Annotated in this window: 206 protein-coding genes and 2 tRNA genes (2 of these 208 cut by a window edge); 84 read left to right on the forward strand and 124 right to left on the reverse strand. The window is 70.8% G+C overall.

Annotated features, from left to right (window positions below):
* The 6 genes in view from M6I34_RS03115 to M6I34_RS03140 are tightly spaced (at most 26 nt apart) and all read right to left on the reverse strand, a layout consistent with a single transcriptional unit that may run on beyond the window.
* A protein-coding gene (locus M6I34_RS03115) for a hydrogenase iron-sulfur subunit (protein ID WP_272484254.1) crosses the window boundary here: on the reverse strand, nt 1-1042 show its 5' portion. Its footprint begins 506 nt before the window's first position; the window shows 1042 of its 1548 coding nt (coding positions 1-1042); the start codon lies at nt 1040-1042; its stop codon lies off the left edge, out of view.
* Between the two features lie 9 nt (nt 1043-1051).
* On the reverse strand, nt 1052-1870 hold the full coding sequence (locus M6I34_RS03120) for an SCO family protein (RefSeq protein WP_272484255.1): 819 nt from the start codon (nt 1868-1870) through the stop codon (nt 1052-1054).
* Nucleotides 1857-2720 (reverse strand): heme o synthase, encoded by an 864-nt coding sequence (gene cyoE / locus M6I34_RS03125; RefSeq protein ID WP_272484256.1) that lies wholly within the window; start codon nt 2718-2720, stop codon nt 1857-1859. The genes M6I34_RS03120 and cyoE overlap by 14 nt, the downstream gene beginning before the upstream one ends.
* 26 nt (nt 2721-2746) lie before the next feature.
* Nucleotides 2747-4453, reverse strand: coding sequence for a cbb3-type cytochrome c oxidase subunit I (locus tag M6I34_RS03130; protein WP_272484257.1), 1707 nt, complete (start codon nt 4451-4453; stop codon nt 2747-2749).
* Between the two features lie 16 nt (nt 4454-4469).
* Entirely contained in the window at nt 4470-5012 is a 543-nt protein-coding gene (locus tag M6I34_RS03135) for a cupredoxin domain-containing protein (protein WP_272484258.1), read from the reverse strand.
* An 18-nt stretch (nt 5013-5030) separates the two neighbouring features.
* Nucleotides 5031-5216 (reverse strand): hypothetical protein, encoded by a 186-nt coding sequence (locus M6I34_RS03140; protein WP_272484259.1) that lies wholly within the window; start codon nt 5214-5216, stop codon nt 5031-5033.
* 188 nt (nt 5217-5404) lie between these two features.
* Here M6I34_RS03140 and M6I34_RS03145 point away from each other — a divergent pair, with 188 nt between their 5' ends.
* On the forward strand, nt 5405-7318 hold the full coding sequence (locus M6I34_RS03145) for a 2Fe-2S iron-sulfur cluster-binding protein (RefSeq protein WP_418953432.1): 1914 nt from the start codon (nt 5405-5407) through the stop codon (nt 7316-7318).
* 5 nt (nt 7319-7323) lie between these two features.
* Here M6I34_RS03145 and M6I34_RS03150 read toward each other — a convergent pair whose 3' ends face one another.
* Entirely contained in the window at nt 7324-7797 is a 474-nt protein-coding gene (locus M6I34_RS03150) for an FKBP-type peptidyl-prolyl cis-trans isomerase (protein WP_272484261.1), read from the reverse strand.
* 45 nt (nt 7798-7842) lie between these two features.
* Between M6I34_RS03150 and M6I34_RS03155 the strand changes: the two genes are divergently transcribed.
* Nucleotides 7843-9051 (forward strand): ribosomal protein uL16 3-hydroxylase, encoded by a 1209-nt coding sequence (locus M6I34_RS03155; RefSeq protein WP_418953529.1) that lies wholly within the window; start codon nt 7843-7845, stop codon nt 9049-9051.
* 25 nt (nt 9052-9076) lie between these two features.
* Here the strand turns inward: M6I34_RS03155 and M6I34_RS03160 are convergent, their stop codons facing one another.
* The 4 genes from M6I34_RS03160 to M6I34_RS03175 are packed head-to-tail and all read right to left on the reverse strand — an operon-like array spanning nt 9077 to nt 12501.
* Nucleotides 9077-9856 (reverse strand): MBL fold metallo-hydrolase, encoded by a 780-nt coding sequence (locus M6I34_RS03160; protein WP_272486587.1) that lies wholly within the window; start codon nt 9854-9856, stop codon nt 9077-9079.
* 13 nt (nt 9857-9869) lie between these two features.
* Nucleotides 9870-11018, reverse strand: coding sequence for an outer membrane protein assembly factor BamC (bamC, locus tag M6I34_RS03165; protein ID WP_272484263.1), 1149 nt, complete (start codon nt 11016-11018; stop codon nt 9870-9872).
* Nucleotides 11019-11020: 2 nt separating this feature from the next.
* Nucleotides 11021-11899, reverse strand: a complete 879-nt coding sequence (gene dapA / locus M6I34_RS03170; protein ID WP_418953530.1) for a 4-hydroxy-tetrahydrodipicolinate synthase — start codon at nt 11897-11899, stop codon at nt 11021-11023.
* A gap of 14 nt (nt 11900-11913) precedes the next feature.
* Nucleotides 11914-12501: a class I SAM-dependent methyltransferase gene (locus tag M6I34_RS03175; protein WP_272484265.1), complete on the reverse strand. Its 588-nt coding sequence runs from the start codon at nt 12499-12501 to the stop codon at nt 11914-11916.
* Between the two features lie 41 nt (nt 12502-12542).
* Between M6I34_RS03175 and M6I34_RS03180 the strand changes: the two genes are divergently transcribed.
* Nucleotides 12543-15236, forward strand: coding sequence for a sensor domain-containing protein (locus tag M6I34_RS03180; RefSeq protein ID WP_272484266.1), 2694 nt, complete (start codon nt 12543-12545; stop codon nt 15234-15236).
* On the opposite strand, the gene M6I34_RS03185 is transcribed toward M6I34_RS03180, so the two are convergent.
* The 5 genes from M6I34_RS03185 to M6I34_RS03205 form a co-directional block, all read right to left on the reverse strand.
* The gene (locus M6I34_RS03185; RefSeq protein ID WP_272484267.1) at nt 15227-16429 is read right to left on the reverse strand and encodes a tryptophan--tRNA ligase; all 1203 of its coding nucleotides are present in this window, start codon (nt 16427-16429) and stop codon (nt 15227-15229) included. The genes M6I34_RS03180 and M6I34_RS03185 overlap by 10 nt on opposite strands.
* 9 nt (nt 16430-16438) lie before the next feature.
* Nucleotides 16439-17092: a site-2 protease family protein gene (locus M6I34_RS03190; RefSeq protein WP_272484268.1), complete on the reverse strand. Its 654-nt coding sequence runs from the start codon at nt 17090-17092 to the stop codon at nt 16439-16441.
* Nucleotides 17093-17107: 15 nt separating this feature from the next.
* Entirely contained in the window at nt 17108-17737 is a 630-nt protein-coding gene (locus M6I34_RS03195; RefSeq protein ID WP_272484269.1) for an L-threonylcarbamoyladenylate synthase, read from the reverse strand.
* On the reverse strand, nt 17734-18618 hold the full coding sequence (locus M6I34_RS03200; protein ID WP_272486588.1) for a 3',5'-nucleoside bisphosphate phosphatase: 885 nt from the start codon (nt 18616-18618) through the stop codon (nt 17734-17736). Before M6I34_RS03200 ends, M6I34_RS03195 begins: the two co-directional genes overlap by 4 nt.
* 110 nt (nt 18619-18728) lie before the next feature.
* A complete protein-coding gene (locus M6I34_RS03205; protein ID WP_336254391.1) occupies nt 18729-19697 on the reverse strand; it encodes an alpha/beta fold hydrolase in 969 nt (322 codons plus the stop codon).
* Nucleotides 19698-19735: 38 nt separating this feature from the next.
* On the opposite strand from M6I34_RS03205, the gene M6I34_RS03210 reads away from it, so the two are divergent.
* From M6I34_RS03210 to hslO, 4 genes are all read left to right on the forward strand, one after another.
* On the forward strand, nt 19736-21442 hold the full coding sequence (locus tag M6I34_RS03210) for an acetate--CoA ligase (protein WP_272484270.1): 1707 nt from the start codon (nt 19736-19738) through the stop codon (nt 21440-21442).
* An 18-nt stretch (nt 21443-21460) separates the two neighbouring features.
* Complete coding sequence (locus M6I34_RS03215) at nt 21461-22507, forward strand: metal-dependent hydrolase (protein ID WP_272484271.1); 1047 nt, start codon at nt 21461-21463, stop codon at nt 22505-22507.
* 84 nt (nt 22508-22591) lie between these two features.
* Nucleotides 22592-23113, forward strand: a complete 522-nt coding sequence (locus M6I34_RS03220; protein WP_272484272.1) for a gamma carbonic anhydrase family protein — start codon at nt 22592-22594, stop codon at nt 23111-23113.
* A 7-nt stretch (nt 23114-23120) separates the two neighbouring features.
* Nucleotides 23121-24038 carry an Hsp33 family molecular chaperone HslO gene (gene hslO, locus M6I34_RS03225; protein ID WP_272484273.1) on the forward strand — a complete coding sequence of 306 codons (918 nt, stop codon included), beginning with the start codon at nt 23121-23123 and terminating at the stop codon, nt 24036-24038.
* 97 nt (nt 24039-24135) lie between these two features.
* Here the strand turns inward: hslO and ftsB are convergent, their stop codons facing one another.
* The 6 genes from ftsB to M6I34_RS03255 all read right to left on the reverse strand — a co-directional run bounded on the left by ftsB (nt 24136) and on the right by M6I34_RS03255 (nt 29576).
* Entirely contained in the window at nt 24136-24465 is a 330-nt protein-coding gene (gene ftsB, locus M6I34_RS03230; RefSeq protein ID WP_272484274.1) for a cell division protein FtsB, read from the reverse strand.
* Nucleotides 24466-24529: 64 nt separating this feature from the next.
* The gene (gene eno, locus M6I34_RS03235) at nt 24530-25813 is read right to left on the reverse strand and encodes a phosphopyruvate hydratase (protein WP_272484275.1); all 1284 of its coding nucleotides are present in this window, start codon (nt 25811-25813) and stop codon (nt 24530-24532) included.
* Nucleotides 25810-26109, reverse strand: coding sequence for a DUF1330 domain-containing protein (locus M6I34_RS03240; RefSeq protein ID WP_272484276.1), 300 nt, complete (start codon nt 26107-26109; stop codon nt 25810-25812). The genes eno (M6I34_RS03235) and M6I34_RS03240 overlap by 4 nt, the downstream gene beginning before the upstream one ends.
* A 44-nt stretch (nt 26110-26153) precedes the next feature.
* Complete coding sequence (gene kdsA / locus M6I34_RS03245; protein ID WP_272484277.1) at nt 26154-27011, reverse strand: 3-deoxy-8-phosphooctulonate synthase; 858 nt, start codon at nt 27009-27011, stop codon at nt 26154-26156.
* A gap of 34 nt (nt 27012-27045) precedes the next feature.
* On the reverse strand, nt 27046-28737 hold the full coding sequence (locus M6I34_RS03250; RefSeq protein ID WP_272484278.1) for a CTP synthase: 1692 nt from the start codon (nt 28735-28737) through the stop codon (nt 27046-27048).
* Between the two features lie 23 nt (nt 28738-28760).
* Nucleotides 28761-29576, reverse strand: a complete 816-nt coding sequence (locus M6I34_RS03255; protein ID WP_272484279.1) for a sensor histidine kinase — start codon at nt 29574-29576, stop codon at nt 28761-28763.
* Nucleotides 29577-29670: 94 nt separating this feature from the next.
* Here M6I34_RS03255 and M6I34_RS03260 point away from each other — a divergent pair, with 94 nt between their 5' ends.
* Together M6I34_RS03260 and M6I34_RS03265 are read left to right on the forward strand one after the other, a co-directional pair.
* Nucleotides 29671-30372 (forward strand): CoA transferase subunit A, encoded by a 702-nt coding sequence (locus tag M6I34_RS03260; RefSeq protein WP_272484280.1) that lies wholly within the window; start codon nt 29671-29673, stop codon nt 30370-30372.
* Nucleotides 30373-30382: 10 nt separating this feature from the next.
* Nucleotides 30383-31033, forward strand: coding sequence for a CoA transferase subunit B (locus M6I34_RS03265; RefSeq protein WP_272484281.1), 651 nt, complete (start codon nt 30383-30385; stop codon nt 31031-31033).
* 226 nt (nt 31034-31259) lie between these two features.
* On the opposite strand, the gene M6I34_RS03270 is transcribed toward M6I34_RS03265, so the two are convergent.
* On the reverse strand, nt 31260-31649 hold the full coding sequence (locus M6I34_RS03270) for an acyl-CoA thioesterase (RefSeq protein WP_272486590.1): 390 nt from the start codon (nt 31647-31649) through the stop codon (nt 31260-31262).
* Nucleotides 31650-31709: 60 nt separating this feature from the next.
* On the opposite strand from M6I34_RS03270, the gene M6I34_RS03275 reads away from it, so the two are divergent.
* A complete protein-coding gene (locus tag M6I34_RS03275) occupies nt 31710-33089 on the forward strand; it encodes a DUF3422 family protein (RefSeq protein WP_272484282.1) in 1380 nt (459 codons plus the stop codon).
* Between the two features lies 1 nt (nt 33090).
* On the opposite strand, the gene M6I34_RS03280 is transcribed toward M6I34_RS03275, so the two are convergent.
* The gene (locus tag M6I34_RS03280; protein WP_272484283.1) at nt 33091-34335 is read right to left on the reverse strand and encodes a cytochrome P450; all 1245 of its coding nucleotides are present in this window, start codon (nt 34333-34335) and stop codon (nt 33091-33093) included.
* A 40-nt stretch (nt 34336-34375) separates the two neighbouring features.
* On the reverse strand, nt 34376-35149 hold the full coding sequence (locus tag M6I34_RS03285; RefSeq protein WP_272484284.1) for an SDR family oxidoreductase: 774 nt from the start codon (nt 35147-35149) through the stop codon (nt 34376-34378).
* Nucleotides 35150-35320: 171 nt separating this feature from the next.
* Between M6I34_RS03285 and M6I34_RS03290 the strand changes: the two genes are divergently transcribed.
* The gene (locus M6I34_RS03290; protein ID WP_272484285.1) at nt 35321-36970 is read left to right on the forward strand and encodes an electron transfer flavoprotein-ubiquinone oxidoreductase; all 1650 of its coding nucleotides are present in this window, start codon (nt 35321-35323) and stop codon (nt 36968-36970) included.
* Nucleotides 36971-37105: 135 nt separating this feature from the next.
* Here the strand turns inward: M6I34_RS03290 and M6I34_RS03295 are convergent, their stop codons facing one another.
* Nucleotides 37106-37582 (reverse strand): RNA recognition motif domain-containing protein, encoded by a 477-nt coding sequence (locus M6I34_RS03295; protein ID WP_272484286.1) that lies wholly within the window; start codon nt 37580-37582, stop codon nt 37106-37108.
* A 236-nt stretch (nt 37583-37818) separates the two neighbouring features.
* Here M6I34_RS03295 and lexA point away from each other — a divergent pair, with 236 nt between their 5' ends.
* Genes lexA through M6I34_RS03310 form a run of 3 tightly spaced genes read left to right on the forward strand, consistent with a single transcriptional unit; the run spans nt 37819 to nt 40590 of the window.
* Nucleotides 37819-38463: a transcriptional repressor LexA gene (gene lexA / locus M6I34_RS03300; RefSeq protein WP_272484287.1), complete on the forward strand. Its 645-nt coding sequence runs from the start codon at nt 37819-37821 to the stop codon at nt 38461-38463.
* Nucleotides 38464-38469: 6 nt separating this feature from the next.
* On the forward strand, nt 38470-39243 hold the full coding sequence (gene imuA, locus M6I34_RS03305; protein WP_272484288.1) for a translesion DNA synthesis-associated protein ImuA: 774 nt from the start codon (nt 38470-38472) through the stop codon (nt 39241-39243).
* 45 nt (nt 39244-39288) lie between these two features.
* Nucleotides 39289-40590, forward strand: coding sequence for a Y-family DNA polymerase (locus tag M6I34_RS03310; protein WP_272484289.1), 1302 nt, complete (start codon nt 39289-39291; stop codon nt 40588-40590).
* A gap of 60 nt (nt 40591-40650) precedes the next feature.
* Here the strand turns inward: M6I34_RS03310 and M6I34_RS03315 are convergent, their stop codons facing one another.
* The 5 genes from M6I34_RS03315 to ugpB form a co-directional block, all read right to left on the reverse strand.
* Complete coding sequence (locus tag M6I34_RS03315; protein ID WP_272484290.1) at nt 40651-41034, reverse strand: TraR/DksA family transcriptional regulator; 384 nt, start codon at nt 41032-41034, stop codon at nt 40651-40653.
* 64 nt (nt 41035-41098) lie between these two features.
* Entirely contained in the window at nt 41099-41854 is a 756-nt protein-coding gene (gene ugpQ, locus M6I34_RS03320; protein WP_272486591.1) for a glycerophosphodiester phosphodiesterase, read from the reverse strand.
* Nucleotides 41855-41894: 40 nt separating this feature from the next.
* The gene (ugpE, locus tag M6I34_RS03325; RefSeq protein ID WP_272484291.1) at nt 41895-42740 is read right to left on the reverse strand and encodes a sn-glycerol-3-phosphate ABC transporter permease UgpE; all 846 of its coding nucleotides are present in this window, start codon (nt 42738-42740) and stop codon (nt 41895-41897) included.
* Between the two features lie 15 nt (nt 42741-42755).
* Nucleotides 42756-43637, reverse strand: a complete 882-nt coding sequence (ugpA, locus tag M6I34_RS03330; RefSeq protein WP_272486592.1) for a sn-glycerol-3-phosphate ABC transporter permease UgpA — start codon at nt 43635-43637, stop codon at nt 42756-42758.
* A gap of 40 nt (nt 43638-43677) precedes the next feature.
* A complete protein-coding gene (gene ugpB, locus M6I34_RS03335; RefSeq protein ID WP_272484292.1) occupies nt 43678-45021 on the reverse strand; it encodes a sn-glycerol-3-phosphate ABC transporter substrate-binding protein UgpB in 1344 nt (447 codons plus the stop codon).
* Nucleotides 45022-45204: 183 nt separating this feature from the next.
* On the opposite strand from ugpB, the gene M6I34_RS03340 reads away from it, so the two are divergent.
* The 3 genes from M6I34_RS03340 (at nt 45205) to M6I34_RS03350 (ending at nt 50420) form a co-directional block, all read left to right on the forward strand.
* Nucleotides 45205-46146, forward strand: coding sequence for a DMT family transporter (locus M6I34_RS03340; protein ID WP_272484293.1), 942 nt, complete (start codon nt 45205-45207; stop codon nt 46144-46146).
* A 109-nt stretch (nt 46147-46255) separates the two neighbouring features.
* The gene (locus tag M6I34_RS03345) at nt 46256-49477 is read left to right on the forward strand and encodes an error-prone DNA polymerase (RefSeq protein ID WP_272484294.1); all 3222 of its coding nucleotides are present in this window, start codon (nt 46256-46258) and stop codon (nt 49475-49477) included.
* A 118-nt stretch (nt 49478-49595) separates the two neighbouring features.
* Entirely contained in the window at nt 49596-50420 is an 825-nt protein-coding gene (locus tag M6I34_RS03350) for a GGDEF domain-containing protein (RefSeq protein WP_272484295.1), read from the forward strand.
* Between the two features lie 14 nt (nt 50421-50434).
* Here the strand turns inward: M6I34_RS03350 and M6I34_RS03355 are convergent, their stop codons facing one another.
* The 21 genes from M6I34_RS03355 to gltX all read right to left on the reverse strand — a co-directional run bounded on the left by M6I34_RS03355 (nt 50435) and on the right by gltX (nt 74979).
* Entirely contained in the window at nt 50435-52750 is a 2316-nt protein-coding gene (locus M6I34_RS03355) for an NADP-dependent malic enzyme (RefSeq protein ID WP_272484296.1), read from the reverse strand.
* Between the two features lie 119 nt (nt 52751-52869).
* On the reverse strand, nt 52870-54081 hold the full coding sequence (locus M6I34_RS03360) for an O-succinylhomoserine sulfhydrylase (RefSeq protein WP_272484297.1): 1212 nt from the start codon (nt 54079-54081) through the stop codon (nt 52870-52872).
* Nucleotides 54082-54127: 46 nt separating this feature from the next.
* Nucleotides 54128-55657: an amidophosphoribosyltransferase gene (purF, locus tag M6I34_RS03365; protein ID WP_272484298.1), complete on the reverse strand. Its 1530-nt coding sequence runs from the start codon at nt 55655-55657 to the stop codon at nt 54128-54130.
* 17 nt (nt 55658-55674) lie between these two features.
* Nucleotides 55675-56175, reverse strand: a complete 501-nt coding sequence (locus M6I34_RS03370) for a CvpA family protein (protein ID WP_272484299.1) — start codon at nt 56173-56175, stop codon at nt 55675-55677.
* A complete protein-coding gene (locus M6I34_RS03375; protein WP_272484300.1) occupies nt 56172-56906 on the reverse strand; it encodes an SPOR domain-containing protein in 735 nt (244 codons plus the stop codon). Before M6I34_RS03375 ends, M6I34_RS03370 begins: the two co-directional genes overlap by 4 nt.
* Complete coding sequence (gene folC, locus M6I34_RS03380) at nt 56887-58197, reverse strand: bifunctional tetrahydrofolate synthase/dihydrofolate synthase (RefSeq protein ID WP_272486593.1); 1311 nt, start codon at nt 58195-58197, stop codon at nt 56887-56889. Before folC ends, M6I34_RS03375 begins: the two co-directional genes overlap by 20 nt.
* Nucleotides 58194-59066, reverse strand: coding sequence for an acetyl-CoA carboxylase, carboxyltransferase subunit beta (gene accD / locus M6I34_RS03385; protein ID WP_272484301.1), 873 nt, complete (start codon nt 59064-59066; stop codon nt 58194-58196). Before accD ends, folC begins: the two co-directional genes overlap by 4 nt.
* Before the next feature lie 13 nt (nt 59067-59079).
* Complete coding sequence (trpA, locus tag M6I34_RS03390) at nt 59080-59898, reverse strand: tryptophan synthase subunit alpha (RefSeq protein ID WP_272484302.1); 819 nt, start codon at nt 59896-59898, stop codon at nt 59080-59082.
* Nucleotides 59898-61097 carry a tryptophan synthase subunit beta gene (gene trpB / locus M6I34_RS03395; RefSeq protein WP_272484303.1) on the reverse strand — a complete coding sequence of 400 codons (1200 nt, stop codon included), beginning with the start codon at nt 61095-61097 and terminating at the stop codon, nt 59898-59900. Before trpB ends, trpA begins: the two co-directional genes overlap by 1 nt.
* Nucleotides 61094-61750, reverse strand: coding sequence for a phosphoribosylanthranilate isomerase (locus M6I34_RS03400; RefSeq protein WP_272484304.1), 657 nt, complete (start codon nt 61748-61750; stop codon nt 61094-61096). Before M6I34_RS03400 ends, trpB begins: the two co-directional genes overlap by 4 nt.
* Before the next feature lie 44 nt (nt 61751-61794).
* Nucleotides 61795-62598, reverse strand: coding sequence for a tRNA pseudouridine(38-40) synthase TruA (truA, locus tag M6I34_RS03405; RefSeq protein ID WP_418953531.1), 804 nt, complete (start codon nt 62596-62598; stop codon nt 61795-61797).
* A gap of 22 nt (nt 62599-62620) precedes the next feature.
* On the reverse strand, nt 62621-65365 hold the full coding sequence (locus tag M6I34_RS03410; RefSeq protein WP_272484306.1) for a motility hub landmark protein FimV: 2745 nt from the start codon (nt 65363-65365) through the stop codon (nt 62621-62623).
* Between the two features lie 152 nt (nt 65366-65517).
* A complete protein-coding gene (asd, locus tag M6I34_RS03415; protein ID WP_272484307.1) occupies nt 65518-66639 on the reverse strand; it encodes an aspartate-semialdehyde dehydrogenase in 1122 nt (373 codons plus the stop codon).
* 48 nt (nt 66640-66687) lie between these two features.
* On the reverse strand, nt 66688-67752 hold the full coding sequence (leuB, locus tag M6I34_RS03420; protein WP_272484308.1) for a 3-isopropylmalate dehydrogenase: 1065 nt from the start codon (nt 67750-67752) through the stop codon (nt 66688-66690).
* Nucleotides 67753-67856: 104 nt separating this feature from the next.
* On the reverse strand, nt 67857-68510 hold the full coding sequence (gene leuD, locus M6I34_RS03425) for a 3-isopropylmalate dehydratase small subunit (RefSeq protein WP_272484309.1): 654 nt from the start codon (nt 68508-68510) through the stop codon (nt 67857-67859).
* Nucleotides 68511-68553: 43 nt separating this feature from the next.
* Entirely contained in the window at nt 68554-68685 is a 132-nt protein-coding gene (locus M6I34_RS03430) for an entericidin A/B family lipoprotein (RefSeq protein WP_418953435.1), read from the reverse strand.
* Between the two features lie 18 nt (nt 68686-68703).
* Nucleotides 68704-70113, reverse strand: a complete 1410-nt coding sequence (leuC, locus tag M6I34_RS03435; RefSeq protein ID WP_272484311.1) for a 3-isopropylmalate dehydratase large subunit — start codon at nt 70111-70113, stop codon at nt 68704-68706.
* A 156-nt stretch (nt 70114-70269) separates the two neighbouring features.
* Nucleotides 70270-71100: a M48 family metallopeptidase gene (locus M6I34_RS03440; RefSeq protein WP_272484312.1), complete on the reverse strand. Its 831-nt coding sequence runs from the start codon at nt 71098-71100 to the stop codon at nt 70270-70272.
* Complete coding sequence (locus M6I34_RS03445; RefSeq protein ID WP_272484313.1) at nt 71097-72335, reverse strand: MFS transporter; 1239 nt, start codon at nt 72333-72335, stop codon at nt 71097-71099. The genes M6I34_RS03440 and M6I34_RS03445 overlap by 4 nt, the downstream gene beginning before the upstream one ends.
* A gap of 42 nt (nt 72336-72377) precedes the next feature.
* The gene (aroC, locus tag M6I34_RS03450) at nt 72378-73484 is read right to left on the reverse strand and encodes a chorismate synthase (RefSeq protein WP_272484314.1); all 1107 of its coding nucleotides are present in this window, start codon (nt 73482-73484) and stop codon (nt 72378-72380) included.
* An 82-nt stretch (nt 73485-73566) separates the two neighbouring features.
* On the reverse strand, nt 73567-74979 hold the full coding sequence (gene gltX, locus M6I34_RS03455; RefSeq protein ID WP_272484315.1) for a glutamate--tRNA ligase: 1413 nt from the start codon (nt 74977-74979) through the stop codon (nt 73567-73569).
* On the opposite strand from gltX, the gene M6I34_RS03460 reads away from it, so the two are divergent.
* Nucleotides 74978-76012 carry a magnesium transporter gene (locus tag M6I34_RS03460; protein WP_272484316.1) on the forward strand — a complete coding sequence of 345 codons (1035 nt, stop codon included), beginning with the start codon at nt 74978-74980 and terminating at the stop codon, nt 76010-76012. The two genes, gltX and M6I34_RS03460, sit on opposite strands and share 2 nt — an antisense overlap.
* 74 nt (nt 76013-76086) lie before the next feature.
* Nucleotides 76087-76161 (forward strand) — tRNA-Val (locus M6I34_RS03465).
* A gap of 16 nt (nt 76162-76177) precedes the next feature.
* Here M6I34_RS03465 and M6I34_RS03470 read toward each other — a convergent pair.
* On the reverse strand, nt 76178-76828 hold the full coding sequence (locus M6I34_RS03470; protein ID WP_272484317.1) for a hypothetical protein: 651 nt from the start codon (nt 76826-76828) through the stop codon (nt 76178-76180).
* Nucleotides 76829-76877: 49 nt separating this feature from the next.
* Nucleotides 76878-77630 carry a 2-amino-5-chloromuconate deaminase CnbZ gene (gene cnbZ / locus M6I34_RS03475; RefSeq protein ID WP_272484318.1) on the reverse strand — a complete coding sequence of 251 codons (753 nt, stop codon included), beginning with the start codon at nt 77628-77630 and terminating at the stop codon, nt 76878-76880.
* 173 nt (nt 77631-77803) lie between these two features.
* Here cnbZ and M6I34_RS03480 point away from each other — a divergent pair, with 173 nt between their 5' ends.
* The 4 genes from M6I34_RS03480 (at nt 77804) to M6I34_RS03495 (ending at nt 80362) form a co-directional block, all read left to right on the forward strand.
* Nucleotides 77804-78397: a YceI family protein gene (locus M6I34_RS03480; protein ID WP_272486594.1), complete on the forward strand. Its 594-nt coding sequence runs from the start codon at nt 77804-77806 to the stop codon at nt 78395-78397.
* Between the two features lie 166 nt (nt 78398-78563).
* Nucleotides 78564-79235 (forward strand): thiol:disulfide interchange protein DsbA/DsbL, encoded by a 672-nt coding sequence (locus tag M6I34_RS03485; protein WP_272484319.1) that lies wholly within the window; start codon nt 78564-78566, stop codon nt 79233-79235.
* A gap of 2 nt (nt 79236-79237) precedes the next feature.
* Entirely contained in the window at nt 79238-79621 is a 384-nt protein-coding gene (locus M6I34_RS03490) for a thioredoxin family protein (RefSeq protein ID WP_272484320.1), read from the forward strand.
* A gap of 3 nt (nt 79622-79624) precedes the next feature.
* Complete coding sequence (locus M6I34_RS03495) at nt 79625-80362, forward strand: cytochrome c biogenesis CcdA family protein (protein ID WP_272484321.1); 738 nt, start codon at nt 79625-79627, stop codon at nt 80360-80362.
* Between the two features lie 47 nt (nt 80363-80409).
* Here M6I34_RS03495 and M6I34_RS03500 read toward each other — a convergent pair whose 3' ends face one another.
* Both M6I34_RS03500 and M6I34_RS03505 read right to left on the reverse strand, forming a co-directional pair.
* On the reverse strand, nt 80410-81210 hold the full coding sequence (locus tag M6I34_RS03500; RefSeq protein WP_272484322.1) for a bifunctional DNA primase/polymerase: 801 nt from the start codon (nt 81208-81210) through the stop codon (nt 80410-80412).
* Nucleotides 81211-81253: 43 nt separating this feature from the next.
* Nucleotides 81254-81988 carry a BON domain-containing protein gene (locus M6I34_RS03505; RefSeq protein ID WP_272484323.1) on the reverse strand — a complete coding sequence of 245 codons (735 nt, stop codon included), beginning with the start codon at nt 81986-81988 and terminating at the stop codon, nt 81254-81256.
* A gap of 55 nt (nt 81989-82043) precedes the next feature.
* Between M6I34_RS03505 and M6I34_RS03510 the strand changes: the two genes are divergently transcribed.
* Both M6I34_RS03510 and M6I34_RS03515 read left to right on the forward strand, forming a co-directional pair.
* Entirely contained in the window at nt 82044-82781 is a 738-nt protein-coding gene (locus M6I34_RS03510) for an SOS response-associated peptidase (RefSeq protein ID WP_272484324.1), read from the forward strand.
* Nucleotides 82778-83458 (forward strand): glutathione S-transferase family protein, encoded by a 681-nt coding sequence (locus M6I34_RS03515; RefSeq protein ID WP_272484325.1) that lies wholly within the window; start codon nt 82778-82780, stop codon nt 83456-83458. Before M6I34_RS03510 ends, M6I34_RS03515 begins: the two co-directional genes overlap by 4 nt.
* Nucleotides 83459-83471: 13 nt before the next feature.
* Here M6I34_RS03515 and M6I34_RS03520 read toward each other — a convergent pair whose 3' ends face one another.
* The gene (locus tag M6I34_RS03520) at nt 83472-85442 is read right to left on the reverse strand and encodes an SLC13 family permease (protein WP_272484326.1); all 1971 of its coding nucleotides are present in this window, start codon (nt 85440-85442) and stop codon (nt 83472-83474) included.
* 87 nt (nt 85443-85529) lie between these two features.
* Between M6I34_RS03520 and M6I34_RS03525 the strand changes: the two genes are divergently transcribed.
* The gene (locus M6I34_RS03525) at nt 85530-86435 is read left to right on the forward strand and encodes a crotonase/enoyl-CoA hydratase family protein (protein WP_272484327.1); all 906 of its coding nucleotides are present in this window, start codon (nt 85530-85532) and stop codon (nt 86433-86435) included.
* Between the two features lie 48 nt (nt 86436-86483).
* On the opposite strand, the gene M6I34_RS03530 is transcribed toward M6I34_RS03525, so the two are convergent.
* A complete protein-coding gene (locus M6I34_RS03530) occupies nt 86484-86963 on the reverse strand; it encodes an RNA chaperone Hfq (protein ID WP_272484328.1) in 480 nt (159 codons plus the stop codon).
* A 123-nt stretch (nt 86964-87086) separates the two neighbouring features.
* Here M6I34_RS03530 and M6I34_RS03535 point away from each other — a divergent pair, with 123 nt between their 5' ends.
* Genes M6I34_RS03535 through M6I34_RS03550 form a run of 4 tightly spaced genes read left to right on the forward strand, consistent with a single transcriptional unit; the run spans nt 87087 to nt 91844 of the window.
* Nucleotides 87087-88073 carry a tripartite tricarboxylate transporter substrate binding protein gene (locus tag M6I34_RS03535; RefSeq protein ID WP_272484329.1) on the forward strand — a complete coding sequence of 329 codons (987 nt, stop codon included), beginning with the start codon at nt 87087-87089 and terminating at the stop codon, nt 88071-88073.
* Nucleotides 88073-89071, forward strand: coding sequence for a D-2-hydroxyacid dehydrogenase family protein (locus M6I34_RS03540; RefSeq protein WP_272484330.1), 999 nt, complete (start codon nt 88073-88075; stop codon nt 89069-89071). Before M6I34_RS03535 ends, M6I34_RS03540 begins: the two co-directional genes overlap by 1 nt.
* 7 nt (nt 89072-89078) lie before the next feature.
* Nucleotides 89079-90104 carry an NAD-dependent epimerase/dehydratase family protein gene (locus tag M6I34_RS03545; protein WP_272484331.1) on the forward strand — a complete coding sequence of 342 codons (1026 nt, stop codon included), beginning with the start codon at nt 89079-89081 and terminating at the stop codon, nt 90102-90104.
* A 21-nt stretch (nt 90105-90125) separates the two neighbouring features.
* A complete protein-coding gene (locus M6I34_RS03550; RefSeq protein WP_272484332.1) occupies nt 90126-91844 on the forward strand; it encodes an AMP-binding protein in 1719 nt (572 codons plus the stop codon).
* A 55-nt stretch (nt 91845-91899) separates the two neighbouring features.
* On the opposite strand, the gene M6I34_RS03555 is transcribed toward M6I34_RS03550, so the two are convergent.
* Nucleotides 91900-92565: a class I SAM-dependent methyltransferase gene (locus M6I34_RS03555; protein ID WP_272484333.1), complete on the reverse strand. Its 666-nt coding sequence runs from the start codon at nt 92563-92565 to the stop codon at nt 91900-91902.
* A gap of 76 nt (nt 92566-92641) precedes the next feature.
* Between M6I34_RS03555 and egtD the strand changes: the two genes are divergently transcribed.
* On the forward strand, nt 92642-93613 hold the full coding sequence (gene egtD / locus M6I34_RS03560; RefSeq protein ID WP_272484334.1) for an L-histidine N(alpha)-methyltransferase: 972 nt from the start codon (nt 92642-92644) through the stop codon (nt 93611-93613).
* Nucleotides 93614-93617: 4 nt separating this feature from the next.
* Nucleotides 93618-94862, forward strand: a complete 1245-nt coding sequence (gene senA, locus M6I34_RS03565; protein WP_272484335.1) for a selenoneine synthase SenA — start codon at nt 93618-93620, stop codon at nt 94860-94862.
* Here senA and M6I34_RS03570 read toward each other — a convergent pair.
* Genes M6I34_RS03570 through M6I34_RS03580 form a run of 3 tightly spaced genes read right to left on the reverse strand, consistent with a single transcriptional unit; the run spans nt 94748 to nt 99308 of the window.
* A complete protein-coding gene (locus M6I34_RS03570) occupies nt 94748-96157 on the reverse strand; it encodes an ATP-grasp domain-containing protein (RefSeq protein ID WP_272484336.1) in 1410 nt (469 codons plus the stop codon). The genes senA and M6I34_RS03570 overlap by 115 nt on opposite strands.
* A gap of 3 nt (nt 96158-96160) precedes the next feature.
* On the reverse strand, nt 96161-98131 hold the full coding sequence (locus M6I34_RS03575; protein WP_272484337.1) for a TRAP transporter permease: 1971 nt from the start codon (nt 98129-98131) through the stop codon (nt 96161-96163).
* A 7-nt stretch (nt 98132-98138) separates the two neighbouring features.
* Nucleotides 98139-99308, reverse strand: a complete 1170-nt coding sequence (locus M6I34_RS03580; RefSeq protein WP_272484338.1) for a TAXI family TRAP transporter solute-binding subunit — start codon at nt 99306-99308, stop codon at nt 98139-98141.
* A gap of 94 nt (nt 99309-99402) precedes the next feature.
* Between M6I34_RS03580 and M6I34_RS03585 the strand changes: the two genes are divergently transcribed.
* From M6I34_RS03585 to M6I34_RS03595, 3 genes are read left to right on the forward strand one after another with little or no spacing between them, the layout of a single operon-like run.
* Nucleotides 99403-99888 carry an LEA/WHy family protein gene (locus M6I34_RS03585; RefSeq protein ID WP_272484339.1) on the forward strand — a complete coding sequence of 162 codons (486 nt, stop codon included), beginning with the start codon at nt 99403-99405 and terminating at the stop codon, nt 99886-99888.
* A gap of 19 nt (nt 99889-99907) precedes the next feature.
* On the forward strand, nt 99908-101521 hold the full coding sequence (locus tag M6I34_RS03590) for an acyl-CoA synthetase (protein WP_272484340.1): 1614 nt from the start codon (nt 99908-99910) through the stop codon (nt 101519-101521).
* 28 nt (nt 101522-101549) lie between these two features.
* Nucleotides 101550-102620: an alcohol dehydrogenase gene (locus tag M6I34_RS03595; RefSeq protein WP_272484341.1), complete on the forward strand. Its 1071-nt coding sequence runs from the start codon at nt 101550-101552 to the stop codon at nt 102618-102620.
* A 69-nt stretch (nt 102621-102689) separates the two neighbouring features.
* On the opposite strand, the gene M6I34_RS03600 is transcribed toward M6I34_RS03595, so the two are convergent.
* Together M6I34_RS03600 and M6I34_RS03605 are read right to left on the reverse strand one after the other, a co-directional pair.
* On the reverse strand, nt 102690-103529 hold the full coding sequence (locus M6I34_RS03600) for a 2-keto-4-pentenoate hydratase (protein WP_272484342.1): 840 nt from the start codon (nt 103527-103529) through the stop codon (nt 102690-102692).
* A 58-nt stretch (nt 103530-103587) separates the two neighbouring features.
* On the reverse strand, nt 103588-103947 hold the full coding sequence (locus M6I34_RS03605; RefSeq protein WP_272484343.1) for a cytochrome c family protein: 360 nt from the start codon (nt 103945-103947) through the stop codon (nt 103588-103590).
* A 151-nt stretch (nt 103948-104098) separates the two neighbouring features.
* Here M6I34_RS03605 and M6I34_RS03610 point away from each other — a divergent pair, with 151 nt between their 5' ends.
* On the forward strand, nt 104099-104875 hold the full coding sequence (locus M6I34_RS03610) for an IclR family transcriptional regulator (RefSeq protein WP_272484344.1): 777 nt from the start codon (nt 104099-104101) through the stop codon (nt 104873-104875).
* A gap of 109 nt (nt 104876-104984) precedes the next feature.
* The gene (locus M6I34_RS03615) at nt 104985-105614 is read left to right on the forward strand and encodes a nitroreductase family protein (protein WP_272484345.1); all 630 of its coding nucleotides are present in this window, start codon (nt 104985-104987) and stop codon (nt 105612-105614) included.
* A gap of 5 nt (nt 105615-105619) precedes the next feature.
* Here M6I34_RS03615 and M6I34_RS03620 read toward each other — a convergent pair whose 3' ends face one another.
* A complete protein-coding gene (locus M6I34_RS03620; RefSeq protein ID WP_272484346.1) occupies nt 105620-106264 on the reverse strand; it encodes a nuclear transport factor 2 family protein in 645 nt (214 codons plus the stop codon).
* A gap of 154 nt (nt 106265-106418) precedes the next feature.
* Here M6I34_RS03620 and M6I34_RS03625 point away from each other — a divergent pair, with 154 nt between their 5' ends.
* From M6I34_RS03625 to M6I34_RS03645, 5 genes are all read left to right on the forward strand, one after another.
* Entirely contained in the window at nt 106419-107390 is a 972-nt protein-coding gene (locus M6I34_RS03625) for a Bug family tripartite tricarboxylate transporter substrate binding protein (protein WP_272484347.1), read from the forward strand.
* Nucleotides 107391-107457: 67 nt separating this feature from the next.
* Nucleotides 107458-108756: a phosphopyruvate hydratase gene (eno, locus tag M6I34_RS03630; protein WP_272484348.1), complete on the forward strand. Its 1299-nt coding sequence runs from the start codon at nt 107458-107460 to the stop codon at nt 108754-108756.
* A complete protein-coding gene (locus M6I34_RS03635) occupies nt 108753-109847 on the forward strand; it encodes a phosphotransferase family protein (protein ID WP_272484349.1) in 1095 nt (364 codons plus the stop codon). The genes eno (M6I34_RS03630) and M6I34_RS03635 overlap by 4 nt, the downstream gene beginning before the upstream one ends.
* The gene (locus M6I34_RS03640; RefSeq protein WP_272484350.1) at nt 109844-111325 is read left to right on the forward strand and encodes a DUF2868 domain-containing protein; all 1482 of its coding nucleotides are present in this window, start codon (nt 109844-109846) and stop codon (nt 111323-111325) included. Before M6I34_RS03635 ends, M6I34_RS03640 begins: the two co-directional genes overlap by 4 nt.
* Nucleotides 111322-112782, forward strand: a complete 1461-nt coding sequence (locus tag M6I34_RS03645; RefSeq protein ID WP_272484351.1) for a DUF3482 domain-containing protein — start codon at nt 111322-111324, stop codon at nt 112780-112782. Before M6I34_RS03640 ends, M6I34_RS03645 begins: the two co-directional genes overlap by 4 nt.
* Here M6I34_RS03645 and M6I34_RS03650 read toward each other — a convergent pair.
* Nucleotides 112766-113080, reverse strand: coding sequence for an SMR family transporter (locus M6I34_RS03650; protein WP_272484352.1), 315 nt, complete (start codon nt 113078-113080; stop codon nt 112766-112768). The genes M6I34_RS03645 and M6I34_RS03650 overlap by 17 nt on opposite strands.
* Before the next feature lie 133 nt (nt 113081-113213).
* Here M6I34_RS03650 and arfB point away from each other — a divergent pair, with 133 nt between their 5' ends.
* The gene (arfB, locus tag M6I34_RS03655; RefSeq protein WP_272484353.1) at nt 113214-113633 is read left to right on the forward strand and encodes an alternative ribosome rescue aminoacyl-tRNA hydrolase ArfB; all 420 of its coding nucleotides are present in this window, start codon (nt 113214-113216) and stop codon (nt 113631-113633) included.
* A gap of 53 nt (nt 113634-113686) precedes the next feature.
* Entirely contained in the window at nt 113687-114424 is a 738-nt protein-coding gene (locus M6I34_RS03660) for an aldolase (RefSeq protein WP_272484354.1), read from the forward strand.
* Nucleotides 114425-114479: 55 nt separating this feature from the next.
* Here the strand turns inward: M6I34_RS03660 and M6I34_RS03665 are convergent, their stop codons facing one another.
* From M6I34_RS03665 to M6I34_RS03715, 11 genes are all read right to left on the reverse strand, one after another.
* Complete coding sequence (locus tag M6I34_RS03665; RefSeq protein WP_272484355.1) at nt 114480-115577, reverse strand: phospholipase A; 1098 nt, start codon at nt 115575-115577, stop codon at nt 114480-114482.
* A gap of 127 nt (nt 115578-115704) precedes the next feature.
* Complete coding sequence (locus M6I34_RS03670) at nt 115705-116238, reverse strand: GlcG/HbpS family heme-binding protein (RefSeq protein ID WP_272484356.1); 534 nt, start codon at nt 116236-116238, stop codon at nt 115705-115707.
* A gap of 80 nt (nt 116239-116318) precedes the next feature.
* Nucleotides 116319-116831, reverse strand: coding sequence for a TlpA family protein disulfide reductase (locus M6I34_RS03675; RefSeq protein ID WP_272484357.1), 513 nt, complete (start codon nt 116829-116831; stop codon nt 116319-116321).
* Between the two features lie 4 nt (nt 116832-116835).
* Entirely contained in the window at nt 116836-118569 is a 1734-nt protein-coding gene (soxB, locus tag M6I34_RS03680; protein WP_272484358.1) for a thiosulfohydrolase SoxB, read from the reverse strand.
* A gap of 149 nt (nt 118570-118718) precedes the next feature.
* Nucleotides 118719-119333, reverse strand: coding sequence for a sulfur oxidation c-type cytochrome SoxX (gene soxX, locus M6I34_RS03685; protein WP_272484359.1), 615 nt, complete (start codon nt 119331-119333; stop codon nt 118719-118721).
* A gap of 11 nt (nt 119334-119344) precedes the next feature.
* Entirely contained in the window at nt 119345-120163 is an 819-nt protein-coding gene (gene soxA / locus M6I34_RS03690) for a sulfur oxidation c-type cytochrome SoxA (protein ID WP_272484360.1), read from the reverse strand.
* Nucleotides 120164-120304: 141 nt separating this feature from the next.
* Nucleotides 120305-120616, reverse strand: coding sequence for a thiosulfate oxidation carrier complex protein SoxZ (gene soxZ, locus M6I34_RS03695; RefSeq protein WP_272484361.1), 312 nt, complete (start codon nt 120614-120616; stop codon nt 120305-120307).
* 45 nt (nt 120617-120661) lie between these two features.
* Nucleotides 120662-121132 (reverse strand): thiosulfate oxidation carrier protein SoxY, encoded by a 471-nt coding sequence (gene soxY, locus M6I34_RS03700; RefSeq protein WP_272484362.1) that lies wholly within the window; start codon nt 121130-121132, stop codon nt 120662-120664.
* A 97-nt stretch (nt 121133-121229) separates the two neighbouring features.
* A complete protein-coding gene (locus tag M6I34_RS03705; RefSeq protein ID WP_272484363.1) occupies nt 121230-122444 on the reverse strand; it encodes a c-type cytochrome in 1215 nt (404 codons plus the stop codon).
* 26 nt (nt 122445-122470) lie between these two features.
* Nucleotides 122471-123802 carry a sulfite dehydrogenase gene (gene soxC, locus M6I34_RS03710; RefSeq protein ID WP_272484364.1) on the reverse strand — a complete coding sequence of 444 codons (1332 nt, stop codon included), beginning with the start codon at nt 123800-123802 and terminating at the stop codon, nt 122471-122473.
* Entirely contained in the window at nt 123799-124212 is a 414-nt protein-coding gene (locus M6I34_RS03715) for an ArsR/SmtB family transcription factor (RefSeq protein WP_272484365.1), read from the reverse strand. The genes soxC and M6I34_RS03715 overlap by 4 nt, the downstream gene beginning before the upstream one ends.
* Before the next feature lie 120 nt (nt 124213-124332).
* Between M6I34_RS03715 and M6I34_RS03720 the strand changes: the two genes are divergently transcribed.
* The gene (locus M6I34_RS03720; RefSeq protein WP_272484366.1) at nt 124333-124923 is read left to right on the forward strand and encodes a thioredoxin family protein; all 591 of its coding nucleotides are present in this window, start codon (nt 124333-124335) and stop codon (nt 124921-124923) included.
* Nucleotides 124924-124997: 74 nt separating this feature from the next.
* Here the strand turns inward: M6I34_RS03720 and M6I34_RS03725 are convergent, their stop codons facing one another.
* The 4 genes from M6I34_RS03725 to M6I34_RS03740 all read right to left on the reverse strand — a co-directional run bounded on the left by M6I34_RS03725 (nt 124998) and on the right by M6I34_RS03740 (nt 131470).
* A complete protein-coding gene (locus M6I34_RS03725) occupies nt 124998-126203 on the reverse strand; it encodes a DUF2863 family protein (protein ID WP_272484367.1) in 1206 nt (401 codons plus the stop codon).
* Between the two features lie 123 nt (nt 126204-126326).
* The gene (gene dnaQ / locus M6I34_RS03730; protein ID WP_272484368.1) at nt 126327-127067 is read right to left on the reverse strand and encodes a DNA polymerase III subunit epsilon; all 741 of its coding nucleotides are present in this window, start codon (nt 127065-127067) and stop codon (nt 126327-126329) included.
* The gene (locus M6I34_RS03735; RefSeq protein ID WP_272484369.1) at nt 127064-130183 is read right to left on the reverse strand and encodes an efflux RND transporter permease subunit; all 3120 of its coding nucleotides are present in this window, start codon (nt 130181-130183) and stop codon (nt 127064-127066) included. The genes dnaQ and M6I34_RS03735 overlap by 4 nt, the downstream gene beginning before the upstream one ends.
* A gap of 3 nt (nt 130184-130186) precedes the next feature.
* Entirely contained in the window at nt 130187-131470 is a 1284-nt protein-coding gene (locus M6I34_RS03740; RefSeq protein WP_272484370.1) for an efflux RND transporter periplasmic adaptor subunit, read from the reverse strand.
* Between the two features lie 191 nt (nt 131471-131661).
* Between M6I34_RS03740 and M6I34_RS03745 the strand changes: the two genes are divergently transcribed.
* Entirely contained in the window at nt 131662-132879 is a 1218-nt protein-coding gene (locus M6I34_RS03745) for a pyridoxal phosphate-dependent aminotransferase (RefSeq protein WP_272484371.1), read from the forward strand.
* A 329-nt stretch (nt 132880-133208) separates the two neighbouring features.
* Here M6I34_RS03745 and rnhA read toward each other — a convergent pair whose 3' ends face one another.
* Entirely contained in the window at nt 133209-133646 is a 438-nt protein-coding gene (gene rnhA, locus M6I34_RS03750; RefSeq protein ID WP_272484372.1) for a ribonuclease HI, read from the reverse strand.
* 48 nt (nt 133647-133694) lie between these two features.
* Between rnhA and M6I34_RS03755 the strand changes: the two genes are divergently transcribed.
* A complete protein-coding gene (locus tag M6I34_RS03755; protein WP_272484373.1) occupies nt 133695-134912 on the forward strand; it encodes an SAM-dependent methyltransferase in 1218 nt (405 codons plus the stop codon).
* Here M6I34_RS03755 and M6I34_RS03760 read toward each other — a convergent pair.
* The gene (locus tag M6I34_RS03760; protein ID WP_272484374.1) at nt 134894-135736 is read right to left on the reverse strand and encodes a methyltransferase domain-containing protein; all 843 of its coding nucleotides are present in this window, start codon (nt 135734-135736) and stop codon (nt 134894-134896) included. The genes M6I34_RS03755 and M6I34_RS03760 overlap by 19 nt on opposite strands.
* 3 nt (nt 135737-135739) lie before the next feature.
* Between M6I34_RS03760 and gloB the strand changes: the two genes are divergently transcribed.
* Together gloB and M6I34_RS03770 are read left to right on the forward strand one after the other, a co-directional pair.
* Nucleotides 135740-136573: a hydroxyacylglutathione hydrolase gene (gloB, locus tag M6I34_RS03765; protein WP_272484375.1), complete on the forward strand. Its 834-nt coding sequence runs from the start codon at nt 135740-135742 to the stop codon at nt 136571-136573.
* 104 nt (nt 136574-136677) lie between these two features.
* Entirely contained in the window at nt 136678-138450 is a 1773-nt protein-coding gene (locus tag M6I34_RS03770) for a transglycosylase SLT domain-containing protein (protein WP_272484376.1), read from the forward strand.
* Between the two features lie 18 nt (nt 138451-138468).
* Here the strand turns inward: M6I34_RS03770 and M6I34_RS03775 are convergent, their stop codons facing one another.
* The 4 genes from M6I34_RS03775 to M6I34_RS03790 are packed head-to-tail and all read right to left on the reverse strand — an operon-like array spanning nt 138469 to nt 144101.
* Nucleotides 138469-140091 carry an ABC transporter ATP-binding protein gene (locus M6I34_RS03775; RefSeq protein WP_272484377.1) on the reverse strand — a complete coding sequence of 541 codons (1623 nt, stop codon included), beginning with the start codon at nt 140089-140091 and terminating at the stop codon, nt 138469-138471.
* Nucleotides 140092-140098: 7 nt separating this feature from the next.
* Nucleotides 140099-141160, reverse strand: coding sequence for an ABC transporter permease (locus M6I34_RS03780; RefSeq protein WP_418953532.1), 1062 nt, complete (start codon nt 141158-141160; stop codon nt 140099-140101).
* Nucleotides 141121-142167, reverse strand: coding sequence for a microcin C ABC transporter permease YejB (locus tag M6I34_RS03785; protein ID WP_272484379.1), 1047 nt, complete (start codon nt 142165-142167; stop codon nt 141121-141123). The genes M6I34_RS03780 and M6I34_RS03785 overlap by 40 nt, the downstream gene beginning before the upstream one ends.
* Complete coding sequence (locus tag M6I34_RS03790; RefSeq protein ID WP_272484380.1) at nt 142164-144101, reverse strand: extracellular solute-binding protein; 1938 nt, start codon at nt 144099-144101, stop codon at nt 142164-142166. The genes M6I34_RS03785 and M6I34_RS03790 overlap by 4 nt, the downstream gene beginning before the upstream one ends.
* A gap of 27 nt (nt 144102-144128) precedes the next feature.
* Here M6I34_RS03790 and fabI point away from each other — a divergent pair, with 27 nt between their 5' ends.
* The 11 genes from fabI to M6I34_RS03845 all read left to right on the forward strand — a co-directional run bounded on the left by fabI (nt 144129) and on the right by M6I34_RS03845 (nt 158575).
* Entirely contained in the window at nt 144129-144920 is a 792-nt protein-coding gene (gene fabI, locus M6I34_RS03795; RefSeq protein WP_272484381.1) for an enoyl-ACP reductase FabI, read from the forward strand.
* Nucleotides 144917-145882 carry a selenoneine biosynthesis selenosugar synthase SenB gene (senB, locus tag M6I34_RS03800; RefSeq protein WP_272486595.1) on the forward strand — a complete coding sequence of 322 codons (966 nt, stop codon included), beginning with the start codon at nt 144917-144919 and terminating at the stop codon, nt 145880-145882. Before fabI ends, senB begins: the two co-directional genes overlap by 4 nt.
* Nucleotides 145879-146940: a selenide, water dikinase SelD gene (gene selD / locus M6I34_RS03805; protein ID WP_272484382.1), complete on the forward strand. Its 1062-nt coding sequence runs from the start codon at nt 145879-145881 to the stop codon at nt 146938-146940. The genes senB and selD overlap by 4 nt, the downstream gene beginning before the upstream one ends.
* Nucleotides 146941-147016: 76 nt before the next feature.
* On the forward strand, nt 147017-147604 hold the full coding sequence (locus M6I34_RS03810; RefSeq protein ID WP_272484383.1) for an energy transducer TonB: 588 nt from the start codon (nt 147017-147019) through the stop codon (nt 147602-147604).
* A gap of 44 nt (nt 147605-147648) precedes the next feature.
* Complete coding sequence (locus M6I34_RS03815) at nt 147649-148512, forward strand: putative selenate ABC transporter substrate-binding protein (RefSeq protein WP_272484384.1); 864 nt, start codon at nt 147649-147651, stop codon at nt 148510-148512.
* On the forward strand, nt 148509-149432 hold the full coding sequence (locus tag M6I34_RS03820) for a phosphonate ABC transporter ATP-binding protein (RefSeq protein WP_418953439.1): 924 nt from the start codon (nt 148509-148511) through the stop codon (nt 149430-149432). The genes M6I34_RS03815 and M6I34_RS03820 overlap by 4 nt, the downstream gene beginning before the upstream one ends.
* 36 nt (nt 149433-149468) lie before the next feature.
* Entirely contained in the window at nt 149469-151202 is a 1734-nt protein-coding gene (gene phnE / locus M6I34_RS03825) for a phosphonate ABC transporter, permease protein PhnE (RefSeq protein WP_272484385.1), read from the forward strand.
* A complete protein-coding gene (locus M6I34_RS03830) occupies nt 151199-151900 on the forward strand; it encodes an ABC transporter ATP-binding protein (protein WP_272484386.1) in 702 nt (233 codons plus the stop codon). Before phnE ends, M6I34_RS03830 begins: the two co-directional genes overlap by 4 nt.
* Nucleotides 151897-154524: an ABC transporter permease gene (locus M6I34_RS03835; RefSeq protein ID WP_272484387.1), complete on the forward strand. Its 2628-nt coding sequence runs from the start codon at nt 151897-151899 to the stop codon at nt 154522-154524. The genes M6I34_RS03830 and M6I34_RS03835 overlap by 4 nt, the downstream gene beginning before the upstream one ends.
* Before the next feature lie 8 nt (nt 154525-154532).
* Entirely contained in the window at nt 154533-155687 is a 1155-nt protein-coding gene (locus tag M6I34_RS03840) for a lipocalin-like domain-containing protein (RefSeq protein WP_272484388.1), read from the forward strand.
* Nucleotides 155684-158575, forward strand: a complete 2892-nt coding sequence (locus M6I34_RS03845; RefSeq protein ID WP_272484389.1) for an ATP-binding protein — start codon at nt 155684-155686, stop codon at nt 158573-158575. The genes M6I34_RS03840 and M6I34_RS03845 overlap by 4 nt, the downstream gene beginning before the upstream one ends.
* Here M6I34_RS03845 and gspF read toward each other — a convergent pair.
* Genes gspF through gspG form a run of 11 tightly spaced genes read right to left on the reverse strand, consistent with a single transcriptional unit; the run spans nt 158556 to nt 169317 of the window.
* Entirely contained in the window at nt 158556-159767 is a 1212-nt protein-coding gene (gene gspF / locus M6I34_RS03850) for a type II secretion system inner membrane protein GspF (RefSeq protein ID WP_272484390.1), read from the reverse strand. The genes M6I34_RS03845 and gspF overlap by 20 nt on opposite strands.
* Nucleotides 159768-159784: 17 nt before the next feature.
* Nucleotides 159785-161227 (reverse strand): type II secretion system ATPase GspE, encoded by a 1443-nt coding sequence (gene gspE, locus M6I34_RS03855; RefSeq protein WP_272484391.1) that lies wholly within the window; start codon nt 161225-161227, stop codon nt 159785-159787.
* Between the two features lie 20 nt (nt 161228-161247).
* Complete coding sequence (gene gspD, locus M6I34_RS03860; RefSeq protein ID WP_272484392.1) at nt 161248-163674, reverse strand: type II secretion system secretin GspD; 2427 nt, start codon at nt 163672-163674, stop codon at nt 161248-161250.
* On the reverse strand, nt 163671-164444 hold the full coding sequence (gene gspN, locus M6I34_RS03865) for a type II secretion system protein N (RefSeq protein WP_272484393.1): 774 nt from the start codon (nt 164442-164444) through the stop codon (nt 163671-163673). The genes gspD and gspN overlap by 4 nt, the downstream gene beginning before the upstream one ends.
* 3 nt (nt 164445-164447) lie before the next feature.
* Nucleotides 164448-164948: a type II secretion system protein M gene (locus M6I34_RS03870; protein ID WP_272484394.1), complete on the reverse strand. Its 501-nt coding sequence runs from the start codon at nt 164946-164948 to the stop codon at nt 164448-164450.
* A gap of 10 nt (nt 164949-164958) precedes the next feature.
* Nucleotides 164959-166314 (reverse strand): type II secretion system protein GspL, encoded by a 1356-nt coding sequence (gspL, locus tag M6I34_RS03875; RefSeq protein ID WP_272484395.1) that lies wholly within the window; start codon nt 166312-166314, stop codon nt 164959-164961.
* A complete protein-coding gene (gene gspK, locus M6I34_RS03880) occupies nt 166296-167267 on the reverse strand; it encodes a type II secretion system minor pseudopilin GspK (protein ID WP_272484396.1) in 972 nt (323 codons plus the stop codon). Before gspK ends, gspL begins: the two co-directional genes overlap by 19 nt.
* 2 nt (nt 167268-167269) lie before the next feature.
* The gene (locus M6I34_RS03885) at nt 167270-168016 is read right to left on the reverse strand and encodes a PulJ/GspJ family protein (protein ID WP_272484397.1); all 747 of its coding nucleotides are present in this window, start codon (nt 168014-168016) and stop codon (nt 167270-167272) included.
* A gap of 3 nt (nt 168017-168019) precedes the next feature.
* A complete protein-coding gene (gene gspI, locus M6I34_RS03890) occupies nt 168020-168376 on the reverse strand; it encodes a type II secretion system minor pseudopilin GspI (RefSeq protein ID WP_272484398.1) in 357 nt (118 codons plus the stop codon).
* Nucleotides 168373-168819 carry a GspH/FimT family pseudopilin gene (locus M6I34_RS03895; RefSeq protein ID WP_272484399.1) on the reverse strand — a complete coding sequence of 149 codons (447 nt, stop codon included), beginning with the start codon at nt 168817-168819 and terminating at the stop codon, nt 168373-168375. The genes gspI and M6I34_RS03895 overlap by 4 nt, the downstream gene beginning before the upstream one ends.
* A gap of 6 nt (nt 168820-168825) precedes the next feature.
* Nucleotides 168826-169317 (reverse strand): type II secretion system major pseudopilin GspG, encoded by a 492-nt coding sequence (gene gspG / locus M6I34_RS03900; protein WP_272484400.1) that lies wholly within the window; start codon nt 169315-169317, stop codon nt 168826-168828.
* Nucleotides 169318-169392: 75 nt separating this feature from the next.
* Here gspG and M6I34_RS03905 point away from each other — a divergent pair, with 75 nt between their 5' ends.
* The 4 genes from M6I34_RS03905 to M6I34_RS03920 are packed head-to-tail and all read left to right on the forward strand — an operon-like array spanning nt 169393 to nt 172180.
* On the forward strand, nt 169393-170214 hold the full coding sequence (locus M6I34_RS03905) for a type II secretion system protein N (protein WP_272484401.1): 822 nt from the start codon (nt 169393-169395) through the stop codon (nt 170212-170214).
* 21 nt (nt 170215-170235) lie between these two features.
* Complete coding sequence (locus M6I34_RS03910; protein WP_272484402.1) at nt 170236-170880, forward strand: TetR/AcrR family transcriptional regulator; 645 nt, start codon at nt 170236-170238, stop codon at nt 170878-170880.
* Nucleotides 170877-171671 carry a thymidylate synthase gene (locus M6I34_RS03915; RefSeq protein WP_272484403.1) on the forward strand — a complete coding sequence of 265 codons (795 nt, stop codon included), beginning with the start codon at nt 170877-170879 and terminating at the stop codon, nt 171669-171671. Before M6I34_RS03910 ends, M6I34_RS03915 begins: the two co-directional genes overlap by 4 nt.
* Complete coding sequence (locus M6I34_RS03920) at nt 171671-172180, forward strand: dihydrofolate reductase (protein ID WP_418953440.1); 510 nt, start codon at nt 171671-171673, stop codon at nt 172178-172180. Before M6I34_RS03915 ends, M6I34_RS03920 begins: the two co-directional genes overlap by 1 nt.
* Before the next feature lie 39 nt (nt 172181-172219).
* Here M6I34_RS03920 and M6I34_RS03925 read toward each other — a convergent pair whose 3' ends face one another.
* Nucleotides 172220-173842 (reverse strand): CYTH and CHAD domain-containing protein, encoded by a 1623-nt coding sequence (locus M6I34_RS03925; RefSeq protein ID WP_272484404.1) that lies wholly within the window; start codon nt 173840-173842, stop codon nt 172220-172222.
* 191 nt (nt 173843-174033) lie between these two features.
* On the opposite strand from M6I34_RS03925, the gene M6I34_RS03930 reads away from it, so the two are divergent.
* Nucleotides 174034-174109: transfer RNA gene (locus tag M6I34_RS03930), tRNA-Arg, on the forward strand.
* Between the two features lie 8 nt (nt 174110-174117).
* On the opposite strand, the gene M6I34_RS03935 is transcribed toward M6I34_RS03930, so the two are convergent.
* The 5 genes from M6I34_RS03935 to M6I34_RS03955 all read right to left on the reverse strand — a co-directional run bounded on the left by M6I34_RS03935 (nt 174118) and on the right by M6I34_RS03955 (nt 179131).
* Nucleotides 174118-175227 carry a Glu/Leu/Phe/Val family dehydrogenase gene (locus M6I34_RS03935; RefSeq protein WP_272484405.1) on the reverse strand — a complete coding sequence of 370 codons (1110 nt, stop codon included), beginning with the start codon at nt 175225-175227 and terminating at the stop codon, nt 174118-174120.
* 57 nt (nt 175228-175284) lie between these two features.
* Nucleotides 175285-176415, reverse strand: coding sequence for a dihydrolipoamide acetyltransferase family protein (locus M6I34_RS03940; RefSeq protein WP_272484406.1), 1131 nt, complete (start codon nt 176413-176415; stop codon nt 175285-175287).
* Between the two features lies 1 nt (nt 176416).
* Complete coding sequence (locus tag M6I34_RS03945; protein WP_272484407.1) at nt 176417-177403, reverse strand: alpha-ketoacid dehydrogenase subunit beta; 987 nt, start codon at nt 177401-177403, stop codon at nt 176417-176419.
* The gene (pdhA, locus tag M6I34_RS03950) at nt 177400-178485 is read right to left on the reverse strand and encodes a pyruvate dehydrogenase (acetyl-transferring) E1 component subunit alpha (protein WP_418953441.1); all 1086 of its coding nucleotides are present in this window, start codon (nt 178483-178485) and stop codon (nt 177400-177402) included. Before pdhA ends, M6I34_RS03945 begins: the two co-directional genes overlap by 4 nt.
* A gap of 154 nt (nt 178486-178639) precedes the next feature.
* Complete coding sequence (locus M6I34_RS03955; protein ID WP_272484408.1) at nt 178640-179131, reverse strand: ion channel; 492 nt, start codon at nt 179129-179131, stop codon at nt 178640-178642.
* Nucleotides 179132-179316: 185 nt separating this feature from the next.
* Here M6I34_RS03955 and M6I34_RS03960 point away from each other — a divergent pair, with 185 nt between their 5' ends.
* Nucleotides 179317-181053 carry an IlvD/Edd family dehydratase gene (locus tag M6I34_RS03960; protein ID WP_272484409.1) on the forward strand — a complete coding sequence of 579 codons (1737 nt, stop codon included), beginning with the start codon at nt 179317-179319 and terminating at the stop codon, nt 181051-181053.
* Nucleotides 181054-181083: 30 nt separating this feature from the next.
* The gene (locus M6I34_RS03965; protein ID WP_272484410.1) at nt 181084-181356 is read left to right on the forward strand and encodes a hypothetical protein; all 273 of its coding nucleotides are present in this window, start codon (nt 181084-181086) and stop codon (nt 181354-181356) included.
* A 12-nt stretch (nt 181357-181368) separates the two neighbouring features.
* On the opposite strand, the gene M6I34_RS03970 is transcribed toward M6I34_RS03965, so the two are convergent.
* Nucleotides 181369-182289, reverse strand: coding sequence for a LysR substrate-binding domain-containing protein (locus M6I34_RS03970; RefSeq protein WP_272484411.1), 921 nt, complete (start codon nt 182287-182289; stop codon nt 181369-181371).
* 108 nt (nt 182290-182397) lie between these two features.
* Between M6I34_RS03970 and M6I34_RS03975 the strand changes: the two genes are divergently transcribed.
* From M6I34_RS03975 to M6I34_RS03995, 5 genes are all read left to right on the forward strand, one after another.
* A complete protein-coding gene (locus M6I34_RS03975; protein ID WP_272484412.1) occupies nt 182398-184587 on the forward strand; it encodes an indolepyruvate ferredoxin oxidoreductase subunit alpha in 2190 nt (729 codons plus the stop codon).
* Between the two features lie 7 nt (nt 184588-184594).
* Entirely contained in the window at nt 184595-186298 is a 1704-nt protein-coding gene (locus tag M6I34_RS03980; RefSeq protein ID WP_272484413.1) for an indolepyruvate oxidoreductase subunit beta family protein, read from the forward strand.
* A gap of 55 nt (nt 186299-186353) precedes the next feature.
* A complete protein-coding gene (locus M6I34_RS03985; protein ID WP_272484414.1) occupies nt 186354-187385 on the forward strand; it encodes a TRAP transporter substrate-binding protein in 1032 nt (343 codons plus the stop codon).
* A gap of 84 nt (nt 187386-187469) precedes the next feature.
* On the forward strand, nt 187470-187982 hold the full coding sequence (locus M6I34_RS03990; protein ID WP_272484415.1) for a TRAP transporter small permease: 513 nt from the start codon (nt 187470-187472) through the stop codon (nt 187980-187982).
* Nucleotides 187972-189276 (forward strand): TRAP transporter large permease, encoded by a 1305-nt coding sequence (locus tag M6I34_RS03995; RefSeq protein ID WP_272484416.1) that lies wholly within the window; start codon nt 187972-187974, stop codon nt 189274-189276. The genes M6I34_RS03990 and M6I34_RS03995 overlap by 11 nt, the downstream gene beginning before the upstream one ends.
* Here M6I34_RS03995 and M6I34_RS04000 read toward each other — a convergent pair.
* The 4 genes from M6I34_RS04000 to M6I34_RS04015 form a co-directional block, all read right to left on the reverse strand.
* The gene (locus M6I34_RS04000) at nt 189241-190071 is read right to left on the reverse strand and encodes an anti-sigma factor family protein (protein WP_272484417.1); all 831 of its coding nucleotides are present in this window, start codon (nt 190069-190071) and stop codon (nt 189241-189243) included. The two genes, M6I34_RS03995 and M6I34_RS04000, sit on opposite strands and share 36 nt — an antisense overlap.
* Before the next feature lie 9 nt (nt 190072-190080).
* Nucleotides 190081-190584, reverse strand: a complete 504-nt coding sequence (locus M6I34_RS04005) for an RNA polymerase sigma factor (protein WP_272484418.1) — start codon at nt 190582-190584, stop codon at nt 190081-190083.
* A 206-nt stretch (nt 190585-190790) separates the two neighbouring features.
* Entirely contained in the window at nt 190791-191039 is a 249-nt protein-coding gene (locus M6I34_RS04010; RefSeq protein ID WP_272484419.1) for a hypothetical protein, read from the reverse strand.
* Nucleotides 191040-191095: 56 nt separating this feature from the next.
* Nucleotides 191096-192916, reverse strand: a complete 1821-nt coding sequence (locus tag M6I34_RS04015) for an ATP-binding response regulator (RefSeq protein WP_272484420.1) — start codon at nt 192914-192916, stop codon at nt 191096-191098.
* Nucleotides 192917-193193: 277 nt separating this feature from the next.
* Here M6I34_RS04015 and M6I34_RS04020 point away from each other — a divergent pair, with 277 nt between their 5' ends.
* The 4 genes from M6I34_RS04020 to M6I34_RS04035 all read left to right on the forward strand — a co-directional run bounded on the left by M6I34_RS04020 (nt 193194) and on the right by M6I34_RS04035 (nt 200260).
* Complete coding sequence (locus tag M6I34_RS04020) at nt 193194-193991, forward strand: N-acyl amino acid synthase FeeM domain-containing protein (protein WP_272484421.1); 798 nt, start codon at nt 193194-193196, stop codon at nt 193989-193991.
* 112 nt (nt 193992-194103) lie between these two features.
* Nucleotides 194104-197079: a putative bifunctional diguanylate cyclase/phosphodiesterase gene (locus M6I34_RS04025; RefSeq protein WP_272486599.1), complete on the forward strand. Its 2976-nt coding sequence runs from the start codon at nt 194104-194106 to the stop codon at nt 197077-197079.
* A 165-nt stretch (nt 197080-197244) separates the two neighbouring features.
* The gene (locus M6I34_RS04030; RefSeq protein WP_272484422.1) at nt 197245-198594 is read left to right on the forward strand and encodes a 3-hydroxyacyl-CoA dehydrogenase family protein; all 1350 of its coding nucleotides are present in this window, start codon (nt 197245-197247) and stop codon (nt 198592-198594) included.
* Nucleotides 198595-198598: 4 nt separating this feature from the next.
* A complete protein-coding gene (locus M6I34_RS04035; protein ID WP_272484423.1) occupies nt 198599-200260 on the forward strand; it encodes an MBL fold metallo-hydrolase in 1662 nt (553 codons plus the stop codon).
* A 157-nt stretch (nt 200261-200417) separates the two neighbouring features.
* Here the strand turns inward: M6I34_RS04035 and pnp are convergent, their stop codons facing one another.
* From pnp to apbC, 13 genes are all read right to left on the reverse strand, one after another.
* Nucleotides 200418-202544 (reverse strand): polyribonucleotide nucleotidyltransferase, encoded by a 2127-nt coding sequence (pnp, locus tag M6I34_RS04040; RefSeq protein ID WP_272484424.1) that lies wholly within the window; start codon nt 202542-202544, stop codon nt 200418-200420.
* Between the two features lie 170 nt (nt 202545-202714).
* Nucleotides 202715-202984, reverse strand: a complete 270-nt coding sequence (gene rpsO, locus M6I34_RS04045; protein ID WP_272484425.1) for a 30S ribosomal protein S15 — start codon at nt 202982-202984, stop codon at nt 202715-202717.
* A 90-nt stretch (nt 202985-203074) separates the two neighbouring features.
* Nucleotides 203075-204346, reverse strand: a complete 1272-nt coding sequence (locus M6I34_RS04050; RefSeq protein ID WP_418953533.1) for a branched-chain amino acid ABC transporter substrate-binding protein — start codon at nt 204344-204346, stop codon at nt 203075-203077.
* 92 nt (nt 204347-204438) lie between these two features.
* Nucleotides 204439-205989 carry a 2-isopropylmalate synthase gene (locus tag M6I34_RS04055; RefSeq protein ID WP_272484427.1) on the reverse strand — a complete coding sequence of 517 codons (1551 nt, stop codon included), beginning with the start codon at nt 205987-205989 and terminating at the stop codon, nt 204439-204441.
* A 253-nt stretch (nt 205990-206242) separates the two neighbouring features.
* Nucleotides 206243-206809: a dCTP deaminase gene (gene dcd, locus M6I34_RS04060; protein WP_272484428.1), complete on the reverse strand. Its 567-nt coding sequence runs from the start codon at nt 206807-206809 to the stop codon at nt 206243-206245.
* Between the two features lie 93 nt (nt 206810-206902).
* A complete protein-coding gene (locus tag M6I34_RS04065) occupies nt 206903-207208 on the reverse strand; it encodes a hypothetical protein (protein ID WP_272484429.1) in 306 nt (101 codons plus the stop codon).
* Between the two features lie 40 nt (nt 207209-207248).
* Complete coding sequence (gene thiS, locus M6I34_RS04070; RefSeq protein ID WP_272484430.1) at nt 207249-207515, reverse strand: sulfur carrier protein ThiS; 267 nt, start codon at nt 207513-207515, stop codon at nt 207249-207251.
* Between the two features lie 58 nt (nt 207516-207573).
* The gene (locus M6I34_RS04075) at nt 207574-208851 is read right to left on the reverse strand and encodes an NAD(P)/FAD-dependent oxidoreductase (protein ID WP_272484431.1); all 1278 of its coding nucleotides are present in this window, start codon (nt 208849-208851) and stop codon (nt 207574-207576) included.
* A gap of 108 nt (nt 208852-208959) precedes the next feature.
* Nucleotides 208960-210807 (reverse strand): aldehyde ferredoxin oxidoreductase family protein, encoded by a 1848-nt coding sequence (locus M6I34_RS04080; protein WP_272484432.1) that lies wholly within the window; start codon nt 210805-210807, stop codon nt 208960-208962.
* 37 nt (nt 210808-210844) lie between these two features.
* Nucleotides 210845-211318 (reverse strand): 4Fe-4S dicluster domain-containing protein, encoded by a 474-nt coding sequence (locus tag M6I34_RS04085; RefSeq protein ID WP_272484433.1) that lies wholly within the window; start codon nt 211316-211318, stop codon nt 210845-210847.
* A 117-nt stretch (nt 211319-211435) separates the two neighbouring features.
* Nucleotides 211436-212233: an ABC transporter ATP-binding protein gene (locus M6I34_RS04090; RefSeq protein ID WP_272484434.1), complete on the reverse strand. Its 798-nt coding sequence runs from the start codon at nt 212231-212233 to the stop codon at nt 211436-211438.
* A gap of 29 nt (nt 212234-212262) precedes the next feature.
* Nucleotides 212263-213270 carry a FecCD family ABC transporter permease gene (locus tag M6I34_RS04095; RefSeq protein WP_272484435.1) on the reverse strand — a complete coding sequence of 336 codons (1008 nt, stop codon included), beginning with the start codon at nt 213268-213270 and terminating at the stop codon, nt 212263-212265.
* 471 nt (nt 213271-213741) lie between these two features.
* Entirely contained in the window at nt 213742-214830 is a 1089-nt protein-coding gene (gene apbC / locus M6I34_RS04100; RefSeq protein ID WP_272484436.1) for an iron-sulfur cluster carrier protein ApbC, read from the reverse strand.
* 313 nt (nt 214831-215143) lie between these two features.
* Here apbC and metG point away from each other — a divergent pair, with 313 nt between their 5' ends.
* From metG to murB, 5 genes are all read left to right on the forward strand, one after another.
* Nucleotides 215144-217315: a methionine--tRNA ligase gene (metG, locus tag M6I34_RS04105; protein ID WP_272484437.1), complete on the forward strand. Its 2172-nt coding sequence runs from the start codon at nt 215144-215146 to the stop codon at nt 217313-217315.
* 28 nt (nt 217316-217343) lie between these two features.
* Nucleotides 217344-219014 carry a SulP family inorganic anion transporter gene (locus M6I34_RS04110; protein WP_272484438.1) on the forward strand — a complete coding sequence of 557 codons (1671 nt, stop codon included), beginning with the start codon at nt 217344-217346 and terminating at the stop codon, nt 219012-219014.
* 68 nt (nt 219015-219082) lie between these two features.
* On the forward strand, nt 219083-219265 hold the full coding sequence (locus M6I34_RS04115) for a DUF3460 family protein (RefSeq protein ID WP_272484439.1): 183 nt from the start codon (nt 219083-219085) through the stop codon (nt 219263-219265).
* Nucleotides 219266-219324: 59 nt separating this feature from the next.
* Nucleotides 219325-220149, forward strand: a complete 825-nt coding sequence (locus M6I34_RS04120; RefSeq protein ID WP_272484440.1) for a segregation and condensation protein A — start codon at nt 219325-219327, stop codon at nt 220147-220149.
* Nucleotides 220150-220159: 10 nt separating this feature from the next.
* Nucleotides 220160-221281, forward strand: a complete 1122-nt coding sequence (murB, locus tag M6I34_RS04125; RefSeq protein ID WP_272484441.1) for a UDP-N-acetylmuramate dehydrogenase — start codon at nt 220160-220162, stop codon at nt 221279-221281.
* A 62-nt stretch (nt 221282-221343) separates the two neighbouring features.
* Here murB and yaaA read toward each other — a convergent pair whose 3' ends face one another.
* A complete protein-coding gene (yaaA, locus tag M6I34_RS04130; protein ID WP_272484442.1) occupies nt 221344-222117 on the reverse strand; it encodes a peroxide stress protein YaaA in 774 nt (257 codons plus the stop codon).
* 38 nt (nt 222118-222155) lie between these two features.
* Here yaaA and M6I34_RS04135 point away from each other — a divergent pair, with 38 nt between their 5' ends.
* The 3 genes from M6I34_RS04135 to M6I34_RS04145 all read left to right on the forward strand — a co-directional run bounded on the left by M6I34_RS04135 (nt 222156) and on the right by M6I34_RS04145 (nt 225004).
* The gene (locus tag M6I34_RS04135) at nt 222156-222680 is read left to right on the forward strand and encodes a PIN domain-containing protein (RefSeq protein ID WP_272484443.1); all 525 of its coding nucleotides are present in this window, start codon (nt 222156-222158) and stop codon (nt 222678-222680) included.
* A gap of 25 nt (nt 222681-222705) precedes the next feature.
* Nucleotides 222706-223872, forward strand: a complete 1167-nt coding sequence (locus tag M6I34_RS04140) for a pyridoxal phosphate-dependent aminotransferase (protein WP_272484444.1) — start codon at nt 222706-222708, stop codon at nt 223870-223872.
* A gap of 136 nt (nt 223873-224008) precedes the next feature.
* Complete coding sequence (locus M6I34_RS04145) at nt 224009-225004, forward strand: Bug family tripartite tricarboxylate transporter substrate binding protein (protein ID WP_272484445.1); 996 nt, start codon at nt 224009-224011, stop codon at nt 225002-225004.
* A 33-nt stretch (nt 225005-225037) separates the two neighbouring features.
* Here the strand turns inward: M6I34_RS04145 and M6I34_RS04150 are convergent, their stop codons facing one another.
* Nucleotides 225038-226110, reverse strand: partial view of an OPT/YSL family transporter gene (locus tag M6I34_RS04150; protein ID WP_272484446.1) — the 3' portion only. Its footprint extends 643 nt past the window's final position; the window shows 1073 of its 1716 coding nt (coding positions 644-1716); its start codon lies off the right edge, out of view — the gene reads right to left on this strand; the stop codon is at nt 225038-225040.

Consider the following 226110-nt stretch of genomic DNA (forward strand, 5'->3'; position numbering starts at 1 on the left):
GCGTCGCCGACGGACAGGCGCCGGCGCAGATCCCGCAGGCCGCGCAGCGGTCCGCGTCGACGATCGCGATCTCTCCTCGCCCCTGCGGATGAGGCGCCATCGCGATCGCCGCGTACGGGCAATCGGCGAAGCACCGGGTGCAGCCGTTGCAGTGCGCCGGATCGACGACCGCCGGCGCCGGCCTGGGCGCCCTGCGCAACCACGGCGCGATCGCCAGCAGCAACGTCAGGCCCAGCGCGAGGGTCCAGACCGCCTCGGCGGTGCCGGCGTCGCTCGCGACCAGGGGCGCCAGGTAGAACCAGTCGATCGCGACCGCCGCGGGCAAGCGGCCCGGCTCGGCCGGCGGCAGCGAGGTCGCGGGCCAGGCGAGCGAAAGCGCGAGCAGCGTCAGCAGCGTCCGCAGCGCGAGCCCCCGGCTCACGCCGGTCCGCGGCCGGGTGATGCGCTGCACGTGGGCCCACATCGCCAGCAGCAAGGCCAGCGGCAGGCCGATGTGCAGGAAGGCCACCAGCGAGAACAGCCGGTCGGACACCGCCTCGGCGGCAATGAAGTTGCGCACCAGCGCCGGGCCGAAGCCGGGCAAGGCGCCGAACCACTCGGCCGTGGCGGTCGCCACGAACAACCCGAGCTCGTCCCAGACCAGCCAGTAGCCGATCGCCCCCGAGCCGATCGCCAGCCACAGCGTCGGCACGCCGCTGACCCACGAGTACCAGCGAAAGCCGGAGAAGCGCCCGAGCGCGAACTCGCGAACCAGGTGCAGCACGATCACGGCCACGAAGGCGTCGGAGCCGTAGCGATGCAGGCTTCGCATCAGCCCCCCGCCCCACCACTGCTCCACGGTCAGCCACTGCACCGAGCGCCACGCGCCCTCGACGCTGGTCTCGTAGTACACGTACAGCCAGCCGCCGCTGACCGCGATCAGCCAGAACAGCAGGAAGCCGAGGCCGCCGAGCTGGCGCAGCGGGTTGTCCTCGCTGCCGAACAGGCGGTCGCCGGCGCGCTCGAAGCTGCGCCATCCCGACGCGACCCGGCCGGCTCGCATGCCCGACGCTCACGCCCGCCGCGCCCGCCGCCCGCGACGCAGCTCGCGCAGCAGCACCCAGGCGATCGCGCCGAGCGTCGTGATCCCGGCGAAGAGCTCGAAGAACAGCGAATAGTCGACCCGGTAGCCGCCGGTGTGCGGATCGTAGACGGTGCAGTAGAGGATCACCTTGTCCCAGACGCTGGCCAGCGTGAACTGCCTTTCGGCCTCGCCGGACAGCAGCTCCTTGAGCGGCTGGACCAGCATCGGGATGTCGAAGCTTTCGCCGTAGACCTGCCGATACAGGACGCCGTTCGAGTCGACGATGCTCACCTGCAGCAGGTGGTCGAACCCGCCGCTGGTCGCTTCGTAGCTGAAGCCGAAGCGGGCGGTCAGCGCCGCGACGTCGGCCCGGGCAGGGCTCAGGAAGGCCCAGTGCGGATCGGAGATGCCGACCTGACGCGCGAACGCGGCCATCGCGGTCGGATCGTCGAAGGGCTGGTTGAAGCCGATCGACACGATGCGAAAGCGGTCCTCTCCGAGCGCCTCGCGGGCCACCCGCACCGCCTGCGCGAGAAAGCGCGTCGTGGTCGGGCAGACCTGGAAGCAGCCGGTGTACACGAAGCTGACCAGCAGCGGCTGGCCGCGGTAATCGGACAGGCGGACCTCCTTGCCCGAGCCGTCGCGCAAGGCGAAGTCGCCGACCTGGTTGCCGATCGCTGCCTGGCTGATCTCGAAGGCCCGGCGGACGTCGGACGGCGGGCCGGACTGCGCCGCCGCCGCGCCCGCGAGCAGCGCGAGCAAGGCCGACAGCAAGGGCAGCGTCCACAACCGCTCAGGCCATCGCATTGCGCATCCAGGCATCCGCGATCGTTCCCAGCAGCAGCAGCGACAACTGGATCAGCGAGGCGTGGAAGTTCGCCAGCGCAGTCGCACGGCCAGGTTCGCGGACCAGCGCCACGCTGCGCGCGACCAGAAGCCCGCCGCCGGCGGCCGCGCAGGCGAGGTACAGCCAGCCCGGCGACCACAGTGCCAGCGCCAGGGACAGGCCGACCATGACCAGCGCGTGCCCGAAGATCGCCCACGCCGCGAAGCGGTCGCCGCGCACCACCGGCAGCATCGGCACCCCTGCCTTGGCGTAGTCGTCGCGGCAGACGATCGACAGGCTCCAGAAGTGCGGAGGCGTCCACAGGAACAGCACGACCGCGAGCAACAGCGCCTCGACCGACAGGCCCGGTTGCACCGCCGCCGCGCCGGCGAGCACCGCGAAGCTGCCGGCCAGGCCGCCGATCACAATGTTCCAGGCGCTGCGCCGCTTCAGCCACACCGTGTAGACGATCGCGTAGACGAAGGCACCCAGGAAGGTGTACAGGGCGGCCAGCGCGTTCGTCGCGTACCAGGCCGCCGCCACCGCGATCCCGGTCAGCGCGACGATCAGCGCCAGCCAGCCGCCGTGATGACGGAACCGGCCGGTGACGAAGGGGCGCCGGCTGGTGCGCCCCATGCGCGCGTCGAGATCCACCTCGTGGAACTGGTTGAAGGCGCCGGCGGCCGACGAGGACAACAGCACCGCCAGCGTCAGCACGAGCGCCTGCCAGCCGCCGATCTCGCCGCCGGGCGAGACCATCAGCCCGGCGACGGCGGTCAGCGCGATCGCGACGCCGATCCGCAGCTTGAACAGATTCAGCAAGGCCTTCATGTCCCGCCTCCCCGTTCAGCCGCGGCTCAGCTGAGCCCCCAGACCGTCGACAGGTACTTCCAGTTGACGAAGTAGTACAGGACGAAGGCGGTCAGGAACACCAGCGCCAGCACGAAGGTGCCCGGCGCGGCGAAGCCGCCGCCGTGCCCGCCGTGCCCGGACAGCGCCGCCTGCACCGGCAGGCGCAAGGGCGTGATCGACGTGGTGTAGGCGCCGGCGTCGAGCTTCTTGCCGAAGAGCAGCGTGCCTACGGTGATGATGATGTACATCGCCCCGCCGATCACCGCGATCACCCCCGAGATGCCGCAGATCGCCAGCATCAGCAGCGCGGTGCCGGGGTACTCGTAGGGCAGCGACGCGCCGGCGAAGGTGATGTCCCAGTGCCGCCTCGGCACCCCCAGCGTGCCGGCCCCCATCATGGCCAGCGTGAACACGCCCATGCCGATCCCGAACACGTAAGGCTGCCACTTGGCCCAGCCCGGCAGGATCATCTCGCGGTTGAACAGCGTCGGCAGCAGGAAGTAGGTGATCGCCATGAACGCGAGCGTGGTGCCGAGCACGACCGTCGCGTGGAAGTGGCCGGGCACGTAGATCGTGTTGTGGATGATCATGTTCAGCTGCTCGGTGCCCATCATCACGCCCGAGATGCCGCCCAGGAAGCCGAAGCCGAGCAGCGAGATGAACATGCCGGAGAACACCGGGTTACCCCAGGGCGCCTTGCGCAGCCACTCGAACATGCCCTTGGTGAAGCCCTTCTCGCGCTGCGCCACCTCGATCGCGCCGGGTACCGTGAGGCCGTGGATCATCGAGGCCAGCACCGCCAGGTACATCGCGTAGCTGGTGTTGAAGATCTTCCACTCGGTGCCGACCGCCGGGTCGGCCAGGATGTGGTGCGCCGAGGCCAGCTGCAGGAAGCAGATGTACAGGAAGAAGGCGGTCCGGCTGACCCGCTCGGACATCGGCCGCGCGCCGAAAACGATCGCGGCGATCGCGTACCAGACCGCCACGTGCGCGCTGACGTTGATCTGCTGCGACGAGTGGCCGAAGGCCCACCAGATCACGCGGTACATCGCCGGGTCGATGTGCTTGATGTAGCCGACCGACCAGAGCCAGGTGGGAATCAGGATGATCGCGCCCGAGGCGATCGTGAAGATCGCGATGATGCAGGCGGTCAGCGCCCCGAAGGTGACCAGCGGGATCGAGCCCTCGTAGGTCTTCTCGGCCTTGGCCACGACCAGCGTGCCGAGGAACACGAAGCATCCGATCAGCGCGCCCACCGCGAACAGGATCAGCCCAAGGTAGAAGGCCGGGTGCGCGGGCATCGGCACGTACGAGGTCATCATGACCGTGGCGCTGCCGCTGAAGATCGCCACGTTGTAGGTGACCGTGCCGATCACCATCAGCGCGAACGCCAGCCACGCGATGCGCGGCGTGGCGAGCCGGCAGCGCAGCAGCGTCGACGAGCAGAAGTAGAGGATCGCGATCTCGAAGAAGATGATCCACGCCACCAGCATGTCGAGGCCGTGCGCGGTCAGGTACAGGTAGAAGTTGTCGGCGTCGATCAGGTGGATCGCCTGCCAGCGCGTGAGCACCAGCAGCAGCGCGAGCAGCCCGCCGACCAGCAGCGTGACCACGGCGGCCACCGCGTTCAGCTTGATCAGCGACTCGGCCGACTTGTGGAACTGCAGCCCCGTTCGGGGGCAGGTACGGAACAGCGCCTGTGCGGTTGCCATTTTCTCGCCCCCTTCCTCAGTCCTTCACGTAGAGCCGGGACACCATCTTGTGGTGCCCGATGCCGCAGAACTCGTTGCAGACGATCGCGTAGCTGCCGCTGCGATTCGGCTGGATCGTGATCACGTGCTGGTAGCCGGGCAGCACCTGCACGTTGATGTTCTCCGGTTGAAGCGAGAAGCCGTGCTGGTAGTCCATCGAGCTGAGGTGAAGCCGGTAGGTCTCGCCCTTCTTCAGCTCGAGGATCGGCCAGAAGGACCAGAGCCGGGCGATCAGGTAGACGTCGCTGCCGGCCGGCGGCGCCACGACCGGGATCTTCTCGTCGGTCTCGGTGCGCACCGTGTACTTGTCGGCCATTTCCTGGGCGGCCCGCTGGAACAGCTCGGGCTTGACCCTGTAGGTCTCGGGGGAGAGGTTCTGTCTTCCGTAGACGTGCCAGTACGGCATCATGAAGAACATCACCATGCACCAGACGAAGGCGATGGTGATCCAGATCAGCTCGACCTTGTCGATCGGCTGCTTCCACCAGATCCGCTGCTGCGGGGGCAGGATCGCGCTCATGTTCGGCTCCTCTGCCCGCTATTTCGCGAGCGGACTGACGGGCACCGTCGCGATCTCCATCACGCCCCACAGGATGTAGAGGACCGTGGGGATCGTGACGCCGAGGAACAACAACAGGAACGGGTTGTCGAGGATCTGCTGGAAGACCGGAACGCGTTCCGGCGGTGTGTCGGTTGCGCCCTGCTCCGGGATGCGATCGGCCATGACCCCCTCCTTGATATATTTTGTGCGTATCTTTATCGTGACTGAAAGCCGCCCAAAGTCAAGCGCCGGGATTGATCGGCATCAAAAGATTCAGGAGGTCGGCATGTAATGTCCCGGACGCCCCCACGGGGCCGGACGGCGCCCGCGGCGGGCTCCGACACGGGGCCGAATCCGATGCTTCGAGGGAGATGCAGGTGCTCGGGAAGATCCAGTCGGTGCTCCAGTGGTTCTTCCTGCGGATGGACGGCGTCGGCAATCGCGTCTTCGGCGAGCGCCTGAACCCGATGTACTACCTCGGGGCCACCAGCTACTGGATGTTCTGGCTGGTCGTGGCGAGCGGCCTCTACGTGTACGCCTTCTACGAGACCGGCGTCGACAAGACCTATGCGTCGATGCAGGCGATCACGCACGGCCAGTGGTTCGCCGGCGGCATCCTGCGCAGCGTGCACCGCTACGCGTCCGACGCGATGGTCCTCACGATGCTGCTGCACATGCTGCGGCACTTCGCCTTCGACCGGCACCGGGGTTTCCGAGCGTTCTCGTGGATCACCGGCGTGGTCGTGATGTGGCTGGTCTACGTGTCGGGCGTCAACGGCTTCATGCTGCCGTGGGACCGGCTCGCCCAGTTCGTCGTCGTCGCGACCACCGAGTGGCTCGACGCGCTGCCGGCGTTCCGGGGGATCCTGACCCGCAACTTCATCACCCCCGAGGCGGTGTCGGACCGGCTGTTCTCGCTGCTTTCCTTCCTGCACATCGGCATCCCGCTGGTCGTGCTGCTGGCGCTGTGGATCCACACCCAGCGCGTGCCGCGCGCCTCGCAGATGCCGCCCCGCCCGCTGGCGCTCGGGCTGGCGCTGATGCTGCTCGTGCTGTCGCTGGCCCGGCCGGTGATCGGCCAGGCGCCGGCCGACTTCGCGTCGTTCCCGGCGGTCCTCGACTTCGACTGGTTCTACCTGAGCGTCTATCCGCTGATCTACGCATGGGATCCGCTATGGCTCTGGGGCGCGCTCGCGGCCGGAACGCTGCTGCTGTTCGCCCTGCCCTGGTTGCCGCCCGCCCGCTACGCCCGCGGCGAGCCGCGTCGGATGACGGTTCACCCGGGGCGCGTCAGCGCTCCCGTGCGGCCCGGCGAGACCCTGCTCGACGCCGGGCTGCGGGCCGGCGTGCCGCTGCCCTTCGAGTGCCGCTCGGGCGGCTGCGGCGTGTGCAAGGCCACGCTGGTCGGCGGCGAGGTCGAGATGTCCGGCTACCAGAAGAGTGCCCTGTCCGACGACGAGCGCGCGGCGGGCCGGATCCTGACCTGCTGCGCGACCGCGGTGACCGATGTCGAGTTCGAGTACGAGGAGAACGCGGCGGCGCGCGGCGTCGCGATCGGTCACTACGCGGCCACGGTCGAGCGGCTCGAGAAACTGGCCCACGACGTGATGCTGCTCGCCCTGAGGCTGCAGGACGGGGCCAGGATCTCGTACGTGGCGGGGCAGTACGTGAACGTCATCCTCGAGGACGGCGCCCGCCGCAGCTACTCGTTCACCGCGCCGTCGGGCGAGACCGACCTGGTCGAGCTTCACGTGAGGCGGGTGCCGGGCGGCCGGTTCACGACCCGGGTGTTCGAGTCGATGAAGCTGGGCGACCGGCTCGAATTCGAAGGCCCGATCGGTTCGTTCGTGCTGCACGAGCCCAGCGACAAGCCGCTGATCTTCGTGGCCGGCGCGACCGGCTTCGCGCCGGTCAAGAGCCTGCTCGAGCAGGCGTTCAGGCTGGGCATCGAGCGCCCGCTCTACCTGTACTGGGGCGTGCGCCAGAAGCGCGACCTGTACCTGGCCGAGCTGCCCGAGCGCTGGGCCCGAGAGCACCCGAACTTCCGCTTCGTGCCGGTGCTCTCGGAGCCGGCCCCCGGCGATGCCTGGCAGGGCCGCACCGGGCTGGTCCACGAGGCGATCCTCGCCGATTTCCCGGACCTCACAGGCCTTGCCGTGTACGCCTGCGGCTCGGTCCGCATGGTCGAGGCCGCGCGGCCCGCCTTCGTGGCGCAGGGCCTGTCCGAGGACGCCTGCTATTCCGACGCGTTCGTCCCGGCGGGCGGCGCGGGCCCCGCGCGGTAGCGGCCTCAGCCCTCGCCGCGCGCCCGGTACTCGGCGATCTCGTCCTCGTCGGCCTCCGACACCTCGACGACCTTCAGTTCGAAGCGCAGCGCCATGCCGGCCAGCGGGTGGTTGCCGTCGAGCACGACCTGGTCGCCGGCGATGTCGGTCACGATCCAGATCCGGCCGTCGGGTGCCTCGCCGGGCACGCCCTCGAAGCCCATCCCCTCCTCGAGCTTCTCGGGCAGCGACTCGCGCGGCGCGAGCCTGACCAGCGAGGGGTCGTAGTCGCCGAAGGTCTGCTCCGGCTCCAGGTACAGGCTGGTCTCGAAGCCGGCGAGCCTGCCTTCGAGCGCCAGCTCGATCGGCTCGAACACGTCGCCGTAGCCGCCGTGCAGGTAGGTGATCTCGCGCTCGCCGTGCTCGACCGGCTCGCCGTCCGAATCGAACAGCCGATAGTGGACGGTGATCCAGCGATCCTTCGCGACCTCGAGTTCCAAACCTGCACTCCTTCCTATAATCGCCGGATGAAGACCAGCACCCGGATGTCCACCGCGCCGCGTCGCGGCTCGGAGCCCACCGCGCCGCGTCGCCGCCCGGAACCCGTGGCGCCGCTCGGCGGCCTCAGTGTAGACGACTTCATGCGGCGGCATTGGCAGCGCCGGCCGCTGCTGATCCGGCAGGCGATCCCCGGCTTCGCGCCGCCGCTCGACCCCGCACAACTGGTCGCGCTGGCGGCGGACGACGCGGTCGAGTCGCGGCTCGTGATGCGCCGCCGCTCGCGCTGGTCGCTCGCGCACGGCCCCTTCGAGGCCGACGAGATCCCGTCGCTGAAGGCGCGCGACTGGACGCTGTTGGTGCAGGGCGTGGACCTGCACTCCGACGCGGCGCACGGGTTGCTCGCGCGCTTCCGGTTCGTGCCCGACGCCCGCCTCGACGACCTGATGATCAGCCTGGCCGGCGACGGTGGCGGGGTCGGTCCGCACGTGGACTCCTACGACGTGTTCCTGCTGCAAGCCTGGGGGCGACGACGCTGGCGGATCGGCCCGGTGCGCAAGCCGCGGCTGGTGCCGGGCCTGCCGCTGAAGATCCTCGACGGATTCGAGCCCGACGAGGAATGGCTGCTCGAGCCGGGCGACATGCTCTACCTGCCGCCCGGCTGGGGGCACGACGGCATCGCCGAGGGGCCCTGCATGACCTGCTCGATCGGCTTTCGCGCGCCGTCGCGCCACGAATTCCTGGCCGCCTTCCTGGCCGAGGCGGCCGACGCGCCGGGCGGGCCGGACCCGCGATTCGGCGATCGCGGCCGGGCGCCGACCGCCACGCCGGCCCGGCTGCCCGACGATCTGGCAGCCACGCTGTCGGGGTGGGCGCGAGACTGGCGCCCGGATCCGGCCCGGGTCGACGAGTTCGTCGGCCGATACCTGACCGAGCCCAAGCCCTCGGTCTGGTTCGAGCCGCCGGCCCCGATGCCGCTCGCGCGCTTCGTGCGCGCCGCCCGCCGGAACGGCCTCAGGCTGGACCGGCGCAGCCGGATGCTCTGGCGCGGCGCGCGGCTCTACATCAACGGCGAGGCGCCCGCGGTACCCCGCGGCGCGCTGCGCCTGCTGCGCTCGCTCGCCGAGTCGCGCCGGCTGGACGCGCGCGAGCTTTCGGAGCTCGACGCGCAGGCGCCGATCTTCGGGCTCCTGCACGCCTGGCGCGAGGCCGGGTGGATCGCCGACGGCGCGGAGCCGTCCGGCCGGAGCGGTTGAAAGCGCACGTGTGAAGGCAGGCCGCTCAGGCCTGGTGCCAGTCCAGCCCCTCGGCCTGGTCGGCGACGCGAATGTCCTCGAGTCCGGCGTCGAGCACCGCGGCCAGGGCCCGCTGCGCCAGGTCCGGGCGGTTGTTCTGCTGGCTCAGGTGGGCGGCGACGACGGTCTTCAGCCTGCCGCGATCGATCGCGGCCAGGATCTCGGCGGCCTGCTCGTTGGCAAGGTGCCCCCAGGGGCCGCCGATCCGGCGCTTGAGCACCGGCGGATAGGCGGGGTTGTCGGCGAGCAGGCGCGGATCGTGATTGCACTCCAGCACCAGCGCGTCGAGCCGCGACAGCGCCCGCACGACGTGCGGCGTGCCGTGTCCCAGGTCGGTCAGCACGCCGAGGCGGGCGCGACCGTCGTCGAACACGTACTGGACCGGCTCGCGGGCATCGTGGGGCACCGGGATCGGTTCGACCCGGAACGGCCCGACTTCGAAGGGCTGGTGAGGATCGACGATCCGGACCAGCGTCTCGGCCCGGCCGACGCGGCCGCAGGCCTGCAGCGTGCCGTGGGTCAGGTGGACCGCGATCCCGTGGGCCGCCGCCAGGCGAAAGACGCCTCCGACGTGATCGCCGTGCTCGTGGGTGACCAGGATCGCCGACAGGCTGACCGGCTCGCAGCCGAGCGCGCGCAGCCTGCGTTCGGCCTCGCGAAGGCCGAAGCCGCAGTCGACGAGCACGCGGCGCGGCACGCCGCCGTCGTCGGTCTCGACCAACAGCGCGTTGCCTTCGCTGCCGCTGCCCAGGCTCGCGAAGCGCAGGCCTGCCACGGCCTTACTTCAGCTGTTCGTGCAGCAGCGTCAGGATCTTCGTGGCCGTGGTCCGGTCGATGCCGGCCACCGGCTTGCCCTCGCGATCGAGGACGGTCACGACCGTGGCGCTGCCCGAGTCGACCGCCCGCACCTGGAACTGCTGCGAGATCGGCTCTTCCTTGGCCCTGCCGATCAGCCGCGAGAAGAAGCCCGGCCGGGTGTTGGCCTGGCGGGCCTGCGCCTCGGGATCGATGTAGCGGACGAAGTACAGGCCGCGCGAACGGTCGCGATCGTCGACGGTGAATCCGCCGCGATCGAGCGCCAGCCCGATGCTGCGCCACGCGCGGTCGAAGGACTCGGCGATCTCGACCCTGGGCTGCTCGCCCTCGGCGAACAGCCTGGCCCGGGCGGGCGCCGGCGCGGCGGCCGCGGCGGTGGCCTGCTCGGCCCGCTCCTGCGTGGCGCCGAGCTTGACCATCATCCGTCGCATGAACTCGATCTCGAGCTCGGGGTCGCTGGGCCTGGGCTGCCAGATCGTCTGGTCCTGCTCGGCGGTGGAGTAGACCTCGACCATCCCCCGGTGGCTCACGTAGATCTCGGTGCCGCCCTGCCCCTTCTCGATGCGGGTGCGGAACTTGTCGCGCTCGCCGGTGGAATACAGCTGGTCGACCGCCTTGCCGAGCGTGCGCCGGATGAAGTCGAGCGGGATCTTCGCGCGATTCTCGGCCCAGTCGGTCTCGAGGATGCCGGTCTCGGGAGACTCGGTCTGGATGATGAAGCCGGACTCCTGCCAGAACTCGCGCAACAGGATCCAGGCTTGCTCCGGCGGCAGTTCGGTGACCAGCCAGCGATCGCCGCCCTGCCGCTCCATCCGCACCCCGGCGGTGGCGGGCAGCACGGTCGCAGTTCTGGCCGGTTGGGCCGCGGCGCGGCTGCGCTCGTAGCCGGAGGCGGTGCGCTCGGCCTGCGCGCTGTCGGGAATCGCGAAGCGGCCATCGCCGCGAGGGCTGGCCAGGTCGGGAGGAATGTCGAGCGGCGGGCGCTTGGCGCCGGCCGACTTGTAGTCGATCCGACTGCGCTCGTCGAGGTATTCGTTGATCGAGCAGGCGCCGAGCGCCGAAATCGCGGTGGCGAGCGCCACCAGCCTGACCAGGTACGCGGCGGCCTTCATCGTCAATTCAGTACTCCAGCGCTGGCGAGCGCGGCATGCACCGTGTCGCGCTTGCCTTCGGACAGCGGGGTGAGCGGGAGGCGGATGCCGGCGCCGATGCGCCCCATTTCGGCCAGCGCCCACTTGACCGGGATCGGGTTCGCCTCGACGAAGAGGTCGAGGTGCAGCGGCAGCAGCCTGCGATTGATCGCCAGCGCGCCCGGCCAGTCGCCGGCGAGCGCGAGCTCGCACATCTTCGCGACCGGCCCCGGCGCGACGTTCGCGGTGACCGAGATCACGCCGTGACCGCCCATGGCGATCAGGGCGAGCGCCGAGTCGTCGTTGCCGCTGTAGACGGCGAACTGCGGGGGCAGCGCGGCCAGCAGCGCGGACACCCGCGGGATGTCGCCGGTGGCATCCTTGAGGCCGACGATGCCCGGCACCTGCGCCAGGCGCAGCGTCGTCTCGTTGGACAGATCGGCCACGGTGCGACCGGGCACGTTGTAGAGGATGACCGGGAGGTCGACCGCCTCGGCCACCGCGCGGAAATGCCGGTACATGCCTTCCTGGGTCGGCTTGTTGTAGTACGGCACCACCTGCAGCGTGGCCTGGGCCCCGACCTTCTTCGCGGCCTCGGTCAGCTCGATCGCCTCGCGCGTGGAATTCCCGCCGGTGCCGGCGACGACCGGCACGCGGCCCGCCGAATGCTCGACCGCAACCCGGATCAGCTCGATGTGCTCGTCGACGTCGACCGTTGGCGATTCGCCGGTGGTGCCCACCGCGACGATCGCCGCCGTGCCTTCCGCCACGTGCCAGTCGATCAGCTCGCGGTAGGCGTCGAAGTCGAGGCTGCCGTCCTCGTGCATCGGGGTCACGATGGCCACGAGGCTGCCCTTGATCATGGAGGATCCGTCGCTCATGAGAGGTCCGAAGCGAAAAGCGCTAGTTTATCCGAGCCTGCCGCCGGCCGCGCCGCGCAGACCCGCTGCACGATCGCCGGCTTCGGCGCGGCGACGTAGCCCGACTCGTAGGCGGCGATCGTGAGCCCGGCCGCGCGCGCGCGGTCGATCAGCTCGCCCTCGCGCAGCAGGAAATCCGGGTTCGACGGACGCCCGTAGGCCTCGTTGCCCAGCCCGAAGGTCTCGTAGACGAGCCTTCCGCCCGGCGCGAGCAGCCCGCAGACCAGCGCGAAACGCGGCCGGAACAGGTAGTTCGCGACGATCACCGCGTCGAAGGCGGCGGGCGGCAGCGTCCACGCGCCCTGCTCCAGGTCGACGCGCTGGGTCGCGACCGACTCCGCGCCCGCGCGCGCGGCGAGCTCGGCCAGCGCGTCGGCGTCGCGGTCGACCGCCAGCACGCGGTGGCCCAGCGACGCGGCAAGCAGCGCGTGGCGGCCGCTGCCGCAGGCCAGGTCCAGGACGCGGGCCCCCGGCGGCAAGGCCGCGAGCCAGCGGGCGACCCACGCCGAGGGGGCGCCGCCCCCGTGCGATTGCGAATGTGACATCCTTTCTGTCCACCGAGGAAAACGATCGGCTAGATTATCGAATGCTCCGGGATATCGTCCTGTTCGCGCTGGTCTGCGCAGTCGGCTTCGGCGCGTGGCTGCTCTACCCGCAATTGCGCGCGCGCCTGGCGCCGCGGACCGCGGCCCGTGCGACCGAGCCGCAGGATCGCGAGCAGGTGGCCGAGCGACTCGCCGGCCTCGGCTCCTGGGTCCACGAGCTTCGCGACAACCGGCTGCGCTGGAGCGACGGCACCTTCCGCCTGTTCGGCGTCGAGCCTTCGGCCGGCGAGCCCAGCCCGCGCGACTTCTTCGCGGCGATCGAGGCGGCGGACCGCCAGCGCTGGCGCGAGGCCCTTCGCAAGGCGGTTCGCGAGGGCCAGGAAATGAAGGTGGAGTTCCGCTACCGCCGTCCCGACGGGCAGGTCGTCTGGATCCGCATGGCGCTTCGCCCCGAGCCCTCGCCAGACCGGGTGGCGCGCATGTCCGGGATCGTGCAGGACATCTCCGGCATGCGCGCGATGCAGCGCCAGCTCGCCGCCAGCGAGGCCAAGTTCCGCGACCTGACCCAGCTGAGCTCCGACTGGGTCTGGGAGACCGACGCCCGGCACCGCCTCGCCTACCTGTCCGATTCGATCGACACCACGCTCGGCGACTGGGTCCGCGACCTGATCGGGCGCGAGCCCTGGAACGCGCCCGAGTTCGACTTCCTGTCGCCGGCCTGGGACCACTACCGCGCGCTGGTCCAGGCGCACAAGCCTATCGACGGCTTCGAGCACAGCCAGATCGCGCCCGACGGCCGGGTGTTCCACCTGCAACTGAACGGCCGGCCGGTCTTCGATTCCTCCGGCGCCTTCGCCGGCTACCGGGGCACGGGCCGCAACATCACCCGGGAACGGCAGCAACGGCTGCTTCTCGAGCTCGAGGGCGAAATCGCCGCGGTCATCCGCGACGACGCCGAACCTGCCCGCGCGGTGCGCGAGATCGTCGCCGCGCTGTGCAAGCGGCTGGGCTGGATCGGCGGCGTGCGGCTGGCGCGCGCCGAACAGGGCCTCGTGGTCTGCGAGCACGAGGGCTCGCCGGCATTCCAGCGCATGGTCGACGCCCTGCCGCCCTTCCTCGCCTGCGAGGCGAGCGCGCCCGAGCTGCACGTGCTCGACACGGGCCGGCTCGCCTGGTTCCCGTCGCTGGACGGCCAGCCGGAACTCCGCTCGCGCTACCTGGCCACCGAGCTGGGCGCGCGGGCCGCGCTGCTCGCCCCGATCGCCGACGACGAGGGCGGCGCCGACAGCCTGCTGCTCTTCCTGAGCCCGGTCGGCTTCAGCGGCGACGGCTTCGTCGGGCCGATCGCCGACACGCTGTCCCGCACGCTGTCGCTCTACCTGCGCCGCGCCCGGGCCGAGCTGCAGCTCAGGCATGCGTCGATGCACGACGCGCTGACCGGCCTGCCGAACCGCGCCAGCCTGTTGCGCACGCTGGGCGAGCGGCTGGCCGCCGGGTCGCCGCTGGCCGTCCTGTACATCGACCTCGACCGCTACAAGATCATCAACGACACGCTGGGCCATGCGGCCGGCGACCGCGCGCTGGTCGAGATCGCCGAAAGGCTGCGCGGCGCGATCCGGCCGCACGACGTAGCCGCCAGGATGGGCGGCGACGAGTTCGTCGTGATGCTCGCGGGCGCGCTCGAGCACGCAGAGATCGAGGGGCTGGCCCGCGGCATCCTGGCCGCGATCGAGAAGCCCCTGCTTCTGGCCGACCGCGCCTGGCTGCTGTCGGCCAGCATCGGGGTGGCCGTGGCCCCGGCCGACGCTCGCGAGGTCGAGTTGCTGCTGCGCTGCGCCGACAACGCGATGTACGAGGTCAAGAGCGAGGGCCGCAACGACGTCCGCTTCTTCTCGGGCCGGCTCTCCGACGAGCGCGCCGAGCAGCTGCAACTGGCCGCCGAGCTGCCGCTCGCGCTCGAGCGGGGCGAGGTCGAGCTCTACTACCAGCCGGTGCTGGCGATCGGCGAGCGCAGCGTGGTCTGCATCGAGGCCCTGCTCCGCTGGCAGCACCCCGAGCGGGGGCTGCTGCTGCCCGAGCGCTTCCTGCCGGCCGCCGAGCAGTCGCAGCTGATCCGCGAGGTCGGGCTCTGGGCCCTGCGCCGCGCGCTCGACGACCGGGTCCGGCTCGGCGTCGACAGGCACCCGGACATCGCGGTGTCGGTCAACGTGTCGCCCCGCCAGCTGGTCGACGAGGAGTTCGTCGTGCGCCTGGGCGAGCTGCTCGAGGAGCGGCGGCTGCCGCCCCACCTGCTGCGCATCGAGCTGACCGAGAGCGCCCTCGTGGCCGACCCCGAGCGCACGGCCGGCTTGATCGACAGGCTGCGGCGCCTCGGCGTGAAGGTGGTGATCGACAACTTCGGCACCGGCTATGCGTCGCTGTCGTGGCTCAAGCGCCTGCCTGTGGACGGCCTGAAGATCGACCGCGCTTTCGTGCACGGCCTGCCCGGCGACCAGGGCAACGCGGCGATCGTCGAGGCGCTCACCACGATGGCCGCGCGGCTGGGCATCCAGGCGATGGCAGAGGGCGTCGAGACCGCCGCCGAGCTGCGCGGCCTGCGCGCGCTCGACTGCGACCAGGTGCAGGGGGCGCTGATCGCCGACCCGATGCCGATCGACGAGATCGAGGACTTCCTGGAAACGCTGCCGGCGCTGAGGCGGATGCACCTCGCGCCGGTCCGCCGGGCTCAGTCGTAGGAAAGGCCCATCGCCTCGCGCACGTCGCGCATCGTTTCCTGTGCCATCTTGCGCGCCTTCTCGCAGCCGTCGGCCACGATGTTGCGCAGCAGGCTCGGGTCGTCCAGGTACGGCTGGGCCCGCTCGTGGAACTGCTGCTGTTCGGCGATGATCGCGTCGATCACCGGCTGCTTGCACTCCAGGCAGCCGATGCCGGCGCTGCGGCAGCCCTTCTGGACCCAGTCGCGGGTGTCGTCGTCGGAGTAGACCTGGTGCAGCTGCCAGACCGGGCAACGCTGCGGGTCGCCCGGATCGGTGCGGCGCACGCGCGCCGGATCGGTGGGCATCGTGCGGATCTTCTTGGTGACCGACTCCGGCGCCTCGCGCATCGCGATCGCGTTGCCGTAGCTCTTGGACATCTTCTGTCCGTCGATGCCGGGCATTCTCGAGGCCTCGGTCAGCAGCGCCTGCGGCTCGGCCAGGATGATCTTGCGGCTGCCCTCGAGCCAGCCGAACAGGCGCTCGCGGTCGGCCATGCCGAGATTCTGCGCCAGCTCGAGCAGCTCGCGGCCCTGCGCGAGCGCGTCGTCGTCGCCCTGTTCCTGGTAGCGGGTGCGCAGCTCTTGGTAGAGCTTCGCCCGCTTGCTGCCGAGCTTCTTGACCGCCTCGCGCGCCTTGTCCTCGAAGCCCGGCTCGCGGCCGAACAGGTGGTTGAAGCGCCGGGCGATCTCGCGGGTGATCTCGATGTGCGGGACCTGGTCCTCGCCGACCGGCACCCACGCCGCTCGGTACATCAGGATGTCGGCCGCCTGCAGCAGCGGATAGCCGAGGAAGCCGTAGGTGGCCAGGTCTCGGTCGGAGAGCTTTTCCTGCTGGTCCTTGTAGGTCGGCACCCGCTCGAGCCAGCCGAGCGGCGTGGACATCGACAGCAGCAGGTGCAGCTCGGCGTGCTCGGGCACCCGGGACTGGATGAACAGCACCGACTGCTGCGGGTCGATGCCCGCCGCCAGCCAGTCGACCACCATGTCCCAGACGTTGCGCTCGATCACGTCGGGCGAGTCGTAGTGCGTGGTCAGCGCGTGCCAGTCGGCCACGAAGAACAGGCAGGGATGCTCGGACTGGAGCCTCACCCAGTTCTTCAGGGCCCCGTGGTAATGGCCCAGGTGCAGCGCCCCGGTGGGACGCATGCCTGACACGACTCGTTCGGTAAACATGGCGGGAAATCAGAAGAAGACGAGAGAGGCCACGATCCAGTAGCCGAGGTCTATCAGCGGCGACACGACGACGCCGAGCAGACCGAGCGCCAGCAGGCCCAGCACGATGAACAGCCCGAAGGGCTCGAGGCGGGCGTAGGGCAAGGCGAGCTTCGCCGGCAGAAGGCTGAACAGGACCCGCCCGCCGTCGAGCGGAAGGATCGGCACCAGGTTCAGCGCGGCCAGCGCGATGTTGACCTGCACCCCGGCCTTCGCGACCAGCACGAAGTACTCCTCGCCGACGTCGAAGGCGACCATGCCCCTGAGCGCCACCGCCCAGGCCAGCGCCATCAGCATGTTGGCGCCCGGACCGGCGGCGGCGACCAGCCCCATGTCGCGGCGCGGCGAGCGCAGGTTGCTCGCGATGACCGGCACCGGCTTGGCCCAGCCGAACAGCAGCCCGCCGCCCATCGCCTTGCTGGCGAGCAGGATCAGGCCGGGCACGAGCAGCGTGCCGACCGGGTCGACGTGCTTGACGGGATTGATCGTGACCCGCCCCATCGCTTCGGCGGTGCGGTCGCCCAGACGGGACGCCACGAACGCGTGGGCGGCCTCGTGCAGCGTGATCGCGAGAATCACCGGGATCGCGTAGACCGCGACCAGCTGCAGAATGCTGAGTTCCATCGTGCGGCGATTGTATCAGCGGGCCCCGACCATCCCTTGCACGCTCCCCCTTCCGAGCCGGATCACCAGCGGTTCGTCGCCGGTCAGGTCGACCACGGTGGTCGGCTCGAAGGGCTGGCCGCCGGCGTCGAGCACCAGCTCTATGCGCCGGGCCAGCCGCTCGACGACCTCGTCGGCCTCGTGCAGCGGCTCCTCCTCGCCGGGAAGGACCAGGCTCGCGCACAGCAACGGCTCGCCGTGGGCCTCCAGCAGGCCCTGCACGACGGGCGAGTCGGGAACCCGCAGCCCGATCGTCTTGCGCGACGGGTGCCAGAGCCGGCGCGGCGTCTCCTTGGTCGCGTTCAGCACGAAGGTGTAGGGCCCGGGCGTCCACTCCTTCAGGAAGCGGTACTGGCGGTTGTCGACCTGGGCATAGACGGCCAGCTCGGACAGGTCGCGGCACATCAGCGTGAGCAGGTGTTTCTCGTCGAGCCCCCGGATCGCCCGGAGGCGGTCGACCGCCTGCTTGTCGCCGAGCCGGCAGGCCAGCACGTAGCAGGCGTCGGTCGGCATCGCGACCAGGCCGCCGTCGCGCAGGATCTGCGCGGCCTGCCGCAGCAGCCGCGGTTGCGGGTCGACGGGGTGGAGTTCGAATCGCTGGGTCATCCGGGAGCTCCGGGTCGTGCCCTGCTGCGAGGCGCCCCGGGGGCGCCGCAGAGCGCTGCGGTTTCGGGCCAGTCGTGCCAGACCGGCACGACGGTGTCGGGCAAGGGCGGCAGCGCGCCGAGCTCGACCCGGCTCTCGCCGGGGGCATGGAAGTCGGAGCCGCGCGACGCGAGGAAGCCGAATTCGCGCGCGTGGCCGGCGAAGCGGCGGTACTGGTCGGGCGTGTGCGAGCCGCTGACCACCTCGATCGCCTCGCCGCCGGCCGAGCGGAACTCGTCCATCAGCGCCCACAGCCCGCCTTCGTCGAGCCGGTAGCGGCCCGGATGCGCCAGGATCGCGATGCCGCCGGCGCCGCGGATCCAGTCGACCGCCTCCGCCAGCCCCGCCCAGCGATGCGGGACGAAGCCGGGCCGGCCCTCGGACAGGTAGTGGCGGAAGACCTCGCCGACGTCCGCGCAGATGCCCGCCTCGACGATGTGGCGGGCGAAGTGAGTGCGCGAGACCAGCGCCGGGTTGCCGACGTGCCTCAGCGCGCCTTCGTAGGCGTCGGGCACGCCGGCCCGCTCGAGCTGCGCGCCGATCTCGCGAGCGCGCGCGTCGCGGCCGTCGCGCGTGCGGGCCAGCCCCTCGACGAGCGCGGGGTCCCCGGGATCGACCCGCAGGCCGACCACGTGGATGGTCTCGCCGCCCCAGCTGACCGACACCTCGACGCCGGCCACGAAGGCCATGCCGAGCCGCGCGGCCTCGGCCGCCGCCTCGGCGATGCCGGACAGCTCGTCGTGGTCGGTCAGCGCGTGGATCGCCACCCCCGCAGCGTGCGCCCGGCGCACCACCTCGGCCGGCGCGAGCATGCCGTCGGACATCCGGGAATGCGAGTGCAGGTCGGCATTGACCGACCGGGATGCCGGGTCGGCATGCCGCGCCGAGACTGGATCGGCGCGCCGCGCCGAGGCCACGGCCGGTTGCCTGCCGAGGGCCGGATCTCGCCCGTTCACGACAGGAACTCCCGGATCAGCGTCGCGACCGCGTCGGGCCGGTCGTGGTGGAGCATGTGGCCGGCACCAGGCACCGTGACCTGCCTGAGCCGCCGGATCGCCGCGAGCCGCTCGCGGTATTCCGGCTCGCGCACGAAGGCGTGCCAGTCGTTGGCGTGCTCGGACAGCACCCACAGCACTTCGGCCTCGATGCGCCGCCAGACCGCGAGCGTCTCGTCGACCCGGTAGAGCACCGGGTTGACGATCCGGTGCGCCGGGTCGCCGGCCAGCGCGAAGCGGCCGTCGGGCTGCTCCAGCCCCCAGTGCTGCGCGAGGAACATCGCCTGCTCGCCGCGCAGCCGCGGGTCGTTCTTCATAAGCCTGCGGGCGACCGCTTCCCGCGAGTCGTAGTCGCGCAGCGACGCGCCGGCGCGCAGCGCATCCAGCCATTCGCGGTAGCGATCGGGCGCCTGTTCGGGGCAGGTGGGCGGCATGCCGACGCCCTCGAGATTGACCAGCCGGCGCACCCGCTCGGGCCTCACGCCGGCATAGAGCGTGGCCACGTTGCCGCCCATGCTGTGGGCCACGATGTCCACCGCGCCATCCGGCGCCAGCAGGTCCAGCAGCCGGTCGAGGTCGGCCAGGTAGTCGGGGAACCAGTAGCAGTCGGCCGCCGGCCGCTCGCTCAGGCCGAAGCCTCGCCAGTCGGGCGCAAGAAGCGTCCAGTGGGCCGGCAACCGGTCGACGACGAACTGGAAAGAGGCCGAGACGTCCATCCAGCCGTGCAGCAGGAATACGGTCTTCTCCCCGCCTGCCCCGCGCGCAGCGGCGGCGTCGGCCGGCCAGCGGCGCACGTGGCAGCGCAGACCGCGGATCGAGTGGAAGGCGGACTCGCCGGCGCGCACGGGAACATAGGGCGGCGGCAGGTCCGGCGCGGTTTCGGTCGTCGAATGGGCTTCGGTGTTCTGATCGATCTGGCTTGGCACAATAGCGCTCCCGGGCACCATTATAGGAAGCGACGCCGATGGCACGGACGCGAGACGACTACGAGGCCCTGCACGCGGGCTTTCGCTGGCAGGTGCCCCGGCACGTGAACATCGCCGAGCTCTGCTGCGCGCGCTGGGCGCGGGCCGCCGGCCGTACCGCGATCGTCTTCGACCGGGGCGGCGGCCGCGTCGAGCACATCGGCTACCGGGAACTGCACCTCGCGGCGAACCGGCTGGCCAACGCGCTCGCGGCGCTCGGCGTGAAGCGCGGCGACCGGGTCGCGATCGTCCTGCCGCAGCGGCCCGAGACCGCGATCGCGCATTTCGCGATCTACCGTCTCGGCGCGATCGCGATGCCTCTGTCCATCCTGTTCGGCCCCGAGGCCCTGCAGTACCGGCTCGCCGACAGCGAGGCGGTCGCCGCGATCGTCGATGCGAGTCACCTGGACGCGGTTCGCGAGGCCCGCCCCGACTGCCTGCGCCACCTCGTCGTCGCCGACCCGATCGACCAGACCGCCGCCTGCCCGTCGCTCGCCGCCGCGCGAGGCGAACTCGCCTGGAGCGCGCTGCTCGCCGGCGGCGCCGAGCGCTTCGCGCCGGTCCGCACGCTGGCCACCGACCCCGCCGTGCTGATCTACACCAGCGGCACGACCGGGCCGCCCAAGGGCGCGCTGATCCCGCACTCGGCGATCATCGGCAACCTGCCCGGCTTCGTCGCTTCGCAGAACTGGTTCCCCCAGGACGGCGACGTGTTCTGGTCGCCGGCCGACTGGGCCTGGACCGGCGGCCTGATGGACGCGCTGCTCCCGACCTTGTACTTCGGCAAGCCGATCGTGGCCGGCGCCGGCCGCTTCGGGCCGGAGCGCGCCTACGAGCTGCTCGAGCGTCATCGTGTCAGCAACGCCTTCCTGTTCCCGACCGCGCTGAAGATGATGATGAAGCACGACCCTCGGCCCGGCCGCAGCCGATCGCTGGCGCTGCGCGCGATCATGAGCGCCGGCGAATCGGTCGGCGGCACGCTGTTCGACTGGTGCCAGGACGCCTTCGGCATCACGGTCAACGAGATGTACGGCCAGACCGAGACCAACTACATCGTCGGCAATTCGGCGCTGCGCTGGCCCGCGCGGCCCGGCTCGATCGGGCGCGCCTACCCGGGGCACCGGGTCGCGCTGATCGACGACGAGGGCCGCGAGCTTCCTCCGGGCGAGCTCGGCGAGGTCGCGGTCAACCGATTCGACCGCCACGGGCATCCCGATCCGGTGTTCCTGCTCGGCTACTGGCGCAACGAGGCGGCCACCCGGGCGAAGTTCACCGGCGACTGGTGGCGCACCGGCGACCTGGCCACGATGGATGCAGACGGCTACCTGTGGTACGGCGGGCGCGCCGACGACATGTTCAAGTCGGCCGGCTACCGGATCGGTCCGAGCGAGATCGAGAACTGCCTGGTGAAGCACCCGGCGGTCGCCAACGCCGCCGTCGTGCCGAAGCCCGACCCCGAGCGCGGCAACCTGGTCAAGGCCTACGTGGTGCTCGCTCCCGGTCACCTGCAGAGCGAGGGGCTGGTCGCGGAACTGCAGCAGCACGTGCGCGGCAAGCTCGCCCCCTACGAATACCCGAAGGAGATCGAGTTCATCGACGAGCTGCCGATGACGACCACCGGCAAGGTCCAGCGGCGCGTGCTGAGGCTGCGCGAGGAAGAGCGGGCGCTCGAGGCCGGCGGCTCCGAGCCGCCGCCGGGACCCTGAGCGGAGAGCCGCCGACCGATGGATTCCCTGTCGCAGATCGCGCTGGGCGCGGCCGTGGGCGTCGCGGCGATGGGCCGCCGCACCGCCCCGTGGAAGGCCGCGCTGTGGGGCGGCCTGTGCGGCACCCTGCCCGACCTCGACGCGCTGATCGACCACGGCGACGCGGTGTCCAACATGACGCTGCACCGGGCCGAAACGCACGCGCTGTTCTGGCTGAGCCTCGCCTCGCCGCTGATCGCCTGGCTGATCGCCGCCGCCAGCGGCGAGCGCGACCGTTTCGGCCGGTGGTGGCTGGCGGTCTGGCTGGTGCTGGTCACGCATCCGCTGCTCGACGCGATGACCATCTACGGCACGCAACTCGCGCTGCCGTTCAGCGACTGGCCCTTCGGCGTCGGCAGCGTCTTCATCATCGATCCGATGTATACGCTGCCGCTGCTGATCGGGCTCGCGGTCGCGCTGGCACGGCCCGGCCCTGCCCGGCTTCGCGCCAACCTGATCGGCCTCGCCCTGTCGACCGCCTACCTGTGCTGGAGCGTGCTGGCGCAGACCATCGTGGAGGACCGGGTGCGCGGCGCGCTGGCGGCAGCCGGCGACCCTGCCGCGCGCGAGGTCCCGATGCTGGTGACCCCGACCGCCTTCAACACGGTGCTCTGGCGCGTCGTCGTGATGCGCGGCGAGCGCTACGACGAAGGCTTCGTCTCGCTGCTCGACGGCGACCGGGCGCCGCGCTTCACCCGCTTCGACCGGGGCCTGGCCCTGCTCGGGCAGGTGGGCGACCTGCCCGCGGTCGACCGGATGGCGCGCTTCACCCACGGCTTCTGGCGCCTGGCCGAGCGCGAGGGCCGGATCGTGCTGACCGACCTGCGAATGGGCCAGGAGCCCTACTACGCCTTCGCCTTCGCGGTCGCCGAACTCAGCCCGAACCCCGGCCTGCGCGCCGTCGTCCCGGTCAACGTCGGCGGCCGGCGCGGCATGGACGTCGGCGCGAGCCTGCGCTGGCTCGTCGACCGGGCGCTCGGCGCCGACCGCCTTCCGCCCGGCTTTCCCGGCGCGCCCGCCCGGTAGCCCCGGCGCGGTCGCGCGGTGAAGCCGTCGCGATCGCTTAAACTCGGCCCGTTCCTTTCCGACCAACCTCCAGGATTTCCGACCATGGCCATCTACCGCCTCGGCGAGCGCGTCCCGTCCATCCACCCGACCGCCTGGGTCGCCGACTCGGCCGACCTGATCGGCCTCGTCGAGCTGCGCGAGAACGCCAGCGTCTGGTTCAACGCGGCGCTGCGCGGCGACAACGAGCCGATCGTCGTCGGCGCCAACAGCAACGTGCAGGAAGGCGCCGTGCTGCACACCGATCCGGGCTCGCCGCTGGTCATCGGCGAGTGGGTCACCGTGGGCCATCAGGCGATGCTGCACGGCTGCACGATCGGCGAGGGCTCGCTGATCGGCATCCAGGCGATCGTGCTGAACGGCGCGAAGATCGGTCGCAACTGCCTGATCGGCGCCGGCGCGCTGATCGGCGAAGGCAAGGAGATCCCCGACAACAGCGTCGTGCTCGGCGCCCCGGGGCGCGTCGTGCGGCAGCTCAGCGACGAGGACGCGGCCCGCATCCGCGCCGGCACCCTCACCTACGTCGAGCGCGCGCGGTACTACCGCGAGGCGCTGAACCGGGTCTGAGGCGGGAATGACCGACAGGGTCGACCGCTTCATGCTGCGCGGCGCGCCGGTCCGCGGCGAGATCGTCACGCTCGACGAGGCCTGGCGCGAGGTCGTCGCGCGCCACGAGCTGCCCGCCGCGGTGCGCGACCGGCTCGGCGAGCTCTCCGCCGCCGCGCTGCTGCTCGCGGCCACGCTGAAGTTCGACGGCGCGATGGTCGTGCAGATCCACGGCGACGGGCCGGTCTCGCTGTTCGTCGTCGAGTGCCTGACCGACGGCAGCTATCGCGCCACCGTGAAGCTGCGCGAGCCCGACGAGCGCATCGCACACGACGCCTCGCTCGCCTCGCTGGTCAACGCGGGCGGCGGCGGCCGCTTCGTCGTGACGCTCGACCCGCGCGGCGAGTCGCCGAACCGCCAGCCCTGGCAGGGGATCGTCCCGTTCGACGGCGACTCGGTGGCCGACATGCTCGAGCGCTACATGCAGCAGTCCGAGCAGCTGCCGACCCGGCTGTGGCTGGCGGCCGACGAGAGCCGCGCCGTGGGCCTGCTGCTGCAGCGCCTGCCCGACGAAGGCGGAGCGGCCGGCGCGGCGGTCGACGAGGACGGCTGGAACCGGATGCAGCGGCTGGCCGAAACGATCAGCAAGGAAGAGCTGCTCGGCCTCGCGCCGGAGAAGGTGCTCGAGCGGCTCTTCTGGCAAGAGCCGCTGCACGCCTTCGACGGGCGCGACTACCACTTCGCGTGCAGTTGCTCGCGCGAGAAGGTCGTCGGCATGCTCAGGATGCTCGGACGCGACGAGGTCGACGGCATCGTGGCCGAACAGGGCGCGGTGGAAGTGCGCTGCGACTTCTGCAACGAGCTGTGGCGATTCGATGCGGTCGATTGCGGGATGGTGTTCGCCGTGGCCGGCGACCTGGCCCCCGGGACCGCCAGCCATCACTGATCGCCGGTGCGGGGGGTGACGGCCCCCCGCCTCCGGGATCGGCTTGCTCCGGAGCGTCGGCGCGCAGGCGGAAGGTGCCGCGCAGGTTTCCGCTCGCTCAGTCCAGCCGCGTGGCCGCGGTGCGGATCTCGCCGGTGACCGCCGGCATCCGGGTCGGTGTTTCGTTGATCTGCACGAAGATCTCGCCCGGCCGGACCATGCCGAGGTCGTAGCGGGCGCGCTCCTCGACGGCCCGCATGCCCTCGCGCAGGTCGGCGACCTCGGCGGCCAGCGCCTCGTTGCGCGCCGACAGCCGGCCGTTGGCCGCGCGCTGCTGCACCAGCTGCCGATCGAGCTCCCAGACGCGCAGCCAGCCGCCCTTGCCCAGCCACAACGGGTACTGGATCAGGATCAGCAGGCCGGACAGGACCACGGCGAGGATGCGCATCGGCGGCGTTCGCTCCGGGTTGCTCTGGTGGCGCGCGACCGGGACAGCCGGGCGCGCGGCGCTTTCAGCGCAGATTGTAGAACGCGGAGCGGCCCGGATACGAGGCGACCTCGCCGAGGTCCTCCTCGATGCGCAGCAACTGGTTGTACTTGGCGATCCGGTCGGAACGGCTCATCGAGCCGGTCTTGATCTGCAGCGCGTTGGTGGCCACCGCGATGTCGGCGATCGTGGTGTCCTCGGTTTCGCCGGAACGGTGAGACACGACCGCCGTGTAGTTGTGGCGCTTGGCCAGCTCGATCGCTGCGAAGGTCTCGGTCAGCGTGCCGATCTGGTTGATCTTGATGAGGATCGAGTTGGCGATGCCTTCGTCGATGCCCTTCTGCAGGATCTTCGTGTTGGTCACGAACAGGTCGTCGCCGACCAGCTGCACCCGGTCGCCCAGCGCGTCGGTGAGCAGCTTCCAGCCTTCCCAGTCGTTCTCGGCCATGCCGTCCTCGATCGAGACGATCGGGTAGCGGTCGCACCAGGTGGCCAGCAGGTTGGTCAGGTCGCCCGGCGTCAGCACCAGGCCCTCGCCGTCGAGGTGGTACTTGCCGTCGCGGAAGAACTCCGAGGCCGCGCAATCCAGGCCCAGCGCCACCTCGCGCCCGGGCTCGTAGCCGGCCGCCGAGATCGCCTCGAGGATCAGCTGGATCGCCGCCTCGTGGTTCTTGACGCTGGGCGCGAAGCCGCCCTCGTCGCCCACCGCGGTCGACATGCCGCGGTCGTGGATCAGCTTCTTGAGCGCGTGGAAGACCTCGGCGCCGTAGCGCAGCGCCTCGCGGAAGCTCGGGGCGCCGACCGGCAGGATCATGAACTCCTGCATGTCGAGATTGTTGTTCGCGTGCGCGCCGCCGTTGATCACGTTCATCATCGGCACAGGCAAGGACATCGCCCCCGAGCCGCCGAAGTAGCGGTACAGGGGCAGGCCCGACTCCTCGGCCGCTGCCCGCGCGACCGCCATCGACACGGCGAGCGTCGCGTTGGCGCCCAGCCGCGCCTTGTTATCGGTGCCGTCGAGGTCGATCAGCGTGCGATCGATGTAGGCCTGCTCCGAGGCGTCCAGGCCCATGATCGCCTCGGAGATCTCGGTGTTGATGTTCTCGACCGCGGTCAGCACGCCCTTGCCGAGCCAGCGCGACTTGTCGCCGTCGCGCAACTCGATCGCCTCGCGCGAGCCGGTCGACGCCCCCGAGGGCACGGCGGCTCGGCCCAGCACGCCGGACTCGAGCAGCACGTCGCACTCGACGGTGGGATTGCCGCGCGAATCGATGATTTCGCGACCGATGATGTCGACGATCGAACTCATTGCTCGTCCGCTCCCTGGACCACGACCATGTTGAAGAACTCGGTGGCCCCCGCCCGGGCCTCGCGCGCCTGGCGATAGAGGGCCGAGTCGTAGAAGGCCTGCGCCTGCGCGTAGCTCGGGAACTTCAGCACGACCAGGCGGTTCGGCTGCCACTTGCCCTCGAGCACCTGGTGCGCGCCGCCGCGAACCACGAACTCGCCGCCGGCCGAGCGGACCGCCTCGGGGCTCAGCGCCATGTAACCCTTGTACTTGTCGGGATCGGAAACCTTGACGTCGGCGATCACGTAGGCGGTCATCGATGCTCCTGTGTTCGTAGCGTGTTTTCGGGACCCGGAGGCGTTCAGCCCTGCAGGCCGATCTCGGGAAAGCCCGTGCGCTTGACGACCGCGTCGAGCGCGGTCAGCGTGGCGAGCAGCTCGGCCATACGGTCCAGGGGCCAGGCGTTCGGGCCGTCCGACAGTGCGCGAGCGGGGTTCGGATGGGTCTCCATGAACAGCCCGGAAACGCCGGCGGCCACCGCGGCGCGCGCCAGCACCGGCACGTGCTCGCGCTGCCCGCCGGACGAGGTGCCCTGCCCGCCCGGCAGCTGCACCGAGTGCGTGGCGTCGAACACCACCGGGCAGCCGGTCTCGCGCATGATCGCCAGGGAGCGCATGTCCGAGACCAGGTTGTTGTAGCCGAACGAGGCGCCCCGCTCGCAGACCATGATGTTGTCGCCGTCGCCACCGGCCTCGACCGCGGCCTCGCGCGCCTTGTCGACGACGTTCTTCATGTCGTGCGGCGCCAGGAACTGGCCCTTCTTGATGTTGACCGGCCTGCCGGCCGTGGCGACCGCGCGGATGAAGTCGGTCTGCCGCACAAGGAAGGCCGGCGTCTGCAGCACGTCGACCACGTCGGCGACCGGACGCACCTGGTCGATCTCGTGAACGTCGGTCAGCACCGGCACGCCGATCCGCGAGCGGACCGTGTCGAGGATCTTCAGGCCCTCGTCGAGGCCCGGGCCGCGGAAAGACTTGCCCGAGCTGCGGTTGGCCTTGTCGAACGACGACTTGTAGATGAAGGGAACACCGAGCGCCCCGGTGATCTCCTTCAGCCGACCCGCGGTCTCGATCGCGAGCTCCAGGCTCTCGATCGCGCAGGGGCCGGCGATCAGGAACAGCGGCCGGTCGAGCCCGACCTCGAAATCGCAGAGTTTCATTCGGTGCGTGTCCTCCGGATCGACTGCGCCGGACTCAGCCGGCCGCCGCCAGCCTGCCAGCGCGCGCCACGGCGGCATCACCGGCCCGGGCGAGCGCCGCCTCGATGTAGGCCCGGAACAGCGGATGGCCGTCGCGCGGGGTGGAGGTGAACTCGGGGTGGAACTGCACGCCCACGAACCACGGATGCGCGAGCGGGCCGCTGCGCGGCAGCTCGACGATCTCGGTCAGCTTCTCGGTGGGCGTGCGCGCCGAGACCACCAGCCCCGCCTGCTCCAGCTGCGCGACGTAGTGGTTGTTGACCTCGTAGCGATGGCGATGGCGCTCGTTGACCGACTCGCCGTAGATCTCGGCGGCGCGGGTGCCGGCCACGATCGGGCAGCGCTGGGCGCCCAGGCGCATCGTGCCGCCCAGGTCGGACTCGACGCTGCGCTTCTCGACCTTGCCTTCGCGGTCGAGCCATTCGGTGATCAGGCCCACGACCGGATGCGGCGTGTCGGCGTCGAACTCGGTGCTGTTGGCCCCCTGGAGCCCGCAGACGTCGCGGGCGAACTCGATGACCGCCAGCTGCATGCCGAGGCAGATGCCCAGGTAGGGCACGCCGCGCTCGCGCGCGAACCGGATCGCGGCGATCTTGCCCTCGACGCCGCGCTTGCCGAAGCCGCCCGGCACCAGGATCGCATCGAAGCCCTCGAGCATGCCGGTGCCCTCGGACTCGATCCGCTCGGAATCGATGTACTCGATCCTCACCCGGCTCTTCGTGTGGATGCCGGCGTGGATCAGCGCCTCGGACAGCGACTTGTAGGACTCGGTCAGGTCGACGTACTTGCCGACCATCGCGATGCGGACCTCGCGCTCCGGATGCTCGAGCGCGTGCACCAGGCTGTCCCAGACCGAGAGGTCGGCCGGTTTCGTGTCCAGGCGCAGGATCTCGCAGAGCGTGCGATCGACGCCCTGCTCGTGCAGCATGCGCGGGATCTTGTAGATGCTGGTGGCGTCCCAGACCGAGATGACCGAGTCGAGCGGCACGTTGGAGAACAGCGAGATCTTCGCGCGCTCGTCGTCGGGAATCCGGCGGTCGGCCCGGCACATCAGCATGTCGGGCGAGATGCCGATCTCGCGCAGCTTCTGCACCGAGTGCTGGGTCGGCTTGGTCTTGAGCTCGCCGGCCGACGCGATGAACGGCACCAGCGTCAGGTGCACGAAGCAGGAATTGCCGCGGCCGAGCTTCAGGCTCATCTGCCGGACTGCCTCCAGGAAGGGCAGCGACTCGATGTCGCCGACCGTGCCGCCGATCTCGACGATCGCGACCTGGGCCGCCTCGGGCGTGCCGATGCCGGCCCCGCGCTCGATGAAGGCCTGGATCTCGTTGGTGATGTGCGGGATCACCTGGACCGTGCGGCCGAGGTACTCGCCGCGCCGCTCCTTCTTGATCACCGACTCGTAGATCTGGCCGGTGGTGAAGTTGTTCCAGCGGCGCATGCGGGCGCTGACGAAGCGCTCGTAGTGGCCGAGGTCGAGGTCGGTTTCCGCGCCGTCTTCGGTGACGAACACCTCGCCGTGCTGGAACGGGCTCATCGTGCCCGGATCGACGTTGATGTACGGGTCGAGCTTGAGAAGGGTGACCCGGATGCCGCGCGACTCGAGCAGCGCGGCGATCGACGCGGCGGCGATGCCCTTGCCGAGGGAGGACACCACGCCACCGGTGACGAATACGAATTTGGTCATGAAGGTCCGCCGGTAAAGCGCGATTATACAGGCGAGCCGGCCGCCACGGGCCCGGTTCCGGAGGCCGCGTGCCAGGGCAGGCGGACGATCACCGCTGTGCCGCCGCCCTCTGAGCGCTCGACCTGCGACTCGCCGCCGAGGGCCGCGATCCGGGCGTCCGCGGCCGCGAACCAGCCCGGCACGCCGCGCCCCTTGCCGGGGGGCGCCCCGTCGTCGTCGATCTGCAGCAGCAGGCGACTGTCCTCGCGGGACGCCGCCAGGATCACGCCCGAGGCCCCGTTGCCGAAGGCCCGTTCGAGCGCCGCCGCGGCCGCCTGCAAGGCGGCGGTCTCGATGACCGGGCTGGCGAGCCCGAAGCCGGCCTCGTCGGCCGGATCGAGCAGCAGTTCCACGCGGCAGCCCGGACGCCGCAGCCGCCAGTCGGCAGCGAGCGCGCGCAGCGCTTCCGGCAGGCCGCCGCAGGACAGCGCGTCGGGGCGCACGCGCGCCACCAGCGCGCGCACCGATTCGATCACCGAATCGGCCTGGCGCAGCATCACCGAGGCCAGCGGCGCCAGCGAGGGCTCCGCGCCGGCGAGCCGCGACTCGAAGGACGCGGCCAGCGTGCGCAAGGCGGTGAGCTGCGGGCCGATCTCCTCGCGCAGCGTGCGGGCGACGTCGCCCGACTGCGCGTCGAGCTCGCGCTCGAGCCTCAGCGCGAGCCCGATGCCCGGATCGCGGGACGCGTGCTGATCCGCCGGGGCGCCCGCTGCGCTCGCGCCCGGGCCCGCGCCCGAGGCGCCGTCATCGCGCTGGGCCTGCATCGCGGCCCGCCCACTCCCGAATCGACTGCCCTGCATGGCCGACACCTCCCTAGTGCTTCGTTCGCGATTCTAGTCATCGACGCGGCGACTTTATAATCCGGCGACATTCGACGACCCACCGAGGAATCCGATGAGCAAGGTTTACCCAAGCGCCGCCGAAGCGCTGGCGGACATCGTCCGAGACGGCCAGATGATCGCCGTCGGCGGCTTCGGCCTGTGCGGCATTCCCGAGGCGCTGATCGCCGCGCTGCGCGACAGCGGCGTCAAGAACCTGACCTGCATCTCGAACAATGCGGGCGTCGACGGCTTCGGCCTCGGCCTGCTGCTGGCCACCCGCCAGATCCGCAAGATGATCGCCAGCTACGTCGGCGAGAACAAGGAGTTCGAGCGGCAGTACCTGTCCGGCGAGCTCGAGCTCGAGTTCACGCCACAGGGCACGCTGGCCGAGAAGCTGCGCGCCGGCGGCGCGGGCATTCCCGCCTTCTTCACGCAGACCGGCGTGGGCACCATCGTGGCCGAGGGCAAGGAGATCCGCGAGTTCGAGGGCCGCAAGTACGTGATGGAGCGCTCGCTGGTTCCCGACGTGTCGCTGGTCAAGGCCTGGATGGCCGACCGCTCGGGCAACCTGGTGTTCCGCCGCACCGCGCGCAACTTCAACCCGAACGTCGCGATGGCCGGGAAGATCACCGTGGTCGAGGCCGAGGTGATCGTGCCGACCGGCGAGATCGACCCCGACGCGATCCACCTGCCCGGCATCTACGTGCACCGTATCGTGCACAACCCGACCCCGGAAAAGCGCATCGAGCAGCGCACCACCCGCCCCGCTCGCTGAGGAGAGACGCATGGCCTGGACCCGAGACGAAATGGCCGCGCGCGCGGCCCGCGAACTGAAGAACGGCTACTACGTGAACCTGGGCATCGGCCTGCCGACGCTGGTGGCCAACCACGTGCCGGCCGACATGGAGGTCTGGCTGCAGTCCGAGAACGGGCTGCTCGGCATCGGCCCGTTCCCGACCGAGGACGAGGTCGACCCCGACCTGATCAATGCCGGCAAGCAGACCGTGACCACGCTGCCCGGCTCGTCGATCTTCTCGTCGGCGGATTCGTTCGCGATGATTCGCGGCGGCAAGATCAACCTGGCGATCCTCGGCGCGATGCAGGTCAGCGAGAAAGGCGACCTGGCCAACTGGATGATCCCCGGCAAGATGGTCAAGGGCATGGGCGGCGCGATGGACCTGGTCGCCGGCGTGGGCCGCGTCATCGTCCTGATGGAGCACACCGCCAAGAAGAAGGACGGCACCGAGGAGCAGAAGCTGCTGAAGGAATGCTCGCTGCCGTTGACCGGCGTCGGCGTGGTCGACACGATCGTCACCGACCTCGGTGTGATCAAGGTGACGCCGAACGGCCTGAAGCTGCTCGAGCTCGCGCCCGGCGTCTCCAAGCACGAGATCGTCGAAAAGACCGGGTGCCCGATCGACGTGTCGGCAGTCTGAGCAGGCTCGCTGGCCCGGGGGTGGGGTTTCCTTCTCGCCGGGCTTTGGCAAGCCGAGTGCTTCCGAAGGGAGCGGCGATCAGGGAGGGCGCTGTCTGAGCGGGCCTGAAGGGCCCGCGAGTTGCGCCCGACCCGCCGCGGACGAGGAAGACGAGGGAAGCCCCGCAAAGCGGGGCCGCAGCCTCAGCCCGGCGAGAAGGAAACCCCGCCCCCGGGCCCCGCCACGATCACCCCACCGGCTCGACGATCGCCTTGCGGACCGCGTCGGGCAGCGGCGTCGACTTCCGCTTCGGGAAATCGACCCACACCACCTTGGCGCCGCCTTCGGCGTAGACCGTGTCGGGATCGTCGGTGCGCGACAGCAGCGCGGTGGTCTCGAAGCTGGAGCGGCCGATCTGGCCGACGTACAGCCGGCAGCGGACCGTGCCCGGGTACTGCAGCTCGCGGATGAAGCTGCAGTGCGCGTTGACGATGACCGGCCCGGTGCCGTCGGGATTCGCGCTCATGCCCAGCGCGTCGAACCAGCTGATCCGGAGCTGCTCGAGATAGCGGAAGTAGACCGTATTATTGACATGGCCCATCGCGTCCATGTCGCCCCAGCGGATCGGGATGTCCATCTCGAACACCGGGACCCTTTCTTCTTCGCGTCGCTGTCCAGTCACCCTCGGTCGATCTCCGTGCAGAAGCCAAGTCATCAGAAGGATTCGAGTCCCGGCGAAGCCGACGGCGCGCGCGACTTCCCGCAGCCGATGCGCTCGCATCCGGAGCGCTTCGCGCTGCAGAACGAGATCCACGCGCGGCCGCGGCTGGCCGTGGCGTCGCCCCAGTCAGTTTCGCACATCGCCCTGCTGGGCCCCGAGGGCCAGGCGGTGGATCCGACACACCCGGGCTCGCTGTACGCGGCGATCGGCCGGCTGTGCGAGCGCCTCGGCCGGCCCGGCCCGCCGCCCGGCGTGCGGCACTTCTTCGGCGACTTCGGCAGCTTCCGGCTGAAGTGGGAGCGGCACGGCGAGTTCGACGACCTGACCGTCTACCGCGACGACTGCAGCGCCGCCGCGCCGTTCGCCGATCCCGCCCTGTCGGCGCTGCCGGCTGACTGGCTGGCGAGCCTGCCCGGCCAGCAGATCGCCGGCCTGCACGTGGCCGTGCTGCCAGCCGAGACGCGCGAGAGCTTCGCCGATCTCTTCGACCGCGAATCGCTTACCGCCGCCACGCTGGCCGACGGCGCCGCGACCGCCTGCACCGACTTCCGCGTCGGGCCCGACGGCTTCACCCGCTTCCTGCTGCTGACGCGCGACACGAGCCGCACGCTGACCGGCCGCGAGGTGCAGCGGCTGATCGAGATCGAGGTGTACCGGATGATGGCGATGCTCGCCTTTCCGCTCGCCCGCCGCACCGCCGGCGAGCTGGACGCGGTCGAGCGCGAGCTGAGCGAACTGGTCGCCCGGCTGGAGACCGCCGAGGCGACCGACGAGCCGGCCCTGCTGCGGCAGATCACCCGGCTGGCCGCCACCGTCGAGCGGATCGCCGGCACCACCGGCTTTCGCTTCGCGGCCGCGCGCGCCTATCACGCGATCGTCCAGCAGCGCGGCGCCGGCCTGCGCGACGGGCGGCTGCCCGGCCTGCAGACGCCGACCGGCTTTCTAGAGCGCCGTTTCGGCCCGGCGATGGCCTTCTGCGAAAGCGTCGCCCGCCGGGTCGACGCGACCGCGGAGCGGATCGCCCGCGCCAGCGCCCTGCTGCGCACCCGCGTGGACATCGAGCGCGAGCGGCAGAACCAGGAGCTGCTGGCCGCGATGAACCGGCGCGCCCGCCTGCAGCTGAACCTGCAGCAGACGGTCGAAGGGCTGTCGGTGGCGGCGATCACCTATTACGCGGTGGGACTGGTCGGCTACATCGCCAAGGCGGCGAAGGCCGGCGGCTGGCCGGTCGATCCCGACCTGGCGGCCGGGCTGTCGGTGGTGCCGATCGCGATCGCGGTCGCGCTCGGCATCCGTCACATCCGCGAGGGCATCCGGCGCCGCCTCGGAAGCGGCGCCGCCGGCAATCACGACTGATTCAGGCCGCCCGTGCCGGCAGGTGCCTGAGCCCGCGGAAGCGCAGCCGGCGGTCGCGGTCGGCTGCGCCGTCGCGCTGCAGGCCAGGGAAACGCGCGACCAGCCTCCCGATCGCGATCCGGCCTTCCATCCGCGCCACGTTCATGCCGGCACAGGCGTGATCGCCGTGGCCGAAGGCGACGTGACGGTTCGGCTTGCGGCCGACGTCGAAACGCTCGGGGTCGTCGAACTGCGACGGGTCGCGGTTCGCCGCGCCGATGCACAGCGTGACCAGCGTGCCGGCCGCGACCGGCACGCCGCCGATCTCGCAGTCGGCCGTCATGCAGCGGTTGTTGAACTGCAGCGGGCTCTCGTAGCGCAGCATCTCCTCGATCGCCGTGTTCAGCAGAGACGGGTCCTCGCGCAGCCTGCGCAGTTCGTCGGGCCGGGACAGCAGCGTGTCCAGGCCGTTGCCGATCAGGTTGGTCGTGGTCTCGTGCCCCGCGTTGAGCAGGAAGATGCAGTTCTGGACCAGCTCGGCGTGGCCGAGCCGCTCGCCGCCGACCTCGCCCTGGATCAGGCGGGTCAGCACGTCTTCGTCAGGATCGAGCGGATGCGCCCGCCGATCGGCGATCAGGCCGTCGAGATAGGCCGAGAACTCGCGCACCGCCGCATTGCCGGTGTCCAGCATCTGCCCGGTGGGCACCGGCTCGAGCGCCGCCAGGATCGCGAGCGACCAGCCGCGCAGCGGCCCGCGGTCGGCGCGCGGCACGGCGAGCAGGTTGCCGATCACCTCGACCGGGATCTGCGCGGCGAAGTCGTCGATCAGGTCGAACGCGCCCTTGTCCTGCATCGCGTCGAGCAGCCCGTCGACCAGCGCGACCACGCCCGCCTCCATCCGCGCGATCGCGCGCTGGTTGACCGCGCCCAGGATCAGCCTGCGCACCCGGGTGTGCAGCGGCGGGTCGTTGAACACCAGGCTGGTCGTGTGGTGCTCGTAGAGCGGCGTGTCGCCGAACTTCGGCCGGAACTCGCGCTTCTTGTCGGAGCTGGCGTGCGGGCTGCGATAGACCGCCGACACGTCGTCGAAGCGGGTGAGGAACAGGCTGCCGTCGGCGAGCCGGCGCACCGGGTCGTGCTCGCGCAGCGCGCGGTAGTACGGATAGGGATCGTCGACGAAGTCGGGCGGCGGCGCCGACAGCTGGAAGCCCGAGGCGAATGCCGCCGCCTCTCGGGGATCGTCGAGCCGGGCTGCGGTCTCGCGCATCGGTTCCCTCCTCCGTCGATCGCCGCGGCTGCCGGGCGCGCTACAGCGCGAAGCCGTCGTCGGCCGCGATCACCGCGCCGTTGACGAAGTCGGACTGGTCCGAGGCGAGCAGCAGCATCACGCCGTCGAGGTCCTCGGGCTTGCCCACCCTGCGCCGCGGCAGCATCTGGATCAGCTTCTGGCCGGCCTCGGTCTGCCAGTGGTGGGCATTGATCTCGGTCTCGATGTAGCCGGGGCAGACCGCGTTGACGTTGATGTTGTAGCGGCCCCACTCGAGCGCCATCGCCTTGGTCATGTGCACGACCGCGGCCTTGCTCATGCAGTAGACGCCGATCTGAGCGAGCACCCGCAACCCGGCCATCGAGGCCACGTTCACGATGCGGGCGCGCCGCGTCGGGTCCTCCTTGGCGCGCGCGATCATCCGCTTGCCGACCGCCTGGGCCACGAAGAAGGCGCCGCGCGTGTTGGTGTCGAAGACGAAGTCGTAGTCCTCGGCGGTGACGTCGACCAGCCGCTGGGTGGTGCTGACGCCGGAGTTGTTGACCAGGATGTCGATCGGCCCGGCATCGGTCTCGGCCTGGGCGACGGCCGCCTCGATCGCTGCGTTGTCGGTCACGTCGAGCGCGACGACGTGCGCGTCGCCGCCGGCCGCCTCGATCTCCGCGCGGAGCTCCTTCAGCCGTTCCGTGCGGCGCGAGGCGAGCACGACCTGGGCGCCGTTGTCGGCGAGCAGCCGGGCGAAGCGCGCCCCGAGGCCGCTCGATGCGCCGGTGATCAGGGCCGTCTTGCCGGTCAGGTCGAATGAGGTGGGCACTGTGTTCTCCTTGCGCCGGCCGCCTCGACCGCGGCCGCGATGATTTCGGGAAAGCCTTGCGGCCGATGTTATCCGAATCGATCCGCAGCGCCCCCCGGTTTGCGCCGATGCACCGGTTTCCGGGACAATCGACGGTCGAACAAGGCACTGTCTGCATCCTCCGGAGAAGAAATGGACGTCCAGCGCGACTCGATGGAATTCGACGTGGTCATCGTCGGCGGCGGCCCCGCCGGCCTGGCCGCCGCGATCAGGCTCAAGCAGCTCGCCGCCGACAAGGGCAGCGAGCTCGGCGTCTGCGTGATCGAGAAGGGTTCCGAGATCGGCGCGCACATCCTGTCGGGCGCGGTCATGGATCCGCGCGCGCTGAACGAGCTGCTGCCCGACTGGAAATCGATGGGCGCGCCGCTGAACACCGAGGTCAGCGAGGACCGTTTCCTGTTCCTGTCCGAGACCGGCTCGCGGCAGGTGCCGAACTGGATGCTGCCCGCCTGCTTCCAGAATCACGGCAACTACGTGATCAGCCTGGGCAACGTCGTGCGCTGGCTGGGCCAGCAGGCCGAGGCGCTCGGCGTCGAGATCTACCCCGGCTTCGCAGCCTCCGAGGTCCTCTACAACGACGACGGCTCGGTCAAGGGCGTGGCCACCGGCAACATGGGCGTCGGCCGCGACGGCGAGCCCACCGACGCCTTCCAGCCCGGCATGGAGCTGCACGCGAAGTACACCTTCTTCGCCGAGGGCGCCCGCGGCCACCTGGGCAAGCAGCTGATCTCGAAGTTCGCGCTCGACGCCGGCCGCGACCCGCAGAGCTACGGCATCGGCCTGAAGGAGCTCTGGGAGATCGACCCGGCGAAGCACAAGCCGGGCCTGGTCGTCCATACCGCCGGCTGGCCGCTGTCCAGCGACACCTACGGCGGCTCCTTCCTCTATCACTTCGACGACAACAAGGTCGCCGTCGGCTTCGTGGTCGGCCTGAACTACAGCAACCCGTGGCTGTCGCCGTTCGAGGAATTCCAGCGCTACAAGACGCACCCGGCGATCCGCCATTTCCTCGAGGGCGGCAAGCGGCTGTCCTACGGCGCGCGCGCGATCACCGCGGGCGGCCTGAACTCGCTGCCGGACTTCACCTTCCCGGGCGGCTGCCTGATCGGCTGCGACGCCGGCTTCCTGAACGCCTCGCGGATCAAGGGCAGCCACGCGGCGATCAAGACCGGCATGCTGGCGGCCGAGGCCGCGTTCGAGGCGATCGCCGCGGGGCGCGCCAGCGACCGGCTGACCGCCTATCCCGAGGCCTTCCGGGCCTCGTGGCTGCACGACGAGCTGTACCGGGCGCGCAATTTCAAGCCGGCGATGGGCAAGGGGCTTTGGCTGGGCACGCTGCTGGTCGGCATCGACCAGGTGGTCTTCAAGGGCAAGGCGCCGTGGACGATGCACACGACCAAGCCCGACCACGCCTACCTGAAGCCGGCCTCGGAATGCACGCCGATCCAGTACCCGAAGCCCGACGGCAAGCTGAGCTTCGACCGGCTGTCCTCGGTGTTCGTGTCGAACACCAACCACGAGGAGAACCAGCCGATCCACCTGACGCTGAAGGATGCCTCGGTGCCGGTGGCGACGAACCTGGCCAAGTACGCCGGCCCCGAGCAGCGCTACTGCCCGGCCGGCGTCTACGAGTTCGTGAAGGACGAGGACGGCAGCGATCGCCTGCAGATCAACGCGCAGAACTGCGTGCACTGCAAGACCTGCGACATCAAGGACCCGACGCAGAACATCGTCTGGGTCGTGCCCGAGGGCGGCGGCGGGCCGAACTATCCGGGCATGTGAGCGGGCACGTGAGCGCGGGCCGGCGAGCGAAGCCGGCGCGCCAATGAAAAGAGGCCTGCGAATGTCGCAGGCCTCGTGCGGGGAGCCCTCGCTCCCCGGCCGGCAAGCCGGGAAAAACCCGGCCGCCTGACCGGCTTACTGGCCGAACTGACGCGCGCGCCGCGGGCCGCCCCGGCCGCCCTCGCGGTCGCCACCGCCATAGCCGCCACCACCGCCGCCGCCGCCGCCGTAACCGCCGCCACCACCACCGTAGCCGCCGCCACCACCGCCGCCGCGATAGCCGCCGCCACCGCCGCCGCCGTAACCGCCGCCGCCACCGCCAGGACGACGACCACCGCCGCCGCCGCCGAAGCCGCCGCCACCGCCCTGTTCACGGGCTTCGTTGACGACCAGGCTGCGGCCTTCGAGCGAGTAACCGTTGAGCGCCCGGATCGCGGCTTGCGCCGCTTCGGCGGAAGCCATGGTGACGAAACCGAAGCCGCGCGAGCGGCCGGTTTCGCGATCGGTCACGATCCGCGCGTCGGTGACTTCGCCGTGCGCTCCGAACAGCTCCGAAAGCTGGGCATCGGTGGCGCGCCAGGGCAGATTGCCCACGTAGATCTTGGTTCCCATCGGGTGTACGAATCCTCGAACCGTTTCGAACATTGCATTTCGAGGAACACCGGAACCAGCAGACCGTGAAATGCAATTCCCGGGCCGTCCAGAACACGGCCCGCATTCACTTTGCCACAAATGCCGGGGTCTGCACAGGAGTTTCCTGACGGGGCCGAGAAAAATATCGGGGGCTTGAAAGTCGAGCGCTCACTGTATGAAAATACAGTCTGCGAAACCCCCCGGGAATCCGTCCGATGCGCGAGCTCACCGCAAGACAGCAGGAAATCCTCTCCCTGATCCGGCAGCACATCGCCGATACCGGCTTCCCGCCCACGCGGGCCGAGATCGCCTCCCGGCTCGGGTTCCGGTCGGCCAACGCGGCCGAAGAGCACCTGAAGGCACTGGCGCGCAAGGGGGTGATCGAGCTCACGTCGGGCGCGTCGCGCGGCATCCGCCTGCGCCTGATGCCCGACGCGCAGAACGAGGCGCCGCAGGCGGTCCGGATCTCCTTCAGCCTTCCGCTGGTCGGGCGGGTGGCCGCCGGCAGCCCGATCCTCGCGCAGGAGCACATCGAGGCCAATTACGCGCTCGATCCAGAGCTCTTCAGCGAGCGGCCCGACTACCTGCTGAAGGTCCGCGGCATGAGCATGCGCGACGCCGGCATCCTCGACGGCGACCTGCTCGCGGTGCGGCGCGCGGCCGAGGCCCGCAACGGCCAGATCGTCGTGGCGCGCGTCGGCGACGACGTCACCGTCAAGCGCTGGCAGCGCCGCGGCCACGTCGTCGAGCTGCTGCCCGAGAACCCCGACTTCTCGCCGATCGTCGTCGACACCCGCCACGAGGAGCTGGCGATCGAAGGGATCGGCGTGGGCCTGGTGCGCGCGGGCAAGGGACTCTGAGCAACCGTGTCGAGCGAGCCTCCAGCCGGGGCACGACTGCCCGCGCCGCTGCCCGCATCGGTCTGGCGCGCCAGCCAGCTCGGACAGGCCGGCGTCGACACGCTGCCCACCGGCTATCGCGCGCTCGATGCCGAGCTGCCCGGCGCGGGCTGGCCGGCCGGCATGCTCACCGAGCTGATCGCCCGCGAGCCCGGCATCGGCGAGCTCCGCCTGCTCGTGCCCCTGCTCAGGCAGCTTAGCCGGGAGCGGCGCATCGCGATCCTGATGGCGCCGCCGCTGGTTCCCTACGCGCCGGCGCTGGCCGACTTCGGCATCGATCCCGACTGCCTGCTCGTGGTCCAGGCGCAGAACGCAGCCGACCGGTTGTGGGCCGTCGAGCAGGCGCTGCGCAATGCCGGATTCGGCGCCCTGCTCGCCTGGATTGCCCAGGATCGCTGCCGCCCCGAGCACCTGCGGCGCATGCAGGCGGCGGCCCGCGGCGCAACCGGCCCGGTATTCCTGTTCCGCGAACTGCCCGCCCAGTTCCAGCCTTCACCGGCCCCCTTGCGCCTGTTGCTGCTGCCGCGCCCGCAGCAGCGGCTGTCGGTGCAGATCCTCAAGCGGCGCGGCCCGGTGCTGTCGCGGCCCGTCGTCGTCGACCTTCCCGGGCCGCCCACGGCGATCCGCCTGCGCCCGCGCGCGGCCGAGCCGCAGGGCAGCGGCACGGATGCGGACGCCCGTCGGCCTGCCGAGGCACGGCTGCAAGCCGGCCACGCCGACGCGCCGTTGCGCGTGATCTGAACCGGCAGCGCGGCGCCGCTTCCCCGGCACCGCCGGAATCCTCCCATGCGCTGGCATGCCCTTCGATTCGAGCCGCAGGCGGTGGCCGGGCCCGGCGAACTCGCCCGGTTGGCCACCTGGGCGATTCGGTTCACGCCGGTCGTCAGCGTCGAGGCGCATGCCGGACTGCTGCTCGAAACCGGTCCCAGCCTTCGCTATTTCGGTGGCGCCGATGCGCTCGAGCGCCTGATCCGGCAGGAACTCCTGGCCCAGGGCTTGCGCGCCTCGCTCGCGATGGCGCCCACGCCGGGCGCCGCATCGCTGCTCGCCCGCTGGCGCGACGGCGCCCGCTGCCTCGCGCCGTCCGGGCTGCCGGCACGCCTCGGACCCTTGCCCGTCGCCTTGCTGGAATCGGCGGCCCCATGCCTCGACGCGCTCGAGTCGGCCGGCCTGCGCCGGATCGCATCGCTGCTCGCGCTGCCGCGCCACGGCCTGGCGCGCCGCTTCGGCCAGCCCCTGCTCGACGAACTCGACCGGGCGCTCGGGCTTCGCCCCGATCCCCGCCCCCGTCACGTGCCGCCGCCCGCCTTCGACGAACGGCTCGAGTTGCCGGCCAGGGTCGACGCCACGCCCGCCCTGGAATGGGCCGCCTTCCGGCTGGTCGAGCACCTGTGCCGCTGGCTGCAGGCCTCGCAGAAGGCAACCCGGGCTTTCGAGCTCGCGATCGAGCACGACGGCGAACGCCCCGACACCGTGCTGGCGCCGGGACTCGCCGAGCCGGCCTGGCACGTCGACCGCCTGCGACCGGTGCTGCGCGAGCGGCTGGCGGTTCTCAGGCTGCCGGCGCCGGCCTCTGCCCTGCGCTTGCGCTGCCGCGAGCTCGATCCGGCGGCGCCGGCGAGCGGCAGCCTCTTCCCCGATCCGGCAGGCGTGGCCGAGGCGCTGGCCCCGCTGGTCGAGCGCCTGCAGGCCCGGCTCGGGCACGAGGGGGTCCGCCGTCTGCAGCAGGTCGATGACCATCGCCCCGAGGCGGCGTGGCGGGCCTGCGAAGCCGATCTCGCGCTGCTGAAACGCCGGCCGTCCCGGGCATCGCCGGCAACGCCTCGCCTCGCCGCGTTGCCCAGGCCATTGTGGCTGCTCGATTCGCCGCTGGCGCTGGGCGAGCGCAACGGCCTGCCTTTTCGCGAGGGCCCGCTGAGCCTGCTCGCGGGGCCGGAGCGAATCGAAAGCGGCTGGTGGGACGACCGTTCGGTGCAGCGCGACTATTTCGTCGCCGAGGACTCGCTGCACCGCCTGCTCTGGATCTACCGCGAGCGCCTGGGCGACGACGCGGCCGGCGGATGGTTCCTGCACGGCCGCTTCGGGTAACGGCGGTCCGCGCGCCGCAGCCCGCGCACGGCCGCCGAGCAACCGCCGCCCCTGGCTACATCACATCGTCGACGAGTGCTGGCCCGAGGCGCGCTCGGCCCGCGACTGGCAATCGACGCAGCGAAGCGCCACCGGCTGCGCCTGCAGCCGCGCGAAGGGAATCTCCACGCCGCAATCCACGCAGAAGCCGTAACCGCCTTCGTCGATGCGCCGCATCGCGCCGCGAAGGGCCCGCCACTCCTCGATGTCGCGCAGGGCCTCGGAAAGATCGATCTCGCTGCTCGAGATCGCCTGCGACAGGTCGCCTGTGTCGCCCACCCGGTCGAGCACCGTCAGGTCGTCGGCGCTGTCGCCGAGCTTGCGGGCGATCTCCTCTTCGAGCACGGCGAGGCGCTCGCGCATTCCGGCGAGCAGGCCGGCGATCTGTTGGTCCGACAAAGCCATTCGCATCTCCTGTAGCGTCGATGCGAATTGTCGGTCACGACAGCCTCGCGGGCGTTGACCCCCGTCAACCGGCGCCCGGCGCGATCAGGTCGATCGCGTCGGTGATCACGCAATCGAGCCCGGCGCCGCGCAGTTCGGCCGCCCGCGCCGGCTCGTTGACCGTGTACGCGAGCACGCGCAGGCCCGCCGCCCGCGCCCGCGCGATCGTGGCGGCATCGAGCGCGCGGTGGTTGGCATCGAGCGCCACGCAACCGAGCGCGCGGCAGCGATCGAGCCAGTCTTCCGGCAACTGCGCAAGCAGCAAGGCGCGCGGCAGCTCCGGGGCCACCCGGCGCGCCGCATCGAGGGCCGCTTCGGAGAACGACGAGATCAGCGGCGGCACCTCGGCCTCGCGCCACAGCAATCGCGCCTCGATCGCGATCGCCGCGCCGGTCTCGGCCTCGCGGCCCGGGCAGGGCTTGATCTCGATGTTGGCGAGGCAATCGTTGGCGCGCAGCCAGCGCGCGACGCGCGCGAGCGTGGGCACCGGCTCGCCGGCGAAACGCGCAGAGTGCCAGCTGCCCGCGTCGAGCCTGGCGATCTCGCCCCAGCTCATGCCGGCCACGCGCCCGCTGCCGTCGGTGGTCCGTTCCACCACCGGGTCGTGCATCAGCATCGCCACGCCGTCGCCGGAGAGCTTCGCGTCGAACTCGAACATCCGGTACCCGTAGTCGAAGCCGGCGCGCATCGCCGCCAGCGTGTTCTCCGGCGCGAGCAGGCCGGCGCCGCGGTGGGCGACGAAGGCGGGATACGGCCAGCCGTCGAAGTCGACGCTCGGCATCTTGGAAGCCAGGATCACGACATGCCCCTTCGGTTCGGGCTCACTTGTCCGGGTCGACGAGGCCCTTGACGAACCACTTCTGCATCAGCACGACCACCGCCACCGGCGGCAGCATCGCGAGCATCGCGGTGGCCATCACCAGCTGCCACTCGGTCGCCGCGTCGCCGCCGGAGATCATCCGCTTGATGCCGATCACCACCGGGTACATGGACTCCTGGGTGGTGACCAGCAGCGGCCAAAGGTACTGGTTCCAGCCGTAGACGAACAGGATCACGAACAGCGCCGCGATGTTGGTGCGCGAAAGCGGCACCAGGATGTGGAAGAAGAAGCGCATCGGACCCGCCCCGTCGATCTTGGCGGCCTCGGCCATCTCGTCGGGCACCGTCATGAAGAACTGCCTGAACAGGAACGTCGCGGTGGCCGACGCGATCAGCGGCAAGGTCAGGCCGGTGTAGGTGTCGATCAGGCCGAGCGTGGACATCACCTCGTAGGTCGGCATGATCCGCACCTCGACCGGCAGCATCAGCGTCACGAACACCATCCAGAACGCGAGCTTCTTGAGCGGAAAGCGGAAGTAGATCAGCGCGAAGGCAGACAGCAGCGAGATCACGATCTTGCCGACCGCGATGACCATCGCCATCAGCAGGCTGTTGCCCAGCATCCGCGCCACCGGCGCCCCCGAGTTGCCGGCGCCGGAGGCAAGGACCTCGGCGTAGTTCGCCAGGAAGCGATCGCCTGGAACCAGCGACATCGGCGCGGCCAGCACCTGCTCGAGCGTCTGCGTGGAGGCGACGAAGGTGACCCAGACCGGCAGCGCGATGATCGCCACGCCGGCGCAAAGCACCAGGTAGGTGACCACCTTCATCACGGGATCGCGATCGAGCATGGCCGTCGTCCGGGGTCAGTACTGCACGCGCCGCTCGATGAAGCGGAACTGCACGAAGGTGAGCACCAGCACGATCGCCATCAGCACGACCGACTGCGCGGCCGAGCTGCCGATGTCGAGCGCCTTGAAGCCGTCGTAGAAGACCTTGTAGACGAGGATCTCGGTGGCCTTGGCGGGCCCGCCCTCGGTGGCCGCGTCGATGATCGCGAAGGTGTCGAAGAAGGCGTAGACGACGTTGATCACGAGCAGGAAGAAGGTCGTCGGCGACAGCAACGGGAAGATCACCGAGCGGAAGGTGCGCCAGGCGCCCGCGCCGTCGAGCGCGGCCGCCTCGATCAGCGACTTGGGGATCGACTGCAGGCCGGCCAGGAAGAAGATGAAGTTGTAGCTGATCTGCTTCCAGACCGCGGCGATGATGACCAGGATCATCGCCTGGTCGCCGTCGAGCACGTGGTTCCAGTCGATGCCGAAGCCGCGCAGCCAGTGAGCGACGATGCCCAGTGTCGGGTTGAACAGGAACATCCACAGCACCCCGACGATGGCCGGCGCGACCGCGTAGGGGATGATCAGCATCGTGCGGAAGGCGAGCGCCCCGCGGATCGCGCGATCGGCGAAGTAGGCGAGCGCGAGGCTCGTGACCAGGCCGATCGCGGCGACCGCGACCGAGAAGATCGCGGTGATCCGGAACGAGTTCAGGTAGAGCTCGTCGGCAAACAGCACCTCGAAGTTCTCGAGGCCGACGAACTCCATCCTGCCGCCGAAGGCGTCCTGGATGAACACCGACTGGACCAGCGCCTGGATCGCCGGCCAGTAGAAGAACACAAGGATGATCGCGATCTGCGGCGCGATCAGCGCGACCGGCAGCCACCGGCCGCGGAAGACGACTCGCTTTTCCAGGATCGGCCTCGCGCGGTGGTGTCGGTCCGGGGCCCGGCCGTCACTCCCGGGCGGTGCGCTCGAAGCGGGCCAGCAGGTCGTTGCCGCGCGAGGTGATCTTCTCGAGCGCCTGCTTCGCGGTCTGCTTGCCGGCCAGCATCGACTCCATCTCCTCGTGGATCACGTCGCGGATCTGCACGAAGTTGCCGAGCCGCACGCCGCGCGACTTGTCGGTGGTCTTGACGATCATCTGCTGGACCGACACGTCGGTGCCCGGGTTCTTGTCGTAGAAGCCGCTCTTCTTCGTGAGCTCGTAGGCGGCGATGGTCAGCGGCAGGTAGCCGGTGGCCTGGTGCCATTCGGCCTGGACCTCGGGCGAGGACAGGAAGTCGAAGAACTTCGCGACGCCCTTGTACTCGGCGGGCTTCTTGCCGGACATCACCCACAGGCTGGCGCCGCCGATCACCGTGTTCTGCGGCGCGCCCGGCACGTCGGAGTAGTACGGCAGCTTCGCGATGCCGAAGTCGAACTTGGCGTTGCGCTTGACGTTCGCGTAGGCGGCCGAGCTGCCGGTGAACATCGCGCATTCGCCGCTGTAGAACTTCGCGTCGCCCTGGTTGGTGCGGCCCGGATACAGGAACCAGCCGTCCTTCGCCCACTGCGCCAGGTTGTTCAGGTGCCGCTCGTGAACCGGCGTGTTCACGACCAGGCGCGCCTTGGTGCCGCCGAAGCCGTTGTTCTCGGTGGCGAAGGCCACGTTGTGCCAGGCCGAGAAGCTCTCCATGTGGACCCAGCTCGCCCAGCTGGACGTGTAGCCGCAGCTCGCGGCGTTCGAGGCCTTGATCTTGGCGGCCGCGGCGGCGACCTCGGGCCAGGTCTCGGGCACCTTGGCGATGCCCGCCTTCGCGAAGGCGTCCTTGTTGTAGTAGAAGACCGTGGTCGAGCTGTTGAACGGGAACGAGAGCATCTCGCCCTTGTTCGTCGTGTAGAAGCCCGCCACCGCCGGCACGTAGGCCGTGCGGTCGAACTTGTAGCCGGCGTCCTTCATCAGCTTCTCGACCGGCACGATCGCGCCCTTGGCGGCCATCATCGTGGCGGTGCCGACCTCGAAGACCTGGATGATGTGCGGGGCGTTCCCGGCGCGGAAGGCGGCGATGCCGGCGGTCATCGACTCGGGATACGAGCCCTTGTAGACCGCGGTGACCTTGTACTCGGACTGGCTCTTGTTGAAGCGGTCGGCGAGGCTGTTCAGACGGTCGCCCAGCGCGCCGGTCATCGAGTGCCACCACTGGATCTCGGTCTGCGCCGACGCCGGCATCGAGGCGGTCAGGCCCGCCGACACCAGCGCGACGGCCAGGCCGCTGCGCGCCCAGCCCCCGAGGGCGGCGAAACGCTCGTTCTTCATGCTTGTTCTCTCCTCTGGAATTGCCGGCAGCGGCCGGGCCACCGGACCGCCCCGAACTGAGGCGGCGCCGGAGATTGTTTGCCGGAAATGTTACATGAGGGTTGCCGGAAATGGCGTCACCCGATCGGGGAAACCCCTGGACGCATGCCCCGGCCGGCAAACGAACCCGGTATCCTCGCGCCGATGAACAGCTCCCCTCGCCTGCCCGGCGCGGCACCGTCCGCGAGCCGCACGACGGTTTCGCGCGATGCCGGGGCGCTGCCGCCGCAGGCGGTGATGCTGCAGGTGCTGCTGTGCGCGATCTGGGGGCTGGGCCAGGTCGCGATGAAGGTCGGCAACGAGGGCATCTCGCCGGTCTGGCAGGCGGCGCTGCGCTCGGCCGGCGCCGCCCTGCTGCTGCTCGGCTGGATCGGCTGGCGCCGCATCCCCGTGTGGCGCAGCGACGGCACGCTGGCGCCGGGCATCCTGGCCGGCACGCTGTTCGGGCTGGAGTTCGCGCTGCTCTACTCCGGCCTGCTCTGGACCAACGCCTCGCGCGCGGCGGTGCTGCTCTACACGTCGCCGTTCTTCGTGGCGCTCGGCGCGCACTGGTTCGTTCCGGGCGACCGGCTGAACCGGCGCAAGCTGGTCGGGCTCGCCGCCGCCTTCGCCGGGGTCGTGATCGCATTCGGCGAGCGCGCCGGCGCGCCGCAGCCGAACGCGCTGCTCGGCGACCTGATGTGCCTGGGCGCCGCTGTGCTCTGGGCCGCCACCACGATCGTGCTGAAGACGACGCCGCTGCGCAGCGCGCCGCCCGAGAAGAACCTGCTGTACCAGCTCGGCGTGTCGGCGCTGGTGATGGCCGCGCTGTCGGCGCTGCTCGGCGAGCCGGGGGTGTTCGCGCCGTCTGCGCTGATCTGGGGCCTGCTTGTCTTCCAGACCGTGGTCGTGGCGCTGGCCAGCTACCTCGCCTGGTTCTGGATGGTGTCGCGCTACCGGGCCACGACGCTGCACGCCTTCACCTTCCTGACGCCGCTGTTCGGCGTGTTCTTCGGCGCCGCGCTGCTCGGCGAGCCGGTCGGCGCCACCCTCGTTGCGGCGCTCGCGCTGATCGCCGGCGGAATCGTGCTGGTGAACCGGGCCTGAACCGGGCCTGAGGCGGGCCCGAGGATATACTGTATTTTCATACAGTCTTCATGGGCGGCCGTCGATCCGATTCGTCGATGCCGCCGCCGGTCCTCGCGCCCGATCGCCGATGCTTCCGCCCTACGCCGAGCTTCACTGCGTCAGCAACTTCTCCTTCCTGCGCGGCGCCTCGCACCCCGAGGAGCTGGTCGAGCGGGCGCAGGCGCTCGACTATTCGGCGCTCGCGATCACCGACGAATGCTCGCTGGCCGGGGTCGTGCGGGCGCACCTGCAGGCGCGCGGCGGCAGGCTGGCGCTGATCGTCGGCGCCGAGTTCTCGCTGCACGAGCTGCTGCCCTCTCCCGACCCGGGGCTGCCCTCGCCCGACCCGGGGCTGCCCGGCTTCCGGCTCGTCCTGCTCGCCACCGACCGCGACGGCTACGGCAATCTCTCGGAACTGATCAGCGCGGCGCGCATGCGTGCCCCGAAGGGCCGCTACCGGCTGGTCGATGACGACCTTCGCCACGGCCTGGCCGGCTGCCTGGCCCTGCTGGTGCCGCCGCCGGCCGTCGCGGTGTCGCCACCCGAGGCCTTCGTCGGGGCAGCGCGCTGGCTGCGCGAGCGCTTCGACGACCGGGCGCGGATCGGCGTCGCGCTGCACGCCCGCGGCCACGACGCCGCGCTGCTCGAGGCCGCGCGCGAGGCCGGCCGGCGTGCGGGCCTGCGGCTCGTCGCCGCCGGCGACGTCCACTGCCACCTGCGCTCGCGCAAGCCGCTGCAGGACACGCTGACCTCGATCCGGCTCGGCACCCCGGTGCGCCGGCTCGGTCACGCGCTGGCCTCGAACGCCGAGCAGCACCTGCGCAGCCGCCTGCGGCTGGCCCAGCTCTACCCGGCCGCGCTGCTCGAGGAAACGGTGGCGCTTGCCGAAAGCTGCCGCTTCTCGCTCGATTCGCTGCGCTACGAGTACCCCGACGAGATCGTGCCGCCCGGCGAAACGCCCGCCAGCTGGCTGCGCACGCTCGCGCTGCGCGGCGCCGCGAGGCGCTATCCCGGCGGCACGCCCGAAGCGGTCGCCCGGCAGATCGGGCACGAGCTCGCTCTGATCGCCGAGCTGCGCTACGAGCCCTACTTCCTCACCGTGGCCGACATCGTCGACTTCGCCCGCAGCCGCGGCATCCTGTGCCAGGGGCGCGGCTCGGCGGCGAACTCGGCGGTCTGCTTCTGCCTGGGCATCACCGAGGTCGACCCGGCGCGCGGCAACCTGCTGTTCGAGCGCTTCATCAGCCGCGAGCGCGCCGAGCCGCCCGACATCGACGTCGATTTCGAGCACCAGCGCCGCGAGGAGGTGATCCAGTACCTGTACGCGAAGTACGGCCGCGACCGCGCCGCGCTGGCGGCCACGGTGATCCGCTATCGCTCGCGCTCGGCCCTGCGCGACGTCGGCAAGGCGCTGGACATCGACCCGCGCGCGATCGAGGCGGTGGCCCGCGCGCAGAACTGGTGGGACCGTTCCCTGCGGCCGCAGGCGCTCGCCCACGCCGGCCTCGATCCGGCCTCGCGCAAGGCCCGGCTGTGGCTGGCGCTGGCCGCCACCCTGCGCGGCTTTCCCCGCCACCTGTCGCAGCACACCGGCGGCTTCGTCATCGCGCGCGACCGGCTGACCCGGCTGGTGCCGGTCGAGAACGCCGCAATGGCCGAACGCAGCGTCGTCGAGTGGGACAAGGACGACCTCGACGCGCTGGGGCTGCTGAAGGTCGACGTGCTGGCGCTCGGCATGCTCAGCGCGATCCGCCGCGCGCTCGAGCTGATCGGCGCGCGGCGCGGCCGCCCCTTCCGCATGCAGGACGTCCCGGCCGAGGATCCCGCCACCTACGAGATGATCTCGCGCGCCGACACGGTCGGCGTGTTCCAGATCGAATCGCGCGCGCAGATGAGCATGCTGCCGCGGATGAAGCCGCGCTGCTTCTACGACCTGGTCATCGAGGTTGCGATCGTGCGCCCCGGCCCGATCCAGGGTGGCATGGTCCATCCGTACCTGCGCCGCCGCCAGGGCCTCGAGCCGGTCGTGTTCCCGCGCGACGAGATCCGGCCGGCGCTCGAGCGCACGCTCGGCGTGCCGATCTTCCAGGAGCAGGTGATGCAGATCGCGATGCTGGCGGCGGGCTTCGGCGCCGGCGAGGCCGACGCGCTGCGCCGCGCCATGGCGGCCTGGCGGCGGCGCGGCGACCTGGGCGGCTTCCGGGACAAGCTGGTCGACGGCATGACCCGGCGCGGCTATGCGCCCGAGTTCGCCGAGGCGGTGTTCCGGCAGATCCAGGGCTTCGGCGAATACGGCTTTCCCGAGAGCCACGCGGCCAGCTTCGCGCTGCTGGTCTACGTGTCGGCCTGGATCAAGCGCCACGAGCCGGCCGCCTTCCTGGCGGCACTGCTGAACAGCCAGCCGATGGGCTTCTACGCGCCGGCGCAGCTGGTGCGCGACGCCCGCGCGCACGGCGTCGAGGTGCGCGGCGTCGACGTGCTGGCCAGCCAGTGGGAGAGCACGCTCGAAGGGATCGGCGTGCCCACGGCACCCGGGGGCGAACGCCCGCGCGAAGACGCGAACCGGCAGCCGGCGGTGCGGCTCGGCCTGGACCGGGTGCGCGGCCTGTCGCAGGCCGGCGCGCTGCGGCTCCTGGCCGCCCGTGCCGAGCGAAGCCGCACGCGGCCGGGCAGGCCGCCCTTCGACGACGTCGACGACCTGGCGCGCGCCGCCCGCCTGGATCGCCGCGACCTGCAGTGCCTGGCCGACGCCGACGCGCTGAGGGCGCTGGCCGGCCACCGGCTGCAGGCCGCCTGGGAGGTCGCCGCGATCGCACCGCTCCCTGCCCTGCTCGCCGACGCCGCGATCCGTGAGGCGCCGGTCGCGCTGCCCGAGCCCACTGCCGGCGAGAGCACGCTGGCCGACTATCGCTCGCTGGGCATTCCGATGGGCCGTCATCCGGTCGCGCTGCTGCGCCCGCAACTCGCGCGCCGCAGGGCCTGGCCGGCGGCCGAGCTGAGCCGGCTGCCGAACGGCCGCATCGTTTCGGCCAGCGGCATCGTCACCCACCGGCAACGGCCCGAAACCGCGCGCGGCGTCGTCTTCGTCACGCTGGAGGACGAGAGCGGCTCGATCAACGTGATCGTCTGGCCGCAGGTCTTCGAGCGGCACCGGGCCGAGGTCCTGGCTGCCAGGCTGATGACCGTCCGCGGGCTCTGGCAGCGCGACGTCGACACCGGCGGCCAGGTGATGCACCTGATCGCCAGGCAGGTGATCGACGACACGCCGCTGCTCGGCCGCCTGGTGCCTGCGAGCCGCGATTTCCGCTGATTTCGGCATCGTCGCAACGCGCGACGCCGCCGAACGGATCGTCCGGGACGCACGAGCGGCAGGCCAGGGCGCGCGCGATACGGGAAAATACCTAGCGACGAATCGAAGAGCCTCTGCCGTGCACCCTTACGAAGACGCCCCTCCCTCGGACTCGCCCCGGATCCTGGCCCTCTTTCGCCGGATGATCGTGAAGTTCGGGGTCGCCCGGTCGGTGATCGCGATGACGCTGACCAGCCTCGCGATGTCGCTGGCCGGCTCCGCGCTGTTGCGCACGCTGCTGGGTTCCGGCATCGAACAAAAGGACGTCGTCGTCGCGGCGTTGCTGCCGATGCTGATCGCGCCGCCGCTCGCCTGGATGGGCATCAACCTGATCAGCCGCCTCGACCGCAGCGAGCGCGCCCAGCAGCATCTGGCCACGCACGACTCGCTGACCGAGCTGTGCAACCGACGCGAGTTCTTCCAGCGCATGGCGCGCGTCCACGAGCGCGCCCACCGCGAGGGCCGGCCCGCCTGGCTGCTGATGCTCGACCTCGACCGCTTCAAGGCGATCAACGACGAGTGCGGCCACCTGGCCGGCGATCGCGCGATTCGCCAGGTCGCCGACCTCTGCCGGGCGGAAACCCGGCCCGGCGACGTGCTGGGGCGCTACGGCGGCGACGAGTTCGCGCTGGTCGTCGTGGGGCTGGACCGCGAGGCCGCCGGCTCGATCGCCGCGCGGCTGCGCCAGCGGATCACCGCCACGCCCCTGATCCTCTCGGACGGCCGGCGACTCGCGCTGAGCACGAGCATCGGACTGGCCGCCCTGGTGTCGCCAGACTCGCCCGGCCTGACGCTGGACCGGTCGATCGGCCAGGCCGACGACGCACTGCGCGAGGCCAAGCGCCTGGGGCGCGACCGGATCTGCGTCGCCGCCGGCGAGCGCTGCGAGCCGCTCGCGGCCTGAGCGCCGCGCCCGGCTCAGCCGCCGCGCGCGGCGTCGGCAGACACGTCGGCCACCGCCAGCGCGGTCATGTTCACAACCCTGCGCATCGTCGCCGACGGCGTCAGGATGTGCACCGGCGCCCGGGCGCCCAGCAGGACAGGCCCGACCGTCACGCCCTGCCCGCCGGTCACCTTCAGCACGTTGAACAGGATGTTCGCCGCGTCGAGGTTGGGCAGGATCAGCACGTTCGCGGTGCCGGTCAGCGACGACTCCATCAAGAAACGGCCGCGTACCTCCTCGGACAGCGCGGCGTCTCCGTGCATCTCGCCGTCGGCCTCGATGTCCGGGGCCATCTGCCGGAAGCGCTCGCAGGCCTCGCGCATCTTGCGCGCCGAAGCGCGCCGGCTCGAGCCGAACATCGAGTGCGACAGGAAGGCCACCTTGGGCGGCAGCCCGAAGCGGCGCACCTCCTCGGCGGCCATCATCGCGATGCCGGCCAGCTGCTCGGCGCTCGGGTCCTCGTTGACGAAGGTGTCGGCGATGAACAGCGTGTGCTTGTCCAGCATCAGCGCGTTCATCGCGGCCAGGCAGGGCGCATCGCTGCGCCGCCCGACGATCGCCTCGACGTGCTCGAGGTGCGCGTCGTAGCGCCCGACCAGCCCGCAGAGCATCGCGTCGGCATCGCCGAGCCTGACCATCATCGCGCCGATCGCGGTGTTCGACCGGCGCATCACGGCCTTGGCCACGTCGGGCGCGACGCCTTCGCGCGCCATCAGCTTGTGGTAGGCCTCCCAGTACTGGCGGTAGCGCGGGTCGTCCTCGGGGTTGACCAGCTCGAAGTCGCGCCCTGCCTGCATCCGAAGGCCCGCGCGCTCGATGCGCTGGGCGATGACGGCCGGACGCCCGATCAGCGTGGGCCTCGCCAGGCCGTCGTCGACGATCGCCTGCACCGCGCGCAGCACCCGCTCGTCCTCGCCCTCGGCGTAGGCGACGCGCTTGGGCGCGGCCTTGGCCGCCGCGAACACCGGCCGCATGAACATGCCGGTGTGGGTCACGAAGCGGCCCAGCGAGTCGCGGTAGGCGTCGAGGTCCTCGATCGGGCGGGTGGCCACGCCCGACTCGGCCGCGGCCCTCGCCACCGCCGGCGCGATGCGCAGGATCAGCCGGGAATCGAAGGGCTTCGGAATGATGTACTCGGGCCCGAACACCAGGTCCTGCCCCGGGTAGGCCGCGGCGACCTCGTCGCTGGTCTCGGCCTTGGCGAGGTCGGCGATCTCGCGCACGCAGGCGATCTTCATCTCCTCGGTGATGCGCGTGGCGCCGCAGTCGAGCGCTCCCCGGAAAATGTACGGGAAGCACAGGACGTTGTTGACCTGGTTCGGGTAGTCGGAGCGGCCGGTGGCCACGATGCAGTCGGGCCGCACCGCCTTCGCCACCTCGGGGCGGATCTCGGGCTCCGGATTGGCGAGCGCGAGGATGATCGGCCGCGCGGCCATCGTGTCGACCATCTCGGCGGTCATCACGCCCGGCTGCGAGCAGCCGAGCAGCACGTCGGCGCCGCGCACCGCATCGGCCAGCGTGCGGGCGTCGGTGTCGCGGCACCAGGGCTTCTTCGAGGCGTCGACCGACCCGGCGCGCTCCGCGTGCAGCACGCCCTTCGAATCGACGACCAGGATGTTCCCGGGTTTCACGCCGAGCGCGACCATCATGTCCAGGCAGGCGATCGCCGCGGCGCCCGCGCCAGAGGCCACCAGCCGGATCTCGCCGATGTCCTTGCCGACCAGCTCCAGGCCGTTTAGCAGCGCCGCCGACGAGATGATCGCGGTGCCGTGCTGGTCGTCGTGGAACACCGGTATCTTCATCCGCTCGCGCAGCTTGCGCTCGATGACGAAGCACTCCGGCGCCTTGATGTCCTCGAGGTTGATGCCGCCCAGCGTGGGCTCGAGCGCAGCGATGATCTCGACCAGCTTGTCGGGGTCGCGCTCGGCCAGCTCGATGTCGAACACGTCGATGCCGGCGAATTTCTTGAACAGGCAGCCCTTGCCTTCCATGACCGGCTTGCCGGCGAGCGGGCCGATGTCGCCGAGGCCCAGCACCGCGGTGCCGTTGGTGACCACGCCGACCAGGTTGCCGCGCGAGGTGTACTCGGCCGCCAGAGACGGGTCCTCCTCGATCGCCAGGCAGGCGTAGGCCACGCCGGGCGAGTAGGCGAGCGACAGGTCGCGCTGGTTCGCCAGCGGCTTGGTGGGCGTGACCGCCACCTTGCCGCGCGTGGGCGTGCGGTGGTATTCGAGCGCCGCGTCTCGCAGCGCCGCCTCGGCTGCCGTCAGGTTCTGGCCTGCCTTGCTCATCGTCGTCTCCTCTGGAATCCGGCGCGCCGGCCCCGGCCGGGCGCGATCGCGGCATTCGTTCACCGGATTCTAGAACGACGTGGCGCCGCAGATTATGGCGACGCCAGTCAAAGCAGCCGTTACTCCAGCCCGCGCGCCAGATCCTCGCAGATGTCGGCCGGGTCCTCGAGACCCACCGCCACCCGCAGCATGCCCTCGCCGATTCCCGCCTCGGCGCGCGCCGCGGGCGACATCCGGCCGTGCGTGGTGCTCGCCGGGTGCGTGATCGTCGACTTCACGTCGCCCAGGTTCGCGGTGATCGACAGCAACCGGCAGCCGTCGACGACGCGCCAGGCATTGGCGCGCCGCTCGGCGTCGCTTGCTCCGGCCAGCTCGAAGGCCAGCACCGCGCCGCCGGCGCCCTGCTGGGCGCGCGCCAGCGCGTGCTGCGGGTGCGACTCGAGCCACGGATAGCGCACCCGCTCGACGCCAGGCTGCATCTCGAGCCAGCGCGCCACGGTCAGCGCGTTCTCCGAGTGCTTCTGCATCCGGATCGACAGCGTCTCCAGGCCCTTGGCCAGCATCCAGGCGTTGAAGGCCGACAGCGTGGGCCCGCAATAGCGCAGCACCGGCTGCAGCGCGTCGTTCATGTACTTGCCGCTGCCGAGCACCGCTCCGCCGATCACCCTGCCCTGCCCGTCCAGGTACTTGGTGGCCGAGTGCACGACGATGTCGGCGCCCAGCTCGAGCGGGCGCTGCAGCGCCGGCGTGCAGAAGCAGTTGTCGACGACCAGCGGAATGCCGTGCCGCTTCGCGATCGCCGCGATCGCGCGCAGGTCCGCCACCTCGGTCAGCGGATTGGACGGCGTCTCCAGGAAGAGCATCCGCGTGTTCGGGCGGATCGCGGCCTGCCAGGCATCGGGGTCGGCCAGCGGCACGTAGCTGGTCTCCACGCCGTAGCGGGTGAACAGCGAGAACAGCTGGATCGTGGTGCCGAACACGCCCTGCGAGCACACGACGTGGTCGCCGGTCTTCGTGAGGCTCATCAGCACCGACATGATCGCGGACATGCCCGAGGCGGTCGCGCGGCAGTCCTCGGCGCCTTCCAGCGCCGCCAGCCGGTTCTCGAACAGCCGGACGGTCGGGTTGCCGAAGCGCGAATAGATGTAGCCCTCGGCCTCGCCGGCGAACTTGGCCGCCGCATGCTCGGCGCTGTCGTGCACGAAGCTCGAGGTGAGGAACATCGCCTCGGTGTGCTCGCCGAAGTGCGTGCGCTCGGTGCCCGCGCGCACCGCGCGGGTGTCGAAGCGATAGCCCGCTTCGAGGTCGTCGTTCTTGCTGTCTTCGCTCATGCTGTCGTGGCGCGCGGCGGGCTGCGCCCGCCGGCGCTCGTGGGGCTCAGTCCCGGACGACCGAGAACTGCAGGTTCATCTGGCTGCGCGGCGTGTCCTCCTCGGCCGACGCGGGCGCGGCGAGACGCTGCCGCTCGATCTCGTCCAGGTAGGCCGGCGACACGTCGCCGGTCACGTAGCGGCCGTCGAAGCAGGACGCATCGAAATCGCGCAGCGCGCGATTGACGTCGCGCACCGACTGCTTCATCTCCTCGATGCTCTGGTAGATCAGCGCGTCGGCGCCGATCGCGATGCGGATCTCGTCGTCGCTGCGGCCGTGCGCGATCAGCTCGCCGCGGGTCGGCATGTCGATGCCGTATACGTTCGGGAAGCGCACCGGCGGCGCGGCCGACGCGAAATAGACCTTGTTCGCGCCGGAGTCGCGCGCCATCTGCACGATCTCGCGCGAGGTGGTGCCGCGCACGATCGAGTCGTCGACGAGCAGCACGTTCTTGCCCTTGAACTCGACGCTCATCGCGTTGAGCTTCTGGCGCACCGTCTTCTTGCGCACCGCCTGCCCCGGCATGATGAAGGTGCGGCCGACGTAGCGGTTCTTGATGAAGCCCTCGCGGTAGGGGATGCCGAGCCGCATCGCGAGCTGCATCGCCGCCGGCCGCGAGGTGTCGGGGATCGGCATGACCACGTCGACGTCGCCGCGCCAGAGCTCGCGCGCGAGCTTCTCGGCGAGGTACTCGCCCATGCGCAGGCGCGCATCGTAGACCGACGCGCCGTCGATCATCGAGTCGGGGCGCGCGAAGTAGACGTACTCGAACACGCAGGGGCTGAGCACCGGCGAGTCCGCGCACTGCTGCGTGTGGAGATTGCCGTCGAGGTCGATGAACACCGCCTCGCCGGGCGCGACGTCGCGCACCAGCCGGTAGCCCAGGCCCTCGAGCGCCACCGACTCGGAGGCGACCAGGTACTCGGTGTCGCCCTGCTCGTTCTCGGCCTCGCCGTAGCACAGCGGCCGGATTCCCCACGGGTCGCGGAAGGCCACCACCCCCGCGCCCGCGATCTCGGCCACGCAGGCATAGGCGCCGCGCACGCGGCGGTGAAGGCCGCGCACCGCCTCGAAGATCGAAGCGGGATCGAGCGTGACGCCGCTGACCGCCGCCTGCAGCTCGTTGGCGAGCACGTTGAGCAGCACCTCCGAGTCGGACTCGGTGTTGATGTGACGGCGGTCGCGCCGGAACATCTCGTCCTTCAGCTGCTCGGAGTTCGTCAGGTTGCCGTTGTGGGCCAGCATGATTCCGAACGGCGCATTGACGTAGAAGGGCTGGGCCTCCTCGGAGTTGCTGGCCGACCCCGCGGTGGGGTAGCGCACGTGGGCAATGCCGCTGAAGCCCGGCAGCGAGCGCATGTTGCGCGTGCGGAAGACGTCGCGCACCAGGCCGTTGGCCTTGTGCATGTTGAAGGTCTTGCCCATCGCCGTGGCGATGCCGGCCGCGTCCTGGCCGCGGTGCTGCAGCAGCAGCAGGCCGTCGTAGAGCAACTGGTTGACCGGACTGCGCGAGACCGCGCCGAGAATTCCACACATGGTTCAGGCTCTCCGGTTCAGGTGCGACGGACCTTGCCCGAGCGTTCGCCGCCCTCGGGCAGCAGCGGATCGACGAGCGCGAGCATCTGCTCGAGCAGCGGACGCGAGACCGCCTTCTGCCAGGCGGCCTCCTGGTGGGCGCCGAGCGCCCTGCCCGCCACGGCCACCACGGTGACGATCAGCAGCGCCCTGGCCACGCCCAGCACCGCGCCGAGCGTCCTGTCGACGCCGCCCAGCCCCACCCGGGACAATATGCGGGAAAGCAGCACCCCGAACAACCTGACCGCGACCAGCAGGACGAAGAAGAGCAGCGCCATCACGAACAACGGATGCACCGTCCAGCCGCTCGCGTCCATGACCGCCGGCGTGAGCAGCGGCGCGCCCACCAGGCCGGCCACCCAGCCGGCCAGCGCGAACACGGTCTTCACCAGCCCGCTCAGCAGGCCGAGCGCGGTCGAGATCAGCAGCGCGGCGAGAACGAACCAGTCCCAGCCGGTCAGGGCACCGGGATCGATCACGGCAGCGTCACGATCGAGGAGTCGATGCCGACGAGCTTGAGCTTGCCGCGGGCGCGCTCGGCCGACTCGCGGTCGCTGAACGGGCCGACCCTGACGCGGGTCCTGGAGCCCGCCGAAGTATCGACCGATTCGGTGTAGGCGCGCACGCCGGCCTTGCGGGCCCGCTCCATCATGCTGCGCGCGCTGTCCGGATTGGCGTAGGCGCCGATCTGGAGCACGAAGCGGGCGGAGTTCGAGGCGCCCGGTCGGGCCGCCGCGGCACTGGCGGATGGCGCGGGCGCGGGGGCCGGCGCGGTCCGGACATCGGCAGGCTGCGCCGACGATTTCGCCGAGGAGGACGGCCTTGCCGGGGCGGGCGCCGGCGCCGCCTCCGCTACCGCAGCGGGCGGCTGCCCCGGCGCTGCCTGGCCGGAAGCCGGGGGCTCGGCCGGCGGCGGCGCCTGGCCGGCATCCGGCGAGCGCCCGGCCGCCACGCCGGCGGCGGGACTGGCAGCCTGCGGCTGGGCGTCCGGCTCGGGCGGCGGAGGGGGTTTCAGGGCCGTTTCGCGCGAGGGGATCTCGACCTCGACGTCGGGCGGCTGCTGGCGGGGTTCGGGGTCGAGGACCAGCGGCAGGACGATCGCCGCCGCCAGCAGCAGCGCGGCCGCGCCGATCAGGCGGCGCCGCGCTCGCTTCTTCTGGGCGAGCGCCGGATCGAGCGCGCTGCCTTGGCTACCGTTGCGCTTTGCCATGCCTGGAGCTGCGATTCGCGGCCGCCCGGCTTGCAAGGACGTCGGCCACCGTGAGGAAGGAACCGAAAACGACGATTCTATCATTCGCCCCCGCCCTCTCCCGCGCCGCAGCAAGCGCTTCGGAAGGCGAGCCGTGCACGCTGATCGACGCCTCCGACGAGCCTTCCGGCACGCCGGCCGCGCGCAGGCGCTCGGCGACCCATTCGGGACGCGCGGCACGCTCGCCCGGCAGGGCCGCGAGCAGCCAGTGGTCCACCCTGTCCTTCAGCGCGGCGACCATCGCGTCGACGTCCTTGTCGCGCATGACCCCGAACACCGCCCAGGTGTAGGGGAAGAAGCCCATGTTGTCGAGGTTGGCCGCCAGGTGGGCGGCCGCGTGCGGATTGTGCGCGACGTCGAGCACGATCGCCGGCTGCCCGGGCAGCACCTGGAATCGTCCGGGCAGCTCGACCACCGCGAAGCCCTGGCGAACCGCCTGCTGGGAGACCGGCAGCCGGTCGCGAAGCGCCTCGAGCGCGGCCAGCACGCCCGACGCGTTGAGCAACTGGTTCGCGCCGCGCAAGGCCGGATAGGCCATCGCGTTGCGCCGGCTGGCCCGGCCCGCCCACGACCACTGCTGGCGGTCGCCCGCGTAGTTGTAGTCGCGGCCGAACAGCCAGAGGTCGGCGCCGATCGCCTCGGCATGCTCGACCAGCGAGCGCGGCGGCGACGGATCGCTGCAGATCGCGGGGCGGCCGGCGCGGAAGACGTGCGCCTTCTCGAGACCGATCGCCTCGCGGGTGCCACCCAGCCACTCGGCGTGATCGATATCGATGCTGGTGACGATCGCGCAGTCGGCATCGACGATGTTGACCGCGTCCAGCCGTCCGCCGAGGCCGACCTCGAGGATCGCCGCGTCGAGGCCGGCGTGCTGGAACAGGCGCAGGATCGCCAGCGTGGAGAACTCGAAATAGGTGAGCGCGACGTCGCCGCGCGCGGACTCGACCGCCTCGAACTGCTCGGCGAGTGCCGCCGCCTCGGCCGGCCGGCCGTCGATGCGGGCCCGCTCGGCGAAGTCGACCAGGTGCGGCGAGGTGTAGGTGCCGACCCGGTAGCCCGCCTCGAGCAGGATCGCCTCGAGCATCGCGCAGGTCGAGCCCTTGCCGTTCGTGCCGCCGACGATGATCGTGGCGCACGGAAGCGCGAGGCCCATTCGCTGCGCGACGCCGCGCACCCGGTCGAGCCCGAGCTCGATCGACGCCGGGTGCAGGCGCTCGATGTGGGCGAGCCAGGAAGCGAGGTCCCGGCTCAGACGAGGGCCTCGGACGGTTGGCGCATCAGCAGCGCGAGCAGGTGCGCGATCTCGTCGCGCATCTGGCGGCGGTCGACGATCATGTCGATCGCGCCCTTCTCGAGCAGGAACTCCGCGCGCTGGAAGCCCTCGGGCAGCTTCTCGCGCACCGTCTGCTCGATGACGCGGGGCCCGGCGAAGCCGACCAGCGCGCGCGGCTCGGCGATCACGACGTCGCCCAGGAAGCAGAAGCTCGCCGACACGCCGCCCATCGTGGGGTCGGTCAGCACCGAGATGTAGGGCAGCTTCTTCTCGGCGAGCCTGGTCAGCATCGCGGTGGTCTTGGCCATCTGCATCAGCGACAGCAGGCCTTCCTGCATCCGCGCGCCGCCCGACGCGGCGATAGAGACGAAGGGCACCCTCTGGTCGAGCGCGGCCCGAACGCCGCGGGCGAAGCGCTCGCCGACCACCGAGCCCATCGAGCCGCCCATGAAGTCGAACTCGAAGCACGCGGCCACGACCGGAATCGCCCTGATCGACCCGCTCATCACGACCATCGCGTCGGACTCGCCGGTGTCGCGGACCGCTTCCTGCAGTCGCTCCGGGTACTTGCGGCTGTCCTTGAACTTCAGCGCGTCGACCGGCTGCACTTCCTGGCCGATGTCGTGGCGTCCCTCGGCATCGAGCAGCATGTCGAGCCGGCGGCGCGCGCCGATCCGCATGTGGTGCGAGCACTTCGGGCAGACGTTGAGGCTGGCCTCGAGGTCGGCCGAATAGAGCACCGCGTCGCACGACGGGCACTTGACCCAGACCCCCTCGGGCACCCGCTTGCCTGCGGCACTGGCGGCGCGCTTGATGCGCGGCGGCAGCAGCTTTTCGAGCCAGGACATTCGATCGCTCCCCTCAGGCGCCGGCCTTCGCCGCGTAGCGTTCGTCGAGCGCGCTGCGGATGCTGCCGAGGAACTCGCCGACCCGGCGCGCGGCCTGGTCGGGCGTCCCGTCCTCGAGCACCTGGATCAGCTTGGTGCCGATGATGACCGCGTCGGCCGACTCCGCGACCGCGCAGGCCGTCTCGGCATCGCGGATCCCGAAGCCCACGCCGATCGGCAGCGCGGTGCGCGCCTTTATCGCGGCGACCCGCCTGCGCACGTCGTCGCGATCGAGGGTGCCGCCGGTGATGCCCTTCAGCGACACGTAGTAGACGTAGCCGCTCGCGAGCGACAGCACCTGCCCGATCCGGTCCTCGGTCGAGGTCGGCGCGAGCAGGAAGATCGGGTCGATGCCGCGCGCCCGGGCGGCCTGCGCGAAGGCCTCCGACTCCTCGGGCGGGTAGTCGACCACGATCAGGCCGTCCACGCCGGCGGCGGCAGCCTCGTCGAGGAAGGTCTCGACGCCCATCCGCTCGACCGGGTTCGCGTAGCCCATCAGCACGATCGGCGTCTCGTCGTCGTCGCGGCGGAACTCGCGGACCCAGCCGAAGACGTCGCGCAGGCCGACCTTCTGCGCGAGCGCGCATTCGTTCGAGCGCTGGATCGCCGGGCCGTCGGCCATCGGGTCGGAGAACGGCACGCCGAGCTCGATGACGTCGGCGCCGTTGCGCGCGAGCTCGCGCAGGATGTCGGGCGTGCACTCGCGGGCCGGATGGCCGGCGGTCACGAACGGGACCAGGGCCTTGCGGCCGGAGGCGGCCAGCCGGGCGAAGGTGTCGGAGATGCGAGACATCAGAACTGGATCCCCGCGCGTTGCGCGACCGTGTGCATGTCCTTGTCGCCGCGGCCCGACAGGTTGACCAGGATCAGCTTGTCCTTCGGCAGCGTGGGCGCGAATTTCGCGGCCCAGGCCAGCGCATGGCTGGATTCCAGCGCCGGGATGATGCCCTCGATCCGGCAGCAGTCGTGGAAGGCCTTCAGCGTTTCGTCGTCGGAGATCGGCACGTACTCGGCGCGCCCCGAGTCCTTCAGCCAGGCGTGCTCGGGGCCGACACCCGGGTAGTCGAGGCCGGCCGACACCGAGTGGGTGTCGATGATCTGGCCGTCGGCGTCCTGCAGCAGGTAGGTGCGGTTGCCGTGCAGCACGCCCGGCGTGCCGGCGGTCAGCGAGGCCGCGTGGCGCCCGGTGTCGAGTCCTTCCCCGCCGGCCTCGACGCCGACCAGCTTCACGCCCGGCACGTCGAGGTAGGGATGGAAGATCCCGATCGCGTTCGAGCCGCCGCCCACGCAGGCGACGACGTAGTCCGGCTGGCGGCCGGCCATCACCGGCATCTGCTTCTTGCACTCCTCGCCGATCACCGACTGGAAGTCGCGGACCATCATCGGGTACGGATGCGGCCCGGCGACGGTGCCGATGATGTAGAAGGTGTCCTCGACGTTGGTCACCCAGTCGCGCATCGCCTCGTTCAGCGCGTCCTTCAGCGTGCGCGAGCCGGATTCGACCGGCACGACCTCGGCGCCGAGCAGCTTCATCCGGTACACGTTCTGCGCCTGGCGCGCGACGTCTTCGGAGCCCATGTACACGACGCACTTCATCCCGAAGCGCGCGGCAACGGTGGCGGTGGCCACGCCGTGCTGGCCCGCGCCGGTTTCGGCGATCACGCGCGGCTTGCCCATCCGCTTGGCGAGCAGCGCCTGCCCGATCGTGTTGTTGATCTTGTGCGCGCCGGTGTGGTTCAGGTCTTCGCGCTTGAAGTAGATCTGCGCGCCGCCGAGCATCTGCGACCAGCGCTTCGCGTGGTAGATCGGCGTGGGCCGCCCGACGAAGTGCTCGAGCTCGTCCTTGAACTCGGCGACGAACTCGGGGTCGACCCGGTAGCGGTCGTACGCCTGGCGCAGCTCTTCGAGCGCGTGCACCAGGGTCTCGGCGACGAACACGCCGCCGTACGGGCCGAAGTGGCCTCGGGAGTCCGGAAAATCGTAGGGCTTCATCGGGTCGGTGTCTGGCACAGTTTCGCGTCGGCGCGCAGCACTTCGGCCACGAACCGCTCCATCCGCGCATGTGCCTTGCGGCGCGGATCGTCGGACTGGATGCCGCTCGACACGTCGACCGCCGACGGCCTGACCGACGCGATCGCGTCGGCGACGTTGTCGGGGGTCAGCCCGCCCGACAGGACGATCGGGAGCGGGCGCTGCGCGGGAATCCAGGACCAGTCGAAACCGGTGCCGCTACCGCCATAACCGTGGCTGAACGAGTCGAGGAGCAAGGCTTCGGCCTCGCCGAAACGATCGAAGGATTCTAGCAAAACGCCGGGCGAGCGCATCCGGACGGCCCGCCACCAAGGAAGGCCTTCGGGCACCGAGGCGCGGCACCGGTCGGGCGACTCGTCGCCGTGGAACTGGACGACGTCGAGCCCCACCCGCGACGCCAGGCGGCGGACCTCGTCCGGCTCCTCGTCGACGAACAGGCCGACCGCCGAGACCCACGAAGGCAGCGCCCGCCGCAGCGCGGCCGCGACATCCTCGTCGACGTGGCGAGGGCTCTTGCGATAGAACACGAAGCCGGCCGCGTCGATGCCCAGCGCGGCGGCGTCGCGCAGGTCGCCGGCATCGGTGAAGCCGCAGAACTTGATACGGGTCCGCATCGAATGCAGTTTAACGGCAAGCCGGACCGAGGGCCCCGCGCCCTTCAGCGCAGCGCGGCCAGCAGGTTCGAAGCGCCATCGTCGGCCCCCCAGGAAGGCAGGTCGAAGCGCGGGTCGTAGCGCGCGCCGTCGAGATACAGGCCGTCCGGCGAGAAGGTGGGCGCCGCGAAGCGCCGATCGCGCGAGGCGAGCACCTCGCCGACCCAGTCCACCGGCCGGCGGCCGTCGGCCGCCATCAGCAGCGTGCCGACGATGTTGCGGATCATGTGGTGCAGGAAGGCGTTGCCGACGAAGGTGAGCAGCAGCAACGGGCCCTGCTCCGCAACGTCGATCGCGTCGATCCGCCTCACCGGCGAGGCCGCCTGGCATTCTGACGAGCGGAAGGCCGAGAAGTCGTGCTCGCCGGCCAGCAGCGTCGCGGCCTCGCGCAGCCGGGACGGATCGACATGCCGGAAGGTCCAGCCCGCGCGGCCGGCCAGAAGAGGATGCCGCACCGGAGACAGGTGCAGCAGGTAGCGGTAGCGCCTGTGGGTGGCGCCATAGCGCGCGTGGAAACCTTCGTCGACCTGCCGGACCTCGCGCACCGCGACCTGTGCCGGCAGATGCGCGTTCACGCCACGGATCCAGGCGCTGGCGGGGCGTTGCGCCTCGCTGTCGAAGTGCACGACCTGCCGCAGCGCGTGCACGCCGGCATCGGTGCGCCCGGCGCAGATCGTGGCCACCGGATGTCCGGCGATCGCCGCCAGCGCGCGCTCGAGGTGGTCCTGGACGCCACGCCCCGACGGCTGGGTCTGCCAGCCGTCGAAGGCGCTTCCGTCGTAGGCGAGGATCAGCGCGAGGCGCGCCACGGGCAGGCCCCGGCCGGGATCCTCATCCGATGCGGGCAAGCATCGCCTGTGCCTTGCGCTTCTGCTCGGCGTCGCCGCCGCGGATCACCTCGTCGAGCAGCTCGCGCGCGCCGTCCTTGTCGCCGATTTCCTCGTAGGCCGACGCCAGGTCCAGCTTGGTGGCCATCTCCTGCCACTGGGGCGACTCGCCCTCGGCGGGCACGACGTCGAGCGCAGCGATGTCGAGCGCGCCGGCTTCCGATTGCAGCGCGCCTGCCGGCTTGCCGCCCTTGGCGTCGAGCTCCTCCAGCGCGGGCAGGTCGACCCGGAAATCGCCGAGTTCGGCGAAGGCGGGCGGCTCGGCCGCAGCAGCCTCCCTGCCCTCGGGGCCGGGTTGGGTGCCGCCGAAATCGAGCGACGGCAACTCGAAGCGACCGTCGACCGCCCGCTCGAGCTCGCTGCGGTCGTCCCCGCGGCCCTCTTCGGTCGCTTCGTCGGCAGGCCGGCCGATCGACGTGTCGACCGACAGCGCGAAATCGAGCGCCGGCGCCTCGTCTTCGGCCGGCTTCATGTCCATGTCGCGAGTCTCGGCGAAGTCGCGCGGCAGATCGTCGATCCGCCCGAGCGCCGCCGGCGCCGGCGAGACGCCGACCGGCAGGTCGGGAGCGCCTGCGCGGTCGGCCTCGTCCTCGTCCAGCGACCCGAAGGCATCGTCGTCGGGTCCGCGCGACTCCGGCGCCCCGGCCATCGAATCGGACTCGCCTTCATCGAAGTCGGCGAGCGCCGACTCGGCGGCTTCCCCGGTGTAGAGCGGATTGGACGGGTCGAGCGCCAGGCCGAGCGTGACCACCTTGGGCCATTCCTCGTTCTCGCCGCCGGTCATGTCGTACATCTCCTGCGCGAGCAGGCCGAAGGCCACCGCATCCTTGCGGCCCGCGCAGATCTCGAGCAGCTTCACCCGGATCGGCTGCCGGTCGGGCTGGCGCTTCAGCGCCTCGCGCAGGATCTCCTCGGCCTGCGCCTCCCGCCCGTAGGCGATGTAGACCTCGGCCTCGGCGATCGGATCGACCTCGGTGGAGTGGACGTCGACACCGCCCTCCTTCACGCTGGGCCCGAAGACGCTCGGGCTGGAGGTGTCGACCGCCTGGCCGCCGGTCGTGCCGAACAGGGAGTTGGCGGTGAAAGCGTCGGCCGCGATCAGGCTGTCCTCGAAGTTCTCGTTCTTGCGCCGCCGGCGAAGCGTGTACCAGCCGTAGGCACCGAGGGCCACCAGGATGGCCGCGAGCCCGGGCACCAGCAGCGGGCTGCCCAGCAGCTCGTCCATGAAGCTCGGCGGCGGCGCGGCCGGCCTGGCCGCAGCCGGCTTGGGCGCCGCGGGCCTGGTCTCGGCGGGAGCCGGCGCAGGCGCGGCCGCCGGCGGCGCGGAAGCCGTAGGTTGCGCGGCTGGCGCCGGAGACACGCCCGCGGAAGGCGCGGCGGAATCTGCGGCTGGCGCGCCCGCGGCGGCCGGCGCACTCGGTGCGGCCGCCGGGGCTGCCGAACGCGCCTCCAGCTGGCGCTGCAGCTCGGCCAGTTGCTGGTTCTTCAGCTCGAGCAGCTTCTGCAGGTCGGTGACGTTCTTCTCGAGCAGCTGGACGCGCTCCTGCTGCTCGCGCAGCGCAGCCTCGCCCGCGACCTTCGCCTCGGCGCTCGCCTGCGCGTCGGCGGCGCCAGTGGCAGCGCCAGCTGTAGCGCCCGCCTGCGGGCGCGACAGGACCAGCTGGTCGCCGGCCGGGGCCGGCGCGGGCTGCTCGTCGAGCTTCGCGGTGACTGCGCCCGAAGCGGCGGTTCCCGCCTCGGCCGTGCCGACCGCGCGCGCCTCGCCGGCGAGGCGCTGCCGGTAGGCGTTGAACTCGGCCGCCTCGAGCCGGATCTGTCGGCGTGCGGCCACGTGGTCGACTGCGCGCATCGCGTCGGCGCCCGGAATCTGCAGCGTGCGGCCCGCGTACATCTGGTGCACGGTCCCGAAGAACGCCCTCGGGTTGGCGTTGTAGATCGCGATGATCGCCTGCTCGACGGTGACGTCGGCGGGCTTGACCCGGGACGCGATGGCGGTCAGGTTCTCGCCCCGCTCGACCACGACGCTGTCGGCCGAGGTCGGCGCGGCCGGCCTGGCCGCGGCCGGCGCGATCGGTGCCGCCGCAGCGGGAGCCGGCGCGGCCGGCGAAGGCGCCGGGGCAGCGGGCGACGCGGCGGCAGCGGGTGCCGCCGGGGCGCGAGCCGCCGCAGCCGGCGCGGGTGCGGCTGCCGCGGCGGCGGGCGCCGGCGCCGCGACGCTTGCCGAAGGCGGCGTCACCTGCGAGACGACCGAGCCGCCCTCGACGGTTTCGCGGCCGACGCGCAACTCGGGCGGATCGAGCAGGAAGGTGTACTCGCGAACGAAGCGCCCCGAGGCCCAGTTCAGCTCGACCAGCAGGTCGACGAACGGTTCGTTGATCGGCTGCGTGGAGGTGATCCGGACGAAGGCGCGCCCGTCCGGCCGGCGATCGATCGCGAAGCGCAGCGAGCTCAGCGCCGGGTTGAACTCCATCCCGGCCTGGCGAAACGCATCGGGAGACGCGAGGCGGGCCGCCAGCGTCGCGAGCTCCTCGCGCGAGACCGAGGTGATCTCGACCTCGGCCTGCAGGGGCTGGCCGAGCGCCGACTGCACGGTCAGCCTGCCGAGCCCGGCAGCGAAGGCGGTGGACTGCACTCCCCCGGCCAGCGCGGCGGCCAGCGCCAGCGCGAGAACCGTCGGACGACTCGCCATGCGCCGGAGATTCCGACTTTCAAGCTCAGATTTCACACTCGTCCCCAGACGCACCAATGGATTTTTTGAGGCTAGCATCAGCCACTTACCCGTGCAAGCTCACGAAACACTGAAACAACGCCGCCCGTCGGCGCCAGCGGACGGCCGTCGGTTCAGTCGAGCAGGATCCGCAGCATCCTGCGCAGCGGTTCGGCGGCGCCCCAGAGGAGCTGGTCGCCGACGGTGAACGCGCTCAGGTACTCCGGCCCCATCGCCAGCTTGCGCAGCCTGCCGACCGGCACGCTCATCGTGCCGGTCACGACCGTCGGCGAAAGCTCGCGGACGCTGGACTCGCGGTCGTTCGGCACCAGCCGGACCCAGTCGTTCGCCCCGGCGATCAGCGCCTCGACGTCGGCGATCGGCACGTCCTTGCGCAGCTTGATCGTGAGCGCCTGGCTGTGGCAGCGCATCGCGCCGATCCGCACGCACAGGCTCTCGATCGGGATGTGCCCCTCCCCTTGCGCCGGCAGGCCGAGGATCTTGTTGCACTCGGCATCGCCCTTCCATTCCTCGCGAGAGGTGCCGTTGCCGAGGTCCTTGTCGATCCACGGGATCAGGCTGCCGGCGAGCGGCACGCCGAAGTGCTGCGTCGGGAAGGACTGCGAGCGCATCGTCTCGGCCACCTTGCCGTCGATCTCCAGGATCGCCGACGCAGGATCCGCGAGCAGGCCGCGGACCGAGTCGTGCAGCGCCCCCATCTGCGCGAGCAGCTCGCGCATGTTCTGGGCGCCTGCGCCCGAGGCCGCCTGGTAGGTCATCGCGGTGATCCACTCCACCAGACCTTCGCGGAACAGGCCGTTCAGGCCCATCATCATCAGGCTGACCGTGCAGTTGCCGCCGATGAAGTCCTTCTTGCCCTGCGACAGCGCGTCCTGGATGACCTTCAGGTTGACCGGATCCAGGACGATCACGGAGTCGTCCTTCATCCGCAGCGTGGACGCCGCGTCGATCCAGTACCCGTTCCAGCCGGCCGCACGCAACTGCGGGAACATCTCGGTGGTCCAGTCGCCGCCCTGGCAGGTCAGGATCACGTCCATCTTCCTGAGCGCGTCGACCGAGCCCGCGTCCTGCAGCTTGCCGCCCGACGCATTCGGCACGTCGGGCGCATCGCCGCCCGCATTGGACGTGCTGAAGAACACCGGCTCGATGTGCGCGAAATCGTTCTCCTCGCGCATGCGCTGCATCAGCACGGAACCGACCATTCCGCGCCATCCGACGATTCCGACTTTCTTCATTCCGTTCTCCTGGCGGGCGCCCGGCGCCCGCGTCCTGCGATTGCGATATCAGAGGGCCGCGAGCACCGCGTCGCCCATCTCCTTCGTGCCGACCGTGCGCTTGCCTGCCTCGGCGATGTCGGCGGTGCGAAAGCCCTGGGCCAGCACCTTGCGCACCGCCGCCTCGACCCGCTGCGCGGCCGCCTCCTGGCCGAGCGAGTGACGCAGCAGCATCGCCGACGACAGGATCGTGGCCAGCGGATTGGCGACGCCCTTGCCGGCGATGTCGGGGGCCGATCCGTGGATCGGCTCGTACATGCCGAAGTTGCGCGCGTTCAGCGAGGCCGAGGGCAGCATGCCGATCGAGCCGGTAAGCATCGAGGCCTCGTCGGACAGGATGTCGCCGAACATGTTGCCGGTGACGATCACGTCGAACTGCTTCGGGTTGCGCACCAGCTGCATCGCGGCGTTGTCGACGTACATGTGGGTGAGCTCGACGTCGCGGAACTCCTGGTGCACGTCGGTGACCACGTCGCGCCAGAACTGGGTGGTCTCCAGCACGTTCGCCTTGTCGACCGAGCAGACCCGGCGCTGGCGCTTGCGGGCGGTCTCGAAGGCCAGGCGCGCGATCCGGCGGATCTCGCCCTCGGTGTAGCGCATCGTGTCGAAGCCCTCGCGCTCGCCGTTCTCGTTCGTGCGAACGCCGCGCGGCTGGCCGAAGTAGATGTCGCCGGTCAGCTCGCGCAGGATCAGCAGGTCGAGGCCGGCCACCACCTCGTCCTTCAGCGTGGACGCATGGGCCAGCTCGGGGTAGACGATCGCCGGGCGCAGGTTGGCGAACAGGTCGAAGTGCTTGCGCAGCCGCAACAGCCCCTGCTCGGGCCGCTTGGCGCGGGGCAGCGAGTCGTACTTGGGCCCGCCGACCGCGCCGAACAGGATGCCGTCGGCCTGCTCGCACAGACGCAGCGTGGCCTCGGGGAGCGGATCGCCCGCGCTGTCGTAGCCGGCGCCGCCGACCGGCGCGCTCTCCATCTCGATCGACAGGCCGTCGCTGGCGAGCGCCGACAGCACGCGCATCGCCTGCTCGGTGATCTCGGGTCCGATGCCGTCGCCCGGCAGTACCGCAATCTTCATGATGGATCCTCTTTCTGGATTTTTCGGTCGAATCTCAAACGAGGCGGCCCGGCCTGGAATCCCAGGCCGGGCCGCGTGAATCGCTCGCCTGCCGGCCCGGGATGTCAGCCGGCCAGCGCGTTCGCCAGCCACGGCTGCTCGCGCAGCCGTTTCGCCTCGAAGTCGCGGATCTCGTCGGCATGGCCCAGGGTGAGGCCGATCTCGTCGAGCCCCTCGAGCAGGCAGTGCTTGCGGAAGGCGTCCACTTCGAACGAGAACGCGCGGGAGCCGTCGACGGTGCGCACCTGCTGCGCCGGCAGGTCGACGACGAGCTCGAAGCCGTTGAAGGCATTGACCTGGTCGAACAGCCAGTCGATCTCGCTCTCGGACAGCCGCACCGGCAGCAACCCGTTCTTGAAGCAGTTGTTGTAGAAGATGTCGGCGTACGACGGGGCCACGACGACCCGGAAGCCGTAGTCCTCGAGCGCCCACGGCGCGTGCTCGCGCGAGGAACCGCAGCCGAAGTTCTTGCGAGCCAGCAGGATCGAAGCGCCCCTGTAGCGCGGCTGGTTCAGCGCGAAGTCGGGGTTGAGCGGCCGCTTCGAGTTGTCCATGCCCGGCTCGCCGCGATCGAGGTAGCGCCACTCGTCGAACAGGTTGGGACCGAACCCGGTCCGCTTGATGGACTTCAGGAACTGCTTCGGGATGATCGCGTCGGTGTCGACGTTGGCCCGGTCGAGCGGGGCCACGAGACCGCGGTGAACCGTGAGGCTGCGCATGGGATTCGTCTTGGTTGGGGCCGGCGCCGGGCCGGCCGTTCCGTCACTTCTTGGCGGCGCCCGAGATCGTCTCGCCGGCCTTCTCGATGTCCTTGCCCATGCCGGCAACCGTATTGCAGGCACTCAGGGAAACGCCGACGAAGGCTGCCAGCAGGATCAGGACCGATTTCCTCATCATGTTTCGAACATCCATTCAGATACGCCGCACGTCGACGAAATGCCCCTCGACCGCTGCGGCTGCCGCCATCGCGGGGCTCACGAGATGGGTCCGGCCGCCGGCGCCCTGCCGGCCCTCGAAGTTGCGGTTCGAAGTGGAGGCGCAGCGCTCGCCCGGCTCGAGCCGGTCGGCGTTCATGGCCAGGCACATCGAGCAACCCGGCTCGCGCCATTCGAAACCCGCGTCGCGGAAGATCCGGTCCAGGCCCTCGGCCTCGGCCTGCGCCTTCACCAGGCCGGAACCGGGCACGACCATCGCAAGCTTGACGTTGGAAGCCCTGCGACGGCCGCGCACCACCGCGGCCGCCTGCCGCAGGTCCTCGATGCGCGAGTTGGTGCACGAGCCGATGAAGACCTTGTCGACGCGGATCTCGGTGATCGGCGTGTTGGGCTTGAGCCCCATGTACTGCAGGGCCCGCTCCATACCCTCGCGGCGCACCGGGTCCTTCTCCTTGTCGGGGTCGGGCACGCGCTCGTCGACCGCCACGACCATCTCGGGCGAGGTGCCCCAGGTCACGTGCGGGCGAAGCTGCGACGCGTCGATGTCGACGACCAGGTCGAAGCGGGCGCCCGGATCGGAGCGCAGGTCGCGCCACAGGGCCACGGCCTTGTCCCAGTCGGGACCCGCCGGCGCCATCGGCCGGCCCTTCAGGTAGGCGAGCGTGACGTCGTCGACCGCGACCATGCCGGAACGGGCACCGGCCTCGATCGCCATGTTGCAGATCGTCATCCGCCCTTCCATCGAAAGCGAGCGGATCGTGGAGCCGCCGAACTCGATCGCGTAGCCGGTGCCGCCCGCCGTGCCGATGCGGCCGATCACGGCCAGCACGACATCCTTGGCGCCGACGCCCTTCGGCAGCTGGCCTTCGACCTGGACCAGCATGTTCTTCATCTTCTTGGCGACCAGCGTCTGGGTGGCCAGGACGTGCTCGACCTCGGAGGTGCCGATGCCGAAGGCCAGGCAGGCGAAGGCGCCGTGCGTGCTGGTGTGCGAGTCGCCGCAGACGACCGTCATGCCCGGCAGCGTGGCGCCCTGCTCGGGGCCGATCACGTGCACGATGCCCTGCCGGCGATCGTTGATGTCGAAGTAGGTGATGCCGAAGTCGCGCGCGTTGTCGTCGAGGGTTTCGACCTGCAGGCGCGAGATCGGGTCGTCGATGCCCCGCGAGCGGTCGGTGGTCGGCACGTTGTGGTCGACGACCGCCAGGTTGGCGGACACGCGCCAGGGCTTGCGGCCGGCGATCTTGAGCCCCTCGAAGGCCTGCGGGCTGGTCACCTCGTGCACGAGGTGACGATCGATGTAGATCAGCGCGGTGCCGTCGTCTTCCTGGCGGACGACGTGGGCATCCCAGAGCTTGTCGTAGAGCGTGCGGGGCGCGAGCGACATGGAACCTGGACGAAGTGGGTGTGGCGGATCTGCCGGCGGACGCCCCTCGGGGAGCGCCCTCGACGGTGACCGTCGATTATGCCACGCGCTCGCAGGGGGACCGGACGCGCAGGCGCGGCGCCGGAACGCGGCCCCCGGCGCGCCGCCGGGGGCCGCTCAGCGCTCGCGCCGGGCCTGCTCGTACAGCGGCATGACCCGCGCCGAGTAGACCTCGAGGTCGGCGATCCGGGTGTCGGCGGCGGGGTGGGTGCTGAGGAACTCCGGCACGCCGGAGCCCCCCCTGGCGGTCATCTTGCGCCAAAGCGAGATCGCCGCGCGCGGATCGTAGCCGGCGCGCGCCGCCAGCTCGACGCCGATCCGGTCGGCCTCGGTCTCGTGCAGCCGGCTGTTCGGCAGCCCGAAGAAGGTCTTGTAGAACAGGCCCCCGAGATCCATCGAGGCCTGACCGCCGCCGATCGCCATCACCGCCCCGCTCAGCAGCACCTGCGCGCCGAGCTGCTCCGAGGCCCGCTCGCGGGCGTGCTCGCGCAGCGCGTGCGCGATCTCGTGCCCGACGATCGCCGCGATCTCGTCGTCGTTCAGGCCCAGCTTGGTGATCAGGCCGGTGTACACGGCGATCTTCCCGCCCGGCATGCACCAGGCGTTCATCTCGTCGGAGCGGATCACGTTGACCTCCCAGTTCCAGCGGGTCGCCTCGGGGCGGAAGGCGCCGGCGGCCGGGATCAGGCGCCCGGCGATCGCGCGCACGCGCGCGGTCAGCGCCGGATCGGCGTTCAGCTTGCCTTGCTGGCGCTCCTTGGCCAGCGCCTCGCGATAGCTGAGCTCGGCCTGCTCGCGCAGCTGGGTCTCGGAAACCAGCGGCGACATCCGCTGGGTGCGCTCGATGCCGACCGCGCCGCCCGCCGTGGTCTGCACCGACTGACAGCCGACCAGCAGACCGGCGAGAGCAAGGCCTGCGACGGCCGTGCGCAGGATGGGCAGGGTCATCGTTCGTCCTCCGCTCGAGCCACGATTGTCGCCGATCCCGGCGCCTGCCGTTCGAGCGTGCCGCCGAGCGCCAGCCAGCCGAGCGCCGCGGCGAAGCCGGCCACGACGAAGGTCGCCCCGGGGGAGACGGCCGTCCAGACCCAGCTCGCGACGAGCACGCCGGCCGAGCCGCCCAGCCCGTAGCCGATCGTCACGTACAGCGCCTGCGCGCGGGCCTGCTGCGCGGGCTCGAACCACCGTTGCAGCGTGGCGATCGTGGCGCTGTGGTGGATGCCGAAGGTGACCGCATGGGCGAGCTGGGCGAGCAGGATCGCCGGCAGCCAGCCGGCCGACAGGCCGATCGCCACGAAGCGAAGCGCCGCCACCGCCAGGCTCGCACGCAGCAACCGCATCGCGCCGAAGCGCTGGAACAGGCCGCGCTGCAGCCAGAACACGCCGATCTCGGCCAGCACGCCGATCGCCCACACCAGGCCGATCGCGGTCTTGCTGTAGCCCTGCTCGGCCAGGTACAGCGAGAAGAAGGCGTAGAGCGCGGCGTGCGCGAACAGCATCAGGAAGGCCGATGCGAAGAAGGCCCTGACCCTCGGCTCGGCCAGCCGCTGCCCGATCGACACGGCCGGCCGGACCCGCGCCTCGGCCCCGGCGCTCGGCAGCGACAACGCGACGACCGTGAGCAGGGCCAGCAGCGCCGCGACCCACCAGGGCAGGCCGCCGACCCCGTAGCGGTCGAGCACCGGCCCGATGCCGACGACGCCGACGATGAAGCCGATCGATCCCCAGACGCGCAGGCGGCCGTAGCGCCCGGTGTCGCCGCCGGCGGCCCGCATCGCCATCGTTTCGGCGATCGGCATCTGGGCCGACGTGAAGAAGAACAGCGCCGCCAGCACCGCGAACAGCAATCCGAAGCGCAGGCCCGGCGCGGCGGCCAGCGCCTCGCCGCCCGGCCAGCCGCTCCAGCCCGACAGGGCCAGCGCGAGCGCCGACGCGCAGGCCAGCGCCGAGCTCGCGCGCAGCAGTCCGGTCCCCTGCCCGCCCCGGTCGGCCAGCCAGCCCCAGAACGGCGGCCCGACGATCCTGAGCGCCTGCGGCACCGCCATCAGCAGGCCGATCTGGGCGATCGTGAGCCCGATGCCCGCCAGGTACAGGCCCAGGTAGGGCGAGAACAGCCCCACGTAGGCGAAGTAGGCGAAATACAGGCCGCCGATGCCGGCGGCGGGGCTGGCGCCGCGCTGCAAGGATGCCGCCCGGGAACGGATGACCGAGGCTCGGGCCCGCGGTCAGCGCCGGGGATCGGGGCCGGCGATGCGCGGCGTGGCCACCGCGACCCCGGCGTTCTGCGCCCGGTCGCGCAGTGCGTGGTCGATCAGCACCAGGGCCAGCATCGCCTCGGCGATCGGCGTGGCGCGGATGCCCACGCAGGGGTCGTGCCGGCCCAGCGTCTGCACCTCGGTGGCCTGCCCGTCGACGTCGATCGAGCGGCGCGGGGTCCGGATGCTCGACGTCGGCTTGATCGCGATCGACACGCGGATCGGCTGGCCGGTGGAAATGCCGCCCAGCACGCCGCCGGCGTGGTTGCTCAGGAAGCCTTCGGGCGTCAGCTCGTCGCCGTGCTCGCTGCCGCGCTGCGCGACCGAGGCGAAGCCGTCGCCGATCTCGACGCCCTTCACCGCGTTGATCCCCATCATCGCGTGCGCGATGTCGGCGTCGAGCTTGTCGAAGAGCGGCGCGCCCAGCCCGACCGGCACGTTCTCGGCCACCACCTCGATCCGCGCGCCGACCGAGTCGCCGTCGCGGCGCAGTTCGTCCATGTAGGCCTCGAGCCTGGGGACGATCTCCGCATCGGGCGCGAAGAACGGGTTCTCGGGAACGTGCTTCCAGTCGGTGAACGGGATCGCGATCGGCCCGAGCTGCGACATGTAGCCGCGAACGACCGTGCCGAAGCGCTCGGCCAGCCACTTGCGCGCGATCGCGGCCGCGGCCACGACCGGGGCGGTCAGCCGGGCCGAGGAGCGGCCGCCGCCGCGCGGGTCGCGGATGCCGTACTTGTGCCAGTAGGTGTAGTCGGCGTGCCCCGGGCGGAAGGTCCGCGCGATGTTGCCGTAGTCCTTGCTGCGGGCGTCCTGGTTGCGGATCAGCAGCGAGATCGGCGTGCCGGTGGTCCGGCCCTCGAACACGCCCGACAGGATCTCGACCCGGTCGGGCTCCTGGCGCTGGGTCACGTGCCGCGAGGTGCCCGGCCGCCGGCGGTCGAGCTCGACCTGGATGTCGGCCTCGGAAAGCGGCAAGCCGGGCGGGCAGCCGTCGACGATGCAGCCGATCGCCGGGCCATGCGACTCGCCGAAGGTGGTCACGCGGAAGAGATGGCCGAAGGTGTTGCCTGACATGGCGATCGGAACCTCGAAATGTTTGCGGGTCGGACGGCGCGTGGCTCCATGCCCCGCGGCGCCCTCCGGGAACCGGGCGGCCTCAGCCCGGCCAGCGCGCCAGCCGCGCCAGCACCCAGGCCCTCGGCATCGCCGCCAGCATCGCGTCGACCGACGGGGTCTGGGTCACGCCGAAGACGAGCAGGCGCACCGGAATCGCCAGTTGCGGCATCTTCAGGCCCTGCGCGGCCAGCGTTTCCTTGAGCGCCGCCGCGATGCCCGCGGCCGTCCAGTCGCCCTGCTCCAGGGCCGCGAGCCGCGCCGCGAAGCCGGCGACCGCCTCGCGAGCCGCGCCGCCCAGGTGCTTGTCGCGATCGGCCTGCGCGATCGCGTTCGGATCGTGCTCGCCGTAGAACATGTGCGCGAGGTCGGCAAGCTCGTTCAGGGTCTGGGCGCGTTCCTTCAGCAGGCCGCAGACGACCCCAAGGTCGGGCCCGTCGGCCGGCACCGCCACCCCGGCGCGCTCCAGCCGCGCCGCGACCCGCTTCGCGAGGTCGGCGTCGTCGGCCTGCTTCAGGTAGTGGTTGTTCAGCCAGCGCAGCTTGTCGAAGTCGAAGCGCGACGGCGAGCGGCTGACGTGCTGGCCGTCGAACCACCGCACGAACTGCTCGCGCGAGAAGATCTCGTCGTCGCCGTGGCTCCAGCCGAGCCGCGCCAGGTAGTTGACGACCGCATCGGGCAGGTAGCCGTCCTCGTCGTACTGCATCACCGAGACCGCGCCGTGGCGCTTGGACAGCTTCTGGCCGTCCGGGCCGTGGATCATCGGCAGGTGGCCGTACTCGGGCACCGGCGCGCCGAGCGCGCGCAGGATGTTGATCTGGCGCGGCGTGTTGTTGACGTGGTCGTCGCCGCGGATCACGTGGGTGATCCGCATGTCCCAGTCGTCGACGACCACGCAGAAATTGTAGGTCGGCGTGCCGTCCGAGCGCGCGATGATCAGGTCGTCGAGCTCGGCGTTGTCGAATGCGATCGGGCCCTTGACCAGGTCGTTCCAGGCGGTGCCGCCGTCCAGCGGATTGCGGAAACGCACGACCGGCTTCACGCCCTCGGGCGGCGCCGGCAGCGTCTTGCCCGGCTCGGGGCGCCAGCGGCCGTCGTAGCGAGGCTTCATGCCGAGCGCCTCCTGCTCGGCGCGCATCGCCTCGAGCTCCTCCTTCGTGCACCAGCAGTGATAGGCGGTGCCCTCGACCAGCATCTTCGCGATGACTTCGCGATAGCGGTCCATCCGCCGCATCTGGTAAAACGGGCCCTCGTCGGGGTCGAGCCCAAGCCAGCGCATGCCGTCCAGGATCGCCTGCGTGGCCTCGGGCGTGGATCGCTCGACGTCGGTGTCCTCGATGCGCAGCACGAAGGTGCCGCCGTGGTGGCGGGCATAGGCCCAGGCGAACAGCGCCGTGCGCGCGCCGCCGATGTGCAGGAAACCGGTGGGACTGGGAGCGAATCGGGTGCGAACCATGCCGCGGACGTCCGGGGAAAAGGATCGATTTTACGCGAGCGATGCCGGCGACGGCCCGCCGCCGCGGGCCGGGCACGAGACCGCGAGCGCCCACCTGGTCGTGCGCGTGCTGCGGGCCCGGCCGGAGGACACCGTCGGCCACGCCCGGGCCCGCCTCGCCGAGGGCGACCTCAGCGTCGACTCCGCCGAGGCGGTCTGGCTGCTCGACGAGCATCGCAGGCTGGTCGGGGCGGTGCCGATGCCCAGGCTGCTGGCCGCCCCGCCGGATCAGACCCTGGCGCAAATCGCGATCGCGCCGGTGCCGGCCGTCGCGCTCGGCACCGACCAGGAGCACATCGCCTCGCTGGCGCTGCACCAGGGCCTGACCTCGGTGCCGGTGCTCGACGCGCGCGGCCACTTCGCCGGGGTCGTGCCGCCGCAGGCGCTGCTCGAGGTGCTGCGCCGCGAGCACGTCGAGGACCTGCACCGGTTCGCGGGCATCGGGCCCGAGGACGCGAGGGCCCGCGAGGCGATCGAGGCGCCGCCGACCCGACGCGCGCGGGACCGACTTCCCTGGCTGCTGGTCGGGCTCTTCGGCAGCATGATCGCCACCTTCATCGTCGCGGGTTTCGAGGAGGCGCTCCAGTCGAAGGTCGCGATCGCCTTCTTCGTTCCGGGCATCGTCTACCTGGCCGACGCGGTCGGCACGCAGAGCGAGGCGATCGCGGTGCGCGGCCTCTCGCTGAGCCGGCTGCCGCTGCGCCGCCTGCTCGCCGGCGAGCTGCGAACCGGGCTGCTGATCGGCGTCACGCTGGCGCTGCTCGCGCTGGCGCCGATCTGGTGGTGGTTCGGCGACGCCCAGCTCGCGCTCGCGGTCGCGATCGCCTTGCTGGCGGCCAGCGCATGCGCCACCACGATCGGCTTCGCCCTGCCCTGGCTGCTCGCCCGCTCCGGCCGGGATCCGGCCTTCGGCAGCGGCCCGATCGCCACGATCGTCCAGGACCTGCTGAGCCTGCTGATCTACTTCTGGACCGTGCGGGCCCTGCTGTTGTGAGGCTGCGGGAAGCGGACGAATCAGGCCGGTTTGACCCGGTCGCTGCGCTTTGATTAGAATCTCGCCTCTCTATCGGGCGGCTAGCTCAGCGGTAGAGCACTGCCTTCACACGGCAGGGGTCACAGGTTCGAACCCTGTGCCGCCCACCAGAATCCCCCAGCGCGTCTAATGCGACCGGTCCGCGGCGCTGCCGCGGGTGCGCAGCTCGCGGTGCACCGCATCGGCGGCCTGCTGCATCAGCCCCATCAGGGCACGGTGAGCAGTCTTCGATATCTGTTCGCCAGGGCTTCCCGACAGGAAGTAGGTCTCGCCCTGCACGCTGCCGGACTCGAAGTCCCGTTCCCAGATCGTCTTGCCGCTGGCGTCCGACAGGCTGACCGACAGGGTCATTTCCACGATCGGTGTGACCGCGAAGCCGAGATTCCGGATCTGGTTGTACTGGTAATCGAACGCCGCGACGCGCGGCCGGACGACGGCCGCGTAACCGGCCTGCCCCGCCGCCGATTCCACGAGCGCCACCCCGTCCGCAAACACCTCGCGGAAGGCCGTGGTGGCCGCCTCGCGGGTGATCAGGCCGATCGGCATGGTGAGGGTCGTCCCGCCGCCGGTGAAGCTGGTCGGGTTACCGCTGAAGCTTTCTTCCTGCGCGGCCTTCGACATCTCGATGGCGCCCCTGCCCGGCACCTTGGCGTCGTAGACCCGCGGAGCGTACTGGAAGTAGGCAGGGTTGAGCCCGGACTCGAAGGCGCAGCCCGCCAGGGTGAACGCGGACACCGCGACAAGCGCCATCCATCGGCGGCCTGGTCTGGCCATCATCGATCTCCTTTCGTTACGCGAGTCTGGCCGACAAGGCTGCGCGTCGGAATCACAGCACAAGCTCCCGCCCCACCCCGCACACGTCCATCTCGAACTCGAGCCCCAGGACCGGGGGCCGCGCGAAATGCCACACCAGGCCGCCCGCCATCGCGCCGCGCGCGGCCAGTTCCTCGCCGACCAGCGCACCGATGTCGCGGACCGTGTAGGCCTGGCTGAACACCGCGTCGCGCCAGCCGAAGCCCAATGCCGTGAGGCGGGCCTCCATCGCGTCGAACACGAACCTCACCTTCTCGCGCAGCGCGTCGGGCGAGATCTCGCCATAGCGGACGATCCGTTCTGCGTAGGGCGCCGAGCCCGGCCTCGCGTCGCCGCCGCCCGCCAGCATGAAGCCCGGTGGCCGCCCCGGCTCGGCCGGCACCGTGTAGCAGAACGCGAACATCGAGGGCTCGGCGGGCTTGCCGTAGGCGGGGCAGACGTTGGTTCGGGCGACCGGGTTCACGCCGTCCCGGTAAATGCCCCAGCGCTCGAGCGTGGTCACGTATTGCCGGTTGAAGTCGACGAAGCCCTGGTCGGTGAAGGGCTCGGCCGAGCGCAGTTCGCAGTGCGCGAAGGCGGTGGTCGGGCGGCCGATTGCGGCCAGGTGCGCCTCGACCGCGGCAAAGGCCTCGGCCATCGGCAGCGGCTCGCGGAAGCGGGCGCGCACCAGTTCGTGGCCGTCCAGCGCGGCCACGCCGCCCGAATACTGGAACAGGCCCCGGATGTAGCGGTAGCCGCCCGCCGGGAAGTCGGTTGTCTTCGTCATTCGCTGGCGCCTCGATCCAGGGGTGGACTGGTCGGATTCTGTCCCAAACCGGCGACCGAACGTAAGCCGGCTTCGGCTTGCCCCGACGGACCGCCCTTGCGGCCGGGTCCTTGCGAGAGAATCGAACGACGCCGCCGCGCATTTCCCGCCACCAAGCTTCCGGAGCTTCGATGATGAACCCGACACGCCGTCACTACTCCCCGCCCCTGCTCGCCGCTGCGGTCCTTCTGGCCTCGGCAGGTGCCGCCTCGGCCGCCCCGCAGGGCTACGTCGTGGAGCCGATGCACACCTTCGTGACCTTCGAGGTGCTGCACTTCGGCACCTCCACCGTGCGCGCCCGCTTCGACCGGAAGGACGGCCACATCGTCCTCGACCGCGAGGCGCGCACCGGCGAGGCGAAGATCACGATCGACACCGCCTCGGTGAACTCGGGCGTGCCAGACTTCGACAAGCACCTGAAGAGCAAGGACTTCTTCGACGTGGCGAACACGCCCGAGGCGGTCTTCGCCGGCACCACTTTCAGGTTCGACGGCGAAAGAGTGAGCGCCGTCGACGGCACGCTGACCCTGCTCGGCAAGACGAACCCGGTCTCGCTGAAGGCCGTGCGCTTCAACTGCTACGACAACCCGATCCTGAAGGCCCGGGTCTGCGGCGGGGACTTCGAGACCACGATCCGGCGCAGCCAGTGGGGCATGAACTGGGGCATCGACATGGGCATTCCCGACGAGGTCCGCCTGACGATCCAGATCGAGGCGGTGCGTCAGTAGGCCGAAGCTGCGCGCCGGGCGGGCGTGGCCGCCCGGATACGACCGACAAGAGCGTCGACTCAGGTCAAACATCGAATCCGCCCGGGCGGCTACGCTAGCCGGAAAGTAGGGGTGCCCGCCGGCGCCCACCGGCCGCGAACCGGCCTGCAACCTGGAGCACCGAGCGATGAACGAACCGATCGACCTGTCCACCCGTCGCTTCCTGAAGGCCGTCGGCGCCGGCGCCGCCGTGCTGGCCGCGGGCTGCGCGAGCCGGCCGAAGGGGGCGGTGCCCGAGGAGGGCTTCGAGTACAAGCGCATCTCGCCGGCAGTCCCCACCGTTGCCGCCAAGGGCAAGATCGAGGTGGTCGAGTTCTTCTGGTACTCCTGCCCGTTCTGCAACGCGATGGAGCCGCTGATTCACGACTGGCTGGGCAGGCAACCCGCCGACGTGGCCTTCCGCGCAGTGCATCCGGGCATCTCGCCGAGCTGGCGCGCGAACCAGCAGCTGCACTACACGCTCGAGGCGCTCGGCAAGGCCGACGATCTGCGCAAGTCGGTCTTCTCGGCCATCCACGACGGCGGCATGGACCTCGGCCGGCGCGACCAGATGGCGAGCTTCGCGGCGGGCCTGGGCGTGGACCGGCAGAAGTTCCTGCAGGCCTTCGATTCGCCGGCGGTCGCCGCGAAGATGCGGGAAGCTACCGACCTGGCCAAGGCCTACAGGATCGACGGCGTGCCGATGTTCGGCATCAACGGGAAGTGGCTCACTTCGCCGTCGCTGCTCGGGGGCAGCTACACCGAGACCTTCCGGGTCATCGAGTACCTGCTCGCGCTCGAGCGCAAGGGAACGGCTTGATCGTGCCTCCGCTAGCGAAGACGGCGTCGGCGCTCGCGCTGGCGCTGTGGGCCGCCTGCGCGGCCGCCCTGGACATCGTCCCCTTTTCCGCCGAGGCCCTGCAGCAGGCCCGGCAGGCCGAGGCCCCGATCGCGCTGCACTTCCACTCGAAGAGCTGCGCGACCTGCAGGCTGCAGGAGAAGGCCTTCGTCGCGATGCGCGACGATCCGGAACTCGACATGAAACTGCTGGTCGTCGACTTCGACGAGGACACCGAGACCCCGCGCTCCTTCCGGGTGTTCTCCACGGGCGCCGTGGTCGTGCTGCGCGGCAGCGCCGAGCGCGCCCGCATGATGGGGGTCGTCGACCGCAAGCAGTTGAAGGCCGGATTGCTGAAGGCGTTCTGAACCGTGGCGATCACCGTCTCGGTCCTTCAGATGGGCCTCACGCTGGTCGCGGGCGCGCTTTCCACGCTCTCGCCCTGCGTGTTCCCGCTGCTGCCGGTCGTCGTGGGCTCGGTCGCCCACACCCACCACCGCACCGGCCCGATCGCGATGGCCGCCGGCATGGTCGCGGCCTTCGTGTTCCTCGGCGTGGCGCTGGGCGCGGTCGGGCCGGCGCTCGGGATCGGTGCCGGCCACTTTCGCGTCGTTGCCGGGACGCTGCTGGTGGTGATCGCCGCGATCATGCTGATGCCCGAGGCCCAGGAGCACACACCTGCCTGGCTGTCGGGCCTCGCGTCGATGGCGCAGCGGGCGTCCACCCATCTTCACCCGGAAACGATCCCCGGCGCGTTCGTGCTGGGCGGGCTGCTCGGGCTCGTCTGGAGCCCCTGCTCCGGCCCGCTGCTCGGATCCGGCCTGGCGCTGGTCGCCACCGAGGGCGGGCTGCTGAACGGCGCGCTGATCCTCGGGCTGTTCGGGGTCGGCGCCGCGCTTCCGCTGATGGCGGCGGCCTATGCCTCCCGTGCGCTGTTCGCGCGCATGCGCGGCTGGGTGCTCGGCCACTCCCAGGACCTGCGGCGCGGCTTCGCCGTGCTGATCGGCCTGATGGGCGTCGCTATCCTGACCGGGGCCGACCGCTGGCTCGAGGCGAAGCTGCTCGACATGCTGCCCGACGCCTGGCTCGAGCTGACCACCCGCTTCTAGCGCATCGCCGGCGACCCGATGCCGGGTCGCGCCGCGCGCGTTGCTGCTCAGCCCCGCCTCTCGCCCGCGTGCCGGCGCGCGATGCTGTAGACCGTGGCCGCGACCTCATCGTCGGGCAAGGGCGGCCGGCAGCGCGCGCGGTTCCAGGCCAGCAGCAGCTCGAGCACGACCTGCGGGTCGACTTCGTGCCACAGCAGGTGGCCCGACAGCGACGCGATCGTCGCGTTGCGCGAGCCTTCCTCGACGCCTTCGGCGACCAGGCTGCGCCAGTGCGCGAGCGGGTGGCCCTGATGGCCGGGGTTGCCCGCCACGATCCGCCGCAGCCAGGCGGGCATCGGCGCCGGGCGCAGCGCGTCGGGCCCTTGCCCATCGCGCCAGCGGTACGGCCGTCCGTTCGGGTGGATCGAAGGCGGCGCAACCACGACGCCGCCGTCGCCACGCAGATCCAGTCCTTCCCGGAACCCGACCCGGTTCGGCACCGCTTCGCCGAAGTGCCGGAAGTACAGATGGCGACCGCCTCCGCCGGTCAGGCACTCCAGCGTGGGCTCGATCTCGCCGAACTCGCGCTCGAGTGCCGCCAGGCTCTCCGGACCGCCGTGCCCGGCGTCGACGTCGACCACCAGCAGGCCCGAGACCTCACCGGTGACGATGCCGACGTTCGCGTCCGGCCAGCGCCGGAACCACTGCTCGACGTCGGAGGGCTCGGCGCGCCGATGCTGGAACGGCGTCCAGCGGATCAGCGGGCGCTTCCCGCGCGGCAGCATCGGCACGACCGACCAGCCGATCCGCAGATAGGCGAGCGCGTCGCGCAGCGCGGCCGGGCCCGATGGCGGATCGCTGGCGTTCATCGCTACGAGGGGGCTCGCGGTCTTCGCGTCGCGGCGCCGGCGCTCAGCCCGGCATCCTGACCCGCAGCGCGTCGACGACCTCGTCGACGCCGAACAGGGCCCAGGCGTCGGCCTCGGCGCGCCGTCTGTCGTGCTCGCTGGTCACGGTGCCGGACAGCGTCACGACCCAGTTCTCGCAACGGATCGCGATGCCCTCGGCGTCGAGCGACGGGTCGAGCTCGAAGACCAGCGCGAGCGCGTCGACGACCTCGCCGTCGTTGTCCTCCTCGTCGGGCATCACCGCGAGCGAGTTGACGACGTCGCGACAGCCCGCGGTCCACCATGCCAGAACGCCCGCCAGGCGCTTGTGGGAAAGGCTGGCGACCTGGCCTTCGAAGGTCACCACGCCTTCGGACACCGCGGCCTCGATCGCACCGGCGGCGTCGGCAGATCCCTCACGGAGCAACTCGAAACGATCCTGCGCCCCGACCCGGATCGCGCAGTTGCGCAGTTCGGGGGTGCCGAGCAGGAAGTTGCCCAGCGCGTCGCGGATCGCGGGGTCGCCACGACGCTCGGCCGGCGCCACGTGCAGCCGGTCGACCACGCCGCGAGCGCTCTCGACCGAGGCCGCGATGCGCAAGGCGAGCTTCTTGGCCGCGACGCTGGCGGCCTCGCCGGCCAGCGCGATCGCGCCGGCCTCGACGCCGACCGAGATCGGGTGCCGGTGCAGCTCGATTCGCGGATCGCGCTCGAGCGCGGCCCGGACCCGCCTGACGATCGCTTCCTCGGTGCTCGCCATGAAGCCTCCCGATGTTCTGCCGTTCGCGCCCCCTCGGGGATGATAACTTCCGGGCATGTGCGGCCGCTACGTCCTCTACGGTCCCGACAGCCGGCTGGTCGAGGCCTTCGACATCGCCGAGATGCCCCCGTTCCGCCCGCGCTACAACGTGGCGCCGCAGACCGAGGTGCTGGTCGTGCGCGCCCGGCCCGACGGTTCGCGGATCGCCGAGCTCGTTCGCTGGGGGCTGATCCCCGCCTGGGCGAAGGACCCGGCGATCGGCCTGAAGACGATCAATGCGCGCTCGGAAACCGCTGCTGCAAAGCCGGCCTTTCGCGCCGCGTTCCGGCGCTCGCGCTGCATCGTGCCGGCCAACGGTTTCTACGAGTGGCAGGCGCAACCGGGCCGCTCGCGCAAGCAGCCGTTCTACATCCGCCCCGCCCGCGGAGCTTTCTTCGGGTTCGCCGGTCTGCTGGAGCGCTGGCAAGGTCCCGACGGGGCGGTCGCGAGTTGCGCGATCCTGACCTGCGAAGCCAACGCCGCGATGGCCCCAGTCCACGACCGGATGCCCTGCATCCTGTCGGCGGACGACTATGCGCGCTGGCTCGATCCCGACCGCCGCGACGCCGACGCGCTGCAGGCGCTGCTGCGCCCGGCGCCCGACGACACGCTCGCGCTGCACCCGGTGAGCCCGGCGGTCGGCAACGCGCGCAACGAGGGGCCGGCGTTGATCGAACCGTTCGCGGCCGGCGAGCCGTCGCCCGCTGCCGCCTTCGACGCCTCCACCCCGCCCCCGACCGACCCGCCCAGATGACCGCGATCACCCTGCACCACTGCGTTGCCGCCCGCTCCTTCCGCCCGCTGTGGATGCTCGAGGAGATCGGCCTGCCGTACTCGCTGAAAGTGCTGCCCTTCCCGCCTCGCCAGCACGATCGCTCGTACCTCGAGGTGAATCCGGCAGGCACGGTGCCGGCCTTCTTCGACGGCACGATGCGGATGACCGAGTCGGCCGCGATCTGCCACTACCTGGCCGCCCGCCACTCGCCGGGCGCGCTGAACGTGGAGGTCGACGAGCCGGACTTCGGCCCCTACCTGAACTGGCTGCACTTCGGCGAGGCCACGCTGACCTTCCCGCAGACGCTGGTGCTGCGCTACGGCCGCTTCGAGGCGTGGGAGCGCCGCCTTCCGCAGGTGGTCGAGGACTACTCGCGATGGTTCCTCGCGCGGCTGCGCACGCTGGAGCCCCTGCTCGCCGACCGGGAGTTCCTCTGTGCGGGCCGCTTCACCGCGGCCGACGTGTCGGTCGGCTACGCGCTGCTGGTCGCCGGGCACGTAGGCCTCGACGCCGGGTTCACGCCTTCGGTGCGCGCCTACTGGGAGCGCCTGCGCGTTCGCCCGGCCTTCCTGCGCGCCCAGGCCGCCGAGCGCGAGGCTGCGCTCGCGCAGGGCGTGTCGCCGCTGCCGGCGCCGGATACACCGGGCCCGGATTGAGCCGCTGCGCCCTTCAGATCTGCCAGACGATCAGCAGCATCGGCAGGCTGACCGCGACGACCAGCAGCTCGAGCGGCAGGCCCAGCCGCCAGTAGTCGCCGAAGCGGAAGCCGCCCGGCCCCAGGATCAGCGTGTTGTTCTGGTGGCCGATCGGCGTCAGGAAGGCACAGGAGGCGCCGATCGCGACCGCCATCAGGAAGGCGTCGGGATTCACGCCGAGCTGGCCGGCCGCGCCCAGCGCGATCGGGCACATGACCGCCGCGGTGGCCGCGTTGTTCATCAGGTCGGACAGCGTCATCGTGACGACCAGGATCAGGCCCAGCGCCAGCACCGCGTGTCCCTGCGCGACGCCTTCGAGCAGGAAGCGCGCGATCAGGTCGGCGGTGCCGGTGGCTTCCATCGCGCCAGCGACCGGGATCAGCGCGGCGAGCAGCACGATGACCGTCCAGTCCACCGCCTCGTAGACCTGGCGCGGCGGCACGGTCCGCAAGGCCATCGACGCGAGCACGCCGAGCGCGAACGACGCAGCGGCCGGCAGCAGGCCGAAGGCGGCCACCGCGATCGACGCGGCCATGATCGCGCTGGCCATGATCGCCTTGCGACGGCTGGGAATGCGCAGCGAGCGCTCGGCCAGCGGCACGCACCCGGCCCATGCCGCGAACTGCGCAAGCGAGTCGGGCGGCCCCTGCATCAGCAGCACGTCGCCGGGCCGGATCGCCATCGTTCGCAGCCTCGCGGTCGAGCGCCTGCCCTGGCGCGACAGCGCCAGCAGGTTGATGCCGTAGCGCGTGCGCAGCTCGATGTCGCTGGCCGAGCGGCCGGCGATCGCCGCGGCTGGCAGCACCGCCAGTTCGACGAGCGCGATCTCGTCGGCACGGCGCTTGTCGCCCGCATCTCCCTCGTCCTGCCCGCGTTGCTCGTTCCGCTCGCCGTTCTCGCTCCCGCCGGCTTTCTCGCCCTCGCCGGCTTTCTCGCTCTTTCCTGCCTTGTCGCGCTTTCCGGCCTGCTCGCCCTCGTCGCCCTTCCTGCGCTTCCCGGCCCCTTCGTCCTTCCCGGCCCCTTCGCCTTCCTCGCCTTCCTCTTCTTCCGCGGGCCTCTTCGACTCCTCCAGCTTCAGCCCCAGGCCCGAGAGCGCCTCGGCCAGCGCCTCCACGTCGGCCTCGATCACCAGGATGTCGCCGGCCCTGACCAGACGATGCGCGCTCGGCGCGGTCACCCTGACCTCGTTGCGCACGAGGCCCACGACCTGGGCGCCCGCCCGCTCCAGCGCCGTCTCGATCTGGTTCAGCGTCATGCCGTCGGCCTTGCTGTCCTCGGGCACGCGCGCCTCGGTCAGGTAGGCCGCGGTCTCGAAGCTGTCGGCGCCCGCCCGCTCGCGCGCGGGCACCAGCCGCCATCCGACCAGCGCCACGAAGGCGACCCCGGCCAGCGCCACCGCGAGGCCGACCGGCGTGAAGTCGAACATCCCGAAGGCGCCGGCGCCCGACTGCTCGCGAAAGCCCGCGACGATCAGGTTCGGCGGCGTGCCGACCAGCGTGGTCATGCCGCCCAGGATCGAGCCGAAGGCCAGCGGCATCAGCACCTTGCCGGGCGGAAGCGACTGGCGCGACGCGACCTGGATCGCCACCGGCATCAGCAGCGCCAGCGCCCCCACGTTGTTCATGAAGCCCGACAGCAGGGCCGCGAGCGCGGTCAGCGCGGCGATCGTGACCGTGGGCCCGGCCGAACCCGGGATCACGGTGCGGGTCAGCGCGTCGACCGCGCCCGAGTTGTAGAGCCCCTGGCTCAGCACCAGCACGCAGGCTACCGTGATCACCGCCGGGTGCCCGAAGCCGGCGAAGGTCTCGCCGGCCGGCACCAGGCCGGCCAGCACGCAGGCGAGCAGCGCGCCCATCGCGACCATGTCGTGCCTCCAGCGTCCCCACAGGAACATCGCGACCGTCACGGTCAGGATCGCGAGGATCAGCATCTGGTCGGTGGTCAATTCGGTCTCCGGCTCGTCGCGCCGGCGTCATCATAGAGCGCGCCCGGCCGGCTAACATGTCCGCGACTGCAACCAGGCGAAACCGAGATGACCTACGAAACCCTGCTCTACGACGTCGAGGACGGCATCCTCACGCTGACGCTTCACCGTCCCGAGAAGCTCAATGCCTTCACCGACACGATGATGCGCGAGATGGTCGATGCGCTGGACCGCGCCGACGCCGACGACGCGGTGCGCGCGATCATCGTGACCGGCGCCGGGCGCGCCTTCTGCGCCGGCGCGGACCTCTCCGCCGGGGCGAAGACCTTCGACTACGCGGCGCGGGACGATCGCCCCGACAAGCAGGGCACCCCGCTGCTGCCCAGCGGCGAGCCCGACCTCGGCCACGAATCGGTGCGCGACAGCGGCGGCCGGCTCGTGCTGCGGATCTACGAATGCCTGAAGCCGGTGATCGCGGCGGTCAACGGCGCGGCGGTCGGCATCGGCGTGACGATGCAACTGCCGATGGACATCCGGCTCGCCTCGTCGGACGCGCGCTTCGGCTTCGTGTTCTCCCGGCGAGGCATCGTGCCCGAGGCCTGCTCGTCCTGGTTCCTGCCGCGCGTGGTGGGCGTCAGCAAGGCGCTGGAGTGGACCTTCACCGGCCGGATCCTGTCGGCCCGGGAAGCGCTCGACGGCGGCCTGGTCTCCGCGGTCCACGCCCCCGAGGACCTGCTCCCGGCCGCCCGCGCGCTGGCCCGCGAGATCGCCGACAACGCCGCGCCGGTCTCGGTGGCGCTCACCCGCCAGATGATCTGGCGGATGGCGGGCGCCGACCATCCGATGGAAGCGCACAAGATCGACAGCCGCGCGATCTGGACCCGCGGGCGCGCCGAAGACGCGAAGGAAGGCGTGACCGCCTTCCTGGAGAAGCGCCCGGCGGAATTCCGGAACAGGGTGTCGACCAACATGCCGTCGTTCTTCCCCTGGTGGGAGCCTCGGCGCTACGAGTGACGGCGCGGCATCGCGAGCCCGGGCCGGCTGCGCGCGCCGGCCCGCGCGTCACTCCTCGTCGGGCTTGACCAGCAGCCGCGAGCGGCGACGCTTGATGACGACCGCCGGCGTGGCCGGCTGGGCTGCGGACCCCGGTTCGGCAGGGCGGCGCCAGGCCGCCTGCTCGCGCTCGGGCTCGGCGGACCAGTCGCGTTCCTCGGCGGGCTCCGGCGCCCTGGGGCGCAACATGACCTTGCGCGGCCGGTCTTCCTGGCTGCGCGGCATGCCCCGCTTGGGCCTCGCCAGCGAGCGCTGCACGGTGGCCGTGGCCTGGTGATAGAGGGCGATCACGCCCGTTTCGGTGGCCAGCAACAGCATGCGGCCGTCGAAGGACTGGATGCGCCCCTGCAAGCGCGTGCCCGAGACGAGATAGATCTCGACGCGGCTGCGCTCGCGGCGCAGGCGGTTCAGGAACATGAACTGCGCGTTCTCGGTGCGCCCGTCGCTTCGGACCCGGGCGCCCGGATCGCGTTCGGCGGTCTGGGGCATAGGTTCCCATTCTAAATCGCAACGGCCGCGGCGGCGACCTCCGCAGGTCCATTGGCGCCGCCCCGAGCGCCTCGTGATAATTTCGCATTCCGTTCAATACAAGACCTAGATACCGAGGAGAACATGAAGACACGCCTGCTCGCGGCGACCGCCGCGCTCGTCGCCGCTTCGTCGCTCGTTTCGATTGCGCCGCTCGCCCACGCCGCCGACGCCTGGCCGAGCAAGACGATCCGGATCATTTCCCCGTTCCCGCCCGGCGGATCGGTCGACCCGCTGGCGCGCCTGTTCGCGCAGCACCTCGCCGAGCCGCTCGGGCAGAGCGTGGTCGTCGAGAACAAGACCGGCGCGGCCGGCTCGATCGGCACGGCCGAAGCTGCGAAGTCGGCGCCGGACGGCTACACCTGGGTCGTGGTGTTCGACACGCACGCGGTCAACCCGAGCGTGATCCCGAACATGTCGTTCGACACCAAGAAGGACCTCGATCCGGTGATGCTGGTCGGCACCTCGCCGATGGCGCTGGTCGCGCACACCTCGCAGCCGTGGAACAACTTCGCCGAGATGCTCGCCGACGCCAAGAAGAAGCCCGGAGAGGTCGCCTTCGGCTCGGTCGGCACCGGCAGTCTCGGCCACCTGGCCATGACGCAGGTCGGCAACGCCGCCGGAACCTCCTTCAACCACATCCCCTACCGCGGCGGCGGCCCGCTGATGACCGACGCCAACGGCGGCCAGGTGCCGACCGCGATCGGCACCGTGTTCCTGGTGTCGCCGCACGTGAAGGCCGGCAGGCTCAAGCCGCTGGCGGTCACCTCGCTGAAGGAGTCGCCGGCCCTGCCCGGCACGAAACCGATCGCCGAGCAGGGCGTGCCCGGTTTCGAGGCGCTCGCCTGGTGGGGCGTGCTGGCGCCGGCCGGCACTCCCAAGCCGATCATCGACCGGATGAACGCCGAACTGGCCAAGATCCTCGCCAAGCCGGACGTGAAGGAGAAGTTGTCGGCGCAAGGCATGGACATCCGCGCCAGCTCGCCCGCCGAGTTCCGCGACTTCGTGTTCGGCGAGATCGATCGCTGGGCCAAGGTCGTCAAGGACAACAACATCCAGCCAGGCAAGTGATGAAGCCCCGGATCGCGGTCTGCGACGACTACGAGCGCGCGGTCACCGGCGGCGCCGACTGGGAGGCGATCCGGTCGCGCGCCGAGGTCGTCGTGTTCGACGCGCCCTTCGGCGGCCGCCGGCAGGCGATCGACGCGCTTCGGGACTTCGACGCGGTCTGCCTGATCCGGGAACGCACGCCCTTCCCGGCCGAGGTCTTCGAGGCGCTGCCCCGGCTCAGGTTCGTGGTGTTCACCGGCGAGCGCAATCTCGCGGTGGACCACCTGGCCGCGGCGCGCCGCGGGATCCCGGTCTCGTGCACGCCCTTCGGGCCGAGCAAGTCCTCCACCGCCGAGCAGGCCTGGGCGCTGATCCTGGCCGCGGCCAAGCGGGTGACGGTGGCCGACGCCGGCACCCGTCGCGGCCACTGGCGCGGCGACGCCAGCGGCGAGCGATACGGCCTGCCGGCCAACCTCGAGGGCGAGCGGCTCGGGCTGGTCGGCCTGGGCCAGATCGGCAGCAAGGTCGCCGCGGTGGGCCGGGCCTTCGGCATGGAGGTCGTGGCATGGAGCCCGAACCTCGACGACGCGCGCGCGCAGGCGGCCGGCGCGGTCCGGGTTTCGAAGGACGAACTCTTCGAGACCGCCGGGGTGGTCTCGCTGCACCTGGTCCTGTCGGATCGCACGCGCGGCATCGTCGGCGCCGGCGAACTGGCCCGCATGCGCGACGACTCGATCTTCGTCAACACCTCCCGATCCGGGCTGGTGGACGGCGCTGCGCTGCTCGATGCGCTGAAGCGGCGGCGCCCAAGCTGGGCCGCGCTCGACGTCTTCGACGCCGAGCCGCTGCCGGCCGACGATCCGCTGCTGGCCCTGCCCAACGTGATCGTGTCGCCCCACCTGGGCTACGCGAACGAGCGGGTCTTCGCGGCCTTCCGCAAGGGGGCGGCGGAGGCCCTGCTCGGCTGGCTCGACGGTGCGCCGGTGCGGGTGGTCAACGCCGAGCAGCTGACGGCATGAAGGGGCGATGAAGGTCCTGGTCACCGGCGCCGGCGGCTTCCTCGGCACGCGGCTCACGCGCGCGCTGCTGGCGCGGGGCCGCCTGACCGGACCGGACGGCGAGCCGCGCCCGATCGACGAACTGGTTCTCGTCGACCGGGTGGCGCCGGACGCGCCCGAGCAGCCCACCGGCCGCGCCATCCGGATCCGCGCCCTGTCGGCAGACGCCTCGGACCCGGCCACGATCGAGTCGCTGGTCGCCGACGGCCCGGACAGCGTGTTCGCGATGGCGGCCACCCTCACCGTGGAGTCGGAAACCGATTTCGCCCGCGGGCTCGACGTCAACCTGCGCGGGCTGCTCGCGCTGCTCGAGGCGCTGCGGCTGCGCGGCAACGCGCCGCGCTTCGTGTTCACCAGCTCGCTGGCCGCCTTCGGGGGCCCCTTGCCGGAGAGCGTCGACGATGCGGTGCAACTGACGCCGCAGACCTCCTACGGCACCCAGAAGGCGATCGGCGAATTGCTGGTCGCCGACTACTCCCGTCACGGCTTCGTCGACGGCCGCTGCCTGCGGCTGCCGATCGTGATGACCCGCCACCCGGGCGCGGGGGCGCCGCCGGCCGCGGCGACCACCCCGACCGTCTCCGGCGCGATCGCCGCGATCGTCGGCGACCGGCTGCTGGGCCGCGACGTGAGCTGCCCGCTGGCCCCCGACACGCGGATCGCGGCCGCGTCGGCCGAGCGCGTCATCGACGCGCTCGTCGCGATCCACGAGCTGCCCGCCGCGAGCTTCGGGCACACGCGCTCGATGAACCTGCCCTCGCTGAGCCTCACGCTGGCCGAGCTGGCCGAGGCGAGCGGCCGGGCCGCCGAGCGCGCCGGCGTTCGCGCCGGCGCGATGCGCTGGGCGCCGGATCCGCGATTCCAGGCCGCGGTCGACCAGTGGCCGAAGCGCTTCGTGTCGGCGCGCGCCTCTCAGGCCGGGATCGGCGCCGACCGCTCGGCCGACGAGATCGTCGCGGCCTACCTGCGCGACAACCCCAGGGCGCTCGCGTAGCGCCGCCGGAGCACACTTCCCATGACCGAACTCGATCGCTTCCTGGCTGCCCGCGCCCTGCTGGTCGCCCACCGCGAAGACTACGCCGCAGCCATCGCGAACTTCGAATGGCCGAAGCTCGAAAGCTTCAACTGGGCGCTCGACTACTTCGACGCGATCGCGCGCGGCAACGACGCGCCGGCGCTTCACATCGTCGAGGAATCGGGCGCCGAGGCCAGGCTGTCGTACGCGCAGCTGTCGGCGCGTTCGAACCAGGTCGCGAACTTCCTGCTGTCGCTGGGCGCGCGCAAGGGCGACCGCATCCTGCTGATGCTGGGCAACGAGGTTCCGCTGTGGGAAACGATGCTCGCGGCGATCAAGCTGGGCGCGGTCGTGATCCCGGCCACCACGCTTCTGTCGGGCGACGACCTGCTCGACCGCTTGGGCCGCGGCAAGGTGCGGCACGTGATCACCAACGGCGCTGGCGCCGCGAAGTTCGGGGAGCTGCCTGCCGGCGCGCTCGAAGGCCTGAACCTGGTCGCCGTCGCGCCCGCCGCGACGAGCGGCGAGCCCGCGAAGCTCCCTCCGGGCTGGATCGACTATTCCCGGTCGGCCGACGCGGCAGCCGATTTCCGGCCGCCCGAGCCGACGCGCGTCACCGATCCGCTGCTCGAGTACTTCACCTCGGGCACGACCGCCAAGCCGAAGCTGGTCCAGCACACGCAGCAGAGCTATCCGGTCGGCCATCTCTCGACGATGTACTGGCTGGGCCTGAAGCCCGGCGACGTGCACTGGACGATCAGCTCGCCGGGCTGGGCCAAGCACGCGTGGAGCTGCTTCTTCGCGCCGTTCAACGCGCAGGCCTGCGTGTTCATCTACAACTACTCGCGCTTCAACGGCCCGGCCGTGCTCGGGACGCTGGTCGAGCACCGCGTGAACACGCTGTGCGCCCCGCCCACCGTGTGGCGCTTCCTGATCCAGGAAGACCTGAAGCGCTGGCCGGTGCGGCTGCGCGAGCTGATCTCGGCCGGCGAGCCCCTTAACCCGGAGGTGATCGAGCAGGTGCGGGCGGCCTGGGGCATCACGATCCGCGACGGCTATGGCCAGACCGAGACCACCGCGCAGATCGGCAACCCGCCGGGCGCGCCGCTCAAGCCCGGCTCGATGGGCAGGCCGATGCCCGGCTACCCGATCGCGCTGCTCGATGCCGACGGCAGGCCCGGCGACGAGGGCGAGATCTGCATCGACCTGTCGCGCCGCCCGCTCGCGCTGATGAACGGCTACGCCGACGATCCGGAGAAGACGGCCGAGGTGATGCGCGACGGCCACTACCACACCGGCGACGTCGGCCAGCGCGACGGCGACGGCTACATCACCTACGTGGGCCGGGCCGACGACGTGTTCAAGGCATCGGGCTACCGGATCAGCCCCTTCGAGCTCGAGAGCGTGCTGATCGAGCACCCCGCGGTGGCCGAAGCGGCCGTCGTGCCCTCCCCCGATCCGGTGCGCGGCTTCGTGCCCAAGGCCTTCGTGATCGTCGCGCCGGGCCACGAGGCCGGCGAAGCCACGGCGGCGAGCATCTTCCGCTTCCTGCGCGAGCGGCTCGCCGGCTACAAGCTGATCCGGCGAATCGAGTTCAGCGACCTGCCGAAGACGATCTCGGGAAAGATCAGGCGGGTCGAGTTGCGCGGCCAGGAAACCGGCCGGCCGGCGGCCGGCCGGCGCAACGCCAGCGAGTTCCTGGAGGAAGAGTTCCGCTGACTCGCGGGCGCGCTGCCGGCCTGCGCGGGGCGGCGTCCCCTGCCGGGCCGGTCGCTCAGACCCGCCCCCAGCCGATCCAGCCGCTGCCGAAGTTGCGCGATCGCCACTCGAAGCGGCTCAGGCGGCGCTCGAGCAGGCTCCACGGCCGCTCCAGCCCTTCGAAGGTGGTCATGTAGGGGCGTGCCCGTCGCCTGACCAGCGGGTTCAGCGGCGCGGCCCACCAGGGCCCGAGCTTCATGCCGGCGGCGGCGACCCGCGTGCCCGTTCGGGTCGCTGCGAAGATCCGGTCGAGCGCCTCCGGCGATCGCAGCACGTCGTGCGCGCAGTGGAACAGCACGGCGTCGAAGGGGCCCTCGAGCGGCGCGGTCTCGATCGCCGACTCGATCAGGGTGACGTTTCCCCAGCCTGCTTGCTCGCAGCGCTCGCGTGCCAGCGCAAGCATCTCGGGAGACAGTTCCACGCCGACCACGCGCCCCGCCGGACCCACCCCCTCGAGCAGCGCGGCGAAGCTCAGGCCGGTGCCGCAGCCGACGTCGAGCACGCTGTCGCCCGGGCGCAGCGACAGCTTCGCGATCGTGCGCAGCCGCGCCGGCATGCTGCGCCGCGCGGTCGCGTCGTAGCCGGTGGCGTGCGCCCGGTAGCGGGCGAGCGCAAGCGCCGGATCGGGCCGATCCGACACCGCCAGATCCGGAAGCTCGCCCTCGACTCGTTTCTCCGCCATTCGGTCATGTTAGGTTAGAAACCTTCCGGCGTGGCGCTTCGCGAGAGGGGCTCGCCGGCGTGCCCGAGGAGAATGTGTGTCGCAGTCCCAGCCATCGCCAGTCACCGATCCCCGCGGCGAGTTGCTCGCCGGCCTGCGCGCGCCGCGCCCTTTCGTCTCCCCGAAGTTCTTCTACGACGCGCTCGGCTCTCGCCTGTTCTGCGCGATCACCGAACTCGACGAGTACTACCCGACACGCACCGAAGCCGCGATCATGGCGGCCGCTTTGGCCGAGATCAGGGCCGCATGGGGCTCGCCCGGATGCACGCTGATCGACCTCGGCGCGGGAGACTGCGAGAAGGCCTCCCGGCTGTTCGCGGCGCTGGACCCGGCGCAATACGTGGCGGTGGACATCTCCGAGAGCTTCCTCGAGCAGTCGCTCGACTGCCTGCGCCAGCGCTTTCCGTCGCTGCCGATGCTGGCGGTCGGCGCCGATTTCTCCCGCGAGCTGGAATTGCCCGCAGAGGTGCGCCGCGAGGCGCGGCTCTTCTTCTACCCGGGCTCGTCGATCGGCAACTTCACGCCCGGCGAGGCGCGAGCCTTCCTGTCCGGGCTGCGCGGCCATCTCGACGACGACGGCGGCCTGCTGATCGGCGTGGACCTGGTGAAGGACCGCGCCACCCTGGAGGCCGCCTACGACGACGCTCTCGGCGTGACCGCGGCCTTCAACCTGAACCTGCTGCGCAACGTGAACCGGCTTGCCGGCACCGACTTCGACCCCGCCGACTGGCGGCACGTCGCCTTCTTCGACGCAGCGAACAGCCGCATCGAGATGCACCTCGAGGCGCGCCGACCGGTCACGGTTCGCGCGCCGGCTTCGGGCGACAGGGCCCAGGGACTGGAGCGCCGATTCGCAACCGGCGAGCGTATCCACACCGAGAACTCCTGCAAGTACCGGCTCGAGGACTTCCGCGCCCTGCTCGAGTCGGCAGGCTTCGCGGCCCGGCAGAGCTGGACCGACCCGCGCGGCTGGTTCGCGGTGATCCTCGCGCGGGCGCACCGGAGCTGAATCCGTGACCGGGATCGACGCCCGTCGCTGCGGCCCGGCCGAGCTGGCGGTGCTGCTCGCGCGCACCCGGGCGCGGCTGCTCGCGCTGGTCGACGACCTCGACGACGGCCAGTGGCAGGTGCCGTTCGGCAACGGCCTGAATCCCTTCGCATGGGAGCTCGCCCACGTCGCGTGGTTCGCCGAGTGGTGGACGCTGCGCGGCCCGCACCGGCCCGACGCGAGCGGGAGGCTGCGGGCCTCGCGCCCGGGCCGGCATGCCGGTGCGGACGACCTGCTCGACTCGTCGCGGCTGCCGCACGCGGAGCGCTGGCGCGTCGCCCTTCCGGCGCCGGCAAGGGTGCGCGAGATGCTTGCAGGCCAGCTCGCCGACACGCTGGATGCGCTGTCCCGGCTCGCGGCAGACGACGAGGCGCTCTACTTCCATCGCCTGGCGCTGATGCACGAGGCGATGCACTGCGAGGCCATGGCCTGGATGCGCGCGGCGCTCGCCTATCCGGCGCCGGCGGGCCCTGGGCTCCCCGTGCTGGGCGACGCCCGCGAGCCGGTGCGGGTGAGCGGCGCGGCGCTGCGAATGGGCGTGCCCGCCGGCGAGCCCGGCTTCGCCTTCGACAACGAGCGCGCCGGCCGGGTCGTGGTGCTCGACGACTTCGACATCGACCCGGCTCCGGTGAGCGCGGGCCGCTTCCTCGAGTTCGTCGAAGCCGGCGGCTACCGCGATCCGCGCTGGTGGCCCGGCGAGGCGGGCCGCTGGCTCGCCGCCCACGGGCTGGCCCATCCGGCCCGCTGGCGGCGGCAAGGCGCCGAAGGCTGGCAGGTCCGCTGGTTCGACCGCTGGCTGCCGCTCGACCCGGCGCTGCCGGCGATCCACCTGAGCGCCTGGGAGGCCGAGGCCTGGTGCCGCTGGGCGGGCCGGCGCCTGCCGGGCGCGGCGCAGTGGCAGCTGGCGGCTTCGCGCGGGGTCCTGCATTGGGGCGATTCGGTCTGGGAGTGGAGCGCCGACGCCTTCGAGCCCTACCCCGGCTTCGAGCCCGGCCCCTATCGCGACTACTCGGCGCCCTGGTTCGGCGACCACCGCGAGTTGCGCGGCGGCGCATTCGCCACGGAGCCGCCGATTCGCGACCTGCGCTACCGCAACTACTTCACGCCCGGTCGCACCGACGTGTTCGCCGGCTTCAGGACGGTGAGCGCGACGGTCGACCGGTCCGGCACCACGCAGGGCCAGCCGAGCCGTTCGCAGATGCGCGCGTGAGCGCGCTCGAGGGCCTCCTGGTCCTCGGCGCCGAGGTTCATCACCGCGTAGCGATGCGAGCCGAGCCACTTGTACTCGCGCGCCAGGCCGCTGCCGGACTTCGGGTAGAGCGCCAGTTTCGCGCCCGGGTACTCGCGCGCGAGCCAGCGCAACGCGTCGCCGTCGGGCGGCGCCATCGCGGCGCCGTCGAAACGCCGGAACACGAAGCTCGCCGCGGCGCCGCAGGAGGCGGCGAGCGTCGGCACCCCGGCCGGGTCGCGGCCGCAGGCGAGCGCGACGAGCATCCGGTACACGTCGAGGCCGTGGACCTCCCGGTACAGGCTCACCAGTTGCGAGGCCAGCCTCGGGTTGATCTCGATGAAGCGAAGGCTGCCGTCGGGCAGCACGAAGAACTCGCAGTTGAAGAAGCCGTGCCGGAAGCCGATCGCCTCCAGCAGCTTGCGGGTCAGCGCGACGATCGACGCGCGGACCGCCTCCGGCAGCACCGACGGGTGGCCGAAACGAAGGAAGTGCCGGGCGCCCGCGTGCTCGCCCGGGTACATCCACTCGTCGACGATCCCGAGGACCCGGACCTCGCCCTCGAAGACGTAGCCGTCCACGTTGACCTGGTGGGCGTCGACGGGTCGCTCGACCATCATCCGGGTGGGATCGCAGGGAAGCTCCACGTAGCGGGACGCGAGCTGCGCGAAAGGCGCGACCAGCCGCCTGATCACCAGCCGCTCGAAGCGGCCGAAGTCGAGGTGGGCCGCCAGCTCCTCCGGCGTGTCCACCTTTCTCGCCAGCACCGAGAAGGTCGCCTTGACCGGCTTGACGAAGGCGGGCAGCGCCAGCCCGGCGCCGGACAGCACCTGCGCCAGCGCCGCCGGATCGCGGGCGCGCGGGTCGTCCAGCGCGAGCGGCAGCTCGGCGGCCGGGATGCCTGCCTCGGGCGCCACCTGCTGCTGGCAGCGGCGCGCCAGCAGCTTGTGATGCGCCCGGCAGACCGCGGCCGGATCGTTGCCGGGAAGGCCGAGGCGCTCGGCCACCACGGCGGCCAGCAAGGTGCCGAACTGCTCGTTGTTCGAGACCACGGCGTCGACCCGGCCCCGGTACTGCCGGCAGATCCGCGCGACGAAGGCCCAGGCGTCGAAGGACAGCACCCGGGCATTGCCCGGGAAGCGGAACAGGTCGAAGCCCTCGGCGAAGACCTCGATCTCGCCGGCTTCGCGCATCGGGCCGAAGCCGCCCGCGTCCCACTCCTTCTCGAAGAGCAGCAGGATCCGAAGCGGCCGCCGTGCCGGGACCCGCGGCCGCACGGATCAGGCCCGCGCAGGCGCCCTTGCGCCGAGCCTGGCGATCGCCACGCCGACCACGGCGATGACGATGCCGACCAGCGAAAGCTGCAGGTGGCTGAGCTCGAGGTCGCCGCCGCCCGGCAGCGCCAGCGTGATGCCGCCCGCTGCGAGCAGAAGGCGGCCGACCATGCCGGCGAAGCTACCGCGCAGGCTGCCGAAGCCGGTCAGGTAACCCTCGAGCGCCGCGGCCAGCAGCATGATGCCGACGATCGCCGTGGCCACCACGGTGGCGATCTCCCAGGCCTCGCCGCGCATGATCAGCGCCGGGTTCAGCACGAAGAAGAAGGGCACGATGTACATGATGCTGCCCAGGCGCATCGACTGCATGCCCACCTTGATCGGCGCCGCGCCCGCGACGCCCGCCGCCACGAAGGCGGCCAGCGACACCGGCGGCGTGATGAACGACACCATGCCCCAGTAGAGCATGAACAGGTGCACCGCCACCGGGTCGAAGCCCGCCGCCACCAGCGGCGGCGCCAGCACGATCGCCAGGAAGATGTAGCAGGCGGTGATCGTCATCCCCATGCCGAAGATGAAGCTGGTCAGCGCGCCCATCACCAGCAGCACGTAGACGTTGTTGCCGGCCATGTAGACCAGGTCGTTGGCCAGCGTGCCGGCCAGGCCGGTGACCGACAGCGCGCCGATGATCATGCCGACGCCCGCCAGCAGCGCCGCGAGCTCGGCGAGCGCCGCGCCGATGCCGAGCACCAGCTTGCCCAGCCTGGCGCGGTCGAGCCGGTACTGCTTCGAGAACTGGTTGATCACCAGCAGCAGCGCGGTCGCGTAGAAGGGCGCGAGCGCCTCGCGCTGCAGGACCAGCAGCATCCAGACCAGCAGCACGAAGACGAAGATGTAGTGCCAGCCCTCGGCGAAGGTCTTGCGGATCGAGGGCAGTTCCTCGCGCGGCAGGCCCTTCAGGCCGTTGCGCGCCGCGTAGCCGTCGATCTGGATGAACAGCGCGAAGTAGTACAGCAGCGAAGGAATGGTCGCGGCGATCGCGATCGCCGCGTAGGGCTTGCCGAGGAACGACGCCATGATGAACGCGGTCGCGCCCATCACCGGCGGCATCAGCACGCCGCCGGTCGAGGCGCAGGCCTCGACGCCGCCGGCGTAGGCCGGCGAGAAGCCGGTGCGCTTCATCGCCGGGATCGTGACCACGCCGGTGGTCAGCACGTTCGACACGACGCTGCCGCTGACCGAGCCCATCAGGCCGCTGGCGAAGATCGCGACCTTGGCCGGCCCGCCCCGCACCGCGCCGAACAGCGCCAGCGCCAGGTTGTTGAAGAAGTGCGCCGCGCCGGTGTACTGCAGCGCCGCGCCGAACATCACGAAGCCGATCACCAGCTCGCCGAAGGCGCGCATGGGAATGCCCATCACGCTCTCGCTGCTGGCGAAGTGGAAGCCGATCGTGGTGCGCAGGTCCTGTCCGAGGCCCGAGATCGGGCCCGGCATGACCTCGGCGAAGATCGGATAGAAAGAGAACAGCGCGACGACGATCGCCACCGTCAGGCCGCCCCCGCGCCGCGTGGCCTCGAGCAACAGCAGCCAGCCGACCGCGGCCACCCAGACCGCCGTGTCGGGCGCGCTGAACTCCCAGGCCTCCTCGACGATGCGCTGCCCGTTCCAGGCGAAATAGGCGAACACCGCCGCGAGCGCCAGGAACATGGCCGCGTCGTACCAGGGCACCCGATCGCGCGGGGCCCGCGACGACGCGGGGATGATCAGGAAAACCGTGCCGGTGAGCAGCGCCGCCAGGGCGTAGAGGTAGCTGCTGTCGAGCAGGGTCTTGCCGACGAAGAAACCCAGGTTCAGCACCTGGTTGAGGGCGAGGAAGATCGCCCCCATCGTGACCAGGATCAGCAGCCCTGCCCAGGCGGCCGGAAGGCTTCGGTAGCGCGACGCCTCGACCGGCGCCTGGGAGGCTGCGTTGGTCATCGGCAGGTCACCAGCTGGTCAGCACCGGGTCGAAGCCCGCCTTGGTGAGCGCCGCGGCGCGCGCCTTGGCCCACGCGTCCTTGAAGGCGTTGTCGTCGGCGTAGGTGCCCTTGCTGACCTCGGCCCAGGTCGTGGCGAGCACCTTCTGGCGCTCGATCAGCTTGTCGTTGTGCGCCTGGTGCTCGGGCTTCCAGAGGCCGGCTTCCTTCCAGTACTTGATCGCCCCGTCGTGGTAGGGAACCACCCACGCGAAGTTCTGGCGCTTGGCGTCCCAGCCGCTGTTGCCCGGCGCGCCGTCCTTGAAGTCGCCGAACGCGTCGACCATGGCCTTGGTCATGTTGTAGACCAGGTCTACCTCGCGGTCGGCGTAGGTCATCAGCACCGGATACGGATAGGTGGCCGCCTCGGCCGGCTTGTCCTTCGACAGGTTGGCGCCCTCGGTGCCCATGAACGGGAAGAAGAACGGCGCGATCGCGTTCATCCGCTTCCAGCCTTCCTTGTCGGCGTGCGAGATGATCGGGTAGACCAGTCCGCGCGGCGACTTGGCGATCGCGTAGGCCTTGCCCGAGATCGACGAGCTGAACGCGGCGTCGACCTGGTTGTTGACGATGCCGTCCATCGCGGCGCCGAAGCCGCCGAACTCGACTTTCTTGACGTCGTCCCAGGTCAGTCCGGCGTGGGCCAGGATCGCGGTGATGTTCTGGTTCAGCGACGGCGCGCCGATCACCCAGGCCACCCGCTTGCCCTTCAGGTCGGCGACCGTCTTGATGCCCGCGTCGCCCGCGGCGACGACGGTCAGCAGTTGGTCCGAAGTGTTCAGCATCAGCGCGCGCACCGGCTGGGGACCCCAGCTCTTCGCGCCGAATTCGTACACGCCTTCCTGGGACAGGTAGGTACCGCCCACGCCGTTGGCGGAGAACTGGACCTTGCCCTCGCGGATCGGCAGCGTGCGGGACACGTCGTTCTTGCCCGGCAGCACGCGCAGGTTCACGCCGTACTTCTGCTTGAGCGCGTTGCCGATCGCGACGGCCTGGTTGTAGCCGCCCGAACCGACGTCGTAGGCGCTCCACGACAGCGTGTCGGGCAGCTTGACCTGGGCCGCGACCGGCGCGGCGAGCGCGGCGGAGAGGCCGATGGCGAGCGCGGCGCGCACGCCGATTCCGGATACTCTGGACATGTGTTCGTCTCCATTCGTTTTCGTCGGGGAGCCCGATCCTAGCAGAGCGGGTGGCGGCCGATCCAGTTATCCTGAGCACCTAAGGAGGGACGACATGGGACGCTTTCTGCGGTGCTGGAGCGCGCTGGTGCTGGCGATCGGCGTGTCCGCCTGCGCGTCGCTCGGGCTCGGGGAACCGCCGGCGGTCACGCTGGTCGGCATCGAGCCGATCGCCTCCGAGGGCCTGGAATCTCGCTTCGAGTTGCGGCTCCGGGTGCAGAACCCGAACGACCGCCCGATCGAATTCGACGGCATCGCAATCGAGTTGCTGGTCGGCGGCTCGACCCTGGCCACCGGCGTCAGCGATCGCCGCGGCACGGTCCCGCGCTTCGGCGAGACGGTGATCGCGGTGCCGGTCAGCCTGTCGCTGACCGCGGTGATCCGCCAGGCGCTGGGCCTCGCCACCGGCGCGCGGGCAAGCACCGAATACACGATGCGCGGCCGGCTCTCGGGGCCGACCTTCGGCGCCACCCGCTTCGAATCGAGCGGCGACCTGATGCTGTCGCAGGCGCTGCGCAGGCAGATCGAGCAGAAACCCTGACCAACGAGGAGACCTCGCGATGAACTACTCGGCCCCGCTGCAGGCCACGATAGACCGCGCCCGCAGCCACGGCTACGGCGACCTGCTCTGGCGAAGCGCCTGCCGCGTGCCAGACAAGACCGCGCTGGTCTGGGGCGAGCTGAGGCAGACCTACGCCGAGCTCGACGAGACGGTGAACCGGACCGCCAACGCCCTGGCCGAGCGCGGCATCGCCAAGGGCGAGCGCGTCGCCCTGCTCTCGCGCAACAACCACGCCTTCGTCGTGCTGAGCTTCGCGGCGGCCCGGCTCGGCGCGATCCTGGTGCCGATCAACTTCATGCTCAAGGCGGCCGAGGTCGGCTACATCCTCGGGCACAGCGGCAGCGTGGCGCTGGTGGCCGAGGACACGCTGCAGCCGGTGGCCGCCGAGGCGCTCGCGCTGGCCCAGGCAGCCGGCGCGTCCGGTCCGGTCAGGCTCCGCGCGGTGATCCCCGGACACGGCGTGCCGGCCCCGGCCGGCTGGGAGAGCGTCTTCGACTGGATGCGCCACGACGACGCGCGGCGGCCCGAGGTCGACGTCGGCGACGACGAGCCCCTGCAACTGCTCTACACCAGCGGCACCGAGTCGCGGCCGAAGGGCGCGGCGCTGTCGAGCCGCAACCTGGTCGCGCAGTACGTGAGCTGCATCGTCGACGGCGAGATGTCCGGCGACGACATCGAGGTGCACGCGCTGCCGCTGTTCCACTGCGCGCAGCTGCACTGCTTCCTGTCGCCGGGCCTGTACCTCGGCGCGACCAACGTCCTGCTGCCCGGCGCCGATCCCGCTGCGATGCTTGCCGCGGTCGAGGCCGAGCGAGCGACCAAGCTGTTCTGCCCGCCCACGGTCTGGATCGCGCTGCTGCGCCACCCCGACTTCGAGCGGCGCGACCTCTCCTCGCTTCGCAAGGGCTACTACGGCGCGTCGATCATGCCGATGGAGATCGTGCGCGAGCTGTCCGAAAGGCTGCCCGCGATGCGACTGTTCAACTTCTACGGCCAGACCGAGATGTCGCCGGTCGCCACGGTGCTCGGGCCCGAGGATCAGCTGCGCAAGCTCGGCTCGGCGGGCCGCCCGGCGATCAACGTCGAGACGCGCATCGTCGACGACGAGGACCGGCCGGTGCCGCCCGGCACCGTCGGCGAGATCGTCCACCGCGGGCCGCACGTGATGCTCGGCTACTGGAACGACGAGCAGAAGACCGCCGAGGCCTTCCGCGGCGGCTGGTTCCACAGCGGCGACCTGGGCATCATCGACGAGGAAGGCTACCTGCGCGTGGTCGACCGCAAGAAGGACATGATCAAGACCGGCGGCGAGAACGTGGCGAGCCGCGAGGTCGAGGAAGTGCTCTACCAGCATCCCGCGGTGGCCGAGGCCGCGGTCTTCGGCACGCCCCACCCGGAGTGGATCGAGGCGGTCACCGCCGCGATCGTGCTGCGCGAAGGCGCACAGGCCGGCGAGGACGAGCTCAAGGCGCACTGCCGCCAGCGGCTCGCCGGCTTCAAGACGCCCAAGCGCGTGGTCTTCGTCGACGCGCTGCCGAAGAACGCGAGCGGCAAGATCCTCAAGCGCGAGCTGCGCGAGCGGATCGGGCAAGAGGCCGCCGCCGGGAACTGACCGACATTCGACCCAGGGAGATCGACTCGTGAACTATCGTTGCGTGCACCGCTGGAGCTTTTCCGAGTGGGGCGGCTCGCTCGCGCTGCGAGAAGAGCCCCTCGAGCCGCCGTCAGGCCGGGAGGTGACCCTGCGGGTGACCCACTGCGGCATGTGCCATTCCGACCTGCACATCCAGGCCGGCGGCTTCGACATGGGCGGCGGCAAGCTGTCCTCGCTCGAGCGCGCCGGAACGCGGCTGCCGGTCACGATGGGCCACGAGATCGGCGGCGAGGTGGTCGAGGTCGGTCCGGAGGTCACCGGCGTGGCGCCGGGCGATCGCGTGATCGTCTATCCGTGGCTCGGCTGCGGCGACTGCGAGGTCTGCGCGCGCGGCGACGAGCAGCTCTGCTCGAAGGTCGCGCGCAACCTGGGCATCCAGCTGCCGGGCGGCTACGCCGACATGGTCCGCGTGCCCCACGAGCGTTACCTGGTACCGATCGGCGACCTGGACCCGGCGCGGGCGGCCACCTTCGCCTGCGCCGGCATCACCGCCTGGGGCGCGATCCGCAAGCTGTCGCCGGTCACCTCGGACGACTGGATCGCGGTGGTCGGTTGCGGCGGCGTCGGCATGACCGCGGTCGCCCTGCTGTCGGCCACCTCCCCTGCGAAGATCGCCGCGATCGATCCGGATCCGGCCAAGCGCGAGGCCGCGCTGGCCAACGGCGCGACGGCCGCCTTCGACCCCGGCGCGCCCGACGCGCTGCGCACGATCGGCAAGGCCTGCGGGCACGCGATCGCCGGCGCGCTGGATTTCGTCGGCGGCGAGTCCAGCTCGGCGATGGCGGCGAACCTGGTGCGGCGAAGCGGCGAGGTCGTGATCGTGGGCCTGTTCGGCGGCGAGTTCCGGCTGCCGGTGCCGATGTTCCCGCTCAAGTCGCTGACCGTGCGCGGCTCCTACGTGGCCGGGCTGCACGACCTGAGGGAACTGGTCGCGCTCGCGCACCGGGTCGAACTGCCGAAGGTGCCGCTCGACCTGCGGCCGCTCGACTCGGTCAACCAGGCGCTCGCCGACCTGGCCGCCGGACGGGTCGTCGGCCGGGTCGTGCTGCAGCCCTGAGGCCGCGGCGCTGGGAGTCGAGGCGCCGGGGAACCGCGGCGGCGGATCCCCGCCCCGCCAGCCCGCCGCTCAATCGACCTGCAGCGTGATCCGGTCGAAGCCCTCGAGCGCGAAGTCGAGCTGCTCGCCGGGGCGCGGAAACTTCGACGTGACCAGGCTGCCGAGAATCGCCACTTCCCCGGCGCGCATCGTCAGCCCCCGGCGGGACACCTGGCTGGCCAGCCAGGCCAGCGCATCGAGCGGGTGCCCCATCAGGTCGCGCCCGGAGCCGGCGCCGACCTGCTGGCCGTCGATCGCCACGAAACCGTCGAGTTCGGCCAACTCGAGCCGGCGCCAGTCGGTGCGGCGCTCGCCGAGCACCGCGCCCTCGTTCCAGGCATTGTCGGCGACCAGCTGCAGGCCATGCGCGTTCAGCGTCCGGTAGTCGGCGCCCCGGTCGTCGGCCAGCTCGAAAGCCGGTCGCACCGCCGCGACCGCCTCGGCGACGCGACTTCGCGAGTAGCCGCCGGCGCGGGGCGGCAGGTCCTCGCCGAGCTCCACCGCGATCTCGAACTCGACGAGCAGACGCCCATAGTCGGCGGCGCGGGCCCGCGCCGGCGCGCCCACGAGCTGGCGCTGCAGGATTCGACCCGCGACCGGCTCGTCGAGGCCGACGAAACGCTGCATCGCTGGGTTGGACAGCGCGATCTTCCAGCCGACCGGCCGTCCGCAAGCGCGGGCCTTCATCGCCACGAAGGCGTCCTGCACCGCGTAGGCCTCGCCTACGTCGGCGGGCGCGCAATCGGCGGGAAACCCGGCGAAGGGCCTGCGGCCGAGATGCTGGTCGACCAGCCAGCGGGCCGCGCGCTCGACGCGGGACGCCGCCGGGCTCGATCTGGGGGATGCCGCCGGGGAAGCGGATGTCGTCATGTTTCGTTCCGGCAAGGGGGAAGGAATCAGGCGCGCTCGCTCAAAGGGGCGCGCTCGATCAACGGGGCGCGCTCGCTGGGGGAACGCTCGCTCGGGGCGCGGCGCAGACGGTCGTCGGGCAGGGGAAGCGGTAGTAGCGCTGGTTCAGGTAGATCGTGACCGCGTCGACGTCCTCGGCCTGCCAGGCGACGCCGACCTCGCGCTGCCAGCGCACGACCTGCTCGCGCACCTGCTCGAAAGTGCGGGCGGTGCGAACCGCTCGGCCGTGAACGCTTCGATCGTGGCAAGCCGAGCAATGCGCCTCGTAGAGGGTCTGGCCACGCGAAGCGTCGGCCTGGGCGTGCGCGGCCGGCAAGCCGACGAAGGCGGCGAGCGCGGCGGCCAGCATCGCACCCGCCGCTGAATGAGGAACGAACATCGGACTCTCCGGTCACTGACACGGGAAGCTTACGACAGCCGGCCGCCGGCCGCCAAAGCCCAGGCACGCTTCGCACCCGCGCTTCGGGCAGAATATGCTCGCGGAGCAGCGCCGGGACCCGGCGCAGCCGCGCCGCGCCTGCCGAATCGCGATGAAGCCCTCCCCTCCCGTCGTCAAGTCCGCCGACCGCGTGCTCGACCTGCTCGAGTTGCTGGCCCGCAAGGCGCACGGCCTCACCCATGCCGAACTGTCGTCCGCGCTCGAGATCCCGAAGAGCAGCCTGACCCAGTTGCTGGGCAACCTCGAAGCGCGTCGCTACCTGCGCTTTGCGCCGGGTCCGAACGTCTACACGTTGGGACCCGCGCTGCTCGATCTCGTCGGGCGCGGCCGGGTCGCGGTCGGACTGGTCGAGCTCGCCCAGCCGATCGCGGAGCGGATCACGAAGCAGACCGGCGAATCCTCGTCGCTGAACCTGCTGCGCGGCGACCAGGTGCAGCGCGTCTGCGGCGCCAATGCATCGCAGCCGCTGCAGTTCTCGATGACGATCGGCGAGCTCGCCCCGCTCTACGCGGTGTCGAGCGGCAAGATGCTGCTCGCGACGATGCCCGACGACCAGCGCGAGGCCTACCTGAAGCGCTTCCGGCCGATGAAGATCACGGCCAGGACGATCGTTTCGCCGACCGCGCTGCGACGCCAGTTGCGCGAGGCCGCAAGCGAGGGCGTCGCCTACTCGTTCGAGGAGTTCACGCCGGGCATCGTCGGCATCGCGGTCGCCGTGCGCGACGAGGGCGGCGAGGTCGTCGGCGCGCTGAACGTGGCGATGCCCACGGTGCGCGACAGCCCGGGCCACCGGCGCGCAATCGTCGCCGCGCTGCGCGACGGCGCGCGCAGGCTCGAGGCGGACCTCCATCGGGCCCGCGCCGGCTGATCCGGGCGACACGCCGGCCGAGGAAGGAATCACCCGGCCGGGCGAAGGGGCATGCCCGCGCGGCCTGCTAGCATCTCGCGGCCTCGATCCACCCGACCCTCGAACGACGATGAGCAATCCCGACACCCTGCTGAGGGGCGAGCGCGCCAAGCCCGCGCCCGCCGAAGTTCCCGTCCACGAACTGATCCGCCTGCGCTGGAGCCCGCGCGCCTTCGCCGACGCGCCGATCTCCGACGCGCAGCTGAAGGCGATCTTCGAGGCCGCGCGCTGGGCCCCTTCGGCCTTCAACGAGCAGCCCTGGGCCTTCGTTATCGCGCGCCGCGCCGATGGCGAGGCCTTCGCGCGGATGCTGGCCTGCCTGAATCCCAACAACCAGGGCTGGGCGCGCAACGCGGCCGTGCTGGTCTTCGCCGCGGCGCGCCTCGAGATGACGAGCAAGCCCGGTCCCAACAAGACCGCGCTCTACGACCTCGGGCAGGCGGTCGCGCACATCGCGCTGCAGGCGACCGCCGAGGGCATCGCGGTGCACCAGATGGTCGGTTTCGACGCCGACAAGGCGACCGAGGTCGCCGGGATCCCGGCCGAGTACCGCTGCCTGACCGCCTTCGCGCTGGGCTACCCGGGCGACCCCGCGTCGCTGCCGGACGCGCTGCGCGAGCGGGAACTGGCCCCGCGCGTGCGCAAGCCGGTCCCGGAGTTCGTGTTCGGCGGCGCCTGGCAGAAGCCCGCGGGCCTCTGAAGGGCTCAGAGCCCGCTTTCGACCGGCGGCTCGTCGAACGCAGACGGGTCGCCGGACAGCCACTTCTCGCCGCGCGCGTAGAGCGCCTCGACCACCGGGCCGCGCAGTCCCGGCATGTCCGGCTTGATCCGGAAGCCCAGCCTGCTCTGCAGATAGGCGAGGTGCCGGTAGCCGTCCGGAAAGCGGCCGAGCAGATCCGGATCGAGCTTCAGCGCCACCGACGGGTCGAGCGGGTCCATCCGGTCCTTCTCGTAGATCGGCTGGCGGCGGACGATTCGCCACGAGGGCCGGCCGTCGACCGGCCGCCGCTCGAAGAAGTCGTAGAAGCGCCCGGTGCAGACGACGTCGACCGTGGCGCCGTCGACGAGCGCGCGCTGGTTGATCGTCATCTTCGTCTGGGCGATCGCGCGGTCGCCGCGCAGGTCGATGCTGCAGCCACCCAGGAAGTGGAGGATCGACACGCCGCGCTCGAAGCCCGCGCGGCTCACCTCGATGAACTTCGGCGCGGGTCCCTGGAACCAGGTCGCCGACATCCAGCCGTCGTCGTGCCAGACGGTGGCGAAGCGGTCCCAGAAGCCGGCATCGCGCCAGACCGCCCAGTTCTGCACCGTTTCGGCAATCTCCAGGCGGTCCATGGTTTCCCTGTCCATCGAGTTCGTCTCCCTAGGTTTGGCGGTTGCGCCTGCCGTGAGTTCTCATATGTGAACTTGTGCACACTGCAGGACAATGGCTTATGATCGCAGCGATTCGACGCCTTGCCAATCGAGCGGGCCGGAGAGGCGCCCCGCCCACAGAGGAGACACCATGCGCAGAAGCTTCCTGATCGGATCGATCGCGCTCGGCGCCGCGTTCGCGGCCGCCCCGGCGCTCGCCCAGACCTGGCCCGCGGGGCCGGTGAAGATCGTCGTCCCCCAGCCGCCGGGCGGCGGCTTCGACACGGTCGCCCGCTTGCTCGCCGAGCGCCTGGGCCCGGCCCTCGGCCAGACCGTGATCGTGGAGAACCGGCCCGGCGCCGGCACGCTGGTGGGCACCGAGTCGGTGGCGAGGGCGCCGGCCGACGGCTACACCCTGCTGCTGGGCGCGCTGTCGAACATCGCGCTGAATCCGGGCTTCTATCCGAAGCTCTCGTACGACCCGCTGAAGGACTTCGTGCCGGTCGGCCTGGCGGTCAGCTACTCGTACACGCTGGTGGCGCGCAACGACCTGCCCTGGGCCACGCTGCCCGATCTGATCGCCCACGCGAAGAAGAACCCCGACTCGATCACCTACGCCTCCGCGGGCAACGGCTCGGGCCAGCACATCGCCGCGGCGGTGACCACCACGCTGGCGGGCGCCAAGCTCACCCACGTGCCCTACCGCGGCGCGCAGGCCGCCTACCAGGACCTGATCGCGGGGCGCGTCGACGTGTTCTTCGACATCTCCACCACCGCGAAGGTCCAGATCGCGGCAGGCCGGGTCAAGCCGCTCGCCGTGTCGTCGAAGGAGCGCCAACCCTTCCACCCCGACGTGCCGTCGGTCGCGGAAACCGGCGTCGCGCCGCTCGAGATGGAGAGCTGGTTCGGGATCTTCGCACCGTCGGCGACGCCGCCCGCCGCGCTGGCGAAGCTGCGCGAGGCCTTCGCGGAGGCGATGCGCAACCCCGAGCTGATCGAGCGCTTCCGCAACAACGGCGGAAAGCCGCTGGCCATGTCGACCGCCGAGACCGAGGCCTTCGTGAAGAGCGAGGTCGAGCGCTGGACCCGGCTCGTACGGCAGGCGGGCATCCAGGCGCAGTGACGCGGCCGGCGCCGGCCCGGGGGGAACCGGCGCTAAACTCGGCAGGTCCGAAGCCCTGCCCTCCCCCATGACCGCCACTTCCATCCGCGCGCTGCGCGCCCGCCAGGTCCTCGACTCGCGAGGCCGTCCCACCGTAGAAGTCGACGTCGCGCTGCAAGGCGGCGCGATCGGTCGCGCATCGGTGCCTTCCGGCGCCTCCACCGGCGCGGCCGAGGCGCACGAGCTGCGCGACGGCGATCCGGCCCGCTACGGCGGACTCGGCGTGCGCCGCGCGGTCGCCAACGCCAATGGCGAGATCGCCGCCGCGCTGCGCGGCTTCGATGCCTGCGACCAGCGCGGCCTCGATGCGCGCCTGCGTGAGCTCGACGGAACCCCGCAACTGGAGAGACTCGGCGCCAATGCGGTGCTCGGCGTGTCGCTGGCCGCCTGCAGGGCCGCCGCCGCGGCGCTCGGCCAGCCGCTGTACCGCCGGCTCGCCGAACTGTCGGGCACCGATCGCCCGACGATGCCGATGCCGATGGTCAACATCCTGTCCGGCGGCCTGCATGCGGGCCGCGGCATGGACGTGCAGGACTTCCTCGCGGTACCGGCCAGCGCTTCCTCGATCGAGGAAGCGATCGACGTCGTCTCGCGTGTGCGGATGGCCGCCACCGGGGCGATGGCTGCCCGAGGCCTTTCCACGCTGCTGGCCGACGAAGGGGGCCTCAGCCCCGGCCTGGCCACCGGCCGGGAGGCGCTCGAGCTGATGATCGAGGCGATCGCGCGGGCCGGCCTCGAGCCGGGGCGCGACGTGGCGATCGCGATCGACGTCGCCGCGACCTCGCTGAAGGGACCGGCGCCGGGCGTCTACCGGCTGGCCCGGGAGGGACGCGACGCGACGAGCGACGAGATGATCGAGATGACCACCGGCTGGGTGCGCGACTTCCCGGTCGTGTCGATCGAGGACGCGCTCGACGAGGAGGACTGGGCGGGCTGGCGCAGGCTCACCGAGCGACTCGGCGGTGCCGTGCAACTGGTCGGCGACGACCTGTTCACGACCAACCCGGCGCGGGTCGATCGCGGCATCGCCGAGGGCGTCGGCAACGGCGTGCTGGTCAAGCTGAACCAGAACGGCACGCTGAGCGGCACGCTCGACGTGATCGAGCGCGCGCGTCGCGCCGGCTACGCGCCGGTGGTTTCCGCGCGCTCGGGCGAGACCGAGGACCCGTTCATCGCCGACCTCGCGGTCGGCACCGCCGCCGGCCAGATCAAGATCGGCTCGGTGCGCTGCGGCGAGCGCATGGCCAAGTACAACCAGCTGCTGCGGATCGAGGAAGAAAGCGGCGCGCCCTTCGCCGGCATCGCCGCGCTGTCCGGGCGGCGATGAACCAGGCCGGGACGCCAGGAAGCGGCGGCCTTGCCGCGGCCGCGCAGGCAGGAGGCGACGACGTCGCCGCGCGGATCTCGGCCTTCCTCGCCGCGCACGGGCTTGCCGAGGCCGGCGAGACGGTTCGCTGCACGCCGCTCGAAGGCGGCGTGTCGTCGGACATCTGGCGTGTCGACACGCGGCGCGGCACCGTCTGCGTGAAGCGCGCGCTGCCCCGGCTGAAGGTCGCCGCCGACTGGCGCGCGCCCACCTCGCGCAACGCCTACGAGTGGGCGTGGATCCGCTTCGCGGCGCGGCACGTGCCGCAGGCGGTGCCCGAGCCGCTGGCCCACGATCCGCAGGCCGGGCTGTTCGCGATGGCCTACCTCGACCCCGAACGCCACCCGGTCTGGAAACGGCAACTGCTCGACGGCAGGGTCGAGCCGGCGACCGCCCGCGCGGTCGGCGAAGTGCTCGGCCGCATCCACGCGGCCAGCGCGCACGATCCCGCGCTCGCCGCCGAGTTCCCGACCCTGGCCAACTTCCACGCGCTGCGCCTCGAGCCCTACCTTCTCGCGACCGCGAGTCGCCACCCCGACCTGGCCAGCCGGCTGGAGTCGCTCGCCGAGCGCACCGGCGCCGCGCGGATCGCGTTGGTCCACGGCGACGTCAGCCCCAAGAACATCCTCGTCGGACCCCATGGGCCGGTGCTGCTCGACGCCGAGTGCGCCTGGTACGGCGACCCGGCCTTCGACGTCGCGTTCTGCCTCAACCACCTGCTGCTCAAGGCGCTGGTGCGCCCGGACTGCCGGTCCGCCCTGCGCGAGGCCTTCTCGGCCTTCGTGGAGGCCTATTTCGCCGAGGCACGCTTCGAGCCGCGCGCCGACCTCGAGGGCCGCGCGGCCGCGCTGCTGCCGGCGCTGATGCTGGCGCGCGTCGACGGCAAGTCGCCGGTCGAGTACCTGCGCGACGAGCCGCCGCGCGACACGGTGAGGCGCTTCGCGCGCCCGCGGATCGCGCGCGCGCCGGCCGGCCTGGACGAAGTCGCTCGCGACTGGGCCGGCGTCGACGGCGCCCTGTTCGACCCGCCCGGGCCGGGCCGCTCGCGATGAACGAATCCGACGCCCGCGCCGCGCTGCTCGTGCGCGCCTGGGAGACGGCGCCGGCCGGCTCCCTGCCCTGGAGCGACGACGACCGCGCCTGGGCGAGCCGGACCGCCGCCCAGGCCGAGGGCGAGCAGGCCCCGGTCGATGTCTTCGTTGCTCGCCGCGCGCGGGTCGCGCTGCAGAGAATCGCCGAGCGAGAGCCCGCTGCCGGCCGGCTGGCGCGCGCCCTGGCCTGGCGTCCGTGGACGGCCTGGGCCGCGGCAGCGGCCGCGCTGGCGCTGGGGGTGGCCGCGGACGCGGCCGGGGCCTCGCAGCGCATCAACCTGCTCGCTCCCCCGCTGCTGGCGCTGCTGCTCTGGAACCTGGCGGTCTACCTGGCGATCGCGGCGCGCGCCCTCGGCGCGGGCGCCGGCGCGGGGCCGATCGCCCGCGTCTTCGCTCGTGCAGCGCGATCCGGCCTGGCGCGCCTGCGCCCGCGGCCCGGCGCCGGCGACGCCAGCGAGGCGCTCGCCCGCTTCGCGCGCGACTGGACGGCCGCCAGCGCCGCACTGAACGCGGCGCGCGTCGCACGCGCGCTCCACGTGGCGGCGATCGCCTTCGCCTGCGGTGCGCTGACAGGCCTGTACCTGCGCGGCCTCGCCTTCGAATATCGCGCCGGATGGGAGAGCACCTTCCTGGAAGCCGGCAGCGTCGCAGCGATCCTCGGCCTGGTGCTCGGGCCGGCCTCGGCGCTCACCGGCATCGCGCTGCCCGACGCGGCGGCGCTGCAGGCGATGCGCTTTCCCGGGCCGGGCGTGGTGGCCGCGCCCTGGATCCATCTCTACGCGGTCACGACCGGGCTGGTCGTCGTGCTGCCGCGACTGGCGCTGGCGCTTCGCAGCGCCGTCGTCGAGCGCCGGCTGGCCGCCGACTTCCCGATTCCGCTCGACGAGCCCTACTTCGCCGCGCTGACGCGCTCGCTCAGGGGACAGCCGACCCGAGTTCTCGTGCAGCCGTACAACCTGCAGCCGTCGGATGCGGCCCGGCGCGCGCTGCAGGCGCTCGCGACGCGCCTGTTCGGCCCTGCCGCGCGCCTGCAGATGCTCGCGCCGGTCCCCTACGGCGACGAGGATGCGACCGGCGACCGGCTGCCCGAAGGCGAGCCGCCGGCCGCGGCCATCGCGCTGCTGTCGATCACCGCCACGCCCGAGACCGAAACGCACGGCCGCTTCCTCGCGGGCATGGCCGGCGCGCTGGCCCCCGCCGTGCCGCTGATCGCCCTGGTCGACGAGTCGGCCTTCATTGCGCGCTTCGGCCAGGACGATGCCGCAACCAGGCGACTCGCCGAACGGCGCCAGGCCTGGACCCGGATGATGGCCTCGGGCGGACATGCGCTGGCCTTCGTCGACCTGGAGCGCGACGACCCGTCCGCGATCGAGCGCGCAGCCGGGGCCGCGCTCGCCGAGGCAGCGCGCCACCGCCCCGTGGCCGAGGCAGGACGATGAACGACGGCGCCATCCGCACGATCTCGCTGAGCCTGATCTCGCACACCAACGTCGGCAAGACCACGCTCGCGCGCACCCTGCTCGGGCGCGAGGTCGGCGAGGTCCGCGACGAGGCGCACGTGACCGAGTCGACCGACGCGCACGCGCTGGTCGAGACCCCCGAGGGCGACCGGCTCCTGCTCTGGGACACCCCGGGCTTCGGCGACAGCGCCCGCCTCGCGAAGCGCCTGGAGTCCTCGGGCGACCCGATCGGCTGGTTCCTCGGTGCGGTCTGGGACCGCTTCCGCGACCGGGCCCTGTGGTCCAGCCAGCAGGCGGTGCGAAACGTTCGCGACAGCGCCGACATCGTGCTGTACCTGGTCAACGCATCCGAGCCGCCCGAGGAGGCCGGCTACGTGGCGCACGAGATGCGGGTGCTCGACTGGATCGGCAAGCCGGTGGTCGTGCTGCTCAACCAGCTCGGCAGGCCTCGCCCGGCCGCTGACGAGGCCGCGGAGATCGATCGCTGGCGGCGCCACCTCGCGGCCTCGGCCCAGGTGCGCGCGGTGCTGCCGCTCGACGCCTTCGCGCGCTGCTGGGTCCAGGAGGAGACCCTGCTGCGGGCGCTGTCGCCGCTGGTGCCGCCCGGCGCCGGTCCCGCCTTCGCGCGGATCGTCGCTGCCTGGAGCGCGGGGCGTCGCGAGACCTTCGACGCGTCGATCGCGGTGCTCGTCGCCCGCCTGGCGCGCGCGGCGAGCGACCGCGAGGTGCTCGCCGACGACGGGCTGCTCGGCCTGTTGCGCACATCCCCCTCGCCCGGCCGCCGCGCCGCGATGCGCGCGCTGGCCGACCGGCTCGACGCCGACATCCGGGCCGGCACCGACCGGCTGATCGCGCTGCACGGGCTGAAGGGCGAGGCCGGCGCCGAGGTGCTGGCCCGGCTCGCCGAGCACTACGTGGTGCGCGAGCCGCTCAGCGAGCGCAAGGCGGCGGTCGTCGGCGGGGCCGTGTCGGGCGCGCTGGCCGGCCTGAAGGCCGACCTGGCCACCGGCGGGCTGAGCTTCGGCGCGGGCCTGCTCGCGGGCGGGGTCATCGGCGCACTGGGCGCGTTCGGGCTGGCGCGCGGCTACAACGTGGTGCGGGGGGCCAAGTCCTCGTCGATCGCCTGGTCCGAGGCGATGCTCCGCGAGCTGACGGTCACCGCGCTGCTCGGCTACCTGGCGGTCGCGCACTACGGGCGCGGGCGCGGGGACTGGTCGCCGTCGGAGCACCCGCCGCACTGGCGCAGCGTCGTGGAGGCCGGACTGCGCGAGCGACAGGCGGCCTTCGAGCACGCGTGGACGCTGCGCGACGAGCCCGACGCGCGCGACGCGATCGCCGCCGCGCTCGATCCCCTGCTCGCCGAGACCGCGCTCGCGATCCTCGAGGCCCTGTATCCCGCCCAGGGCCGGCTCCCAGGCCCTAGCCGAGCCACTTGAGCCCCGCGATGCCGGCCACGATCAGGCCGATGAAGAAGAGCCGCGCGGCGGTGACCGGGTCGCCGAACAGGAGGATCCCCAGCGCCGCGGTGCCGATCGTGCCGATGCCGGTCCACACCGCGTAGGCTGTGCCGAGCGGCAAGGACTTCAGCGACAGCCCGAGCAGCAGCACGCTGAGCACCATGGCCGCCAGCGTCAGCCCGCTGGCCAGCGGACGCGTGAACCCCTCGGTGTACTTGAGTCCCACCGCCCAGCCGATCTCGAAGAGTCCGGCGACGAAGAGCACGAACCAGGCCATTTGCGGCTTCCCTGCGTTTGCTCGAGGCGGGGTCGTCCCTGCCGGATCGCCCACTGCCGGCATGGCCGGCGCCCGGCCGCGGGCCGATGGCGGCGCGAGGTCGTCCTCGCGGGCGGCGTAAGATCGCGCAATTATGGACGATGCGGCCCGCGATCCCCTGCTGACCCCCGACGCCTCGCAGATCGAACTGACCGCGATCCGCGCCCAGGGCCCCGGCGGCCAGAACGTCAACAAGGTGTCGAACGCGATCCAGCTTCGCTTCGACGTCCGCGCTTCCACCCTGCCCGAGCCGGTCAAGGAACGGCTGCTCGCGATGCACGATCACCGGATCAGCAGCGACGGCGTCGTCATCATCAAGGCGCAGCGCTTCCGCAGCCTCGAGAGGAACCGCGAGGACGCGATCGCGCGCCTGCTGGCGATGATCGACGCCGCCGCCAACCTGCCCCCGACGCGCACGCCGACCAGGCCGACTCGGGCCTCGCAACGAAGGCGCGTCGACGAGAAGGTCCAGCGCGGGCGCGTCAAGGCGCTGCGCGGCAGGGTCGAACACTGAGCGACGCGCGCTACACTGCTCCCGCGAACCACGAAGATCGACGAACCCTTCCCATGAGCTCCCAAGACCGAATCCGCCAGGGCCGCCTGGACCTCGCCGCCGCGCTGCGCTGGGCCGCCCGCTGCGGCCTGAACGAAGGCGTCTGCAACCACTTCAGCCTCGAGATCGACGCCGGCCGCTACCTGATCAACCCGCAGGGCCTGCACTGGAGCGAGGTCTGCGCCGGCGACATCCTGCTGATCGACGGCGACGGCAATGTCCTCGACGGCAGGCACCCGCTCGAACCGACAGCGTTCTTCATCCACAGCTGGATCCACCGGATGAACCCGCACGCGAAGTGCATCCTGCACACGCACATGCCGTACGCGACCGCGCTCACGCTGGTCGAAGGCGGCAGGCTGCTGATGGCCGGACAGAACGCGCTGCGATTCCACGGTCGCGTGGCCTACGACGATCGCTACGAAGGGCTTGCGCTCGACGACGACGAAGGCCGGCGCATCGCGTCGCAGCTCGCCGGCAAGACGGTCATGTTCATGGCGAGCCACGGCGTCACCGTGGTCGGCCCCAGCGTCGCGTGGGCCTTCGACGACCTGTACTACCTGGAGCGGGCCTGCATGCACCAGGTGCTCGCGGTCCAGGCCGCGGCCGGCAAGCCGCTTCGCCGGATCGACGATGCGCTGGCCGCCCGCGTGGCCGAGCAGGTCGACGGCGAGCGCCAGCAGAGCGACATGCTCTTCGCGTCGATCAAGCGGATGCTCGACAAGGACAGCCCGGGCTGGTCGACCTTCTAGCGCCCGTTTGCCCCGCGCTCGCCCCCCACTCGAGCGCCGGGCGGCCCGCCGGGCCTCAGTACCAGTCGTTCAGCATCACGCCGAAGCTGATCCGCTGCAGGCGGACCTGGTAATCGATCAGGCTCTCGGCGTAGCCGTCGAAGTACTGGGCGTGCCAGCGCAACTGCGGACTGAAGCCGGTCGGCCGGCTCCAGTCCAGCTGGGCGGAGCCCTTGCCGCCGCTGCCCAGCCCGCGGCGCATCGTCAGCGTCCAGCGCTGCTCGCCGCCGGCGTAGCCGAGCCGGACCTCGCCGTCGCCTGCGTAGCGCGTGATCTCAGGGTTGTCGTCGCCTCGCGGGTCGTCGGGATCCGTCTTCGGGTCCTCGGGGATGCGCCACCAGGGGCGCAGCGAGAGCCACCAGCCGTCGGGGCGGTCCATCACCAGTTCGGCGAACACGCGGTTCCAGCTTCGCGAGAACCCGCCGGTGCTGCGCCCGTTCGACTGGTGCACGAGGCCGAAGGACGCCAGCCGCGGCGTCCAGCCCAGGAAGCTGCCCGACGGGCGCCAGGCCGCGAAGATCTCCGGCTCGTGGCTGTATTCGCGGAACGGCGCCGACCGGTCGGTGTCGTAGGCCTGCCACCACGCCTGCCCGGTGTAGCCGAAGAAGAGCGCCGCCCTGCCGTCGAACAGCGGCGGCGTCAGGGGCAGCTTGAAGCTGATCTGGAACTTGATCTCGTTGCGCTGCGCCTCGCCGCCGGCCGAGGTCGGCTGCGTCAGCGCGTGGGAGAACGGCAGCAGGTAGTTGGGCCGGTGCGGCAGCAGCGCGAATCGCTCGCCCCAGATGCGCGACTCGCCGACGATCCGCCGCTCGACCGGCGAGCTCGTCAGGTCGGGCAAGGCGCGCGGCGCGCCCAGCGGCTGGACGATGCTGGGCACGCTGAGCTCGACCGGGGCCGCCTCGCCGCACTCTGCGCGCAGCGCGCCGACGGTCGTGTCCGGGCCCGCTTCCCGCAGTCGCTCGATCAGGCAACGCTCCTGCGCGGAAGGCTGGCCGCCGGGCTGCGCGCGAACCGACTGGGCCGCGGACGGCAACACGCAGCCGAGCAACAGGACGAGCCCCGCGCGGGTCGCGGCCGGGAACCCGCCCTCCATACCTGAACCGGAGAATCTCATGCCGCGATTGTGCCGCAGCAGACGGGCCGCGGCGGCGAGGCGCGCCGGGGATCTCCGGAGCGCCGGCGCCCTGCCCCCGGTCCGCCAGAAATCGGCAAACGCGCGGGCGGGTGCCCGCGCAGACGGATCACATCTCGATGTCGATCAGGATCGCGTCGATGCCGGCCTTCGCGCAGGCGTCGTCGGCATCGCCGCCCGGTGCGCCGGAGACGCCGATCGCGCCGACGGTCGAGCCGGCAGCCTCGATCGGCAGGCCGCCGCCGATCGCCATGACCCTGGGCGTGCTGCGAATGCCGCTCATCGCCTTGCCCGGCTGGGTCTCGTTGCCGAGCTCGCCGCTAGGGATCCGGAACGAAGCGGCGGTCCAGGCCTTGTCGACCGCCACGGTCACCGTGTGCGCGCCGGCGAAGCGATCGCGCAGGAAGACCTGCGGCAGGCCGGCGCGGTCGACCACCGCGACGCCGACCTGGTAGCCCGCCTTGCGGCAGGCCTCGAGCGCGGCCTGCGCCGCCTTGGTGGCGGTCTCGAGCGTCAGGCTGCGGGTGGTGAACAGGCCCTGGGCCTCGGCCGGACGCGGCAGCGCCGCGGCGGCCAGCGCGAGCGAGGCGCTCGCCGCGACGGCGACGAGCGAGCGGGAAGCGAGGGAATGCGTGGACTTCATCTGCGACCTCCGTGGAAAGCGTCGGTCCGGGGCCGATGCGCCCCGGTCCTGGATTGCTGCCGCGACATCGCCGGGCCGCATCAGAGCAGCCCCGCGAAGTCCTGTATGTCCTCGGGAAACAGTTCGCCGATCTCGAGCCGCGCGAGCCTGCCCTTGCGGTCGACCACCCAGACGATCGGCAGCCCCTTCGGCCGGCCGATCGCGGCCCGCCAGCTGTCGTCGAACATCGCGACGTGGAACTGGTAGCCGCGCTCGGCAATGTATTTCTTCACCGCGTCGACCTCGCGGTCGATCGACAGCGCGATCACTTCGAGGCCGCGATCGCGGTTCTTGCGATGCAGCGTGTCGAGATGGGGGTTCTGGCGCGCGCAGAACGGACACCAGGTCGCCCACAGCTCGATCACGACGACCTTGCCCGCCCAGTGCGCGGCGGGCAGCTCGCGACCGTCCAGCAGCCTGGCGGCCGGCAGCGCGATCGGGCTGCCGATCGCCGGCGCGCCCGGCGCCGCAAGGGCGTCCGCGGCCGGTAAAGCGCCGGCCAGCGCGCCGGCGGCCACGCCGCCGAACAGGCCCAGGCAGTCGCGGCGCTTCATCGCGTCAGGCCATGCCCGGGTTGCCGCCCATGCCGATCAGGCGCGGCAGGTTGGCCTTGCGCGGCGACACGGTCTTCTTCGCCTTCAGCCAGGTCTCGACCACTTCCCAGATCGGCTCGCCCTTCGCGCCCTCGGCGACCGGCGCCCAGCCGGCGACCTTGTAGGTCTTCTTCGCGTCGATCGGCTTGCCGTTCAGGCGCATGTCGAGGATGCGCTTGCCCATGTCGGCCATCGGGTCGCAGGTGTACTCCAGGCCGCCCACCCTGACCATGTCGCCGCCCTGCTGGTAGTAGGGGTCGGGGTTGAACAGGTTGTCGCAGACGTCCTCGAGCACGGTCTTGATCATCTCGCCCGACATGTCGGTGAGTGTCGTGTACGGATAGGTGATCGCAGTCTGGTCCATCACGTGCTCGCGCGTGATCGCCTGGCCGCCCAGGATCGACGTGCCCCAGCGGAAGCCGGGCGAGAACGCGATCTCGGCGCCCTTGACCTCCATCATCGCGTCGAGGATCAGCTGGTCGAAGGTGCCGTTGAAGTTGCCGCGGCGATAGAGCAGCCCCTCGGTGATCGCGAGCGTTTCCTCGAGCTTCGCCTTGAACGGGCTGCGCACCTTGTCGATGTAGGCCTGCATCTGCGCATCGGCCGGCAGCAGGTTCGAGAACACCGGCAGCAGGCGGTAGCGGAAGTCCGACACCTTGCCGTTCTTCACGTCGAAGTCGAGCACGCCGAGGAACTTGCCGTTGGAGCCCGCGTTGGTGACCAGCGTGGTGCCCTTCGCGTTCTTGACCATGACCGGCTGCGGCACGCCATCGTGCGTGTGCCCGCCCATGATCGCGTCGACGCCGGTGACCCGCGAGGCCATCTTGATGTCGACGTCCATGCCGTTGTGCGACAGCACGACGACCACTTGCGCGCCCTTGGCGCGAACCTCGTCGACGACCTTCTGCAGCTCCTGGTCGCGGATGCCGAAGCTCCAGTCCGGGACCATGTAGCGCGGGTTGGCGATCGGCGTGTACGGGAAGGCCTGGCCGATGATCGCTACCGGCACGCCGTTGATCTGCTTGATCACGTGCGACGGGAACACCGGGTCCTCGAAGTCGGTCGTGCGCACGTTCTGCGCGACGAAATCGATGTGGCCCTTCAGGTCCTTCTCGATGATCTCCTTGACGCGCTTGGCGCCGTAGGTGAACTCCCAGTGCGCGGTCATCACGTCGACACCGAGCAGCTTGCAGGCGTCGACCATGTCCTGCGCATTGGTCCACAGCGCGGTGGCCGAGCCCTGCCAGGTGTCGCCGCCGTCGAGCAGCAGCGCGCCGGGCCGCGAGGCCTTCATCCGCTTGACCAGCGTGGACAGGTGCGCGAAGCCGCCGACCTTGCCGTAGGTGCGGGCGGCCGCCTCGAAGTCCAGGTAGGTGAACGCGTGCGCCTCGGCCGAGCCGGGCTTCACGTCGAAGGCCTTCAGCAGGTGTTCCCCGACCAGGTGCGGCGCGCGGCCGCGCGCGTCGCCCAGCCCGATGTTGACGCTCGGCTCGCGGAAGTAGATCGGCAGCAACTGCGCGTGGCAGTCGGTGAAGTGCAGCAGGCTGACGTTGCCGAACTTCGGGATGTCGTACAACGCATCGCCCTTGGCGCCGGCACCGGCGCCGCCGGTTTCGCCGATCGAGGCGCAGGACGACAGGGACATGCCCGCGGCCGAGGCGGTGGCGAGGATCTGGAGGAATTCTCTGCGGTTCAGCATTTTCGGGTCGGTCGCGCGAGCGATTCGATGTCGGGGTTCGCGGCGCGGCGTGCGCCAGTGGGTTGCCCGGCTGGCCGGGCCCGCCCCGGCGGCAGGCGCCGCCCGGGGCGACCTGCCGGGCCCCTTGGCGGGGCGCCGGCAGGCAGGCCTTACTTGTTGACCGGCGAGGCCGGATCGAGCAGCAGCGCCATCACGTCCTTCAGCTGCTTCTCGGTCAGGATGCCGGCCGCGCCGAAGCGCGGCATGTGGTTGCAGGCGGAGAACGCGTGCGAGTTCCACAGGCGCGCCCAGGTGTACTTGACGATCGGTTCCGAGTCGCCGCGCAGCTTGCCGTAGTTGTACAGCGACGGGCCCAGGTTGCCGTAGGAGATCTCCTCCTTCGTCAGCTGGTGGCAGGCGTAGCAGTTGCCGCCGGCGACCGTGTCGGCCTTGTCGCTGAACTGGAAGCCGCGACCGCTCTGCGCGATCTTCTCGCCTTCCTTCCAGTCGCCCAGGTACTTGCCGTCGGCCGGGTACTTCACTGCAGCCAGCGCCGCCTTCTCGATGCTCTCCTTCACCGCTGCGGGCAGCTCCTTGCCGGAGTAGGCGCTGCACTGCTTCTGCATCTCGGTCTGCTCGAGCCGGTCGAGCTTGGCGATCCCGCGCTCGGCGAACGAGGCCTTGATCGTGGCGGTCACCTGCTCGTCGCTGACGCCGCCCGGCGTGGCGGTGCAGCCGGCGAGCAGCACCGCGCCGCCGACGAGAATCTTCCAGTCTGCTTTCATCGTCGGCCTCCTCATCGCTTGATCGCCGGGGAATCCATCTTGCCGCCCTTGGCGGTGACGCCCAGATAGGTGATCAGGTCGATCGAGGTCTGGGAACCGTACTTCAGCTCGGGAAAGCGCTGCTGGCGGAAGCAGTCGTACATGCGCCACTGCATCGTGCGAAGCGCGCCCTGAGACACGCGGTACGCCGGCCAGGTCGTGAACGCCTTCTGCGCCGGGCCGGGCTGGGTCAGGTCGGGCAGGTCCTGCAGGCGGATGCGCTTGCCCTCGCCCTCGTGGCAGGACGCGCACGAGAAGTCGAAGGGGCCGCCGCGGAAGTGGAAGGTCTTCTTGCCGCGCTCGTAGGCGGCGATTTCCTTCGGATGGTTCTGCGGCACGTTCACCGGCATGCCGCGCGACTCCTCGACCACGTAGCCGGCCAGCGCCTCCAGATCGGTCGCCTTCTGGCCGGTGCCCGAGAACGGCTTCTTCGTGACCTCGGCCTTGTCGAAGCCCTGCAGCGTGACCATGCAGTGAACGATGCGCGTCTCGGCGTCCATCACCGTGTCGACGTCGGCGAAGTAGCGCGGCAGCTCGGCGTAGGCGCCCTTGACGACGCCCGGGCCCTTGCCCAGGTCGCACTTCTCCAGGCTCGCGTTCTTGGGGCCGCGCTTCTCCTTCCACAGCGCCTCGCCCTTCATGACGGTCAAGTCGGCCGGATTGCCGTCCTGCAGCATCTCGCGATAGCGCTCGATCTCGGCCTGGGTGTCCGTCTGGGCGATCGCGGGCGCCGCCAGGACGGAGAAGCCGATCGCCATCGCGGCGACGGACTTCCGTTGGAGACTTCTCATCGGATCCTTCCTCCTCGTGAGTGTTCGTTCGAATTTGAACAACCGGCCGCAGGCCCGCTCACAGACCTGCGGCCGTCATCGCATCCGCTCCGAACGGCGCGACCCGCGAAACAGCGGCGCCCTTCGTCGCAGATGCCAGGATCAGCTTACCGTGGCCTCGTCGGTGCGCTTGTCGCCCTTGTTGTCGACCCAGCTTACCGTGACCTTGTCGCCCGCCTTGCCGTCCTTGATCTTGAACTGCAGGTACGGGTTCTTCGAGATCGCCGGCCCCCAGTGGGCCTTCATGACCGGCTTGCCGTTCAGCGAGGCGACCACCTCGTTGATGTACCAGGCCGGCACCAGGTTGCCGGACGCGTCCTTGCGCTGGCCGGTTTCCATCTCGTGGGCCATCAGCACGCGGACGTCGACGACGCCGTCCTTGGCGCTCGCGCGGATCTTCATCGGATCTGCCATGACTTCTCTCCTGTGTTCGCTGTCGATACGGATGCGCGAGGGCGATCAGCCGCCGCAACCGCCGAGGGTGACCTTGATTTCCTTGCGGGCCATGTAGAACTTGCCGTCGGCCTTGACGACCGCGACCACGTCCGAGCTCTGGCCCATCTTGACCCGCATCGAGACCTCGGGCATGCCGCCGTCGAGGAGCTCGTACGCGCCGGCCAGCGCGTTCGGGTTCTTGTCGATCAGGAGCGCCATCATCTGGGTGTTGGCAACCGCGCTGCGGATGCCGACCGGCACGACCGCGCCGTTCTCGGCGATGTCGGGCGACACGATCGTGACGTCCTTCGATTCGGTGGCGTCGGCCGCGCCGAGCGCCTTCAGCGTGTCGGCGATGCCCTTGGCCTGGAAGGCCGCGCGGTCGAACGCCTGCGCCGAGGCGATGCCCGGCTTGAGCATGCCGATCGAGACCAGCGCGGCGTAGAGGCCCGCGCCGCCGGCGACCTGCATAGTCGTGCGACGAGTGTGATTCATCTGTCGTCTCCCTTAGAGAGCTGCTGGTTGATTGACGCCTGAGCGCCTGACGGGTTTGCAACGCCGGCGCCTTCGCGCCGGCCCTTCGGTGGAGCGCTCAGGGCGCGCCGTCCAGAATCCAGCCGACGATGCGGCGGATGTCTTCTTCGGGGATCGTGGCGTTGGCCGGCATCGGAATCTGCCCCCACACGCCCTGTCCGCCGTTCTTCACCCGGCCCGCCAGCAGCGCGGCTGCGCCCGGCGTGCCGTGATACTTCTCCGCGACCTGCCGGAACGACGGGCCGACCAACTTGTTGTCGACGCCATGGCAGGCCATGCAGTTCCCCTCGACCGCCAGTTGCGCCGGCGCCTTGCCGCCCTCGCCCTTGGCCGCGGGTTCGTCGGTCGCGAGCTTCGGGGCCACCGCGACCGCGGGCGCGCTCGCGCCGGCGCCGACCACCGTGGCGCGCGCCGCTTGCACCACCGCACTGGCCTCGGACAGCGACTTCACCGGCGGCTTCGTCGTGTCGGCGCCGCGCACCGGGCCCACGACCCGGTTCTGCGCGGCGAGGTTGCCGTGCGCGTCGCGCGCGAACTCGGGCAGGATCGACCGGATGTCCATCTGGGTCGCGCAGTCCTTCATGCAGGCGTCGCCCTGCACGTCGGGCTTGCTCGCCACCTGCCACAGCGGCTCGAAGAATGCCTTGCCGTTGCGGTTCGGCAGAAGCTTCTGCACGTCGGCGATATTCTTATCGGACAGCACGAAGTCGCCGGGGACGATCTCGCCGAGGTTCAGGATGTAGGCGACGACCGAGTAGACCTCGTCGGTGCTCAGCGACTTCGGCGCGTTCCACGGCATCGCGCGGTTGATGTAGTCCCACAGGGTCGAGACCTGCGAGAGCTTCATCAGCGTGGTGCGCTGCGGGAAGTCCCGGCGAGTCAGGTTGGCGACCCGGCCGGTCTTGATGTCTTCCTTCGTCGTGCCGCCAACGATCGGGGTGAACACCTCGTTCGACTCGCCGAAGGTGCCGTGGCACGAGGCGCACTTGGCCTCCCAGACCTCCATGCCCTGGTCGACCGAGCCGGAGCCGGGCGGCAGGCCCTTGAAGTCGGCCCGCACGTCGATGTCCCAGGCCTTGACCTCGTTCGGCGTGGCCGGACGCCCGATGTTCGCCCAGGGCTTGGGCGCCGAGGCGACCTGCGTCTTCTGGGCGCCCTGCGCCTTGGTCTGGGCCTGCGCCTGGCCCTGGGTCTGCGCCCCGGCAAGCGCGGGGACGAGGCCAATCGCCGCCGCCAGCGTTGCCGACGCGATCGCGCCGCTGATCTTGTTCATGGCTGTGTTCCGCATCCGTCGCCTGCTCAGTAGACCTGCACGTTGAAGACTTCGCCGGTGTCGGCGACCTTCCACGACTGGATGCCGTTGTTGTGGTAGATCGACCGGGTGCCGCGCACCGCGCGCAGCTGGTTCAGCTTCGGCTGCACGTGACCGGTCTCGTCGATCGCCCGGCTCTGCAGGACCGCCGGCGAGCCGTCCCAGACCCAGTCGACGTTGAAGCGCGTCAGCGACTTGGACAGCACCGGGTTCTCGAGGCGAGCGGTGCGCCAGTTGCGCCCGCCGTCGAAGGACACGTCGACCCGCTTGATCTTGCCGCGGCCCGACCATGCCAGGCCGGTGACGTTGTAGTAGCCCTTGTCGAGCAGGACCTGGCCGCCCGAGGGCGTCGTGATCACCGACTTGACCTCCTGCAGGGAGGTGTACTGGCGGTGCGTGCCGTCGGGCATCAGGTCCACGTAGTGCAGGACCTCGTCCTTCGCGTCGTACGGCTTGTCCCCGACCTCGAGCCGGCGCAGGTACTTGACCCACGACACGCCCTGGATGCCGGGAACCACCAGCCGCAGCGGATAGCCGTTCTCGGGACGCAGCATCTCGCCGTTCATCGCCCACGCGACCATCACGTCGTCGAGCGCATTGGCCATCGGGATCGTGCGGGTCATCGACGAACCGTCGGCGCCCTCGGCCAGCAGGTAGCGGCCCTTCTTGGTGTCGGCGCCGACCATGTCGAGCAGGGTCGACAGCAGCACGCCGGTGTACTCGCAGCACGACAGCATGCCGTGCGTGTACTGGACCGTGGGCACCGCGACGTTGCCCCATTCCATGCCGGTATTGGCGCCGCACTCGATGAAGTGGATGCGCGAGACCTGGGGCAGGCGCATCAGCTCGTCCATCGTGAAGACGCGCGCCTCCTTGACCAGGCCGTTGATCATCAGCCGATGCTGGCTCGGGTCGATGTCCCACCAGCCCTGGTGGTGGCGCTCGAAGTGAAGGCCGTTCGGCGTGATGATCCCGAACATGCCCTGCAAGGGCGCGAAGCTGACCGATGCGGCCGACACGCGGGTCAGGCCCGGGCTCTCGCGGCGCTGCAGGTTGCGCTCCCACTGCGAAGGCATGCCGTAGCCGCGCGCGGCCACCGGCTGGCCCAGGCCGGTCGTGTGCGCGGGCAACTTGACGATCGCCGGGTCGTCGGCGCGCGCGGCGCTCGACACGGTCGCGGCGGTGGCGCCGGCGCCCATCGCGAGCGCCTTGCCCATGAACGATCGGCGCGCGCGGCGCGCCTGCTCCATCAGCTCGGGCGAAAGGAAGTTCTCCGGGGCCTTCTGGATACGGCCCGGCATCGGTTTGCGGTCGGTCATCGATTGCTCCGGATGCCGCCTCGTGCGGGGCGGCTGGCGGAAGGGGAAGTCTTGCGGCTCGCGGAGTCGAGGTCGCGGGCCAGCGCCATCAGGCTGGAGCGCCCGGGGTCGCCGGACTCGTCGCGCCCCGCGATGTGTACACAGACCGTGCGGCAGATCTCGGTGAGCGCCGGATCGGAAACCCCGTAGTAGATGAAGTTCCCCTCCTTGCGCCGCGTGAGGACACCGGATCGGTGCATCGTGCTCAGGTGGCGCGAGACGTTGGTCTGGGTCGCTCCGGTCTCGGCGACGATTTCCGAGACGGTCTTCTCCTGCTGGCAGATCGCGTGCAGGATTCGGACCCGCATCGGCTCGGACAGCAGCGTGAAGTAGCGAGAGACGGCCTCGAAGACGTGGCCGAGTTCGTCCATGGGGGATCTCCTCGACGCCGCGTTTGACATGGATCAGCTTGCGCGGCGGGGTGGACTATATGCACATATGCGCATATGGTCAAGCAGCATTACACTCGCCCCGCAGGGTATTGTTTTCAAATGTCAGCTAGACCTTCGACACCCCGGATCCGGATCGCTCCGAACGCGACGCTCGGCCTGGCGTTGGCCCTCTTCCTGGCCGGCGCCGGCGGCCCCGTGCACGCGGCGAGCGCGGATGCGGGCGGCGGCGACGCGGCCTCGCGAATCCCGGGACATCACGACGCGTTGCCGCGCCCCGGATCGTGGTCGGCCCTGCTCGCCGAGAGCCGGGCGAGCGGCCGGCCGGTGGTCGCGCTCTTCTCGACCAGGGGCTGCGCCTGGTGCGACCTGCTACGCCGCGATCACCTGCGGCATCTCGCGCGCGACGCGAAGGCGGCCGGCGTGATCGTCGTGGAGTTCGACATGTTCGACCGCCGACCCTTCGGCGGCGCGGCCGCCGCCGGCTCGGCCTACCTCGAGAGCGGCTCGCCGGCCGAACTGGCCCGAACCCTGGGGATAAGGGTCGCGCCGACCGTGGCATTCCTCGGCCCTGAAGGCGAGATCGCCGAACGGCTGATCGGCTACCAGTCGGCGGACTTCTACGGGGCCTACCTTTCGGACCGGATCGCGGACGCGAGCGCCGCGCTGAAGAAGGCCGTGCCGGGCCGCTGACGAAACGGCCGCGCCGGGCGGCTGATCAGAGCGCGGCAACTCCCCGCTGGCGCGCCGCAGGCTTCTTCAGGCTTTCAATGAAAGTGCGTCGATTCGGGCTCGACGTCGCCCGGCATTTCCGCGTGCACGACCTCGCCCTTGGCGTTCGGATACAGCGGCACGCCGCAGTCCTCGCAGAACTCGGGCTCGGTGAGCTCCGACCAGACCCGCAACTCGGACACCCCGACCTCGCGCAAGACCTCGCGGATCTGCTCGAGCGGCGACGGCTCGTCTTCCTCGCTCTCGGCGCCCAGCAGCGGCCAGACGATGCCGTGGGCGATGTCCTCGTCGTCGTCGCCGATGCCGAGACCGATCCGGTACTCGTCGGCACGCTCGTCGCCGAAGGGCGCGACCGTGGCGTGGATCTGCACCGGCTCGATGTCGAGCGCGTGGGTCAGGTAGTGCACCGCGGCGCGGATCGAGTACGGCCGCACCCGGCGATCGGACTCGCGCAGGTTCAGGTGGAAGGCGTCGGGCAGCAGGCACTCGAAGCCGCAGCCCGGCAGCAGCGGCTCGATGTTCGGCCGGGCCTGCGCGATCCACTGCTCGAGGCACTGCACCCGGCTGGCGTGGTCGCCCGCCTCGGTTTCCTGCCAGCGGAACAGCGCCGTGCCGGCGGGCACCGCGACGACGCCGAGCAGGTAGCGCGAATCGGCCAGCATCTCGGCGGTTTCCGGCAGCGCGCGCAGGTCGAGCCGGGCGGCCTGCCCGGCCACGGCGGCCTGGCCCAGCTTGCGCGTGAGCCGGCGCAGCTCGCCGAAATCGCGCGGCAGCTGGTCGATGCTGTACAGGTAGGGCGACAGCTGGAAGCGCGAGCGCCGCGCCAGCACGTGGGCCTGCCAGTGCGCCGACAGCGCCTGCACGCTGTCGGCCGGCAGCGGCCCCGACGGGATCCGGAAGCGGGTCCAGACGATCAGCGGCGCGGCGACCAGCAGCATGTCCCAGCGCTGCCCTTCGATGTCCGCGCTGACGGTCTCGGCGGCCTCTTCGACCGCCTCGATCAGCGCGCCGTAGGCCTCGCTGTCGGTCTGGTGAAGCCGGTCGAGCGAGTCGTAGACCGCCTGGATGTGCCCGCTGTCGAGCAGGCGCTCTATCCGGGCGGCCAACTGGGCTTCCCAGAAACGATCCTCGACCCGGCTTCCCGAGTTTGCGAGGCCCAGCGCAGCCGCCACCAGCCGCTCGGCATCGGGGGAGAGATGGGTCTTGCGCTCGCGGGCGCGGGCGTGGCGATGTTCTTTCATGCGGTCCTTCGTGTTCGACCACGAAGTTTAGTCGAATTCGCCGGCCCGCCCAGCCCGATCGGGCCACGCCCCGGTTCCCGGGGCGGTGGCTCGGCCGGGGGCGCGCCTCGGCCGGGTGGCGCGTCAGCCGGGCGCCGGCGCCTCGGCCTGCGGCGCGGCGAGCGCGGTCCAGATCGGCGGCTTCTTCGCCTCGCGCGCGATGTCGGCGAGCAGCGCGTCGTGCGCCGCGCGCTCGGCCTCGTCGGCGTACCGGACCCGCAGGCCGGGAGGCGGCCACTGCCCGCCGGCCTCGCCGCCCGCCGCCGCGCCTTCCGCCCCGCCGAGCGCGATCTCCAGGCTGTCCTGGCCGCGCGTCATCGCCAGATAGACGTCGGCGAGCAATTCCGCGTCGAGCAGCGCGCCGTGCAGCGTGCGGTGCGCATTCGACACCTCGTAGCGCTCGCACAGCGCGTCGAGCGAATTGCGCCGCCCCGGGTGCAGCTCGCGCGCCAGCGCGAGCGTGTCGACGACGCCGCTCGCGAGCGTCTCGAAGGCGGGACGGCCCAGCCGGCGGTACTCGGCGTCGAGAAAGCCGAGATCGAAAGGCGCGTTGTGGATCAGCAGTTCGGCGCCCGCGACGAACTCGGCGATCCGGTCGGCCACCTCGGCGAAGCGCGGCTCGCTGCTCAGGCGCTCGAGCGTGAGCCCGTGCACCTCGAGCGCGCCCTGGTCGATCTCGCGCTCGGGGTTCATGTACAGGTGAAGCCGCCGGCCGCTCAGCCGGCGGTCGACGATCTCGACGCAGCCGATCTCGATGACCCGGTGCCCGTCCTCGGGCGACAGCCCGGTGGTCTCGGTGTCGAGGACGATCTGTCGAAGGCTCATCGTGCGGGGTGTCCGGTCTGGATGGGCGGCGCGCCCGCGGCGGCGCCGGTGTCAGGCGCGCCCCCCTCGGGGGCACCCGCCGCCGGCAGCAGGTGCCGCCGGCGCGCCAGCAGAGTGTAGACCGTCGGCACGACGAACAGCGTCAGCAGCGTCCCGAAAGTCATGCCGCCGACGATCACCATCCCGATCTGCATCCGGCTCTCGGCGCCGGCACCGGTGGCCAGCGCCAGCGGCACCGCGCCCAGCACCATCGCCCCGGTGGTCATCAGGATCGGGCGCAGTCGCAGGCTGGCCGCCTCGATCGTGGCCTCGCGCAGCTCGCGACCGGCATCGCGCAGCTGGTTCGCGAACTCCACGATCAGGATGCCGTGCTTCGTGATGAGGCCGACCAGCGTGATCAGGCCGATCTGGCTGTAGACGTTCATCGTGCCGCCGGTCCACTGCAGCAGCGCGAGCGCGCCGGTGATCGACAGCGGCACCGAGAACATGATCGTGAGCGGGTCGACGAAGCTCTCGAACTGCGCGGCCAGCACCAGGTAAATGAAACACAGCGCGAGCGCGAAGGTGACCAGCAGCGCGGTGGACGACTGCTTGAACTCCCGGGTCTGGCCGTTGTAGTCGAGGCCGTAGCCCGGCTTCAGGTGCCTTGCCGCGTAGTTCTCGATCGCGTCGACCGCCTCGCCGAGCGAGGCCCCGGGCGCCAGGTTGGCCGTGATCGTGACCGCCCGGCGCTGCGCGAAGTGGTTCAGCTCGCGCGCGGTCACGCCCTCGCGGACCGTGACCAGGCTGGACAGCGGCAGCAGCCGGTCGCCGCGGCCGCGCACGAAGATCCGCGAGATGTCCTGCGGCGTGCTGCGGTCGCCCTGCGCGAACTGCACGATCACGTCGTACTGCTCGCCCTCGCGCTTGAAGCGGGTGACCTGCCGGCCGCCGAGCGCGGTCTCCAGCGCGCGGCCGATCGCGTCGACCGGCACCCCGGCGTCGGCCGCGCGGTCGCGGTCGACCTCGATCTTCAGCTCGGGCTTGTTCAGCCGCAGGTCGCTGTCGACGCCCTGCAAGCGCGGGTCGGCCCGCATGTCGGCGAGCAGCGGGTCGATGACCTGCTGGATCGTCTCGTACGGATCGGAGCTCAGGATCACCACGTTGATCGGCCGCTCGCGCGGCGACTGCCCCAGCGAGGCGGGCGCCACCGCGAAGGCCTGCACGCCAGGGATGCCGAGAAGCTTCGGCTGGACCTCGCGGATCATCTCGGGGATCTTGCGCTCCCTGTCCGCCCAGTCGATGGTCCGCGTGAAGCTGATGCCCTGCGCCACCGTCGGGTTGCCGGTCACGATGAACACCCGATTGACCTCGGGCACCGAGCGCAGGATGTCCTCGACCTGCCGGGCGTAGCGGTCGGTGTAGTCGATCGACGCGCCGTCGGGGCCGTTGAAGATCGCGACGATCGTCGAGCGGTCCTCGACCGGCGAGAGCTCGCGCTTCATGCCGCTCCAGAGCAGCACGCTGGCCGCTGCCACCGCGAGCCCGAGCAGCACGACCAGCCAGCGCGCCGACAGCGTGAGGCGCAGCAGCCGTGAATAGCCGCGGGTCATCGCGTCGAGCGTCGCGTCGATCGCCCGCACCAGCCGGCCGGGCGACGGGTCGTGACGCAGCAGCTTGGCGCACATCATCGGCGTGAGGGTCAGCGCGACGAATCCCGAGACCAGCACCGCACCGGCCAGCGTGAGGGCGAACTCGATGAACAGCCGGCCGGTGCGGCCGGTGGTGAAGGCCACCGGCGCGTAGACCGCGGCGAGCGTCAGCGTCATCGCGACGATCGCGAAGCCGACCTCCTTCGAGCCGACCAGGGCGGCCTTCACCGGCTCCATGCCGTCCTCGATGTGCCGCCAGACGTTCTCGAGCATGACGATCGCGTCGTCGACGACCAGGCCGATCGCCAGCACCAGCGAAAGCAGCGTGAGCGTGTTGATCGAGAAGCCCGCCACGAGCATCAGCGCGAAGGCGCCGACCAGGCACACCGGGATCGTGACAAGCGGGATGACGCTCGCGCGCAGCGTGCCGAGGAACAGGAAGATGACCGCCGCCACCAGCACGACGGCCTCGGCGATCGTCGTGTAGACCGAGCGGATCGAGCGCTCGATGAAGACGGTGTTGTCGTTCGCGATGCTGACCTGCAGGCCCTCGGGCAGCTGCTCCTGGATCAGCGGCAGCTCCTTCTTCAGCGCCTGGGCCAGGTCGAGCGGATTGGCGGTGGCCTGCTTGATCAGGCCCAGCGAGATCGAGTTGCGGCCGTTGAAGCGCACGATGCTGCGCTCGCTCTCGGGGGCGATGCCCACGCGGGCGACGTCGCGGATGCGCACCGGATATCCGTTGACGGTGCGCACGACGACGTCCTCGAACTGCTGCACCCGCTGCAGGTCGGTCTGCGAGGACACCGTGAACTCGCGCTGCGCGCTCTCGATCCGGCCCGAGGGCAGCTCCACGTTCTGCCTGCGCAACGCTTCCTCTACGTCGCCGGGCGTCAGGTTGAAGCCCGCCAGCCGGTCCGGGTCGAGCCAGATCCGCATCGCGTAGCGCCGGTCGCCGAAGATCCGGACGTCGGCAGCGCCCGGCAGCGTCTGCAGCCTCGGCTTGACGAAGCGGTTCGCGATGTCCGACACCTCGAGCGGCGACAGCGTGTCGCTGGTGAAGGCCATCCAGATGATCGGGTTGGCGTCGGCCTCGACCTTCGCGATGACCGGCTCGTCGACCGCGTCGGGCAGCCTGGCCCGCACGCGCGCCACCCGGTCGCGCACGTCGGCGGCGGCACCGTCGGGGTCGCGCTCGAGCCGGAAGCGGACCGTGATCTGGCTCTGCTCCGGCCGCGAGATCGAGGTCAGCACGTCGACGCCCTCGATGCCGGCGATCGAGTCCTCGAGCGGCTTGGTCACCTGCGACTCGATGATCTCGGCAGAGGCCCCGGGGTATCGGGTCGAGACCGTGACGGTGGGCTCGTCGATCTTCGGGTACTCGCGGACCTGCAGCCGGTCGTAGGAAACCAGCCCGATCAGCAGGATCACCAGCGACAGCACGGTCGCGAAGACCGGCCGGCGGATGCAGACTTCGGAAACGACCACGGCTCAGTTCCCCGCGGCGCCCGGCCGGCCGGCGCCGTCCGTCGCACCGCCGCCCCCGCTTCCCACGACCCGCACCGGCAGGCCGTCGCGCTGCAGCTTCAGCTGTCCGGCCGTGACCACCCGCGCGCCGGCCGCCAGCCCGGAAACGATCTCGACCCGCCCTTCCCGCCGCTGGCCGATCTCGACCCGGGTGCGCAGGGCCTTGCCGTTCTCGACCCGGTAGACGAACAGCTCGGCGCCGGAGGGTACGACCGCCTCTTCCGGCACCATGACCGCGCGCGGATTCTCGGACAGCGTGAGCGAGGCCTTCGCGAACATGCCGGTGCGCAGCGCGCCGTCGGCGTTCGGCAGCCGGCCGCGCGCGACGACCGACCTGCCGTTGGCGTCGACCTGCACGTCGATCGCCTCGAGCACCGCCTCGAAGGCCCGGCCCGGCCACGCGTCGAACTCGACGCGCACCCGCTGGCCGCGGCGCAGCTCGCCGACGAAGCGCTCGGGCAGCCGCAGGTCGACCTGCATCGACGAGACGTCCTCGAGCACCACCAGCTCGGCGCCTTCCTTGACGTAGTCGCCGACGCTGACGTTGCGCAGCCCCAGCACCCCGCCGAAGGGCGCACGGATCTCGGTCTTGGAAAGCCGCGCCTGCGCGAGCTTGAGGCGAGCCTCGAGCACGCGCAATGTGGCGGCCGCCTCGTCGCGGGCGCGCTCGCTGACGAACTGCTTCTGGGCGAGATCCACGGTCCGCTGGTAGTTGGCCTGGGCAAGGCCGAGCTCGGCCCGCGTCTGCTCGGCCTCGGCCGCCGCGATCGCGGCGTCGAGCGCGATCAGCAGCTCGCCCTTGCGGACCCGGGCGCCGCCCTCGAAGCCGATGCTGGCGATCCGGCCGGCGATCTCGGGCTTGATGACGACCGATTCGGCCGCGCGCAGGGTGCCGACCGCCGACACGTTCCGGGACAGCGCGACCGTGACCGCCTCGGCGGCCTCGACGGCCACCGGCCCGCCGCCCGGCCTGCCGCCAGCGCCCGCGCCCGCAGCAGGGCGCGCCGCGCCGCCGGGCGGCGGGTCTGCCGGTGGACGCGCCGGGGCCGAGGACGTGGCTTGGCCCGAGGACGGGGCCGCGCTGGCGGCGGGGGCAGCGCCGGCCTGCGCGCTTGCCGGCTGCGCCGTACCGGCGGCCGCGACCGCCTCGAAAGCAGGGCCTGGAGCGCCACGCTGCAGGCTCCAGCCGCCCCACGCGAGGCCGGCGAGCCCGGCTGCGGCCAGTGCCCAGTAGACGGTTCTGTTCATCGGTCGGAATTGCCGGAAGATCGGCGGCCCGCGGAGAATCCGGAGCGACGTCGGGTAGCTGGCAAATCTAGCACGGCGGCCGCGTTGCAGGCCCGATGCCTCGGTGCGGCGCGATACTATCCGCGTCTGGACGTTCCCCCCTTCGGCAGCCCGCCCTGCGCGGGCCGCCTGCCCGCCGCCGCCCTGCAAGCATGTCGACCGCTTCGTTCCCGCATCGCTCCCTCGCGCCCGCCGCGACCCACGGCGAGCCGCCCCGACCCCGCCCCGCGATCGAATCGCTCGAGGGCTCGCGGATCCGCGAGGTCGCCAACGCCGGGCTGGGACTGCCGGACGTGATTCCCTTCTGGTTCGGGGAGCCCGACGCGGTAACGCCGGCCTTCATCCGCGAGGCCGCCAAGGCGGCGCTGGACGCCGGCGACACCTTCTATCACCACAATCTCGGCATCGGGCCGCTGCGCGACGCGCTGTCGCACTACCTGGGGCGCGCCCACCTGCCGGTCGATCGCGAACGGGTCGTCGTCACCAGCAGCGGCGTGAACGCGCTGATGCTTGCCGCGCAGACGATCCTTTCGCCGGGCGACCGGGTCGTGGCCGTCGTGCCGCTGTGGCCGAACGTGACCGAGATCCCGCGCATCCTCGGCGCCGAGGTCACGCGGGTGCCGCTGGCGCTGACTGCCGACCACCGCTGGGTGCTGGACCTCGACCGGCTCATCGACGCGATCGGCACCGATGCGCGGGCCGTCATCGTCAATTCGCCGAACAACCCGACCGGTTGGACGATGCCGCGCGACGCGATGCGGGCGCTGCTCGAGCACTGCCGCCGCCACGGCATCTGGATCGTGTCCGACGAGGCCTACGAGCGCCTGGTCTTCGACGGCAGCTTCCAGGCGCCGTCGATGCTGGACCTCGCCGCCCCGGACGACCGGCTGATCGTGGCCAACACCTTCTCGAAGGCCTGGCAGATGACCGGCTGGCGGCTCGGCTGGCTCGTGGTGCCCCCTTCGCTGACCGGCGACCTGGCCAAGCTGATCGAGTTCAACACCTCGTGCGCCCCGGGCTTCGTGCAACAGGCCGCCGTGGCGGCGCTGCGCGATGGCGAACCCTTCGTTCGCGAGTTCGTTTCCGAGCTCGGCCGGCGCCGCGACGCGCTGCTCTCGGGCCTCGCTCGAATCGACCGGGTCACCGCCGGAATTCCGGACGGCGCCATGTACGCCTTCCTGCGCGTCGACGGCGAGCTAGACAGCCTGACGCTGGCCAAGGCCCTGGTGCGCGAGGCGCGAATCGGGCTCGCCCCGGGCGCGGCCTTCGGCCCCGAGGGCGAGGGCTTCCTCCGGTGGTGCTTCGCCCGGCCGATTCCGGCGCTGGAGGAAGCGGTCGGCCGGCTCGACGCGTACCTTCGCCGCAGCTGACGCGCGAAAACCCTTCGGCGAGGCGCCAGCTGCATCGGCACTGCGCAGTCGCGACGCCCTGGCCGTGCACGTCACCGCACGCCGACACATCCAGGGCCGGTGGGCAGCCCAGCCGCATCCGGGCATCGTGCGAGCCGAGCGCCGCCGAAAGGAATTTCGCGGGACCCGCTCGCCACGGGGCGAAGCCCCCTGCGAGGCGGGTGCGAAATTCCGAGGTGGGCGAGGGAAGCCCCGCGAAGCGGGGCCGCGGCACTTGCCCGGATGCGGCTGGGCTGCCCGCCGGCCCGGGCGCACTCAACTAACGGGGCACGCGCGCCCCAGAGCCGCCTTCAGCGCGCCTTCGGCACGCCGCGATTGGCCAGCGCGTCCGCGCGCTCGTTTTCCGGGTGCCCGGCGTGGCCGCGCACCCACTTCCAGTGAACGTCGTGGCTGCCGACCAGCTCGTCGAGCTGCTGCCACAGGTCGACGTTCTTGACCGGCTTGCGGTCGGCAGTCTTCCAGCCGCGCGACTTCCAGTTGCGCAGCCACTCGGTGATCCCCTTCTGCACGTACTGCGAGTCGGTGTGCACCACCACCCGCATCGGTCGCTTGAGCGCCCGCAGCGCTTCGATGACCGCCTGCAGCTCCATCCGGTTGTTCGTGGTCGACGACTCGCCGCCGAACAGCTCGCGCTCGTGGCCGCCCCATCGCAACAACGCGCCCCAGCCGCCGGGGCCGGGGTTGCCCTTGCAGGCCCCGTCGGTGTAAATCTCTATCGTTTCGTTCATCGGGCGGATTGTAGTGGCGATCGCCCACCTCGATCACGGGAAAGGCAGATGCTCGAAAGACAGGTGATGCGCTTCGTGGAGGACCTGCGGCACAAGAAGCCGATGCCGCTCAAGGTGACGCTCTGGGACGGATCCTCGACCGCCCTGTCCGACGAACCGCGGGTCGAGCTGCGGCTGCGGCAGGCGAGCGCCGCCAGGTACTTCCTGAACCCCACGCTGGACAAGCTCGGCGAGGCCTTCGTCGAGGGCCTGGTGGATGTCGACGGCGACATCCGCGACGTGATCTCGATCGCAGACGGCCTCGCCCAGGTGGGCGACACCGAGCACGGCCTGGGCAAGCTCCCCTCCTGGCTGGCCCGCCACACCCGCAAGTCCGATCGCAAGGCGATCGAGTACCACTACGACGTGTCGAACGAGTTCTACTCGCTGTGGCTCGACTCGCAGATGGTCTACTCCTGCGCCTATTTCCCGAACGGCGACGAGGACCTCGCCACCGCGCAGACGCTCAAGCTCGAGCACGTCTGCCGCAAGCTGATGATCGCGCCGGGCCAGACCCTGCTCGACATCGGTTGCGGCTGGGGCGCGCTGGCGCTCCACGCGGCGCGGCACCACGGCGCCCGGGTCGTCGGCGTCACGCTGTCGACCAACCAGTACGAGCTGGCGCGCGAGCGGGTGCGGCAGGCCGGCCTCGAAGACCGGATCGAGATCCGCCTGCAGGATTACCGCGACGTGCCCGGCGAGGCCCAGTTCGACAGGATCTCGTCGATCGGGATGTTCGAGCACGTCGGCCTGAAGAACCTGCGCGCCTATTTCGACGTGGTCCACCGGCTGCTCAAGCCTGGCGGCATCGCGCTGAACCACGGCATCACCTCGGTCGATCCCGACAGCCGCTCGGTCGGCCTGGGCGCCGGCGACTTCATCGACCGCTACGTGTTCCCCGACGGGGAACTGCCGCACGTCTCGCTGGCGATCCGCGAGATGTCGGCGGCCGGGCTAGAGCTCACCGACGCCGAGTCGCTGCGCCGGCACTACGCGCGCACGCTGTGGTTCTGGTCCGACGGATTCGAGAAGAACCTGGCGAAGCTGACCGAGCTCGCCGGAGAGCGCCGCGCCCGGATCTGGCGGGTCTACCTCGCCGGCTGCGCCCACGGCTTCGCCAACAACTGGATGAACATCTACCAGCTGCAGACGATCCGCCCGCTGCGCGGCCCGGGCGGCGCCGAGAGCCCGCTCCCGATGTCGCGCGGCTACATGTACCGCGACTGATCGTCGCGACGGATGCCGTCGTGGCGCGGCACGCGCCGCGGAGACACCGCCGCCACGGCCGGCCTGACGAGCCGCTTGCGGGCCACCGCCGGGCCGACCAGGCGCATCGCCCGCACCCGCTTGACCGCGCAGACCATGTACACCGCCCCGCAGATCGGCCACCACCGGTCGCCGGCCGATTCGAGGAAACGGGTCCGCTCCAGCCAGCGCTCGGTACGGCACGCGGGCCGGTAGCAGCCGAAGCGGCCCCGCTCCTGCTCGAAGCCGAGCAGCTTGAGCCAGTCGCGAAGCCGGGGAAGTCCGATCGGCTGGCCGTTTCCCGGCAGCCAGGGGCGGCCGACCGCCCGGCCCGCCAGGTGACGGGCGCCCCACAGGCTGACCGGATTGAATCCCGACACCACCAGCCTGCCTTCGGGCCGAAGCACCCGGTCGACCTCCCTGAGCACCTGGTGCGGGTCCTCGGCGAACTCCAGCACGTGGGGCAGCACGACCAGGTCGAGCGACTGCGATGCGAAGGGCAGCGCCTCGTAGTGGTCGAGCCAGAGATCGGCCGGGTCCGGTGCATCGTCCGGCTGCAGGGCCCGGAAGCGATGCTGGATCCTGTTCTCGCGCAGCGTGTCCAGCTCGGGCAGGCCGCACTGGAGCGCGTGGTAACCGAAGACGTCGGCCACCATCGCGTCGAACTGCCCCTGCTGCCAGGCGAGCGCGTAGCGGCCGGCCGGCGACGCGAGCCACTCGCGCCACTCGGCGCGATGATCGCGCGGCTCCGGACCGGGCGGACCCGACCCGCCGCCTATAATCGGCGGCAAATCGTCCATCTTCATCACATGCAGACTCCAGACACTTGGCGCCACGCCGCGGCGCCCCACCCGCTGGTCGTTCCGGTCGACGCCTTCTCGGACAACTATCTCTGGCTGCTGCGCGCGCCCGACGGCGACGCCGCGGTGGCAGTCGATCCGGGCGACGCCGCGCCGATCGAGCGGGCGCTCGCCGAGCACGGCCTGCGCCTCGTGGCGATTCTACTGACTCATCACCATGCCGACCACGTCGGCGGGGTGGAGGCGCTGGTCGAGCAATGGAGCTGTCCGGTCTACGGCCCGGCCGGCGAGGACATCCCGGCGGTCGACCGCCCGGTCATGGGGGGCGACGACTTCGAGCTTCCGGCGCTGGGCGTCCGCTTCGAGGTGCTCGACGTGCCTGGGCACACGAGCGGCCACATCGCCTACCGCTGCCAGCGGCTCGGCGACGACCCGCGGCCGCTGCTGTTCTGCGGCGACACGCTGTTCGCCGCCGGCTGCGGCCGGATCTTCGAGGGCACGCCCGCGCAGATGCTCGCGTCGCTCGACCGGCTGGCGGCGCTCGACGGCGACACGCTCGTGTTCTGCGCGCACGAGTACACCGTGTCGAACCTGCGCTTCGCTGCGGCTGCCGAGCCGGATTCGGCGGCGGTCGCGGAGCGGCTCGCCGAGGCGACGCGGATGCGCGAGCTGGGCCTGCGCACCGTGCCGTCGTCGATCGGGATCGAACGCGACACCAATCCGTTCCTGCGATGCGGCGAGCCCGCGTTGCAGCGGGCGGCGGCAGCGCGGCTGGGCCGGGAACCCGCCTCGCGGCTCGAGGCCTTCGCCGCGCTGCGCGACTGGAAGAACGTCTACCGCTGACGGGCCGGAGCGCCCGCCGGTCGGTCGTGTCTTGACCCCGATCGGTGACTTACTTAACATCGCGCAATATTTTGCATTGCCGATCATGCACTTAGGGGATCCCCTTGCAGCGTTTTCTTGAGTCGGCCAGCACCGCCGTCCTCGCCTCCCCCACTCGCCTGCTGATCGGTGCAATTTCGCTGCTGTTGGCTGCAGGCTGCTCGACGATCGCGCCGCAGGCCTCGCTCGAGGCGGACTCCGTCGCGGCCGCGGCCCCGGTCCAGTCCTCGGTCGCGGTCGAAGACCAGGCCGTCGACGAGCGCCCGGATGCCACGGCCGCACAGGCCTCCGCCCGCGTCGAGGCCGAGCCGAGCCTTCCGAAGTGGACCGGCCGCGACGAAAGCCTGCCCGGCAGCCTTTGGGACAGGATCCGCGCCGGCTTCGCGATGCCCGATCTCGACACCTCGCTGGTCGCCGAGAAGGAGCGCTTCTACCTGCAGCGACCGGACTACCTGCAGCGGATGTTCGATCGCGGCGGGCGCTACCTGTTCCACATCGTCGAGGAGATCGAGAAGCGCGGCATGCCGACCGAGCTGGCGCTGCTTCCCTTCGTCGAAAGCGCGATGAACCCGGTGGCGCTTTCGCACGCCAACGCCGCCGGCCTCTGGCAGTTCATTCCTTCGACCGGCAAGGCGTTCAATCTGGACCAGAACTGGTGGGTCGACAACCGGCGCGACGTGGTCAAGTCGACCGAGGCAGCGCTCGACTACCTGCAGAAGATCTACGAGATGCACGGCAACGACTGGTTCCTGGCGCTCGCCTCGTACAACTGGGGCGAAGGCGCGGTGGGCCGGGCGGTCAAGCGCAACAAGGCACGCGGCCTGCCGGGCGACTACCTGTCGCTGCGGATGCCGGCCGAGACCCGCCACTACGTGCCGAAGCTGCTCGCGCTCAAGCGCATCGTCCAGCGAGCCGACGCCCTGGGCGTCAAGCTGCCCGAGCTGCCGAACAGGCCCTACTTCGTCACGATCGAGAAGACCCGGCCGATCGACCTGAAGCTGGCCGCGCGCTTCGCCGGCATGTCGGTCGAGGAGTTCGTGGCCCTGAATCCGGCGCACAACCGGCCGGTCATCTCGGCCAGCCGGAACAACGAGATCAAGCTGCCCGCCGACCGGGTCGACGCCTTCCTGGACGCGGTCGAGAACCACGGCCGCAGCAACCGCGTCTTCGCCACCTGGCAGCCCTACACGCTGCAGGCCGGCGAAACCCTGGAGTCGCTCGCAATGCGCGCCGGCATCAGCGTGGCCGAGCTGCGCGAGGCCAACGACCTGCGGCCCGGCTCCCGGCTGCTGCCGGGCACCCGCATCCTGAGCCCGCACCGTCAGGTCGCGGACGAGACCCGGGTCGAGAACTTCGACGGGCCGCGCGTCTACGAGCTGGTCGAGCGGCCGGCCGTCCATCACGTGGTGCGGCCTCGGGAAACGCTGTCGTCGATCGCCCGCCGCTACGGCACCTCGGTGGCCTCGCTCAAGCAGTTGAACGGCCTGAAGTCGGCGAGCGCGCCGCGCGGGGCCCGCCTGCTGGTCAGGCCCGCCAGCTCGCAGACGCTGCTGACGACCGAGAGCGGCGATCGCCGCGTGCTCGCGCAGGGCGAGCAGCCGAGGATCATCCGGGCGGTGGTGCGCGAGCAGGCGCCGGCGCGAGCGGCCGGCAGCCCGACGCCGGCGGCCGAACCCGTCGCGGCGACGAAGCTGCCTGCCGGCAAGCCGGCCGCCGCGCGCAAGTCCACGCAACGCGCCGCCCCCAGCCCGGGCGCGGCGCGCGATGCCGCGGTGCGCAACGTCGGCAGTTCGTCGAAGACGCCGGTGGCCAGGCCGGCTTCGGGCAAGCGGACCTGAGCCGCGGCCGAACCGCCGTCAGTCCAGCGAGGCGGCGAGCAACTGCCGGGTGTAGTCGGCCTGCGGGGCGCCGAACACCGCCTCGACCTCGCCGGCCTCGACCACTTCGCCGTCCTTCATCACGATCACCCGGTGGGCCATTGCCCGCACGACGGCCAGGTCGTGCGTGATGAACAGGTAGGCGAGCCCGTGGCGCTCCTGCAGGCCGGCCAGCAGCCTGAGCACCTGGCGCTGCACCGAGACGTCCAGCGCCGACGTCGGCTCGTCGAGCACGAGCAGGTCGGGCTGCAGCACGACGGCCCGCGCGATCGCGATCCGCTGGCGCTGGCCGCCGGAGAACTCGTGCGGATAGCGGTCCAGCACGCTTTCGTCCAGACCGACCTCGGCCAGCATCGCCACCACGCGTTCGCGCCGCGCGCGCGCGTCGAGCCCCGGCTGGTGCAGCGCCAGGCCCTCGCCGACGATCTGCCCGATCGTCATCCTCGGCGACAGCGAGTTGTAGGGATCCTGGAAGACGAGCTGCATGCGCCGGCGCAGCGGGCGGAAAGCGGCGCGCGGCAGCGAATCGATGCGCTGGCCGTCCAGCCGGATGGCGCCCTCGGTCTCGCCGGCCGCGAGCTTCAGCAGCGACAGGCCCAGCGTGGTCTTGCCCGAGCCCGACTCGCCGACGATCGCCAGCGTCTCGCCGCGGGCCACGCGAAGATCGACCCCGCGCACCGCCTCGAAGACGTGGCGACCGAACCAGCCGCGGCGCGACACGAAGCGGCAGCGCAGGCCCTCGGCCTCGACCAGCGTCGGCGCGCCAGCCGGCGGCGGGCCGACCTCGCGCGTCGGGCGGCTGTCGATCAACAGCCGCGTGTAGGCCTCGCGCGGCGCGCCGAACAAGGCCGCCGTGTCGCCCTCTTCCACGACGCGGCCGTCCTTCATCACCGCGACCCGGTCGGCGAAGGCGCGCACCAGCGGCAGGTCGTGCGTGATCAGCAGGACCGACATGCCCAGCTCGCGCTGCAGCTCCTCGAGCAGCGAAACGATCTGGCGCTGGATCGTCACGTCGAGCGCGGTCGTCGGCTCGTCGGCCAGCAACAGCTTCGGGCCGCAGGCCAGCGCCATCGCGATCATCGCGCGCTGCCGCTGGCCGCCCGACAGCTGGTGCGGCAGGCTCGAGAAGCGGTGCTGCGGCTCGGGAATCCGCGTGAGCTCGAGCAGCTCGACTGCGCGGCGGGCCGCCTGCGCCCGGCTCAGGCCCTCGTGCAGCTCGAGCACCTCGCAGATCTGGTCGCCGACCGTGTACAGCGGGTTGAACGCCGTCATCGGCTCCTGGAAGACCATCGCGATGTCGCGGCCGCGGACGCCGCGCATCTCGCGCTCGGGCAGAGCCAGCAGGTCGCGGCCCTCGAACAGGATGCTGCCGCCGTAGCGGGCGTCCGCGTTCAGGCGCAGCACCGACAGCGCGGTCACCGTCTTGCCCGAACCCGACTCGCCGACCAGCGCGAACTTCTCCCCGCGCCCGATCGACAGCGACACCCGATCGACCACCCGCGCGCTGCCGCTGGCGGTGCGGAAGTCGACCGACAGGCTCGCGATCTCCAGCAGCGGGGCCGGGTCGCCGGCGCGCCCGGGGCTTGCTCGGTCAGGTCGCATCGGTCGCTCAGCCACGGCGGGTATCCAGTGCGTCGCGCAAGGCCTCGCCGACGAAGATCAGCAGCAGCAGCATGCCGACCAGCACGCCGAAGGTTCCCAGCGAGATCCACCAGGCGTCGAGGTTCGCCTTGCCCTGCGCGAGCAGCTCGCCCAGGCTGGGCGTGGACGGCGGCACGCCCAGGCCGAGGAAGTCGAGACTGGTCAGCGCGACGATCGCGGCGCTCATCCGGAACGGCAGGAAGGCGATGACCGGAGTCAGCGAATTCGGCAGCACGTGCCGGAAGATGATCTTCGAGTCGGGAAGGCCGAGCGCCCGCGCGGCGGTCACGTACTCGAGCTGCCGGTTGCGCAGGAACTCGGCGCGCACGTAGTCCGACAGGCCCATCCAGCCGAACAGCGACAGGATCCCGAGCAGGATCCACACGCTCGGCTCGAACATCGCGGCCAGGATCAGCAGCAGGTAGAGCTCGGGAATCGAGCTCCACACCTCGATGAAGCGCTGGAAGGCCAGGTCGAGCCTGCCGCCGAAATAGCCCTGCACCGCGCCCGCCAGCACGCCCAGCAGGACCCCGATCGCGGTCAGCGCCAAGCCGAACAGCACCGACAGGCGGAAGCCGTAGAGCAGGCGCGCGAGCACGTCGCGGCCGCGATCGTCGGTGCCGAGCCAGTTCTCGGCCGACGGCGGCGCCGGGTTCGGGCTCGCCGCGAAGTAGTTGATCGTGTCGTGGCTGTAGCGGTTCGGGGGCCAGATCGCCCAGTTGCCGTCCCTGGACAGCTGCTCTCGGATGAAGGGGTCGTGATAGTCGGTCCCGGTGCGGAAGTCGCCGCCGAAGGTGGTCTCCGGATAGTGGTTCCACAGCGGCCAGTAGAGTTGCCCCTGGTAGCTCGCGACGATCGGCCGGTCGTTGGACAGGACCTCGGCGAACAGGCTCGCGCCGAACACGATCGCGAAGATCCACAGGCTGACCCAGCCGCGCCGGTTGGCCCGAAAGCGCAGCCAGGCGCGGCGGCCGGGCGACAGCGACGCCCTCAACGGTTCGCCTCGAACTTCACGCGCGGATCGACCCAGGTGTAGGCGACGTCGGTCACCAGCTTGGTGAGCAGGCCGATCAGCGAGAACACGTAGAGCGAGCCGAGCACGACCGGGTAGTCGCGCTTGATCACCGCCTCGTACGAGAGCAGGCCCAGGCCGTCGAGCGAGAACAGGGTCTCGATCAGCAGCGAGCCGGTGAAGAAGGCGCCGACGAAGGCCGCCGGCAGCGCGGTGACCAGCGGGATCAGCGCGTTGCGGAACACGTGCTTGTAGAACACCTTGCGCTCGGACAGGCCCTTGGCCCGAGCGGTCAGCACGTACTGCTTGCGGATCTCCTCGAGGAAGGTGTTCTTGGTCAGCATCGTGGTGACCGCGAAGCTGCCGACCACCAGGCAGGTCAGCGGCAGCGCCAGGTGCCAGAAGTAGTCGAGCACCTTGCCTGCCAGCGACAGCTGGTCGAAGTCGTCGGAGGTGAGCCCGCGCAGCGGGAACAACTGCAGGAAGCTGCCGCCGCCGAACAGCACGAGCAGGGCCACGCCGAGCACGAAGCCCGGGATCGCGTAGCCCACGAGGATCGCGACCGATGTCCACAGGTCGAAGCGGCTGCCGTTGCGCACCGCCTTGGCGATGCCCAGCGGGATCGACACCGCGTAGACGATCAGGAAGCTCCAGATCCCGAGGCTCATCGAGACCGGCAGCTTCTCGACGATCAGCTGCCAGACCCCCTTGTGGTGCGAGTAGCTGGTGCCCAGGTCGAGCACCGCGTAGCGCTTGAGCATCTCCCAGAAGCGCTCGTGCGCCGGCTTGTCGAAGCCGTAGAGCTGGCGAATCTCCTCGATCCGCTCGGCCTCGATGCCCTGCGCGCCCCGGTACACGTTGCCGGTGGTCGCGACCTCGCCGGCCAGGCCGCCGCCGCGCAGCTGCTGGACCAGCTGCTCGACCGGGCCGCCCGGCACGAACTGGATGATCACGAAGGAGACCAGCAGGATCCCGATCAGCGTCGGGACCATCAGCAGCAGGCGCCTGAGGATGTAGCCGGTCATCGGGCTTCCCCTTGCGCGTCGCGCGACCACCAGGTCTTCAGCAGCCAGGGCTCCGCCGCGTAGTAGAGCGGCAGCGTCTCCGGGTGCGCGAGGTGCCTGCGGAAAGCGACCCGATGCGCGGAGGCGTGGAACTGCGGGACCATGTAGTGGCCGTGGCGCAGCAGGCGGTCGAGTACCTTGGCGTGGGTGACCAGTTCGGCGCGGGTGTCGCTGCGCAGCAGCCGCTCGATCACCAGGTCGACGGCCGGGTCGCGCACGCCCGCCAGGTTGTCCGATCCCTTCTCGCCGGCGGCAGCGCTGGTGAAGCGCTCGATCAGCTCGTTGCCGGGAGTCGGGCTGGCGCCGTAGACGTGCACGATCACGTCGAAGTCGAAATCGTCGGTCCGCTTCTGGTAGAGCGCGGGGTCGGTGACCCGCAGCCTCGCCTCGACGCCGAGCTTCTCGAGGTTGCGGGCCCAGGGCACGGCCACCCGCTCGAGCGCCTTCGAGTAGCTGAGGATCTCGAAGCTCATCTTCCTGCCCGAGGCGTCGCGCAGCACGCCCTCGTCGTCGACCCGCCAGCCCGCCTCGCGAAGCAGGACCAGCGCCCGGCGCAGGTTGTCGCGCAGGCTGCCCGGCGGGTCGGTCGTCGGCGGCACCGGCACGGCGCCGAAGACGGCCGGCGCGAGGCCGGCCGGATCCCCCTTCGCGCGCAGCCGCGCTCGAAGGTCCTCGAGCAGGGCGAGCTCGTCCGGACCGGGCAGGCCCGTCGCGGCCATGTCGCTGTTCGTGAAGTAGCTCGGGCTGCGGACGTACTGGCCGTGGAAGACCTGGCGGTTCATCCACTCGAAGTCCATCGCCAGCCCGAGCGCCTGCCTGACCCGCGCGTCGTCGAAGGGCGGGCGCCGCGTGTTGAACAGGAAGCCCTGCAGGCCCGCCGGATTCGAGTGCCGGAACTGCCGCTTGAGGATCTCGCCGCTGTCGTAGCGCCGGCCGGTGTGGCCGCGCGCCCAGTTCTTGGCCGAGTTCTCGGCCACCCAGTCGAACTCGCCGGCCTTGAAGCCCTCGAGCCGCGCGGTCTCGTCGCCGAAGTACTTGTAGACCACGCGGTCGAAGTTGAACATGCCGCGGCGCACGTTGAGCTCGCGGGCCCACCAGTCGGGGTTGCGCCGGTAGGAGATCGTCTTGCCCCAGTCGGTGCGCTCGATCCGGTAGGGGCCGCTGGTCAGCGGCTCTTCCTGGACCACCTCGTCGAAGTTCTTCCCGCTCCCCCACTTGCGCGAGAAGATCGGCAGCTGCATGCCGATGATCATGTGCAGCTCGTGGTTGCGGCGGCGGAACTCGAAACGGACGGTGCTCGGGTCGACGACGACGACCCGCGAGACGTCGGAGAAGTATTGCCGGAAGCGCGGGTGCGCGCGCTTGCCGGTGAGGGTCTCGAACGAATGCCTGACGTCGTCGGCGGTGACCGGATCGCCGTTCCAGAAGCGGGCGGCCGGATTCAGCCGGAAGGTGATCGACAGGCCGTCCGGCGCGAAGGCCATGTCCTCGGCGAGCAGCCCGTACATCGTGAACGGCTCGTCGTCGCTGCCCTCGGCCAGCGTCTCGAACATCAGCAGCCCGAGTCCGGCCGCTGCGAGCCCTCGCAGCGTGAACGGGTTGAGCTTGTCGAAGGAGCCGAAACCGGCGAGGTTCAGCGTGCCGCCCTTCGGAGCGTCGGGGTTGACGTAGTCGAACGCGTCGAAGCCCTGCGGATACTTGGGCGTGTCGCCCCAGGCGAGCGCATGAGCCGCATGCGCTGGCGGCGCGGCCAACCCGGCCGTCGCGATCGAGGCGACCGCCATCCAGGCGGCAGCGAACAGCTTGCGGCCCGCCGCCGCGATCGCCGGCGGACGACGTACCGGCCGGCCGTGGGCCGGCGCATCCGCCTGGTTATCGCGTGCGACAATTGTCATCGTCGAAGATTCTAGCGGAGACCCCGAATGGGATTCCTTGCCGGCAAGCGCATCCTGATCACCGGACTGCTTTCCAACCGTTCGATCGCCTACGGCATCGCGAAGGCCTGTCGCGAGCAGGGCGCCGACCTTGCATTCACCTACCAGAACGACCGTTTCAAGGATCGCGTCACCGACATGGCTGCCGAGTTCGGCTCGTCGCTGGTCTTTCCCTGCGACGTGTCCGAGGACGCCCAGATCGACGGCCTGTTCGCCGCGTTGCGCGAGCACTGGGACGGCCTCGACGGGATGGTCCACGCGATCGCCTACGCCCCGCGCGAGGCGATCGCCGGCGACCTGCTCGACGGCGTCAGCCGCGAGGCGTTCCGGATCGCCCACGACGTGTCCTCTTACAGCTTCGTGGCGCTGGCCAAGGCGGCCGAGCCGATGATGCAGGGCCGGCGGGGCGCGATGGTCACGCTCACCTACCTGGGCGCGGTGCGCGTCGTGCCGCACTACAACACGATGGGGCTGGCCAAGGCCAGCCTCGAGGCGTCGGTGCGCTACCTGGCCGACAATCTCGGCCCGCGCGGCATCCGGGTCAACGGCATCTCGGCCGGGCCGATCCGCACGCTCGCCGCGAGCGGCATCAAGGGCTTTTCGGGCATCCTCGACTACGTCGAGAAGAACGCGCCGCTTCGCCGAAACGTGACGATCGAGGACGTCGGCAACGTGGCCGCCTTCATGCTGTCCGACCTCGCCGCAGGCGTCACCGGCGAGATCACCTACGTCGACGGCGGCTTCAGCACGCTGGCCGGGGGCATGAAGGACATCGCCTGAAGCCACGGCTCGTTCTCGTCACGCCTGCGCTCGCCGACGCCAACAACGGGAACTGGCAGACCGCGTTCCGCTGGTCGCGTTTCCTCGGGAGCCAGTGCAGGGTCCTCACCGTCCGCCACTGGCAGGGCGAGCCGGCCGACGCGATGATCGCGCTGCACGCGCGCCGCTCGGCCGACTCGATCGCCGGATTCGCCGCGACCGGCCGGCCGGTCGCGGTCGTGCTGACCGGCACCGACCTGTACCGGGACACCCGCACCGACCCGTCGGCGCAGCGCTCGCTCGAGCTGGCCAGCCTGCTGGTCGTGCTGCAGCCCCGAGGCATGGACGAGCTCCCCGCGCGCCTGCGACACAAGGCGCTGACCATCTACCAGTCGGCCCGCGCGCTCGCGCCGGGCCGGCCGCGCGCGCGCACCTTCGACCTGGCGCTGGTCGGGCACCTGCGCGAGGAGAAGGACCCGATGACCGCGGTCCGCGCGATGGCCGCGCTGCCCGACCCGGGGCTCAGGCTGGTGCACGCCGGCGCCGTGCCGGGCGACGCGCTCGGCGACGCCTTCCGGGCCGCCGCGCGAGCCGACGCCCGGATCGAGCTGCGCGGCCCCCTGCCTCACGCGGCCGCCCGGCAGCTGATCCGCCGCTCGCGCGCGCTGCTGCTTCCCTCGCTGATGGAAGGCGGCGCGAACGTGGCGATCGAGGCGATCACGAGCGGCGTGCCGGTGCTGGCCTCGCGGATCGGCGGCTCGGTGGGCCTGCTGGGGGACGACTACCAGGGTTTCTTCCCGGTCGGCGACGCCGCCGCGCTGGCCGGCCTGATCCGGCGCTGTAAGGAGTCGCCGGACTTCCTCGTCCACATTCGACGGCAATGCGCGGCCCGCGCCCCGCTCTTCGAGCCGGCCCGCGAACGGGATGCCGTTCGCGCGCTGGCGCATAATCTCCTGTCCACGACCCAGGAAGCCCGACGATGAACGCTCCCACGTCTCCGGGGCCGATGCGGCTCACCTCCTTCTCGCACGGCGGCGGCTGCGGCTGCAAGATCGCGCCCGGCGTGCTGTCCGACATCCTGAAGAACACCGGCAAGCTGCCGGTGCCGCCGCAATTGCTGGTCGGCATCGAGACGGCCGACGACGCCGCCGTGTGGAAGCTCAACGACGAGCAGGCACTGGTCGCCACGACCGACTTCTTCATGCCGATCGTCGACGACCCGTATGACTTCGGCCGGATCGCCGCCACCAACGCGATCTCCGACGTCTACGCGATGGGCGGCAAGCCGATCATGGCGCTGGCCATCGTGGCGATGCCGATCGACCGGCTGCCGGCCGACACGATCCGCCGCATCCTCGAGGGCGGCGAGTCGGTCTGCGCCGCCGCCGGGATCCCGATCGCCGGCGGCCACACGATCGACTCGGTCGAGCCGATCTACGGACTGGTCGTGATGGGCCTGGTCCACCCGGACCGGATCAAGCGCAATGCCGGCGCGCGCCCCGGCGACAAGCTGGTGCTCGGCAAGCCGCTGGGTGTCGGCGTGCTGTCGGCCGCCCTGAAGCAGGACAAGCTGAGCGACGAAGGCTACGCGGCGATGATCGCCAACACGACCCGGCTGAACACGCCGGGCCAGGCGCTGTCCGAGCTCGACGGCGTCCACGCGCTGACCGACATCACCGGCTTCGGGCTGCTCGGCCACACGCTCGAGCTCTGCCGCGGCGCGCGACTGGCCGCCAGGCTGTCGATGGGCGCGGTGCCGCTGATCCAGGGCGTGCGCGGGTTCGCCGGCGAAGGCCTGTTCACCGGCGCCTCGGGACGCAACTGGGCAGCCTACGGCCAGTCGGTGGCCATGGCAGCCTCGCTGGGCGAGGTCGACAGGGTGCTGCTCACCGATCCGCAGACCTCGGGCGGCCTGCTGGTCGCCTGCGCGCCCGACGCGGTCGACCAGGTGCTCGGCATCTTCCGGCGCGACGGCTTCGATCAGGCCGCGGTCGTCGGCGAGCTGGTCGCCGGCGAGCCGGTGGTCGACGTCGAAGCCTGAACGGCAGGGCACGCCCCGCGCCCGCGCGATCGCCCGCCTCGCGACCGCGCGATCACCGACCCACCGGAGAAAAGCGATGTCGGAACGCAAGCCTGGAACGGTCCTTCTCGCCGCCTCGCGGCGTCGAGCCACGAAGTCCGGCCTGCTGCTGCTGGCCGGCGTCGCGGCGCCGTGGGCCGTCGGCCCCGCCCATGCACAGGGCCTTTTCGACAAGCTGCTCGAAGCGGCCCGCGAGCGCATGTCGAAGGGCGTGCCCGGCCTGGGCGGCGTGCCGGGCATCGGCGAGCCGGTCGGCGTGGCCTCGCCGCGCTACGTGGCCACGGTGCTGCACCAGATCCTGGTGAAGGCCGACCAGTCGCAGGTCAGCAATCCGCACAACACCGGCCAGCGGATCGGCAACGTCACGCTGTCGATCGACATCTCCTCCGGTGGACGTCTGCTCGAGGTCAAGGTGACCGGCACGTCCGGCCAGGGCAGCGCGCTGACCGGCAAGGCGATCGAATCGGTGCGCCGCGCCGCCCCTTTTCCGGTGCCGGTCATGGCCGATGGCGGCGCGCCCAAGCGCGTGATCATCGAGGAGACCTGGGTGTTCAACCGCGTGCAGCGCTGGACGCTCGAGTCCGCGATCGATACCGCGAAGGAACTCGAGCAGATGTCGGGTTGACACCGCCCGGCCCCCAACAAACCCGAAAAGAGGAAGACCACACGATGCCCCCCCGTCGCAAGCTGTTCGCCCTGACCCTGACCCTGCTGCTCGCCGGCCTGCCGGCGGCTCCGGCGCTGGCCGCCGACGTGTTCCGCGTGTCGGCGATCCCCGACGAGTCCCCGACCGAGCTGCAGCGCAAGTTCAAGCCGCTCGGCGAGCACCTGGAACGCAAGCTCGGCATGAAGGTCGAGTTCGTGCCGGTCACCGACTACGCCGCCTCGGTCGAGGCGCTGGTGAACAAGAAGGTCGACATGGTCTGGTTCGGCGGCTTCACCTTCGTGCAGGCCCGGATCCGCTCGAAGGACGGCGTCGAGCCCCTGGTGCAGCGCGCCGAAGACGAGAAGTTCCGTTCGGTCTTCATCACGCCGGCCGACTCCGGCGTCTCGAAGCTCGAGGACCTTAAGGGCAAGTCGGTCGCTTTCGGCTCGCCGTCTTCGACCTCCGGCCACCTGATGCCGCGCTCCTTCCTGCTGGCCGCGAAGATCGACCCCGACCGCGACCTTCGGGTGTCGTTTTCCGGCGCCCACGACGCGACCGCGCTGGCGGTCGCCGGCGGCCGGGTCGCGGCCGGCGCGCTGAACATCTCGGTCTGGGAGAAGATGGTCGCCGAGAAGCGGGTCGATCCGGAGAAGGTCCGCGTGTTCTACACCACCCCGCCCTACTACGACTACAACTGGACGGTTCGCAAGGACATCGACCCTGCGCTGCGAGCGAAGCTGCTCGACGCCTTCCTGTCGCTCGACCCGGCCGTGCCCGCCGACAAGCAGATCCTCGACCTGCAGCGCGCCAGCCGCTTCGTGCCGACCAAGGCGGCGAACTACGCATCGATCGAAGAAGCGGCGCGCAGCGCCGGCCTGCTGAAGTGACGCGGACGCCGGCCGCCCTGGACGCGGCTCGCGCCGCCGGCTCGGCGGCGGCCGGCCACGGTTCGCACGCCGCCGGCTTCGCGGTGGCGCCGGGCGGCGGCCTCGCGCTGCGGCTCGAACGCGCTTCGGTGCACCACGGCGGGCCGCGCTGCGCGCTGTGCGACGCCAGCGTCGCGATCGAGCCCGGCGAGCAGGTCGCGCTGATCGGCCCGAGCGGCGCCGGCAAGACCACGATGCTCGGCGTGCTCGGCGCGGCGGTGCGGCCCACCGCGGGCCACGTCCTCGTCGACGGCGCCGACCCATGGACCCTGTCCGGGCCCGCGCTCCGCGCGCTGCGCGCCCGGTTGTTCAGCGCGCCGCAGGCCCCGCCGCTGCCGCCGCGGCAGCGGGTGGTGACCGCGGTGCTGGCCGGCCGGCTGCCACAGTGGTCGCTTCGGCGCGCGCTGGCCTCGCTGTGGCGGGCCGCCGAGCCCGAGCTCGCCGCGCGGGCGCTCGCGCGCTTCTCCCTCGAGGACAGGCTCTGGTCGCGGGTCGACAGGCTGTCGGGCGGCGAGCGGCAGCGGGTGAGCCTCGCCCGCGCGCTGGTGTCCGGCGCGCAGGCCTTCCTGATCGACGAGCCCCTGTCGGCGCTCGACCCGACGCTGGCGATCCGCACGCTCGACGTGCTGATCGAGACCGCCGCAGGCCGCGGCGCGACGCTCGTCTGCAGCCTGCACCAGGTCGACCTGGCCCTCGCGCGCTTTCCGCGCGTGATCGGGCTGCGCGACGGCACCGTCGTGTTCGACCGTCCGCCCTCGAAGATCGGCAGCGAGGACATCGCGCGCCTGTACCTGAACCGTGACGCCGGCGCGTCGCCGGGGCAGGCCGAAGCCCTGCCCGGCGACGCGCCCGATCTCCCGAAACCGACCCGCTGCTTCTGAGCCCCCGGCGAGGCCGCCGCCACGTCGCCCCAACCGATGCAAGACGCCGCTCCCCGCAGCCCCGTTCGCGCCGAACTGCGCGACCCGGCGTGGCGCGGCCGCCTCACGCTGCTGGTGCTGGCTGCAGCGCTGACCTGGCCGCTGCTGGTGGCCAGCGAGTTCCGCCCCTGGCAGTTGCTCGACCCGCAGGCTCTCGAGGCGGCTTCCGGCTTCCTGCGCAGCTTCCTGCCGCCGGCCGTCGCGCCGGACTTCCTGCTGCTGGTCGCCGAGGCGGCCTGGATCACCGTCGCCACCGCGACCGGCGGCCTCGCGCTGGCGCTGGTGGCGGCGGTTCCGCTGACGCTGATCGGCACCGCGCGGCTGTCGCAATCGGGCATCGGCCGCCCGATGGGCCGGCTGCCCGCGGTGGTCCGCCAGGCGGTTCGCTGGCTGCTGATCTTCCTGCGCAGCGTGCCCGAGCTGGTGTGGGCGCTGCTCTTCGTGCGCGTGGTCGGGCTCGGCCCGACGGCCGGCGTGCTCGCGATCGCGCTGACCTACTGCGGCATGCTCGGCAAGGTGTACTCCGAGGTGCTAGAGTCGGCGGACGCTGCGCCGACCGACGCGATACTCCGGAACGGCGGCAGCAGGCTGCAGGCCTTCCTGTACGGCGCGCTGCCGCAGTCGTCTCCGGAGCTTGTCTCGTACACGGTGTTCCGCTGGGAATGCGCGGTCCGCTCCTCGGTGATCATGGGTTTCGTCGGCGGCGGCGGCCTCGGCCAGCAGATGGAAATGTCGATGAAGATGCTGGCCGGCGGCGAGGTCTTCACGATGCTGGTCGTTTTCGTGCTGCTCGTCGCGCTGGCCGACCTGGTCAGCCGGGCGCTGCGCTCGCAGCTCGACGGACCGGCCCGGCGCGCCCGCTCGACGGCTGGCGCCGTGGTTCCGGGCCCGGCCCCTGGCGAGGAGCGGCGCGCAGGGCTGGCCGCAGGGCCGTCCGGCCGCCCGGACGCGATGCCGCGCGGGCCCGGCTCGCTCGCGTGGCCGGCGGCGATCGCCGTGCTCGCGATCGCCTCCTTCGTCACCCTCGACCTGCGCTGGCGCGACTTCCTCGCCCCCGATGCGCTCGGCGCGATGGCCGAGTTCGTCGGCGCCTTCTTCCCGCCCGAGACTTCAGGCGCGTTCATGGCCCGGATCTGGCAAGGCGCGCTCGAGACGCTCGCGATGTCGGCGATCGGCACCCTGATCGCGGCAGCGCTCGGGCTGGCGCTGGCGCTGGCCGCCAGCCTGCCGGCCGGTCGTCATCCGGCTGGCCTGCTGCGCGCGGGCACCCGGCTGCTCCTGAACATGCTGCGCTCGATCCCGGAACTGGTCTGGGCCGCGCTCTGGGTGATCGCGGCGGGTCTGGGCCCCTTCCCCGGCACGCTGGCGCTGGCCGCCCACACCACCGGCGTGATCGGGCGGCTGTTCGCGGACACGCTCGAGAACCTTCCGCCGGCGCCCGCGCGGGCCTTGCGCGACAACGGCGCCTCGCCGCTGGCGGTGTTCCTCTACGCGACGCTGCCGCAGGCGCTCCCGCAGATGACCTCCTACACCCTCTACCGCTGGGAGAACAACATCCGCGCGGCCGCGGTGCTCGGCGTCGTGGGCGCGGGCGGCCTGGGGCAGATGCTGCACTTCCACCTGAGCCTGTTCCAGATGCAGGAGGCCGCCACCGTGGTGATCGCGATGCTGGCGATCGTCGCGGCCGTCGACGCGCTGAGCTACGCGCTGCGCAGCAGGATGGGCCGGTGAGCGGCGCCGGCGCGGCGCCGCTCGGGCGCCAGCAGGCCTGCGGCCTGCTGATCGACGGCGTCACGAAGTCCTTCGAGGGACGCAAGCTGCTCGACGCGGTCTCGATGCGGATCGCCCCGGGCGAGTCGGTCGCCCTGCTCGGCGAGTCGGGCACCGGCAAGTCGACGCTGCTCAACCTGATCGCCGGCCTCGAGCCGGTCGACGCCGGACGCATCCTGATCGGCGACGACGACGTCTGCGCGATGTCGGCCCGCGCCGCCGCCGAACTGCGCGGCCGCCGCATCGGCTTCGTCTTCCAGGCCTTCCACCTGCTGCCCTACCTGAGCGCCGAGCGCAACGTGGCGGTGCCGCTGCTGCTGTCCGGCGCCGAGCCCGGGCAGGCACTCGCCGCGGCGCGCGAGCTCCTCGACCAGGTCGGCCTGTCGGACCGCGCCGCGGCGATGCCCCGGCAGCTGTCCGGCGGCGAGCAGCAGCGAGTGGCCCTCGCCCGCGCGCTGGTGCACCGTCCGGCGCTGGTGCTGGCCGACGAGCCCACCGGCAATCTCGATCCGGCGACCGCGGCGGTCGTGCTCCGGCTGATCTCCGACCGGGTCCGCGCAAGCGGGGCGACACTGCTGATGGTCACCCACTCGGAGCAGGCCGCCGCCATCGCCGACCGCCGCTGGCGCCTCGACGCCGGCGGCCTGCACGAAGCGTGAGCGCCGCGCTGCAGGGCTGGCTGTGGCAGGCCCAGTTGCGCGCGCAGCCGGGTCGCCTGGCCGCGGCAGCCGCCGCGATCGCGATCGGCGTCGCGCTCGCCCTGGCGATCCACCTGGTCAACCGCTCCGCGCTCGACGAGTTCGACGCCGCGCTCGCCACGGTCAACGGCGAGGCCCAGGCGCGCGTGGAGTCGCGGGCCGGCAGCTTCGACGAGCGGCTCTGGCCGCGCATCGCTGCCGCGCCCGAGATCGCGGCGGCGAGCCCGGTGATAGAGGCGAGCTTCGCGATCGCGGCGCCTGGCGAGGCGAAGGCCGGGCAGCCCGGATCCGGCGCCGCCGAGGGGCCCAGGCTTCGCGTGATCGGCATCGACCCGCTGCGCGCGGCGCGCGTCACCCCGACGCTGCTGCCTTCGGCCGAAGGCGCCGACGCCGGCGCCGGCACCGAGCTCTTCGCCGACGACGCGATCTTCCTGTCGCAGCGGGCGCTCGAGCTCGCCGGCCGGCGTGTCGGCGATCCGCTGACTCTGCTGACGGCCGGCGGCCCGGTGCGGCTGAGGATCGCCGGCACCGTTGCGCGCGCGCCGGCCGACGTGGCGCTCGCGGTCATGGACATCGGCACGATGCAGTGGCGGCTGGGATGGCTGGGGCGACTGAGCCGGATCGACCTGAGGCTCGCGCCGGGAACGTCGCCGGCGGCGCTGGCCGCGCCCGATGCGCTCGGCCTGCCTGCCGACCTGATCGTCACCACGCCCGACGCGTCCCGCCAGCGGATGTCCAACCTGTCGCGCGCATACCGGGTCAACCTGACCGTGCTCGCGCTGGTCGCGCTGTTCACCGGCGGTTTCATCGTCCACTCGGCGATGGCGCTGGCGGTGGCCCGCGAACGCTCGCGCCTCGCCCTGCTCGGCGTGCTGGGCGCCGGGCGCGGATTCCTGGTCCGACAGGTCCTCGGGCTCGGCCTGATCCCCGGGCTGGCGGGCGCGCTGCTCGGCGTGCTGGCCGGCGTGGCCGGGGCGCGCCTGCTGCTGGCCGCCGTGGGCGGCGACCTGGGTGGCGGCTACTTCGCCGGCAGCACGCCGGCCCTTTCGATCGATCCGTCGGCGATGGCCGGCTTCGGACTGGCGGGCCTGGCCACTGCCGTGGTCGGCAGCCTGGCCTCGGCGCGGCGGATCGCCCGCCAGCCCGCGGCGCGGATGCTGCGCGAGGGCAGCGCCGACGAGTTGCCCGCCGCCCGGATTCCTGCCGCGCTGCCGCTGCTCCTGTTCGGCGCCGGCGCGCTGCTGCTCGCGGCGCCGCCGCTGAACGGGCTGCCGATCGCAGCCTACCTGACGATCGCGCTGTGGCTGGTGGCCGGCATCGCGATCCTGCCGCGAGCGCTGGCGGCCGCGGGTCGGCACCTGCGCGGCGACGGCACCGCGCGGGCAGGCGCGATCGCCTGGCTGGCCGCCCAGCGCGTCGCCGCCGCGCCGGGCAGCGCCAGCGCCGCGCTGGGCGGCATCGTGGCCGCGGTGGCGCTGGCCAGCGCGATGGCGATCATGGTCACCAGCTTCCGGACGTCAGTCGATCAGTGGCTCGGCAATGTCCTGCCGGCGGACCTCTACGGGCGCATCGAGAACGCCGGCCCGCTCGACGGCATCGATGCCGCCGCCCAGGCGAGGATCGCCGCGATAACGGGGGCGGCGCGGGTGGAGTTCCTGCACGCGACGCGGCTGATCCTCGATCCGCAGCGCCCGCCGGTCGCGCTGCTCGCCCGGCCGATCGATGCGTCGGCGCCGCAGCAGCGACTGCCGGTCACCGGTGCGTTGCGGACCCCGCCTGCCGGCGCGACCCCCGTCTGGGTCAGCGAGGCCGTCGTGGACCTGTACGGCTGGCGTCCGGGCGACCGGGTGGCGCTGCCGGTCCCGGACAAAGGGGCCGCGCCGCCGGTCCCGGACAACGGCTTGGCGCCGCCGGCGCCGGCCGAGCCGGCGCCCTTTTTCGTCGCCGGCGTGTGGCGCGACTATGCCCGCCAGCACGGCGCGATCGTCGTCGACCTCGACGCCTGGCGCCGGCTCGCCGGCGAGGCGCGGGTCACCGACCTCGCGGTGTGGCTGGCGCCGGATGCGGACGAGGAAGCCGTGGCCGGGGAGATCCGCGACGCGCTGGCCGGCGCCGCGACCTTCGAGCTGCGCAGCGCCGCCACGCTGCGCGCGCTGTCGCTGACGATCTTCGACCGCAGCTTCGCCGCGACCTGGGCGCTCGAGGCAGTGGCGATCCTGGTCGCGCTGTTCGGGGTCGCGTCGGCCTGGTCGGCCGAGGCGATCGCCCGCCGCCGGGAGTTCGGGATGATGCGCCACCTGGGCGTGCAGCCCGCCGCGATCGTCGGGCAGTTCGCGATCGAGGCGGCCGTGCTGGTGGCGGCTGCCGTATGCTGGGGCATCGCGCTGGGCGCCGCGATCGCGCTGGTGCTGGTGCACTGGGTCAACCCGCAATCCTTCCACTGGACCATGGACATCGATTGGCCGGCGGCGACGCTGGCGGGCGGCGCCTTCGGGATGATCGCGCTGGCGGTCGTCGTTGCAGCGCTCGCCGCGCGCCAGGCGAGCAGTGCCTCGCCGGTGCGCGCCGTCAGGGAGGACTGGTGAGTCCCGCCATGCCCCGCCCGGTTCGCCGTCGCCTGATTCTCGCCGCCGGCGCTGCCGGCGCCGCGGCCGTCGGCCTGGCGCGCGCGCAGGCCAGCGTTTCTTCTCCCGCAGGTGCGCCGCCCGGCCCGCAGGCCGGCAAGGCCGACGACGCGGCCGGGCACTGGCCCCCGGTGCGTCCGGGCCGGCCGCTAGCGTTCCCGCGCGACCACGGGGCGCACCCGGCGTATCGCACCGAGTGGTGGTACCTGACCGGCTGGCTCGAAGGGCCCGATGCCGAAACGCTGGGCATGCAGATCACCTTCTTTCGAAGCCGCACCCGGCACGACGCCGGCAATCCGAGCCGCTTTGCGCCGACCCAGCTCCTGTTCGCCCATGCCGCGCTGGCCTCCCCTGCGCGCGGCCGGCTGGCCCACGCCGAGCGTGCCGCCAGGCCCGGGTTCGGCCTGGCCGGGTTCTCGGAAACCGACCTCGACGTCTCGATCGGCAACTGGCGGCTGAACCGCGAGCCCGACGACCGGATCGTCGCCCGGATCGACGACGCGGCGCTGGCGCTGGCCCTCGATTTCGTGCCGCCGGGCCCGCCCGTCCCGCAGGGCGAGGCCGGCTTCTCGCGCAAGGGGCCGGACCCGGCCCAGGCCAGCTGGTACTACAGCCGCCCCCAACTGGCGGTGAGCGGCGCGATCGGCGGCCCGGACGGCAAGCCGACGCGGCCGGTGCGAGGCATCGCCTGGCTGGACCACGAATGGTCGTCCGAGATCCTCGACCCGCGCGCGGCCGGCTGGGACTGGGTCGGCCTGAACCTCGAGGACGGCAGCGCGCTGATGGCCTTCCGGATCCGGCACCGCGACGGCGGCGTGCTCTGGTCCGACGCCAAATGGATCGACGCGGAACGGAGCGACCGCGCCGCCGGCGACCCGGTCTTCACGCCGCTGCGCGAATGGCGCTCGCCCCGGACCGGCGCGCGCTGGCCGGTGGCGATGCGCCTGGCGCTCGGCGGCCGCACGCTCGAGCTCGAGCCTTTGCTCGACGATCAGGAGATCGACGCCACGGCCAGCACCGGCACCGTGTACTGGGAAGGCGCGGTGCGGGTGCTCGAGGGCGGGCAGCCGGTCGGGCGAGGCTACCTGGAACTGACCGGCTACGCCGGGGAGCTCAGGCTGTGAGCCCGCGGCCCGTCGCGCGATGGCTGCCGGCACCGCTGCGCTGGATGGCGAGGAACGCACTCGTCGCGCTCGCCTACGCGATCGCCGGCGTGCTCTCGCACGAGCTGACGCTGCCGACCGGCTTCGCCAGCCCGATGTTCGCGCCGGCCGGCATTGCCGTGGCCGCGGTCCTCTTCCTCGGGCGCGGCGTTCTGCCGGGCGTGTTCGCGGGATGCCTGCTCTTCCTGCACTGGGTCGGCGCCCAGGCCGTGCTCGGTGCGGCCGCGGCCCCGGCCTTCGCGGCGATGGCAGGGGGGGCCACCTTGCAGGCGCAGGTCGCCGCCATGCTGGTGCGCCGCTTCGGCCGCTTTCCGAGCGAACCCTTGTCGAGCAGCCCCACGCTTCGCAGGATCCTGCTCGCGGGCCCCCTCGCCGGCCTCATCAGCGCCACCACCGGCGTGCTGACCCTGTACCTTTGCGGCGCGATCGCCGGCGGCGACATCGCCTTCAACTGGCTGACCTGGTGGGTGGGCGACACCTTCGGCGCGGCGCTCGTCGGCCCGGTGGCCGCGGTGCTGCTCTCGCGCCGCAGCTCCGATCGCATGCGGCCCATCCGGGTCTTCGCGCTGCCGATGGCGCTGGCCATCCTGTTCCTCGGGCTCGGGATCGCCGAGATCGGTCGCCGCGACCGGCAGCAATTCCAGGCCCTGCTCGAGCGCGAGGTCCTGTTCGCCACCGACTCGCTGTTCGAACGCATCGACGGCGTCCTGCTCGCCCTGCAGGCGGTGACCGGCCTCCTGGCCGCATCGGAGTCGGTCACGCCGGAGGAATTCCGTCGCTTCGTGTCGCCGTGGATCGGCGCGATCCCCACGATCGACGCGATCGGCTGGTCCAGGCGCCTGCTCCCGCAGCAACTCGCGGGCCACGAGGCCAGGATGCGCGCTGCCGGCGACACCGATTACTCGGTGGCCGGGCAGCGAAGCAGCGGCATCCCCGCGCCGATCGCTCCGGCCGCCGAATACTTCCCGATCACCTTCATCGAGCCCGCCGACTACGACGACGGCCGGCTCGGCCTGGACCTGCTCGCCTCGGAAGCCGCTGCCGAGGCGATCGAGCGCTCGCGCCGCACCGGCACACCGCAGGCGAGCGCGCCGCCGCCCGGCCAACCGGATCGAGAACGGAGCCGCATCGACGTCTACAGCGTGCTGCGCGATCCGCTCGCCCCTGCGCACGCCGCGCCGCCCGACGCAGTGCTCGGGGCGGCCTTCGTGTCCCTGAACCTGGCCGGCGCGATCGACGCGCTGGCGATCGTGAGCCCGGACATGCTCGATCTCTGCCTGGTCGATGTCTCGGTTCCAGAGGCCGCGCATCGCCTCGCCGGCCCGCCGGGCTGCGAGGGGGGATCGCTCGCGAGCGCAACCACCAGGGTGATCGATCGGGTCTTCGCCGGGCGCCACTGGCAGCTGCACTTCGCCCCCAAGGCGGAATACGTGCAGGCCCACCGCGACTGGGGAAGCTGGCTGCTGTCGGTGCTCGGCCTGCTCGGGGCCACAACGCTGGGCATCTTCCTGCTCGGCCAGTTCGACCGGCAACGCCGTTTCGAGCTCGAGGTCGCGACCCGTACCCGGCAACTCGCCCACGAGATCCGGGAGCGGGAAGCCGCCGAGCTGGCGAGCCAGGCGAAGAGCGCCTTCCTGTCCCGGATGAGCCACGAGCTGCGGACGCCGCTGAACGCAGTGCTCGGGTTCGCGCAGTTGCTCGAGGCCGACCGCTCGCCGCCCCTGTCCGACGCGCAGGTCGAACGCGTGAGGCTGATCGAGAAGGCCGGCTGGCACCTGCGCGACATGATCGACGAAGTGCTCGACCTCGCGCGGATCGAGGCAGGCGCGGTCCGGCTCGACATGAAGCGCGTCGAGGTCGTCGCGCTGCTCGAGGATTGCCGCTCGCTGCTCGCCAACGAAGCGGCCCGCCTGCCGGTCACGCTCGGCGCCCCGGAGCTCGACGCCGAGGCTTCGCAGGTCGCGGTGCGTGCCGACGAGACCCGGCTTCGCCAGATCCTGCTCAACCTGATCGGCAATGCGATCAAGTACAACCGCGCAGGCGGCTCAGTGCTGCTGCGCGTGCGCCGCACTGCGCAGGGCGAGGTCGCGATCTCGGTCACCGACACCGGGCCGGGGCTCTCGCCCGACGAGATCCGTCGCCTGTTCGTTCCCTTCGACCGGCTCGGCCAGGAGGACGCCTCGTCCGGCACCGGCATCGGTCTCGTCATCTCCAGGCACCTGGCCGAAATGATGGGCGGGCGGCTGGAGGTCGCCAGTCGGGCGGGCGAAGGCAGCACGTTCACGCTGGTGCTGCCCTCTGCCCCGCCCGTTGCCCCGTCCCCCTCGACGGCCTCGGCCGCTTCGACCGCCTCGGCCGCCCCGGCCGCTCCGAACGCTCTCTCGCCGGGCCGGTCCGCGCCATCATCGCCGGCCGCGCGCGCGCCGGACGCGGAGAAGGAAAGGAACGGCGGCACGGCCGCCGCAGGGCAGGCCCGTTACCTGGTCTGCATCGAGGACAACGTCCTGAACGCGGAACTGATCCACGACGCGCTGGCCGGCAACGGCGAGCTCGCGCTGTCGGTCTGCGCACGCGCGGACACCGGCCTTGCCACCGTGCGCACGCTGAAGCCTTCGCTGATCGTGCTCGACCTGAACCTGCCCGACCGACACGGGCTGCAGGTGCTCGCCGAGCTCAAGGCCGACCCGGCCACCGCGGCGATCCCGGTGGTGGTCGTGTCGGCCGATGCGACCTCCGGCACGCGGCGGGCGGCGCTCGCAGCCGGCGCCGCCGATTTCCTGGAAAAGCCCCTGAACCTGAAGCGCTTCGCCGCGCGCGTCGCGCGGCTGCTCAACGAACCAGCTGGTTGATCTCGATGATCGGCAGCAGCACCGCCAGCACGATCACCAGCACCACGGCCCCCATCAGCAGGATCAGCATCGGCTCAAGCAGGCTGGTCAGCGCCATCGTGCGGCGCTCGGTCTCCTGAGACAGCTGCAGTGCGGTGCGCTCGAGCATGTCGGGCAACTCGCCGGTGGCCTCGCCGCTGGCGATCATGTGGATCATCACCGGCGGGAAGCGGCCCCCTGCCGCGAGCGACCGGGACAGCGGCGCGCCCTCGCGCACCCGGTCGATCGCGTCGTCGACCACCAGCCTCAGCGCATCGTTGCCCAGCGTGCGGGCGCCGGCATCGAGCGCCCGGATCAGCGGCACCCCGCTGCTGGTCAGGATGCCCAGCGTCGACGTGAAGCGCGCCGTGTTCAGCCCCAGGATCAGGCGGCCCGCGATCGGCGTCGCCAGCAGGCGCGAGTGCCAGGCGAGCCGGAAGCTGGGCGAGCGAAGGGCCAGCCGGAACGCGGTCAGCGCGAGCGCGGCCGCCAGCAGCACCCAGATGCCCCACGCCCGCGCGAAGTCCGACACTGCGATCAGCCCCACGGTGAGCCAGGGCAGCTCCTGCCTGGTCTGCGAGAACACGCCGACCACCTGCGGCACGACGTAGGTGAGCAGCGCCACGATCACCAGCGTGGCCACCACGGTGACGATCGCCGGATACGTGAAGGCCAGCACGATCCGCTGCGACAGCGCGGTGCGCGACTCCACGTAGTCGGCGAGCCGGCTCATCACCAGCGCCAGGTCGCCGGACTGCTCGCCCGCCGACACCAGCGCCCGGTACACCTCCGGGAAGTCGCGCGGATAGCGCGACAGCGCCTGCGACAGCGTCTGGCCCGAAACGACCTCGCTGCGCACCGCGGCGAAGCGCTCGCGCACCGCCGGCTTCTCGGCCTGCTCGACCACCGCGTTCAGCGCCTGCTCGATCGGCAGGCGGGCCGACAGCAGGCTGGCCAGTTGACGCGTGACCAGGGCCAGGTCGGCCGCCCTGAGCCGCGCGGAGAACACCGGCGTGGCGCGCGCCGCCGTCGGCTCCTGCACCGGCGCGACCTCGAGCGGCGTCATGCCGCGCTCGCGCAGCGTGGCGCGGGCGTGACGCGCCGAATCGGCGTCGAGGACGCCGCGCTTGATCTGTCCGGCTGCGTCGGCAGCCTCGAAGCGGAAAGCGGGCACGCTGCCGGCCTGGCTGCCTAGTCGCGGGTCACCCGCACCACCTCGTCGGCCGAGGTGACGCCGGCCTTCACCCAGCGGGCGCCGTCCTCGCGCATGGAGCGCATCCCGTCGGCCTCGGCGGCCGCGCGAAGGGTCGCCTCGGAGGCGCCCTCGTGGACCAGTGCCCGGATGCGGTCGTCGACGACGAAGAGCTCGTGGATGCCGGTGCGCCCCTGGTAGCCGCTGCGGTTGCAGGCCACGCAGCCCACCGCCCGCCAGCCGCCGGCCACCGGGTCGGGCTCGCGGCACTCGGGGCACAGCTTGCGGACCAGCCGCTGCGCCACCACGCCGATCAGCGACGAAGACAGCAGGAAGGGCTCCACGCCCATGTCGATCAGGCGGGTAACGGCCGACACCGAATCGTTGGTGTGCAGCGTGGCGAGCACAAGGTGGCCGGTCAGCGAGGCCTGCACCGCGATCTGCGCGGTTTCCAGGTCGCGGATCTCGCCGATCATCACCACGTCGGGGTCCTGTCGCAGGATCGAGCGCAGCGCCTTCGCGAAGGTCATGTCGATCCGCGGGTTGACCTGGGTCTGGCCGATGCCGGGCAGGTCGTACTCGATCGGGTCCTCGACGGTCAGGATGTTCGTCGTGGTCGCGTCGAGGCGGCCGAGCGCCGCGTACAGCGTGGTGGTCTTGCCCGAGCCGGTCGGGCCGGTGACCAGCAGGATGCCGTGCGGCTGCCGGGTCAGCCGGTCGAAGGTGGCCAGCGTGTCGGGCGCCATGCCGAGCTTGGCCAGGTCGAGCCGGCCCGCCTCCTTGTCGAGCAGGCGCAGCACCGCGCGCTCGCCGTGGCCGGTAGGCAGCGTGGACACGCGCACGTCCATCGGCCGGCCGCCGATGCGCAGCGTGATCCGGCCGTCCTGCGGCAGGCGCTTCTCGGCGATGTCGAGCTGGGCCATGATCTTGATTCGCGAGATCAGCGCCGCGTGCAGCTCGCGCCTGGGGCGCACGACGTCGCGCAGCGTGCCGTCGACCCGGAAGCGCACCAGCGAGTGCGTCTCGAAGGGCTCGATGTGGATGTCGGAAGCGCCGTCGCGGGCCGCCTGCGTGAGCAGCACGTTGATCATCCGGATGATCGGCGCATCGTCCTCGGTCTCGAGCAGGTCCTCGATCTTGGGCAGGTCCTGCATCAGCCGCGACAGGTCCATGTCGCTCTCGAGCTCGTCGACCACCGCGGCCGCCGAGCCGCCCTGGTTCTGCGAATACGCGCGCGAGATCGCCGCGCCGAGCTCCTCGTCGGGCTTGCGGACCGCGACCAGGCGCATCGGCACGAGCCGGGCGAGCTCGGCCAGCGCGTGGCGCGGCGTGCGGTCGCCGATCCAGACTTCCATCGTGTCGCCGACCGTGCCGGCGACCAGCAACTGGTGAGCGCGCGCGAAGCCGTAGGGCACGTAGCGCGAAGGCGAGATCGTGGACATCGTGCTGCCGCCCCGGCCCGTCAGTTCGCGGGGGCACCCGCGCCCGGCGGCGCGACCGGCGCGGTCTGCACGCCGGCGTCGGGAACGATCGGCGAGATACGTCCGTCGAGCGGCACGACCACCTCCCTCTCCCCTTTCGGCGGCTTGATCGTGGTCGGCGTCGAGCGGAAGATCGGCGCCGGTTCCCGCAACGCGCTCTCGTCGATCTCGGGCGCCAGGCTGGCCGGCCCCGGCGAGATGCCCGGCGTCGCCTTGCCCGAAGGCGGCCTGGGCAGCGGTGGCAGCTCCGAAGGCTTGAACTCTGGCAGCAGCCAGTGCTGCGGCAGCCCGGAGTCGCCGCGCAGCAGGCGCATGTACTCGTAGCGGTCTGCGGTCACGCCATAGGCGGCTTCGCCGTCGCGCACCACGACCGGCCGCAGGAAGACCAGCAGGTTGGTCTTGACCCGCCGGCGGTTGTCGTAGCGGAACAATTGCCCGACGACCGGCACGTCGCCCAGGCCAGGCACCTTCTCCTCGCCGCCCTCGACCCGCTCCTCGATCAGCCCGCCCAGCACGACGATCTGGCCGTCGTCGACCAGCACGTTCGACTCGATCGCCCGGCGGTTCGTGATGATGCCGGAGGCCAGCGAGGTGCTCTGCACGCTGGAAACCTCCTGGAAGATCTGCAGCCGCACGGTGCCGGATTCCGACACCTGCGGCTTGACGCGGAGCGTGGTGCCGACGTCTCGCCGCTCGATCGTCTGGAACGGGTTCACCGACGCGCCGCCGGTGCCGGTGGCGGTGAACTGCCCGGTGACGAATGGGACGTTCTGGCCGATGATGATCCGCGCCTCCTCGTTGTCGAGGGTCAGCAGGTTCGGCGTGGCGAGGATGTTCGCGTTGGCGTTGGTCTCGAGCGCGCGAGCCAGGAAGCCGAGGTTAAGCACGGTGCCGATGCCCGGGATCGTGGTCGTGCCGCGCACGACGCCCACGTTCAGGCCGGAGCCGACCGACCCGATGTTCGCGGTGGCGTCGAGGATGTTCGACCCTGTGCCGCGCCCGGTCAGGTTGGTGCCCCCGATCACGCGGGTCGTGCCCTCGGGCGCGCTGAGGAACTGCCACTGGATGCCCAGCTCGGCCGCGCGCTCGGCGCTGATCTCGACGATCAGCGACTCGATGAAGACCTGCGCCCGCCGCGTGTCGAGCTGGTCGATGACCGTGCGAAGGTTGCGATAGATCGGCTCGGGCGCGGTGATGATCAGCGAGTTCGTGGTCGGATCGGCGGCGATCGTCGCCCCGCCCGCCTGCACGGTGACCGGCTGTGTCGAGGACTGCTGCAGCGGAGAGCCCGCCGCCCCCTGCGCCTGGGCACCTGTCTGCGTGCCGGTCGTCAACCCGGTGCCGGTCGTGCCGGCCGTCGTGCCGAGCCCGGATGCGCCGCTCTGGCCGAAGCCGGTGGCGCCGGCGCCGGGCTGCCGGCCCGCGCCGCCGCCGGCCAGCACGCCCTGCAGCGTCTGCGCGAGCTTGACCGCCTCGGCGTTGCGCAGGTACACGACGTAGATGTTGCCCGGCTGCGCGCTGGGCTGGTCGAGTCTCGCGATCAGCGAGCGGGCGAGGCTCATCTTGGCGGCGCTTCCGGTGCGGATCATCACCGCGTTGATCCGCGGGTCGGCCATCACGACCACCCGCTGGCCGGCATCGACCTGCGCGCCCGCGCTGGCGCGCGCGCTGTCGTCGAGCATCCGCGAAACCGCGATCGCGATGTCCGCGGCCACCGCGTGCTCGATCGGCACGACCTCGACGCCGCTGGTCGACGGACTGTCGAGCGTGGCGACGATCCGGGCGATCCGCTGCAGGTTGGCGGCGTAGTCGGTGACCACCAGCGAGTTGTTGTTCGGATAGGCGACGATCGTGTTGTTCGGCGAGATCAGCGGACGCAGCACCGGCACCAGGTTGGACGCCGACTCGTGGCTCAGCCTGAAGATCTGGGTGACGATCTCGTCGCCGCTCGCCCCGGGCGCCCTGCCCGCCGAGACCGGGCTGGACTGCAGCTTGGCGTCGGCCTCGGGCACCACCTTGGTCAGGCCGCCGGCCTCGACCACCGCGAAGCCCTGCGAGCGAAGCTGCGACTGCAGGAGCCGGTAGGCCTGGGCGCGACTGACCGGCTTCGGGGTCTCGAGGGTCATCTTGCCACGCACCCGCGGGTCGATGATGAAGGTGCGGTTCAGCAGGTGGCCGAAGGCGCCCACCACCGAGTCGATGTCGGCGTCCTTGAAGTTCAGCGTGACAGCGTCGGAATCCGCCGGCGCGGCCTTCTGGCCGGCCGCAGGCTGCCCGGCCGGCTGCTTGGCGGACTGGGCGAGGGCCGGCGGCGCGATCGCCGCCAGCAGCAGTGCCGCAGCCGCCGCCATGACGGCGGCCGTGCGCATCGAAGCGAGCCAGCGCCCGCATGCCTGGTGCAAGGTCATGCCCCTATTCTAATGACGGTGCGCTCGCCCACGCGTCTTCCGACGAGACCGAGGAAGGACTGTAGCCTTTCAGCCTCGGCCGGGTCGGCGCTGGCGTCGGCCTCGAAACGCAGGCCCGCCCGCGCGTCCCAGGTGCCCTTGCCGGTCAGCCGCAGCGGGCCCGACAGGGTCTGCAGCGCCACGTCGGCCCGCGAGCCCTGCCCGTCGATGTCGACCCGATAGCTGCCCAGCGGGCGGACCGGCGTCATCGCGGACGCCGCGTTGCGCAACTCGATCGTGGCCTTTCCCTGGAGCTGGCCGCCGCGGATCGTCATCGCCTCCCAGCGGACGGCCAGCGCGCCGGCCGGCCGGATGCTGTTCCAGGGCGACCCGAGACGGCTCAGCTCGACCGAAGGCAGCGACAGCGCGCCGGGCCCGACCCGCATCTCGGCGAAGCTGCCCTGCAGGCGCACCGGCTGGGCCATGCCGTCGACTGAGATCGCGGCGTCGACCAGCCCGGCGAAGAGCGGCCAGGGCCTGACCGCCCAGCCGATCCGACCCGGCACTGCGACCCCCTGCGTGGAGAGCCTCTGCCCGTCCTGCGCGCCGACGTCGGCAAAGACAAGTCGCCCGCTCCCTTTCCAGATCGTCCCGTCGGCCTCGGCGAGCCGGACGCGCCCCAGGGTCGCGCGATCCAGCGCCAGGTCCAGGAACCGGGCCGGCGCGGTGGCGACCGTGGTGGCGATCGCCGTCGCCAGGCCGGCCAGTGCGAAGAGGATCCAGCGAAACATGTCCTAGCGGCCCTCCCGTCGCGGCAATTCGAGCGACGCCCGGGCGGTGACGAGGCCCGGCGAGGACTCCCGGGTGACCGACACGTCGACCACCCTGAGCCGCGTGTCGCGGACCGCGACGTCGATCCAGGCGAGCCATGCCGCATGCGGCACGCCGCGGAAGCGCACGTCGAACAGTGATCCGGTCTGCTGCAGCTGCGCCAGCGCGGGCCGAAGCCCGGCCGCGTCGATCGACTGCTCCAGCCGCGCCCGAACCGCCTGCGGCGTGTCGGCGCCGGCCGGCGCCGACCCCAGCTGGCGGGCCTCGTCGGCGAGCTGGTCGATGCGGGCAAGCTGCGCGCGCAGCGTGGGCAGCTCGCGCTGCAGGCGCTGCCGTCCGAGCCAGGCCGGCTCGATCAGCAGCAGATAGACGATCGCCGACAGCACGAACACGCCGGCGACCAGCACCAGCCGGCGCTCCCGGAGCGCCATCGCCTGCCAGCGCTGCATCAGCGATTCGAGCATGGCGCGGTCCTCAGCGAAGCAGCGCGACCGTGGCGGTCGGCTCGCGCTCGGCATCGAAGCGCAGCTGCAGCCCGAGCCGCTGGCAGGCCTGGACGAGCGTGTCGCGGACCGCGCGCGCCTCGAACTGGCCCGGCTGGAAACGCACCCGCAGCCGGCCGTCGCGGTATTCGACGCCCGACAGCGCGTCGGCGGCCTGCCCGCCGAGCGCCTGCGCGAAGCGGGTCAGCAACGGGACGAAGTCCTCCGGGCCGCTCTGCCCCGCCCGCGCCCGCATCGTCGCGACCTGGCGCTCCATCTGCAGCACCGGGTCCACAACGACCTGCGCCTCGGGGAAGGTCTGCCGGTAGCGCGCCTCGATCGCGGTCCGCAGGGCATCGCGCTCGCGCGCCAGCATTCCCCAGTGAAGGTTCAGGCCGAGCAGCGCCACCACGACCGCGGCCGCCGCCAGCGCGCCGGGCAGGCGCCAGGCGCGCCAGTCGATGTCCGCGAACCAGCGGCCCGCCTTGCTGCCTCGCCGGCCGGTGAGCAGGTCGACCGGCGCCGCCATCGGCAGCGGCAGCGAGCGGATCTCGGCCGCGAACCCCGCCTTGGCCGCGGCGATCATCACCGCGGGCTGCCAGGCCGGGCCTTCGACGTAGAAGGGAAGATTGCGCCGGTCGGGGCCCTCCTCGGGCAGTTCCCTCTCGGCGAAAGAGCGCTCGCCTTCGGGAGCGGCGCTCCAGGCGGCCTGCAGCAGCGCGACGATCGCCTCGGCCCTTGCCTGCTGGCCGTCGGCGGCATTCCAGCCGATGCCGTCGAGCGGGCCGAGCCGCAGGGCGAGGCCGTCGTTAAGGCAGGCGAGCGCCGCGCCCGAGGCGCCGACCGGCAGCGCCAGCTGCGCCGGCCAGGCGGCCGCGACCTTGGCGCCCTTGCGCTCGAAGGCGCCGACGACGAGCTCCAGCCAGCCCCGGTCGATGACCGCGACCAGCCGCTCGCCGTCGCCGGTCTTGGGGCCGACCGCGAACGCGCACTGCTGGGCGTCCTGCAGCAGCAGGTCCTCGACGATGTTCGGAAGCGCCTGCCGCAGGCGGGCGCCCGAGAGCGGCGGCACCTTGGCCCTGAGCAGGGTCACGTCGCGGGCGTCGAAGACCAGAGTGACCGACTTGAGCGGCGGCAGCGCGTCGAGGCTGAGCCTTGCGTAGCGCGCGGCGCTGCCGGTGCCTTGCACGGTGACCGCGGTGTGCCCCGGCCCGCTGACCAGCTTCTCGGTGGCGGCGATCGGCAGCATCGCGAGCAGCGTCGCTTCGGTGGCGAACGCGCGCTCGCCGCCGGCACGCGGCGGCACCCAGACGATCGCCTGACCTCTTCTCAGAACCTGTGCTGCCATACCCGTTCCACGCGCCCGGTACCCCGATAGAGCAGGGACTCGCTCTGCGCCTCGACGCGGTCGAAGCGTACCATTCCGCTCACCATGAAGAAGTCCGAGCCGACGGACAGCATGTTCGGCGGCAGCACCGGCGATCCGGTGAACATCGAGCGCGCCACGTCCAGGCTGGCGAAGAAGGTCCGCTGCCGCACGCCTTCGACGAACTGACGGGCGGCCTGCAGGTCCACGTCGGGGATCACCGCTGCCAGCACTTCGGCCGGCGCGGTGTTGACGTTCACCTTCGTGTTCTCGGTGTTGACGACCGCTCGCGCCAGCCGCACCGACTTCGGGAGGAAGGCCACGAAGGGCGCGAGCGCCTCGACCGTCGCCTCGTCGAAGCCCGGCACCGAGCGCAGGTCGGAAATCTTCAGCAACGGCAGCGCGCTGGCCTGCAGCCGCCTGCCCTCGACCACCGGCGGGTAGGCCTGCTGCAGCCGCTGCTGCAACACCGCGGCCAGGCTCTCCGGCCGGCCGAGCAGCCCGAGCAGGCGCTCGAAGGCCTGGCGATGAGGCGTCGACGGCTGGCCGGCGATCACCAGGTTGTTCAGGTTCAGGCGCGACTGGGCGTCGAACATCTGGCCCGCGATCATCGCGTTGCGCTCCGCGTCGGAGACCCGCGCCCCGCCCATCACCGTTTCGTCGAGCCGCGTCTCGGCCACCGGCAGCGCCCAGATCTCGCCGAGGTGGTCGACCGTGCCGGTGCTGCTGCGGTCGACCCGCAGCACGACCTCGGCCCAGTCGAGCACCGCGCTCTCGATCCAGCGCACCTGCGCGAGCGACAGGCGGTTCTGCACCGATCGCACGGTGACCATCTCCCGCCAGAACAGGCTGCTGACGATCAGGGTGGCCAGCGTGACGACCAGCAGCACGCTGATGATCGCCACGCCGCGCTGAGCCGATGCGGTGCGCCCCATCGTCAGTCGCCCACCGCGAAGACGCGCACGATCCGCTCGCCGCGCCGCACGAGCACGAGCTCCACGCCGGTCACCAGGGTGCCGGCGGCGGCCGGCACGATCGCCGCGGCCGGACCCCCCGGCGCACCGGGCGCCGAACGCGCGGCCTGCGCCGACTGCTCGGCGGCCTGGCTGGTCGCGATCGACGACGCCGGCAGCCAGCCGCGGCCCTGCAGCCAGCCGCGCAGTTCCATCGCCTCGACACCGCCCACGATCGGCTGCCAGGTGAACGGGATGTCCGGAACCGGATTCGTGTCGCCGGGCACCGGCACGCCCCAGGCACTGAAGCCGCGCTCGAGCGATCCGTCGCGCAGCCGCCAGATCACCCGCTGGACCTGCGTCGCCGCATCGCCCGGCGCCTCGCGAAGCAGCGTCAGCGAAGGCGGCTCGCGCTCGTCGCCGATCGTGAACGACACCGACGGCACCGAGAGCTCGAGCAGGCGCACCGGCCAGGCACGGCGGAGGTCCTCCTCCATCTGCGACATCACGATCGTCAGCGCGCGCAACTCGTCAGAACGCTCGACGATGCTGTCGCGCCCGGCGATCACCGAGCTCATGCCGCGCCAGCTGAGCAGCGCGAGCACCGCCAGCAGGGAGACCGCGACCAGCAGCTCGAGAATCGTGAAGCCGAGGCTGCGCCGCGAACCGGGGCCCCGCCCCTTGCCGGGGCGCGACGCCTTGCGGCTGCGCGACGACGGGTGCGCGAGCATCGCCTATCTCGTAGAGAATCCGACCAGCCGCGAAAGACGGTGGTCCGATCCCGGGGCGAACACGCCCACCTCGACCCGCCGGAACTGCGGGTTGGGCGTCTGGAAGACCTGCTCGACGCAGACCAGCGCGACGCCGGCCTGGCTGCAGTCGAACTCCCGCCGGCCGAGCGCCGGCCACTCGCCGGCGATCCGGATCTGGGCGAGGCGGTTCTCGGCGCTCCACTGCGCCAGCGAGCGGGCGCGCAGTTCGGCGCTGTTGACCGCCAGCGAGCCGGTGGCGCGCATCGCGGTCATCAGCGCGATCGCGGCGATGGTCATCGCCACGAGCACCTCGACCAGCGTGAAGCCGCGCGACCTCATCGCAGCCCGAACACGCCCAGGCCGTTGGAGACGATCGACACCCGCTCCCCCTCGCGCTCGATGTGCAGCACGAAGGGCGCGTCGACCTGGTCGCGGCCGAACTCGACGCTCTCGCGGTTGTCGGCGCGCTCGACCGACACCCGGGTCGGGCGCTCCCACTGGCGCTCGCGGAGGTCGCGGTCGTCGATGATCGGCTGCCAGCGCCGGTCGCGCCAGATCGCGAAGCGATAGCGCTCCTCGTCGGCCTCGAGCCGGATCGGCGCCCCGCGCACCAGCGCCTCCTCGCGCGCCAGCGACAGCAGCTGCGCGAGGCGGTCGGCCTCGAAGCGCAGCCCCCGGTCGAAGGCGCCGATCGAAAGCGTCGCGACCCCGATCAGCACGCCGGCGATGACGATCGCGACGAGCAGCTCGAGGAGAGTGAAGCCTCGCGACCGCCTAATCACGCATGCTCAGCGGTTCAGCGCCCAGTTGCCGATGTCCGCATCGACACCCTCGCCGCCCGGCTGCCCGTCGGCCCCGAGGCTGAAGACGTCGATCTCGCCCTTCACGCCCGGGTTCAGGTACTGGTAGGGCCTGCCCCACGGGTCGACCGGGGCCTGCTTCAGGTAGGCCTTCCAGTTCTGCGGGACCGGCTCGACGGTCGGCCGCACGGCCAGCGCCAGAAGGCCCTGCTCTGTGCTCGGGTAACGCTGGTTGTCGAGCCGGTACAGGTCGAGCGCCTGCAGCAGCTGCGCGATCTCGGTCTGGGCCGCCTTGACCCGGGCCTCGTCGGGCTTGCTCATGATGCGCGGCACGGCGATCGCCGCGAGAACGCCGAGGATCACGATCACGACCATGATCTCGATCAGCGTGAAGCCGCTTGCGCGGCGGGACCGGTTCGGGCGGGTCGCCCGCTTCGCCGGCCTGGCCGGATTCCTGCCATCGGCCGATGGACGGTGCATCGTCACTCCTGAATGTTTCGCCAGTGAACCGGGCTATGATAGCAGCGGGTCATTACGAATCGGCACGCTTCCAGAATGCGCTTCAGACCGCCGGCGGCATCGGGTCGCTGGGCGCCTCACCTTGCCGCCATCGTGCTGTTCGCAGTGCTGTGCGGCGCCGCCACCTACTGGGGGCTGCAACTGCTCGCCCCGCGGGCGGCGATCGCTCCCGCGGGCTCGCTGGTCGACTGGCAGAAGGCGCCCGACCTGGCGGCGGCTTCGCGCCTGTTCGGCATGCCTCCGTCGGCGGTCCAGGCGCAGCGCGCGGCGGTCGTCGCCTCGAACATCAAGGTGATCGGCGTCGCGGCGTCGCCCACGCGAGGCAGCGCCGTGCTGGCGATCGACGGCAAGCCACCGAAGGCCTTCCTGGTCGGGGAGAAGATCGACGACCGGTCCACCCTGCTCGAAGTCAGGGCCGACGCCGTCGTCATCGAGCAGCCCTCGGGCCGGGTCGAGCTGCTGGCCCCGGAGCGCCCCGACACCGCCCTGCTGAGCGCCGGGCCGGCGGCCTCGTCCGGCGCCGTGCCGCCCGCCCCGGTACCCATCGCTCCACGGCCAGGATCCGCGCCGCCTCCAGGGGTTCAGCAGGCCTTGCCGCGCATCGGCCCTTCGCCAGCTCCGGCCCCGGTTCCGGCGAGCCCACCGCCGGCGGCCGGGGCGGCCCAGGATGCCGCGCCCGCCCAGGATGCCGCGCCGGCCGGCGAGCCGCCCGCCGACGCGACCCAACCCGGCACTGCGGCGCCGCCGGCAGAAGCGCCGAACGAAACCTCTCCCGGGACGGAGCCCCGTGCGGGCGTCCGCCGTGGCGGCCCGGTCGTCCACGCAGTCGAACGCCGCACGGCGGCCTTGCGCCAGTAACACCGACCTCGCCCCAGCACAGTGACCCTCTTCAGCATCACCGCCAGGAGTTCCCGGGAGCCGGTCCGTCCGGAGAAGACATTCCGCCAGGCCCAGTTCGAACGTCGCGAGCAGGCGATTCTCGACGCCACGAACCGCCTGCTCGCCGAGAAGGGCTACGAGCCGATGTCGATGGACGACATCGCGGCCGAGGTCGGCATCGCCAAGGGCAGCCTATACAAGCACTTCGCCTCCAAGGAGGCGCTCGCGGCCGCGGTGATGATCCGCCTGCTGCGCCGCACCCGCGACGCGCTCGACGCCCTTCCCGCCGACATGCCGGCCAGCGGCCGGCTGCGCGCGCTGCTGGAATGGACGCTGCGCGAGCGGCTGGCCGGCGGCGTGCCCCATCTGCCGTCGACCAGCGCCACGCTGCGCGGAGCGCTGCTCGAGAACCGCGAGTACGTCGACGAGCTGATGGAACTCTCCGAGCGCCTCGGCGCCCTGGTCGGGCGAGCTAGGGCCGAGGGCGCGCTCGCCGAGGGCTTCCCCGACGAATTCGTCCTCTATCACTTCTACGCGCGCGCCTGCGACCCGACGCTGGACTTCCTGAAGGCCGGCGGGGCGATGTCCGACGACGAAATCGTCGAACGCATGGTCCGGGCCGCCTTCGACGGCATCACCCCATGAGGCAATACCACGACCTGATGCGCCACGTGCTCGAGCGCGGCGCCGAGAAGTCCGACCGGACCGGCACCGGCACGCTGTCCGTCTTCGGCTGGCAGATGCGCTTCGACCTGGCCGAAGGCTTTCCTCTGGTCACCACGAAGAAGCTGCACCTGCGCTCGATCGTCAACGAGCTGATCTGGTTCCTGAACGGCGAGACCAACACCCGCTGGCTGCGCGAGAACGGCGTGACCATCTGGGACGAATGGGCCGACGAGAACGGCGAGCTCGGCCCGATCTACGGCTACCAGTGGCGACACTGGCGCACGCCCGACGGCGGCGAGATCGACCAGATCGCCGACGTGATCGAACGCATCCGCAAGGACCCGGACTCGCGCCGCCTGATCGTATCCGCCTGGAACGTGGCCGACCTGCCGAAGATGGCGCTAGCCCCCTGCCACGCGTTCTTCCAGTTCTACGTGGCCGGCGGCCGGCTGTCCTGCCAGATGTACCAGCGCAGCGCCGACATCTTCCTCGGCGTGCCGTTCAACATCGCGTCGTACGCCCTGCTCACCCACATGGTCGCGCAACAGTGCGGCCTGCAGCCCGGCGACTTCGTCTGGACCGGCGGCGACTGCCACCTGTACTCGAACCACCTCGAGCAGGCGCGGCTGCAGCTCACCCGCGAGCCCTACCCGCTGCCGCGGCTCGAGATCCTGCGCAAGCCAGACTCGATCTTCGACTACCGCTTCGAGGACTTCGCGGTGCACGGCTACCAGGCGCACCCGCACATCAAGGCGCCGGTGGCGGTCTGATGCGCGTCACGATCGTCGTCGCGCGCGCCCGCAACGGCGTCATCGGCCGCGACAACGCGCTGCCCTGGCACCTGCCCGAGGACCTGAAGCACTTCAAGGCCACCACCACCGGCCACGCGATCGTCATGGGCCGGCGCACCTTCGAGTCGATCGGCCGGCCGCTGCCGGGCCGGCGGACCATCGTGGTCACGCGCGACCCGCAGTGGTCCCACCCGGGCTGCGAGCGCGCCGGCTCGCTGGCCGAGGCGATCGAGCTCGCGGGCGAGCCGGGCAGCGACCCGGCGATCGCGACCGACGAGGTGTTCGTCGTGGGCGGCGCGCAGCTCTACGCCGAGGCGGTGCCGCTGGCCGACCGCGCGATCGTCACCGAGATCGACATCGAGCCCGAAGGCGACGCGCGCTTCGAGGCGATCGGCCCGCCCGACTGGACGCTTCGCGCGAGCGAAGAGCACCGTTCGGCAAGCGGCCTCGACTACCGGATCGAGGACTGGGTTCGAAGCAGGCGCTGAACCCCTCGCGGCCGTCGCGCGGCCCGATCGTCCAGACTGTCAGCGCCCGGGCGGATCGGTACGCGCCAGGCGCCGCAGTTCTGGCAGCGCGAGCGCCTTGAGTTCGGCGATGCGCGCAGCGATCCACCCGAGCGCGAACCATGCCGCCGGATCCTGCGCGACCAGCGCCTGATAGCGGTCGCGCGCCACGAACAGATCGTTCAGCTCGCCCATCCGGTTCTGGACCACGGCCAGTTGCTTCAGGTAACGCGCACACGCAGAGCCTCTGAGCACCGGCTGGAAGAACTCGGCGGCGTAGCGCTGGCGCTTGATGCGCTTGCGCAGCGCGTGCAAGTCGCTTTCCTCGAGGGTCTCGAAGCGCTCCGAAGCGGCGCAGATCGCGCGGTGCCAACGGCGCAGCCGACGCTCGGCAAGGCGCGGGAAGCCCTGCCCGGAATGGCCCGCTTCGGCGCCTTCCCCGGAATCGGGCGCCGGCGCGTCCGGCGGCACCGGTTCCTCGACCAGGCCCACCCGCCAGGTCAGCCAAGCGAGCAACATGCGCTGGACCTCGGCCGACCGCGCCACCTCGTGCGGATCGGGCCCCTGGGCTCCCGCGCCGGCGGCGAGCGGCGGCGCGCCGGCCTGCGCCAGCGCGCGCGCCACGCCGGAATCGAGAACGTCGGCATCGCGCGACTGACCCAGCGCGGCGAAGAAACCGCGCAGTTCGTCGACGAGCGCCTGCGGCGGCGCCTGCACCCATCCGCGGAAACTCCTCAGCGCCGAGCGCAGCCGGCGGATGCCGACCCGGGTCTGGTGGACATGCTCGACTCGCAGTGCCTGATCGCCGTCCGCCAGACCGATGGCATTGCGCAGGACGTGCGCGAGGCACTCGTCGAGCGCCGTGCCGAAGGCGTCGAGCGCATTCGCGTCGCGCGGGTAATCGGCCGGCAAGCCCTTGCGAACCGGGGGAAAAGGCATCCCCTGCGCGAGCCGGTCGCCACGCTCCGCCTTGCTGCGGGGATCGAGGACCAGGCCGAAGCGCTTGCGCCAGCGCTCGGCCAGCGCCAGCATCGCCAGCGGAGAACCGGAGACCAGCTCGAACTCGACTTCGCGGATCCGCAGGATTCCCTCCTGCGCGTCGCCGCCAGTGCCGCCAGTGCCGCTAGTGCCGCTAGTGCCGCTAGTGCCGCAAGCGCCGCCAGCGCTGCCCGCGTCCGGCGCGCCGCCGGCGCGGATCCGGCCTTCGTCCAGAGCCACCTCGACGATAGCGCCCCGGGTACGCACCCGGCGCAAGATCCGGCGCACCTCCGTCCGGTAGCGTACGCCAGCGAACTCGCCGGCGGCCTCGGCCTTCGCGAGGATCTTCAGCAGCCGGTCCCCGACTTCGGTGCCGGCGTGAAGCGACGCATCGGCGCTGGCATCCGGACGGATGACCTCGTGCTCGAACCGCTCGAGCGCGTTGCCCCGATCAGCCTTGAGCGTTTGCACCCAGCGCCGCCCTTCGCGCCGCAAGCGCCAGGCGATGCCCTCCTTCGCCAGTCGGCGATCGGGCGTGTCAAGATACATCGCTGCCAGAGTGCGCCGCTCCAGGCTGGCAGTGGCGCGGGCCATTTCGGCCGTCAGCGCCTTGCGCGCCTGCGCGGGCACCAGGAACTTGACTTCGATTTCGAGCTCGGGGTTCAAGAGTCGGATTCGGCTGATCGGCGACCCCCGCGGTCGCCGGGGAACCGGACGAGGATAGCGCTTCCGCCCGGGGCTTTGGTTACAGAGCCGGGATCCGGCCTTCGACAGAGGCCGCGGGTCGAGGGCCCGGTTGCGCCGATCAGGCAGATCGCGGGGCTCCGGTAGAATGCTGGATCGCGCACGCCGCATCCGCCTCCGTAGCTCAGTGGATAGAGCATCCCCCTCCTAAGGGGAGGGTCGCACGTTCGATTCGTGCCGGGGGCGCCAGCCTTCCGCTAGCGCCAGCGCCGCCACCCCATCGCCCGCCGCACCCGCGCCTCGGCCATCGCCACCGCCGCCTCCCTTGGCAGGACGCCCTCGGCGGCCGATCGCTCGAGCACCTCGGCCGTATTCGCCCGGATGCTGTCGCGGATCCGCTCCAGCGCCTGCGACTGGCTGCCGCCCCGGTACTCGACCGCCGCGCAGATCACGCCGCCGGCATTGCCAATGAAGTCAGGCACGCTGACCACGCCCCGCTCGTGCAGCGCCCGCTCAGCCTCGGCGGTCACGCCGATGTTCGCACCCTGCAGCACCAGCCGGGCCTTGAGCCGGCCGACGTTGTCCTCGCGGATCACGTCGGGCCGCGCGGCCGAGATCCAGATGTCGCAATCGATGCCGACGATCGCGTCGCGGTCGAGCTTCTCGCCCCGGCTGGATTCCGCCAGATGGCCGCCGCCTTCCTTCAGCGCGATCAAGGCGGCCACGTCCAGCCCCTTCGGGTCGTGAAGCGTGCCCTGCGAGTCGGCGGCCGCGACCAGCACCGCCCCCTTGTCCGCGAGCAGCCGCGCCGCGTGCTTGCCCACCGAGCCGAAGCCCTGCACCGCGACCCGCGCCCCCTGCAGCGACAGCTTCGCGTGCGGCGCGGCGACCTCCGCCGCGGCGACCAGGCCGTGGCCGGTCGCGCCGATCTCGTCGAGCGGGATGCCGCCGATCTCGCGGGGCAGCCCCACCGAGCGGCCGATCTCGTCGCGGATCCAGGCCATGGCCGCCTCGTTCGTCCCCATGTCGGGGCCGACGATGTAGTCCTCGATCGGCCCGATCGCCTGGGCGAACGCGCGGATCAGATGCTCCTTCCGCGCCGGGTCCATCGCCGGATCGCCGACGATCACCGCCTTGCCGCCGCCGTGCGGCAGCAAGGCGGCGGCGTTCTTGAAGGTCATCGCGCGCGCGAGCCGGAAGCACTCTTCGAGCGACACATCGGGCGCCATCCGCAGGCCGCCGATCGACGGTCCGGCCGCCACGTTGTCGACGACCAGGATCGCCTTCAGGCCGATCGCCGGTTCGTGGATATGCAGGATCGTCTTCGGGCCCAGGTCGTCGCAGAAGCGGAAGGCATCGTCGCTCATCGGGAGGCTCCAGTGTCCGGAAAGGCTCGAGAAGGTCCAGGAAGATTCGCCAGGGTCCTAGCGAGGCTTGCGCAGGTCGTCGACGACCGCGTTCAGGAATCGGGTGGCCTCGACGCCGGTCACGGCCCGATGGTCGAAGCTCAAGGACAGCGGCAGCATGCGCCGCACGGCCGGCTTGCCCTCGACCGGCACGACGCGTTCGATCGCCCGGCCGGCCCCGAGGATCGCCACCTGCGGCGGCACCACGACCAGCTCGGCGAAGCGCCCGCCATGAGTGCCGAAGTTGCTGAGCCCGATCGTCTGGCCGGCGAGTTCGCCGCGCGGGATCGACCGGCTCGCCACCTCCCGCTTCAGCGACTCGAGCGTCGAGCGAAGCGCCTCGGCGCCCAGCGCGCCGGCGTCGCGCAGCACCGGCGTGTAGAGCCCCTCGCCGACGTCGATCGCGATGCCGATGTCGACCCGGCGATGCAGGGTTCGCGTTTCGCTCGCGGCGTCGAGCCACGCGTTCAGCGCTGGCGAAGCCCGGCAGCCGGCCACGACCGCCCGGACCAGCCGGGCGGTGGCATCCTCGTCCGCGGGCCAGTCGTGAATGTCGACCTCGTCGGTCACCGTGGCGCGGACGATCTCGCGACCCGCGCGGGTCATGTTCCGGTGCATCGCGCGGCGCACGCCGCGGAGTTTCTCGACGACGGACCCGGCTGGCGCGCCTGCGCGCCCGGCACCCGCAGCCGCCTCCAGGTCCGGAATCGTGACGGCGCCACCGGGCCCGGATCCGGCGAGCGCGGCGAGATCGACGCCTAGCTCCGCGGCCCGGCGGCGCACCGCGGGCGCCGCCTTCACTGCCGCGCCGCGCGGGCGTGGCGGCGCGGGTGCCTTCGCCACCTGCTCGCCCCCGGCCGTCGCCCCGTCAGCCGCAACCTCGCCGACGATCGCCCCCTTGTCGGCCCCTCGCCCGGCCTCGAACTCGACCAGCGGCGCGCCCACCGCGATCACGTCGCCCGGCGCGCCGTGCAGCGCCGCGATCCGCCCCGAGCGCGGCGAAGGAATCTCGACCACAGCCTTGTCGGTCTCCACCGACAACAGCGGCTGGTCGGCCACCACGTGGTCGCCGACGCCGACCTGCCAGGCGACGATCTCGGCCTCGTGCAGGCCTTCGCCGAGGTCGGGCAGACGAAACACCGTGTCCACGTCAGCGGTACTCCAGCGCGCGCCGCGCGGCCGCCACGATCCGCTCGGCCGACGGCATGTAGCGCGACTCCAGCTTGGGCAAGGGCATCACGGTGTCCCAGCCGGCAACACGCTCGACCGGCGCGAGCAGGTGCATCAGCCCCTCGCCGGCCAGCCGGGCCGCGATCTCGGCGCCGAAGCCGGCGGTCAGCGGCGCCTCGTGCACGATCACGCAGCGCCCGGTGCGCGCGACCGACCCGAGCACCGTGTCGGCATCGAAGTACTTCAGCGTGGCCAGGTCGATCACCTCGGCCTCGACGCCCTCCTCCGCCAGTGCCTCGGCGGCTGCCAGCGTCTCGACCAGCATCGCGCCCCAGGACACCAGCGTCAGGTCGCCGCCCTGGCGCAACACGAAGGCGCGGTCCAGCGGCAGCGCCCGACCGTCGTCGGACACCGGCTCGCGCACCGCGCGGTAGACCCGCTTGGGCTCCAGGAAGACCACGGGGTCCGGGTCGCGGATCGCCGCAAGCAGCAGCCCGTAGGCCTTCGCCGGCGACGACGGGATCGCCACGCGGATGCCCGGGACGTGGGCGAAGATCGCCTCCATGCTCTCGGAGTGGTGCTCGGGCGCGTGGATGCCCCCGCCATAGGGTGCGCGCAGCACCATCGGGCATGAGAGCCGACCGCGCGTGCGATTGCGCAATCGGGCGGCGTGGTTCACCAGCTGGTCGATGACCGGATAGATGAAGCCCATGAACTGGATCTCGACCACCGGCCGGAAACCCATCGCCGCCAGGCCGACCGGCAGGCCGCCGATCAGCGCCTCGCTGATCGGGGTGTCGAACACGCGCTGCGGCCCGAAGCGGGCCAGCAGGCCGTCGGTGGCGCGGAACACGCCGCCGTCCTTGCCGACGTCTTCGCCGAGCACGACCACGGTCGGATCCTCGGCCATCGCGCGGGCGAGCGCCAGGTCGATCGCCTCGACCATCGTGAGCCCGGCGGCGGTCATCGCGCGGCCTCTTCCAGCATCCGCGAGCGCTGGCCGGCCAGCGCCGTCGGCAGCTCGGCGTGCAGGTGATCGAAGATCGCCTCGGGCGGTTCCGGCGGCTGCGCCAGGTAGGCCTCGCTCCCCGCCTCCACCTCGGCCGCGCAGGCCTCGATCAGCGCCTCCTCCTCGTCCTTGGTCCAGCCGTGCTCGGCGACCAGGTGCGCGCGCAGCCGCGCGACCGGCTCCTCCTTCCAGTGGCCGGCCACCTCGGCGTCGTCGCGGTAGCGGCTCGCGTCGTCGACCGTGGTGTGGTCGGCCAGCCGGTAGGTGAGCGCCTCGACCAGCGTGGGGCCGCCGCCCGAGCGCGCCTTGCGGAGCGCCTCGCCGACCGCGTGGGCCACCGCCACCACGTCGTTGCCGTCGACCTGCAGCCCTTCGAAGCCCGCCGCGATCGCCTTCTGCGCCAGCGTTTCGGCGGCGGTCTGCGCAGCGCGCGGCACCGAGATCGCCCACTGGTTGTCGTTCACCACGAATACCAGCGGCAGCTGCCAGGCGCCCGCCAGGTTCATCGCCTCGTAGACATCGCCCTTCGAGGTGGCGCCGTCGCCGAACACGGCCACGGCCGCCCCGCCCTCACCGCGCAGCTTCAGCGCGAGCGCCACGCCGGCCGCATGCGGCGCGTGGCTGCCGATCGGGATGCACACCGGGAAGTCGCGCCGGGGTCCGGCGAAGTCGTTGCCGCGCTCGTCGCCGCCCCAGTACAGGAACAGCTCCTTCATCGAAACGCCGCGCATCAGCTGGGAGCCATGCTCGCGAAAGCTGGGGAGCAGCACGTCTTCTGGTGTCATCGGGTGCGCAAGGCCGACCGCCACCGCCTCCTGGCCCAGGCTCGACGCGTAGGTTCCGAGCCGGCCGGTGCGCTGCAGCGCCACGGCCTTCGCGTCGAAGGCGCGGGTCAGCACCATCGACCGGTAAAGCGCGACCAACGTCGCGCGCTCGCGCGCGAACGCCGGCAACTCGGCCCCGACCTTGCCGTCGGCGGCGATGAAGCCGCTGCGGCAGATCTCGAAGCGGGCGACGACTTGCGTGGGCTCGATCTGCACAGACTGTCTCCTCGTGGCCGTGCGGCGGCCGATCTTCGGATCGTCGCCGCATGCCACAGGAATTCTTTTACCCCGCGAGCCCTGCGCGTTCGCTGATCGCGCGCAAACTCCGGTTCCGCCGCCACCGCGAGCGCATGGAATGCGTCGTTCGGGGTCAGCCCCAGTGCGGCGGCTTCTGCCCGGACCAGAACCGGCCCATCTCGATGAACATGAACGAGGCCGACCAGGTGATCAGCAGGAATCCGACCAGCGCCTCGGTGCCGACCAGGAAACGGATCGGCCCCACCGGGAAGATCTCGCCGAGCCCGAGCGTGGTGGACACGACGGCCGAGAAGTAGACGTAGTCCAGAAAGCCGAAATGAGCGCCCGGCGCGCCCTGCACGACCAGCTCACCTGTGCCCGGGATCGACAGCAGCAGCCAGTATCCGGCGGCGAAGAGCCAGATCTCCACGATGTGCAGTGTGAGCAGCGCGAACATCAGGGCCAGAACCCGCTGCCGGCGCCGCTGCACGTGCATCTGCGGCACCTTGCCGCTCAGCCAGGCGAAGACCTCGTAGTGCAGCAGCATGCACACGCCGACGATCAGCGTCGTGATCGCCACCACCTGGAAGTGGCCGAGGGTCAGCGGCTCGAAATCGATTGGCACGTCGGGCAACCCGGGTCGGAAGTCGCGAAAGCCTATCAGGGGACTTGGCATCCGGACTTGAGCAAAGGCAGACGACGTCTTTCCCCCGGGGAGGCCGGTATTGCGGCGGCCCCGAAATCCCTCGCCGGAACGGCCCTTCTATCGGGGATAATCGTTCGTCCGAACAAGTTCCCGCAAGGAGCGCCATGACTTCCCGACCTCGCGACGACGCTCCCGAGGGCATCTCGAAAGGCCTCGTCAACTACGGCGACACCGGCTTCTCGCTGTTCCTGCGCAAGGCCTTCATCAAGGGCGCCGGCTTCTCCGACTCCGCGCTCGAGCGCCCGGTGGTCGGCATCGTGAACACCGGCAGCGCCTACAACCCCTGCCACGGCAATGCCCCGCAACTGATCGAGGCGGTCAAGCGGGGCGTGATGCTGTCGGGCGGCCTGCCGATGGAGTTCCCGACGATCTCGGTGCACGAGAGCTTCGCGGCGCCCACCAGCATGTACCTGCGCAACCTGATGTCGATCGACACCGAGGAGATGATCCGCGCCCAGCCGATGGACGCGGTGGTGCTGATCGGCGGCTGCGACAAGACGGTGCCGGCGCAGCTGATGGGCGCCGCGTCGGCGGGCGTCCCTGCTATCCAGCTGGTCACCGGCTCGATGCTGACCGGCTCGCACCGGGGCACGCGGGTCGGCGCCTGCACCGACTGCCGGCGCTTCTGGGCGAGCTTCCGCGCCGAGGAGATCGACGCCGAGGAGATCGCCGACGTCAACGACCAGTTGGTGGCCAGCGTGGGCACCTGCTCGGTCATGGGCACCGCCAGCACGATGGCCTGCATCGCCGAGGCGCTCGGCATGATGGCGCCGGGCGGCGCGTCGGCCCCGGCGGTCACCGCCGACCGGATCCGGGTGGCCGAGCACACCGGCGGGCTGGCGGTGGAGATCGCCCGCAAGCGGCTCACCGTCGACCAGGTGATCACCGCCAAGGCCCTGGAGAACGCGATGCGGGTGCTGCTCGCGATCGGCGGCTCCACCAACGGCATCGTGCACCTGACCGCGATCGCCGGCCGGCTGGGCTTCGACGTCGACCTGAAGGCCCTCGACCGGATGAGCCGAGAAACGCCGGTGCTGGTCGACCTCAAGCCCTCGGGCAAGCACTACATGGAGGACTTCCACAAGGCGGGCGGCATGGCCGCGCTGCTGCGCGAGCTGAAGCCGCTGCTGCACCTCGACGCGCTCACCGTCACCGGCCGCACGCTCGGCGAGGAAATCGAGCTCGCCGGCCCGGGCTTCCCGCAGGACGTGATCCGGCCGCTCGCCGACCCGATCTACCGCGAAGGTGGCATCGCGGTGCTCGAGGGCAACCTGGCGCCCGGCGGCGCGATCATCAAGCAGTCCGCCGCCAGCCCGGCGCTGATGGAGCGAGAGGGGCGCGCGGTCGTGTTCGAGAACCTGGAAGACATGGCCGCCCGGGTGGACGCCCCCGACCTGGACGTGACCCCCGAGGACTTCCTCGTGCTGAAGAACATCGGCCCCACCGGCGCGCCGGGCATGCCCGAGGCCGGCTACATGCCGATCCCGAAGAAGCTCGCGCGGGCCGGCCTGAAGGACATGGTCAGGATCTCCGACGGCCGGATGAGCGGCACCGCCGCCGGCACGATCGTGCTGCACGTGACGCCCGAGTCGGCGATCGGCGGGCCACTGGCGCACGTTCGCACCGGCGACCGGATCCGGCTCAGCGTAGCGAAGCGCGAGCTGAGCCTGCTGGTTTCCGACGCGGAACTGAGCCGCCGGGCCGAGGAAAGCCCGGTCGCGCCCCCCACGGCCGAGCGCGGCTACCGAAAGCTTTTCCTGCAGTCGGTGACACAGGCCGACAAGGGCGTCGACTTCGACTTCCTGCGCGCGACCGAGCGCCGCGGCACCGTGCCGCGCTAAACTCGGCCCATTGACCTACAGGACACTTCGATGAGCGAGTTGTGGCTTCACGACGTCGGCGACGACGTCACCCGCGAGGAGATCCAGAAGGGCTGCGCCGCCGCGAAGGCCCTTATCGAGTCGCGCGGCCTCACCGTCGACCAGGCCTACGCCGCCGTTATGAAGCGCTCGAACCGCGAGTCCTTCGACCGCAACGCGGCCAAGGCCTGGGACGACGCGGAAGACGCCGCGCTCGGCGCGATCTTCGGCGACATCGACGACTGGCCCGACGACGCGGTCCTGGGCCTGGCCGGCGAGGTCTGAGCCTGCGCGGGGTCAGGCCGGGCCCCCTCGCCTGCCCCGGAAGAGTTCCAGCACGCGCTGCCTGAGCCACCGCTGCGCAGCGTCGCGCTCGGTGGCTTCGTGCCAGACCATCCGGATGTCGAACACCGGCAGCTTGATCGGCACCGGCCAGCTGGCCAGTGGCTGTCGCTCGCAGGCCATGTGGGCGAACATCTCCGGCACGATCGCGACCACCGGCGCGTTGCGCACCAGGTCGGGAATCGCGGCGTAGTGCCGCGCGCGGATCGCGATCCGGTCACCCAGCTTCTGCCGCACCAGGCTCTGCTCGATGCCCTGGTGGAAGGTGGCGGTCGGCGAGGTCACCACCAGCGACACGCCGGAGAAGCCCGCGCGGGTCCGCCACGCGGCGGGCGAATCCGGCCCGCCCAGCGCCACGTAGGACTCGCGGAACAGCAGCGCGGAGCGGATGCCGCGCAGCTTGGGGTTCAGGATGCCGATCGCGAGGTCCACCTCGCGCCTGGCCAGCGCGTCGGCGATGCGGGCCGCCGGCACCGCGGCGTTCGACAGCCGCGTGCTGGGCGCCTGGCCGAGCACGGCGGCGGCGATCCGGGACAGGAACACGATCTCGCCCAGATCCGACAGCGACAGGCGCCACTCGGCATTGCTGCGCGCCGGGTCGAAGACGGCCGGCTCGCTGAGCGCCAGCTCCAGCGCCTCGAGCTGGCGGGCCGCCGCCGGCGCGAGCCGCTCGGCCAGTGGCGTGGGCGCCAGGCCACCCGGCGCGCGCACGAACAGCGGATCGTCGAACGCCACGCGCAGCCTCGCCAGCGCATTGCTGGTGGCCGGCTGGCTCAGCGACAGGATCCGACCGGCCTCGGTGACTGAGCGGCTGCGGTCGATCGCCACCAGCACCCGCAGCAGGTTCAGGTCCAGTCGGTCGAATCGCTCGCGCATCGCCACGCCCCCGGAATCGATTCGGTGAATGAAGGGTATCCATCATATCCATTTGACGGATGATGACCCGGGCCCTACCGTTTACCGGAAATTCACAGGGAGACATCCGTGGAGCGTTCGTTCCGGGAAGAGATCCGGTCGCTCGGGCTCGGGCAGGGCGAGGTGTTCCACGGCGAGGGCATCCTCGCCGTGACCAAGGCGCTGCTTCAGTCGGGCGTAAGCTACGTGGGCGGCTACCAGGGTGCGCCGGTCTCGCACCTGCTCGACGTGATGGTCCAGGCGCGCGAGGAGATGGACGAACTCGGCGTGCACGTGGAGGCCTGCTCCAACGAAGCGTCGGCGGCCGCGATGCTGGGCGCCTCGATCATGTACCCGGTGCGCGGCGCGGTCACCTGGAAGTCGATCGTCGGCACCAACGTGGCCTCCGACGCGCTGTCCAACCTCGCCTCGCCCGGCGTGGTCGGCGGCGCGCTGATCGTGGTCGGCGAGGACTACGGCGAAGGCGCCAGCGTGATCCAGGAGCGCACCCATGCCTACGCGATGAAGTCGGGCATGTGGCTGATGGACCCGCGGCCCGACCTCCCGACCATCGTGCGCTGCGTCGAGCAGGCCTTCGAGCTGTCAGAGGCGTCCAACACCCCGGTGATGATGGAGTTGCGCATCCGAGCCTGCCACGTGCGAGGCAGCTTCGTGGCCAGCGACAACCGGCGACCGAAGATTTCCACACGCGACCTGCAGGTCGACCCCGCGCCCTTCGACTACGCGAAGCTCGCGCACCCGCCGGTCACCTACGGCCACGAGAAGCTCAAGTACGAGGTGCGCAGGCCGGCCGCCCGCAAGTTCATCGTCGACGCGGGCCTGAACGAGCTGTTCCAGGGCGAGCGCGGCGACATCGGCATCGTCGTGCAAGGCGGGCTGTACAACAACCTGGTCCGGGCGCTGCAGCAACTCGGGCTGGCCGACGCGTACGGCCGCTCGCCGATCCCGATCCTGAACCTGAACGTCGTCTATCCGCTGGTGCCCGAGCAGCTGACCGCGTTCTGCGCCGGCCGCCGCGGCGTGCTGTTGCTCGAGGAAGGTCAGCCCGAGTTCATCGAGCAGGAGCTCAGCGCGATCCTGCGCCGGGCCGACCTGCAGACGAAGCTGCACGGCAAGGACATGCTGGCGATGGCCGGCGAGTACACGGCCGAGCTGATCCTGCGCGGGCTGCTGAAGTTCCTGTCGCTGCACGCGCCGGACATCGCGCTGGCGCCGGGGCAGGACCTCGTCGCCGAGATCGACGGGCTGCGCGGCCGCGCGAGCACCGCCTTCGGCGGGCCGGTGCCGGCGCGCCCGCCCAACTTCTGCACCGGCTGCCCCGAGCGGCCCGTTTTCGCCGCGCTGAAGCTGGTGCAGCGCGAGATCGGGCCGATGCACGTGTCGGCCGACATCGGCTGCCACTCGTTCGCGACGTTCGAGCCCTTCTCGTTCGGCAACTCGATCCTCGGCTACGGGATGAGCCTGGCGAGCAGCGCCGGCGTGCGCAACTTCTCCGCGCGCCGGCCGATCGCGATCATGGGAGACGGCGGCTTCTGGCACAACGGCCTGCTGTCCGGCGTGTCCTCGGCCCTGCTGAACAAGGGCGACGGCGTGCTGGTCATCATGAAGAACGGCTACACCTCGGCCACCGGCACGCAGGAGGTCATCTCCACGCCGGCGTCGGAGTCGCGCCGGGTGGCCGAGGGGGCGAGCGCCACCGGCACCGAGGTCACGATCGAGAACACGCTCAAGGGCATGGGCGTGAAATGGCTGCGCACCGTGCACAACTACAAGGTCGCCGACGTGCGCGACACGCTGCGCGAGGCGCTCACCTCGAGCTTCGACGGCCTGAAGGTGATCGTCGCGGAAGGCGAGTGCCAGCTCGAGCGACAACGCCGGATCCGGCCGCTGCGCGCGAAGATGCTCAAGGAAGGCAAGCGCGTCGTGCGCACCCGTTTCGGAGTGGACGAGGACACCTGCACCGGCGACCACTCCTGCATCCGGCTGTCGGGCTGCCCCACCCTGACCGTGAAGCCGTCGTCCGATCCGCTGAAGGTCGACCCGGTGGCCCACGTCACGAATGGATGCGTCGGCTGCGGCCTTTGCGGCGAGGTCGCTCACGCGGCCACGCTGTGCCCGTCCTTCTGGCGCGCCGAGATCGTCAGCAATCCCACTGGCTGGGACCGATTCAAGGACCGCCTGCGCCGCCGCGTCATCGGCTGGCTGCAGTCCGGTCACCGCGAAGCGCCTGCGAGCCGCGGCATCGAGCAGGCGAGCTGAACGAGCCATGAACACGACCGACTCCACTTCCGCAGCTCCCCCCGCCCCGGCGGCAGCGGCCCCAGCCACACCGATCGCCGCGCCCGCCGGCGCCGACAAGCCCTTCTGCATCCTGATCGCCGCACTGGGCGGCGAAGGCGGCGGCGTGCTCGCCGACTGGATCGTCTCCTGCGCGCTGGCGCAGGGCCTGCCGGTCCAGGCCACTTCGGTGCCCGGCGTCGCCCAGCGGACCGGCGCGACCAGCTACTACATCGAGACGATGCGCGGCCCCGCCCCGGGCGGTGCCCAACCGGTGTTCGCGCTGAACCCGATGCCCGGCCGCGTCGACGTCGTGCTGGCCAGCGAGTTGCTCGAGGCGGCGCGCATGATCGAGCGGGGCTTCGTGAGCCCGGATCGCACGACGCTGATCGCGGCCCGTCATCGCGTCTACACGACGGTCGAGAAGATGCAGATGGGCGACGGCCGCTTCGACGACGCCCGCATCCACGAGGCCGCGAGGCAGTTCGCGAAGCGCTACCTGAGCCTCGACATGGAAGGCATCGCCGCACGCCATCGCACGGTGATCAGCGCGGTGATGTTCGGCGCGCTGGCGGGCTCCGGTAGTCTCCCCTGGCCGCGAACTGCGTGCGAAGAGGCGATCCGGCGCGGCGGCGTCGGCGTCGACGCGAGCCTGGCGGGCTTCGCCGAGGCCTACCAGGCAGCGGTCGGCGACACGATCGAGGCGGCCTTCGCGGATGCGCCCGCGGCTTCCCGCCCGGCGCCCGACGTCTGGGCGCCGCTGATCGCCACGCTGCCGGACTCGGTGCACGCGTTCGCCGCCCACGGGGTGGCCCGGTTGATCGACTGGCAGGATGCCCGGTGGGGGCGCGAGTACGTCGACCGGCTCGCCGCGCTGTCGGCCCAGGCCCCCGACGTGGCGCGCGATGCGCTGGCGGAAGCTGCGCGGCAGCTCGCGCTTTGGATGAGCTACGAGGACGCGATTCGCGTCGCGGACCTGAAAACCCGCCGCGAGCGCTTCGCCAGGATACGCGCCGAGGCACAGGCCGGCGACGACGACATCGTGCGCATCGTCGACTACCTGAAGCCCGGCTACGAGGAGATCGCGGCGATCCTGCCGCGCCCCCTGGGCAATGGCCTGCGTGCGTGGGCGGCGCGCGGCGGCCGCAGCGCGCTGTTCGGCCGCGGCCTGCACATGTCGACCTCGCACGTCGGCGGGTTCGTCGCGCTGCGCCTGCTGGCCAGGATGAAGCCGCTGCGCCGTCGCTCGCTGCGCTTTCACGAGGAGCGCGAGGCGATCGGCCGCTGGCTCGAGGCGCTGGGCAAGGCCCTGCCCCGCTCGCCGGAGCTCGCGCTGCAGATCGCCGGCCTGCCGCGGCTGCTCAAGGGCTACGGCGACACCTGGACACGCGGCCAGGCCAGCTACGAACGAATCTTCTCGACGCTGGTCGCCCCCGCCGTCGCGGCGCTGTCCGCCGCCGCGCCGCAGGCCGAAGAAGCGGCACGCCTCGCCGCCGGCGAACAGGCCGCCCGCATCCGCGACGCGGTGGCGGCGGCGCTCGCCGACCCCGAGGGCCGGCGCCTCGAGGACTCGCTCTCGAAGGCGGGAATCCAACCCCTGCCGCCTAAGCCCAAGCCGATCGTCTGGATGCGCAAGCCGCGGACAGGCGACGGATCCCGGGAAATCGGAGAGAATCCGGGCACGGTGCCCTGAGACTTTCCGGGTTGCCACCCAAACCTCTGCACAGACAGAACGAGGAGACGACACGATGACCCGAAGCTTCCGACTTGCCCGCATCGCCGCCGCGGCGATCCTCGCCGCCGCCGGCGCCCACGCCATGGCGCAGGACAAGCCGGTGGAAATGCGCTTCGCGCACTGGCTTCCGCCGACGCATCCGCTGGCCAAGACCAGCTTCGAACCCTGGGCGAAGTCGGTCGAGGCCGCCTCGAAGGGCTCGATCAAGATCATGTTCTTCCCGGCCCAGCAGCTCGGCAAGGCGCCCGACCACTACGACATGGCGCGCGACGGCATCGCCGACATGACCTGGATCAACCCGGGCTACCAGGCCGGCCGCTTCCCGATGATTTCCGCCGGCGAACTGCCCTTCCTGATGACCAAGCCCGGCGGCGGCTCCGCCGCGCTCGACGCCTGGTACCGCAAGTACGCCGAGAGCGAGATGAAGGACGTCCGCGTCTGCCTGTCGCACGTCCACATCGGCACGCTGCACTCCAAGAAGCCGATCACCGATCCGTCGGAGATCAAGGGTATGAAGATCCGGCCGTCCAACGGCACGATCCAGGCCTTCATGACCCAGCTCGGCGCGACCAACGTGCAGGTGTCGGCGCCCGAGGCGCGCGACGCGCTCGAGAAGGGTGTCGCCGACGCGATCACCTTCCCCTGGCACTCGATCATCACCTTCGGCATCGACAAGGTCGTCAAGTTCCACAACGACCAGCGGCTCTACGCATCGACCTTCAACTGGGTGATGAACAAGGGCTGGTACGACAAGCTGAGCGCCGCTCAGAAGAAGGTCATCGACGACCACTGCAACAACGAGTGGGCCGGCAAGGTCGGCGCGGCCTGGGGCGACAACGAGGACTCGGGCCAGCAGAAGCTCGAGGCCAAGGGCGGGCACACGATCGTCAAGCTCACGCCGGAGCAACACAAGGCGTGGCGCGACGCTGCCCAGCCGCTGTACTCGCAGTGGATCGAGGCCGCTGGCAAGGCGGGCCACGACGGCAAGGCGGCGCTCGAGGCCCTGCGCGCGGGGCTCAAGGCGCAAGGCGCGCTGAACGAGTGATCGCGCTCGCTCTCGCGTGACCGGCGGGCGCGGGCTTCGCGCCCGCGCCCGTCCGGCTCTCTTCCGCATCTTCCCGGCAGCCCAATGAAGCGCTTCCTGACGGCGACCGAGAACACGGCCGCCCTCTTCCTGCTGCTGATCGCACTGCTCACGGCCGGCAACGTCGTGCTGCGCGACCTGTTCAGCATCCAGATCCCCGACTGGTTCGACGGCACCAAGCAGCTGCAGGGCATCGCGCTGTTCTGGGGCATCGCGCTGGCCACCTGGCGAGGCTCGCACATCTGCGTCGACATCGTCTGGGAACACCTGCGGCCCTCGCGCCAGCGCGCGATGGACCTCGTGGCCACGCTGATCGTGCTGGCCTTCCTGGCGCCGATGGCCTGGATGATCTGGGTGAAGGTCGGGGGCACCGGCACCCAGGCGACGTCCGACCTGCGGCTGCCGCTGACCTGGTTCTATTCGGTAGGCGCCGTCGGGGCGACCGTTGCCGCGATCCTCGCCGCCGCGCGGGTCGTGGCCTTGCTGCGACGGCGCGCCCCCGAAGACGATGCCCTGGAAGCTTCCAGCGACGGCAAGGGAGCCGGCCATGGATCGTGATCTGGTCGCGCTGTTCGGCTTCATCGGGATGTTCGCGCTGATGGCCCTGCGCGTGCCGATCGGCATCGCGATGGGCATCGTGGGCGTGGCCGGGTTCGCGACCCTCACCAGCACGAGCACCGCGCTGAACCTGCTGTCGAACGTCCCGCTGTCGGTACTGACCGACTACAACCTGAGCGTGATCCCGATGTTCGTGCTGATGGGCGCCTTCGCGTCCCATGCAGGCATGAGCCGCGAACTGTTCGACGCCGGCATGGCGTGGCTGGGCCATCGGCGGGGCGGCCTGGGGCTCGCGGCCGTCGCAGCCTGCGCGGGCTTCTCGGCGATCAACGGCTCGTCCGTGGCCACCGCCGCCACGATGACCCAGGTGGCGCTGCCCGAGATGCGGCGCGCCGGTTACGCGCCGGGCCTCTCGGCCGGCGTCATCGCGGCCGGCGGCACGATAGGCATCATGATCCCGCCTTCCGTGATCTTCGTGCTCTACGGGATCATGACCGAGACCGACCTCTCGGCACTGTTCGCCGCGGGCGTCGTGCCGGGGCTGCTCGCCGTGCTCGGCTACTTCCTGGTGATCCAGCTCATCGGCTGGCGGCGGCCCGACTCGATGCCCCGCGGCGAGCTGCACGGCTGGGCCGAGCGCTTCGCGACGCTGCGACAGCTCTGGGCGGTGATCCTGCTGTTCATGTTCGTGCTGGGCGGCATCTACGGTGGCTTCTTCACCGTGCAGGAAGCAGCCGGCATGGGCGCCACCGGCACGCTGTTGATCGGCGTGTTCCGCGGCCGGCTGCGCGCGCCGCAGATCCGTGCGGCGCTGGTCGACGCCCTGCGCGTGTCCTCGGCGATCATGCTGATCGTGGTCGGTGCATACCTGTTCGGCTACTTCCTCACGATCACGCAGTTCACCCAGAAGGCGGTCGACCTCCTGGTGAACCTGCCGATCGGCGCCTACGGCGTGCTGGCCCTGATCATGGTCGGCTACCTGATCCTCGGCGCCGTGATGGACGAACTGGCGATGATCCTGCTGACCGTGCCGATCGTCTTCCCGGCAATGATGCAGCTCGGGTTCGACCCGATCTGGTTCGGCGTGATCATCGTGATGGCGGTCACCTTCGGCATGATCTGCCCGCCCGTCGGCATGAACGTCTTCGTGATCAACTCGATCGCCCGCGACGTGCCGCTCGGCCGAATCTATGCGGGCACGATGCCGTTCATCGCGATCGACGTAGTCAGGCTGGTCCTGCTCTGCGCCTTCCCGGCGCTATCGCTCTGGCTGCCCACGGCCCTGGGGCGCTGATTCCAGGGCGGGCCCGGCGCTCGCCAGCTGGCGATAGACCTCCTCGGCCAGCCCGAGCAGGGCCGGCCGCTCGAGCTGGCCCACCAGGGTGTACGCGAAGCGCCCGTCGATCCAGTAGAACGCGGCAAGCCGGCCGTCCGCCTCGAAGCGGAATGCCGTGTCGCCGGAATCCTTGCCAGGGTCTGCTACATAGAGAGTGAGCCTCGCGCCGCTCGCTTCCTCGTACATGAACTGGGCGCGCGCGCCCTCGCCTCCCGGCAGCAAGCGGCCGCCGACCAGCGACCAACCGGCCGCCTCGAGCGACGGCACCTTCAGCGGGGCGCCCAGTCGTCGGGACAGCCACTGGACCAGATGTTCGTGCTGGGCGGCCGCCACCTCGACCGGGTGGCGCACCTCGGGCGCGAACACGACGTGGGCGAGCACCGCGTCCCGCACGAAAGTCGGCGGCATCGCGACGTGTTCGGCAGTACCGAAGCGGGCGTGCGACAGCCATCCGCCGGTCCACGCCACCACTGCGATCGATGCCGCGACCAGCCAGGCCCCGGCATTCCGGAAGCGCCCCGCCGGGGCGGCCGCCCAGGGCCGCGCCGCCCGCACCAACCGCGGCGGAACCGCCTCGTCCAGCACCTCGCGCCGCAAGGCCGACAGCGCCAACGCCTGCGAGCGGAAGGCCATCGCGGCCTCGCGCAGCGCGTCATCGCGCGCCAGCCTCTCCTCGAACAGGCGCAGGCGCTCGCCGCCCAGCCGCCCATCGACCCAGGCGTGGACATCTTCCAGGTCAGATCTATCGATCACTGCGCAATCTCACTTCAGAACCCTCAACCTCGCGCCTCGCGGGGGGGTCTCGCCTTCCAGCAAGGCCTTGAGGCGCTCTCGCGCCCTGAACAGCCGGGACATCACGGTGCCGACCGGCACGCCGATCGCATCGGCGACCTGCTCGTAGCTCATGTCCTCGAAAGCCACGAGCAGCAAGACCTGCAGCTGTGGTTCCGGCAGGAGCCGCAATGCGCGCTCCAGGTCCAGCGCCGCCCCCCAGCCGCCGGCCGGATCGAATGCGGCGTCGACCGCGGTCACGGCATCCTCGGCGACCGGCAGCTCGTGCCTGTGCCGAGGGCGGCGGGTTTCGCTCACGAAGAGGTTGTGCATGATCGTGAAGACCCAGGCGCGGAGGTCGGTCCCGGGCCTCCATTGCGAAAGCCGGCCGCAGGCGCGCTCCAGCGTGTCCTGGACGAGGTCGTCCGCGGCCGGCCCATCGCCGCACAGCACGCGCGCGTAGCGGCGCAGGCGCGGGATCAGCGCGACCAGCACGTCATGCTCGAGCGGTACACCTGACACCGTTGAACCCGCCCCACATCGGAATCGCTGTCAACACGCGAAACGCCGGCGCCGTTGGAATCGGCGGCACCAGGGTGCGGGCCCGGTCGCACGCAACGCGCTTCGCAGGCCCGGACGCCACACCTCAATCGTAAACGCGCGCAACCCGGGAAGTATTCCCGACTCTGCCTCGAGCCGCGCTATCCCGGCGCCGCGGGATCATCGATAAAAGCCCTCCCACCTTCCGCCGAATGACGCCCCCACGCCCCCGCAGAAGCGCCGTCGAACAAAGCGTTCTCGAAGATTCGTTCCGCGAACCGTTCGAGCGAACGATCGCCTTCAACCAGTCGATCGGCATGCGCATCGAGTCGCTCGATGCCGAGAGCCCGAAGATCCGCTTCGACGTGCGCCCCGAACTCGTCGGACACCATTTGACCGGCAGGTTGCACGGTGGCGTCATCTCCGCCGCGCTGGACGTCACCGCGGGGCGTAACTGCGCTCCCCGTCAGGCCGCCACGCAGCCCTCCAGAAGGGCCCGTAAACGATTCGGGTCGAAAGGCTTGGACATCGCAGTGACCTCCAGGGCCCTCAGGCGAGACCCATCGATCGCCTCCACCTGCCCCGAAAGAATGATCGCCGGCGTCGGTTGGCCCTGCTCCGCCCTGACGGCATCGATCAAGCCGACACCGTCGCTCCCCCCGGGCAATCCGTAGTCCGATACCACGACGTCGAACAGACGCTCCGCCCCGCGGACGACCTCGAGCGCCTCGCCCGCAGTGCCTGCGGCCTCCACGAGAATTCCCCAGCTTTCCATCGTTTCGACGAGCGCGGCTCGCACCTGCGGATCGTCTTCTACTACCAGGGCGTAGGTGCCGGTGAGGGGGCCACTAGCCTCCAACGCCAACGTCGACGTGTCCCCGACGTTCCTTACGCAGATAGCCTCCATCGACCGTGGCATAAAAATATCAAAGCGCGCCCCGACGCCGAGATCTGACGAAAACACGAGTTCATGCCTTGGAAGTTTCTCGATTGTTCCTCGCACTATTGACAATCCGAGACCGTATCCACCTTCCAGTCCACGCCCCGTGGCGCCCAACTGAAAATATTCGTCAAATATTTTTTGATGAAATTTTCGATCGACTCCTAGCCCATTGTCTCGGACGGTCAGCCGCACCCTTTCACCGAGTCGGGCAGCATGCACGACAACCCAAGAGTTCCTCTCGTGGTTCATATACTTCAGAGAATTGCTGACCAAGTTAGAGAGCACATCCCACAAACGGCCTTCTTCACTATCCACAATCAGTTTGCGGAGAGGAGGAATATCTACTCGCATTGTCACACCACGATCTTTCGCCGGCCCCCGAAACACGGCTTCGACCTTCAACAGCAAGGAACGAAGATCGACCGGCCCGACCGCAATCGGCGACGACTTCAAGCGCAGGGCCGACGCCTCTGATAGTCGGTCAATGCTATTTGCCATAACTTCGACGCAGGCCGCTACATTTCCGGCTAACTCATCGAGCCTCGACGCCCCCTCAGATTCTCCGGCCGAATGAATAGACTTGACATGAAGAGACATACTAGCGAGTGGTTGTCGTAAGTCGTGGCTTATTGCTGCGAGAACCTGCGTTTTAAACTTGTTCGCCTCAGCGTTCTCCGCTGCCGTAACAGCAAGCCTCCGAGCCATGTCCAGAAGCTTTTTGCCACTAGAAAAGAGCGCCCTCTCGCGCCGCTCGCCACCGACGGCCATGGCCCAACCAGCAAGATTTGCCACTGTCAGATACAGCAATAATGCAAATATGTATTCGTCTTGGTGATATAAAGCGCCACAGACCACAAGAACTGATGAAACCACACAGGATGCTGCCGAGACATAGGGTGGCAACCTTGTAAATCCATACATTAGCCAACATGCAACTGTCATTGCCGTGGCCAACCTCGTAGTAGTTTGATGCTCCACATCGGGTGGAAAAATACTCATGAGACCGATCGAAAAGCAGACAATCGACGATGGAACGCCAATGATGAATACGTATCTCCTCAACGCAAATCTCGGGCGCAAATAGAGAACGGCTGCGCAAGCCAGAAGGGCGCAAACAACCAAGAGACGCAACCCTTGCCGCCCTGTCGCCAGCTCACCGTTCGGCACGCGTATTGAAACCAAAAGCCAAAATGACAAAGCCAGCCCGCTTCCCATTAACGCTGCTACACGCGACATGCGTAAGCCCGTCACCAAGTAGTGACGGGCGAAAGCTGCTTCATCGCGGCTGGCCGAGAAGCGCGGTGGCGGGCTAAGAGCCTGTCTCAATGAGAGTCTCTTCAACATTCTTGTGCATGCGCAGATGTCGAGGCTCTCGATCGTGGCACAGGGTGCGACTACTCGCCACAGCCCCCTATAGCCAGCGCGGCCCCGCATCGCCACTCAGTTGCAGAGAGACTCTACAGAGCACTTTCACTGTCGAACGCAACCCTATGTTGTACGTAGGAAACTTCCTAATCGCCAGCATTTGTGGCGACAAGCCCTTCCTGTTACGCTTAGCGGTCTAGATCAATAGGCCTAAGACTGTCGTCTTAGCCAAGGCGCTCACGGAGGATCCTTTTTCATGACGAGTTCGTTGACGCTGGAGGAAGTACAGCGAACCGCAGAATCCGTCTCCTCCCTCCAGTGGCCTGGGGGGCCTAGCTCGATCGGCAAGCCACTGCCTTTTCGCGTAAGGGTTGTCCGGACCAATGAACAGTTGGAAAAAGCCATCAGTCTCCGCGCTGAGGCCTATGGCCGGCATGTTCCCGAACTTGCAACTGTCCTTGATAAGCCGGAAGAGATCGATCGCTCCGACAAAGCGATCATTTTTCTGGCGGAATCAAAAGAGGACGGTTCACCAGTCGGAACCCTGCGCATGCAGACAAATCTGCACGGCCCACTTTCCCTTGAACAATCGGTTGTTCTCCCACAACGTTTCCAGAATCGCCCCTTGGCCGGGGTCACCAGGCTCGCGGTAAAGGAAGGACGCGCTGGAAAGCAAGTCAAGCTCGTTCTATTCAAGACCCTTTTTCGCTATTGCTTCGCCACGCAGATCGAGTGGATCATCATTGGGGCTCGACCACCTTTGGACTCGGAGTATCGAAAGATCGGCTTTGAAGACGTGTTCGATGACCAGCGTCTAGTGCCATTCGTCACCGCGGAACACATCCCTCACCGTGTCTTAGCTTTTGACGTCTTGGGTGCTGAACGCAAATGGTTCGCGACGAACCATAGGCTGTACAAGTTTATGGCTTACGACTACCATCCGGACATTGAGGTTTTCGCATCGATCAGTGGAATGTGGTCTCGACCACGTCGAATGCGTAGAAGCGATTCAGAGTTGAGTGTTCCTGCGAACTTGGGTATCCCGCTCGTCTGATTGCCTAGCCCTTCCGTCGGAAGCACGTGTGTGGAGGTTCGCCTTTAAGGCATCGTAGGAACCTCGACGTGCCAGCCTTCTGGCCCGCTCGCAATTCATCTCGTGCATGCACATGGCGGCATTTGGGCTGAGCAAAGAAAGCAACCGACTTCGAGATGCGGTCTCGCGATTTCTTCTTTACGGGATCGCAGTACTCATCCTTGCTTCTGTTGCGGCCGTAACCATTGGTTGGGGTCTTTCAAGCAGCGATTGGGAGTCGTACACGCAGGCGGAAGAGCTTGCGTTCACGTACGAAGAAGATTCGACCGCGGACTTAAGCCCCGCTGAGGCTTTCGCGCGATTGCGAAAGTCCCCTGTCAGTACCCGCACGTTCGCCACCAACCGATCCGAGCACGCCTTCTGGCTCCTGTTGGAAGCCCCCGAGCGGTCGGCCCCTTACTCGATCGTCCTGCCATCACGCCATCTTCGAAGCGCCGAGTGTTGGTGGCGATCTCGGGATGCCGTCGATGGTCAAACCTCTTCGATTCGGCCACTTGACTCAATACGTCCAAGCCGTGGCGGGTTTGTATTGGAGATCGTCGAGGCAGATCCTGGCTGGGTTCTTTGCAAGACAAGACACGTCGGGCCGGCTCGAGCGACAGTACTAGCCGCCGACCCCGTAGGAGTAAAGATCGCCGAGCAGCGTTTCGAACGCTCAGGAGGCTTGCTCTTTGGCAGTCTCTTGATGCTCGCGGCATTTAGTGCGGTCGTTGCGGCGGTCTCTAAGGACTCAACATTCTTCTTCTTCTCAATTTGGATAATTCTTAACCTTCGCATAGCTGCCGTAAGCGCCGGATGGGATTTCTCTTGGCTAGGCCTCAGCCCGGAACTAGAAATCACGTTTCGACAAACATCTCTGGGCGGTTACTCTCTGATATCCGGCTTGCTCTTTGGCAGCTTGTTCAAGCAGGAAATTGTCAAGCTACATCTGACCCCCCTCTTTCGTGGCGGGGTTGCGTTCGCTGCCGCGATCCTTGTCGCCTCTTTCATTCTTCCCTATAAGACATTCCTGCCAATTATGTGGGGCTCGGCCGCTATAGCGGCCATTATCCTTGGAATCCTCCTCACGCGGATCTGCGCCAGCAGCCTTTCTTCCATCGCCATCTGGTATGGACTCGGGTGGGGCTTTTCTATTCTGGGAATTGCAGGTGAGATTATTCGCGCAGTCACGAATCAGACACTGGACATCCCGGGACTCAATCAGTCCACCGGAGCGGTAATTTCTGCATTGCTGACCGGCGTGGCACTCGCTCAGAAATTAAACGATGAACGCCAGCAACGGGTTTCTGCACAGAATAGTGCGGTCTACGCCCTCCAGCGCTTCCGCGAGAACTACAACGCGATGCCCGTCGGCCTGTTCTCGATGAAGGACGACGGGACCATCCTCGAGTACAACCCCGCGTTCGGTGTGATGTTCGGGCTGCCGCCGCCATCCCAGTACCGCGAGCCACGGCGCTGGGCGGAGGTCGCCAACGAGTACGCGTTCGAGTCGCTGATTCGGCAGGCGGATGAGAGCAGGATCACCGACACCGAGATCGCGATCTCTTCGCGGGAGGGCGGTCGCCGCTGGCTGCACATGCGGGCGTTGCGCAAGCAGGGCCGCATCGAAACCTGGATCGAAGACGTGACCGCGCGAAAGGAGGCCGAGGGCCGCTTGCAGTTCCTCGCCGATCACGACTCGCTGACCGGACTCCTGAACCGGCGTGGCTTCAATGCGTACCTCGAGCGGGCGATCGCCGCATCGCGCGATCGAAGCATCTGCTTCGCCTACGTCGACCTGGACCGGTTCAAGCTCGTCAACGACCTGTTCGGACACGTGGCGGGCGACCAGATTCTTCGCCAGATGTCGACGCGGACGCGCGCCGTGGTGCGTCCGCCCCATGTCGCCGCCCGCGTCGGTGGCGACGAGTTCGTGGTCATCATCAACGACATGGACCTGGACGCGGCGCGCATGCTCTGCGAGGAGCTGCGGCGGGCCCTGAGCGAACAGCCCTACCAGCATCAGGACAAGGCGTTCAGCGTTGCCGCCAGCATCGGCGTGATCCGGCTCGACCCGGCGATGTCGCCGCGGGATGCGCTTACGGCGTCGGACCGGGCCTGCTCCGAGGCGAAGAAGGCGGGCGGCTCGACGGTCGTCGCCTTCGACTCGCGCAGTTCCGAGCTGACCGCCTATCTCGACGAGATCAAGCTCGTGGCCAACATGCGCGAGCGGCTGCCGGTCGAGAACTTCTTCACCCAGTTGCAGCCGATCGTTTCGCTGCGAACGCCCTACTCCAGCCTTTCCTACGAGGTGCTCGTCCGGATGCGCGATGGTGCTGGCGCCGTAGTGCCCCCTGCCCGCTTCATCTCGGCCGCCGAGCGAAACGGCCTGATGAGCCAGATCGACCGCTGGGTGCTGCGCTCGACGCTCGAATGGCTCGACGAGCATCCCGATCACCGGGAGCGCCTCGGCTTCTGCACGATCAACCTCAGCGGGGCTTCCCTAAACGACGAGAAGTTCCTGCAGGACACGATCTCGCTGATCCGCGAACACCGCGACGCGACACAACGGGTGTGCTTCGAGATCACGGAAAGCGTGGCGCTCTACGACCTGAACACCACGCGGCGCTTCGTCGACCGGGTCAAGTCCTTCGGGGCGCGGGTCGCCCTCGACGACTTCGGCGCCGGCTACACGTCCTTCAGCTACCTGAAGGAGCTGCCTGGCGACTTCGTGAAGATCGACGGGAGCTTCATTCGCGACGTGAACCTGAATCCCGCGAATCACGCGATCACGCGCGCGATCGTCGACCTCTCCCACGAGATCGGCATGGCCTGCGTGGCCGAGTGGGCCGAGAACGCCGAGATCGTCCGCACGCTGAGGGACCTCAACGTGGACTACGCCCAGGGATTCGGTCTTTGCCGGCCGGTCGACCGCGAGCGCCTGCTCCACGCCGATCACGGCGTGGCGCTGGTCCAGGACCCGCAGGTGATCGAGGTCCTCGGCCAACAGGCCCCGGCAGCGCACCGCCGCAGCAGCATCGCCGGCCGCCGCAGCATCCTGGCGGTCTGAGTCCGGCGGCACCGCGCAGAACCGAGCTCCCCCGGGGGACCCGGCGCGCAAGGCCCGGCCCGCGCTCCTCGAGATGGCCCCGAGGCCGTCGTAATCGAGCCCGCTGGCCGGCGTTATGATTCCGTATCGCCGGCCCTCCTCGGCCCGCCCCCCGGACTTCGATCGATGAACGTTTCCCCCGAAGGGACGCCGCACGCGCGTGCGGCGACCTCCAAGATTTCCAGCATCCTCGTCACCGGTGACGGCCTGCTCGCGGACTCGCTCGCGGACGCCTTCCTTCGCGGCGGTGCGACCGTGCAGCGTGCGGCGGCGCAGCCTGTCGGCGCCTGCGCGGCTGCGGTCGACCTCGTCGTCGAGGCATCCCGGTCAGCCGCCAGCGAGCGGGCGCGCGCCCTGCATCGGCTCGAGCACCAGGCCCCCGCATCGGTCCCGATCGTCGCGGTGTCGACCATCGACCCCATCGCTGCCTTGGCGGGCGGCCTTCATGAAAGAGGCCGCCTGATCGGGCTCGCGCTCGCTGCCGCCCCAGGCCCCGCTCGCTTCGCCGAGATCGTGCGGGGCGAGTCGAGTCCGGATGCGATCGATTCGCTGCGCACTCTCCTTGCGCATAGCGGCATCGACAGCATCGAGGTATCGGACGCCACGGGCTTTCATGCCCCCGGCCTGGCCCGGGCCTTCGCGAACGAGGGGCTCGCACTGCTCGGGGAAGGCATCCCTGCCGCCACGATCGAGCGTGCGGCGCACGAGGCCGGGTTCGCCGCGGGCCCGTTGGCGCTGATGGACGCAATGTCGCTCGAGGAGGCCGACCGGCTGTTGCATGACGCCGCGGACGGGCACGGCCACGATCATGGGCACGACCACGGACACGGACACGGACACGGACACGATCACCGACACGGACACGATCACGGGCACGGGCACGGGCACGGGCACGGGCACGATCATTCGCACGGTCACGGGCACGATCATTCGCACGCGCACGGCCACGGTCACTGCTGCGAGGAGCACGGTCATCACCACGCGCCAGGGCACGAACATCACGATGCCCACCACGAGGCTGCACCGCCGCACGGCATGACCGAAGAAGCTGTGTACGTGCTCGAGAAGATGGCTCATGGCTTCGGGCGATTGGGCCGCGAAGCCGGCCGCGGCTTCTACGACTACGAGGACGGCGAGGAGCCCGAGCTGTGGTCCGGCCTGAAGGTGTTCGAGCGCCGCCGCGCCGCGGTTCCCGCCGAAGACCTGCGCGACCGCCTGCTCTACGCGCAGGCGGTCGCGTCCCTGCGCTGTCTTGCCTCCGGGGTGATCGCTTCGGCTGACGATGCGAACCGCTCGTCGATTCTCGGCGTGGGCTTCCCGCAGGCGCTCGGCGGCACGCTGGCCTTCGTCGAGCGCATCGGGCAGGCCGCATTCGATGCGCGCGCGCGCGAGCTCGCCGGGCGCTATGGCGAGCGTTTCACGCCCCCGGAGCTGCCTACCGGTCTCGGCGGGCGGGCGCCGGCAACGGAGAAATGAGCCGATGACGCCGGAAAGCCGCATCCGCCCCGGGAAGTACCTTCACGATCTGCGCGAGCCGGTAGCCACGCGCCCGGCCGCCACGGTCCTGCTGCTGCGAGACAGCGCCGCCGGACCGGAAGTCCTGATGACCCGGCGCTCGATGTCGGCGAGCTTCGCGCCGGGCGCCTTCGTGTTTCCGGGTGGCGTCGTCGACCCGCTCGACGCCTCGCCCGCCGCCCGCCGCGTGAGCGCTTCGCGTCCCGACCAGTCGCCCGAGACCCTCGCCTTCGTGACCGCGGCGGTTCGCGAGGCCTTCGAGGAACTGGGCGTGCTGCTGGCGCGACCGGCGCGGTCGGGTGTCGACCCGGCCAAGGTCGCGACGACGATGCCCCGCCACGACGATGGCAGCTTCTTCGAACGCGTCGCGGCGGCCGGCCTCACGCTGGCGCTCGACGAGGTCCACTGGCTGAGCCGCTGGATCACCGATCGCGACCTGCCGAAGCGCTTCGACGCGCACTTCTTCGTGGCGAAGATGCCCGAGGGGCAGGAGCCGGTCGCCGACGAAGGCGAGCAGTTCGAGCCGACCTGGGTGCTGCCGGCGCAGGCGCTCGCGCGACACGATCGCGGCGAGTTCGACATGATCTTCCCGACGATCCGCACGCTGCGCGCGCTCACGCGCTTCGAGGACGTCGCCGCGATCCTGCGCCACTGCGAGGAGAACCCCGGCAGGTGGTTCTCCTGCCCTCGGGCGGGGCTTCTGCGCGGTGAGGTCGCCCGCTTCAGCGAGGAGGAACTGCCCTTCGGCGAGCTCGAGCTCGTGAGCCCGGACGGCAGGATCGTCCACGAGCTCGACTGGCAGCACGAGCGGGCGGTGCCGCTGCTGCGACACGTGCAGCGACTGACCGCGCCCAACCCGGGCCGCATGACCGGCCCGGGAACGAACACCTACATCGTCGGCGAGCCGGGCGAATACCTGGTGATCGATCCGGGGCCCGACGAGCCGGACCACATCGCACGGATCGCGGCGATCGTCGGTGACGGGCTGAAGGCGATCGTCTGCACCCATGCGCACCCCGACCACGCGCCGGGCGCCGCGCCGCTGAAGGCGCTGACCGGCGCGCCAATCCTGGGTCGCCCGACCGGCCCGGACTTCGACCCGCAGTGGGCCTTCGTGCCCGAGCGCACGCTGGAGGACGGCGAGTGCCTGCGCGTGGGCGACTCCACGCTGCGGGTGCTGCACACGCCCGGCCACGTGTCGAACCACGTCTGCCTGCTGCTCGAGGAGGACGGCCTGCTGTTCTCGGGCGACCACATCCTGAACGGCTCGACGACGGTGATCACGCCGCCCGATGGCGACATGCGCGACTACGTGGCCCAGCTGCACAGGCTGGCGCACGAGCCCTTCGACTACATCCTGCCGGCCCACGGCCACGCGATCGCGGCGGGCAAGAGGGAGGTCGCCCGGCTGATCGCGCACCGCATGGCGCGCGAAGCCAAGGTGATCGACGCGCTGGGCACTGCCGGCAAGCCGGCGACCGTGGACGAGCTGGTGCTGACCGCCTACGACGACGTGGACCCGGTGATCAGGCCGGTGGCCAAGCGCTCGCTGACCGCGCACCTGCTGAAGCTTCGCGACGACGGCCTGGCCACGCTCGACGGCGAGCACTGGCAGCTGATCGGCTGACCGCCCTGCCGGCTGTCGATGCCGGCGGCGCAGCGCGAAAAAAATCCCGGCCAGCCCGAAGGCTGCCGGGATTCCCGTTCGATCCGGCGCCGGTCCGTGTCTGGCGGCCCGGCCGGCGAACCGGGCGCCTCGGCAGTCGAGGCGCCGCGGCGGCCGATCAGCCTTCCGGCTGGCGGGCCGCGTCGTCGGCGGCGGCGGCCTTCATCGACAGGCGCAGGCGGCCCTTGTCGTCGGCCTCGATCACCTTGACGCGAACGACCTGGCCTTCCTTGACGTAGTCGGAGACCTGGTTGACGCGCTCGTTGGCGATCTGCGACACGTGCAGCAGGCCGTCGCGGCCCGGCAGCACCTGCACGATGGCGCCGAAGTCGAGGATCTTCAGGACCGTGCCTTCGTAGATCGCGCCGATCTCGACCTCGGCGGTGAGGTCCTCGATCATCTTCTGCGCGCGCTTGGCAGCGGCGCTGTCGACCGCGGCGATCGTGATCGAGCCGTCGTCCTGGATGTCGATCTGGGTGCCGGTGGTCTCGGTGATCTGGCGGATCGTGGCGCCGCCCTTGCCGATCACGTCGCGGATCCGCTCGGGGTTGATCTTCATCGTGTACATGCGCGGCGCGTAGTCGGAGAGCTCCTCGCGGGCTCCGCCGATCGCCTGCTGCATCAGGCCCAGGATGTGCATGCGGCCTTCGCGCGCCTGCGCCATGGCGACCTGCATGATCTCCTTGGTGATGCCCTGGATCTTGATGTCCATCTGCAGCGCGGTGATGCCCTGCGCGGTGCCTGCCACCTTGAAGTCCATGTCGCCGAGGTGGTCCTCGTCGCCCAGGATGTCCGACAGGACGGCGAAGCGGTTGCCTTCCTTGATCAGGCCCATGGCCACGCCGGCCACGTGGCTCTTGACCGGCACGCCGGCGTCCATCAGCGCCAGGCAGCCGCCGCAGACGGAAGCCATCGACGAGGAGCCGTTCGATTCGGTGATCTCGGAAACCACGCGCAGCGAGTAGGCGAACTCCTCGGCCGTGGGCAGCAGCGGACGGATCGCGCGCTTGGCCAGGTTGCCGTGGCCGACCTCGCGCCGCTTGGGCGTTCCGAAGCGACCGGTTTCGCCGGTGGCGAACGGCGGCATGTTGTAGTTGAACATGAAGCGATCGCGGTACTCGCCGTTGATCGCGTCGATGATCTGCTCGTCGCGCGAGGTGCCCAGCGTGGCCACGACCACCGCCTGCGTCTCGCCGCGGGTGAACAGCGCCGACCCGTGAGCGCGCGGCAGCAGGCCGGTGCGGATCGAGATCGGGCGGATCGTGCGGGTGTCGCGGCCGTCGATGCGCGGCTGCCCCGACAGGATCTGGTGACGCACCAGCTTGGCCTGCAGATCGAACAGGATGTTGCCGAGCTCGTTCTTGTCCGGGGCGGGCTGCCCCGCGGCCTCGGCCTCGGCGACGACCTTCTCGATGGCAGCCTGCTCGACCTCGCGAATGCGGGCCACGCGCTGCTGCTTGTTGCGAATGGCGTAGGCCTCGGCGAACCCGGCTTCGGCCAGCTCGGTCACGCGGGCGATCAGCGCCTCGTTCTTCGCCGGCGGCGTCCACTCCATCTCGGGCTTGCCGCCCATCTCGACCAGCTCGTTGATCGCGTCGATCGCGACCTGCATCTGCTCGTGACCGAAGGCGATCGCGCCGACCATCACGTCCTCGGGCAGCTCGTGCGCCTCGGACTCGACCATCAGCACGGCAGCGTCGGTGCCGGCCACGACCAGGTCGAGCCTGGACGAGGCCATCTGGGTGGCGCTCGGGTTCAGCACGTACTGGCCGTCGACGTAGCCGACGCGGCAGGCGCCGATCGGGCCGGCGAAGGGCACGCCGGAGATCGCAAGCGCGGCCGAGGTGCCGATCATGGCCGGGATGTCGCTGTCGACTTCCGGGTTGCTCGACAGCACCTGGGCGATGACCTGGACCTCGTTGTAGAAGCCTTCGGGGAACAGCGGGCGGATCGGCCGGTCGATCAGGCGATCGATCAGGATCTCGCGCTCGGTGGGCCGGCCCTCGCGCTTGAAGAAGCCGCCCGGGATCCGGCCGGCCGCGTAGAACTTCTCGACGTAGTCGACGGTCAGCGGGAAGAAGTCCTGGCCCGGCTTGGCGCTCTTGGCGACCGAGACCGCCACCAGCACGACGGTGTCGTCCATCGTGACCAGGACGGCGCCGCTGGCCTGGCGGGCGATCTCGCCCGTTTCGAGGGTGACGGTGTTGTCACCCCACTTGAATGTCTTTCTTGCGATATCGAACACTTGCGTTCCTTGTAAACATTGCCCGCGCGATCGGCCGGCGGCGCGGTTCGCCTCTTCAACAACCACTCATGGCGGGCCGCCCGTCCGGCGCGCTGCCCGTGTAATGCAAAAAGCAGTCGTTCAAACAAAAAACCCGCAAGTTTGTCTTGCGGGTTCTCTGGCGTTTTCGATCAGCCGCGCAGACCGAGTCGGCCGATCAGTGCCTTGTAGCTGTCGGCGTTCGTACGCTTTAGGTAGTCGAGCAGCTTGCGACGGCGGCTGACCATGCGAAGCAGGCCGCGGCGCGAATGGTGGTCCTTCGCGTGGGCCTTGAAGTGCTCGGTCAGCTCGACGATGCGGGCGGTGAGCAGCGCGACCTGGACTTCGGGCGAACCGGTGTCCGAAGCGGCACGCTGGTAATCGGCGACGATCTTCGCCTTGTCGATGTTGGCGACAGCCATGGATTTCCCCTGATTGAATCGATGAATCACTTGCGGCGCCGCCGGGTTGCAGCGCCGTGCTGAGGTAAAGCCTTGAGAGTATAGCAGTTTTCAGGGCTGCCGCATCGCGCAGCCGTGCGGCATGGCCGTGTCCGCGGGCTCGAACCGCCGCTCGGTCACGAAGCCGAAGCCGCTTCCCTCCAGGTCGAAGCGCGGAGCCCCTTCCCCAGCCGACGGCCCGGCCCGGCGCATCACGGAAACCTGCAGCGGGGTCAGGATCTGGTGATCTTCCGCCCGCATCGTGGCCGTGTAGGGGGCGCCGACATGGGTGCGCCCCTCCAGCGCCCGGGCCACCGCCGCCGCCTCCGGCTTGCCGGCGGCCTCGATCGACGCCGCCAGCATCTCGATCATGACCACATGGCGCATGTTGAAGTAGTCGTCGCGAGGGTCGCGCAGCCGGGCCCGGAAGTCCTCGTAGATCGGCTGCGCCGCCCCGATCCCGGCATTCGGGTGCCACTCGGCGACCGCCCTCACCTTGTCGACGCCGGCCTCGCCGATCGCCGCCGGCGCGCCGAGGCCGTTGCCGTAGAAGGTGTAGAAATCCGCATCGAGCCCGACCTCGCGGGCGGCCCGGACCAGCAGGGTCAGGTCGTTGCCCCAGTTGCCGGTGACCACCGCATCGGCCCCGCTGCCGCGGATCTTCGCCGCGTAGGGCACGAAGTCCCGGATGCGGCCGAGCGGGTGGAGCTCGTCGCCGACGAACTCGATGTCGGGGCGCCGCTCGGCGATCATCTCGCGCGCGAGCCTGGCGACCTGTCGGCCGAAGCTGTAGTCCTGGTTCAGCAGGTAGACGCGGCGCACCCGCGAATTGCCGGCCAGCGCGTCGACCAGCGCGCGCATCCGCATGCCCGCGTGCGCGTCGAAGCGGAAATGCCAGAAGCTGCAGCGCTCGTTGGTGAGCACCGGGTCGACCGCCGAGTAGTTCAGTAACAGCATCCGGTTGCCGGGCTCGCGTTCGTTGTGGCGCTCGAGCGCCTCGACCAGCGCGCCGGCCACCGTGGAGCTGTTGCCCTGCAGGACGAAGGGAATCCGCAGGTCCGCCGCGCGCCGCAGCATCACCAGCGCCTCGTCGGCCTGCCCCTTGCTGTCGAGCCGGACCAGCTCGAACGGGCGGCGCGCGTCGCCGACCGGCACTCCCCCTCGGGAATTGACCCGGTCGACCGCGAACTGCAGGTTGCGCCAGACCGCTTCCCCGGCGTTCGCGAACGGGCCGGAGAAGCCCTCGATCAGGCCGAGGCGGATCGGTGCCGCCGGCGCAGCCGCGTCGGCCTTGGCCGCACCCGACGGGGCCTGCGCCAGCGCGCCGCCGGCAGCAGCGAGCATGCCGGCGATTGCCAGCGAGAAGGAGAGCGCGGCGCCCAGCAGCGCCCGGCGCCGCCCGCGTCGGGCGACGCCCGGAACGCTGCAGGACAAGCTCAGACCCCGCCGCGCTGAGGGTCCACGCGGACCGTGTCCGACTTCAGGCGATTCAGCGCGCTCAGGTAGGCCTTGGCCGACGCGACGATGATGTCGGGATCGGCGCCCACGCCGTTCACGATCCGGCCCGCCTTGGCCAGCCGCACCGTGACCTCGCCCTGCGACTCGGTCCCGGTCGTGATCGCGTTGACCGAGTAGAGCATCAGCTCGGCGCCGCTGCCCGCCTTGGCCTCGATCGCCTTGAAGGTGGCGTCGACCGGTCCATTGCCCTCTGCCTCGGACGTGGTCTCTGCCCCGTCGATCGACATCGTGATGCGGGCATGCGGGCGCTCGCCGGTTTCCGAGCCTTGCGACATCGAGACGAGCTGGTAGTGCTCGTCGACCTGGTGGTGGGCCGCCTGCTCGGACACCAGCGCGTGGATGTCCTCGTCGAAGATCTCGGCCTTGCGGTCGGCCAGGTCCTTGAAGCGCTGGAAGGCCTCGTTGACCTCCTGCTCGCTGTCGAGCTGGATGCCCAGTTCCTGCAGGCGCTGCTTGAACGCGTTGCGGCCCGACAGCTTGCCCAGCACGATCTTGTTCGCGCTCCAGCCCACGTCTTCGGCGCGCATGATCTCGTAGGTGTCGCGCTGCTTGAGCACGCCGTCCTGGTGGATGCCCGAGGCGTGCGCGAAGGCGTTGGCGCCCACCACCGCCTTGTTCGGCTGCACCGGGAAGCCGGTGATGCTCGAGACCAGCTTGGAGGCCGGCACGATCTGGGTGGTGTCGATGCCCACTTCGAGGTCGAAGTAGTCGCGCCGGGTCTTGACCGCCATGACCACCTCCTCGAGCGAGGTGTTGCCCGCCCGCTCGCCCAGCCCGTTGATCGTGCACTCGACCTGCCGGGCGCCGCCGATCATCACGCCGGCCAGCGAATTGGCCACCGCCATGCCGAGGTCGTTGTGGCAGTGGACCGACCAGACCGCCTTGTCCGAGTTCGGGATGCGGGTGCGCAGCGTGAGCACCAGGTTGCCGAACAGCTCGGGCACGCCGTAGCCGACCGTGTCGGCGATGTTGATCGTGCGCGCGCCTTCCTCGATCGCGGTCTCGAGCACGCGGCACAGGAAGTCCATGTCCGACCGGCTGCCGTCCTCGGGCGAGAACTCGACGTTGTCGGTGAAGTTGCGGGCGTAGCGCACCGCCTGGCGGATCTGCTCGTGCACCTGGTCCGGCGTCATCCGCAGCTTCTTCTCCATGTGGAGCGCCGAGGTGGCGATGAAGGTGTGGATCCGCGCCGACTTCGCGCCCTTCAGCGCCTCGGCGGCGCGCGCGATGTCGCGGTCGTTGGCCCGGGCGAGCGAGCAGACCGTGGAATCGGTGATCGCGTCGGCGATCGCCCTGACCGCCTCGAAATCGCCGTTCGACGACGCGGCGAAGCCCGCCTCGATCACGTCGACCCGCAGCTTCTCCAGTTGCTTGGCGATGCGAAGCTTCTCTTCCTTGGTCATCGAGGCGCCGGGGCTCTGCTCGCCGTCGCGCAAGGTCGTGTCGAAGATGATGAGTTTGTCGGCCATGGAAGATGCTCCTATGCTTCGCCGCCCGCCTTGTGGACGGGAGACAGGGTGCTGCTACGGGGGGATGGGGGAAAGGGGGTGTCAGCGCGCTAGGCGCAGTAGCAGGCCGAGCGCGGCTAGCGCGCGCAGGCTGCCGGGCTTCCGATTGCCGGAAACCGGGGAGAGCTGGAAGAAGGGAGCCGAAACGGTCGCCATGCACCGCAATATATCGGCTTCGGGAACGGTTCGCAACACGCCTCGACTCATCGCGCGCTCAGGTCCGCGGCAGCGTGACCCCGGTCTGTCCCTGGTACTTCCCGCCGCGGTCCTTGTACGAGGTTTCGCAGACCTCGTCGGACTCGAGGAACAGCATCTGCGCGCAGCCCTCGCCGGCGTAGATCTTCGCCGGCAGCGGCGTGGTGTTCGAGAACTCCAGCGTGACGTGCCCTTCCCATTCCGGCTCGAGCGGCGTCACGTTCACGATGATGCCGCAGCGCGCGTAGGTGGACTTGCCCAGGCACACGGTGAGCACGTTGCGCGGAATGCGGAAGTACTCGACCGTGCGGGCCAGCGCGAACGAGTTCGGCGGAATGATGCAGATCGGGCCCTTGAAGTCGACGAAGGACTTCTCGTCGAAGGCCTTGGGGTCGACGATCGTCGAATTGATGTTCGTGAAGATCTTGAACTCGTCGGCGCAGCGCACGTCGTAGCCGTAGCTCGAGGTGCCGTAGGAAACGATCTTGCGGCCGTCGATCTGGCGGACCTGGCCCGGCTCGAAGGGCTCGATCATCTGCTGCTCGGCCGCCATCCGGCGGATCCATTTGTCGGCCTTGATCGTCATGGGGAATCCTGGGGTTCGGCCTGCGCCGCTGCGAAAGCGGGAATTCTACCCGCCGCCCGAGCGCGTGGTCCCCGCCCTGCCCCGGCCCGCGCCCTAGCCCCCGCCCCGCTGCGTATGGCGATCGAAGCGGGTGATCCAGCCGCGGGCCTCGGCGGCGCGCTCCTGCGGATAGTCGAATCGCACGTCGAGCTGTGGCATGCGCAGCAGGGCGACGACCCGCGGCGGCATGACCTCGACCTGCACGCGCATCGGCCAGCCGCCGGCGTCGAGCCTGAACTCGCCGCCCCCCCCGCCTGCAGGTTCCAGGCGAATGTCCTGCCCGCCCGTGAACTCGCGCAGCCAGCGTTCGATGTCGGCCGGCGTGCAGGCCATCACGCGGCGATCGCCGAAGAAGGGCATGGGAGGGGAAACGTCCGGAACGCGGCGGGAAACGGGCAGCTCAACCGCCCGCGATCGGCGGCCAGATCGCCAGCGTCTCGCCGTCGGTGAGCACCCGCGCGGCCCGGGCGTCCTTCTCCACGTAGCGACCGTCGACCAGCACTAGGTGAACGAGCTTGCCCGGCAGGTTGAAACGGTCGACGACCTGCTGGACGGTCGTGCCCTCGGGCACCTCGAGCTCGATCTGGTTTCCCTGGCGCCGCCGCCCGTCGAGCTCGTCGGGCAGGTGGTCTGAGAGCATCGCGAACAGCTTGAAGGTGATGCGCATCGGTCTGGCTGAAGAGGTGGCTTCTGGGGGCGGCTGGCTGGCGGGCGGGCGCCGCGTGTCAGTGCTTCATCGTGCCCCGGGCGGGCCCCTGCCACTGCTCCTGGGCCTGGGCGCTGGCCAGGTAGGCCTCCATCAGGCGCGTGGGGTCCTTCAGCAACTCGTCCTTCCAGGCGCCGAGTTTCACGCCGTTCTCGACCAGGTTGCGCAACACGCCGACGTGCTCGGTCATGCCGAGGCTGTTGGCCCCGACCATCACGTCGCCGTCGAACTCGAGCCGCAGGTAGCGATAGTTCCTTTCGTCGACCAGTTCGGCGTGGTCGCCGCCGGGCACGCCCTGCCAGTTGCCGAACGAGGTGGAGATCAGCCCGAGCGTGTCGAGCACGTTGATCTGGGTGACGCCGCGGGACACCGCGCGGCGGCCCGCCATGTTCATCGCCGCAACGTAGGCCTGGTCGACCGCGTTGGGCTGGATCGCCGACACGATGGTCTTGCCGCTGACCGGGTCGTAGGCCTCGGCGCAGTCGCCCGCCGCGTAGACCCCTTCGACCGAGGTCATCTGGCGCTCATCGACCAGCACGCCCTGCAGGCACTTGATCGGCGAGCCCGACAGGAAGCCGATGCTGGGCTTCACGCCGGTGGCCTGGATGACCAGGTCGAATTCCTCGCTCTTGCCGTTCGAGAAGTTCGCGCGGATCTTGTCGCCGGGCTCGAGCGATTCGACCCGCGTGCCGGTGTAGACGGTCACGCCCTTCTCGACGCACCAGTTGCGGATCATCGTGCCGGCCGCCGGCCCCATCATCCGCGGGACCATCCGGTCGCCCATCTCGACGACGGTGAGCTTCACGCCGCGCAGCGCGAGCGCCTCCAGGATGATGCAGCCGATGAAGCCCGCGCCCATCTGCAGCACCCGCGCGCCCTTGCCCGCCAGCTGCGTGATGTTGCGCGCGTCGTGCAGCGTCCAGCAGGGATGCACGAAGGGAGACTCGAGGCCAGGGATCGGCGGGCTGACCGGGTAGGAGCCGCTCGCGATCAGCGCGCGGTCGTAGTCGAGCTGGGTGCCGTCGGAAAGCGCGACCTTGCGGGCCTCGGTGTCGATGCCGGTGACCCGCCCGGTGACCTGGCGTATGGCGAGGCGATCGAAGTGGTCTTCGTCCTTTCGCAGCAAGGTGCCGCGCTCGTCGATGTTGCCGATCAGCAGGTAGGGAATCGCCATCCGCGAATACGGCGGATGCGGTTCGCTGCCGATCATCACGATCTCGTCCTTCGGCCGGTGCTTGCGCAGGGTCTCGGCGGCCACCACGCCGGCCGGTCCGTTGCCGATGATCACGTGCTTCATCTGCGGGGTCCTCGTGCTCGTTCGATCCATCAGGAAAAAGGGGCGACCCGAGGTCGCCCCTGCATCGGCAATGCCTCGCCCCGGGCCTGCCGGCCCGGGGGGCGCGGCTCAGAGGCCGAGGCGCGCGCGGGTTTCGGGCTTCAGGCGACCTTCGTCGTCCCAGCCGCGAATCGCGTAGTACTCGGGGATCATCTTGTCGATGCCGCTGACCAGGCCCTTGGCGGGTCCGGTCTTGGCAGGCTCGGTCTTCAGGCGCTTGGGCAGGTCGTCGTCTTTCCGGGTGAAGCCCGCGCGGTTGTTGAAGTCGCGCTCGAGGTTCCAGATCCGCTCGCCGATGTCGTTCAGGTTCTCCATCGTGAAATCCGGCCCGCAGGCGGCGGCCAGCTGCGGCTGCAGGTCGGCCAGGGTCCACGCGAAAGTGGTGAACACGCAGGTGCCCGACGAGTCGAACACGGCGGTCGCGTCCTGGAAGGCCTTGACCAGCTCGGGCTTGCCCTCGGTGGTGAGCGGATCGGTCTTGACCGGGATGCCGAGGATCTCGGAGGCGACCGTGTAGGAGCGCAGGTGGCAGGCACCGCGGTTGGAGGTGGCGTAGGTGAGACCCATGCCCTGGATGCCGCGCGAGTCGTAGGCCGGGAACTCCTGGCCCTTGACCGACATCGACAGGTCGGGGTGGCCGTACTTGGCGGTGAGCCGCTTGGAGCCCAGCGCGATCTCCTTGCCGAAACCCTCGCCACGCGCGGTCATCTCGACCAGCTTGCAGAGCGCCTCGGCCGAGCCGAACGGCGCCTCGATGCCGACCTGCTCCTTGGTGAGCACGCCCATCTCGTAGAGCTCGTAGACCGCGCCGATGGTCGCGCCGAACGAGATCGGGTCCATGCCGTCTTCGTTGCAGATCGTGTTGGCGTACTGCAGGGCCTCCAGGTCGTTGACGCCGGGCGCGGCGCCGAGTGCCCAGGCGGCTTCGTACTCGAGGCCGCCGGTGGCGCCCCAGTACTCGGGCTTGTTGACCACCGAGAAGTGGGTCTGGTCGATCTTGGAAATGCGGCCGCAGGCGATAGTGCAGCCGAAGCAGGCCTGGTTGGTGACCAGCTGCGCCTTGCCGTCGCTCGGGCGCTTCTCCATCATCGCCTCGGCCGAGATGCGGCTGGCGCCCTCGAACTGCGAGTCGCGATGGTTGCGGGTGGGCAACGCGCCGGTCTCGTTGATCACGTTCATCAGGACCTGGGTGCCGTAGGTGGGCAGGCCCTGGCCGGTGACCGGGTGATCGTGGAGAACCTTCTTCTTCTCCATGGTGACCTTCATGAAGGCCTTCGGGTCGTGGATGTTGCCCACGCCCTTGGTGCCCCGCACCGCGATCGCCTTCAGGTTCTTGGAGCCCGCCACCGCGCCCACGCCGGAGCGGCCGGCAGCCCGGTGCAGATCGTTGACGATGCAGGCGAACAGGACCTGGTTCTCGCCGGCGCGGCCGATCGAGGACACCCGGGTCAGCGGATCCTGCGACTCCTTCTTCAGGATTTCCTCGGTCTGCCAGACCGTCTTGCCCCACAGGTGCGAGGCGTCCTTCAGCTCGGCCTTGTCGTCGACGATCGACAGGTAGACCGGCTTCGGAGACTTGCCCTCGAAGACGATCATGTCCCAGCCGGCCATCTTGAGCTCGGCCCCCCAGTAGCCGCCCGAATTCGAGCAGGCGATCGCGCCGGTGAGCGGGCCCTTGGTGATGACCGAGTAGCGGCCGCCGGTCGAGGCCATCGTGCCGGTCAGCGGGCCGGTGGCCCAGATGATCTTGTTGTCCGGCGAAAGCGGGTCGACCTTGGGGTCGACCTCTTCGACGAAATACTTGGTGGCCAGGCCTCGCTGGCCCAGGTACTGACGGGCCCAGTCCATGCGCAGAGGCTCGGACGTGCAGGTGCCCTTGGTGAGATTGACGCGGAGGATCTTTCCAGCCCAGGTCATCGTTGACTCCTTGTTGGCAGTGTCGGGGCGGGCGGGATCAGGCCGCCGGCTGGTTGCCGAGCTTGTCGGCCCACTGCTGCATGCGATCGAGACCGGTCCAGTTGGCGTCGACGTAGGTGATCGCGCCGGTGGGGCAGGCCTCGGCGCAGGCAGGCTCTCCGCCGCAGAGGTCGCACTTCTGGACCTTGCCGGTCTCCTGCACGTAGTTCACCGTGCCGAACGGACAGGCGATCGTGCAGACCTTGCAGCCGACGCAGACGTCCTCGAGCACGACCTTGGCGCCGGTGCCGGCGTCGAGCTTGATCGCCTCGACCGGACAGGCGTGCAGGCACCAGGCCTCGTCGCACTGGGTACAGGTGTAGGGAACCTTGCGGCCGGTGTGGTGGAAGTCGAAGACCTTGATCCGCGACTTCGCGGTCGAGAAAGTGCCGTAGTTCTCGTAACTGCAGGCCATCTCGCACTGCAGGCAGCCAGTGCACTTGTCAGGGTTGATGTGCAGCGATTTCTGCATGTCTCCTCCGCGAAGAAACGGGAGCCTCCGGACGCTTGTCGGTCCCAGACCGTACATCCGGGCAGGCGAAACCTATGTCCGTGAAAGCATACCTTCAACCGCGGCGCGATGCACCGGTCAGGAGCGATCCGCTCGGAATTCGGTACGGCCAAGCGTCAGCACGCCACGCCCGTCGGCGGTGAAGGCCTGCTCGATCGGCGCGCCGTAGGCCTGCGACAGCACCTGCGGGGCGAGCAACTCGCTGACCGGGCCTGCCAGGATGCCCCCCCCGGGCTGGTACAGCAGTGCCTTCGAGCCGCAGCGCAGCGCGTGGTTGGGATCGTGCGTCGAGTAGACGATGCCGAGCCCGTCGGCGGCCAGCGCCGACAGCGTGTCCAGCACCCTGCCCTGGTTGCCGAAGTCCAGGCTGGCGGCCGGCTCGTCGAGGATCAGCGCACGCGACTGCTGTGCCAGCGCGCGGGCGATCGCCGCCAGTTGCCGCTCGCCGCCCGACATCCGGGACAGCAGACGGTCGCGGAAGCGGGCCAGGCCGAGCCGGTCCAGGGCCCGCTCCACCGCCTGCCGGTCGGCGGCGCCGGGCGCCGAGCCGAGCGGCAGGCGGCCGATCCGGCCGAGCAGCACGTAGTGGAAGACGTCGAGGTCGAAGGCGGTGGCCGGCTGCTGCGGCACCCAGGCCGCCTCGGCCGCCAGCTGGCGCGGCGACAGCGCGTCCAGCGCGCGGCCGCTCCAGCGGACCTGGCCTGCGATCGGCGGCACCGTGCCCAGCAAGGTACGGAACAGTGTGCTCTTGCCTGCGCCGTTGGGCCCGAGCACGACCAGCACCTCGCCAGCGCCTAGCGTGAAGTCGACCGGCCCGGTCAAGGCCCTGCCCCGGTAGCCGAAGCGAAGGCCGGCGGCGCGCAGCAGCTCAGTCATCGCGCCCCTCGGTCATCGCACCCCTCGACTCAGTCATCGCGGCGCCTGAGCATCAGGAAGAACAGGACCGGCGCCCCGATCAGCGCGGTCAGCACGCCCGGCGGCAATTCGGCCTGGCCGACGTTGCGGCCGAGCGTGTCGATCGCCAGCATCAGCAGCGCACCGAGCAGCATCGAGACCGGCAGCAGCCGCGCGAACGACGCGCCCACCAGCAGCCGTGCCGCATGCGGCACGACCAGGCCGATCCAGCCGATGATGCCGGCCGCCGCAACCGTGGCCGCGGTCAGCAGCGTGGCGCCGACCACCAAGGCAAGACGAAGCGCCTGCAGGCGGATGCCGAGGGCGCGCACCTCGTCGTCGGAAAGCATCAGCGCGTCCGCTCGCCAGCGCATCAACAGCAGCGGCAGGAGCCCGAGCAGGCCGCAGGCGGCAAGCCCGAGGAGATCGGCCATGCCGATCGACGCAAAGCTTCCCAGAAGCCAGAAGGTGATCGCGGGCAGCTGCGTGTACGGATCGGCGAGCGTCTTGATCAGCGCCACCACCGAGCCGAGCATGCTGCCGACCGCGATGCCGACCAGCACCAGGCTGAGCGTGCGGTCGCGCAAGGGAACTGCGGAACCGACCGCGTAGACGACTGCCACCGCCGCCAGGCCGCCGGCGAAGGCCGCGCCCTGGATCGCCCAGGCGGTCCAGCCGAGGAAGATGCCGAGCACCGCGCCCACCGCCGACCCGGCGGACACGCCGAGAAGGTCGGGCGCCGCAAGCGGATTGCGGAACACCGACTGCAGCGCGACGCCCGAAGCGGCGAGTCCCGCGCCGACCAGCACGGCCGCGAGCACCCGCGGCCCGCGAATCTGCCAGAGCACCGTGTCGGCCATCGGCGGCAAGTCGGCCGGCGCCCCACCGAGCCGCTCGGCGAGCAGCCGCAGCACGTCGGACAATGAAAGCGGAAAGCTCCCGCTGCCCAGCGCGAAGAGCGTGGTGGCGGCCAGCGCGAGAGCGAGTCCGGCAGGCAGGAGCCAGGAGGATTGCCTCATCGGTCGGGCAATCGCGGGCAGGCGTGCGGCCTGGGGGGCTCGAAGCGTGCGCTCATCGCGATGACAAGGGAGACCGGAAAGGCCAGGAGGGTCGAGGAAGGATTCTAGCGAGCATCCGCGGGCAAGCGCCTGGGCGCCGGCGCAACCTGCGCGCGGGCGATACCGGCCAGAGAGCGGAGCATTCCGTCGCGCAGGCGCCGCCTGGACCAGGGCCGCCCGGTGCGGGCGCGCCCCGCCAGGCAAAAAAAACCGGACGTCGGTAGGCGGGAGCCTTCCTTCGCCCGGCGAGGCGGAGACAACCGATGAAGTCGCTCTCTATCGCTTCGAAGGGCGTGCCGCTTCGGGCCAGCCCTTACGAACAAATCCTACGCCTGCAGCCGGGTCTTGGGAACCGCCCGATCGGGGGATCGGGGCGGCAAAGGCGGGCGACCGCCGCCGTTCGTCGAAAAACCGGAACGCCCCGCCGGCCGCTCAGGTGTTCTGCACGACGATCGACGGGAACTTGAGGCTCATGTCGCGGGCCTTCTCGGCGATGCGCACCGCGATCCGGCGCGCGATCTTGCGGTAGATCGCGGCGACCTCGCCGTCCGGATCGGCCACGACCGTCGGCCTGCCTGAGTCGGCCTGCTCGCGGATCCGGATGTCGAGCGGCAGCCCGCCCAGGTACTCGACGTCGTACTCCTTGGCCATCCGCTCGCCGCCGCCCTGGCCGAAGATGTGCTCGGCGTGGCCGCAGTTCGAGCAAACGTGGATCGCCATGTTCTCGACGATGCCCAGGATCGGGATGCCGACCTTCTCGAACATCTTCAGGCCCTTGCGGGCGTCGAGCAGCGCGATGTCCTGCGGCGTGGTCACGATGACCGCGCCGGTCACCGGGATCTTCTGCGCCAGCGTCAGGTGGATGTCGCCGGTGCCGGGGGGCATGTCGACGAGCAGGTAGTCGAGGTCGCGCCAGTTCGTGTCGCGCAGCAGCTGCTCGAGCGCCTGGGTGACCATCGGCCCGCGCCAGACCATCGGCGTGTCGGGATCGATCATGAAGCCGATCGAGCTCGCCTGGATGCCGTGGCCGGTCATCGGCTCGAGCGTCTTGCCGTCGCGCGACTCGGGCCGGCCGGTGATGCCCAGCATGGTCGGCTGCGACGGGCCGTAGATGTCGGCATCGAGCATGCCGACCGACGCGCCCTCGGCGGCCAGCGCCAGCGCCAGGTTCACCGCGGTAGTGCTCTTGCCCACGCCGCCCTTGCCCGAGGCGATCGCAATGATGTTCTTGACGTTGGGCAGCGTCTTCACGCCGCGCTGCACCGAGTGCGCGACGATCTTCTGGTACACGTTGGCGCTGACGTTGCCGGCGCCCGGCAGCGCGCGCAGCTTGGCGATGACCTCGCGGCGGATCGGATCGATCTGGCTCTTCGCCGGGTAGCCGAGCTCGACGTCGACGCTGATGTCGGCGCCGTCGACGCGGATGTTGCGGGCCGACTTGCCCGACACCAGGTCCTTGCCGGTGTTGGGATCGACGATCTGGGACAGCGCCGACTTCACGTCGGCTTCGGACACGGACATTTCTGCGCGACTCCTTCGGATCCTGGCGCGCCTTCCCGGCGCCCGCGGGATCGGGCGACCGGCTGCGCGAATCTGGCGCGGAGTTTAGCCCCTTCGGCCCGCGCCTGCCGCCGGGGCGGCCGAATCACCCGATCCGCTCATGGGATTTGGCGTCCGGCCCTCGTGGAATTCGCCGTCTGCGCTAACGTGTCGCGCCGCCGGCCCTGACGGGGTCCGCGACCTCGCGAGGGCCGCCGGAACGACCGAGACTCGACCAGGACGAACCCCGCGCCGCCGGGCCCGTGGAAACCGGCCCGTTTGCTAAGATTTCGCGATGAATCCGCGCAATCTCTTCGTCACCACCGCCCTTCCCTACGCCAACGGCGCCTTCCACATCGGCCACATCATGGAGTACATCCAGGCCGACATCTGGGTGAGGTTCCAGCGGATGCGGGGGGCCACCGTGCGCTTCGTCTGCGCCGACGACGCCCACGGCGCGCCGATCATGATCGCGGCCGAGAAGGCCGGCAAGACGCCGCAGGAGTTCGTGGCCGGCATCGCCGCCGGGCGCCGCCAGTACCTGGACGGCTTCCACGTCGCCTTCGACCACTGGCACAGCACCGACTCGCCCGAGAACACCGAGCTGTCGCAGTCGATCTACCGCGGCCTGCGCGACCAGGGCCTGATCGACGTGCGCTCGGTCGAGCAGTTCTTCGACCCGGTCAAGGGCATGTTCCTGCCCGACCGCTACATCAAGGGCGAGTGCCCGAAGTGCGGGGCGAAGGACCAGTACGGCGACTCCTGCGAGGCATGCGGCGCGGTCTATGCGCCCACCGAACTGAAGAACCCGTTCTCGGCGCTGTCGGGCGCCACGCCCGAGCTGCGGACCTCCGACCACTATTTCTTCCGGCTGTCGGACCCGCGCTGCGTGGCCTTCCTGCAGGAGTGGACCCGCTCGGCCGACCGGCACGGCCAGCCCCGGCTGCAGCCCGAAGTGCTGGCCAAGGCGCAGGAGTGGCTCGGCGAAGGGGCCACGCCCGACGAACCGGGCGGCGCCGCGGTCGGCGGCGGCAAGCTCGCCGACTGGGACATCTCGCGCGACGCGCCCTACTTCGGCATCGAGATTCCCGACGCGCCGGGCAAGTACTTCTACGTGTGGCTCGACGCGCCGATCGGCTACCTGGCCTCGCTGAAGGCATGGTGCGCGAAGAACGGCGTCGACTTCGACGCGCTGATGGCCGACCCGACGCTCGAGCAGGTCCACTTCATCGGCAAGGACATCATCTACTTCCACGTGCTGTTCTGGCCGGCCACGCTGCACTTCGCCGGCCGCAAGGCGCCCGACCGGGTCAACGTGCACGGCTTCATCACGGTGAGCGGCGAGAAGATGAGCAAGAGCCGCGGCACCGGCATCTCGCCGCTGCGCTACCTCGAGCTCGGCATGAACCCCGAGTGGCTGCGCTACTACCTGGCCGCCAAGCTGAACAGCCGGGTCGAGGACGTCGACTTCAATCCCGACGACTTCGTCGCCCGGGTCAATTCCGACCTGGTCGGCAAGCTGATCAACATCGCGAGCCGCTGCGCCGGCTTCGTGGTCAAGCGTTTCGACGGCCGGCTGGGTCCGGTCGACGACGCCGCGCACCAGGCCTTCGCCGGCGGCTGGGCGGGCGCCGACGCGGTGGCCGCGCTGTACGACGGCCGCGACTACGGCAAGGCGATCCGCGAGATCATGGCCTGCGCCGACCGGGTCAACGAGTACATCGACGCGCGCAAGCCCTGGGAGCTGGCCAAGGATCCTGCGCGCGCCAGCGAGCTGCACACCGTCTGCTCGACCGCGCTGCGGGCCTTCGCCGACCTGGCGCTGATGCTCGCGCCCATCCTGCCGGCCACCGCCGAGCGGGTCGCGGCGATGCTGCGCCTGCCGGCGACCGACTGGTCGGCGATCGGCAAGCCGCTGCCCGAGGGCCACGCGATCGAGCCCTACCAGCACCTGATGACCCGGGTCGAGCCGAAGCAGCTCGACGCGCTGTTCGAGCTGCCGGAAGCGGGCGGCGCAGCCGGCGGCGACAAGCCCGCGGCGGCGAAGGCCGCTGCCGGCGAGAAGAAGGCGGCCGCCGGGAAACCGGCGGCCTCGCAGGCCGGCGCCAGGGCTGCCGTCCCCGAGGGCACGATCTCGATCGACGACTTCGGCAAGGTCGACATGCGGATCGCGAAGATCGTCGCCTGCGAGGCGGTCGAGGGCTCGGACAAGCTGCTGCGGCTCACGCTGGACGTCGGCGAGGAGCGCACCCGCAACGTGTTCTCCGGGATCCGATCGGCCTACTCGCCCGAGCAACTGGTCGGCCGGTACACGGTCGTGGTCGCCAACCTCGCCCCGCGCAAGATGAAGTTCGGGGTGTCCGAAGGCATGGTGCTGTCGGCCGGCTGGGACGACCCGGCAAAGGGCCGCGGCCTGTTCCTGCTCGACGTGCACGAGGGCGCGCAGCCCGGCATGAAGGTGAAATGACCCCCTCCACACCCCGCGCGAGCATGCGGTGAAACTGCCCTCGCTGCGCTTCCGCCCCCAGCTCGTCGACAGCCTGCGCGGCTACACGCGCGACGACCTGCGGGCCGACGTGTCGGCGGGAGTCACGGTGGGGGTGGTCGCGCTGCCGCTGGCCATGGCCTTCGGCATCGCGAGCGGGGTCAAGCCGGAGCAGGGGATCTTCACCGCGATCATCGCGGGACTGCTGATCTCGCTGCTGGGCGGCTCGCGAGTGCAGATCGGCGGGCCGGCCGGCGCCTTCGTCGTCGTGCTGTACGCGATCGTCGAGCGCTACGGCGTGGCGAACCTGCTGATCTCGACCTTCATGGCGGGCATCCTGCTGTTCGCGATGGGCGCGCTGCGGATGGGCAACCTGATCCGCTACATCCCGGTATCGATCGTCATCGGTTTCACCAACGGCATCGCGGTGATCATCGCGCTGCAGCAGGTGAAGGACTTCCTCGGGCTGGCGATCCCGAAGATGCCGGCCAATTTCTTCTCGCAGATCGCTGCGATCGTTCAGGCGCTCGGAACGATCAACTGGACCGCGCTGGCCCTGGGCGCGGTGTCGCTGGTGATCGTGGTGCTGTGGCCGAAGTCGTACAAGCCGAACGACCAGCGCTGGAAGCTGTGGATGGCGCGGGTGCCGGGAACGATCGTGGTGCTGGTGCTGGGCACGCTGGCGGTCGCGGTCGCCGGCCTGCAGGTCGAGACGATCGGCTCGCGTTTCGGCGGCATCCCGCAGGGCCTGCCCAGCTTCGAGCTGCCGGCCTTCGAGTGGCGGACCGCGCAGAACCTGGTCATGCCCACGCTGTCGATCGCCCTGCTCGGCGCGATCGAGTCGCTGCTCTGCGCGCGGGTGGCCGACGGCATCACCGGCGACCGGCACGACCCGAACCAGGAACTGATGGCGCAGGGCGTGGCGAACTTCGTCGCGCCCTTCTTCGGCGGCATCGCGGCCACCGGCACCGTCGCTCGCACGGTGACCAACATCCGCTCCGGGGCCCGCTCCCCGATCGCCGGCATCGTGCACGCCCTCACGCTGCTGCTGATCGTGCTGGCGCTGGCGCCGCTGGCCGCCAGCATCCCGCTGGCCTCGCTGGCGGCGATCCTGCTGTTCGTGGCCTGGAACATGGGCGACTGGCACGAGTTCGCGCGCCTGCGCCAGTTCTCGGTCAACTACCGGGCTGTGCTGCTGACCACCTTCCTGCTGACCGTGGTGTTCGACGTCACGGTGGCGGTGCAGATGGGGCTGCTGCTGGCCAGCCTTATGTTCATCTTCAGGATCTCGTCGCTGACCCGCATCGAGGAGATCGCGCTGCCGGCCGACTACGCGCGCACGCCCGACGGCCGCAGCATCGTCGCCTACCGTGTGTTCGGCTCGCTGTTCTTCGGCTCGGTGACCAAGCTCGAGCAACTGCTGGATCCGGCCCACCCGCACGAGGTGGTGGTGCTCGAGATGGACAAGGTGATCAACCTGGACACTACCGGGCTGGACGCGCTGGAGAACCTGCACCGGATGCTCGTGCGGCGCGGCGGCCGGCTGGTGATCGCCGAGCCGAATCCGCAGCCGCTGTCGCTGCTGCGCCGGTCGGGCTTCCTGGACGAGCTGGGGCCGGATGCGGTGTTCGACGAGCTCGACGAGGCGCTGGCGGCGCTCAGCGGATCGCCGAAAGACTGAGACCCTTCCCTTCGATCGACTAGAATGCCGGCTTGGGACCCCCACCCGAATTCGCTTTCCGAGCCGCCATGTACGAATCCGACATCACCCGCTTCATTCGCGAGATGAAGGCGCGCAATCCCCAGCTCGAGGAGTCGCAGCGCAAGGGCCGCTCCCTGCTGTGGGACCGCCCGCAGGATCCGGAGCTCACCCGCCAGGCGCGCGAGGCCCGGGTGCCCCAGAAACCCTACGTCTACCAGACCGAATCCTGAGCGCGGGCGCCTCGCCGCGCCCGGCGCGAGCGCAGGCCCCCACCTCACCGGCCCGGCTAGTGATCGACGCCCCCGCCACCGAAGAAGGTCCCGAGCAGCTCGAGCTGAAGGTCGTCGCGCGGCTGTACGGCGAGCCGCTGGTCAAGCTGCCGCAGGACCTCTACATCCCGCCCGACGCGCTCGAGATCTTCCTCGAGGCCTTCGAGGGGCCGCTCGATGTCCTGCTCTACCTGATCCGCAAGCAGAACTTCAACATCCTCGACATCCCGATGGCCGAGGTCACGCGCCAGTACCTGGCCTACGTGGAGGAGCTCCGCGCGCACAATCTCGAGCTCGCTGCCGAGTACCTGCTGATGGCCGCGATGCTGATCGACATCAAGTCGCGGATGCTGCTGCCGGTGCGCAAGGCCGACAGCGGCGAGGAGGTCGAGGACCCGCGCGCCGAGCTCGCCCGCAGGCTGATCGAGTACGAGCGGATCAAGCTCGCCGCCCAGCGCATCGACCAGCTGCCGCAGATCGGGCGCGACTTCCTGCCCGCCCAGGTCTGGATCGACCACACGGTGGCGGTGCGCCTGCCCGAGGTGGTGGCGCCCGACCTGAAGAGCGCCTGGGCCGACATCCTGCGCCGCGCGAAGCTGGTCCAGCACCACCGGATCAGCCGCGAGGAGCTGTCGGTGCGCGAATACATGACGGTGGTGCTGCGCAAGCTGCAGGATCGCCGCTTCGCCGAGTTCGAGGAGCTGTTCGAGGTCGACAAGGGCACGCCGGTCGTCGTGGTCACCTTCATCGCGCTGCTCGAGCTGGCCCGCGAATCGCTGATCGAGATCACCCAGGCCGAAGCCTTCGCGCCGATCTACGTTCGGCTCGCCTACCTGCCGAGCTGACCCGCGGCCGATGACCCTGCGCATCGACGAGCCCGCGTCGCTGCGGCCGTTCAACAGCTTCGGCGTGGACGCCCGCGCGAGCCGGCTGGTCACCCTCGAGGACCCGACCGACGTCGCCGCGGCGCTGGCGCTGCTGGCCGAGGCGCCGCGCGCGCTGGTGCTGGGCGGCGGCAGCAACCTGCTGCTGGCCGGCGACTTCGACGGCACGGTGCTGCGCGTGGCGCTGCGCGGCCGGCGCGTCGTGTCGGCCGGCGAGAACGACGCGATCGTCGAGGCCGCCGCCGGCGAGAACTGGCACGACTTCGTCTGCTGGACCCTCGACCAGGGCCTGCACGGCCTGGAAAACCTGTCGCTGATCCCCGGCACCGTGGGCGCCAGCCCGATCCAGAACATCGGCGCCTACGGGGTCGAGATGCGCGAGCGCTTCGACTCGCTCGAGGCGGTCGATCGGCACACCGGCGAGCGGCGCCGGCTCGGCCCGGCGGACTGCCGCTTCGGCTACCGCGACAGCGTGTTCAAGCACCCGGACGGCGAACGCTGGCTGATCCTGTCGGTGCGCTTCCGGCTGTCGCGAAGCTTCGAGCCGGTGCTCGACTACGGCGAGCTGCGCGCCGAGCTGTCGGCAAGGGCCGCCGCGCCCCGCAGCGACGGCTCGGGCCACCGTGACACCGACCGCCGGAATGCCCCGGCCACCGCAGACGGCTCGCCGCCTCCGGACGCGCGAGAAGTCGCCGCGGCGGTCGTCGCGATCCGCCGCCGCAAGCTGCCCGATCCGGCGGTGCTCGGCAATGCCGGCAGCTTCTTCCGCAACCCGGTTGTCGATGCCGCGCAGGCCGACGCGCTCGCCGCCGCGCATTCCGACATGCCCCGGCATCCGGCCGGGCCCGAGGCCGGCCCAGGCGCCGACGGGCGTCCGAGGGTCAAGCTGTCCGCCGGCTGGCTGATCGAGCGCTGCGGCTGGAAGGGGCACCGCGAAGGCGACGCCGGCGTGCACGAGCGGCACGCGCTGGTGCTGGTCAACCACGGCAATGCGACCGGCGCGCAGCTGCTCGCGCTGGCCGAGCGGATCCGGGCCTCGGTGCGGGAGCGCTTCGGCGTCGCGCTGGAGCCCGAGCCGACGATCGTGCGGTGAAGGCCGCGCCGCGATCCGGCCCGGGGCGTGACGCCGCGGCCGTTGCGCGCCCCGCTGCCGCCTCAGGGCGCTTCGCGGCGGAAGTACCAGCGCCGGTCGTCCGAGGCCTCGGCGTCGAAGCGATAGCCGTCGCGATCGAAGTCCTTGAGCCCTTCGGCATCGTCGATCCGCTCGTCGATCGCGAAGCGGGTCATCGCGCCGCGCGCGCGCTTGGCCGAGAAGCTGACGATCTTCCAGGCGCCGCCGCGCCGCTCCTGGAACACCGGCTGCACCACCGGATGGCGCAGCGCCTTCGGCGCGACCGCCTTGAAGTATTCGTCGGACGCCAGGTTCACCAGCACCGGCCGGTCGTGCGAATCGAGCTCGCCGGAGATGGCCGCGGCGAGCCGATCGCCCCAGAAGGCATAGAGGTCGCGGCCGCGCTCGTTCGCGACCCGGGTGCCCATCTCGAGCCGGTAGGGCAGCATCAGGTCGAGCGGCCGCAGCAGCCCGTAGAGCCCGGACAGGATGCGGACGTGGTCCTGCGTCCAGTCGAGCGCGGCAGCGTCGAGGGTCTTCGCGTCCAGCCCGTCGTAGACGTCGCCGGCGAACGCGAGCACCGCCTGCTTCGCCCTGCCCGGCGCGAACGGCAGCGACCATTCCGCGAAGCGGGCCACGTTCAGCGCGGCGAGCGCGTCGCTGATCGACATCAGCTCGGCCAGCGCGGCCGGGTCGAACTCGCGCATCCGTTGCGCAAGCTTCTCGGACTGGTCCAGGAAGGCCGGCGTCGTGTGCCGGTCGGTGGTCGGCGGGGTGTCGTAGTCGAGAGTCTTGGCGGGGGAAAGGACGATCAGCATCGGTCGGCAGGCAGGATTTCCAGCGGCCGGATGATGTCATGAAAGCGGTGCTCGACACGAATGTCTGGCTCGACTGGCTGGTCTTCGACGACCCGTCGGCCCGCGAGCTGGGACTGGTCGCCGAGGCCGGCGCGCTCGCCCTGCTCGCCACGCCGGCCACCCGGGCCGAGTGGCTCGACGTGATCGGGCGGCCGCAGTTCCGGCTGGATGCGGCCGCCCGGGAAGCGGTCGCGGGGCGCTACGACCTTCACGCGACGCTGGTCGATGCCGACCCCCCTGTGGAAGACCTGCCCGGCCAGGCAGTGCCGCCGCCACCCGCGAAGGTGCCGCTGTGCCGCGACCCGGACGACCGGAAGTTCGTCGAGCTCGCGGTGGCGGCCGGCGCGAGTTTCCTGGTCTCCCGCGACAAGGCGCTGCTGAAGCTCGCCCGGCAGGCGCGCCGCTGGCACGGCCTGGAGATCGTCCGGCCCGAGGCGCCGGCCTGGCGCGACGCGCTGGCCGCGCTGCTGCAAGGCCGGACGCCCCGCTCTTCCGGGGCGCCGCCGGGCGACGAGCGCCTATAATCCGCGACTTCACCGCAGGCCGACCATGAACGCACCGCAGACCTTCACGCCCCCGTCGATCGACACGAAGATGCCCAAGGTGGGGACGACGATCTTCACCGTGATGTCGGCGCTGGCCACCGAGCGCGGCGCCGTCAACCTGGGCCAGGGCTTCCCCGACTTCGACTGCGACCCGCTGCTGGTCGACGCGGTGGCCGACGCGATGCGCAAGGGCCTGAACCAGTACCCGCCGATGGCCGGCATCCCGGCGCTGCGCCAGGTGGTGGCCGACAAGATCGCCGCTATCTACGGCACCCGCTACGACTGGAACGAGGAGATCACGATCACCGCCGGCGCCACGCAGGCGATCTTCACCGCGCTGCTCGCGATCGTGCGCCCCGGCGACGAGGTGATCGTGCTCGAGCCGGTCTACGACAGCTACATCCCGAACATCGAGCTGATCGGCGGCAAGGTGGTCGCGGTGCCGATGACCACCGAGTACCGGGTGCCCTGGGACAAGGTGCGCGCCGCGGTCGGGCCGCGCACCCGCGCGATCATGGTCAACTCGCCGCACAACCCGAGCGGGATGATCCTGCGCGACGCCGACATGCGCGAGCTGGAGTCGATCGCGGTCGATGCGAACCTGTTCGTGATCTCCGACGAGGTCTACGAGCACATGGTCTACGACGGCGAGCCGCACCAGTCGGCCTGCCGCTACCCGGCGCTCGCCTCGCGCAGCTTCGTGATCTCGTCCTTCGGAAAGACCTTCCACGTGACCGGCTGGAAGGTCGCCTACTGCGCGGCGCCCGCCCCGCTGACCGCCGAGTTCCGCAAGGTCCACCAGTTCAACGTGTTCACCGTGAACACGCCGGTGCAGCACGGGCTGGCCGAGTACATGCGCGAGCCCTCGCGCTACCTGCAGCTGCCGGCCTTCTACCAGCGCAAGCGCGACCTGTTCCGCGAGGGGCTGGCGAACACCCGGTTCCGCCTGCTGCCCTCCGAGGGCACCTTTTTCCAGCTGGTCGACTACAGCGCGATCTCGGACATGCCCGAGGCCGATTTCGCCAAGTGGCTGACCACCGAGATCGGCGTGGCGGCGATCCCGCTGTCGGCCTTCTACGAGCAGCCGGTCGAGAACGGCGTGGTGCGCTTCTGCTTCGCGAAGAAGGAAGAGACGCTGAAGCTCGCGCTGGAGCGGCTCTCGAAGCTCTGAGAGCGGCCGCGGCGCAAGGCTTCTGCCTGTGCCGCGACGCAGCCGATGGCCGGTTCCCGGCCACGCGACCCGCGCGCGCAGATCGCGGGCGCCCGATTGCTCACGCAACCCACGAAGATCCACGAGGAGAACACTAATGTCCCGTTTCGATCGCCGCCGCTTCCTGGAGACCGCCGCCGCCGGCTCCGCGCTGGCCGCCCTGCCCTCGATCGCGCTGTCGCAGCAGCACGCGGTCGACACGCTGCGCATCGTCACCGGCTTCACGCCCGGCGGCACGTCCGACACGCTGTGCCGGCGCGTCGCCGAGGCCCTGAACGGCAGCTATGCCCGCTCGGCAGTGGTCGAGAACAAGGCCGGCGCCGGCGGTCAGATCGCGATCGACCTGATGCGCAGCGCGCCCGCCGACGGCACGACCATCGTGCAGACGCCCGCGTCGATGCTGATGATCTATCCGCACATCTACAGCAAGCTGCCCTACGACCCGTTCACCGACGTCACCCCGATCAGCCTGGCCTGCACCTTCGAGTTCGGCTTCGCGGTCGGCCCGATGGTCCCTGCCTCGGTGAAGTCGATGCCGGACTTCTTCGCCTGGTGCAAGGCCAATCCCACGAAGGCCAACTTCGGCTCGCCTGCCGCCGGCTCGGTGCCGCATTTCCTCGGCGTGCTGGCCGGTCGTACCGGCGGCGTGGACCTGCGCCATGTCGCCTTCCGCGGCACCCAGCCGGCCATCCTCGACATGATCGGCGGCCAGATCGCGGCAGTGTCGGGTCCCGTCGGAGAGTTCACGCAACACGTCGCGGCCGGCAAGTGCCGGCTGCTCGCCACGTCGGCGCCCCAGCGCTCGCGCTTCGCGCCCGATGTGCCGACTTATGCCGAGCAGGGCCTCACCGACCTGCAGTTCCGCGAGTGGTTCGGCTTCTTCGCGCCGGGCAAGACGCCGAAGGACATCGTCGATAGAACGAACAAGGCACTGCGCGCTGCGCTGGCCACCAAGGCGGTCGTCGATGGCCTGGCCGTGATGGGGCTCGAGGCCGCTTCCTCGACGCCCGAGGAGCTCGGTGCGATGCTGCGCGCCGACCACGACCGCTGGGGCCCGATCGTCAAGTCGATCGGGTTCCGCGCCGACTCCTGATCGTCGACCGACGGGCAGGCAAGCGCCCGGGCGCTAGGAACCGGGGCTTGCCGCCCACTGCGCGAACGCTGCGAACACGCCGACGAAGCTCTCTCCGGCCACCAGGCCCGCCGCGATCGCGACCGTGAAGCGGGCCGCAAGCGACGGTGCGACAGCGCGGAATGCCGCGGCTGCCAGCGCCCCCAGGGCCATCGTGAACGAGATCGAGGCCGGAATCACGAAGGCCAGCCCGATCGCGGTGGCGCTCGGCAACAGCCTCGCGAAGCGGGCCGGCGCCGCCGCCTCGAAGAATCCCGCGGCGCAACCGGCGGCGAGCGCGATCAGCATCGCGGCGCGAGCCGACTCGGGCACCGAGTCGATCCCGTGGGCCATCGCCTCGGCCACCGCCTTCCAGGTCGCGACCGCCGGCGCCGGCCACGCCTCGGTGAGCAGCATGGCCGCCGGGTCGGGAATCAGGGCCAGGTAGGCCGCGGCGCCCACCAGGCTGCCGGTCAGCACGCCCACGCACTGCGCGATCGCCTGCCGGAACGGCGAAGCGCCGATTCCCTGCCCGACGCGAAAGTCGTTCAACAGGTCGGCGCACTGCCCCGCCGCGCCGCCCGCGACGTTCGCGGTCATCAGGTTCGCGACCGCCTGCCCGGGCGCGGCCAGGCCGAAGCCGAGCTGGGACACCTTGCCGATCGCGCCGATCGGCGGGATGCCGGTGTCGCCCACCACGCGCGCCGCCACGACGGCCAGCATGACCGCGACCGGGATCGCCAGCGCCGCGATCCACGGGGCGATGCCGAAGAGCAGGACCTGCAGCGCGACGGCACAAACGGCCACCGCGATGAACGCCAGCGCGGGGGCTGGCGCCGACAGGCCCGCGCGCAGCGCCGCGGCCTGCCCGGTTCCCCGCGAGCGGCCGCGCCACAGCCCGACCGCGAAGCTGGCCAGCGTGGCGCCGACCATCAGGCTCACGCCCGGCCAGAGCAGCCATTCGACCAGCGGGCCGAACAGCGAGCCGCCGTGCCCGGCCGGCACCGGCACGACGCTTCCGGCGATCCGCGGCGCGATCGCGCCCCAGGCCAGCAGCGCGCCGAGCAGCAGCGACAAGCCGACCCGAG

Source organism: Zeimonas sediminis (assembly GCF_023721795.1).
In the GTDB taxonomy this organism is placed as follows: domain Bacteria; phylum Pseudomonadota; class Gammaproteobacteria; order Burkholderiales; family Burkholderiaceae_E; genus Zeimonas; species Zeimonas sediminis.

Excerpts from the sequence above, each read along its gene's own strand:
- M6I34_RS03355 (WP_272484296.1), bottom strand. The coding sequence starts at position 52,750 with ATGAGCAAGGCAGGCCAGAACCTGACGGCAGCCGAGGCGGCGCTGCGA.
- M6I34_RS03885 (WP_272484397.1), bottom strand. The coding sequence starts at position 168,016 with ATGCTCGCGCACCCGTCGTCGCGCAGCCGCAAGGCGTCGCGCCCCGGC.
- M6I34_RS04085 (WP_272484433.1), bottom strand. The coding sequence starts at position 211,318 with ATGCAGAAATCGCTGCACATCAACCCTGACAAGTGCACTGGCTGCCTG.
- M6I34_RS03650 (WP_272484352.1), bottom strand. The coding sequence starts at position 113,080 with ATGGCCTGGTTCGTGCTCTTCGTCGCCGGACTCTTCGAGATCGGCTGG.
- M6I34_RS03145 (WP_418953432.1), top strand. The coding sequence starts at position 5,405 with ATGCAGGTGCTCGGGAAGATCCAGTCGGTGCTCCAGTGGTTCTTCCTG.
- M6I34_RS03715 (WP_272484365.1), bottom strand. The coding sequence starts at position 124,212 with ATGGACGAACTCGGCCACGTCTTCGAGGCCGTCTCTCGCTACTTCACG.
- M6I34_RS03295 (WP_272484286.1), bottom strand. The coding sequence starts at position 37,582 with ATGGGAACCAAGATCTACGTGGGCAATCTGCCCTGGCGCGCCACCGAT.
- aroC (WP_272484314.1), bottom strand. The coding sequence starts at position 73,484 with ATGTCAGGCAACACCTTCGGCCATCTCTTCCGCGTGACCACCTTCGGC.
- leuC (WP_272484311.1), bottom strand. The coding sequence starts at position 70,113 with ATGTCGCTCGCGCCCCGCACGCTCTACGACAAGCTCTGGGATGCCCAC.
- M6I34_RS03250 (WP_272484278.1), bottom strand. The coding sequence starts at position 28,737 with ATGACCAAATTCGTATTCGTCACCGGTGGCGTGGTGTCCTCCCTCGGC.
- M6I34_RS03605 (WP_272484343.1), bottom strand. The coding sequence starts at position 103,947 with ATGTTCGTTCCTCATTCAGCGGCGGGTGCGATGCTGGCCGCCGCGCTC.
- M6I34_RS03635 (WP_272484349.1), top strand. The coding sequence starts at position 108,753 with ATGAACCAGGCCGGGACGCCAGGAAGCGGCGGCCTTGCCGCGGCCGCG.
- kdsA (WP_272484277.1), bottom strand. The coding sequence starts at position 27,011 with ATGAAACTCTGCGATTTCGAGGTCGGGCTCGACCGGCCGCTGTTCCTG.
- M6I34_RS04080 (WP_272484432.1), bottom strand. The coding sequence starts at position 210,807 with ATGACCTGGGCTGGAAAGATCCTCCGCGTCAATCTCACCAAGGGCACC.
- M6I34_RS03660 (WP_272484354.1), top strand. The coding sequence starts at position 113,687 with ATGAGCTCCCAAGACCGAATCCGCCAGGGCCGCCTGGACCTCGCCGCC.
- M6I34_RS03810 (WP_272484383.1), top strand. The coding sequence starts at position 147,017 with ATGTCGGAACGCAAGCCTGGAACGGTCCTTCTCGCCGCCTCGCGGCGT.
- rnhA (WP_272484372.1), bottom strand. The coding sequence starts at position 133,646 with ATGAACGAAACGATAGAGATTTACACCGACGGGGCCTGCAAGGGCAAC.
- M6I34_RS03210 (WP_272484270.1), top strand. The coding sequence starts at position 19,736 with ATGGCACGGACGCGAGACGACTACGAGGCCCTGCACGCGGGCTTTCGC.
- M6I34_RS04050 (WP_418953533.1), bottom strand. The coding sequence starts at position 204,346 with ATGCTCGCTGCTGCCGGCGGCGCGCTGGCGCAGGCCCCGTCGGGTGCG.
- M6I34_RS03670 (WP_272484356.1), bottom strand. The coding sequence starts at position 116,238 with ATGAAGTCCACGCATTCCCTCGCTTCCCGCTCGCTCGTCGCCGTCGCG.
- phnE (WP_272484385.1), top strand. The coding sequence starts at position 149,469 with ATGCAAGACGCCGCTCCCCGCAGCCCCGTTCGCGCCGAACTGCGCGAC.
- M6I34_RS03840 (WP_272484388.1), top strand. The coding sequence starts at position 154,533 with ATGCCCCGCCCGGTTCGCCGTCGCCTGATTCTCGCCGCCGGCGCTGCC.
- M6I34_RS03645 (WP_272484351.1), top strand. The coding sequence starts at position 111,322 with ATGAACGACGGCGCCATCCGCACGATCTCGCTGAGCCTGATCTCGCAC.
- M6I34_RS04090 (WP_272484434.1), bottom strand. The coding sequence starts at position 212,233 with ATGACTGAGCTGCTGCGCGCCGCCGGCCTTCGCTTCGGCTACCGGGGC.
- thiS (WP_272484430.1), bottom strand. The coding sequence starts at position 207,515 with ATGCGCATCACCTTCAAGCTGTTCGCGATGCTCTCAGACCACCTGCCC.
- M6I34_RS03915 (WP_272484403.1), top strand. The coding sequence starts at position 170,877 with ATGAGGCAATACCACGACCTGATGCGCCACGTGCTCGAGCGCGGCGCC.
- accD (WP_272484301.1), bottom strand. The coding sequence starts at position 59,066 with ATGTCCTGGCTCGAAAAGCTGCTGCCGCCGCGCATCAAGCGCGCCGCC.
- M6I34_RS04140 (WP_272484444.1), top strand. The coding sequence starts at position 222,706 with ATGAACGCACCGCAGACCTTCACGCCCCCGTCGATCGACACGAAGATG.
- M6I34_RS03545 (WP_272484331.1), top strand. The coding sequence starts at position 89,079 with ATGAAGGTCCTGGTCACCGGCGCCGGCGGCTTCCTCGGCACGCGGCTC.
- M6I34_RS03510 (WP_272484324.1), top strand. The coding sequence starts at position 82,044 with ATGTGCGGCCGCTACGTCCTCTACGGTCCCGACAGCCGGCTGGTCGAG.
- M6I34_RS03310 (WP_272484289.1), top strand. The coding sequence starts at position 39,289 with ATGCGCTGGCATGCCCTTCGATTCGAGCCGCAGGCGGTGGCCGGGCCC.
- soxB (WP_272484358.1), bottom strand. The coding sequence starts at position 118,569 with ATGCTGAACCGCAGAGAATTCCTCCAGATCCTCGCCACCGCCTCGGCC.
- M6I34_RS04015 (WP_272484420.1), bottom strand. The coding sequence starts at position 192,916 with ATGTTGAAGAGACTCTCATTGAGACAGGCTCTTAGCCCGCCACCGCGC.
- M6I34_RS03120 (WP_272484255.1), bottom strand. The coding sequence starts at position 1,870 with ATGCGATGGCCTGAGCGGTTGTGGACGCTGCCCTTGCTGTCGGCCTTG.
- M6I34_RS04055 (WP_272484427.1), bottom strand. The coding sequence starts at position 205,989 with ATGGCCGACAAACTCATCATCTTCGACACGACCTTGCGCGACGGCGAG.
- gloB (WP_272484375.1), top strand. The coding sequence starts at position 135,740 with ATGCAGACTCCAGACACTTGGCGCCACGCCGCGGCGCCCCACCCGCTG.
- M6I34_RS03985 (WP_272484414.1), top strand. The coding sequence starts at position 186,354 with ATGACCCGAAGCTTCCGACTTGCCCGCATCGCCGCCGCGGCGATCCTC.
- yaaA (WP_272484442.1), bottom strand. The coding sequence starts at position 222,117 with ATGCTGATCGTCCTTTCCCCCGCCAAGACTCTCGACTACGACACCCCG.
- M6I34_RS03485 (WP_272484319.1), top strand. The coding sequence starts at position 78,564 with ATGAACGAACCGATCGACCTGTCCACCCGTCGCTTCCTGAAGGCCGTC.
- dnaQ (WP_272484368.1), bottom strand. The coding sequence starts at position 127,067 with ATGAGCCTTCGACAGATCGTCCTCGACACCGAGACCACCGGGCTGTCG.
- M6I34_RS04135 (WP_272484443.1), top strand. The coding sequence starts at position 222,156 with ATGAAAGCGGTGCTCGACACGAATGTCTGGCTCGACTGGCTGGTCTTC.
- asd (WP_272484307.1), bottom strand. The coding sequence starts at position 66,639 with ATGAAGAAAGTCGGAATCGTCGGATGGCGCGGAATGGTCGGTTCCGTG.
- M6I34_RS03610 (WP_272484344.1), top strand. The coding sequence starts at position 104,099 with ATGAAGCCCTCCCCTCCCGTCGTCAAGTCCGCCGACCGCGTGCTCGAC.
- selD (WP_272484382.1), top strand. The coding sequence starts at position 145,879 with ATGAACGCTCCCACGTCTCCGGGGCCGATGCGGCTCACCTCCTTCTCG.
- M6I34_RS03720 (WP_272484366.1), top strand. The coding sequence starts at position 124,333 with ATGTCAGCTAGACCTTCGACACCCCGGATCCGGATCGCTCCGAACGCG.
- gspL (WP_272484395.1), bottom strand. The coding sequence starts at position 166,314 with ATGGCAGCACAGGTTCTGAGAAGAGGTCAGGCGATCGTCTGGGTGCCG.
- soxA (WP_272484360.1), bottom strand. The coding sequence starts at position 120,163 with ATGAGAAGTCTCCAACGGAAGTCCGTCGCCGCGATGGCGATCGGCTTC.
- purF (WP_272484298.1), bottom strand. The coding sequence starts at position 55,657 with ATGTGTGGAATTCTCGGCGCGGTCTCGCGCAGTCCGGTCAACCAGTTG.
- M6I34_RS03550 (WP_272484332.1), top strand. The coding sequence starts at position 90,126 with ATGACCGAACTCGATCGCTTCCTGGCTGCCCGCGCCCTGCTGGTCGCC.
- M6I34_RS03500 (WP_272484322.1), bottom strand. The coding sequence starts at position 81,210 with ATGAACGCCAGCGATCCGCCATCGGGCCCGGCCGCGCTGCGCGACGCG.
- M6I34_RS03675 (WP_272484357.1), bottom strand. The coding sequence starts at position 116,831 with ATGAAGCGCCGCGACTGCCTGGGCCTGTTCGGCGGCGTGGCCGCCGGC.
- cyoE (WP_272484256.1), bottom strand. The coding sequence starts at position 2,720 with ATGAAGGCCTTGCTGAATCTGTTCAAGCTGCGGATCGGCGTCGCGATC.
- M6I34_RS03590 (WP_272484340.1), top strand. The coding sequence starts at position 99,908 with ATGAACTACTCGGCCCCGCTGCAGGCCACGATAGACCGCGCCCGCAGC.
- M6I34_RS03340 (WP_272484293.1), top strand. The coding sequence starts at position 45,205 with ATGAACAGCTCCCCTCGCCTGCCCGGCGCGGCACCGTCCGCGAGCCGC.
- M6I34_RS03725 (WP_272484367.1), bottom strand. The coding sequence starts at position 126,203 with ATGAAAGAACATCGCCACGCCCGCGCCCGCGAGCGCAAGACCCATCTC.
- M6I34_RS03990 (WP_272484415.1), top strand. The coding sequence starts at position 187,470 with ATGAAGCGCTTCCTGACGGCGACCGAGAACACGGCCGCCCTCTTCCTG.
- M6I34_RS03600 (WP_272484342.1), bottom strand. The coding sequence starts at position 103,529 with ATGACGACATCCGCTTCCCCGGCGGCATCCCCCAGATCGAGCCCGGCG.
- M6I34_RS03430 (WP_418953435.1), bottom strand. The coding sequence starts at position 68,685 with ATGAGGAAATCGGTCCTGATCCTGCTGGCAGCCTTCGTCGGCGTTTCC.
- dcd (WP_272484428.1), bottom strand. The coding sequence starts at position 206,809 with ATGACGATCAAGGCCGACAAATGGATCCGCCGGATGGCGGCCGAGCAG.
- soxX (WP_272484359.1), bottom strand. The coding sequence starts at position 119,333 with ATGAAAGCAGACTGGAAGATTCTCGTCGGCGGCGCGGTGCTGCTCGCC.
- M6I34_RS03410 (WP_272484306.1), bottom strand. The coding sequence starts at position 65,365 with ATGGCGAGTCGTCCGACGGTTCTCGCGCTGGCGCTGGCCGCCGCGCTG.
- M6I34_RS03140 (WP_272484259.1), bottom strand. The coding sequence starts at position 5,216 with ATGGCCGATCGCATCCCGGAGCAGGGCGCAACCGACACACCGCCGGAA.
- M6I34_RS03460 (WP_272484316.1), top strand. The coding sequence starts at position 74,978 with ATGCCGCGGACGTCCGGGGAAAAGGATCGATTTTACGCGAGCGATGCC.
- eno (WP_272484348.1), top strand. The coding sequence starts at position 107,458 with ATGACCGCCACTTCCATCCGCGCGCTGCGCGCCCGCCAGGTCCTCGAC.
- M6I34_RS04095 (WP_272484435.1), bottom strand. The coding sequence starts at position 213,270 with ATGAGGCAATCCTCCTGGCTCCTGCCTGCCGGACTCGCTCTCGCGCTG.
- M6I34_RS03525 (WP_272484327.1), top strand. The coding sequence starts at position 85,530 with ATGACCTACGAAACCCTGCTCTACGACGTCGAGGACGGCATCCTCACG.
- M6I34_RS03480 (WP_272486594.1), top strand. The coding sequence starts at position 77,804 with ATGAACCCGACACGCCGTCACTACTCCCCGCCCCTGCTCGCCGCTGCG.
- M6I34_RS03970 (WP_272484411.1), bottom strand. The coding sequence starts at position 182,289 with ATGCGCGAGCGATTCGACCGACTGGACCTGAACCTGCTGCGGGTGCTG.
- M6I34_RS03290 (WP_272484285.1), top strand. The coding sequence starts at position 35,321 with ATGGACGTCCAGCGCGACTCGATGGAATTCGACGTGGTCATCGTCGGC.
- gspK (WP_272484396.1), bottom strand. The coding sequence starts at position 167,267 with ATGGGGCGCACCGCATCGGCTCAGCGCGGCGTGGCGATCATCAGCGTG.
- trpA (WP_272484302.1), bottom strand. The coding sequence starts at position 59,898 with ATGTCTCGCATCTCCGACACCTTCGCCCGGCTGGCCGCCTCCGGCCGC.
- M6I34_RS03615 (WP_272484345.1), top strand. The coding sequence starts at position 104,985 with ATGAGCAATCCCGACACCCTGCTGAGGGGCGAGCGCGCCAAGCCCGCG.
- rpsO (WP_272484425.1), bottom strand. The coding sequence starts at position 202,984 with ATGGCTGTCGCCAACATCGACAAGGCGAAGATCGTCGCCGATTACCAG.
- soxC (WP_272484364.1), bottom strand. The coding sequence starts at position 123,802 with ATGACCGACCGCAAACCGATGCCGGGCCGTATCCAGAAGGCCCCGGAG.
- M6I34_RS04115 (WP_272484439.1), top strand. The coding sequence starts at position 219,083 with ATGTACGAATCCGACATCACCCGCTTCATTCGCGAGATGAAGGCGCGC.
- M6I34_RS03270 (WP_272486590.1), bottom strand. The coding sequence starts at position 31,649 with ATGGACATCCCGATCCGCTGGGGCGACATGGACGCGATGGGCCATGTC.
- M6I34_RS03175 (WP_272484265.1), bottom strand. The coding sequence starts at position 12,501 with ATGTCACATTCGCAATCGCACGGGGGCGGCGCCCCCTCGGCGTGGGTC.
- bamC (WP_272484263.1), bottom strand. The coding sequence starts at position 11,018 with ATGAAGGCCGCCGCGTACCTGGTCAGGCTGGTGGCGCTCGCCACCGCG.
- M6I34_RS04035 (WP_272484423.1), top strand. The coding sequence starts at position 198,599 with ATGACGCCGGAAAGCCGCATCCGCCCCGGGAAGTACCTTCACGATCTG.
- leuB (WP_272484308.1), bottom strand. The coding sequence starts at position 67,752 with ATGAAGATTGCGGTACTGCCGGGCGACGGCATCGGACCCGAGATCACC.
- arfB (WP_272484353.1), top strand. The coding sequence starts at position 113,214 with ATGGACGATGCGGCCCGCGATCCCCTGCTGACCCCCGACGCCTCGCAG.
- M6I34_RS04075 (WP_272484431.1), bottom strand. The coding sequence starts at position 208,851 with ATGAAGCACGTGATCATCGGCAACGGACCGGCCGGCGTGGTGGCCGCC.
- M6I34_RS03180 (WP_272484266.1), top strand. The coding sequence starts at position 12,543 with ATGCTCCGGGATATCGTCCTGTTCGCGCTGGTCTGCGCAGTCGGCTTC.
- M6I34_RS03640 (WP_272484350.1), top strand. The coding sequence starts at position 109,844 with ATGAACGAATCCGACGCCCGCGCCGCGCTGCTCGTGCGCGCCTGGGAG.
- M6I34_RS03135 (WP_272484258.1), bottom strand. The coding sequence starts at position 5,012 with ATGAGCGCGATCCTGCCCCCGCAGCAGCGGATCTGGTGGAAGCAGCCG.
- M6I34_RS03815 (WP_272484384.1), top strand. The coding sequence starts at position 147,649 with ATGCCCCCCCGTCGCAAGCTGTTCGCCCTGACCCTGACCCTGCTGCTC.
- M6I34_RS03265 (WP_272484281.1), top strand. The coding sequence starts at position 30,383 with ATGGCCTGGACCCGAGACGAAATGGCCGCGCGCGCGGCCCGCGAACTG.
- M6I34_RS03585 (WP_272484339.1), top strand. The coding sequence starts at position 99,403 with ATGGGACGCTTTCTGCGGTGCTGGAGCGCGCTGGTGCTGGCGATCGGC.
- ugpQ (WP_272486591.1), bottom strand. The coding sequence starts at position 41,854 with ATGCCGAGCGTCGACTTCGACGGCTGGCCGTATCCCGCCTTCGTCGCC.
- M6I34_RS03315 (WP_272484290.1), bottom strand. The coding sequence starts at position 41,034 with ATGGCTTTGTCGGACCAACAGATCGCCGGCCTGCTCGCCGGAATGCGC.
- M6I34_RS03580 (WP_272484338.1), bottom strand. The coding sequence starts at position 99,308 with ATGTCCAGAGTATCCGGAATCGGCGTGCGCGCCGCGCTCGCCATCGGC.
- M6I34_RS03745 (WP_272484371.1), top strand. The coding sequence starts at position 131,662 with ATGTCGACCGCTTCGTTCCCGCATCGCTCCCTCGCGCCCGCCGCGACC.
- M6I34_RS03755 (WP_272484373.1), top strand. The coding sequence starts at position 133,695 with ATGCTCGAAAGACAGGTGATGCGCTTCGTGGAGGACCTGCGGCACAAG.
- M6I34_RS04145 (WP_272484445.1), top strand. The coding sequence starts at position 224,009 with ATGTCCCGTTTCGATCGCCGCCGCTTCCTGGAGACCGCCGCCGCCGGC.
- M6I34_RS03960 (WP_272484409.1), top strand. The coding sequence starts at position 179,317 with ATGACTTCCCGACCTCGCGACGACGCTCCCGAGGGCATCTCGAAAGGC.
- M6I34_RS04025 (WP_272486599.1), top strand. The coding sequence starts at position 194,104 with ATGGCGGCATTTGGGCTGAGCAAAGAAAGCAACCGACTTCGAGATGCG.
- M6I34_RS03470 (WP_272484317.1), bottom strand. The coding sequence starts at position 76,828 with ATGATGGCCAGACCAGGCCGCCGATGGATGGCGCTTGTCGCGGTGTCC.
- apbC (WP_272484436.1), bottom strand. The coding sequence starts at position 214,830 with ATGTCCGTGTCCGAAGCCGACGTGAAGTCGGCGCTGTCCCAGATCGTC.
- M6I34_RS03555 (WP_272484333.1), bottom strand. The coding sequence starts at position 92,565 with ATGGCGGAGAAACGAGTCGAGGGCGAGCTTCCGGATCTGGCGGTGTCG.
- M6I34_RS03905 (WP_272484401.1), top strand. The coding sequence starts at position 169,393 with ATGCGCTTCAGACCGCCGGCGGCATCGGGTCGCTGGGCGCCTCACCTT.
- M6I34_RS03945 (WP_272484407.1), bottom strand. The coding sequence starts at position 177,403 with ATGACCGCCGCCGGGCTCACGATGGTCGAGGCGATCGACCTGGCGCTC.
- gspI (WP_272484398.1), bottom strand. The coding sequence starts at position 168,376 with ATGAGGTCGCGCGGCTTCACGCTGGTCGAGGTGCTCGTGGCGATGACC.
- M6I34_RS03540 (WP_272484330.1), top strand. The coding sequence starts at position 88,073 with ATGAAGCCCCGGATCGCGGTCTGCGACGACTACGAGCGCGCGGTCACC.
- M6I34_RS03980 (WP_272484413.1), top strand. The coding sequence starts at position 184,595 with ATGAACACGACCGACTCCACTTCCGCAGCTCCCCCCGCCCCGGCGGCA.
- M6I34_RS03345 (WP_272484294.1), top strand. The coding sequence starts at position 46,256 with ATGCTTCCGCCCTACGCCGAGCTTCACTGCGTCAGCAACTTCTCCTTC.
- M6I34_RS03195 (WP_272484269.1), bottom strand. The coding sequence starts at position 17,737 with ATGACCCAGCGATTCGAACTCCACCCCGTCGACCCGCAACCGCGGCTG.
- gspN (WP_272484393.1), bottom strand. The coding sequence starts at position 164,444 with ATGTTTCGCTGGATCCTCTTCGCACTGGCCGGCCTGGCGACGGCGATC.
- murB (WP_272484441.1), top strand. The coding sequence starts at position 220,160 with ATGACCCTGCGCATCGACGAGCCCGCGTCGCTGCGGCCGTTCAACAGC.
- M6I34_RS03360 (WP_272484297.1), bottom strand. The coding sequence starts at position 54,081 with ATGAGCGAAGACAGCAAGAACGACGACCTCGAAGCGGGCTATCGCTTC.
- M6I34_RS03575 (WP_272484337.1), bottom strand. The coding sequence starts at position 98,131 with ATGACCAACGCAGCCTCCCAGGCGCCGGTCGAGGCGTCGCGCTACCGA.
- gspE (WP_272484391.1), bottom strand. The coding sequence starts at position 161,227 with ATGTCCACGATCTCGCCTTCGCGCTACGTGCCCTACGGCTTCGCGCGC.
- M6I34_RS03220 (WP_272484272.1), top strand. The coding sequence starts at position 22,592 with ATGGCCATCTACCGCCTCGGCGAGCGCGTCCCGTCCATCCACCCGACC.
- M6I34_RS03530 (WP_272484328.1), bottom strand. The coding sequence starts at position 86,963 with ATGCCCCAGACCGCCGAACGCGATCCGGGCGCCCGGGTCCGAAGCGAC.
- M6I34_RS03505 (WP_272484323.1), bottom strand. The coding sequence starts at position 81,988 with ATGGCGAGCACCGAGGAAGCGATCGTCAGGCGGGTCCGGGCCGCGCTC.
- fabI (WP_272484381.1), top strand. The coding sequence starts at position 144,129 with ATGGGATTCCTTGCCGGCAAGCGCATCCTGATCACCGGACTGCTTTCC.
- metG (WP_272484437.1), top strand. The coding sequence starts at position 215,144 with ATGAATCCGCGCAATCTCTTCGTCACCACCGCCCTTCCCTACGCCAAC.
- M6I34_RS03760 (WP_272484374.1), bottom strand. The coding sequence starts at position 135,736 with ATGAAGATGGACGATTTGCCGCCGATTATAGGCGGCGGGTCGGGTCCG.
- M6I34_RS03255 (WP_272484279.1), bottom strand. The coding sequence starts at position 29,576 with ATGCAGGGCAGTCGATTCGGGAGTGGGCGGGCCGCGATGCAGGCCCAG.
- M6I34_RS03375 (WP_272484300.1), bottom strand. The coding sequence starts at position 56,906 with ATGGCAAAGCGCAACGGTAGCCAAGGCAGCGCGCTCGATCCGGCGCTC.
- M6I34_RS03965 (WP_272484410.1), top strand. The coding sequence starts at position 181,084 with ATGAGCGAGTTGTGGCTTCACGACGTCGGCGACGACGTCACCCGCGAG.
- M6I34_RS03440 (WP_272484312.1), bottom strand. The coding sequence starts at position 71,100 with ATGACCCTGCCCATCCTGCGCACGGCCGTCGCAGGCCTTGCTCTCGCC.
- M6I34_RS03775 (WP_272484377.1), bottom strand. The coding sequence starts at position 140,091 with ATGCGACCTGACCGAGCAAGCCCCGGGCGCGCCGGCGACCCGGCCCCG.
- M6I34_RS03535 (WP_272484329.1), top strand. The coding sequence starts at position 87,087 with ATGAAGACACGCCTGCTCGCGGCGACCGCCGCGCTCGTCGCCGCTTCG.
- M6I34_RS03155 (WP_418953529.1), top strand. The coding sequence starts at position 7,843 with ATGTCCACCGCGCCGCGTCGCGGCTCGGAGCCCACCGCGCCGCGTCGC.
- M6I34_RS03515 (WP_272484325.1), top strand. The coding sequence starts at position 82,778 with ATGACCGCGATCACCCTGCACCACTGCGTTGCCGCCCGCTCCTTCCGC.
- ugpE (WP_272484291.1), bottom strand. The coding sequence starts at position 42,740 with ATGCTCGATCGCGATCCCGTGATGAAGGTGGTCACCTACCTGGTGCTT.
- gltX (WP_272484315.1), bottom strand. The coding sequence starts at position 74,979 with ATGGTTCGCACCCGATTCGCTCCCAGTCCCACCGGTTTCCTGCACATC.
- M6I34_RS03665 (WP_272484355.1), bottom strand. The coding sequence starts at position 115,577 with ATGAGATTCTCCGGTTCAGGTATGGAGGGCGGGTTCCCGGCCGCGACC.
- M6I34_RS03400 (WP_272484304.1), bottom strand. The coding sequence starts at position 61,750 with ATGCGGACCCGTATCAAGTTCTGCGGCTTCACCGATGCCGGCGACCTG.
- leuD (WP_272484309.1), bottom strand. The coding sequence starts at position 68,510 with ATGCGCAGCCTCACGGTTCACCGCGGTCTCGTGGCCCCGCTCGACCGG.
- M6I34_RS03705 (WP_272484363.1), bottom strand. The coding sequence starts at position 122,444 with ATGAACAAGATCAGCGGCGCGATCGCGTCGGCAACGCTGGCGGCGGCG.
- soxY (WP_272484362.1), bottom strand. The coding sequence starts at position 121,132 with ATGAATCACACTCGTCGCACGACTATGCAGGTCGCCGGCGGCGCGGGC.
- M6I34_RS04065 (WP_272484429.1), bottom strand. The coding sequence starts at position 207,208 with ATGCCCTTCTTCGGCGATCGCCGCGTGATGGCCTGCACGCCGGCCGAC.
- M6I34_RS03935 (WP_272484405.1), bottom strand. The coding sequence starts at position 175,227 with ATGAGCGACGATGCCTTCCGCTTCTGCGACGACCTGGGCCCGAAGACG.
- M6I34_RS03185 (WP_272484267.1), bottom strand. The coding sequence starts at position 16,429 with ATGTTTACCGAACGAGTCGTGTCAGGCATGCGTCCCACCGGGGCGCTG.
- M6I34_RS03790 (WP_272484380.1), bottom strand. The coding sequence starts at position 144,101 with ATGACAATTGTCGCACGCGATAACCAGGCGGATGCGCCGGCCCACGGC.
- M6I34_RS03870 (WP_272484394.1), bottom strand. The coding sequence starts at position 164,948 with ATGCTCGAATCGCTGATGCAGCGCTGGCAGGCGATGGCGCTCCGGGAG.
- gspG (WP_272484400.1), bottom strand. The coding sequence starts at position 169,317 with ATGCACCGTCCATCGGCCGATGGCAGGAATCCGGCCAGGCCGGCGAAG.
- cnbZ (WP_272484318.1), bottom strand. The coding sequence starts at position 77,630 with ATGACGAAGACAACCGACTTCCCGGCGGGCGGCTACCGCTACATCCGG.
- M6I34_RS03280 (WP_272484283.1), bottom strand. The coding sequence starts at position 34,335 with ATGCGCGAGACCGCAGCCCGGCTCGACGATCCCCGAGAGGCGGCGGCA.
- M6I34_RS03620 (WP_272484346.1), bottom strand. The coding sequence starts at position 106,264 with ATGGACAGGGAAACCATGGACCGCCTGGAGATTGCCGAAACGGTGCAG.
- eno (WP_272484275.1), bottom strand. The coding sequence starts at position 25,813 with ATGAGTTCGATCGTCGACATCATCGGTCGCGAAATCATCGATTCGCGC.
- M6I34_RS03920 (WP_418953440.1), top strand. The coding sequence starts at position 171,671 with ATGCGCGTCACGATCGTCGTCGCGCGCGCCCGCAACGGCGTCATCGGC.
- hslO (WP_272484273.1), top strand. The coding sequence starts at position 23,121 with ATGACCGACAGGGTCGACCGCTTCATGCTGCGCGGCGCGCCGGTCCGC.
- M6I34_RS03740 (WP_272484370.1), bottom strand. The coding sequence starts at position 131,470 with ATGAACAGAACCGTCTACTGGGCACTGGCCGCAGCCGGGCTCGCCGGC.
- M6I34_RS03260 (WP_272484280.1), top strand. The coding sequence starts at position 29,671 with ATGAGCAAGGTTTACCCAAGCGCCGCCGAAGCGCTGGCGGACATCGTC.
- M6I34_RS04020 (WP_272484421.1), top strand. The coding sequence starts at position 193,194 with ATGACGAGTTCGTTGACGCTGGAGGAAGTACAGCGAACCGCAGAATCC.
- gspD (WP_272484392.1), bottom strand. The coding sequence starts at position 163,674 with ATGACCTTGCACCAGGCATGCGGGCGCTGGCTCGCTTCGATGCGCACG.
- ftsB (WP_272484274.1), bottom strand. The coding sequence starts at position 24,465 with ATGCGCATCCTCGCCGTGGTCCTGTCCGGCCTGCTGATCCTGATCCAG.
- M6I34_RS03625 (WP_272484347.1), top strand. The coding sequence starts at position 106,419 with ATGCGCAGAAGCTTCCTGATCGGATCGATCGCGCTCGGCGCCGCGTTC.
- M6I34_RS03240 (WP_272484276.1), bottom strand. The coding sequence starts at position 26,109 with ATGACCGCCTACGTGATCGCCGACGTCAAGGTTTCCGATCCCGACAAG.
- dapA (WP_418953530.1), bottom strand. The coding sequence starts at position 11,899 with ATGATCAAGGGCAGCCTCGTGGCCATCGTGACCCCGATGCACGAGGAC.
- soxZ (WP_272484361.1), bottom strand. The coding sequence starts at position 120,616 with ATGGCAGATCCGATGAAGATCCGCGCGAGCGCCAAGGACGGCGTCGTC.
- ugpB (WP_272484292.1), bottom strand. The coding sequence starts at position 45,021 with ATGAAGAACGAGCGTTTCGCCGCCCTCGGGGGCTGGGCGCGCAGCGGC.
- trpB (WP_272484303.1), bottom strand. The coding sequence starts at position 61,097 with ATGAAGCCCTACGATTTTCCGGACTCCCGAGGCCACTTCGGCCCGTAC.
- M6I34_RS03215 (WP_272484271.1), top strand. The coding sequence starts at position 21,461 with ATGGATTCCCTGTCGCAGATCGCGCTGGGCGCGGCCGTGGGCGTCGCG.
- M6I34_RS03130 (WP_272484257.1), bottom strand. The coding sequence starts at position 4,453 with ATGGCAACCGCACAGGCGCTGTTCCGTACCTGCCCCCGAACGGGGCTG.
- M6I34_RS04030 (WP_272484422.1), top strand. The coding sequence starts at position 197,245 with ATGAACGTTTCCCCCGAAGGGACGCCGCACGCGCGTGCGGCGACCTCC.
- M6I34_RS03190 (WP_272484268.1), bottom strand. The coding sequence starts at position 17,092 with ATGGAACTCAGCATTCTGCAGCTGGTCGCGGTCTACGCGATCCCGGTG.
- M6I34_RS03785 (WP_272484379.1), bottom strand. The coding sequence starts at position 142,167 with ATGACCGGCTACATCCTCAGGCGCCTGCTGCTGATGGTCCCGACGCTG.
- lexA (WP_272484287.1), top strand. The coding sequence starts at position 37,819 with ATGCGCGAGCTCACCGCAAGACAGCAGGAAATCCTCTCCCTGATCCGG.
- M6I34_RS03995 (WP_272484416.1), top strand. The coding sequence starts at position 187,972 with ATGGATCGTGATCTGGTCGCGCTGTTCGGCTTCATCGGGATGTTCGCG.